The sequence below is a fragment of the Buchnera aphidicola (Pemphigus immunis) genome (genome assembly GCF_964059115.1).
Taxonomy (GTDB): domain Bacteria; phylum Pseudomonadota; class Gammaproteobacteria; order Enterobacterales; family Enterobacteriaceae; genus Buchnera_C; species Buchnera_C aphidicola_C.
The window spans coordinates 1-230,686 of record NZ_OZ060408.1 but is presented as its reverse complement, the minus strand read 5'-3'; the positions used below and the strand labels follow the sequence as shown (position 1 = coordinate 230,686).

Annotated in this window: 177 protein-coding genes, 10 tRNA genes, 2 other RNA genes and 5 pseudogenes; 72 read left to right on the top strand and 122 right to left on the bottom strand. The window is 24.7% G+C overall.

Annotated elements, in window-relative coordinates; translation table 11 throughout:
* Positions 1-471 precede the first annotated feature (471 nt).
* From AB4W77_RS00970 to AB4W77_RS00945, 6 genes are all read left to right on the top strand, one after another.
* On the top strand, positions 472-1,494 hold the full coding sequence (locus AB4W77_RS00970; protein ID WP_367681611.1) for an FAD:protein FMN transferase: 1,023 nt from the start codon (positions 472-474) through the stop codon (positions 1,492-1,494).
* A gap of 205 nt (positions 1,495-1,699) precedes the next feature.
* Complete coding sequence (ilvB, locus tag AB4W77_RS00965) at positions 1,700-3,430, top strand: biosynthetic-type acetolactate synthase large subunit (RefSeq protein ID WP_367681610.1); 1,731 nt, start codon at positions 1,700-1,702, stop codon at positions 3,428-3,430.
* Positions 3,427-3,903, top strand: coding sequence for an acetolactate synthase small subunit (gene ilvN / locus AB4W77_RS00960; protein ID WP_367681674.1), 477 nt, complete (start codon positions 3,427-3,429; stop codon positions 3,901-3,903). The genes ilvB and ilvN overlap by 4 nt, the downstream gene beginning before the upstream one ends.
* A 91-nt stretch (positions 3,904-3,994) precedes the next feature.
* The gene (gene rsmH, locus AB4W77_RS00955; protein ID WP_367681609.1) at positions 3,995-4,939 is read left to right on the top strand and encodes a 16S rRNA (cytosine(1402)-N(4))-methyltransferase RsmH; all 945 of its coding nucleotides are present in this window, start codon (positions 3,995-3,997) and stop codon (positions 4,937-4,939) included.
* A gap of 1,734 nt (positions 4,940-6,673) precedes the next feature.
* Positions 6,674-7,018: an iron-sulfur cluster insertion protein ErpA gene (gene erpA / locus AB4W77_RS00950; RefSeq protein WP_367681608.1), complete on the top strand. Its 345-nt coding sequence runs from the start codon at positions 6,674-6,676 to the stop codon at positions 7,016-7,018.
* Between the two features lie 77 nt (positions 7,019-7,095).
* Complete coding sequence (locus tag AB4W77_RS00945; RefSeq protein ID WP_367681607.1) at positions 7,096-7,785, top strand: 5'-methylthioadenosine/adenosylhomocysteine nucleosidase; 690 nt, start codon at positions 7,096-7,098, stop codon at positions 7,783-7,785.
* A 196-nt stretch (positions 7,786-7,981) separates the two neighbouring features.
* On the opposite strand, the gene lpdA is transcribed toward AB4W77_RS00945, so the two are convergent.
* The 6 genes from lpdA to truA form a co-directional block, all read right to left on the bottom strand.
* Positions 7,982-9,388: a dihydrolipoyl dehydrogenase gene (lpdA, locus tag AB4W77_RS00940; protein WP_367681673.1), complete on the bottom strand. Its 1,407-nt coding sequence runs from the start codon at positions 9,386-9,388 to the stop codon at positions 7,982-7,984.
* 120 nt (positions 9,389-9,508) lie between these two features.
* Positions 9,509-10,735: a 2-oxo acid dehydrogenase subunit E2 gene (locus AB4W77_RS00935; protein WP_367681606.1), complete on the bottom strand. Its 1,227-nt coding sequence runs from the start codon at positions 10,733-10,735 to the stop codon at positions 9,509-9,511.
* A gap of 13 nt (positions 10,736-10,748) precedes the next feature.
* Complete coding sequence (gene aceE, locus AB4W77_RS00930) at positions 10,749-13,415, bottom strand: pyruvate dehydrogenase (acetyl-transferring), homodimeric type (RefSeq protein WP_367681605.1); 2,667 nt, start codon at positions 13,413-13,415, stop codon at positions 10,749-10,751.
* Between the two features lie 581 nt (positions 13,416-13,996).
* Positions 13,997-15,052: a GMP reductase gene (locus AB4W77_RS00925; RefSeq protein WP_367681672.1), complete on the bottom strand. Its 1,056-nt coding sequence runs from the start codon at positions 15,050-15,052 to the stop codon at positions 13,997-13,999.
* A 460-nt stretch (positions 15,053-15,512) separates the two neighbouring features.
* On the bottom strand, positions 15,513-18,083 hold the full coding sequence (gene secA, locus AB4W77_RS00920) for a preprotein translocase subunit SecA (RefSeq protein WP_367681604.1): 2,571 nt from the start codon (positions 18,081-18,083) through the stop codon (positions 15,513-15,515).
* A 536-nt stretch (positions 18,084-18,619) separates the two neighbouring features.
* On the bottom strand, positions 18,620-19,408 hold the full coding sequence (gene truA, locus AB4W77_RS00915) for a tRNA pseudouridine(38-40) synthase TruA (RefSeq protein ID WP_367681603.1): 789 nt from the start codon (positions 19,406-19,408) through the stop codon (positions 18,620-18,622).
* Between the two features lie 461 nt (positions 19,409-19,869).
* On the opposite strand from truA, the gene dksA reads away from it, so the two are divergent.
* Complete coding sequence (gene dksA / locus AB4W77_RS00910) at positions 19,870-20,325, top strand: RNA polymerase-binding protein DksA (RefSeq protein ID WP_367681602.1); 456 nt, start codon at positions 19,870-19,872, stop codon at positions 20,323-20,325.
* A gap of 231 nt (positions 20,326-20,556) precedes the next feature.
* On the opposite strand, the gene hpt is transcribed toward dksA, so the two are convergent.
* On the bottom strand, positions 20,557-21,090 hold the full coding sequence (gene hpt / locus AB4W77_RS00905; RefSeq protein ID WP_367681601.1) for a hypoxanthine phosphoribosyltransferase: 534 nt from the start codon (positions 21,088-21,090) through the stop codon (positions 20,557-20,559).
* Positions 21,091-21,675: 585 nt separating this feature from the next.
* Here hpt and thrA point away from each other — a divergent pair.
* The 3 genes from thrA to thrC are packed head-to-tail and all read left to right on the top strand — an operon-like array spanning position 21,676 to position 26,369.
* On the top strand, positions 21,676-24,138 hold the full coding sequence (thrA, locus tag AB4W77_RS00900) for a bifunctional aspartate kinase/homoserine dehydrogenase I (RefSeq protein ID WP_367681600.1): 2,463 nt from the start codon (positions 21,676-21,678) through the stop codon (positions 24,136-24,138).
* A 2-nt stretch (positions 24,139-24,140) separates the two neighbouring features.
* Positions 24,141-25,073 (top strand): homoserine kinase, encoded by a 933-nt coding sequence (thrB, locus tag AB4W77_RS00895; RefSeq protein WP_367681599.1) that lies wholly within the window; start codon positions 24,141-24,143, stop codon positions 25,071-25,073.
* Positions 25,074-26,369 carry a threonine synthase gene (thrC, locus tag AB4W77_RS00890; protein WP_367681598.1) on the top strand — a complete coding sequence of 432 codons (1,296 nt, stop codon included), beginning with the start codon at positions 25,074-25,076 and terminating at the stop codon, positions 26,367-26,369.
* Positions 26,370-26,535: 166 nt separating this feature from the next.
* Here the strand turns inward: thrC and ychF are convergent, their stop codons facing one another.
* The 3 genes from ychF to AB4W77_RS00875 form a co-directional block, all read right to left on the bottom strand.
* On the bottom strand, positions 26,536-27,627 hold the full coding sequence (gene ychF / locus AB4W77_RS00885) for a redox-regulated ATPase YchF (RefSeq protein WP_367681597.1): 1,092 nt from the start codon (positions 27,625-27,627) through the stop codon (positions 26,536-26,538).
* 57 nt (positions 27,628-27,684) lie between these two features.
* The gene (gene pth / locus AB4W77_RS00880; RefSeq protein ID WP_367681671.1) at positions 27,685-28,212 is read right to left on the bottom strand and encodes an aminoacyl-tRNA hydrolase; all 528 of its coding nucleotides are present in this window, start codon (positions 28,210-28,212) and stop codon (positions 27,685-27,687) included.
* Between the two features lie 114 nt (positions 28,213-28,326).
* Positions 28,327-28,956, bottom strand: coding sequence for a Fe-Mn family superoxide dismutase (locus AB4W77_RS00875; protein WP_367681596.1), 630 nt, complete (start codon positions 28,954-28,956; stop codon positions 28,327-28,329).
* 354 nt (positions 28,957-29,310) lie between these two features.
* Between AB4W77_RS00875 and rnt the strand changes: the two genes are divergently transcribed.
* Positions 29,311-29,943: a ribonuclease T gene (rnt, locus tag AB4W77_RS00870; protein WP_367681595.1), complete on the top strand. Its 633-nt coding sequence runs from the start codon at positions 29,311-29,313 to the stop codon at positions 29,941-29,943.
* Positions 29,944-30,118: 175 nt separating this feature from the next.
* Here the strand turns inward: rnt and grxD are convergent, their stop codons facing one another.
* Positions 30,119-30,451 (bottom strand): Grx4 family monothiol glutaredoxin, encoded by a 333-nt coding sequence (gene grxD, locus AB4W77_RS00865; RefSeq protein WP_367681594.1) that lies wholly within the window; start codon positions 30,449-30,451, stop codon positions 30,119-30,121.
* A gap of 294 nt (positions 30,452-30,745) precedes the next feature.
* Here grxD and ssrA point away from each other — a divergent pair.
* Positions 30,746-31,111: a transfer-messenger RNA gene (gene ssrA / locus AB4W77_RS00860) on the top strand.
* 50 nt (positions 31,112-31,161) lie between these two features.
* On the opposite strand, the gene nadK is transcribed toward ssrA, so the two are convergent.
* Entirely contained in the window at positions 31,162-32,046 is an 885-nt protein-coding gene (nadK, locus tag AB4W77_RS00855) for an NAD(+) kinase (protein ID WP_367681593.1), read from the bottom strand.
* A gap of 117 nt (positions 32,047-32,163) precedes the next feature.
* Here nadK and grpE point away from each other — a divergent pair, with 117 nt between their 5' ends.
* Entirely contained in the window at positions 32,164-32,757 is a 594-nt protein-coding gene (grpE, locus tag AB4W77_RS00850; protein WP_367681592.1) for a nucleotide exchange factor GrpE, read from the top strand.
* Between the two features lie 52 nt (positions 32,758-32,809).
* Here the strand turns inward: grpE and ung are convergent, their stop codons facing one another.
* Positions 32,810-33,397 (bottom strand): uracil-DNA glycosylase, encoded by a 588-nt coding sequence (gene ung / locus AB4W77_RS00845; protein WP_367681670.1) that lies wholly within the window; start codon positions 33,395-33,397, stop codon positions 32,810-32,812.
* A 278-nt stretch (positions 33,398-33,675) separates the two neighbouring features.
* Between ung and AB4W77_RS00840 the strand changes: the two genes are divergently transcribed.
* Positions 33,676-34,281: a peroxiredoxin C gene (locus AB4W77_RS00840; protein WP_367681591.1), complete on the top strand. Its 606-nt coding sequence runs from the start codon at positions 33,676-33,678 to the stop codon at positions 34,279-34,281.
* Positions 34,282-34,412: 131 nt separating this feature from the next.
* On the opposite strand, the gene AB4W77_RS00835 is transcribed toward AB4W77_RS00840, so the two are convergent.
* Positions 34,413-35,132 (bottom strand): DUF2076 domain-containing protein, encoded by a 720-nt coding sequence (locus AB4W77_RS00835; protein WP_367681590.1) that lies wholly within the window; start codon positions 35,130-35,132, stop codon positions 34,413-34,415.
* Positions 35,133-35,714: 582 nt separating this feature from the next.
* Here AB4W77_RS00835 and gyrA point away from each other — a divergent pair.
* The 4 genes from gyrA (at position 35,715) to yfaE (ending at position 42,264) form a co-directional block, all read left to right on the top strand.
* On the top strand, positions 35,715-38,282 hold the full coding sequence (gene gyrA, locus AB4W77_RS00830) for a DNA topoisomerase (ATP-hydrolyzing) subunit A (RefSeq protein WP_367681669.1): 2,568 nt from the start codon (positions 35,715-35,717) through the stop codon (positions 38,280-38,282).
* A gap of 222 nt (positions 38,283-38,504) precedes the next feature.
* Complete coding sequence (gene nrdA, locus AB4W77_RS00825) at positions 38,505-40,790, top strand: class 1a ribonucleoside-diphosphate reductase subunit alpha (protein ID WP_367681589.1); 2,286 nt, start codon at positions 38,505-38,507, stop codon at positions 40,788-40,790.
* Between the two features lie 73 nt (positions 40,791-40,863).
* Positions 40,864-41,994 carry a class Ia ribonucleoside-diphosphate reductase subunit beta gene (nrdB, locus tag AB4W77_RS00820; protein WP_367681588.1) on the top strand — a complete coding sequence of 377 codons (1,131 nt, stop codon included), beginning with the start codon at positions 40,864-40,866 and terminating at the stop codon, positions 41,992-41,994.
* A gap of 3 nt (positions 41,995-41,997) precedes the next feature.
* Positions 41,998-42,264 (top strand): class I ribonucleotide reductase maintenance protein YfaE, encoded by a 267-nt coding sequence (yfaE, locus tag AB4W77_RS00815; protein ID WP_367681587.1) that lies wholly within the window; start codon positions 41,998-42,000, stop codon positions 42,262-42,264.
* Between the two features lie 59 nt (positions 42,265-42,323).
* Here the strand turns inward: yfaE and pta are convergent, their stop codons facing one another.
* The 5 genes from pta to prfA form a co-directional block, all read right to left on the bottom strand.
* Positions 42,324-44,468, bottom strand: a complete 2,145-nt coding sequence (gene pta, locus AB4W77_RS00810; protein WP_367681586.1) for a phosphate acetyltransferase — start codon at positions 44,466-44,468, stop codon at positions 42,324-42,326.
* Positions 44,469-44,528: 60 nt separating this feature from the next.
* Positions 44,529-45,743: an acetate kinase gene (locus tag AB4W77_RS00805; protein ID WP_367681585.1), complete on the bottom strand. Its 1,215-nt coding sequence runs from the start codon at positions 45,741-45,743 to the stop codon at positions 44,529-44,531.
* A gap of 913 nt (positions 45,744-46,656) precedes the next feature.
* Positions 46,657-47,466 (bottom strand): invasion regulator SirB1, encoded by an 810-nt coding sequence (gene sirB1 / locus AB4W77_RS00800; protein ID WP_367681584.1) that lies wholly within the window; start codon positions 47,464-47,466, stop codon positions 46,657-46,659.
* Positions 47,467-47,726: 260 nt separating this feature from the next.
* A complete protein-coding gene (prmC, locus tag AB4W77_RS00795; RefSeq protein WP_367681583.1) occupies positions 47,727-48,560 on the bottom strand; it encodes a peptide chain release factor N(5)-glutamine methyltransferase in 834 nt (277 codons plus the stop codon).
* On the bottom strand, positions 48,544-49,638 hold the full coding sequence (gene prfA / locus AB4W77_RS00790; RefSeq protein ID WP_367681582.1) for a peptide chain release factor 1: 1,095 nt from the start codon (positions 49,636-49,638) through the stop codon (positions 48,544-48,546). The genes prmC and prfA overlap by 17 nt, the downstream gene beginning before the upstream one ends.
* Positions 49,639-50,603: 965 nt before the next feature.
* On the opposite strand from prfA, the gene AB4W77_RS00785 reads away from it, so the two are divergent.
* Positions 50,604-51,551: a ribose-phosphate pyrophosphokinase gene (locus tag AB4W77_RS00785; protein ID WP_367681581.1), complete on the top strand. Its 948-nt coding sequence runs from the start codon at positions 50,604-50,606 to the stop codon at positions 51,549-51,551.
* Positions 51,552-51,642: 91 nt separating this feature from the next.
* Here AB4W77_RS00785 and folC read toward each other — a convergent pair whose 3' ends face one another.
* The 15 genes from folC to ndhC form a co-directional block, all read right to left on the bottom strand.
* Positions 51,643-52,905: a bifunctional tetrahydrofolate synthase/dihydrofolate synthase gene (folC, locus tag AB4W77_RS00780; protein WP_367681580.1), complete on the bottom strand. Its 1,263-nt coding sequence runs from the start codon at positions 52,903-52,905 to the stop codon at positions 51,643-51,645.
* Positions 52,906-53,044: 139 nt separating this feature from the next.
* A complete protein-coding gene (locus AB4W77_RS00775) occupies positions 53,045-54,013 on the bottom strand; it encodes a TerC family protein (RefSeq protein ID WP_367681579.1) in 969 nt (322 codons plus the stop codon).
* A gap of 207 nt (positions 54,014-54,220) precedes the next feature.
* A complete protein-coding gene (locus AB4W77_RS00770) occupies positions 54,221-55,675 on the bottom strand; it encodes an NADH-quinone oxidoreductase subunit N (RefSeq protein WP_367681578.1) in 1,455 nt (484 codons plus the stop codon).
* A gap of 33 nt (positions 55,676-55,708) precedes the next feature.
* The gene (gene nuoM / locus AB4W77_RS00765) at positions 55,709-57,193 is read right to left on the bottom strand and encodes an NADH-quinone oxidoreductase subunit M (protein ID WP_367681577.1); all 1,485 of its coding nucleotides are present in this window, start codon (positions 57,191-57,193) and stop codon (positions 55,709-55,711) included.
* Positions 57,194-57,264: 71 nt separating this feature from the next.
* Positions 57,265-59,133 carry an NADH-quinone oxidoreductase subunit L gene (nuoL, locus tag AB4W77_RS00760; protein WP_367681576.1) on the bottom strand — a complete coding sequence of 623 codons (1,869 nt, stop codon included), beginning with the start codon at positions 59,131-59,133 and terminating at the stop codon, positions 57,265-57,267.
* 2 nt (positions 59,134-59,135) lie between these two features.
* Positions 59,136-59,432, bottom strand: coding sequence for an NADH-quinone oxidoreductase subunit NuoK (gene nuoK, locus AB4W77_RS00755; RefSeq protein WP_367681575.1), 297 nt, complete (start codon positions 59,430-59,432; stop codon positions 59,136-59,138).
* Positions 59,433-59,464: 32 nt separating this feature from the next.
* Positions 59,465-59,965 carry an NADH-quinone oxidoreductase subunit J gene (gene nuoJ, locus AB4W77_RS00750; RefSeq protein ID WP_367681574.1) on the bottom strand — a complete coding sequence of 167 codons (501 nt, stop codon included), beginning with the start codon at positions 59,963-59,965 and terminating at the stop codon, positions 59,465-59,467.
* Positions 59,966-59,975: 10 nt separating this feature from the next.
* A complete protein-coding gene (gene nuoI / locus AB4W77_RS00745) occupies positions 59,976-60,518 on the bottom strand; it encodes an NADH-quinone oxidoreductase subunit NuoI (RefSeq protein ID WP_367681573.1) in 543 nt (180 codons plus the stop codon).
* Between the two features lie 24 nt (positions 60,519-60,542).
* Complete coding sequence (nuoH, locus tag AB4W77_RS00740) at positions 60,543-61,514, bottom strand: NADH-quinone oxidoreductase subunit NuoH (RefSeq protein ID WP_367681572.1); 972 nt, start codon at positions 61,512-61,514, stop codon at positions 60,543-60,545.
* Positions 61,511-64,237 carry an NADH-quinone oxidoreductase subunit NuoG gene (gene nuoG / locus AB4W77_RS00735; RefSeq protein ID WP_367681571.1) on the bottom strand — a complete coding sequence of 909 codons (2,727 nt, stop codon included), beginning with the start codon at positions 64,235-64,237 and terminating at the stop codon, positions 61,511-61,513. The genes nuoH and nuoG overlap by 4 nt, the downstream gene beginning before the upstream one ends.
* Before the next feature lie 82 nt (positions 64,238-64,319).
* Entirely contained in the window at positions 64,320-65,633 is a 1,314-nt protein-coding gene (gene nuoF / locus AB4W77_RS00730; RefSeq protein ID WP_367681570.1) for an NADH-quinone oxidoreductase subunit NuoF, read from the bottom strand.
* Entirely contained in the window at positions 65,630-66,142 is a 513-nt protein-coding gene (gene nuoE, locus AB4W77_RS00725) for an NADH-quinone oxidoreductase subunit NuoE (RefSeq protein WP_367681569.1), read from the bottom strand. Before nuoE ends, nuoF begins: the two co-directional genes overlap by 4 nt.
* A complete protein-coding gene (gene nuoC / locus AB4W77_RS00720) occupies positions 66,143-67,927 on the bottom strand; it encodes an NADH-quinone oxidoreductase subunit C/D (RefSeq protein ID WP_367681568.1) in 1,785 nt (594 codons plus the stop codon).
* A 157-nt stretch (positions 67,928-68,084) separates the two neighbouring features.
* Complete coding sequence (locus AB4W77_RS00715) at positions 68,085-68,759, bottom strand: NADH-quinone oxidoreductase subunit B family protein (protein WP_367681567.1); 675 nt, start codon at positions 68,757-68,759, stop codon at positions 68,085-68,087.
* A gap of 47 nt (positions 68,760-68,806) precedes the next feature.
* Positions 68,807-69,193, bottom strand: a complete 387-nt coding sequence (gene ndhC, locus AB4W77_RS00710) for an NADH-quinone oxidoreductase subunit A (protein ID WP_367681566.1) — start codon at positions 69,191-69,193, stop codon at positions 68,807-68,809.
* A gap of 565 nt (positions 69,194-69,758) precedes the next feature.
* On the opposite strand from ndhC, the gene dnaK reads away from it, so the two are divergent.
* On the top strand, positions 69,759-71,675 hold the full coding sequence (dnaK, locus tag AB4W77_RS00705; protein ID WP_367681565.1) for a molecular chaperone DnaK: 1,917 nt from the start codon (positions 69,759-69,761) through the stop codon (positions 71,673-71,675).
* Positions 71,676-71,779: 104 nt separating this feature from the next.
* A complete protein-coding gene (gene dnaJ / locus AB4W77_RS00700) occupies positions 71,780-72,919 on the top strand; it encodes a molecular chaperone DnaJ (RefSeq protein WP_367681564.1) in 1,140 nt (379 codons plus the stop codon).
* A gap of 76 nt (positions 72,920-72,995) precedes the next feature.
* On the opposite strand, the gene rpsT is transcribed toward dnaJ, so the two are convergent.
* Positions 72,996-73,259 (bottom strand): 30S ribosomal protein S20, encoded by a 264-nt coding sequence (gene rpsT / locus AB4W77_RS00695; RefSeq protein ID WP_367681563.1) that lies wholly within the window; start codon positions 73,257-73,259, stop codon positions 72,996-72,998.
* 994 nt (positions 73,260-74,253) lie between these two features.
* Here rpsT and ileS point away from each other — a divergent pair.
* From ileS to carB, 5 genes are all read left to right on the top strand, one after another.
* Complete coding sequence (gene ileS / locus AB4W77_RS00690) at positions 74,254-77,073, top strand: isoleucine--tRNA ligase (protein WP_367681562.1); 2,820 nt, start codon at positions 74,254-74,256, stop codon at positions 77,071-77,073.
* A complete protein-coding gene (gene lspA / locus AB4W77_RS00685) occupies positions 77,060-77,560 on the top strand; it encodes a signal peptidase II (RefSeq protein ID WP_367681561.1) in 501 nt (166 codons plus the stop codon). Before ileS ends, lspA begins: the two co-directional genes overlap by 14 nt.
* A gap of 564 nt (positions 77,561-78,124) precedes the next feature.
* Entirely contained in the window at positions 78,125-78,937 is an 813-nt protein-coding gene (gene dapB / locus AB4W77_RS00680) for a 4-hydroxy-tetrahydrodipicolinate reductase (RefSeq protein WP_367681560.1), read from the top strand.
* A gap of 41 nt (positions 78,938-78,978) precedes the next feature.
* Positions 78,979-80,118: a glutamine-hydrolyzing carbamoyl-phosphate synthase small subunit gene (carA, locus tag AB4W77_RS00675; RefSeq protein WP_367681559.1), complete on the top strand. Its 1,140-nt coding sequence runs from the start codon at positions 78,979-78,981 to the stop codon at positions 80,116-80,118.
* Entirely contained in the window at positions 80,118-83,330 is a 3,213-nt protein-coding gene (gene carB / locus AB4W77_RS00670) for a carbamoyl-phosphate synthase large subunit (RefSeq protein ID WP_367681558.1), read from the top strand. The genes carA and carB overlap by 1 nt, the downstream gene beginning before the upstream one ends.
* A 264-nt stretch (positions 83,331-83,594) precedes the next feature.
* Here the strand turns inward: carB and AB4W77_RS00665 are convergent, their stop codons facing one another.
* Together AB4W77_RS00665 and rsmA are read right to left on the bottom strand one after the other, a co-directional pair.
* Positions 83,595-84,413, bottom strand: a complete 819-nt coding sequence (locus tag AB4W77_RS00665) for a symmetrical bis(5'-nucleosyl)-tetraphosphatase (protein ID WP_367681557.1) — start codon at positions 84,411-84,413, stop codon at positions 83,595-83,597.
* A gap of 61 nt (positions 84,414-84,474) precedes the next feature.
* Positions 84,475-85,284, bottom strand: coding sequence for a 16S rRNA (adenine(1518)-N(6)/adenine(1519)-N(6))-dimethyltransferase RsmA (gene rsmA, locus AB4W77_RS00660; RefSeq protein ID WP_367681556.1), 810 nt, complete (start codon positions 85,282-85,284; stop codon positions 84,475-84,477).
* Between the two features lie 425 nt (positions 85,285-85,709).
* Here rsmA and AB4W77_RS00655 point away from each other — a divergent pair, with 425 nt between their 5' ends.
* Entirely contained in the window at positions 85,710-86,474 is a 765-nt protein-coding gene (locus tag AB4W77_RS00655; protein ID WP_367681555.1) for a DedA family protein, read from the top strand.
* A gap of 161 nt (positions 86,475-86,635) precedes the next feature.
* Here AB4W77_RS00655 and rplY read toward each other — a convergent pair whose 3' ends face one another.
* On the bottom strand, positions 86,636-86,920 hold the full coding sequence (rplY, locus tag AB4W77_RS00650) for a 50S ribosomal protein L25 (RefSeq protein WP_367681554.1): 285 nt from the start codon (positions 86,918-86,920) through the stop codon (positions 86,636-86,638).
* A gap of 180 nt (positions 86,921-87,100) precedes the next feature.
* On the bottom strand, positions 87,101-87,940 hold the full coding sequence (gene nfo, locus AB4W77_RS00645; protein WP_367681553.1) for a deoxyribonuclease IV: 840 nt from the start codon (positions 87,938-87,940) through the stop codon (positions 87,101-87,103).
* Between the two features lie 595 nt (positions 87,941-88,535).
* Here nfo and glyQ point away from each other — a divergent pair.
* Positions 88,536-89,414 carry a glycine--tRNA ligase subunit alpha gene (glyQ, locus tag AB4W77_RS00640; RefSeq protein WP_367681552.1) on the top strand — a complete coding sequence of 293 codons (879 nt, stop codon included), beginning with the start codon at positions 88,536-88,538 and terminating at the stop codon, positions 89,412-89,414.
* Positions 89,415-89,446: 32 nt separating this feature from the next.
* Positions 89,447-91,519: a glycine--tRNA ligase subunit beta gene (glyS, locus tag AB4W77_RS00635; RefSeq protein ID WP_367681551.1), complete on the top strand. Its 2,073-nt coding sequence runs from the start codon at positions 89,447-89,449 to the stop codon at positions 91,517-91,519.
* Between the two features lie 394 nt (positions 91,520-91,913).
* On the opposite strand, the gene tgt is transcribed toward glyS, so the two are convergent.
* The 10 genes and pseudogenes from tgt to ydiK all read right to left on the bottom strand — a co-directional run bounded on the left by tgt (position 91,914) and on the right by ydiK (position 103,705).
* Positions 91,914-93,014, bottom strand: coding sequence for a tRNA guanosine(34) transglycosylase Tgt (gene tgt, locus AB4W77_RS00630; protein WP_367681550.1), 1,101 nt, complete (start codon positions 93,012-93,014; stop codon positions 91,914-91,916).
* Positions 93,015-93,803: 789 nt separating this feature from the next.
* Positions 93,804-94,112 carry an integration host factor subunit alpha gene (locus tag AB4W77_RS00625; protein WP_367681549.1) on the bottom strand — a complete coding sequence of 103 codons (309 nt, stop codon included), beginning with the start codon at positions 94,110-94,112 and terminating at the stop codon, positions 93,804-93,806.
* Between the two features lie 4 nt (positions 94,113-94,116).
* The gene (gene pheT, locus AB4W77_RS00620) at positions 94,117-96,513 is read right to left on the bottom strand and encodes a phenylalanine--tRNA ligase subunit beta (protein WP_367681548.1); all 2,397 of its coding nucleotides are present in this window, start codon (positions 96,511-96,513) and stop codon (positions 94,117-94,119) included.
* 20 nt (positions 96,514-96,533) lie between these two features.
* The gene (pheS, locus tag AB4W77_RS00615) at positions 96,534-97,520 is read right to left on the bottom strand and encodes a phenylalanine--tRNA ligase subunit alpha (protein ID WP_367681547.1); all 987 of its coding nucleotides are present in this window, start codon (positions 97,518-97,520) and stop codon (positions 96,534-96,536) included.
* A 167-nt stretch (positions 97,521-97,687) separates the two neighbouring features.
* The gene (gene rplT / locus AB4W77_RS00610; RefSeq protein ID WP_367681546.1) at positions 97,688-98,041 is read right to left on the bottom strand and encodes a 50S ribosomal protein L20; all 354 of its coding nucleotides are present in this window, start codon (positions 98,039-98,041) and stop codon (positions 97,688-97,690) included.
* Between the two features lie 42 nt (positions 98,042-98,083).
* Positions 98,084-98,281 carry a 50S ribosomal protein L35 gene (gene rpmI, locus AB4W77_RS00605; protein WP_367681545.1) on the bottom strand — a complete coding sequence of 66 codons (198 nt, stop codon included), beginning with the start codon at positions 98,279-98,281 and terminating at the stop codon, positions 98,084-98,086.
* A gap of 83 nt (positions 98,282-98,364) precedes the next feature.
* Complete coding sequence (gene infC / locus AB4W77_RS00600; protein WP_367681668.1) at positions 98,365-98,904, bottom strand: translation initiation factor IF-3; 540 nt, start codon at positions 98,902-98,904, stop codon at positions 98,365-98,367.
* Positions 98,905-98,907: 3 nt separating this feature from the next.
* A pseudogene (thrS, locus tag AB4W77_RS00595) lies at positions 98,908-100,835 on the bottom strand (threonine--tRNA ligase).
* Positions 100,836-101,124: 289 nt separating this feature from the next.
* On the bottom strand, positions 101,125-102,171 hold the full coding sequence (locus AB4W77_RS00590; RefSeq protein WP_367681544.1) for a 3-deoxy-7-phosphoheptulonate synthase: 1,047 nt from the start codon (positions 102,169-102,171) through the stop codon (positions 101,125-101,127).
* A gap of 403 nt (positions 102,172-102,574) precedes the next feature.
* Positions 102,575-103,705 carry an AI-2E family transporter YdiK gene (gene ydiK / locus AB4W77_RS00585; protein ID WP_367681543.1) on the bottom strand — a complete coding sequence of 377 codons (1,131 nt, stop codon included), beginning with the start codon at positions 103,703-103,705 and terminating at the stop codon, positions 102,575-102,577.
* A 533-nt stretch (positions 103,706-104,238) separates the two neighbouring features.
* On the opposite strand from ydiK, the gene AB4W77_RS00580 reads away from it, so the two are divergent.
* Positions 104,239-104,604 (top strand): HesB/IscA family protein, encoded by a 366-nt coding sequence (locus tag AB4W77_RS00580; protein ID WP_367681542.1) that lies wholly within the window; start codon positions 104,239-104,241, stop codon positions 104,602-104,604.
* Positions 104,605-104,675: 71 nt separating this feature from the next.
* Here AB4W77_RS00580 and tyrS read toward each other — a convergent pair whose 3' ends face one another.
* The 11 genes from tyrS to AB4W77_RS00525 form a co-directional block, all read right to left on the bottom strand.
* Positions 104,676-105,947, bottom strand: coding sequence for a tyrosine--tRNA ligase (tyrS, locus tag AB4W77_RS00575; protein ID WP_367681541.1), 1,272 nt, complete (start codon positions 105,945-105,947; stop codon positions 104,676-104,678).
* Positions 105,948-106,208: 261 nt separating this feature from the next.
* Positions 106,209-108,416, bottom strand: coding sequence for a primosomal protein N' (gene priA, locus AB4W77_RS00570; protein WP_367681540.1), 2,208 nt, complete (start codon positions 108,414-108,416; stop codon positions 106,209-106,211).
* 136 nt (positions 108,417-108,552) lie between these two features.
* Positions 108,553-109,182, bottom strand: a complete 630-nt coding sequence (gene nth / locus AB4W77_RS00565; RefSeq protein WP_367681539.1) for an endonuclease III — start codon at positions 109,180-109,182, stop codon at positions 108,553-108,555.
* Between the two features lie 16 nt (positions 109,183-109,198).
* Entirely contained in the window at positions 109,199-109,879 is a 681-nt protein-coding gene (locus AB4W77_RS00560) for an electron transport complex subunit E (RefSeq protein ID WP_367681538.1), read from the bottom strand.
* On the bottom strand, positions 109,866-110,504 hold the full coding sequence (rsxG, locus tag AB4W77_RS00555) for an electron transport complex subunit RsxG (protein ID WP_367681537.1): 639 nt from the start codon (positions 110,502-110,504) through the stop codon (positions 109,866-109,868). The genes AB4W77_RS00560 and rsxG overlap by 14 nt, the downstream gene beginning before the upstream one ends.
* A gap of 2 nt (positions 110,505-110,506) precedes the next feature.
* On the bottom strand, positions 110,507-111,568 hold the full coding sequence (rsxD, locus tag AB4W77_RS00550; RefSeq protein WP_367681536.1) for an electron transport complex subunit RsxD: 1,062 nt from the start codon (positions 111,566-111,568) through the stop codon (positions 110,507-110,509).
* 79 nt (positions 111,569-111,647) lie between these two features.
* The gene (gene rsxC / locus AB4W77_RS00545) at positions 111,648-113,333 is read right to left on the bottom strand and encodes an electron transport complex subunit RsxC (RefSeq protein WP_367681535.1); all 1,686 of its coding nucleotides are present in this window, start codon (positions 113,331-113,333) and stop codon (positions 111,648-111,650) included.
* Complete coding sequence (rsxB, locus tag AB4W77_RS00540) at positions 113,287-113,829, bottom strand: electron transport complex subunit RsxB (protein ID WP_367681667.1); 543 nt, start codon at positions 113,827-113,829, stop codon at positions 113,287-113,289. The genes rsxC and rsxB overlap by 47 nt, the downstream gene beginning before the upstream one ends.
* A gap of 8 nt (positions 113,830-113,837) precedes the next feature.
* A complete protein-coding gene (rsxA, locus tag AB4W77_RS00535; protein ID WP_367681534.1) occupies positions 113,838-114,419 on the bottom strand; it encodes an electron transport complex subunit RsxA in 582 nt (193 codons plus the stop codon).
* Positions 114,420-114,588: 169 nt separating this feature from the next.
* A complete protein-coding gene (gene ydgT, locus AB4W77_RS00530; protein ID WP_265197114.1) occupies positions 114,589-114,804 on the bottom strand; it encodes a transcription modulator YdgT in 216 nt (71 codons plus the stop codon).
* A gap of 406 nt (positions 114,805-115,210) precedes the next feature.
* Entirely contained in the window at positions 115,211-115,816 is a 606-nt protein-coding gene (locus AB4W77_RS00525; protein ID WP_367681533.1) for a riboflavin synthase subunit alpha, read from the bottom strand.
* A gap of 591 nt (positions 115,817-116,407) precedes the next feature.
* On the opposite strand from AB4W77_RS00525, the gene AB4W77_RS00520 reads away from it, so the two are divergent.
* Positions 116,408-116,484, top strand: a tRNA-Val gene (locus AB4W77_RS00520).
* A 49-nt stretch (positions 116,485-116,533) separates the two neighbouring features.
* The gene (gene tilS / locus AB4W77_RS00515) at positions 116,534-117,841 is read left to right on the top strand and encodes a tRNA lysidine(34) synthetase TilS (RefSeq protein WP_367681532.1); all 1,308 of its coding nucleotides are present in this window, start codon (positions 116,534-116,536) and stop codon (positions 117,839-117,841) included.
* A gap of 69 nt (positions 117,842-117,910) precedes the next feature.
* Here tilS and metG read toward each other — a convergent pair whose 3' ends face one another.
* The 12 genes from metG to smrB form a co-directional block, all read right to left on the bottom strand.
* Positions 117,911-119,530 carry a methionine--tRNA ligase gene (gene metG, locus AB4W77_RS00510; RefSeq protein WP_367681531.1) on the bottom strand — a complete coding sequence of 540 codons (1,620 nt, stop codon included), beginning with the start codon at positions 119,528-119,530 and terminating at the stop codon, positions 117,911-117,913.
* Positions 119,531-120,365: 835 nt separating this feature from the next.
* Entirely contained in the window at positions 120,366-121,775 is a 1,410-nt protein-coding gene (gndA, locus tag AB4W77_RS00505) for an NADP-dependent phosphogluconate dehydrogenase (protein WP_367681530.1), read from the bottom strand.
* Between the two features lie 220 nt (positions 121,776-121,995).
* The gene (gene hisIE, locus AB4W77_RS00500) at positions 121,996-122,610 is read right to left on the bottom strand and encodes a bifunctional phosphoribosyl-AMP cyclohydrolase/phosphoribosyl-ATP diphosphatase HisIE (protein WP_367681529.1); all 615 of its coding nucleotides are present in this window, start codon (positions 122,608-122,610) and stop codon (positions 121,996-121,998) included.
* Positions 122,604-123,380 carry an imidazole glycerol phosphate synthase subunit HisF gene (gene hisF, locus AB4W77_RS00495; protein ID WP_367681528.1) on the bottom strand — a complete coding sequence of 259 codons (777 nt, stop codon included), beginning with the start codon at positions 123,378-123,380 and terminating at the stop codon, positions 122,604-122,606. Before hisF ends, hisIE begins: the two co-directional genes overlap by 7 nt.
* Positions 123,362-124,102 carry a 1-(5-phosphoribosyl)-5-[(5-phosphoribosylamino)methylideneamino]imidazole-4-carboxamide isomerase gene (gene hisA, locus AB4W77_RS00490; RefSeq protein WP_367681527.1) on the bottom strand — a complete coding sequence of 247 codons (741 nt, stop codon included), beginning with the start codon at positions 124,100-124,102 and terminating at the stop codon, positions 123,362-123,364. The genes hisF and hisA overlap by 19 nt, the downstream gene beginning before the upstream one ends.
* A gap of 4 nt (positions 124,103-124,106) precedes the next feature.
* The gene (hisH, locus tag AB4W77_RS00485; RefSeq protein WP_367681526.1) at positions 124,107-124,697 is read right to left on the bottom strand and encodes an imidazole glycerol phosphate synthase subunit HisH; all 591 of its coding nucleotides are present in this window, start codon (positions 124,695-124,697) and stop codon (positions 124,107-124,109) included.
* On the bottom strand, positions 124,697-125,764 hold the full coding sequence (gene hisB / locus AB4W77_RS00480) for a bifunctional histidinol-phosphatase/imidazoleglycerol-phosphate dehydratase HisB (protein ID WP_367681525.1): 1,068 nt from the start codon (positions 125,762-125,764) through the stop codon (positions 124,697-124,699). Before hisB ends, hisH begins: the two co-directional genes overlap by 1 nt.
* Positions 125,765-125,768: 4 nt before the next feature.
* On the bottom strand, positions 125,769-126,848 hold the full coding sequence (gene hisC / locus AB4W77_RS00475) for a histidinol-phosphate transaminase (RefSeq protein ID WP_367681524.1): 1,080 nt from the start codon (positions 126,846-126,848) through the stop codon (positions 125,769-125,771).
* The gene (hisD, locus tag AB4W77_RS00470; protein WP_367681523.1) at positions 126,845-128,152 is read right to left on the bottom strand and encodes a histidinol dehydrogenase; all 1,308 of its coding nucleotides are present in this window, start codon (positions 128,150-128,152) and stop codon (positions 126,845-126,847) included. The genes hisC and hisD overlap by 4 nt, the downstream gene beginning before the upstream one ends.
* Before the next feature lie 5 nt (positions 128,153-128,157).
* Positions 128,158-129,057, bottom strand: coding sequence for an ATP phosphoribosyltransferase (gene hisG, locus AB4W77_RS00465; protein ID WP_367681522.1), 900 nt, complete (start codon positions 129,055-129,057; stop codon positions 128,158-128,160).
* A gap of 305 nt (positions 129,058-129,362) precedes the next feature.
* Positions 129,363-129,434: transfer RNA gene (locus tag AB4W77_RS00460), tRNA-Arg, on the bottom strand.
* Positions 129,435-129,994: 560 nt separating this feature from the next.
* Positions 129,995-130,528 (bottom strand): endonuclease SmrB, encoded by a 534-nt coding sequence (smrB, locus tag AB4W77_RS00455; RefSeq protein ID WP_367681521.1) that lies wholly within the window; start codon positions 130,526-130,528, stop codon positions 129,995-129,997.
* Between the two features lie 344 nt (positions 130,529-130,872).
* Between smrB and aroC the strand changes: the two genes are divergently transcribed.
* Entirely contained in the window at positions 130,873-131,961 is a 1,089-nt protein-coding gene (gene aroC, locus AB4W77_RS00450) for a chorismate synthase (RefSeq protein ID WP_367681520.1), read from the top strand.
* A 71-nt stretch (positions 131,962-132,032) separates the two neighbouring features.
* Here aroC and bcp read toward each other — a convergent pair whose 3' ends face one another.
* Entirely contained in the window at positions 132,033-132,494 is a 462-nt protein-coding gene (bcp, locus tag AB4W77_RS00445; protein ID WP_367681519.1) for a thioredoxin-dependent thiol peroxidase, read from the bottom strand.
* 416 nt (positions 132,495-132,910) lie between these two features.
* Between bcp and dapA the strand changes: the two genes are divergently transcribed.
* Positions 132,911-133,792 (top strand): 4-hydroxy-tetrahydrodipicolinate synthase, encoded by an 882-nt coding sequence (dapA, locus tag AB4W77_RS00440; protein ID WP_367681518.1) that lies wholly within the window; start codon positions 132,911-132,913, stop codon positions 133,790-133,792.
* Between the two features lie 252 nt (positions 133,793-134,044).
* Here dapA and dapE read toward each other — a convergent pair whose 3' ends face one another.
* The 4 genes from dapE to AB4W77_RS00420 form a co-directional block, all read right to left on the bottom strand.
* Positions 134,045-135,172 carry a succinyl-diaminopimelate desuccinylase gene (gene dapE / locus AB4W77_RS00435; RefSeq protein WP_367681517.1) on the bottom strand — a complete coding sequence of 376 codons (1,128 nt, stop codon included), beginning with the start codon at positions 135,170-135,172 and terminating at the stop codon, positions 134,045-134,047.
* Positions 135,173-135,399: 227 nt separating this feature from the next.
* Positions 135,400-137,391: a transketolase gene (gene tkt / locus AB4W77_RS00430; protein ID WP_367681516.1), complete on the bottom strand. Its 1,992-nt coding sequence runs from the start codon at positions 137,389-137,391 to the stop codon at positions 135,400-135,402.
* A gap of 89 nt (positions 137,392-137,480) precedes the next feature.
* Positions 137,481-138,434, bottom strand: a complete 954-nt coding sequence (gene tal, locus AB4W77_RS00425; RefSeq protein ID WP_367681515.1) for a transaldolase — start codon at positions 138,432-138,434, stop codon at positions 137,481-137,483.
* A gap of 282 nt (positions 138,435-138,716) precedes the next feature.
* Positions 138,717-139,940, bottom strand: coding sequence for a beta-ketoacyl synthase N-terminal-like domain-containing protein (locus AB4W77_RS00420; protein ID WP_367681514.1), 1,224 nt, complete (start codon positions 139,938-139,940; stop codon positions 138,717-138,719).
* Between the two features lie 309 nt (positions 139,941-140,249).
* Here AB4W77_RS00420 and rsmI point away from each other — a divergent pair, with 309 nt between their 5' ends.
* Complete coding sequence (gene rsmI, locus AB4W77_RS00415; protein ID WP_367681513.1) at positions 140,250-141,137, top strand: 16S rRNA (cytidine(1402)-2'-O)-methyltransferase; 888 nt, start codon at positions 140,250-140,252, stop codon at positions 141,135-141,137.
* Between the two features lie 33 nt (positions 141,138-141,170).
* Positions 141,171-141,536, top strand: an RNA gene (gene rnpB, locus AB4W77_RS00410) — RNase P RNA component class A.
* 51 nt (positions 141,537-141,587) lie between these two features.
* Here the strand turns inward: rnpB and pmbA are convergent.
* Positions 141,588-142,934, bottom strand: a complete 1,347-nt coding sequence (pmbA, locus tag AB4W77_RS00405) for a metalloprotease PmbA (RefSeq protein ID WP_367681512.1) — start codon at positions 142,932-142,934, stop codon at positions 141,588-141,590.
* 336 nt (positions 142,935-143,270) lie between these two features.
* Between pmbA and ppa the strand changes: the two genes are divergently transcribed.
* From ppa to rpmG, 3 genes are all read left to right on the top strand, one after another.
* On the top strand, positions 143,271-143,813 hold the full coding sequence (gene ppa / locus AB4W77_RS00400) for an inorganic diphosphatase (protein WP_367681511.1): 543 nt from the start codon (positions 143,271-143,273) through the stop codon (positions 143,811-143,813).
* 169 nt (positions 143,814-143,982) lie between these two features.
* Positions 143,983-144,213, top strand: a complete 231-nt coding sequence (gene rpmB, locus AB4W77_RS00395) for a 50S ribosomal protein L28 (protein WP_367681510.1) — start codon at positions 143,983-143,985, stop codon at positions 144,211-144,213.
* Between the two features lie 9 nt (positions 144,214-144,222).
* Positions 144,223-144,390, top strand: a complete 168-nt coding sequence (gene rpmG / locus AB4W77_RS00390) for a 50S ribosomal protein L33 (RefSeq protein WP_265197208.1) — start codon at positions 144,223-144,225, stop codon at positions 144,388-144,390.
* 160 nt (positions 144,391-144,550) lie between these two features.
* Here the strand turns inward: rpmG and fliR are convergent, their stop codons facing one another.
* The 12 genes from fliR to fliF all read right to left on the bottom strand — a co-directional run bounded on the left by fliR (position 144,551) and on the right by fliF (position 154,878).
* Positions 144,551-145,336, bottom strand: a complete 786-nt coding sequence (gene fliR, locus AB4W77_RS00385) for a flagellar biosynthetic protein FliR (RefSeq protein ID WP_367681509.1) — start codon at positions 145,334-145,336, stop codon at positions 144,551-144,553.
* Complete coding sequence (gene fliQ / locus AB4W77_RS00380; RefSeq protein ID WP_367681508.1) at positions 145,336-145,605, bottom strand: flagellar biosynthesis protein FliQ; 270 nt, start codon at positions 145,603-145,605, stop codon at positions 145,336-145,338. Before fliQ ends, fliR begins: the two co-directional genes overlap by 1 nt.
* A 72-nt stretch (positions 145,606-145,677) precedes the next feature.
* Positions 145,678-146,361, bottom strand: a complete 684-nt coding sequence (fliP, locus tag AB4W77_RS00375; RefSeq protein ID WP_367681507.1) for a flagellar type III secretion system pore protein FliP — start codon at positions 146,359-146,361, stop codon at positions 145,678-145,680.
* Positions 146,362-146,456: 95 nt separating this feature from the next.
* Positions 146,457-146,798 (bottom strand): flagellar biosynthetic protein FliO, encoded by a 342-nt coding sequence (fliO, locus tag AB4W77_RS00370; RefSeq protein ID WP_367681506.1) that lies wholly within the window; start codon positions 146,796-146,798, stop codon positions 146,457-146,459.
* 20 nt (positions 146,799-146,818) lie between these two features.
* Positions 146,819-147,220 (bottom strand): flagellar motor switch protein FliN, encoded by a 402-nt coding sequence (gene fliN, locus AB4W77_RS00365; protein ID WP_367681505.1) that lies wholly within the window; start codon positions 147,218-147,220, stop codon positions 146,819-146,821.
* A 16-nt stretch (positions 147,221-147,236) separates the two neighbouring features.
* Positions 147,237-148,199, bottom strand: coding sequence for a FliM/FliN family flagellar motor switch protein (locus AB4W77_RS00360; RefSeq protein WP_367681504.1), 963 nt, complete (start codon positions 148,197-148,199; stop codon positions 147,237-147,239).
* Positions 148,200-148,316: 117 nt separating this feature from the next.
* Entirely contained in the window at positions 148,317-149,546 is a 1,230-nt protein-coding gene (locus AB4W77_RS00355; RefSeq protein ID WP_367681503.1) for a hypothetical protein, read from the bottom strand.
* On the bottom strand, positions 149,547-149,894 hold the full coding sequence (locus AB4W77_RS00350; protein WP_367681699.1) for a flagellar FliJ family protein: 348 nt from the start codon (positions 149,892-149,894) through the stop codon (positions 149,547-149,549).
* 127 nt (positions 149,895-150,021) lie between these two features.
* The gene (locus AB4W77_RS00345) at positions 150,022-151,398 is read right to left on the bottom strand and encodes a FliI/YscN family ATPase (protein ID WP_367681502.1); all 1,377 of its coding nucleotides are present in this window, start codon (positions 151,396-151,398) and stop codon (positions 150,022-150,024) included.
* On the bottom strand, positions 151,398-152,087 hold the full coding sequence (locus tag AB4W77_RS00340; RefSeq protein ID WP_367681501.1) for a FliH/SctL family protein: 690 nt from the start codon (positions 152,085-152,087) through the stop codon (positions 151,398-151,400). The genes AB4W77_RS00345 and AB4W77_RS00340 overlap by 1 nt, the downstream gene beginning before the upstream one ends.
* Positions 152,087-153,073, bottom strand: coding sequence for a FliG C-terminal domain-containing protein (locus AB4W77_RS00335; RefSeq protein WP_367681500.1), 987 nt, complete (start codon positions 153,071-153,073; stop codon positions 152,087-152,089). Before AB4W77_RS00335 ends, AB4W77_RS00340 begins: the two co-directional genes overlap by 1 nt.
* Positions 153,070-154,878, bottom strand: coding sequence for a flagellar basal-body MS-ring/collar protein FliF (gene fliF / locus AB4W77_RS00330; RefSeq protein ID WP_367681499.1), 1,809 nt, complete (start codon positions 154,876-154,878; stop codon positions 153,070-153,072). Before fliF ends, AB4W77_RS00335 begins: the two co-directional genes overlap by 4 nt.
* A 232-nt stretch (positions 154,879-155,110) precedes the next feature.
* On the opposite strand from fliF, the gene fliE reads away from it, so the two are divergent.
* On the top strand, positions 155,111-155,416 hold the full coding sequence (gene fliE, locus AB4W77_RS00325; RefSeq protein ID WP_367681498.1) for a flagellar hook-basal body complex protein FliE: 306 nt from the start codon (positions 155,111-155,113) through the stop codon (positions 155,414-155,416).
* A gap of 92 nt (positions 155,417-155,508) precedes the next feature.
* On the opposite strand, the gene AB4W77_RS00320 is transcribed toward fliE, so the two are convergent.
* Together AB4W77_RS00320 and gltX are read right to left on the bottom strand one after the other, a co-directional pair.
* Positions 155,509-155,581, bottom strand: a tRNA-Ala gene (locus tag AB4W77_RS00320).
* Positions 155,582-155,695: 114 nt separating this feature from the next.
* Positions 155,696-157,099, bottom strand: coding sequence for a glutamate--tRNA ligase (gene gltX / locus AB4W77_RS00315; protein ID WP_367681497.1), 1,404 nt, complete (start codon positions 157,097-157,099; stop codon positions 155,696-155,698).
* 226 nt (positions 157,100-157,325) lie between these two features.
* Here gltX and AB4W77_RS00310 point away from each other — a divergent pair.
* Both AB4W77_RS00310 and AB4W77_RS00305 read left to right on the top strand, forming a co-directional pair.
* Positions 157,326-157,401 (top strand) — tRNA-Val (locus tag AB4W77_RS00310).
* A gap of 6 nt (positions 157,402-157,407) precedes the next feature.
* Positions 157,408-157,480, top strand: a tRNA-Lys gene (locus tag AB4W77_RS00305).
* A gap of 54 nt (positions 157,481-157,534) precedes the next feature.
* On the opposite strand, the gene ligA is transcribed toward AB4W77_RS00305, so the two are convergent.
* On the bottom strand, positions 157,535-159,547 hold the full coding sequence (gene ligA, locus AB4W77_RS00300; RefSeq protein WP_367681496.1) for an NAD-dependent DNA ligase LigA: 2,013 nt from the start codon (positions 159,545-159,547) through the stop codon (positions 157,535-157,537).
* Positions 159,548-160,288: 741 nt separating this feature from the next.
* Here ligA and cysK point away from each other — a divergent pair.
* The 4 genes from cysK to crr all read left to right on the top strand — a co-directional run bounded on the left by cysK (position 160,289) and on the right by crr (position 164,094).
* Entirely contained in the window at positions 160,289-161,236 is a 948-nt protein-coding gene (cysK, locus tag AB4W77_RS00295) for a cysteine synthase A (RefSeq protein WP_367681495.1), read from the top strand.
* Positions 161,237-161,419: 183 nt separating this feature from the next.
* The gene (locus tag AB4W77_RS00290) at positions 161,420-161,677 is read left to right on the top strand and encodes an HPr family phosphocarrier protein (protein ID WP_367681494.1); all 258 of its coding nucleotides are present in this window, start codon (positions 161,420-161,422) and stop codon (positions 161,675-161,677) included.
* Positions 161,678-161,825: 148 nt separating this feature from the next.
* On the top strand, positions 161,826-163,553 hold the full coding sequence (ptsI, locus tag AB4W77_RS00285; protein ID WP_367681493.1) for a phosphoenolpyruvate-protein phosphotransferase PtsI: 1,728 nt from the start codon (positions 161,826-161,828) through the stop codon (positions 163,551-163,553).
* Between the two features lie 37 nt (positions 163,554-163,590).
* Positions 163,591-164,094, top strand: coding sequence for a PTS glucose transporter subunit IIA (gene crr / locus AB4W77_RS00280; RefSeq protein WP_367681492.1), 504 nt, complete (start codon positions 163,591-163,593; stop codon positions 164,092-164,094).
* 648 nt (positions 164,095-164,742) lie between these two features.
* Here crr and AB4W77_RS00275 read toward each other — a convergent pair.
* Positions 164,743-166,005 (bottom strand): multifunctional CCA addition/repair protein, encoded by a 1,263-nt coding sequence (locus AB4W77_RS00275; protein WP_367681491.1) that lies wholly within the window; start codon positions 166,003-166,005, stop codon positions 164,743-164,745.
* A gap of 632 nt (positions 166,006-166,637) precedes the next feature.
* On the opposite strand from AB4W77_RS00275, the gene ribB reads away from it, so the two are divergent.
* Positions 166,638-167,270 carry a 3,4-dihydroxy-2-butanone-4-phosphate synthase gene (gene ribB, locus AB4W77_RS00270; protein WP_367681490.1) on the top strand — a complete coding sequence of 211 codons (633 nt, stop codon included), beginning with the start codon at positions 166,638-166,640 and terminating at the stop codon, positions 167,268-167,270.
* Positions 167,271-167,343: 73 nt separating this feature from the next.
* Here ribB and tsaD read toward each other — a convergent pair whose 3' ends face one another.
* Complete coding sequence (gene tsaD / locus AB4W77_RS00265) at positions 167,344-168,360, bottom strand: tRNA (adenosine(37)-N6)-threonylcarbamoyltransferase complex transferase subunit TsaD (RefSeq protein ID WP_367681489.1); 1,017 nt, start codon at positions 168,358-168,360, stop codon at positions 167,344-167,346.
* Positions 168,361-168,620: 260 nt separating this feature from the next.
* Here tsaD and rpsU point away from each other — a divergent pair, with 260 nt between their 5' ends.
* From rpsU to rpoD, 3 genes are all read left to right on the top strand, one after another.
* Positions 168,621-168,836 carry a 30S ribosomal protein S21 gene (rpsU, locus tag AB4W77_RS00260; protein WP_367681488.1) on the top strand — a complete coding sequence of 72 codons (216 nt, stop codon included), beginning with the start codon at positions 168,621-168,623 and terminating at the stop codon, positions 168,834-168,836.
* A gap of 74 nt (positions 168,837-168,910) precedes the next feature.
* A complete protein-coding gene (dnaG, locus tag AB4W77_RS00255; RefSeq protein ID WP_367681487.1) occupies positions 168,911-170,656 on the top strand; it encodes a DNA primase in 1,746 nt (581 codons plus the stop codon).
* Between the two features lie 162 nt (positions 170,657-170,818).
* The gene (gene rpoD / locus AB4W77_RS00250; RefSeq protein ID WP_367681486.1) at positions 170,819-172,657 is read left to right on the top strand and encodes an RNA polymerase sigma factor RpoD; all 1,839 of its coding nucleotides are present in this window, start codon (positions 170,819-170,821) and stop codon (positions 172,655-172,657) included.
* A gap of 302 nt (positions 172,658-172,959) precedes the next feature.
* Here the strand turns inward: rpoD and cysE are convergent.
* The 4 genes and pseudogenes from cysE to metF form a co-directional block, all read right to left on the bottom strand.
* Positions 172,960-173,691: pseudogene (gene cysE / locus AB4W77_RS00245) on the bottom strand (serine O-acetyltransferase); the annotation flags it as partial.
* Positions 173,692-174,169: 478 nt separating this feature from the next.
* Positions 174,170-175,537, bottom strand: coding sequence for an argininosuccinate lyase (gene argH / locus AB4W77_RS00240; protein WP_367681485.1), 1,368 nt, complete (start codon positions 175,535-175,537; stop codon positions 174,170-174,172).
* 67 nt (positions 175,538-175,604) lie between these two features.
* The gene (locus AB4W77_RS00235) at positions 175,605-176,819 is read right to left on the bottom strand and encodes an argininosuccinate synthase (RefSeq protein WP_367681484.1); all 1,215 of its coding nucleotides are present in this window, start codon (positions 176,817-176,819) and stop codon (positions 175,605-175,607) included.
* A gap of 2,109 nt (positions 176,820-178,928) precedes the next feature.
* Positions 178,929-179,816: a methylenetetrahydrofolate reductase gene (metF, locus tag AB4W77_RS00230; RefSeq protein WP_367681483.1), complete on the bottom strand. Its 888-nt coding sequence runs from the start codon at positions 179,814-179,816 to the stop codon at positions 178,929-178,931.
* Positions 179,817-180,724: 908 nt separating this feature from the next.
* On the opposite strand from metF, the gene AB4W77_RS00225 reads away from it, so the two are divergent.
* From AB4W77_RS00225 to AB4W77_RS00155, 15 genes are all read left to right on the top strand, one after another.
* Positions 180,725-180,797, top strand: a tRNA-Thr gene (locus tag AB4W77_RS00225).
* A gap of 14 nt (positions 180,798-180,811) precedes the next feature.
* A tRNA-Tyr gene (locus AB4W77_RS00220) sits at positions 180,812-180,893 on the top strand.
* A 45-nt stretch (positions 180,894-180,938) separates the two neighbouring features.
* Positions 180,939-181,010: transfer RNA gene (locus tag AB4W77_RS00215), tRNA-Gly, on the top strand.
* A gap of 14 nt (positions 181,011-181,024) precedes the next feature.
* A tRNA-Thr gene (locus tag AB4W77_RS00210) sits at positions 181,025-181,097 on the top strand.
* A 395-nt stretch (positions 181,098-181,492) separates the two neighbouring features.
* Complete coding sequence (gene secE, locus AB4W77_RS00205; protein ID WP_367681482.1) at positions 181,493-181,876, top strand: preprotein translocase subunit SecE; 384 nt, start codon at positions 181,493-181,495, stop codon at positions 181,874-181,876.
* Between the two features lies 1 nt (position 181,877).
* Positions 181,878-182,423 carry a transcription termination/antitermination protein NusG gene (gene nusG, locus AB4W77_RS00200; protein WP_265196900.1) on the top strand — a complete coding sequence of 182 codons (546 nt, stop codon included), beginning with the start codon at positions 181,878-181,880 and terminating at the stop codon, positions 182,421-182,423.
* Between the two features lie 127 nt (positions 182,424-182,550).
* Positions 182,551-182,979 (top strand): 50S ribosomal protein L11, encoded by a 429-nt coding sequence (rplK, locus tag AB4W77_RS00195; RefSeq protein ID WP_367681481.1) that lies wholly within the window; start codon positions 182,551-182,553, stop codon positions 182,977-182,979.
* A 2-nt stretch (positions 182,980-182,981) separates the two neighbouring features.
* Positions 182,982-183,677 carry a 50S ribosomal protein L1 gene (gene rplA / locus AB4W77_RS00190; protein ID WP_367681480.1) on the top strand — a complete coding sequence of 232 codons (696 nt, stop codon included), beginning with the start codon at positions 182,982-182,984 and terminating at the stop codon, positions 183,675-183,677.
* 264 nt (positions 183,678-183,941) lie between these two features.
* Complete coding sequence (gene rplJ, locus AB4W77_RS00185) at positions 183,942-184,439, top strand: 50S ribosomal protein L10 (RefSeq protein WP_367681479.1); 498 nt, start codon at positions 183,942-183,944, stop codon at positions 184,437-184,439.
* A gap of 69 nt (positions 184,440-184,508) precedes the next feature.
* Positions 184,509-184,880, top strand: coding sequence for a 50S ribosomal protein L7/L12 (gene rplL / locus AB4W77_RS00180; protein ID WP_367681478.1), 372 nt, complete (start codon positions 184,509-184,511; stop codon positions 184,878-184,880).
* A 279-nt stretch (positions 184,881-185,159) separates the two neighbouring features.
* Positions 185,160-189,188, top strand: coding sequence for a DNA-directed RNA polymerase subunit beta (gene rpoB / locus AB4W77_RS00175; RefSeq protein WP_367681477.1), 4,029 nt, complete (start codon positions 185,160-185,162; stop codon positions 189,186-189,188).
* An 83-nt stretch (positions 189,189-189,271) separates the two neighbouring features.
* A complete protein-coding gene (rpoC, locus tag AB4W77_RS00170) occupies positions 189,272-193,519 on the top strand; it encodes a DNA-directed RNA polymerase subunit beta' (protein ID WP_367681476.1) in 4,248 nt (1,415 codons plus the stop codon).
* A 740-nt stretch (positions 193,520-194,259) separates the two neighbouring features.
* A complete protein-coding gene (locus AB4W77_RS00165) occupies positions 194,260-194,550 on the top strand; it encodes an HU family DNA-binding protein (protein WP_367681698.1) in 291 nt (96 codons plus the stop codon).
* A gap of 124 nt (positions 194,551-194,674) precedes the next feature.
* The gene (gene purH / locus AB4W77_RS00160) at positions 194,675-196,249 is read left to right on the top strand and encodes a bifunctional phosphoribosylaminoimidazolecarboxamide formyltransferase/IMP cyclohydrolase (RefSeq protein ID WP_367681475.1); all 1,575 of its coding nucleotides are present in this window, start codon (positions 194,675-194,677) and stop codon (positions 196,247-196,249) included.
* An 82-nt stretch (positions 196,250-196,331) separates the two neighbouring features.
* A complete protein-coding gene (locus AB4W77_RS00155; protein ID WP_367681474.1) occupies positions 196,332-197,201 on the top strand; it encodes a YicC/YloC family endoribonuclease in 870 nt (289 codons plus the stop codon).
* Positions 197,202-197,253: 52 nt separating this feature from the next.
* On the opposite strand, the pseudogene AB4W77_RS00150 reads toward AB4W77_RS00155, so the two are convergent.
* The 5 genes and pseudogenes from AB4W77_RS00150 to ftsY form a co-directional block, all read right to left on the bottom strand.
* Positions 197,254-198,698: pseudogene (locus tag AB4W77_RS00150) on the bottom strand (potassium transporter TrkG).
* A gap of 249 nt (positions 198,699-198,947) precedes the next feature.
* Complete coding sequence (gene metE, locus AB4W77_RS00145; RefSeq protein ID WP_367681473.1) at positions 198,948-201,224, bottom strand: 5-methyltetrahydropteroyltriglutamate--homocysteine S-methyltransferase; 2,277 nt, start codon at positions 201,222-201,224, stop codon at positions 198,948-198,950.
* Positions 201,225-201,495: 271 nt separating this feature from the next.
* Positions 201,496-202,308 carry a Cof-type HAD-IIB family hydrolase gene (locus AB4W77_RS00140; protein WP_367681472.1) on the bottom strand — a complete coding sequence of 271 codons (813 nt, stop codon included), beginning with the start codon at positions 202,306-202,308 and terminating at the stop codon, positions 201,496-201,498.
* A 1,218-nt stretch (positions 202,309-203,526) separates the two neighbouring features.
* Entirely contained in the window at positions 203,527-204,384 is an 858-nt protein-coding gene (rpoH, locus tag AB4W77_RS00135) for an RNA polymerase sigma factor RpoH (RefSeq protein WP_367681471.1), read from the bottom strand.
* A gap of 156 nt (positions 204,385-204,540) precedes the next feature.
* Complete coding sequence (ftsY, locus tag AB4W77_RS00130) at positions 204,541-205,560, bottom strand: signal recognition particle-docking protein FtsY (RefSeq protein WP_367681697.1); 1,020 nt, start codon at positions 205,558-205,560, stop codon at positions 204,541-204,543.
* A gap of 328 nt (positions 205,561-205,888) precedes the next feature.
* On the opposite strand from ftsY, the pseudogene rsmD reads away from it, so the two are divergent.
* The 3 genes and pseudogenes from rsmD (at position 205,889) to dnaC (ending at position 208,004) form a co-directional block, all read left to right on the top strand.
* Positions 205,889-206,480 (top strand): annotated as a pseudogene (gene rsmD / locus AB4W77_RS00125) (16S rRNA (guanine(966)-N(2))-methyltransferase RsmD).
* A 250-nt stretch (positions 206,481-206,730) separates the two neighbouring features.
* Positions 206,731-207,264, top strand: a complete 534-nt coding sequence (gene dnaT / locus AB4W77_RS00120; RefSeq protein ID WP_367681470.1) for a primosomal protein DnaT — start codon at positions 206,731-206,733, stop codon at positions 207,262-207,264.
* Complete coding sequence (gene dnaC / locus AB4W77_RS00115; protein ID WP_367681469.1) at positions 207,264-208,004, top strand: DNA replication protein DnaC; 741 nt, start codon at positions 207,264-207,266, stop codon at positions 208,002-208,004. Before dnaT ends, dnaC begins: the two co-directional genes overlap by 1 nt.
* 43 nt (positions 208,005-208,047) lie before the next feature.
* Here the strand turns inward: dnaC and efp are convergent, their stop codons facing one another.
* The 3 genes from efp to AB4W77_RS00100 all read right to left on the bottom strand — a co-directional run bounded on the left by efp (position 208,048) and on the right by AB4W77_RS00100 (position 210,721).
* On the bottom strand, positions 208,048-208,614 hold the full coding sequence (gene efp, locus AB4W77_RS00110; RefSeq protein ID WP_367681696.1) for an elongation factor P: 567 nt from the start codon (positions 208,612-208,614) through the stop codon (positions 208,048-208,050).
* A 120-nt stretch (positions 208,615-208,734) separates the two neighbouring features.
* On the bottom strand, positions 208,735-210,378 hold the full coding sequence (groL, locus tag AB4W77_RS00105) for a chaperonin GroEL (protein WP_367681468.1): 1,644 nt from the start codon (positions 210,376-210,378) through the stop codon (positions 208,735-208,737).
* A 49-nt stretch (positions 210,379-210,427) separates the two neighbouring features.
* Entirely contained in the window at positions 210,428-210,721 is a 294-nt protein-coding gene (locus tag AB4W77_RS00100) for a co-chaperone GroES (protein WP_367681467.1), read from the bottom strand.
* 433 nt (positions 210,722-211,154) lie between these two features.
* Between AB4W77_RS00100 and AB4W77_RS00095 the strand changes: the two genes are divergently transcribed.
* Positions 211,155-211,227, top strand: a tRNA-Phe gene (locus AB4W77_RS00095).
* Between the two features lie 39 nt (positions 211,228-211,266).
* Here AB4W77_RS00095 and mutH read toward each other — a convergent pair.
* The 6 genes and pseudogenes from mutH to rpmH all read right to left on the bottom strand — a co-directional run bounded on the left by mutH (position 211,267) and on the right by rpmH (position 215,788).
* Positions 211,267-211,947, bottom strand: a complete 681-nt coding sequence (gene mutH, locus AB4W77_RS00090) for a DNA mismatch repair endonuclease MutH (protein ID WP_367681466.1) — start codon at positions 211,945-211,947, stop codon at positions 211,267-211,269.
* Between the two features lie 73 nt (positions 211,948-212,020).
* Positions 212,021-213,391 carry a tRNA uridine-5-carboxymethylaminomethyl(34) synthesis GTPase MnmE gene (gene mnmE, locus AB4W77_RS00085; protein WP_367681465.1) on the bottom strand — a complete coding sequence of 457 codons (1,371 nt, stop codon included), beginning with the start codon at positions 213,389-213,391 and terminating at the stop codon, positions 212,021-212,023.
* Positions 213,392-213,456: 65 nt separating this feature from the next.
* Positions 213,457-215,052, bottom strand: coding sequence for a membrane protein insertase YidC (yidC, locus tag AB4W77_RS00080; RefSeq protein WP_367681695.1), 1,596 nt, complete (start codon positions 215,050-215,052; stop codon positions 213,457-213,459).
* Positions 215,052-215,312 (bottom strand): membrane protein insertion efficiency factor YidD, encoded by a 261-nt coding sequence (gene yidD, locus AB4W77_RS00075; RefSeq protein WP_367681464.1) that lies wholly within the window; start codon positions 215,310-215,312, stop codon positions 215,052-215,054. Before yidD ends, yidC begins: the two co-directional genes overlap by 1 nt.
* Positions 215,291-215,633, bottom strand: a pseudogene (gene rnpA, locus AB4W77_RS00070) (ribonuclease P protein component). The gene yidD and the pseudogene rnpA overlap by 22 nt, the downstream one beginning before the upstream one ends.
* Positions 215,634-215,644: 11 nt before the next feature.
* Positions 215,645-215,788, bottom strand: coding sequence for a 50S ribosomal protein L34 (rpmH, locus tag AB4W77_RS00065; RefSeq protein WP_367681463.1), 144 nt, complete (start codon positions 215,786-215,788; stop codon positions 215,645-215,647).
* Positions 215,789-216,264: 476 nt separating this feature from the next.
* Here rpmH and dnaA point away from each other — a divergent pair, with 476 nt between their 5' ends.
* The 3 genes from dnaA (at position 216,265) to gyrB (ending at position 221,389) form a co-directional block, all read left to right on the top strand.
* Positions 216,265-217,629, top strand: a complete 1,365-nt coding sequence (gene dnaA, locus AB4W77_RS00060) for a chromosomal replication initiator protein DnaA (protein WP_367681462.1) — start codon at positions 216,265-216,267, stop codon at positions 217,627-217,629.
* A gap of 4 nt (positions 217,630-217,633) precedes the next feature.
* A complete protein-coding gene (dnaN, locus tag AB4W77_RS00055; RefSeq protein ID WP_367681461.1) occupies positions 217,634-218,737 on the top strand; it encodes a DNA polymerase III subunit beta in 1,104 nt (367 codons plus the stop codon).
* A gap of 240 nt (positions 218,738-218,977) precedes the next feature.
* Entirely contained in the window at positions 218,978-221,389 is a 2,412-nt protein-coding gene (gene gyrB / locus AB4W77_RS00050; RefSeq protein ID WP_367681460.1) for a DNA topoisomerase (ATP-hydrolyzing) subunit B, read from the top strand.
* A 145-nt stretch (positions 221,390-221,534) separates the two neighbouring features.
* Here gyrB and atpC read toward each other — a convergent pair whose 3' ends face one another.
* The 9 genes from atpC to mnmG form a co-directional block, all read right to left on the bottom strand.
* Entirely contained in the window at positions 221,535-221,948 is a 414-nt protein-coding gene (atpC, locus tag AB4W77_RS00045) for an ATP synthase F1 subunit epsilon (protein WP_367681459.1), read from the bottom strand.
* Positions 221,949-221,980: 32 nt separating this feature from the next.
* Positions 221,981-223,384, bottom strand: a complete 1,404-nt coding sequence (gene atpD / locus AB4W77_RS00040) for a F0F1 ATP synthase subunit beta (RefSeq protein WP_367681458.1) — start codon at positions 223,382-223,384, stop codon at positions 221,981-221,983.
* Positions 223,385-223,407: 23 nt separating this feature from the next.
* The gene (atpG, locus tag AB4W77_RS00035; RefSeq protein WP_367681457.1) at positions 223,408-224,283 is read right to left on the bottom strand and encodes a F0F1 ATP synthase subunit gamma; all 876 of its coding nucleotides are present in this window, start codon (positions 224,281-224,283) and stop codon (positions 223,408-223,410) included.
* Between the two features lie 35 nt (positions 224,284-224,318).
* On the bottom strand, positions 224,319-225,860 hold the full coding sequence (gene atpA / locus AB4W77_RS00030) for a F0F1 ATP synthase subunit alpha (protein ID WP_367681456.1): 1,542 nt from the start codon (positions 225,858-225,860) through the stop codon (positions 224,319-224,321).
* 15 nt (positions 225,861-225,875) lie between these two features.
* The gene (locus AB4W77_RS00025) at positions 225,876-226,409 is read right to left on the bottom strand and encodes a F0F1 ATP synthase subunit delta (RefSeq protein WP_367681455.1); all 534 of its coding nucleotides are present in this window, start codon (positions 226,407-226,409) and stop codon (positions 225,876-225,878) included.
* 17 nt (positions 226,410-226,426) lie between these two features.
* Entirely contained in the window at positions 226,427-226,897 is a 471-nt protein-coding gene (locus AB4W77_RS00020; protein ID WP_367681454.1) for a F0F1 ATP synthase subunit B, read from the bottom strand.
* Positions 226,898-227,021: 124 nt separating this feature from the next.
* Positions 227,022-227,261 carry a F0F1 ATP synthase subunit C gene (atpE, locus tag AB4W77_RS00015; RefSeq protein WP_265197191.1) on the bottom strand — a complete coding sequence of 80 codons (240 nt, stop codon included), beginning with the start codon at positions 227,259-227,261 and terminating at the stop codon, positions 227,022-227,024.
* A 36-nt stretch (positions 227,262-227,297) separates the two neighbouring features.
* On the bottom strand, positions 227,298-228,119 hold the full coding sequence (gene atpB / locus AB4W77_RS00010) for a F0F1 ATP synthase subunit A (RefSeq protein ID WP_367681453.1): 822 nt from the start codon (positions 228,117-228,119) through the stop codon (positions 227,298-227,300).
* A gap of 520 nt (positions 228,120-228,639) precedes the next feature.
* The gene (gene mnmG, locus AB4W77_RS00005; protein WP_367681452.1) at positions 228,640-230,529 is read right to left on the bottom strand and encodes a tRNA uridine-5-carboxymethylaminomethyl(34) synthesis enzyme MnmG; all 1,890 of its coding nucleotides are present in this window, start codon (positions 230,527-230,529) and stop codon (positions 228,640-228,642) included.
* Positions 230,530-230,686 lie beyond the last annotated feature (157 nt).

Below are 230,686 nucleotides of genomic sequence, written 5' to 3'. Positions count from 1 at the left end.
ATTTTGTTATTTAAATATCAGTCTATTTATTAGTAACATATTTAATATTTTTAAAATAAAATATTTACTGATTTACAATACATAAAAATATTAATCACACATAACTATATATAATTTTATAAAAAATAAAAATAATATTGTAATTAAAAATAAATAAAAAATATTTAATAAATTAAATTAATTTAATAATATCAATGAAAAATGATATTATATTAATAAATATAATAATATTATATTTATTTTTAAATAAAAATATTTTATTTCAAAAAATATTAAAATACTTTCTATTTTTACATTAAAAAATATTTTTTCCAATCTACTAAAAATATATATAAATAATTATGATTTAAAAATAATAATATCTTTGATGTTGATATCGATGAAAATGTTTTTTGTAAATCAAAACATTATGATTTTTAAATAATAAAATTATTTATATGATATCAATTCGACTAGGAATTTGTATAATACATGTTATGGACTTTAATTTTAAATATAATTTTTATTATCATATTAACATGCACAGGTAATGAAACAAAACTTTTAATATCTAAAAAATATAATTTTACTGTTATAACAGGAAAAACCATGGGAACAACATGGAAAGTAAAATTATTAAAACAAAAAAAAAGAAAAAAACTATATCTTAAATCTATAATACAAAAAATACTTGATCAAGATGAACAAGAATTTTCTACATGGAAAAAAAAATCTACCATATCTAAATTCAATAAATATAAAGAAAATAAGCTGTACCCTATTAATAAAAATATGCAAAATATTATTACTATAGCTTTAACCATAGGGAAAAAAACATCTGGAGCATTAGATATTACTATTGGACAATTGGTGAATATGTGGGGATTTGGTGCTAAAAAAACACCTAAAAAATATCCATCTATAAAAAAAATAAATAAAACTCTTTTTTTGACTGGATTACAACATTTACAAATAATTCAAAATAAATCAGGATATTTTTTAAAAAAAGATTTAAAAAACATTCAAATTGATCTTTCCACTTTAGGAGAAGGATTTGCGGTAGATCATATAGCTGATATACTAAATAAAGAAAAAATTTCTAACTACATAATAACAGTGGGAGGAGCAGTATTTACTAAAGGATCAATAAAAAAAATTGGTATAAAATCTCCAATAAAAAATAAAAATACCACACATATAATTGTTTATTTAAAAAACAAATCTATTAGTACGTCAGGAAATTATTTAAATTATTTTTATTTAGAAAAAAAAAATGTTTGCCATATTATCGATCCGTTAACAGGTTTACCCATACAACATAACTTAATATCAGTTAGTATTATTGCCAATAACACATTAGAAGCTGATGCTTGGGATACAGGATTGATGGTAACAGGATTTAAAAAAGCAAAAAAAATAATTTTACAAGAAAAATTAAATGCATGTTTGATTATTAAAAAAAATAATAAACTTTTGACTTGGATCTCCCCAGAATTTAAAAGATCTCTTATTTAAAAAAAATCTATCAGGAATAACGGTAAAATTGATATATTAATTAATTAATATATCAATGTTTAAATAAAATTAAAAAATAAAAATATTAAATATATACTATAAAAAAATTAAATATTTATTTAAAATAAAATAATCAATTATATACAAAACATATTAACTTAAAAATATAATGTTATTTTAAAATACTTAAAAATTAGGAATAAAAATGAAAGTTTTATCAGGTGCAGAAATGGTTGTTCAATCATTAATTGATCAAGGAATTGAATATATTTTTGGTTATCCTGGAGGAGCCGTTTTAGATATCTATGATGCATTAAAAACTATTAACGGAATCAATCATATCTTAGTAAGACATGAACAAGGAGCAACTCATATGGCTGATGGTTATGCTAGATGTACGGGTAAAGTTGGCGTAGTTTTAGTAACGTCTGGACCTGGTGCAACTAATGCAATTACTGGAATAGCTACAGCATACATGGATTCGATACCACTCGTGGTAATCTCAGGACAAGTATCTTCAGAACTAATTGGATTAGACGCATTTCAAGAATGTGATATGATAGGAATTTCTCGTCCCGTAGTTAAACATAGTTTTTTAGTTAAAAAAACAGAAGATATTCCTAACACTTTTAAAAAAGCCTTTTGGATAGCTACTACCGGACGTCCTGGTCCAGTAGTAATTGATTTACCCAAAGATATATTAAATACTAACAATAAAAAACCTTATATTTGGCCAAACTCTATTAATATAAGATCATACAATCCAAAAATAAAAGAAAATATAAAACAAATCGAAAAAGCTATAAACATTTTGTTGCATGCGAAAAGACCAATTATATACGCAGGTGGAGGAGTTATTAGTGCTAACAGTCACTATGAACTTCGTATTTTAGCAGAAACATTAAATATCCCTGTTACCACATCATTAATGGCGTTAGGTAGTTTTCCTGGAACTCATCCTCTAAGTATCCATATGTTAGGAATGCACGGAACCTATGAAGCAAATATGGCTATGCACCATTCAGATGTTATTTTTGCTATTGGAGTTAGATTCGATGACCGTACTACCAATAATTTAAAAAAATATTGTCCATTTGCTAGTATATTACATCTTGATATAGATCCAACATCCATATCTAAAACAGTAGTTGCTAATATTGCTATTGTAGGAGATGCTAAAAAAATATTAAAAAAAATATTAGAAATGTTAAAACAAGAAAAAGAAAAAATAACATCAAGAAATCTAAAACCTTGGTGGAATACTATTAACACATGGAGAAAATTAAATAATTTATCTTATGATAAGAACAGTAATAAAATAAAACCACAATTAGCCATTCAAGTATTATGGAAGTTAACAGAAGGAAAGGCGTATGTTACATCAGATGTAGGTCAACACCAAATGTTCACCGCTTTATATTATCTTTTTGATAAACCAAAACGCTGGATTAATTCAGGAGGATTAGGAACTATGGGATTTGGTTTACCAGCAGCATTAGGTGTAAAATTAGCTTTGCCAAAAGAAACTGTTATTTGCATAACAGGAGATGGAAGCATTCAAATGAATATTCAAGAACTATCCACCGCAATGCAATATAAATTACCAATATTAATTATTAATTTAAATAATCATTCATTAGGAATGGTAAAACAATGGCAAGATATGATCTATTCTGGAAGACATTCTCATTCATATATGGAATCATTACCTAATTTTATACAGTTAGCAGAATCTTACGGTCATATAGGCATATCAATTACTACTCCTGTAGAATTAGAAAAAAAATTAAAATTAGCACTGATAAAATTAAATAAAGGACATTTAGTATTTGTAGATATATTAATAGATACCTCAGAACATGTATACCCTATGCAAATTAAAGGAGGAGGTATGAATGAAATGTGGTTAAAAAAAAACGAGAACAAAAAAATATGAAAAGAATCTTATCTGTTATATTAGAAAACGAATTTGGAGCACTATCCAGAGTAGTTGGATTATTTTCACAAAGAGGTTATAATATAGAAAGCGTAACTGTTGCACCTACTGAAGATCCTACTTTATCAAGAATGACTATTCAAACTGTAGGTGATGATAAAGTTATTACACAAATTGAAAAACAATTGCATAAATTAATCGACGTATTAAGTGTTGTAGAAATTGGACGTATTCCACATATAGAAAGAGAGATTATCTTAGTTAAAATTTATAGCATAGGAAATACCAGAGAAGAAGTGAAAAGAATTACTGAAATTTTCCGAGGACAAATTGTCGATATAACTACATCTATGTATATAATACAATTATCTGGAACTAGTAAAAAACTAAATGCTTTTTTAAAAATAATAAGAGATATAGCAAAAATTACTGAAATTGCTCGTTCCGGGATTGTCGGATTATCACGAAGTTAAAAAATAATAATTAATATCGAATTATTTATTAAAATTTTTAATAAAAATTAAAATCTAATATTATTAAAATTTTTTATTTTAAAAAGAAATTATGATAAAAACATACCAAAAACATATTCCTGTATTACTACAGGAATCTATAAATTCTTTGAACATAAAAAAAAATGGAATTTATATTGATTGTACATTTGGAGAAGGTGGTCATACCAAAAAAATATTAAAAAAACTAGGAAAAAATGGAAAATTATATAGTATTGATAGAGATCCTTATGCTGTTTCTGAAGCTAAAAAGATTAAAGATACCCGTTTTTGTATAATTCAAGGATTATTTTCAAACATATTACATTATGCAAAACAAAAAAAAATAATAGGAAAAATTAATGGAATTATATTAGATCTAGGTATGTCATCCTTACAACTAAAGAATCCTAAAAGAGGATTTTCTTTTATGCAAGATGGTCCCTTAGATATGAGAATGAATCCTAAAAAAGGCTTTTCAGCAGCACATTGGTTAAATAAAGCGAAAGAAAATGAAATTGCATTCATACTAAAAAAATTTGGTGAAGAAAAATTTGCAAAACGTATTGCAAAATCTATTGTTAAGCAAAAAAAAATAAAACCTATATTACGTACTAAAGAACTCGCTGATTTAATTGCTAAATCTATTCCAAAATACAATAAATTTAAACATCCTGCAACTCGTAGTTTTCAAGCAATAAGAATTTTTATTAATCAAGAAATAGAAGAAATTAACTCAGTATTAACCAATGCATTAGAAATATTAACATCAGGAGGAAGATTATCAATAATTAGTTTTCATTCTTTAGAAGATCGCATTGTAAAAAAATTTATAACAAAACATAGTCAAAAAGCTCAAGTACCTATTGGTTTACCTATTACAGAAAAAAAAATTAAGCAATTAAAAAAAATAAAACTAAAAATAATTAAAAGAATATTTCCTAGCAAAAATGAAATTCATATTAATCCAAGTTCACGTAGTTCCATATTAAGAATTGCTGAAAAAAATAAGGAATAATAATTATCAATCAAATAAATTGTATAAAATCTAATGGATTATAATTAGATAATATACAGAAATATGTTAATTAAAATAATTGACGATTTTTATTATTACTTCAATAAAACAAAAATTATTTTTTTTAAAAATAAAAAATAAATAAACTTTTTTAATTATATTTATATTAAATAAATTCTAAAAAATAAATTAATAACCAAATAAAAATATGTTTTCAATATTCATAAAATAAAAAACTTAATTATCAATTTAAAAATTATTAAATTGAATAATTCCAATTTGAGTTAAAAAAATTAAATAAAAATATCGTTTTATTTATCAATAATTTTTTTAAAATAAAAAACATAAATATTAATACGTAAATATTTTTAATGCTTTAAATAAAGTCAATCTCTGAAACATAACATTTTATACAGATATATAACACAATAGGTATTCTTTCTTCAAAAATAATAAGATGATTAAATATATAGAATATTATGTTTATTTAAAAATTAATAAATATTTGATAAAAATAAATAAAATTACTTTAAACTTATATTTTTTACAAAAAATATACATATAACCTTATATTTTAAATTTTGTACAAAATATAATTTCAAATATAAAGAAGTATAAAAAATCAAAAAAAATATCTTATCATGTTATGTTTACTTTTTTATAAAATAAATTAAAATTTATTCATTTTTAAAATAAATCATTAATCTTACCTCAATAATAAAAATTAAAAAATTTTATTCTTCTTATATATTTTTCATAAATAAAAAATGTTAAATAATTTAAAAAAAATATCAATTTTATCATTATAAAAAAATAAATTTATAAAAATTATTAAACAATATATATAAAAATTTAATGATTAATATCATTAATTATAATACTTTTTACTATAAAAACATTAAAAAATTAAAATACATCAAAAATATAATATCTTATCTATTTTGAAATAAAACCAAAAATTTTAAATTTATGATAATTTCGTTACTATAAAGATATGAATAAAAAACACTAAAATTTCACTTACAATATCTTTAATTTTTATAAAAATGATATAACAATAAAATTATTACTTTTTAATAGAAACATATGAACAAAAAAATTAATCAATTGCGTTACATAAAATACCGATATAAAATGTATTATTATCGATATTCAAATAAAAATAATTTATTTCCCGATAAAGTTAATAAAAAATATGTCTATATTGATAAAAAATAAATATCACATATATAATTTTGTATAGTAAAAATTTATATATTTTTTAAAAAATATTTTTATTAAAAAAAATTAGATTCTACTTTTTACTTTTTATTACAGACAATTTATTAAAAACAATAAAAAATTTTTTAAATTTACTAATTTATTAATATCAATCAACATAATTCTAAACAATTTTTTTGTCTACAATGAACACGATACGATAAATAAACGTACACCATGAAAAAATAACTAATAAAAAAATATGAAAAAGATATAACTATTTAATTCTTATTAAATATTAATTTTTAAATAAAAAATCATTAATATTAAAATTAATAAATTAAAAAATATTTTTATAAAAATCATACTATTCACTTTAAAAAATAAGAATTTTATTATTCAATTATTTTTAAGTTTTTAAAAACAAATAAAATATAATATATCTAATCAAAATAAAATATATATTGCATCATATTTGTATTACACAAACAAAATATATAACATTTTTATATTATAAAAAATATGAGATCTCTAATGAAAAATACATTGGAAATATCTTTACATGTTTCAAACATTGCTATAAAAAAAATAAAAAAATTGATAAAAGAAAAAAATAATTCTAATCTTAAATTAAGAGTATATATTACAGGAGGAGGGTGTAGCGGTTTTAAATATGGATTTATCTTCGACAAAAATATCAATGAAAATGATATTTTCATTAAAAAATACAAAAATTACATCGTCATTGATCCTATTAGCTTACAATATTTAATTGGTGGAAAAATTGATTACAAAGAAGATTTAACGGGATCCAAATTTATAATTTCTAATCCAAACGCAAAAAATACTTGTGGATGCGGTTTATCATTTAGTATATAAATATACCAATTATTTTACATTTTTCCATATAATAAATTTATTTCTTATACCATTAAAATTACTAAAATTATAAAATCATGAAAATTGGAATAATAGGTGCTATAAAAAAAGAAATTATTTTTTTACTAAAAAAAATAAAAAAATGTAAAAGAAAAAAAATAGGAAATTTTAAGTTTTATGACGGTTATTTACATGATATCAATATTATCATACTTCAATCGGGTATTGGAAAAGTTTCTGCTAGCATAGTAACTACTATGCTAATCACTCATTATAATCCAAATGTAATTATTAATATTGGTTCTGCTGGAAGCATAAATCCTTTATTGAAAATAAAAAATATTATTCTTCCGAATAAAACATGTTACTATGATGTAGATGTAAGTATATTTACATATCCCATAGGTCAAATCCCTAAATATCCTAGATTTTTTTTAATAAATTACAAGTTATTAAATATAGCAAAAAAATGTATATATCGATTGAAATATAAATTTCAAGAAGGACTTATTTTAACAGGAGATTCTTTTATCTATAAAAAAAATATGTTAAAATCTATACATAATAATTTTCCATCGGCTATCGCCATTGACATGGAATCCACTGCAATCGCTCAAGTATGTTATAATTTCAAAAAACCAATTTTAATTATTCGTGCTATATCTGACTTTGCCAATAAGTGCGCCACTTGGAGTTTTAAAAAAAATATTAAAAAAGCTAGCTATTGTGCTACACAAGTGGTTGAAGAAATACTAAAAATATTATAAAATTTATTAATACTGAACATTCATTAAATTAAAAAATAAAAATCAATTTTATGAATTTATTATTCGTAAAAAATATAAAAACACATAAAAATCATTTAAAATCATATAAAAATAAAAATTTGGAAATAGAGAACATATATATATTTATATCTAATTTTCTCTATTTCCTAAATATTTTATATCTATATAAATATTTCTATTTAATGTTCATTAGATCTGTAATTGTTCCTTGAAAAACTTCTGCTGCTAATCCTATTGATTCATATAAAGTAGGATGAGCATGTATAGTTAAACTAATATCTTCTGCATCGCAACCCATCTCAATGGCTAAACTGATTTCTGATAATAATTCGCTGGCATTTCTTCCTATAATCATACCTCCAATTATTCTATTGGTTTCTTTATCAAAAATTAACTTGGTTAATCCAATATGAGCATGAGAAGTAATAGCTTTTCCAGATGCAGACCAAGGAAATACTGCTTTTTTATAATTAATCTTTAACTTCATAGCTTCTTGTTCTGTCAGACCAACCCAAGCAATTTCCGGATCAGTATATGCCACACACGGAATAACTTTAGGCATAAAAAAATGTTTTTTCCCAGCTATAACTTCAGCAGCTATGTGTCCTTCATGTATTCCCTTATGAGCCAACATAGGTTGTCCAATAACATCTCCAATTGCAAAGATATTAGATATATTTGTACGTAATTGTTTATCTGTTTTTATAAAATTTAATTCATTAATTTCTATTCCTATTGAATTAATATTTAAATCTTTATAATTAGGTTTTCGACCAATAGCAACTAATATCGCATCATAACAATTTTTTTCTTCATTATCAGCTGTTGTCACAACAACACCTTGCTTTTCTAATTCAATTTTAGAAATAACTCTATTTAACATTAAATTAAATTTTTTGTTGACTGCGCAAACAAAAATATCGATTACATCTTTATCTACAACCGGTAAAAGCCGCATACCCGAATCTATAATATCGATTTTTGAACCTAAAGAAGAATAAACAGTGGCCATTTCTAAACCAATTATTCCTCCTCCAATTATCAACAACCGATTAGGTATATTTTGTAAATTTAAAGCATCTGTAGAATCCCATATACGTTTATCATTATACGGAAAATTTGGTAATTTTATAGCACGAGAACCTGTGGCAATAATTGCATTTTCAAACATAATTATTACTTTTTCTTTTTTTGATTCTACTGATAAAGATTTAGAATTTAAAAATTTAGCTTTTCCTATAATTACTTTAATATTGCGATACTTAGCCATACTACTTAAACCTATATTAAGAGAACCTGTAATTCTCTCTTTCCATTTTCGTATTTTATTAATGTCTATTATAGGTTTATTAAACAAAACACCAGATTCAGATAATTCTTTAGACTCTGTTATTACTTTAGATATATGTAACAAAGCTTTAGAAGGAATACATCCAACATTTAAACATACGCCTCCTAATACTTCATATTTTTCTATTAATGTTGTTTTTAACCCTAAGTCTGCACAACGAAAAGCAGCAGAATATCCAGCAGGCCCAGACCCTACAACAACTACTTGGGTATAAATTTTTTTTTCCATTATAAATCCATTATTATTAATAAAATATTTTGTAAATAATAAATATATTTTTTTTAAATAAATTTGTAATCTTTACCGATAAAAAAATTTTAATATATAAAATGATAATTTTATATACTTCTATCACATCATCATAAAACGAATATCTAACAGTAATGTATTTATAAAATCCATGAAATGAGCAGCATATACTCCGTCAATCACTCTATGATCATAAGAAAGAGAAAAAGGTAAAATCAATCTAGGTACAAATTCTTTTTCTTTCCAAATAGGTTTAATCAATGATTTAGATATTCCAAGAATACCGACTTCAGGCATATTTATAATAGGAGTAAATCCAATACCTCCTGAACCTCCTAAATTAGATATTGTGAAACACCCATCTTGCATATCTGAAAAAGTTAAAAGGCCTTTTCTTGCTTTTTTAGAAATACTAATTAATTCGTTAGAAATATCTAACAAATTTTTATTTTCTATAGATTTTAATACCGGCACCAATAAACCTTTAGACGTATTTACAGCAATACCTATATTGATATGTTTTTTAATTGTTAATGTTTTTAGATCATTAGAAATAATACTATTAAATCGTGGAAATTCTTGCAAAGCTTTAGAAACTATTTTTATTATAAAAACTAATATTGTTAATTTAATATTTACAGTGCCATCCTGATATTTAATATTACATTTCTTGCGAAATTTATCTAATTCTGTAATATCAGATTCATAAAAATGAGTTACATGAGGTATCTCTCTCCAACTTTGAGTTAAATTCTTACCTGAAATGATTTGAACATGATTTAATTTAACGTGTTGAAAAGATTGTTCTTTTTCTTTCAAAATTTTATTGTTTTCATTTAAATTTAAATAATCATTACTATAATCTAGATCTTCTTTTTTAAAACTATTTTTAGTATATTTTTTTAAATCTTCTTTTAAAATTCTACTCTTTGGACCAGTTCCCTTAACATTTTGTAAACTAATATTTAATTTTCTTGCCAAACGACGAATTAATGGAGTAGCATGTACCTCTTCTAATTTTTTTTTATTTTCATCTTTTTCAATATTATATAATTTTTTTTCTTCCTCTAATGTTAATGTTTCCAAATTAACATTATCTTGAACTTCAAATACCATCATCACATCACCAGTATTAACTACAGTTCCAACACTAACCTTAATTTCTTTTACTACTCCATTTATAGGAGCAGGAATTTCCATAGAAGCTTTTTGTCCTTCTACAGTAATTAATCCTTCTTCCAATGTAACTAAATCTCCTACATTAACTAAAATTTCAGTCACTTCAACTTTTTCTGTACCAATATCAGGAACTTTAATTTCAATTATCATCCATTATACCCCATTATGCTAAACGCGGATTAATTTTGTTTACATTGATATTATATTTACTGATAGCATCAGAAATAACTTTTTTATTAATTTTACCTAATTTAGATAGTTCTCCTAAAGATATAACAACAATATAACTAACATCAATTTCAAAATAATGACGAAGTTTTTCTCTGCTATCAGAACGACCAAATCCATCTGTACCTAAAACCCGATAACTAATTGCTGGTATATAAGCACGAACTTGTTCACTGAATAGTTTCATATAATCAGTTACAGCAATAGCTGGCGATGTATTCATTATCTGTGCAATATAAGGTATTTTACATTTTTTATTCGGATTTAACATATTCCATCTGTCACAATCTTGACCATCTCGAGCTAGTTCTGTGAAAGAAGTCACACTATATATATCTGATCCTATTCCATAATCTTTTAATAAAATTTGTGCAGCCATACAAACAATACGTAAAATTGCCCCAGAACCCATTAATTGAATGGAATAATCATGAACACCTTTTATAGTTTTTAACTTATATATTCCTTTACAAATACCTATTTCTACACCTTTAGGCATAGCCGGCATGAAATAGTTCTCATTTAATGTAGTAATATAATAATATATATTTTCTTGTTTAGGACCATACATACGATGTAAACCATTACATATAATAACAGCAATTTCATAAGCGTAAGCAGGATCATAAGATATACAATTAGGTACTGTTAAAGATAAAACATGACTATGACCATCCTCATGTTGCAATCCTTCTCCATTTAATGTCGTTCTACCAGATGTACCACCTATTAAAAATCCCCTAGCTTGTTGGTCTCCAGCAGCCCAAAATAAATCTCCTATCCTTTGAAAACCAAACATAGAATAATAAATATAAAAAGGAATCATAGGAAAATTATTAGTACTATATGAAGTAGCGGCAGCTAACCAAGATGCAGCCGCTCCTAATTCATTGATTCCTTCTTGTAAAATTTGACCTTTTTTATCTTCTCGATAATAAGCTAATTGTTCTAAATCTTGAGGAATGTATTTTTGACCTTGCAAACTATAAATACCAATTTGACGAAATAGTCCTTCCATACCAAACGTACGTGCTTCATCAGCAATTATAGGCACTACTAAATTTTTAATTTCACTATTTTTTAAAATAATATTTAATACCCGTACAAAAGCTATTGTTGTAGAAATATATTTTTTTTGCTCATTTAATAAAGATTTAAAATCATTTAAAATCGGTAAATTTAACGTCTGGGTAAAATTAGATAACCGCATAGGAAGATAACCTCCTAAAACTTTTCTCTTTTCATGCATATAATGATAAGCAGGATCATTTTTATTAAACGTAACATATGGTAAGTTTTTGATATCACCATTTTCAACAGGAATATTAAATTTGTCTCTAATATATAATATTCCTTCTAAATTCATATTTTTTATTTGATGTGCAATATTTTTCCCTTCTGCCGCAGGTCCCATTCCATACCCTTTAACTGTATGAGCTAAAATAACAACAGGTTTACCTTTTATTTCTTTGGCTTTTTTAAGAGCAGCATATATTTTTTTAGGATCATGTCCTCCTCTATTCAGATCCCAAATTTGAGAATCAGTCATATTATCTACTAATTTCATTGTTTCTTTATATTTTCCAAAAAAATTTTTTCTTATATAAGCCCCATTTTTTGATTTAAAAGTTTGATAATCACCATCCAAAGTTTCATTCATCAAATGAATTAACTTGCCACTGGTATCTTTACTAAATAATTCATCCCATTTATCGCCCCATATAACTTTAATAACTTCCCAACCAGCACCATCAAAAATACTTTCTAATTCATTAATTATTTTACCATTTCCAATAACTGGACCATCTAATCGTTGTAAATTACAATTAATTATAAAAATAAGGTTATCTAACTTTTCTCGTGATGCTATAGAAATAGCTCCTTTAGATTCCGGTTCATCCATCTCTCCATCACCCAAAAAAGCATAAACTGTTTGATTCGAAGTATCCTTTAAACCCCTATTTTTTAAATATTTTAAAAATTTTGCTTGGTAAATAGCGCAAACAGGACCTAATCCCATAGATACAGTAGGAAATTGCCAAAAATTCGGCATTAATTTAGGATGTGGATAAGAAGATAACCCTGTACCATCAATTTCTTGTCTAAAATTGTCCATCTGCTCCTGTGACAATCTTCCTTCAAGAAAAGATCGGGCGTACACACCTGGAGCAATATGACCTTGAAAATAAACTAAATCACCACCATCTTTTTTATTAGAAGCACGAAAAAAATGATTAAAACATACTTCATATAGAGATGCTGAAGATTGAAAAGAAGATAAATGCCCACCTAGATCTAAATTTTTTTTGGAAGCACGTAAAACCATCATAATAGCATTCCAACGAATAAAAGAACATATACGATCTTCTAAAACGAGATTTCCAGGATAATCTGGTTCATCTTTAACAGAAATACTATTAATATAATCATTTGTTAAAATATCTCTAAAATTTTTTATTCCATATCTTTTTGCTATTTTTAGTACATTTTGAATTAAAAACTCTGCTCTTGTAACTCCCTCTTTACGAATAACTGATTCGATTGCCTGTATCCAATCATGAGTTTCAATTGGATCCACGTCATGATTTAAATTTTCTGACATGGTATAATTCCTTATTGTATTTAACATTTATTAATAAAAAATAAATAATACAGTATATATACTATTTTATTTTAAGTTTTATAAAATTAATTTTTTAATAACTATCAAGATAATTTACATTTAAACTATTTTACAATAGAGAAAAAAACTTTTTAAACTTTTTTTGCTTACTAAAATATATTTTTATATATAAAAATTTTTAATATAAATATATTTATTCTTGCAATGAAAAAATTATATTAAGTCAATTTTTTATAAAAGCTTAACTAGATATGAAAATAAAATTATTAATTTTATATATAATCAAGAAAGGTAAAATGAAGAATAGTTTCTAAAAATTAAAATACATCAACTAAATTTATAAGAAATAATGATAAATCAACATCATATAAAATATTAAATTTTATTTAGTAAAAAACTTTTTTATAAAAATTTTAATTAAATTAACAATTAACTATTTATTATTAATTATTTCTAACATCAAATCAAATACATAAAAATATTTTATTTTACAAAAATAATTTAAAACAACATAATATTATTATTACTAATGATTTCACTAAATACATAAAAGAATAAAATTAAAAACAATACGATTTATTATTAAAAACATGATTTTCTTGTTCAGAAACCCGTATAAAAGTAGTTCTTTTAGTTAATTCTTTCAAACTTTCCGCTCCAACATAAGTACAAGCAGAACGTAATCCTCCTAAAATATCCCTTATAGTTGACTCAACTGAACCACGAAATAATAATTTTATCGTCTTACCTTCTGTAGATCTATATTTAGCTACTCCTCCAATATAAAGGTCCATAGCTGCCTGTGAACTCATTCCATAAAACAGCATAAACCGTTTACCATTTTCTTCAATTATTTTTCCATCACATTCTTCGTGCGCAGCTAACATACCTCCTAACATTGTAAAATCAGCTCCACCACCGAATGCTTTTGCAAGATCTCCTGAAAAAACACATCCTCCATCACTAATTATACGTCCTCCTAAACCATGTGCAGCATCACTGCACTCTATAATAGCTGATAACTGAGGATACCCAACACCCGTTTTAAGACGAGTAGTACATACCGAACCAGGACCAATACCTACTTTAACTATATCCGCTCCAGATAATATCAATTCTTCTACCATTTCGCCGGTTACTACATTTCCTGCACAAATAGTTTTATTAGGAAAGCAATCACGTACTTTCTTTAAAAAATTAATAAAATGTTCAGAATAACCATTAGCTACATCTATACAAATATATTTTAAACTGGATGATAAAGAAAAAATTTTTTTTATTTTTAAAAAATCAGCATTAGATGTACCTGTAGACACAATAACGTATCTTAATATTTCTTCAGATACACTGTTTATAAATTTTTCCCATTCAATTACAGAATAATATTTATGAACTGCCGTCAATATATGAAAATTAGATAAAATCTTCACCATATTAAAAGTACCTATAGTATCCATATTAGCAGCAATAATAGGAATACCAGACCATGTTAATTTTGAATTTTTAAAAATAAATTTACGATATAAATCCACTTGTGATCGACTTATTAATGTTGAACGTTTAGGACGAATCAGAACATCTTTAAAACCTAATTTTATATCTTCTTCGATACGCATCAATAATCTTTTCCTAATTTAATAAAATCACACTTATAATTAACTATATTAAAAAATATATCTCACTTCTAATAAAATAAATTTAACAAAAAATTTAAAAAAATAATATTAAAATACCAAAAATAAAACACTATGCACATAATCATCTTTAGTAAAAGATATATAAAAATATTAAATTAAATTTATATCGAAATTTAAAATTAGAAAAATTCGTATTTTCCATTAATATAATAAAAAATATTATTTTTTATTATTATAAATTGTAATTAACAATCATAATTTTAATCAAAAAAAATACCATTTTAAATATCAATCACTAGTAAAAATTTAATATTTATATAACTTTTTACAATCTTTATAGATAAAATATTTAATATCAAAAAGTTCTAAAAATTGCAATTTTATTATTTATAACCATAATACTAATTTTTAAATTTTTTTAACTTCAATCAAATATAAATTAATCATTTATCGCACTTTGCCAATCTCTGAAGTTAAATAAAGTATAATTATTACTACTTTCTTTTCTTAAATTAAGCATATTAATCTTATGTAATAATAAAATAAATTCATATTTTAAAGATTCTAACATAGAAGAAAACATATTAAACGCTTCTCTTTTATATTCTTCTTTAGGATTTTTTTGAGCATATCCTCGTAGATGAATACCTTGTCTTAAATCATCCATAGCCGATAAATGTTCTTGCCAAAATATATCTAAAGTATGCAACATTATCGATTTTTCTAATTTTCTCATATCCAAAAAACCAATAATATGTTCTTTATTAACATAATTTAATTTAACTTTTTCTATTATTATATTAATAAATTTTTTTTTATCTAAAAAAAAATTTTTATTTAGAACATCAGAAAAAGATAAATTTAAATTAAAAATATTATTTAATTTATTTTCTAAATTTAAAATTATACTTTCTTCTTTCAATGATTTTTTTAATAAATAATTATTTATAACAGTATAAAATACATCTTTTAAAATGTTTATTACTATTATACTAATATCATCGGCGTCTACCAAAAAATTTCTATGCTTATAAATAACAGATCGTTGTTCATTAACAACATTATCATACTCTAAAATTTGTTTACGAATATCAAAATTATAATTTTCTACTTTTTTTTGAGCATATAAAATGGATTTTGTTACAAAAGGATGTGTAATTGCTTCTCCTGATCTTATTTTTAATTTTTGCATAATCGATATTACACGATTAGAAGCAAACATCCTGATCAATGCATCTTGCATAGATAAATAAAAACGTGAAGAACCATTGTCGCCTTGACGACCTGACCTTCCTCGTAACTGATTATCAATTCGACGAGATTCGTGTCTTTCTGTTCCAATAATATGTAATCCTCCTACAGATAAAACCATATTATGTTCTTTTTCCCATTTTTTCTTAACAATATTCTTATTTTTATCGTTTATTCCTAAATGACAATTTTTTTTTAAATCTATACTTCCTCCTAAAACTATATCTGTTCCTCTACCAGCCATATTAGTAGCTATAGTAACAGCACCCAATTTACCGGCTTCAGAAATAATTTCAGCTTCTTTTTTATGAAACTTTGCATTTAATACATTATGTTTTATTTTTAATGAACTTAATTTAGAAGATATTAGTTCTGATTTTTCAATTGAAATTGTACCTACTAAAACAGGTTGTTTTCTATTTATACAATCTTTAATATCATTAATAATAGCATCCATCTTTTCATTTTCAGTTATAAAAACTAAATCCGGTAAATCTTTCCGTATCATAGGAAAATTAGTTGGAATAATGACAGTATCTAAATTATATATAGAACTAAATTCAAATGATTCAGTCTCTGCAGTACCAGTCATACCTGATAATCTTTCATATAACCGAAAATAATTTTGAAAAGTGATAGTAGCTAAAGTTCGATTTTCATTATTTATTTTCACACCTTCTTTGGCTTCAATAGCTTGATGTAATCCATCTGACCAACGCCTTCCTTTCACAATTCGTCCAGTATGTTCATCTACTACCAATATTTTATTATCTTTTACAAGATAATCTACGTTCCTAATATATAAACTGTGTGCTTGTAAAGCAACGATAATATGATTCATTAATACTATATTTTTTTTAGAATAAAGAGAATCATTCTTTTTCATTATATTATTACTAACTAATAAATTTTCAATTTCAATTAAACCTCTTTCAGTTAAGTAAACTCTTTTTTGTTTTTCATCTACTGAAAAATGTCCTTCTCCATGAAAAGAATCTGTATCTTCTTTTTCTTGTTGAATTAATTTTGGTACAATTTTATTGATTAAAACATACAATTCAGCATTATCTTCAGCTTGTCCAGAAATAATTAAAGGAGTACGAGCTTCATCTATTAATATAGAATCAACTTCGTCGATCAATGCATAATATAATTTTCTTTGCACTCTCTCTGAAGGATGAAAAATCATATTATCTCGAAGATAATCAAAACCATATTCATTATTTGTACCATATGTTATATCAGAAAGATAAGCTAATTTTTTTGATTTAAACGACATACCTGTCAAATTTATACCAACAGTTAAACCTAAAAATTCAAATAAATGTTTATTTTTTTTAGCATCACGTTGAGCAAGATAATCGTTCATAGTAACTATGTGAACACCTTTTCCAGTTAAAGCATGCAAATAAGCTGGTAAAGTAGCTGTTAACGTTTTACCTTCTCCAGTACGCATTTCAGCAATACATTTCCGATGTAAAACTATACCTCCAAGTAATTGAACATCAAAATGTCGCATACCAAATATACGACTACTAGCTTCTCTAACAGTAGCAAATGCTTTTGGAAGCAAAAAATCTAAACTTACTCCTTTTTTCAAAGAAGCACGAAATATCTCTGTTTGTTTTTTTAATTCTGAATCAGACATTTTTACAAAATCAGATTCTATTTGATTAATCTTATCAACAATAATTTGCATTCTTCGTAAAATACGATTACTGTAATTACCAAAAATTTTGGTTAATGTTTTTATTAACATGTCAATATTCTCAAAAAAACGAATATAATGTGTAAAATTGTGAATATGTATTAAAATATTTTTGCATTAATTTTCTAAAATAAAATTTACTAAAATTAATTAATGTTAATTAATAATTTTATAATTTAAAATTATTTATCATTTATATTTTAATATATAAACATAATTTACTTTGATACCTGATTTTCGTAAAAGTACAATTATAATCATAATCATCAACATTACAGATATTTTTATATCTAAAATTTTTTAATTAATAATCATTAATATAATTTTTATTGCAAACAAATTTAATTTTTAAATCAATTATATAATTTATAAAAAACAGATATTAATATCATATGTAAATATGTTATAACAATAGAAATTCAAAACTATAAATATATTATTATAATAACTATCATATATGAAACAAACTAAGTTATCTAAATAATATTAAAATTAATATTTTTAAATATAAAATTTTAAATTTAAATATCCAATGTAACAAAATTATTTAATAAACTAACTCAATGTAATTATTATCATTATTTTAATTAATTTTGAAAAAATAACGGACCTAATGGTAATCGAGGAATATTAAAGTAAGTAGGATAATCTACTGAAACTAAATACAAACCTTGTGCTCTAGCTGTTATCGATCCTGTTGCTTGTCTATTTTTTAAATTTAATACTGATACTATCCAATTAACCTTATGCTTATGGGTACCTATATCTAACAAACAACCCACTATATTTCGAACCATATGATATAAAAAAGAATTTGCTGTTACATCAATTATCACAAAACGATTTACACGTGTTACCTGAAAGTTAGTTATTTTACGATAAGGAGTTAATGATTGACAAAAACTTCCTCTAAAAGAAGTAAAATCATGTTCTCCTATTAAATATTGTCCTGCTTTATGCATATTTTCAACATCTAATTTTTTATGAAAATTTAATATTTTATTTTCTAAAATTGAAGAACGAAAAATATGATTATAAATTATATAACGATAAGTACGTGATAAAGCACTATGACGTGCATGAAAATATTCTGAAACCTCTTTAATCCATAAGACTGTAATATTATTAGGTAAATAACTATTTACTCCAATAGTCCAAGAACGTTTTGAACGAATAACACAAGTCCTAAAGTGTACTACTTGTGATGTACTATGTACGCCAGCATCAGTTCTTCCGGCGCATATTACATTGATTTTATGATTAGCGATATAAGATAGCGCTTTTTCTAGTTCTCCTTGAATAGTGCTTACTTCTTTTTGAAATTGCCATCCATGATATAAAGAACCATCGTATTCGACTCCTAATGCAAATTTCATAAAATTATTACTTTACCATCTATACAAAATGATTTTTTAAAAATACAATTTAAAAACACATATTGAATTTTTAATAAGCATTAAAAAATATTTTCTTTAAACTTAAAAAATACATTTTTTATATAAAATATTTTATAATAAGAGAAATGTTTTAAAATTCCTTTCTATTTGCTGTTATATACTAAAAAAATAATGCTAAGTTTTTAATTATATCCTACTTCCTAAAATATATTTACATTATTTATAAATTATATTTTAGAAAATTTCTAAAAATTAATTCATTTGTTTTTATAAAACATTCTAAAATATATACGCGCTACGAAAGTAACCTTAAACAAGATTAAATTAAAATTTAAAATAGAAATATAGTATTGTGGAAATTATATATAAAAATTGCACATATTAAAAAAATATTTCTTACTATTTATTAAATTATATATAATACATTATATAGGAAAAATATGAAAAAAGAAAAAAATAGAAAAATATCATCATTAAGTATTCTTGCTATGGCTGGAGTTTTACCATATCAAGTTAAAAAAGATGAAAAATACATGAATAAAAATCAAATCAATCACTTTAAAAAAATTCTTGAAGCCTGGAAGTATCAATTACAAAGTGAAACAAATCATATTACTCCTTATATGAAAGATCAATCCAGCAACTTTCCTGATCCTGTTGATCGAGCAACACAAGAAGAAGAATTTAGTATTGAATTAAGAAATAGAGCAAGAGAGTTAAAATTAATAAAAAATATACAAATAACTTTAAAAAAAGTTGAAAATAAAGATTTTGGATACTGTGATTCTTGTAATATTGAAATAGGTATTCGCAGACTTGAAGCTCGTCCAACTGCTAATCTATGTATTGATTGTAAAACATTAGAAGAAATACGTAAAAAACAAATGTCAGGTTAACTTATTATAAAAATCTATTATTAGTGAAATGGGAATAAATCCTATTTCACTTATAAATTTTATTATATAATTATCAATTTTTTTTAAAAAAATTCTCTTTCGAATAACTAAACATTAAATTATTTAAGAATAAATATACATTTAATTATATTAAAAATACTTAATAAAAAGTTAGTAAACAATATTATTTATATCGTTTTTATAAAAATTTTTTAATTTATTAATAAAATTTTATTTAAACAAAACAACTTTACCGATATAAGGTAAATGACGATAACATTGTGCATAATCAATACCATATCCTACCATAAACTCATTAGGAATGGAAAATCCTACATAATCCACAACAATATTTTTTTCACGACAATCAGGCTTATCTAATAATGTACATACCGCTAAAGATTTAGGTTTTCTAAGTTTTAAGATAGCTAATACTTTACTCAATGTGTTTCCAGAATCAATTATGTCTTCTATAATTAATACATGCTTACCTAAAATATCTTCATTTAAATCTTTTAAAATTTTAACATCTTGACTAGATAACATACCTCTTCCATAACTTGATGTAGTTATAAAATCTACTTCATGAGAAATTTGAATCGCACGGCATAAATCAGCCATAAAAATAAAAGAACCCCTTAATAATCCTATTAATAAAATATTACTATTGCTATTTTTATAATTATCAGTAATTTGTTTACCTAACTCATTAATTCGCGTATGTAATTCTGATTCAGAAATAATAATTTTCACTGTATGTTTCATAACAATTAATGTAGTGTGTTCAAATAAATTTAATAAAAATTAAAAAATTACATACTTAATATAATTTTATCAAATATATCTATTTTATAAAAAATAATTCAATATAAGTTATATTATAATTTACAATATTCATTGTATATTAGATACATATTTTTTTACCCTAAATAAAAAAATATTTTTATAAAAATTTTTCAACACAAAAATCAAACTTGATACCATAAAAATTCATATAAAAAAAATAATTAAACATTATACAAATTAAATTAAAAATAATAAAAATTACATTCGATAACAATCCTAAGTAAAATAAAGAATAATATATAAATATATGTTATAATTTACATCCTTTTCATCATCAATACATATAATAATATATTAATATTCAAAATAGTAAAAATATTAAAAAATTAAAAAAACAATATCTGATTCCAGAAACACATTTAACAAGATTAAAAATCTACGTTAACCAGCTAAATATAAAAATATTTCACATATTTTTTAAGTTAAAATATATAAAAATATAAAAGCTCGCATTATATAACCAATGCGGCTTTTTTTTGGCATAAATTTAGGAGAATTTAAATTATGCGAATTCTAAAATTTGGTGGTACATCACTAGCAAATGCAGGACGATTTTTACATGTAGCTAACATTGTTGAAAATAAAGTTAAACATGAACAAATAGGAATAGTTCTTTCTGCTCCTGCAACAATTACTAACTGTTTAATTGAAATTATTGAAAAAACTATTAAACAAGAAAATATAGAACAAAATGTTAATGAAACAAAACATATTTTTTTAAAAATTTTAGAAAAAATAAATTTATTACAAAATAAATTTCCTTATAAAAAATTAAAAATCATTATTGACAAAGAATTTATAAAATTAAAAAAAATTTTTTATGGAATTTATTTATTAGGTCAATGTCCAGACAATATTTATGCTAAAATTATTTGTCGTGGTGAAATATTATCAGTAATTATTATGAAAGGGATACTTGAATCGCGTAATTATAAAATTACTATAATTGATCCTGTTAAAAATTTACTTGGTATAGGAACTTATTTAGAATCTGAAATTAATATTTCAGAATCCAGTAAACGTATTAATGCAATGAATATTCCCGATGACCATATCATCCTTATGTCTGGATTTATAGCTGGTAATAAAAAAGGAGAATTAGTAGTATTAGGTCGAAATGGTTCTGATTATTCCGCTTCAATTTTATCTTCTTGTTTAAACGCAAATTATTGCGAAATTTGGACAGATGTAGATGGTATATATACTTGCGATCCTAAAAAAGTACCAGATGCAAAATTATTAACATCACTAACATATCAAGAAGCAATAGAACTATCTTATTTAGGAGCAAAAGTACTACATCCACGAACTATTTTTCCAATATCTAAATTAAAAATTCCTTGTTTAATTAAAAATACTTCCAAACCCAATGCCAAGGGAACATTAATTTGCAGCGAAAATAAAGACAAAAAAGAAAATATAAAAGGAATTACTTATCTAAATAATATATCTATGTTCCACATAGTGGGACCAGGTATGAAAGATATGACAGAAATTGCAGCACGAATATTTACTGTTATTTCATATAATAACATCTGGGTAATATTAGTTACACAATCTTCAGCGGAACATAGTATCGATTTTTGTATTCCTCAAAAAAATATTATACGCGTAAAATCTATATTAAAAAATGAATTTCATCTTGAGCTAAAAAATGGATTAATAAACTCCTTTAATATAGTCAAAAATTTAGCAATTATGTCAATAGTAAGTTCCAATATAAACAATAAACCTCATATTTCTGCCTATTTTCTTTCAGCTTTAGCTAATGCCAAAATCAACATTATGGCTATAGCACAAGGATCATCTGAAAATTCTATATCTGTAGTTATTAATAATTCTAATTTAACAAATGCAATAAAAACAACTCACCAAGTTTTATTTAATGAAAATCAAATTATCGAAATATTTCTGATAGGTATTGGTGGAATCGGAAATACTTTATTAAAACAAATCTATGATCAAAAACATTGGTTAAAAGAAAAAAAAATTGATCTTAAAATATGTGGAATAGCTAACTCCAAAAAATTACTCATAAACATGCAAGGTATTTCACTAGAAAATTGGGAAAAATGTTTTGAAAATACAAAAAATTCTTTTACTTTTAAAAAAATAATTAATACAATTAAAGAATATCCTTTAATAAATCCTGTGCTAATCGATTGTACAGCAGATGAAGATTTATCTTATCAATACACTAATTTCCTTTCCAATGGTTTCCATGTTGTTACTTCCAACAAAAAAGCAAACACCACAGATTTATCATACTACAAAAAAATTAGAGATATTGCTGTCCAATTCAAAAAAAAATTTTTATATGATACAAATGTGGGAGCTGGACTACCTGTTATCGATAATCTACAAAATTTATTAAATTCAGGAGATAAATTGATCCATTTTAAAGGTATCTTGTCTGGTTCTTTATCATTTATTTTTGGACAATTAGAAGAAGGAATTCCTTTGTCTCAAGCAACTCAAAATGCCAAAGACATAGGTTTCACAGAACCAGATCCTCGAGATGATTTATCAGGTATTGATGTTGCAAGAAAATTATTAATTTTAGCTCGAGAAGTTGGATACGAAATAGAACTAAAAGATATCAAAATAGAAAATTTATTACCTGATACATTTCAAAATATTTCAAATTTAAAAACTTTTATGGAAAAACTAAAAGAACTAGATCCTTTATTTTCTGCACGAGTACAACAAGAAAAAAATAAAGGAAAAGTATTACGTTTTGTCGGAATAATCAATCCAACAGGTCAATGTCAAGTAAAAATAGAAGCAGTAGATAAAAAAGACCCTTTATATACAATAAAAAATGGAGAAAATGCATTAGCATTTTATAGTAAATATTACCAACCAATACCTTTAGTATTACGGGGATACGGTGCAGGAAATAATGTAACAGCAGCAGGTGTATTTTCCGATGTATTACGTACATTATCATATAAGTCAGGAGTATAAAAATGATAAAAATTTTCGCTCCTGCTTCTATCGGAAATGTAGGAGTTGGATTTGATATCCTCGGTGTAGCTATATCACCAATAGATGGAAACTTATTGGGAGATTCAATAGAAATTATGTCATCAAATCAATTCCATCTAATTAATAAAGGGAAATTCGCTAATGAATTACCATCGGATAATAAAAAAAATATTATATGGCAGTCTTGGAATTATTTTTGTAAAATCATAAAAAAAGATATTCCAGTTAGCATTACTTTAGAAAAAAATATGCCTATTGGTTCAGGTTTAGGATCTAGTGCATGCTCTATAGTAGCTGGATTAGTTGCAATGAATGAATTTTGCAATAAACCTTTAAATACCTCAAAATTATTAAATTTAATGGGAAAATTAGAAGGAAATATATCTGGCAGTATACATTATGATAATGTAGCACCTTCCTATCTTGGAGGATTACAATTAATTATTGAAGAAAATAATATTATTAGTCAATCTATTCCTATATTTAAGAAATGGCTATGGATAGTTGCTTGGCCAGGAGTGAATTTATCAACTGAAGTATCAAGAGCTTTATTACCTAAAAAATATACAAAAGAAATATGCATACAACACAGTAAAAACTTAGCTGGATTTATTCATGCTTCTTATACACAACAACCTAATCTAGCTACTACGTTCATAAAAGATATAATTGCAGAACCACATCGTATAAAATTAATACCCAATTTTTCTTATGCAAAAAAAAATGTTTTAGAAATGGGAGCCCTCAGTTGCAGTATTTCTGGATCAGGACCAACTTTATTCGCTATATGCGAAAATATTACTCTTGCAAAAAAAATAGCTAAATGGCTTACTAAACATTATTTACAAAATAAAAAAGGATTCGTACATATCTGTAATGTAAATAATGTTGGTGCATGTAAAATAGGAGAATAAATGAAACTTTATAATCTTAAAGATAATAATGAAAAAGTAAATTTCTTTCAAGCTATTAAATTAGGATTAGGTCAAAAACAAGGGCTTTTTTTCCCTTTAAATTTGCCTAAAATTAAAAAAGAAAAATTAGAAGAACTATTAGAAATGGATTTCATTACAAGAAGTAGTAATATTCTTTCATATTTCATTGGTGATGAAATAAATCAAAAAGAATTACATAATCGTATTAAAAAATCGTTCTCATTTTCTCCTCCAAGATTAGTAAAAATTACTAAAAATATAGCATGTTTTGAACTATTTCATGGACCAACGTTAGCTTTTAAAGATTTTGGTGCACGTTTTATGGCTCAAATGTTATCGCATCTCAATCAAGATGGAAATAATTCACTAATCACTATTTTAACTGCAACGTCAGGAGATACAGGTGCAGCAGTAGCTCATGCTTTTTATGGCATGAAAAATGTACGTGTAGTCATTTTATATCCTAAAGGCAAAATTAGTGAACTTCAAGAAAAATTATTTTGCACATTAGGTGGTAATATTAACACAATAGCTATTAACGGCAGTTTTGATGAATGCCAAACACTTGTTAAAAAATCTTTTAATGACCTAATTTTAAAAACAAGTACCGGATTAAATTCTGCCAACTCTATTAACATTAGTCGATTATTAGCACAAATTTGTTATTATTTTGAAGCTTTTTCATTAATACCACGAGAAAAAAGAAAAAAAATAGTCATTTCTGTTCCTTGCGGTAATTTTGGAAACTTAACTGCAGGATTACTAGCGAAATCTCTAGGTTTATCTATTTTATCATTTATAGCATCTACTAACGCCAATGATACTGTACCTCGTTTTCTTGAAACAGGTAAATGGGAACCATATACTACCATTTCTACAATTTCTAACGCAATGGACATTAGTCAACCAAACAATTGGCCAAGAGTAGAAGAATTATTTCTTCGTAAAAAATGGAACTTAAAAAAATTAGGATTTGGTAGTGTATCCGATAACGAAACAAAAAATACTTTATTAGAACTAAAAAAATTAGGTTATATTTCAGAACCCCATGCTGCGATAGCGTATAAATTACTAAAAAATAAATTAAAAGATGATCAATTTGGATTATTTTTAGGTACTGCACATCCTGCAAAATTTAAAAAAACTGTTGAAAATATTTTAAATATCACTTTACCACTACCTAAAAAATTAGCACAACTTGATAAGTTACCTTTATTATCACACAACATGTTACCAAATTTTTCTCAATTACGTAAATTTTTACTAGATATATAGAAGTTTGCTATTTAACAGAGAGGAGAATTATATATTCTATCCTCTCTCTTATATTAAATATCACTAAAATTTAATTTAACAACATCTAGAAATTAATTCTATTATTCAAAAAAAATTTTATAAAAACAAAAAACATACATTAATGAATAAAAATGAAACTATTTAATTAAATATTAAACAAAAAATTTATAATATCACCGTCTCGAACAAAATAATTTTTACCTTCGCTTCTAATTTTCCCTAATTCTTTCACATTATTTTCTCCTTTATATTTTACGAAATCAGTGTAACTAATTACTTTAGCTCGAATAAAACCTTTTTTTAAATCTGAATGAATTTTACCTGCTGCTTCTATTGCCGTAGTACCTTTAGAAATTGTCCATGCCCTCACTTCCTTTATACCAGCAGTAAAAAATGTTTGTAATTTCAATAAAGAATAACCTAATAAAGAAACTCTATCTAATACAGATTTTCTTACTTCTAATTTATCCATAAATTTACTATTTCCTATCTGATAAGAATTAACAGAATTTAATTCAAGAATTGCGGATAATTGAATAACTTTTGCATTTTCTTTTTCAGCTATATCATAAATTTTTTCTATATTCTTATTTTTATTGCATGACACATCATTGGTATTTATTACATACATTACTGGCTTTAATGTAATTAATCGCAAATGACTAATCAATGAATTTTCTTCTTGATTCATTTTTAATGTTCTTAACATCTTAAATTTTTTTAAATGAGCAATACATTTCTCTAAAAGAGAAAGTTCTTTTTTTAAAAATAAATTTTTCATATTTATTTTTTTCTTAATTTTTAAAAATTGTGACTCACATGAATCTAAATCCGATAAACATAATTCCATATTAACTACTTCAATATCTATTATCGGTTGAATTTTCCCATAAATATGAGTCACTTTAAGATCATCAAAAAAACGTACAATATGTATGATGGCATCGGTATCTTTTATATGACTTAGAAATTTATTTCCTAATCCTTCACCTTTAGCAGCTCCTTTAACTAATCCTGCTATATCTATAAATTCTATAAAAGTTTTAACAATCCGTGAAGATCCTACTATCTCTGCTATTTTATAAAGACGATCGTCAATAATTGATACCATACCTACATTAGGTTTTATAGTACAAAATGGAAAATTTTCCGCTGCTACAGAATTTTTAGTTAAAGCATTAAATAAAGTTGATTTTCCTACATTGGGTAAGCCTATTATTCCACATTTAAAACCCATACTAATATCCTATTTTACCAACGAAATGCAAAAATGAATACAATATCTTCTATATATTTAAGATGAATTAATAAATTCAGTGATTTTTTTAATTGATTTTTCTATAGCTTGATTAATTAAAATATTCTCTTGTTCTGTTGGTGGAGACAATACAAAATATGCCACTTCTTTCTTTTGAATAGGACGACCAATACCTATAGAAAGACGAGGAAAAGATGCTTTTGTATCAAACGTATTAATAATGTTCCTTAATCCATTGTGGCCATTATGACCCTTACCATATTTAAATTTAATAATTCCTGGAAAAAGATCCAACTCATCATGAACTAATAAAATTTCATTTAAAGAAATACGATAAAATGAAGCCATGGAAAAAACAGATTTACCACTAATATTCATAAATGTATTAGGTATTAATAAACGAATTTTATTTTTTATAAAAACGACACCAGTATATCCAAAAAATTTTTTTTCTTCCTTTAAATATTTACAATAATGTTTAGCAAATATTTGAACATATCGAGAACCGATATTATGTCTAGTGTGACCATATTTAATTATTGGATTTGCTAAACCCACCATCATTTTTATTTTATTCAAAAAATACCTTATTTAAAAATATAATAAAACTAATTTACAATTATATAATCATTATAAATAACATGTAAAAATCACTAATTAAATAATACATATCTTAAATTAATTAAAAAAATAATTTTTATTTGTAAAACGATTTAATGCCTCTTCCCAATTTACTACGTTCCAAAATGCTTTAATATAATTAATTCTTTGATTTTGGTATTTTAAATAATACGCATGCTCCCATAAATCCAAAGATATAATAGGTATCCCAAAAACTCCAGCAATATTTTGACCCATTAATGGATTATCTTGATTAACAGTCGTTACAATAGATAAAGTAGAATTATTTTTTATCAACCATACCCATCCAGAACCAAAATGATTCATTGCTGCTTCTTCAAATTTTTTTTTAAAATTTGAAATAGAATTAAAATCTTTTTCTATATTTTTTTTTAAAATAGAACTTAAATTTGATCCTATTGTTAATCCTTGCCAAAATAAACTATGATTAATATGACCACCAGCATTATTCTGTATTGTTTTTCTTTTATCAAAAGAAACTTTATCTAATTGAGTAATTAAATCATTAATAGATAAATTTGAAAAATTTGTTCCTTTTAAAGCTGTATTCAAATTATTGATATATGTTTGATGATGTTTAGTATGATGAATAAACATAGTTTCTTTATCGAAATATGGCTCTAAAAATTCGTATGAATAAGGTAGTACCGGTAATTTATGAATCATTTTCTATTTCCTTTTATTTTTTTTTAGTAATATTTAAATTCTTAACCAATTAATATTGAAACCTATAAATATATTTAATACCAAAATTTTTTAATAATATTAAAATACCAGATTTTATTATTCTTTGTTTTAAAATAATGTTATATTAAATATAACATTATTACTTTATAAATAAAAATAAATACTACATTGATTTTTACAATATACTGCAGTCATTTATTTTATAATATATAAAAATAATTAATATAAATTTATTATATCTAAATAAAAAACAAAATATATCTATTATTTATTAAAAATTTATAATGAAAATATATAAATAATCTATTACTAATATTTTTATATGAGATGTAAATGTCCATAAATCAAGAAGACTATTCATTAAAAAAAAGATTCCGTGGTTTTTATCCTGTAGTAATAGATATAGAAACAGCAGGATTTAATTCACAAACTGATGCTATATTAGAAATAGGAGTATATACATTATACATGGATTCAGAAGGATGGTTAAAAAAAGAATCCTGCTTACATTTTCATATTATCCCTTTTAATGGATCTTCTATTCAACCAGAAGCCATTGCTTTTAATCGAATAGATCCTTTTAATCCATTAAGAGGAGCAATCAGTGAACAAGAAGCTCTTTTTTACATATTTAATACCGTAAATAAAGGTATGAAAATTAAAAATTGTAATCGCAGTATAATAGTTGCTCATAATGCAAGTTTTGATCATAACTTTATCATGGCTGCAATTCAAAGAACAGGAATACAAAAACATCCTTTTCATCCATTTGCAACTTTTGATACAGCAACTTTAAGTGGATTAGTATTAGGACAAACTGTACTAGCAAAATCATGTAAAGCTGCTGGATTATTATTTGATAATAAACAAGCTCATTCAGCACTCTATGACTCCCAAAAAACTGCTGAACTATTTTGTGAATTAGTAAATCGTTGGAAAAGATTAGGAGGATGGCCTTTAAAATAAATACAAATTTCATATATCTTTTTTACTAAATTTATTAAAAATAATGCAATTATCAATTTTTATATCTACTACATATTTTATATTTGAAATATATATATAAAACATATAGTAGATATAGTATTCAATATTAGAAAATTTTTTTAGTAACTGACTAATATCTATTTTTTTAAAATAATTATTTCTTTTTTTTATATTTTATTACTGTGTCTTTAATTATTTCTTTAAGAGTACCATTTTTAAGCATTTCCATAATTATATTACATCCTCCAATCAGTTCTCCTTCTATCCATAATTGAGGAAAAGTTGGCCAATTAGCGTACTTTGGTAATTCAGTTCGAATGTCTGGATATTTTAAAATATCCACGTATGCAAATTTTTCTCCACATGCAGATAATGCCTGAACTGCTTGAGCAGAAAATCCACATTCTGGTGCATCAGGAGTTCCTTTTATATAAATTAAAATTGGATTTTTTTCAATTTGACTCTTAATTTTTTCTAAAACATTCATATTCTAATTCCTTAAAAATATTCTTAACAAATTTATACATTTTATACTCTCTTATAATATTATATCTATAAAACAGACTATTAATATTATTTTCTCAATATCTATAAATAAATTTTAAATATCATAATTAACGTTATAAAATAATATTTTTAAATGAAATAAATAAATGCATCTTTTTTATTTATCTTATTAATATAAAAAAATCACCCTTTTATTTATAAAAACAATATTTTTAAAATAAAAATAATATATAGACTATTTTATTTTATTTTGTCATAATATAAAAATAACTCTGGGGCTGTTTTGGATTCGACAAGATTATCGAAAACTAAAGTGCATGCCGAGGAACGGTTTGCCTCGTTAAAAGCCGTAAAAAACAAATGCAAATCAAAAACATTACGCTTTAGCAGCTTAATAAACTATCTAAAGCCCTTCAATCTAATTTATTCTCTTAAAATTAGATTTCAAAGAAGGTCAAAATTATAGAGATTCGTATAAACCCTTCGCTTAAAAGAGATATACGTTAAAATTAACTTAAGCAAAAATCTTATTTTAAGTCTATAAAAAATAAGAATATTTTTTATTAAAAAATAGACTAAGCATGTAGTACTGAAGTTATAGAAATTTTGGACGCGGGTTCGACTCCCGCCAGCTCCATTTCATTTATATTTAACATTTAAAATTAAAACATATAAAATATGTATTTTATACTAATTAAAAAAGTTTTTTGACCAATTTAATTTAGAACTTAATCTATCGAAATAGTTATAATTTTTTGGATGAATAAAATTAAGACAATAATGACTTCTACGAATAAATATTTTATCTCTATTATTAACAGATAATACTCTTTGACTATCACAACTAATTTTTAAATTTTCATAATTATCTGAGAATTTTAGACAAATTTTACTATCACTACTAATTACTAACGGACGAGCTGATAAGGTATGAGGAAACATAGGAATCAACACAACCGCTTCTAAAGATGCAGAAAGTATTGGTCCGCCAGCTGAAAGTGAATAACCTGTCGAACCAGTAGGAGTAGAAATAATTAAACCATCTGACCTCTGAGAAAAAGCAAAATTTTCATCAATATAAACTTCAAATTCTATCATATGAGCTACTTTATCTGCATGTAAAATAACTTCATTTATAGCTGTATTAACATAACATTCTCCATTTTCCTTACATATTTGAATCTCCAGTAAAAATCTATTCTCTAATATATATTTTCCAGATAAAACTTCTGATAACTGTTCCAATACTCTATCAGGATTTAAATCGGTAAGAAAACCCAAATTCCCTCTATTTACACCAATTATTTTTATATTATAACCACACAAGATATATCCTGCACATAATAAATTACCGTCGCCTCCTACAACTATAGCTAAATCACAATGCTGACCAATTTGCGACAATGTACCAACAATAGGTTTCTTAATCGATAATAATTGTTCTGCTATTTGATATTCAATCATTACTTTATAACCTTGCTTCATTAACCAATCATAAAGTGTTTTATGTGTTTCTAATGATTGAGCATTGCGAGGAACACCTACTAAACCAATATAATGTAAAAATGATTTCATTTATTTTATTTTCCTAATATTAAAAGTAAGTTTTTTTAATAAAATAATCTTGAAAATTTTCTTATAACCCTCATACTAAATTAATTAACAAATTTAATATAAAAAATAGAATATTTTATGAACAATCAAAAATCAGAATCAAAAAATGAAAACAAAATTAATACAGATAAATTAGAATTAAATACTGAAAAAAAAAATAAATTAAACACAAAAAATGATCAAAATAAAACTGATATAAATAATAAAAAAGATAAAATTATAGATATAAGAAAAAAAATATCAAAAATGAAAAATGATATCACTGATATAAAACTACGAGGACAAGCAAAAATAGAAAATATAAGAAAAAAAAGTGAACAAGATATAAAAACAATAAAAAATGCTCAACTAGAAAAATTTGCAAAAAAAATACTCCCTATCATTGATTCTTTAGAAGAAATATTGAAAATCGCTGATCAAAAAAACAATCAAGAATCAATTATGGTACAAGGTATCAATTTAACTTTAAAATCTATGTTAAATATTATTTCAAAATTTGGTATAAAAAAAGAAGGAAAAAAAAATACAATATTCCAATCATATTTACATCAATCTATATTGAGTAAACAATCTAACAAAATACAACCCAATCATATTATTTCTGTAATACAACATGGTTATACATTAAACAGTACTATATTAAGAAAAGCTAAAGTAGAAGTATCTGTTTAAAAAATTTGTCTTTTTAAAAAACTATACCATTGAAATCAATAATACATTGTTACTAACATAACCAATTAATAGGTGTTTTACCTTGTTTTATTAATATCTGATTAGCAATAAAAAAATGGCGGCATCCAAAAAACCCACGATAAGCTGATAAAGGTGATGGATGCGACGCCTGTAAAATATAATGTTTTTTACTATTAATAATACTAATTTTACTTTTAGCACTACTACCCCATAATAAGAAAACCACACCACTTAAATGTTCATTTATTACCCTAATTACTTTATCTGTAAACAATTGCCAACCAATCTGAGAATGAGAAGCTGGTTTTCCAGATTCTACTGTTAAAATAGAATTTAACAAAAAAACACCTTGTTTTGCCCAATTATTCAAAAATCCACTCTGAAAAATATGATCTGATGAAAAATTATCTAATATTTCTTTATATATGTTTTTTAAAGAAGGAGGAATAATTTCACCTAAATTAACAGAAAAAGCTAAACCATGTGCTTGTTTATAATGATAATATGGATCTTGTCCCAAAATAACTACTTTAATAGAAGTAAATCGAGTTAATAAAAAAGCTGTAAATATATCTTTATTAGGTGGATAAATTGTTTTCTTTAATCTTTCATTGGATATAAAATGAATTATATCTAAAAAATAAGTTTTTTTTTTCTTGTTTTAATAAATCGTACCAATTTAAATTATTATTTGACATAATTACTCCAATATAAGCGAAAATTATTTAATAATAAAAAATAATTCTATTAATTAATATATTTATATATAATGAAAATATTTTCGAAATATATCAATAATGAACTATTGTAAATAACATTGTTAAGCTTAAATTTAAAATATAATATGAATTAAAAATATATCATATTAAATATTTTTTAATAAAAAATGAGGAAAAAATGATTCTAGTTACTCAAAAAGCACCAAATTTTACAGCTCCGGCAATTCTTCACAACGGTGAAATAATCGAAAATTTCAATTTTAAAAATTATACCTCCAATACATTTGCTGTATTGTTTTTTTGGCCTATGGATTTTACATTCGTTTGTCCTTCAGAAATTATAGCATTTAATCAATTTTACGAAGAATTTAAAAATCGTAACGTAAAAATTGTTGGAGTATCATTTGATTCGGTTTTTGTACATAACGCTTGGCGTAATACCCCTATCAATAAAGGTGGAATCGGACATATTAAATATACCATGGTTTCAGATGTTAAAAGAAATATACAAAAAATGTATGGAATTGAACATCCTGATTTAGGAATGGCACTAAGAGCATCATTCTTAATAGATGTCAATGGTATTATTCGTCATCAAGTAATTAATGATTTACCTTTTGGTAGAAATATAAAAGAAATGATACGTATGATAGATGCTGTTCAATTTCATGAAAAAAACGGTTCAGTTTGCCCTGCTCAATGGGAAAAAGGTAAAGAAGCTATGGAAGCATCTCCTTCTGGAGTATCTAAATATCTAAGTAAAAATATAAATTATTTGTCTTAGAATAATTATATAAAATTACCAGAATAATTTAATATTTTTAAAATATGCATTATAAAATAAAAATGTTAAAAAAGCTAAAAAGCTATTAACAAAAAATATAATGCATATTTACTTATACTAATTTGTGATTATTAAATAAAATTACTATCATCTGATACATCAATATCAGTATCTATGTTGTCATCATTTACTGAAATCATATCATTATCAACATTTTCATGAAAATTAGAATTATTATTCTCAATATAATGATCATTAATATCATGATTTTCTATATTAGAATCTAAATTTTTTTCTGAAGAAATATTTACGTTATTTAAAAAATCTTCTCCAGAACTCTTATGTTGAAAAAGATTCATCAACATATTACCCATAATCATACCACCAGCTACACCTGTTGCTGTTTGTAAAGCACTTCCAAGAAAACTACCTATACTACTAGAACTACTAGGTGTAGATATATTTCCTGTAGGTATATTGTTAATTGGTAATGAATTATAATCTAGTTTACCTGATGTATTACCCCAAGCATTTTTTATATTATTTGGTGGAGATGTTACATTACCGGAACCAAATAAACCAGATAAAAAACTGGTAGAATTATTTTTATTTTCTTTTTCTTTCATTAATGAAACTTCAGATTCTAATTGATTGTTACGTTCATTAAGTTTCTTGATTGCTTCTTCTTGTACCAAAATAATTTGAGTCATATAATAAGGAGCATTCTGTTGTTTCGTTAACAATTCTTGAATTAATTTTTCAGCTAATGAATCTCGAACTGAAGTTTTTTTTTCTACGTTTTCTAATCTTTCAAAAAGATTTTCTATTAAAATTTTTTCTTTTTGTTCCATAATTAACCTATGATCAAAATTTTATGTTTTAATAAATGTACAATATTTCTTAAAAAATATTTTTTAATTTATATTTCTAATAATAAAAAATACAAAAACATTATTGTTATTTAATATAATATATATAATAAAATAATTTATATATTTTATATATTTATAAAATAAAATTTTTATTAAATTTATCACAAAATATATCAACATATGATTTATTTTCAATATAAAATATTAATAAATTTATCACTGTTAAAAATTATTATTAATAATCAATACTCTTCATGTTATAATTTTAATAAAAAATTGAAATACATAATTATAAATCATTAATACTATCAAATAACAACATTTTATTAAAAAATTAATATTTTTTTAAAAATAATTTTTTGACATATATAAAATTAAATTAAAGACTAAACATGATAACATAATTCCTTATTAAAAAATAAAAATGAACCTAATTTATTTATCATTTATAAAAATATTTCTTTAAATTAAAATTTATCTTTTCATTCACTGAATATGTCCATTGTGGTATCATTTGTTACTCTTAATTCTATAAATAATTTACAAAGAGACGATGCCTCTATGAAAAACCTTACTAAAAAAATTGTACAGGTTGATATTGAAGAAGAGTTAAAACACTCTTATCTAGATTATGCTATGTCAGTTATTATTGGTCGAGCTTTACCAGATGTAAGAGATGGTTTAAAACCAGTACATAGACGTATACTTTTTGCTATGAGCATATTAAGTAACGACTGGAATAAACCATATAAAAAATCAGCTAGAGTAGTAGGAGACGTAATAGGAAAATACCATCCTCATGGAGATTCAGCAGTATATGATGCAATAGTAAGAATGGCTCAAAATTTTTCATTACGTTATATGCTGATAGATGGTCAAGGTAATTTTGGTTCTATAGATGGAGATTCTGCTGCTGCTATGCGTTATACAGAAATAAGAATGTCTAAAATTGCGCACGAATTGCTGAAAGATTTGAAGAAAAATACTGTTCCTTTTATACCTAATTATGATGATACTGAAAAAATACCTGAAGTTCTACCAACTAAAATACCAAATCTTTTAATTAATGGAGCTTCAGGAATTGCAGTCGGTATGGCTACAAATATTCCACCACATAACCTAATTGAAGTTATTAATGGATGTTTAGCATATATAGAAAATAACAATATTAATCTAAAAAAATTAATGGAATACATACCAGGACCTGATTTTCCAACAGCTGGAATAATCAATGGTCATTCAGGTATAGAAGAAGCTTACAAAACAGGAAAAGGAAAAATATATATTCGAGCACGTACTAAAATAGAAAAAAATGTAAAAACACAAAAATCCAGTATTGTTATTAATGAAATTCCTTATCAAGTAAATAAATCTCGTTTAATAGAAAAAATCGCCGAATTAGTAAAAGAAAAAAGAATTGAAGGAATCAGTGCACTAAGAGACGAATCTGATAAAGAAGGTATGCGTATCGTCATTGAAATTAAAAAAGACGCAATAGCAAAAGTAGTTTTAAATCAATTATATTTACTGACACAATTACAAACTTCTTTTGGCATAAATATGGTTGCTCTATGTCACGGACAACCAAAAATTTTATCTCTAAAAGAAATATTAGAATCTTTTACTGCTCATCGTAAAGAAATAGTAACTCGTCGTACAATTTTTGAATTAAAAAAATCACATAAACAAGTTCACATTATTGAAGGATTAATCTTAGCATTATGTAACATTAATAAAATTATAGAACTTATTAAAAAATCAAAAAATTCATCAATTGCTAAAACTTTTTTAATGACTAATTACTGGACTTTAAAAGATAACATTTTATTACAATTTAAAAAAAATAATGTAAGCGCATTGTCAAATAATGAAAAAAAAATTAAATCTACTAACCAAAATCGGTATTTATTAACTGAAGTACAAGCACAAGCTATCTTGGATTTACGTTTAAATAAATTAACTAATTTAGAACAAGATAAATTAATAAAAGATTACAATACTATTACAAAAGAAATTTTAGAATTAACTGATATTTTGAATAATCCTAATCGTATGATTTCTGTAATCCAAGAGGAATTAGTTTCAATAAAAAATACTTTTGGAGATAAAAGAAGAACTGAAATTAAAGAAAATACCTCAGATATTAATGTTGAAGATTTAATTACCAAAGAAGATGTTGTAGTAACTTTATCACATTCAGGGTACGTTAAATACCAACCTTTATCAGATTACAATGCACAAAAAAGAGGAGGAAAAGGTAAATCGGCAGCAAAAATAAAAGAAGAAGATTTTATAGAAAGTTTATTAGTTGCCAATACTCATGATACTATTCTTTGTTTCTCTAGCACAGGAATACTATATTGGATGAAAGTATATCAATTACCCGAAGCAAGTAGACATGCTCGAGGTCGTCCTATCGTTAATCTTTTACCTTTAAATAAAAAAGAAAGAATTACAGCAATACTACCAGTAAAAAAAAATCAAGACAATAACATTAATATTTTTATGGCTACTGCAAATGGAATAGTAAAAAAAACTGCTTTAAGAGAATTCAGCAGACCTCGTAGTACGGGAATTATTGCCATTAACTTAAAAGAAAATGATGAATTAATAGGAGTAGCTTTAACCAATGGAAAAAATAATATTATGTTATTTACTTCTACTGGAAAAGTTGTGCATTTTTCTGAAAAATCAGTCAGAAACATGGGACGTACAGCTTCAGGAGTGAAAGGAATAAAAACTCATAAAAAAGACCAAGTAGTATCTTTAATTGTCCCTAACGGAAAAGGAAATATTTTAACAGTAACAGAAAATGGTTATGGAAAAAGAACTAAGATTTCTGATTTTCCTATTAAATCACGAGCAACACGAGGAATAATTGCAATTAAAATAACTAAAAAAAACGGCATAATGATTGGAGCAATTCAAGTACTAGAAAACAATCAAATTATGATGATTACCAATGCTGGAACGTTAGTAAGAACCAGGGTATCAGAAGTTGGTATTTTAGGAAGGAATACACAAGGTGTTATTTTAATACGTACTACAGAAAAAGAAAAAGTAGTGGCTTTACAAAGAGTAAATAAATCTTATTTATCCGAAAAAATAGATACTATCCATGTAACATAAAATTAATATACATTAAAATATTATAATACTATTACAAAAATATTGTATTTAAGTTTATTTTATATTTTTTTGTTTTTTAATAATTAAATTTTTGATATTCGTATATATTGAAATTTTTTATAAAAATAAATTATTAACCTTAAAATACTATTTTCTTCTTTAACATAACAAATATTTAAATTAATTAAACATTAAATATTTAAAATAGGTATATAGTCTCACATGCATCATAGTTTATTTATAACCAAACGAGATGGCAGAAAAGAACCCATTAATTTGGATAAAATTCATCGAGTTCTAACTTGGGCAGCAGCAGGCCTAAATAATATTTCCATATCTCAAGTAAAATTAAGTTCACAAATACAATTTTATAATGGCATTAAAACTATTAATATTCATGAAACTATCATTAAAACTGCAGCAGATCTTATTTCTGAAGATACGCCAGATTATCAATATATGGCCGCCAGATTAGCTATTTTCCATCTTCGTAAAAAAGCATATGGTCAATTTGAACCTCCTTCTTTATATACACACGTAAAAAAAATGGTTAAAATAGGAAAATATGATGAACGTTTATTAATTGATTACTCATCTCAAGAATATGCAGTCATGAACTCTTTTATTAATCATTGGAGAGATATGAATTTTTCTTATGCAGGAGTTCAGCAATTAGAAGGAAAATATTTATTACAAAATAGAGTAAATGGTAAAATTTACGAAAGTGCTCAATTTCTTTACGTTCTTATTTCTGCTTGTTTATTTTCTAGTTATCCTAAAGAAAAAAGAATGAATTATATTAAAAAATTTTACGATGCTATTTCTACTTTTAAAATTTCTTTACCTACACCTATCATGTCTGGTGTTAGAACTCCTAGTCGTCAATTTAGTTCTTGCGTATTAATCGAATGCGCAGATACCCTGAATTCAATTAACGCTACTAGCAGCGCTATTATTAAATATGTTTCTCAAAGAGCTGGTATCGGTATTAATGCTGGACAAATTCGAGCCATTGGCAGTCCTATTCGATCAGGAGAAGCCTTTCATACAGGTTCTATTCCTTTTTATAAACATTTTCAAACAGCCGTGAAATCATGTTCACAAGGTGGAGTAAGAGGAGGAGCTGCCACTTTATTTTATCCTATTTGGCATTTTGAAGTAGAAAATTTACTTGTACTAAAAAATAATCGAGGAATAGAAGAAAATAGAGTAAGACATATAGATTATGGATTACAAATTAATAAATTAATGTATCAACGTATGATATTAGGAAAAAATATTACTTTATTTAGCCCTTCAGACGTACCTCATCTATATGACACTTTCTTTTCTAATCAAAATATATTTGAAAAATTATATGTTCAATATGAAAATGATATACATATCAGAAAAAAACATATAAAAGCAATTGATTTATTTTCACTTATAATGCAAGAAAGAACATCTACCGGACGTATATATATTCAAAATGTTGATCATTGCAACACACATAGCGCTTTTAATCCTAATATTGCTCCAATTCGACAATCTAATTTATGTTTAGAAATTACATTACCAACAAAATCTTTAAATGACATTCACGATAAAAACGGTGAAATAGCACTTTGTACTCTGTCTGCTATAAATTTAGGTAGTATAAACAATCTTAATGATCTGGCAGATCTTACTACTCTTATAGTTAGAGGACTAGATGCAGTACTTGATTATCAAGATTATCCCCTTTGTAGCGCTAGAAGAGGAGCAAAAGGAAGAAGATCATTAGGAATCGGAGTTATTAACTTTGCTTATTATTTAGCAAAAAATGGAGTTCGTTACTCTGATGGATCTGCTAACAACTTGACACATAAAACTTTTGAAGCTATTCAATATTATTTATTAAACGCATCTTGTGAACTTGCAAAAGAAAAAGGATCTTGTCCTTGGTTTCATCATACCACATATTATCAAGGTATTTTACCAATAGATACCTATAAAAAATACATAGATACCATATGTGATGAACCACTACATTTAAATTGGGAGTTACTTAGAAAAAAAATAAAAAAATATGGATTACGCAACTCGACATTATCAGCAATTATGCCATCTGAAACATCATCACAAATTTCTAATTCTACTAATGGCATAGAACCACCACGAGGTTATATTAGTATTAAAGCATCAAAAAATGGTATGTTACGCCAAGTAATTCCTGAATATAACAAACTAAAAAAAAATTATGAACTACTATGGAATATTCCCAACAATAAAGGTTACTTACAACTTGTTGGTATTATGCAAAAATTTATAGATCAATCTATTTCAGCTAATACTAATTATGATCCTAAATTATTTCCTAACGGGAAAATTCCTATGAAACAATTACTAAAAGATCTACTGATTGCTTATAAACTAGGAATAAAAACATTATATTATCAAAATACTAGAGATGGTGCAGAAGATAATCAATCTATTTTTGCAACTCCTACACAAGATGAAAATTGCGATAGTGGAGCTTGTAAAATATAAAATTATACTTTTTATAAAAAAACTTTAATAATAAATTTAGATAACAATATATAATATATAGGATAAAAACCTCATGACATATACTACATTCTCAAAAAAACAAAATAATCAATTATGTGAACCGATGTTTTTTGGACAACCAGTCAATATTGCCAGATATGATCAACAAAAATACAATATTTTTGAAAAATTAATAGAAAAACAACTTTCTTTCTTTTGGAGACCTGAAGAGATAGATCTTTCTAAAGATTTTATTGACTTTCAAAACTTACCTAAACATGAAAAACACATTTTCCTTAGTAATTTGAAATATCAAACTCTTCTAGATTCTATTCAAGGTAGAAGTCCTAATGTTGCTTTTTTACCAATAGTGTCTATTCCTGAATTAGAGACATGGATACAAACATGGTCTTTTTCAGAAACAATCCATTCAAGATCATACACTCACATAATAAGGAACATTATACATTCGCCATCATTAATATTTGATGATATTATCGTAAATAAAAATATTGCTACACGTGCAAAAGATATTTCTTATTATTATGATAGTCTTATTACGATGACTAGCTATTGGCATCTTTTAGGAGAAGGTATCCATGTAATAAAAAATAAAAAAATTAATATTAATTTAAATTTATTGAAAAAAAAATTATATTTATGCTTCATAAGCGTAAATGCATTAGAAGCTATTCGATTTTATGTTAGTTTTGCTTGTTCTTTTGCTTTTGCAGAAAAACAAAAAATGGAAGGAAATGCAAAAATAATCAGATTAATAGCCAGAGATGAAGCTTTACATCTTAATGGAACGCAACATATCTTGAACATTTTTAAAAATGAAAAATATAATGAAGGAATGCATAAAATAGTTTTAGAATGTCAAAAAGAAGCATTAGCATTATTTAAATTAGTAGCTTATCAAGAAAAACAATGGGCTGAATATTTATTTCAAGATGGTCCTATGTTAGGTTTAAATAAAGATATTCTTTGCCAATATATAGAATATATTACTAACGTTCGAATGAAAGCAATAGGACTAAAACCACCTTTTAAAATAAATGTTAATCCTATTCCTTGGATTAATTTCTGGTTAAATTCAGACTATGTTCAAAATGCACCTCAAGAAGTAGAACTGAGTTCTTATTTAATAGGACAAATAGATTCAAAAATTAGTGATTCTGAATTTAACGATTTCAAATTATAAAACATGAAAAAAATTAACATTAAAATATATAAAAAAAATTATCAAATAAAAAGTAGTAAAAAAAATAAAACTCTTTTAGAGATATTAGAATACTACAATATAAAAATTGACTATCAATGTAGACAAGGATACTGTGGATCATGTAAAATAAATTTAATTAAAGGTACTGTTATTACATCTCTGAAGTCTCAACCTATAGTTTATCTTCATCCAGGAGAAATTCTTCCCTGTTGTTGTAAAATTAAAGAAAATATTGAAATCAAAATATAAAAATTATTTTTAGATTTTAAATCTAATTGATTTTAAGAATATAAAAAATGATTATACATTTATAGCAACATAGATTGAATAGCTGTAATTGCTATTGTATAAATTATATCTTCAATCATAGCACCTCGTGATAAATCATTCACTGGTTTTTTAAAACCTTGCAAAATAGGACCAACAGCAATTACTTTTGCTAAACGTTGAACAGCTTTATACACTGTATTACCGGTATTAAGATCTGGAAATATTAATACATTTGCACAACCAGCAATACAAGATTCAGGTGCTTTTAAAATAGAGACTTCTGGAACCGTAGCTGCATCATATTGAAGAGGACCATCTACAATTAAATCCGGACGTTTTTGTTTTACTATATATGTCGCTTTTCTGACTTTATCCACTGTCTTACCAAATCCAGATGTATATGTTGCATATGAAATCATAGCTATTTTGGGATCTATTCCAAATAATTTAGCGGTATCTGCTGATTGAATAGCAATATCAGCTAATTCATTAGAATTAGGTTCAACATTAATTGCACAATCTGCATATATTAATATTTTATTTGATAACAACATGAAAAATAAAGAAGATACTAAAGAAAAACCTGCTTTCATTTTAATAAACTGTAAAGCAGGTCGAACAGTGTTTGCTGTGGTATTCATTGCTCCAGCGACTATACCATCAACATCATTATTATCTAACATCAAAGTTGCTAAAACTATATTATCTTTAATCATTTCTTTGGCATGTAAAACAGTCATTCCTTTATGGCTTCTTAAGCTAACTAACCTTTTTACATACTTATTTCTTATTTGCTCAGGATCAATAATATTGTTATATTTGTTCAACAAAATTCCTTCTTTTAACGCTATATCATATATTTTTTTAGGATTTCCTAATAATATACAATCAGCAATACCTTTTTTTTGACAAATAAATGCAGATTTAATTATACGACCATCATAACCTTCAGGTAATATAATTCTTTTTTTTTCTCTACTTGATAATTTTATTAAACGATGAAAAAACAAAGTAGGACTTATGTTCTTATTTAATACTATCGGTTTTTTTAAAGATGATAACCAATCACGACTAATACAATCAGAAATATGTTTTTTTATTTTCTCTAATCCTATAGAATCTTTAAAATTAACTTTTAAATTAAAAGAATATAATTTTGATAATGTTTTTAATGTATTCATATTTACTGACAAAATAGGTATACGAATTTCTTTAAAAATCTCAAAAAAAACAGTATTCTTATGCTTGGAATCTTTCATTCCAGTTAATAAAATTAAAACAACCTTACTTTTTTTTATTTCATCTAAAAACTTTTTTGTTACACATTGCAATTGATCAAAAGGAATTATTAAAACAGAATTTAAAATTCTATCATCTTGTATAATAGAATAATATCGATCAAATAAAAAAATCTTTTCTATAAAACAACAATTTATTTCACCTGTACTAATTATATATACATCTAAAAACTTAAAAAAGTAAATTATTGGTATTTTAATTAATTTTTCACTAAATGGAATAATAGCTAACAATTGTAATTTATTGTTTTTTAAAAAAAAATATTTATTATTATAAAGAGAATCATAAGTACTTATATTTTCTATTTCTATATTATTTTTATCTTCGTTTAAAAAACATATTTTGTTATCAATAATTTTTTTATGAGTTTTATTAATAATGATACCTGCATTTTTTAGGTCCTTTTCCTCTTCAAAAACTTTTTCTAAAAAATATGTACATTCTACCAACGAATTATAAATTTTATTATCTTCTTTAATGATAAAAATCATTTCAGAATTTAACATTTTTGCAATCTCATAATTTAATATATTAGATAATATACCTATTTCATTAGGTAAAAATCCTTCTATCACTATAATATCATATTCTTTTTTGTATTTATTAAACTGAGTAAAAATTCTATCTAGTAATATATTAATATAATCGATATTAAAAAAAGATTCTGTATACACTAACTTAATAGGTTTAATGCAAAAAATAGAATCATTATTAAGAACTACACTTGTGGTATTACGCTTAACTTTATTATTATGATATTCGACAACAGGTTTAAAAAAACAAACATTTAAATTTTGATCTGTTATCGATTTTATTAATCCAATAGTAACAGCTGTACATTCAACATGATTTCCCACTGGAATTAACATAATATTTCGTAACATTAAATACCTCTCATAATTTTAAATTATATTTAAAATGTAAAACATATTTATTCTATTTAGTTATTCATTAATCTTATTAATTAAAGAAATCGTTTCTTGCGCTATTATCAAATCTTCATTACTAGGAATAACTAAAATTGGCATGGTTCCTTTTAAATTTATGAATCCACAAAAACCAGCTCTTACTTGCAAATTACGTTTTATATCTATCTTAATTCCTAATAAAGATAATTTAGATAAAGTCAATTCTCTGACTAATACAGAATTTTCTCCAATTCCGCCTGTAAATACAACAGCATCTAATCGACCTTCCATCAAAGAAGTATAACCTGAAATATATTTCGCTAATCGATGACAAAAAATATCAATCGATCTTTTTGAATTTTTATCATAATAATATTTATTTTCTGCATAACGAAAATCACTACTTTTACCATTTAATCCCAACAAACCAGAATCTACAGTTAAAATTTTATAAATTTCTTGTATTGAAATTCCTAACTTATTGTTCATAAAAAAAATAATAGCAGGATCAATATCTCCACTTCGAGTACCCATTACTAAACCTTCTAAAGGAGTTAATCCCATTGAAGTATCTACACATAAACCTCGACAAATAGCAGCTACAGAAGCACCATTACCTAAATGACAAGAAATAATATTTAAAGATACTAATGATTTATTTAATATTTTTCCAGTCTTATAAGTAATATATTGATGACTAATACCATGCGCTCCATATCTTCTTATATTATAATCAGTATAATAAAAATAAGGTATTGCATACAAATAAGATGATTCTGGCATAGTTTGATGAAAAGCTGTATCAAATACAGCAACATTCTTTTTAGATAAATTAGGTAAAAGATTTAAAGTGGTTTTAATTCCACAAATATTCACAGGATTATGTAAAGGAGCAAAACAAGAAGCCTCTTCAATATAATTAATCACTTTCTTATCTATAAGAATAGATTTTTTTAGTTTTTCTCCTCCGTGAACTACTCGATGTCCTATTGCAACAATAGACCGAAATAATTTTTCTTCTTTCTTTAAAATTTTTTTAAAAACAAAGTTAAGGGCCATTATATGTGATGTTTTTTCTTTCAAAACATATTTATGTTGAATAGAATTATTAGTCCAAATAACACATGATTGTGGTAATAATAAAGAATCTACTATACCAAATAAAATTTTTTTACCATTATTAGGATTAATAATGGAAAATTTCAAAGAAGAACTACCGCAATTTAATACTAATACCAATTGATTTAACATTTATTAACCTATTTCAAAAAAATAAAGATAATATTGAATATAAAAAATATAATGTAAAAATTAATTTTTATATTATTAAAAATAGAAACTATTAATTCTTATTTTTTTTAATAAGGTGCAAATTAAATAATACCGACATTTAATAATATTTCATTAATAAATATTTAAATTTAAAATAAAATATAAAATTAAAAACATTATTATTAAAATATTATAAGTAAAAATTAAAAATCATTTAAATTTTAAAATACACCTTACATGCTTGAAAAAATTGGAATATACTTAATTTTAAAATATTATTAATCATTACCCATTAATATGATTTTAAAATTAACCAAAATTCAGATTAAATATAATTTAATACCATTAATTTTATTAACTTATATAAAACAATCACCATTAAAATAAATCATCATCTATTAAAAAATGAGATATGATTAAAAATCATGAGATATGATTTTTAATCATATTTAAAATAATAAAAATATAAAATATAAATAAATACTATTTTTTATTAAAAATAGTATTGTATAACAGAATATAAATATATTACAGAAAATATAACGAGGTTGTACTAAAGATAAAAATAGAGGAAGCGATATCAATATGTCCTATCGCTAACCTGAAAAAACGTCAAGGAGAAAAAAACACCAAAATTTCTTAATAAACCTTACTTAATCTGTGTCTCTAACATTGTATTATCAATCTTAAAAATAATATTTTACAGATACATATGTTAAAAATTTAATATTCTAATATAAATGTTTGTTTAAAAGAGAAACTAAGATTTTAATATATATTAATAGAATACATATTTATAAAAATATGAATATAAAAAATATACTCAAATTACTGTTATAAAAAATATTTTTATCAATTATGCTAATATATATAAATAAGCATTATTAAAAAATTAATGCAATATTATTCTCCTTTGTTCTATAGAATGAATTTGTACTTTTATAATTTCACTGATTGGATCTTCAGGACAATGTTCTACAAAATAAACTAAATCAGTTAAAGCAATATGATTACATTCTAAATGAGCATAAATTAATCCTCGATCACGAATTTCATAAGGATCGTCGGGATTAATTTTTAATAATACATTACTAACATTTAATGCTAATTCCATTTTTTTTTCTTCCATAAGTGCTGATTTTAAAGTATCTAATATCTTTCTCATAACGGCAGAAGAATTAGCTTCATATAAATCATTTTCATACAATTCTGTGGTAGGACTAATATTCCCTTTTAACCACACTCCTAAAATATGTTCATTTAAAGTTTCACCATTAAAAGGATTTATTAACCATACTTCATTATCATTTTTATCAGAACGTAAAATTAATTGAGTTGGGAAAATAACAGGCATTAATGGTAATTCTAATTTATGAGCAATATGCAATAATATTATTCCTAATGATACAGCTGTTCCTTGACGTGTTTTTAACACATGATCTAACCATAGTACATCTGAAAGTAAATATTTTCCATCAGCTCCTCCAAATTTCCAATGATGATAAAATAATTCAATTAATTTTTTTAACTGATTAGTTTTATTAGTTTCGTTAGAGATATACGACCTGGCTTCATCTATTCTATCTTGCAATTCAGAGAAAACATCTTCTGAAGGAAAATCTTTACGAATAGTCCGAAAAGCAGTTATAATAGTCTCACAAAGTGGTGATTTAGAAAAATCAATATTAACAAATGATGTCATATTATTCCCAATAATAATATTTTTATAACTTACTGTAAATATATGATTTTAAAAATAAATTGACTAAAATACGTGTACTTTCTTCGCACTAAACACTAGTTTTATTTTTTCAATTCAATATTTTACATGAATACATATGATACATTATCATAACACAAATATTTTAATTAATAAAAATGAAAGATGTTAAAGAATACAATACAGAACATTTCTTATTAAAAATTTATATATGAAAAAATGATTAATATCATCAAATATGTTCATATATTTCTTCCAATAGTAATGCGATCATTACCTGAATAATCTTTATAAGATGATACTTCAAAAAAATTATAATGTTTAAATATATTTTGAACTTCTTCTTTTTGATCATAGCTATGTTCTAATAATAACCAACCTAAATAATTTAAATGTTTTTTTGCATACTTAATGATATGTTCAATATCAGCCAATCCATTATTAGATGATATTAAAGAAATAAACGGTTCAAAAAAAATATCTTTTTCCAAAAAATTAATATCTTCTAATTTAACGTAAGGAGGATTGCTAACAATAATATCAAACTTTTCTGTCCCTAATACAGAAAACCAATTACTATATAAAAATCTCACATTATTTATCCTTAATCTATTGGCATTGTATTTAGCCAAATAAATAGATTCCATCATACAATCAATTCCAGTAATATCACAATCAGATCTCATTGCGGCCAAAGACAAAGCTATTGATCCACATCCAGTACCTAAATCTAATATTTTAGATGGTGTATCAGTTAACTTCTTTAAACTATGTTCTACTAAGATCTCTGTATCTGATCTAGGAATTAATACAAACTTCGAAACGATAAAAGTCAGTGACCAAAATTCTTTTTCCCCTAATAAATATGCTATCGGTTCACCTAACATGCGACGTTTCAACAAATAATTTATTTTTTTTAATTCTTCCATATTTAATCGATAGTTTTCATTAATTATTAACCATGATTTAGATTTTTTTATAACAAAACTTAACAAAACTTCAGCATCTAGCTTATAATATCCACAACTAGATAATTGTTCCGTCGCATACCGCAACCACTCATAAACAGTCATCATATTTATCAGACAAAGAGGAAAGTATTTCTGCTTGATTTTCTTGAATAATTGGATTGATAACAAGATCCAAATTACCTTGCAAAATTTCATCTAAACTATACAAAGTTAGATTAATCCTATGATCTGTAACTCTATTTTGTGGAAAATTATAAGTTCTACTTCGATCAGATCTCTCTCCAGTTCCTAATAAATTACGACGGATAAATGCATTCTTTTCATGAAATTTTGCAGATTCAGCAGCATGAATACGAGCAGATAAAACAGATAAAGCTTTAGCCTTATTTTTATGTTGTGAACGTTCATCTTGACATTCTACTACATAACCTGTTGGAATATGAGTAATTCTAATTGCAGAATCAGTAGTATTTACATGTTGACCACCTGCTCCTGAAGAACGAAATGTATCTATTTTTAAATCACTTGGACGAATTACAATTTTCTCTAATGATGATACTTCAGGCATAATAGCTACTGTACATGTTGAAGTATGAACTCGACCTTGTGACTCAGTTTTAGGAATTCTTTGTACTCGATGTCCTCCAGATTCAAATTTTAATTTTCCATTCACACCTTTTCCTTTAATTTTAGCTATAATTTCTTTAAAACCACCTTTTTCATTTTCACTAATACTAACTATTTCTGTTTTCCATGAATTAAGCTCAGCATATCTAATATACATACGCAATAAATCACCAGCAAAGATAGCTGCTTCATCTCCACCTGTAGCAGCACGAATTTCAATAAAACAGCTACGTGAATCATAAGGATCTTTCGGTATTAATAACGTTCTTATTTTTTTATTTAAAATTTCCGATTTTTTCTTAGCTAACAATAATTCTTCTTCAGCTAATACGCGAATTTCATTATCTTCCAACAACAAACTTAATTTTTCTATTTCTCGCTGATTTTTTTTCCAATCTAAAAAACAACGACTAATATTAGATAGTTTTAAATATTCTTTAGATAAAGCACATAATTTATCTTTGTCTAGTTTTGAATTAGTTTCAGATAGCATCATCTCCAACTCTTCAAAACGATCTTGTAAATGTTGTAATTTATCAAGCATAGATTTATTCATTTTTATAATCTACCGTATCATATACTACTGTTACGTATATTAAATGCTTCTTAATTAATTAAAATGCCAACATAATCATTTTAACTTTATAAAAAACAATATTTTATTAATAAAATATATTAAATAAATTTTTTCATAAAAAAACTTTTAGTTATTACTTATCAAAATTATTGTAAACATAATTATATACATAACACTATTCTAATTAAAAATAAAATTACATAAACTGTCATTTTCCTATTAATATCTAAATATCTATTCATCCCTTATACATTTTAGCATTATCACCTAAAATAATTTTTTGCACAAAAAAATATTTTTTATCAAAAATTATTATTCAATAATATTACTTACATCATTAATAAATTTAAAATATCTTAACTAATCATATAAGAAAAAAATTCTTTATTTTTATTAAATATTTTTTATAATCCGAAAATTATGTTTAATTTATTTTTAACTAATATCTTAATTCTTTTATATAAGAAAAAATTAATTTTAAAAATATAAAAATACATTTTTTAATAAAAATTAAAATTAATTCATAAAATTCATTCTATGCGTTCAAAAATTTATTAATTCTAATATATAAAATACAACTTATTTATTTCATTAATTTTTTTTAAATAAAACTATTTAAAAATTATCAAAAAAAATAAAAAATGATCAAAATTAAAGAAACTAATTACTTACTATTTAATATTTGAATCTTGTTATACAATTAAAAATAATATTTACATTACATTTATCTAACAAAAAATTAAATATATGTCACAACATAAAAATATTAATTAATAAAAAATTTTTAACATAGAAGAGACCAATTCTTCTCAAAAAATCAATTATCTATAATACATAAAAAATAAAAATAACTATTAAAAATAAAATTAATTATATAATACAAAATATATAATATACGCATAATAATTCTTATTTTATTTACTAAATTAATTAAGGTTAACATTATGTCTGATATAAAATTGTTTTCTGGTAATGCAATACCTAATCTGGCAAAATCCATTGCTAAACGCTTATATACCAATTTAAGTAACGCATCAGTAACAAGATTTAGCGATGGAGAAATAAGTGTGCAAATAAATGAAAATGTAAGAGGCAGTGATGTATTTATAATACAATCAACATGTGCTCCTACCAATGATAATTTAATGGAATTACTAGTTATGATAGACGCATTAAGACGCGCTTCTGCAGGTCGAATTACCAGTGTAATTCCTTATTTTGGATATGCCAGACAAGATCGTCGTGTTCGTTCTGCTAGAGTACCTATAACTGCAAAAGTAGTTGCTGATTTTTTATCTAGTACAGGAGTTGATCGCATTCTTACTGTCGACTTACATGCCGAACAAATTCAAGGTTTTTTTGACGTTCCTGTCGATAATGTTTTTGGAAGCTTGATTCTTTTAGAAGATATGTTAAAAATTAATTTTAAAAATCCCATAGTAGTTTCTCCAGATATTGGTGGTGTCATACGTGCTCGAGCGATAGCAAAGTTATTGTACGATACAGATATGGCTATTATAGATAAAAGAAGACCTAACACAAATATATCTCAAGTCATGCATGTCATTGGAGATGTATCTGATCGAGATTGTGTATTAGTAGATGACATGATAGATACTGGAGGAACTTTATATAAAGCAGCAGAAGCATTGAAAGAAAGAGGAGCTAAAAGAGTATTTGCTTATGCTACTCATCCTATTTTTTCTGGAATAGCAGAAAAAAATTTAAAAAATGCTGTCATTGATGAAGTTATTGTGTGTGATACTATACCTTTATCTGAAAAAATTAAATTATTGCCGCATGTAAGAACATTAACTTTATCTGGAATGTTGGCAGAAGCTATTCGTAGAATTAGTAATGAAGAATCAATATCTGAAATGTTTGAACATTAATGTTCCACCTTATATTTTTTATCAGTACATTAAAATTAATTATTATTTTAGTGTACTAAAAATAAGAAAAAACTATATATATTAAATACATTTATATATTTAAATTAATAACTCGAATAGCCTCCGAAACTAAATAAAATGATCCAAATATCAAAATCATATCTTCTTTCTTTACTTTTACATTAATAGAATACCAAGCTGACTTAAAATTTTCTAAAACATTAAAGTTTTTAGGTAAAATATTAGTTAATTGTGACATACTATTTATGCCTCTATCTCTATTTATCGGTATAAAATACCAATAATCTACCAATGATTCTAAATTTAAAATCATACCAGAAATATCTTTATCTTTTAAAACGCCCATAATTGCATAAATTTTACCAATACTTTTTATATTTTTTATTTTTTGTGATAAATGTAAGACAGCATGAGGATTATGAGCAACATCTAATATTACCTTAGGATCATTAGATAAAATTTGAAATCTTCCAGGTAATGTAATATTTTTAATAGTATCAATTATAACATTCTTATTTATATTAAATGGTGAATGAAATAAAGCTGTTAAAGCTGTTGAAACATTTTCTAAAGAAACTTTCGGATAAGGAAGATAATGTAAATTTATTTCATCAGAAAGATAATTCCAATTATTTTTTTCATAAGTTATCCACCAATCTAAATTAATTTTTTTTAAAATTGCTTCTTTTATTTTAATAACTTGTAAGAAACTATCAGGAATCTCTTTTTCTCCAACAATTATATATTTATTTTTCTTAGCAATATGTGCTTTTTCGTATCCAATATTAGATCTAGTAAAACCTAAATGAGAAATGTGATCAATTCCTATGTTCGTAATAACAGATATATCAGAATTTACGATATTTGTAGCATCTAATCTTCCTCCTAAACCTACCTCAAGTATTATTATATCTAATTTACATTTTTTAAATAATACTAATGCAGATAATGTAATAAACTCAAAATATGACAAAGATAATTTTTTTCTAAAACATTCTATTTCAAAAAATGCACACGTATGTTCAATATCACTTAAATATTTACCATTAATACGAATTCTTTCATGATATTTAAATAAATGAGGTGATGTATATAATCCCACACGATAACCAGAAGACAAAAATATACGTTCTAATATAAAACAAGTAGTCCCTTTCCCGTTTGTTCCACCAATAATAAAAACAAAAGAACAGAAATTTAATAAATCCATTTTTTTTGCTATAAAAAAACAATTTTCTAATCCACAATGATTATTTTTTATATTTAATTTTTTAACATATTTTAACCACATAGATAAAGATGTATTAATATGTAAAACATTCTTTTTTTTCATATTTTTGGTATCTATAATACTCATTTAGTATAATATAAAATCAAATAAACAATATTATTTTGATCTAAAATACATTAATTTTATTATCTTATTATACAAACATATCAGTATAAAATATTATATTCTCAAAATTTTAATATTACTTTTTTTTAAAAAACATTTTTTTTACTATGTAAAAAATATTTAAAAAAATACTTATGATTAAAAAAAAACCTATGATTATCATATAAAAATATTCTGAAATACATAAAAATTTTCCAAATAAAATTTTAAAACCAATAAATATTAATACAAATCCAATACCATATTTAATAAAATTAATTTCTGTTTCTAAAAAAGATAATAAAAAATACATAGAACGTAAATTAAATATAGATAATAAATTAGAAGTAATAATAATAAAAGGATCTGTAGTTATAGAAAATACAGCTGAAATACTATCTATAGCAAAAATAATATCACTTAGTTCAATTAAAATAGAAACTAGAAATAAAGGAGTAAAAAAAAATACACCATTTTCCCATAAAAAAAATTTATCTTTTTTTAACTCAGAGGTAATTCTTAATATTCTATAAATCCAAACTATCCTTCTATTTTTAGGTAAAATTACAGTATTATTATTTTTAAGAAATATCATTTTAACACCAGTATATAAAACAATAATACCAAAAACATAAAGTATCCAATTATATTTATACAAAAACCAATTTCCAAAAAAAATAATCATTATACGGAATACTGTTGCTCCTAATAAACCATACACCAGTACCTTACGATGATAAATTATTGGTATTGAAAAATGACGAAATAATAAAAACCATATTAAAATATTATCTACAGATAACAATTGCTCTAAAAAATAACTACTAAAAAAAGATAATGTTGTTACATTTGCAATATTAATATTAATATTTTTTTTTACAGAAAACCACAATATTATAGAAAATAAAAAAACAACACTCAACCATAATAAGGAAAATAAAATTGATGATTTTAAAGGCTTTTTAATAAATATTTTTGTCTTTTGTAATACTATCTCACTTAATATCATCACAATAGATAACATACTAAAAGTTATCCAAAGAAACGGTGTTCCTATAGTATGCATACTATACCAATCTCTTTAATTAAAAATTAAAATTATTAACAATAACATTACTAAAAAAATATTTATGATATATTTGTCAAATATAATAATAGCTATTTATAAACATAAAATACATATTTTTATTGAAAAAATTAATTTTCTTATAAAAAAATCAATAATATTTAATTTTATTAGAAATAAAAAACAATTTACACAATTTTATAAAAATTACCTTATTAATTGAAGTAAATCTATTAAATATTCTGGAAATAAACCAAAAAATATCACTGTTAAAGATGACATTAATATTAATATATTATCAAATTTATTTTTCAAAAAATTCTCAACATTGTATTTATGATCTTTCAATGGTGTTAAATAAAAATTAATAATTATTCGTAAATAATAATAAAATCCTATAATACTACCTAATAAAAAACCAAATCCTAATAGTAAAGATTTTTCATGTACAATTAATAAAATTAAATAAAACTTACCAATAAAACCAATGCTCATGGGAAATCCTGCAAAAGAAAGCATCATTATTGTAAAAAAAATAGTAATAACAGGATTTTTCCAAAATAAACCACGATAAAAATTTAAAACATCCGTATCATGACATGCATAATGTATCGAAAATTGATTTAACAAACCTAATACAGTAAAATTAGTCAATATATAACCTATAAAAATAATACTTATTGCTTCTTCAGAAATATGTTGATCATTAATTAATATTAATCCTATTAATACATATCCCAAATGAGATATAGATGAATATGCTAATAATCTTTTTAATTTATTTTGGAATAAAGCCATTAGATTACCAAAAAAAATAGAAAGAAATGATAATATTTCCAAAATAAAATATAATACTGTAATTTCTTTAACAGGAACATACATAAAAAATCTACTTAATATACTAAAAGTAGCAATTTTACTAACAGTAGAAAGAAAAAATATAGATGTATAAGACATTCCTTCATACACATCTGAGGTCCATAAATGAAAAGGTATTATGGATAATTTAAAAATAAATGAAATTAAAATTAAACTAAAACCAAATAATAATACTATATTAGTCTCACGTAAAACATGTAAATTAAGATAATTTCCTAATGAAAAAAAACTGAGATTACCTGATATAGAATATATAAAAGCCATTCCAAATAATAAAAAAGAAGATACAAAAGCAGACAATATAGCATATTTTACAACAGATTCTAATATTTTTTTTTGACAATATTCATAACCAATTAACCCTAACATAGGCAAAGTCATCAATTCGATACTAATAAATAAACTGGCCATATGATTAGAAATAACCAAACTTATACTACCCAAAGTAGAAAATAATAAAAAAAGATAAAATTCCTCTTTATTTAAAAATTTACTTAATAAATAAGGATAAGCTAAAAAAACAGATAATAAAGTAGAAAAAAGAATCATTCCAATATACAAAATAGATACTTTATTAATATAAAATAATATACTGATATCAATTGGAACTACTTGATAAACAAAATATAAAGATATTATTGATGCTAATAAACTAATTATACTAATAATATAAATTATAAAATGATTCCGCTTACATGAAATAAAAAACAGTAATATCATTACTGTTGATAGCAAAATTAAAAAAGGAATTAATCCTATTAATTGCTGAATATTTATCATCATTATAAAAAACCGTTTAATTAAATAGAAAAAATACTAAAAATTATATAGTGACAAGTACACAGTATCTAAAACAATTTGAGGGAATAAACCTAATAAAATTAACATTAACATCAAACAAAAAATTATAAAAAATTCTCTGTATGTCATATGATTAATTTTAAATGTCTTTGTTGATATTCCGTAATAAGTACGTTGTATCATTTTTAAAGAGTAAATAGAAGAAAAAATAAAAATCAAAATAGATATACTTGAAAATAAAGGAGAAAAATTAAAAAGACCCATCAAAATCAAAAATTCACCTACAAAATTTCCTGTACCAGGCATACCTATATTAGCTATAGAAAAAAATAAAGAAAAAGCAGGTATCCATTTTATTTTTAACCATAATCCTCCCATTTTATTCATATCCCTGGTATAAACACGTTCATATAATTGACCTATCAAGACAAATAATGCAGCCGTAGATACTCCATGTGCTAACATTTGTACTACAGCCCCTTCATAAGCAATTCTATTATTAGCATAAATAGAAATTAAGATAAATCCCATATTAGAAATAGATCCGTAAGCAACTAATTTCTTTATATCATCTTGAGAAAAAGCCATCCATGCACTATAAAAAATAGTAAAAATTCCCAAATACATTACAAATGTAGAAAAAGTAAAAGAAGCTTGTGGAAAAAGAGAAATAGAAAATCGTAATAAACCATATGCTGCCGTCTTCAATAAAATACCAGATAAATCAACAGAACCAGCTGTTGGTGCATAAGCGTGAAAATCTGGTAACCAATTATGAAACGGTACTATGGGCATTTTTACTGCAAAAGCTAAAAAAAAACATAACATTAAAAAAAATTCTAATTCTGCATTCATTGGAGTATTTAATAATAAATTATAATTAAAAGTCCAAATGTTCGAAATATAATAATGCGCAAAAACCAAAGATATAATACCAATTAACATTATCAATCCAGAAAATTGAGAATAAAGAAAAAATTTATTCGCTACTTTCACACAATCATGACTATATTTTTCTCTGTGACCCCATAATGTTACCAAAAAATACATAGGAACCGACATTATTTCCCAAAAAAAGAAAAATAAAAACAAATCAATAGCTAAAAAAACACCCAACACTGATCCTAATAACCATATTAAATGAAAATAAAATAAACCTTGATGTCTTTTAATTTCATTCCAGGAACATAAAACAGATATAATTCCTAAAAAACTTGTCAAAAAAACCATTAAAATAGATAATCCATCAATTCCTAAATGAAAATCGATACCAAATTTTGGAATCCAAGGAACTAAAAATTCAGAAATCCAAGATTTTGACAATAATATTTTTTTGGGAACTAAAAAAAAACTATTTAACCAAATTTGCAATGTAAATATTAGTGTTATTCCCATTGTAATTAATGCAATCCAACGTGGCAATTGAATACTAAAACGTTCCGATTGCCAACATAATACAGCACCAAAAAAAGGGACTATAATTAATAATAAAAGAAACATGTTAATTATTTTCCTATGCTTTTTATCTTAAGTATTTGTTTATTAAGTTTAATAAATATTATCATTCATATTTAGTAAAAAAATATAAAATGATATCGGAAAAAAATTAATATTGAAACCAAAATAACTGTTGTACCCATAATTATTGATGTCACATACCAACGCAAATAACCATTAACAGTAATTAATAATTTTTTATTAAAAAAAATTAAAACATTTACAGGAATATTTATTATATATTTACATGGATCATATGATAATAAATTAGATATTATTAAATATAACTTTGTAAAAAATAAATAATATAAATAATCAAAATATAATCCTTTCAAACAAAAATTATAAAAAAAACTAATTAATTTAGTACTTATCAAAAATAAAATAATTTTATTCCTTGTAATCCATATGTTATATGCAATCCAAATACCAATGATTGTTGATATACTAGAATAACACTCTAATGCTAATTTATCAGATTCTAAAAAACTATGTGTAAAAAAAACATTGGATAAAGGCAATACTATTAAAGAACTTATAAACGTGGAAAATATTCCTAATATTATTAATGGAATTCTGAAACTTAAAGATTTATTATTAACAACAATAATAGTCTTTCTACCATGAAAAACTAAAAAAATAATCTTACATGTATATATAGCAGTTAAAAACGTTCCTATTAATGCCATTAATAAAAAATAAAAATTTTGATATCTATATATTTCTAATAAAATAGAACCTTTACTATAAAATCCTGCACTAATAATAGGAAAACCAATTAACGAACTTCCTCCAAGTAAAAAACATGCATATTCAAAAAATAATTTTTTATGTAAACCACCCATTTTAAAAATGTTTTTTTCATTATTACAAGACAAAATAATCGATCCTGCAGAAAGAAATAACAACGCTTTAAATATAGCATGCACTACTAAATGAAAAATAACAGCATACCAAGCTTGCACTCCTAATCCTAAAAACATATAACCAATTTGACTCATAGTAGAATAAGCTAATATACATTTAACATTTTTTTGTACTAAAGCAGACATACTTGCAATTAATATTGTAACTATACCTATAACAGATAAAAAATTTAATATTTCAGGAGTTAGAATAAATAAACCATGTATTCTACATATTAAATATATTCCTGCTGTCACCATAGTAGCAGCATGAATTAAAGCTGAAACAGGAGTTGGTCCTACCATAGCATCAGTTAACCAAGTATGCATTGGTACTTGTGCTGATTTTCCTAATGCCCCTATCATCATACAAACTGTTATCCATTTTAAAGACTCGTTATGTAATATCAAAAAACTATTTTCTGATATCAATTCTAAATCAGAAAAACTTAAAGAACCAAATTTTTGATAAACTAAAAAAAAAGCAAATAATAAAAATAAATCCCCAATACGAGTAATAATAAATGCTTTTATTGCAGAAAAACAATTTTTTACTTCTGTAAAATAAAAACCAATTAATAAATAAGAACATAATCCTACTAATTCCCAACCAAAAAACATAAGAATTAAATTATCAGATAAAATCAACAATAACATACTGGCAATAAAAAAATTTATATACGAAAAAAAACGAGAAAAACCTTCTGAATTTCTCATATATTCATTAGAATAAATACTAATTAAGAACCCAATACAAGTAATCATAACCAACATTGTTATAGATAATCCATCTAATAACAAATTAAAATCTACAAAAAACTTTTCAATATGAATCCAATGCCATAATTTGTATAGAATAACTTTACTATCTTTACATTTTAAAAATATATTTACAACATAGAACGTTATCAACGTTGAAAAAGCAATTGAAGAAATTCCTATCCATGCTATGTACTTTTTAGTTAAAAATTGATTAAAAAAAGATATTAACAAAAAACCAAGTAATGGAAATAAAATAACAAGATAAATAATACTCATCTTCATATCCTATTAAGTAGATCAATATCTAATGTTTTATGACGTCTGTACAATTGCAATAATAATGCCAAACCTATACTAGCTTCTGATGCAGCAACAGTTATAATTAAAATATACATTATTTGTCCGTCAGCTTGTCCCCAATAACTGCCAATAACTATAAAAGCCAACGCTACTGCATTCATCATAATTTCTAAACCTATTAACATAAATAAAATATTACGACGAACAACAACAGCAACAGTACCTAGTATGAATAAAATAGAAGATAAAACCAATCCATGAAAAATAGACACCATAACAATATTCCTTACAATGTGTTAAATAAAATTTATTCTTTTATTTTTTCTTTTCCAAAATGGAATACTACCACTAATGCACTCAATAATAATATCGATGACAATTCAACAATAAATACATAAGGACCAAATAAACTTATGCCTACCATTTTTGTATTAATTAATGTATTAAAAACATTAAGATCATCAATAAATGATAATCCGTAAATTATAGTTATAAAAAAAAACAAAAATAAAATACTAATTTTGATCCAATTAACTTCCTTTAACCATTTTTTTTCCTGTTTTTCCATAACTGTACCAAGATTTAATAACATCAAAACAAAAATAAACAATACCATTATGGCTCCAGCATAAATAATAATTTCTAAAACAGCTGCAAAAATACCTCCTAATATAAAAAAGATACCTGAAATGGATAAAAGAGAAATAATAAAGTAAATCAAAGCATATACTGGATTTGAATGTAATATTACAAATATAGTAGAAACAATTGATATAATTCCCAAAATATAAAACACCAATTCCACCATAATTGTCTCCTTAAGGTAATAATGTCTTTACATCAATAGGTTTATCTTCATATTTTAAATCACCAGGATTTTTTCCTGTAACAGAAACACCAGTAAATTTATAAAAATTATAATCAGGATATTTACCTTGACCTGAAATTAGTAAATCTTCTTTCTCATAAACTAAATCTTGTCTTTTAAATTCTCCTAATTCAAAATCGGTACTTAATTGAATAGCAGAAGTAGGACAAGCTTCTTCACATAATCCACAAAAAATACATCTAGAAAAATTAATCCGAAAAAATTTTGGATACCAACGTTGATTATCCATTTTAGATTTTTTTAATGAAATACAATCAACAGGACAAACAACAGAACATAAATTGCAGGCAACACAACGTTCTTCACCATCTGTATTCCTGGTTAAAATAATTCTTCCTCTATATCTAGGTGATATATGTATTTTTTCGTCAGGATACATTCTTGTCTCTTTTTTATAAAAAATTCGAATACCTATTAACCAAATACTACGTATTTGGCTAAAAAAACCAAAAAAAATGTCTTTTAAAGTCATATGTTTAAGAAATATCCTTAAGAATTAAAATAACAACAAAATAAAACCAGTAAATAGCAAATTTATTAATGTCACAGGAAAACAAAATTTCCATCCAAATAACATTACTTTATCATACCTAGGTCTAGGTAAAGCTGCTCTTATTAGTATGAACAAAAAAACAAAAAAAATAGTTTTAATAATAAACCAAAAATAAAAAGGTAACCAAGGACCATACCAACCACCGAAAAACATGATAGTCATTAAACTAGATATAGTAATGATAGAAATATACTGACCAATAAAAAATAAACCAAATTTCATACCTGAATATTCTATATGATAACCATCTGCCAATTCCTGTTCAGATTCTGGTTGATCAAAAGGATGTCTATGACACAATGCTAATCCCGATATAAAAAAAGTCAAAAAACCAAAAAATTGCGGTATTATATTCCATAAATGAGATTGATTATTAACAATATCTATCAAATTAAAAGAACCCGCTTTAGCAACTACCCCCATTAATGATAAACCTAAAAATACTTCATAACTTAATGTTTGAGCAACTGCCCGTATAGCACCTAACAAAGCATATTTATTATGACTAGCCCAACCAGCAAATAAAATAGAATATATTGATAAAGCTGACATCATTAAAAAAAATAAAACACCAATATCTAAATTAATAATGAAAAAATTAGGAGAAATTGGAACTATCGCCATGACCAATAAAAACGATATAAAAGATATTACAGGTGCTAAAATGAAAATCCAACGATCACTAAAGATAGGAATCCAATCTTCTTTAAAAATCATTTTGATCATATCTGCAAATATCTGTAATGAACCAAAATAACCTACTCGATTAGGACCATATCTATTTTGAAACCAAGCTAACCACTTTCTTTCTATCAAAGTTAAATAGGCAGCAGAAAATACCAATGTAAATAACATAAAAAAAGATTTTAAAATAGATAATACTAAATATGTTGAAAAAAAATAAGAGAAAATCATTCTAATATCTCCCGAATTTTTTTAATTTTTTTTCCAGCAAGAATCAAAGGAAAACCTGACATACCCAATGGCAAACCAATTTGACCAGGTGATAATTTATTTGAAATACGAATTTTTATATGAAATTTTTCTCCCAAACAAAAAAATTCTATGTAAGAATCTGTCTTAAAAAAGTTATCTTTAGCATCTAATATTCCAATGATACCAAAAGGCACAGGTATTTTTTTTTCTAATACCGGTGTATTTTGAGTAATTTCTTCTGTTCCAAATAAAAAATAATACGGAACGATACGATAATTATTTTTATATCTATTAACATTAGGAATAACCTTAAAAAAATTAATCTTACTTCTTTTTTTATTTCTAAATAAACAAAACCCAGAATCACCATGTAATAAACTACCGTTAATTTTATTCTGAAATTTGTTCCACGCTTGTGGAGAATTCCAACCTGGACTCCAAGCAAAAGGAATATAGGAAGAATATTTATATGATTGTTGACTCCCTTCCATGGAAAAAGAAAACATTGAATCAAAATCTTGAGGTTGTCTTGGTTCATGAACGCTAATATCAGCACGCAATGCAGTACGACCACTAGAACGATGCGGAGAACGAGCTATTTTTTGACCAAAAATACGAAAAGAAGATTGTGGTAAAAAACTTTTTATATCTTTAAAATCAGGAATATTCAGAATAATATCATCAATAATATCATCAATATTATTCCAAACAGAATTATCTTTTTTAATTCGCATAGATATAGAATACAACCATCTCCAACTTTCTAATTTACCTATTTCATTATCATAAAATTTTGGATCATAAACTTTAAAAAAACGTTGAACCCGACCCTCATAATTAATAACTGTACCTGAACTTTCAAAAAAATTTGCCGCAGAAAGAAATAATTTTCTATTATGAATTATATTATTAGATTTATAATCTATAACTATAATATTACGCACACAGTTAAAAATTAAATGTAACTGTTCTTTTAATAATGATCTATGTAAATCATTTTCTAAAATAACAATAGCATCGTATTTTTTGTCATTAATATGATCCAATGCTTGATTTAAAGAGATTCCTTTCATTAAACCAACACCTATACTATTACTACCAGACGTGATTAAACTAAGACCGACATTTTTATCTAACTTTTTTAAAGCTAAAGCAATATTAAAAGAAGCTTTAATTAAATCAACATTACGAGAATGTGATCCAGAAATAATTAAAGATTTTTTACTATTTAATAATGCTTTAACAATAATTGATTTCTGATGTAAAAATGTCTTATTAAAATTAACAGGCATAGGAATTTCTTTGTTTATTCCATTAGCAATAGCACCTGCTAAAGATATCTGATCATCAACCGATGCAACATAACTCCATGTAGATAAATCATCTAATCCAGTTTGATCCACGTTAGTAATAAACAAATTATTTTTCATATTTTGAGATATATTCAATAATCCCTGACTATGCCATTTTGGAATATTTTTAAGTTTAGCAATTTTAAATACTTTTGATTTTACGGCCTGTCTAACTGATAAAGCCATTCTAGGAGCGACCTGAGTTAAATCTTCTCCTAATATTAAAATAACGTCGTAAGTTTCTATCTCACATAAAGTCGGTATATAAATTCCACTATTTTTTAAAATATCAACAATTAATTCTATACAATCTTGCTCATCTGACAAAAATCCTGTAGAAAAATTTTCGTTCCCAACCATTTCTTTTAAAGCAAAATTACTTTCTATACTTGCTCTATAAGAACCAATTCCTAATATTTTATTAGATTTCATTAATAAATCAGTTGCTTTTAAAATAGCTTGAGAATCATTTAAAAATAAGATTTGATCTTTTTTTTGATAATAAGATTTTATCGGTCGATTAGTGATATTAGAATAACCATAACCAAAACGACCTAAATCACAAATCAAATAACGATTAATCGCACCATGATATCGATTCTCAATCCTACATATTTCACCATAACGTTCTCCAACACTAATATTACAACCAATGCTACAATAATTACAAACACTGGGAGCGTACTGCATATCCCATTTTCTATGATAGTGTTCAGAATAAGTTTTATCGGTAAATACACCTGTAGGACATATTTCAACTAGATTACCAGAATGTTCATTTTCTAATGAACCATCTTTTAACCTCCCAAAATAAATATTATTACTTGTACCATATACTCCCAAATCTTTTCCATCTGCATAATCTTTATAATACCGTATACAACGATAACAACCTATACAACGATTCATTTCATGAGATATAAAAGGTCCTAAATATTGATTTTTATGTGTCCTTTTAGTAAAACGATAACGACGTAAACTATGTCCCGTCATCACTGTCATATCTTGTAAATGACAGTTTCCTCCTTCTTCACATACAGGACAATCATGAGGATGATTAGTCATTAATAATTCTATTATTCCCTTACGAAAAGCTATCGATTCAATATCTTTAGTAGAAATAATTGTTCCATCTAAAGCAGGAGTCATACAAGATATGATTAAATTTCCTTTTTCTGAATTTAAAGTATCATATTTTGTAACTGCACATTGACGACATGATCCAACGCTACCCAAAATTGGATGCCAACAGAAATAAGGAATATTTATACCCAACGATAAACATGCATGTAATAAATTATCAGATGCATCTACATTATACTTTTCACCATCAACATAAATTTTAGCCATTAAAGAATCCAATTTAAAATTAAAATTGCGCAAAAAAATAAATTACAATTTCCTCTTATTAAAAAAATCCAAAAATATTATTTTAATTATCACCTTTCCATATATTATTATTTTTTTTATTTCTATTTAATCCATTTTCAAAATCCGATCTAAAATATTTTATAGCACTTTGCAAAGGAGAAACTGCTCCTGGAGCATGAGCGCAAAATGTTTTTCCAGGACCCATTTTTTTACAAAGATCTTCTAATACTTCTATATCATCAATACTACCGTTCTTTTTTTCTAATGCTTGTAAAATTTTTACTACCCATGGTAAACCATCTCGACACGGAGTACATAATCCACATGATTCTCGTGAAAAAAAATTTTCTAAATTTAAAACTACAGAAACCATATTAATAGTATTATCAACAGCCATAGCTAATCCTGTTCCCAAACGACTTCCTATACTGTTAAAACTAGAAAAATCCATTTTAATATCCAAATGTTCTTCAGTTAAAAAACCTGTACTTGCACCACCTGGCTGCCATGCTTTTAATTTTAAACCGCTCTGCATTCCACCTGCATAATTATATAATAGTTCTCTAGCTGTGATACCGAAAGGTAATTCCCATAAACCTGAATTATTTACTTTCCCAGAAAAACCCATTATTTTCGTACCAGTATCATCACTATTTGATAAATTTTTGTACCATTGTGTACCATGCAAAACAATAGATGGAATATTAGATAATGTCTCTACATTATTAATACAAGTCGGTTTACCCCATAAACCCACTGTAGCAGGAAACGGTGGTTTAGCTCTTGGATTTGCTCTTTTACCTTCTAACGAATTAATTAATGCTGTTTCTTCACCACAAATATAACGACCTGCTCCACTATGTAAAATAATTTCTAAATCAATTCCACTATCTAAAATATTTTTCCCTAAAAAACCCGCTTGATTAGCTTCATAAATAGCTTTATGCAAAATCTTTTCTGCTAAAAAATACTCTCCACGTAAAAATATATAAGCACGTTTAACTTGTAGAGCAAAAGCTCCAAGTAATATTCCTTCTATTAACTGATGAGGTATATATTCCATTAAAAATTTATCTTTATAAGTTCCAGGCTCCATTTCATCAGCATTACATATCAAATAACGATTTTCCAAACCTATATTTTCAGACATTAAACTCCATTTCACTCCTGTCAAAAAACCAGCACCTCCTCGACCTTTAAGTCCAGAATCTTTAACTAAATTAATAATTTCTATTGGAAGAAAATTATTAAATACTTTTTCTACAGATTTATATCCATTTTTATTCCTATATTCCTTAAACCAAACAGTATCTCTTTTACCGTTAATCCACCAAGTTAAAGGATGTGTTTCAGCTGTATGTAATTTTTTTTTCATTTATACTTATCTAATAAAGTTAAAATTTTAGTTTTTTTTAAATTAAAATATACATCTTCATTAATCATTATAACAGGACCCTGATCACAATTACCTAAGCAACAAGTAGGTAACAAAGTAAATAATCCGTCTTTAGTGGTTTCTCCTGATTTAATTTTTAGAAAATCCTCTAACACATCTCGAATACCTTTATATCCATTTATAAAGCAAACGATGCTATCGCAATACCTTATAATATTACAACCCACTGGTTGACGAAATATTTGATTATAAAAAGTAGCAACTTCCTCAACATCTACAGCTGAAATACCTAATACGTTAGATATAGCTATAATAGCTTCATCAGAAATCCATGATCTTTTTTTTTGAACAATTTTTAAAGCTTCTATAGATACAGCACGAGAATTTTCGTAATTTCTAATTTTATTTTTTATCTCATTTTTTTCAAAATCAGTTAATTTAAATTCAATATTAACCGAACATGTTTTTATTATTTTATTTATCACCATTTAACGATCCACGTCTGACATTACAAAATCAATACTACCTAAATAAACAATTAAATCTGATATTAAACTACCTCGAATAACTGAAGGTATTTGTTGCAAATGAGGAAAACTAGGTGTACGAATTCTTGTACGATAACTCATAGTTCCTCCATCACTAATTAAATAGTAACTATTTATTCCCTTAGTAGCTTCTATCATTTGAAAACTTTCATTAGGAGGTATAACTGGTCCCCAAGACATCTGCAAAAAATGAGTTATCATTGTTTCAATATGTTGCAGTACTCGATCTTTAGGTGGAGGAGTAGTTAAAGGATGTTCTGATTTAAAAGGTCCGGATGGCATATTATTTAAACATTGTTTTAAAATACATAAACTTTGTTTGATTTCTTCTACTTTTAACATTATACGAGAATAACAATCACTAACACCATCTCCAATTGGAATATCAAAATCGAAATTTTCATAACCCGAATAAGGTCTATTTTTCCTTATATCAAAACTTATCCCAGTAGCTCTTAAACCAGCACCTGTAACTCCCCAATCTAAAGCTTCTTTTTTACCATAGGCAGCAATTCCTTTGGTTCTACTCACTAAAATTTTATTTTTTAACGCAGAATATACATAAATATCGAGTCGTTTTGGCATCCAATCTAAAAAATCTCTTAATAATTTATTCCATCCAAGAGGTAAATCACTCGCTATTCCCCCAATTCTAAACCATGCAGGATGCATTCTTGCACCTGTAATAGATTCTACTAAATCATAAATTTTTTGACGATCAGTAAAAGCAAGAAAAACAGGAGTCATCGAACCAACATCTTGAATAAATGTAGATATACATAATAAATGACTATTGATGCGAAATAACTCAGATAACATTACACGAATTACTTCTACTCTGCTTGATACCGTAATACCTGCTAATTTTTCTACAGCTAAAACATAAGGCATTTCATTAACGCAACCACCAAGATATTCTATACGATCAGTATATGGAATATAACTATGCCAAGACTGACGTTCTGCTATTTTTTCTGCACCTCGATGGTGGTATCCTATATCCGGCATACAATCAACAATTTCTTCACCATCTAATTGTAAAATAATTCTAAATGCACCATGAGCAGAAGGGTGATTTGGTCCTAAATTTAAAAACATATAATTAACATTAGAATCTTTTTTTTTCATTCCCCATACTTCTGGATTAAAATTTAAATCTTCCATCGCCGAATCTTCTTTTTGTCTTGTCAAAAAAAATGGATCAAATTCTGTTGCTCTAGCTGGATAATCTTTCCTTAATGGATAACCTTTCCAAGATTTTGGCATAATAATACGTGTTAAATTTGGATGATTATTAAATGTGATACCAAACATCTCCCATGTCTCTCTTTCATACCAATTAGCATTAAAAAAAACAGTAGTAATTGTCGATACATTTAAATCATTACAGAATAATGGAATTTTTAAAACAATATCACTATTTCTTTCTATAGAAATAAAATGATAAAAAACTGAAAACTCAGCATCAGGCAAATTCTTTCGATTTAAACGAAGACGTTCATCTACACCATGTAAATCAAAAAGAAAGTTATAAGATTTAGATACACAATACAAAAATTTTACTATATCTAATATTAAATTTTTATCTATCCATATGACAGGAAAATCCATTTTTGTATATTGAATAAAAAAAGAATTATCACCAAAATTATTTTTTAATTCTTGAATAATCGGATCATTAAAATTATTTTTATTTTTACATTTTTTATATATAATTTTACTCATACTTGCTTCTATATAATGTATTTACTAATTTTTTAAAATTATTTTTTTTATATAATTGTACTTCTAAATGGTATAAAACAAGATTTTAATCATGCAAGAAATCTAATAAAATAAACTCAAATAAAATACTTTTAGATAATTACATATTTTATAAAAATTAAATCTCTTCAGATACAGAAATATTTTTTACATTTATTTTTTTTGTTCTTTTCCTTTCTTTTTCTGATTTCATATTAGCCCGATATATACCTTGATCTTTTACTATCCATGACAATGGACGACGTTCTTTATCAATTGATTCTTGTAATAACATTAATCCCTGTATGTACGCTTCAGGTCTAGGAGGACATCCAGGAATATATACGTCCACAGGTAAAAATTTATCCACCCCTTGTATTACAGAATAAACATCATACATACCTCCTGAATTAGCACAAGCACCCATAGAAATTACCCATTTCGGTTCTAACATTTGATCATATAATCTCTGAATAACTGGTGCCATTTTAATAAAAGGGGTCCCAGCAATAACCATAAAATCAGCTTGTCTAGGAGATGCCCGCAATACTTCTGAACCAAAACGAGCAATATCATGAACAGAAGTAAAAGCACTAACCATTTCTACATAACAACAAGATAAACCAAAGTTATAAGGCCACAACGAATTTTTTCTACCCCAATTTACCAAACCATGTAATACTTTTTTTAAAGTTCCCATATATACATTTTTATATATATATTTTTCGAAAGGATTAGAAACTATTTTTTGATCCTGTTCAGGATATTTTTTACCTTTACGATTAATATTTACGCGAGTCAAAGTATAATCCATTTTAATCCTATATTTATAATTTTTAAAATTAAAAACCCTATTATTTTTTAATTATTGTTTGGCACCCAATTTAATACATTCTCTTTTATCAAATAAAATAATCCTAACAATAAGGAACATACAAACATAATAATTTCCATAAAACCAATCCATCCTATTTCATATATACCAATAGTCCACACATATAAGTACAATGCTTCTACATCAAAAATAACAAACAACATTGCAACAAGATAAAATTTAATAGAAAAAGGAAAAGAACAATCTCCTACAGCATTTATACCAGACTCAAAAGGAATATGTTTATTTCTAGAAAATGATTTTCCTCCGCATAACCAACCTAAAAATAACATAAAAAAACAAATACCAAATCCACCCAAAATAAAAAAAGAAAAAGCCCAATATTGAGTAAAAAAACTAATATTTTCTGACATTATTTTATCTCAAATAAAATTTTTAAAATGAAATCAAATTAATAAATATTAAATTGTTTATAGTAATATACATTTATTATCATTATGTTTATATAAAAATATATTCTTAAAAATTTAAATAAATTTAAAATATTTCATATACTTTTAATAATTACCTAAAAGTAACATTTTTAACATAAAAAAGAATTTTATCTGTAAAGTACAAAGTACTGATAAAAATAAAATTAATCAAAATGTTTATTACTACTAAATATGTTTGTATTTTAAAATATTTAAATTAATAGATATTTTTTTATGCAACACATTTCACAATAAAATACTAACATAAAACCCTCTTAATTTGGATTTTTTAAAACTTATATTTTGTTCAAGAAAACAATAACAAAACTGAAAGAAGATAATTATTTTTAACACACACCTTGATGATAGAGAAAGCGCCCCCATACTAACTAATATTCGCAAACATAATTTTTAAAATTTATAAACCTGTTTGACGGGTTAAAGAAAAGAGTTATATAACAGTTGAATAACCCAATTTATCAAAATATTTAAATGGGAGATTTTAATGGGTAAAATTATTGGTATTGACTTGGGCACAACTAACTCTTGTGTTGCTATTATGGATGGCAACAAAGCACGAGTTTTAGAAAATGCAGAAGGAGATCGTACTACTCCTTCAATTATTGCATATACCCAAGACGAAGAAATTCTAGTAGGTCAACCTGCTAAACGTCAAGCTATCACTAATCCAAAAAATACATTATTTGCTATAAAACGTTTAATAGGAAGAAGATTTCAAGATGAAGAAGTACAACGTGATATTAAAATTATGCCTTTCAAAATTATTAAGTCGGATAATGGTGATGCATGGCTAAATGTAAAAAATAAAAAAATGGCACCACCTCAAATATCTGCAGAAGTCTTAAAAAAAATGAAAAAAACTGCAGAAGATTATCTAGGAGAAAAAGTTACAGAAGCTGTAATTACAGTACCTGCATACTTTAATGACGCACAAAGACAAGCAACAAAAGATGCTGGAAGAATTGCAGGTCTAGAAGTAAAAAGAATTATTAATGAACCAACAGCAGCAGCTCTTGCTTATGGATTAGATAAAAGTAAAGGGAATAAGACTATTGCTGTTTATGATTTGGGAGGAGGAACTTTTGATATTTCTATAATTGAAATAGACGAAGTAGATAAAGAAAAAACATTTGAAGTACTGGCTACCAATGGTGATACTCACCTTGGAGGAGAAGATTTTGATAGTCGACTAATTAATTATTTAGTTGGAGAATTTAAAAAAGAACAAACTATTGATTTAAGAAATGATCCTCTAGCCATGCAACGGTTGAAAGAAGCTGCAGAAAAAGCAAAAATAGAACTATCTTCAGCACAACAGACTGATGTTAACTTACCTTACATTACTGCCGATTCGTTAGGACCAAAACATTTAAATATTAAAGTTACTCGTTCCAAACTAGAATCGTTAGTAGAAGATTTAGTAACACGTTCTATTTCACCATTAAAAGTAGCACTAAAAGACGCTAACTTAAACGTATCAGATATACACGATGTTATCTTGGTTGGTGGTCAAACTAGAATGCCTATGGTACAAAAAAAAGTTGCTGATTTTTTCGGAAAAGAACCTAGAAAAGATGTTAATCCCGATGAAGCAGTGGCTGTTGGTGCAGCTGTACAAGGTGGTGTTTTATCTGGAGATGTAAAAGACGTATTATTATTAGATGTCACTCCATTGTCACTAGGAATTGAAACTATGGGTGGTATAATGACATCATTAATAAGTAAAAACACAACGGTACCAACAAAACATAGTCAAGTGTTCTCTACAGCAGAAGATAATCAATCAGCGGTTACTATTCATGTTCTACAGGGAGAAAGAAAAAGGGCAAAAGATAATAAATCATTAGGACAATTTAATTTAGATGGAATACAACCAGCTCCTCGAGGAATGCCCCAAATTGAAGTTACTTTTGATATAGATGCTGACGGTATTCTACACGTTTCTGCAAAAGATAAAAATACAGGAAAAGAACAAAAAATTGCCATCAAAGCTTCTTCTGGTTTAAATGAATCAGAAATAAAAAAGATGATTTCCGATGCTGAAGCAAATACCGAAATAGATCGCAAATTTGAAGAATTAATTCAAACTAGAAATCAAGGAGATCAAATTTCACATAGTGTAAAAAAACAACTATCTGAGAACAAAGACAAACTTGATGAAAAAAATAAAAAAGAAATTCAAAAATCATTAGATCAATTGGATCAAGCATTACAAAAAGAAGATAAATCAGAAATAGAAAATAAAATACAAAAGGTTTTAGAAATTTCTTCAAAATTTATGGAAAAAAATCAAAAAAAACCACAAACAAATCAATCTAATACTAATCATGATTCTTCGAATAAAAAAACAGAAAATGTTGTAGATGCGGAATTCGAAGAAATAAAAGATCCTAAAAAATAGCATCCTCTATTACCTAACCATAGGATATCAATTAAATAATAAATTACCACGGGCATAGGAAAAACCTACGCCCGTTCATGTATGTTACAATCAGGAAATTAAGCATGGCAAAAAAAGATTACTATCAAGTTTTAGGAGTCAATAATTCATCTGAAGAACGTGATATTAAAAAAGCATACAAAAGACTAGCAATGAAATATCATCCTGATCGAAATCAAGGAGATAAAAATGCCGAAAAAAAATTTAAAGAAATTAAAGAAGCTTACGAAATATTAACCGATTCAAAAAAAAGAGCTGCCTATGACCAATATGGTCATGCTGCTTTTGAACAAGGAACCTCGTCTAATTCATTTCACCATAGTTTTAGTACTACAGCAGATTTTGGAGATATTTTTGGTGATGTATTTGGCGATATATTTGGAAATGGTAGAAAACAAAGAGCAAGACAAGGATCAGATTTAAGATACGATATGGAATTAACATTAGAAGAAGCAGTTCGTGGAATAACAAAAAAAATAAAAATTCCTAGTTTACAAAGATGTAATATTTGTCATGGTAGCGGTTCTAAATTAGGATCTTCATCACAAAATTGTCCTTCTTGTCGTGGTAAAGGACAAATACATATTAGAAAAGGTTTTTTTACTGTTCAACAAAGTTGTTCCACTTGCCAAGGTAGCGGTTCTATTATAAAAAGTCCTTGCCACTGCTGTCGTGGTACAGGTCGAATTGAAAAAGAAAAAATATTATCAGTAAAAATTCCTTCAGGAATAGATACTAACGATCAAATTCGTCTGAATAATGAAGGTGAAGCTGGATCTAATGGAGCAAGCTCAGGAGATTTATATGTTCAAATTACAGTAAAAAAACATCCTATTTTTGAAAGAGAAGCTAACAATTTATATTGCGAAGTTCCTATTAATTTTTCTATGGCAGCATTAGGAGGAGAAATAGAAGTTCCTACTTTAGATGGAAGAGTTAAACTAAAAATACCGAATGAAACACAATCAGGAAAATTATTTCGTATTAGAGGAAGAGGAGTAAAATCTGTACGAAGTAGTACTCAAGGAGATTTACTGTGTCGCGTTGTTGTAGAAACTCCTGTAAATTTAAATGCTCAACAAAGAAATTTATTATATGAATTAGGAGAAAGTTTCGGAGGTTTTAAAGGAGAACGTAATAGTCCCAAATCAAAAAGATTTTTTGATGGTGTAAAAAGATTTTTTGATGAGTTAAGGGGATATTAAATAATAAAGAATTGCTTCCATACCAAAATGGAAGCAATTCTTTTTTTTAAAAATAAAGAATATCAAATTAGTTTTCTTAAATTAATTTATTAATTTTTAATACTAAATTAGATTTATGTCTAGCAGCTTTATTTTTATGTATTAAACCCTTTGTTGCATATCTGTCTAAAATGGGCAAAAGTCTTTCAAAAATATTTTTTGCTGCTGCTTTGTTTTTTTTTTCAATTTCTGCATACACTTTTTTTATAAAATTACGAATCATAGAACGTCTACTAACATTATGTAAACGATTTTTAAAAGATTTTTTAGCATCTTTTTTCGCCGATTGAATATTAGCCAAGAATTTACTCCTATATATCTATATTAATAATCATTAAAATTAACTGAAATTGTATATAATCATTTTAATTAATATTAAAAAAATTGTTGATAAGTTTTTAAATAAAAATTTTTAATATATAAAAATATTTAGCATTTTTAAAAAAATAAATATAATATTATTTTATATTTAATAAAATAATATTTTTAATGTAAGAATTTTATTCTATAATGGTAATCATTTTTTATTAAAAAAATAAAATGTAATTCCGCAGTTGTATTAAACTATTGTTTATTTTAAAAAATATATCTTTCAATTATAAAACCTTATTAACCATCATTAAAAACAAAAAATATGCAATTAAGTAATTATTATTACTTTTAAAACTCATTTTTTAAAATTTTTATAAAATATAAATACTATTTCTTATAATAAAAAAATTATATAAAAATTAAAAATGTTCTACATAAATTATAAATAATCACTCCATCATAAATATCTAACATTAAATTTTAACTAATACATTTCTGATATTTTTTAAAAACACAAGATAAAAAATTTATTTATCAACTCTCATTAATATTAAAAAAAAAAGAGATCAACTGCATTTAAATATAAAAATAAAATAGTATAACTACCGTATAATTCATTTCAATATTATTAATAAAAACAATGTTAAAATTAACTAAAATATTTTAAGAAATTTTTTAATAAAAAAATAATATTTTTAAAAATATTTATAATAACAACAATTATTTCAAAAAATATATTATATATATTTAATATTATTATTAAAACTAATGTTTTAATTCAACACAGAAACTTGAAGTCCATTTATTTAATGTTACAATTAATTTATATAAAATATATATAAAAGTACTATTATATATCAATTAAAAATCAATATTCTTTTTCCTCAAGATTTAAATTAAAAAATTAAATTTTTAAACAACCAAAATAACTTTTAATTAATTTCAATATGTGATTAAAATTATCATCAAAATGTGAGAAAAAAATGAATGATTACAAATCTACTTTAAACCTACCAATAACTAAATTTTCTATGAAAGGTAACTTATCTCAAAAAGAACCTGATATAATAAACCGATGGAATACCGACAATTTATACAAAATAATAAGAAAAAGTAAAACAGGGAAAAAAAAATTTTTATTACAAGATGGTCCTCCCTATGCAAATGGTGATATTCATCTTGGACATGCTCTTAATAAGATTTTAAAAGATATAATTATAAAATCAAAAAATTTATCAGGATTTGATGCTCCCTATACACCAGCATGGGATTGTCATGGACTACCAATTGAACATAAAGTAGAAAATATTATTGGAAAACCAGAGAAAAACGTCACTTTTAAAAATTTTAGATTATTTTGTAGACAATATGCTGAAAAACAAATAAAAAAACAAAAAAAAGATTTTATACGATTAGGAATACTAGGAAACTGGGAAAATCCTTATTTAACTATGGATTTTGAAAATGAAGCTGATGTTATTCGTTCTTTATCTAAAATTATTAAAAATGGATATATATACAAAGATTTTCGTCCAGTACACTGGTGTTTTGACTGTGCTTCTTCTCTTGCTGAAGCAGAAGTAGAATATCATGACAAAATATCAGATTCTATCATTGTTATGCTACCAGCAAAAAATATTGATGTTATTAAAAAAATATTTAATCCAAATATTACATTAAAAAAATCAAACATACTAATTTGGACTACAACACCTTGGAGTCTCCCTGCATGTCGTGCAATTACACTTCATCCAAATTTTGAATATCAGCTAATACAAATAGAAAATAATACTATTATTATAGCAAAAAATTTAGTTGAAATAACTATAAAAAAAATAGGAATTTTAAAATGGAAAATTATCGGTACAACAATAGGAAAAAAATTAGAATATTTAGAATTTTCTCATCCATTTTTAAATTTTAATATACCTATTATATTAGCAAAACACGTAACTGAAGATACAGGAACAGGAGCTGTACATACCGCTCCCGATTATGGTCAAGATGATTATAAAATATCTAAAAAATATGGAATAAAATTAACTAACATTATTGACGTTAAAGGATACTACAAAAAAGATATACATCCAATATTAAATTATGTAAATATATTTCAATCTAGTAGTATAATTCTCAATTTTTTAGAAAACAAGAAAATGTTATTACATAAGTCTAAAATTACACATAGTTATCCTCATTGTTGGCGCCATAAAACACCTATTATTTCCAAAGCCACTCCTCAATGGTTTCTTAATATAGATCATATGAATTTAAGAGAAAAATCTATACAAGAAATAAAACGTATCAAATGGATACCTGATTGGGGAAAAGCAAAAATGGAGTCAATGCTATCTAACCGTCCAGATTGGTGTATATCACGACAAAGAACATGGGGGATCCCTATTGCACTATTTATACATAAAAAAACAGGTCATCTTCATCCAAAAACTACTCTTTTGATTGAAAAAATTGCACAAAAAGTAGCTTTAAATGGAATTGAAATATGGTGGGATTTAGAACTAACAGATTTAATTCAAACAAATGATGCACATGAATATAAAAAAATTCTTGATGTATTGGATGTATGGTTTGAATCAGGATCTATCAAAATATCGAAAATGTATAAAAAAAACGATATTATGAAAAACCAAGCGGATTTATATTTAGAAGGTTCAGATCAATATCGTGGTTGGTTTATGTCTTCTTTAATCGTATCCATGGCAATTACAGGAAAATCTCCTTATCATGAAATTGTTACTCATGGTTTTACTGTAGATAAAAATAAAAGAAAAATGTCTAAATCTATAGGAAATACCATCAGTCCTATTGACGTCGTAAATAAATTGGGATCAGATATTTTACGTTTATGGGTTGCTTCTACCGATTATTCTAAAGATATGTTTATTTCTGATGTAATATTAAAACAATCTTCTGATTATTATAGAAGAATTAGAAATACAATCAGATTTTTACTCGCAAATTTAAACGCATTTAATCCAAAAATAGACTTTATAAATTTTGAAAATATGATTCATATTGACAAATGGGCTATTTCAAAAACGTTAACAATTCAAAAAAAAATTATATATTCTTACGACAACTATAAATTTCATGAAGTTATAAAAACATTAATTCATTTTTGCTCTATAGAAATGAGTTCTTTTTATTTAGATATTATTAAAGATCGTTTATATACAACAAAATACAAAAGTCACTCTAGAAAAAGTTGTCAAACAGCTATGTATTTAATATTACAAGCATTGGTAAGATGGATAGCTCCTATACTTTCATTTACTGCCGATGAAATTTGGAAATATATACCTGGTCAACATAAAAAATACGTATTTACCGAAGAATGGTTCAGCCACTTATTTAGTTTAGACAATAATCAATTATTCAATAATAAATATTGGGATGATTTAATAAAACTAAGAAATGAAGTTAATCAAATATTAGAACTAGCTAGATTAAATAAAAAAATAGGTACTTCCTTAGAAGCATCAATAACACTATACGTAGATAGCGATACTAAAAAAAAATTAAAATTTCTTAGGAATGAATTAAAATTTTTTTTCATTACTTCTGATTGTCAGATAAAAGATTACATCTTATCTTCACCTAATTCTATAAAAAGTAAAATAATTAAAAATGTTAAAATTGACTGCGAAAAACATAAAGGGAAAAAATGTCCTCGTTGTTGGCATTATGTCGATTATCTCGAATACAATCATTTATATTCTAACCTATGTCATAGATGTATTAAAAATACATCAAAATCCGGTGAAAAACGTGAATTTATATAATTCAATATTAATTGAACTTAAAAAAAAATATTACATTTTTTTATTTTTAATAATTATCATTAGTGATCTTGTCAGTAAAGAATTAATTATTAATCATTTCTCATTATACGAATTAAAAAAAATATTACCGATACTTAATTTTTTTTATATCAACAATTATGGCAGTATATTCGGTATATTTTCCGATAGAACAATGTGGGAATACTGGTTTTTAATTTTCTCTAATATAACAGCTATTATAATTATTTCTAAAATAACATATTCAGCTATAAATAATAAACAAAAAGAAATATCTTACATATTTATTATGAGTGGAGCAATAAGTAATTTTATAGACCGTATTTCTCATGGTTTTATAGTAGATTTTATTGATTTTCATGTTTATAAATGGCATTTTGCTATCTTCAATATTGCGGACATAAGTATTTTTATTGGTAGTATATTGTTATTAAAATCAAATTTTTTAAAAATGTTTATTAAAAAATAAAAAACTAAATATTTTATATAAGAATATTTTAACTAATGCAATAAATATTAAATTTAAAATTAAATAAATCTATTAATTAATACCGATAAATAAATGTAAACTATTTTATTAAAAATCATATTTTTATAATTAATAAAACGTTAATAATCTAATTAATAAAAATTTTTTTTAATTAAAAATAAAACTGTTTAAAATATTTTATCACTTTTTAATAATATATTAAAAAAATTATAAATAAAATATTAATCAATAAAAAGTCAATTTACAGTTTTAATATTATTAAAAATAAAAATAGAATTTTACTCTATCAATAAAATTAGAATAATGATTCTTAAAATATTTATCAAATTAAAAAATAAAAATATTATATTAACGTAAAGATATTAATTTTAATTTAAAAATTAAAATATCAAAAAATTTATAAAAATAAAAAATAAAAAATATTTAAAATACATATATTTACTATACTAATGGTAATACACTATATTACTATAGATATAATCATTATATTTGATAACGTTTTTAAATAATATGTATATGTACAATACTAAAAATGGTATAAAAATGAAAAACAATAAAATAAAATTAGGTATTTCCGGAGCCCTAGGTAGAATGGGCAAAATATTAATTAAAGAAATAATTAAAAAAGAAGAAATAATTTTAAATACCGTTATAGTAAATAAAAAAAATATGTTTATTAAACGCGACATAGGAGAAATACTGAATATCGGTAACATTGGTGTAAAAATTAATGATTGTTTAGAAAAAGAAATTAATAATTTAGATGTTCTTATTGATTTTAGTACTTCTAAAAATACAATAAAAAACTTAAATATATGTGAAAAATATAAAAAAAATATTGTCATTGGCACTACTGGATTTAATACAATTGAAAAAAATAAAATTAAATCTATCAGCAACAACATCGGTATCGTATTAAGTTCAAATTTTAGCACAGGAATTAATATACTTTTAAAAATGATAGAAACAAGTTCACACGCTATTAGTAATGATACCGATATTGAAATTATTGAATCACATCATAAAAATAAAATTGATTGTCCTTCAGGAACTGCTTTAACTATAGGAGAAACTATTGTTAAAAATATGAAATGGAATCAAGAATCTTACTCTATATATAGAAAAAAAGGATTAATTGGGAAAAGAGAAAAACAAAAAATTGGATTTTCTGTAATAAGAGCAGGTGATATTGTTGGAGAACACACTGTTATTTTCGCTAATACAGGTGAACGCATTGAAATTAGTCATAAAGCAAGTAATAGAGTTCCTTTCGCTCAAGGAGCTATTAAATCAGCTATTTGGCTTCATAAAAAAAATACAGGCTTATTTACCATGCAAGATGTACTAAATATTTAATTTATCTTTACATTAAAAAATTTTAAAAATTGGAGGATAATTTGAATCAATCAGCAACATTGATTTTACAAGATGGAACCACTTTTCACGGTCAATCAGTAGGAGCATCCGGATATACTATTGGAGAAATTGTATTTAATACTTCTATGACTGGTTATCAAGAAATTTTAACAGATCCTTCTTATTCCCATCAAATCGTTACTCTCACATATCCTCATATCGGTAACGTTGGCACAAATATGTTTGATGAAGAATCCCATAAAATTCATATAAAAGGATTAATAATTAAAGAAATGTCAACGATATCTAGTAATTATCGATCTACATACAGTTTACCTGATTACCTAAAAAAAAATAATATTATAGCTATTTCTAATATTGATACAAGAAAATTAACACGCATTTTAAGAACTAAGGGCTCTCAACACGGTTGTATTTTTACAAAAAATATACTTACTATTGCTACAGCAATTAAAAAAAATAAAAAATTTCCAGGTCTTGAAGGAATTGATTTAGCTAAACAAGTATCTACTAAATATTTTTATACATGGCAAAATCATCACTTAAAAAAACAAAAAAAAACAATTTATCATGTTGTAGTATATGATTATGGTGTAAAAAAAAATATATTGTCTATCTTATCAAATAAGGGTTGCCGATTAACCATTGTTCCAGCAGAAACTTCTGCAGAAGAAATATTAAAACTATCTCCAAACGGTATTTTTTTATCCAATGGACCTGGTGACCCAAGAGCATGTTTTTATGCTATTACTGCTATTAAAAAACTTTTAAAGAAAAATATACCCATATTCGGAATCTGTTTAGGACATCAGTTATTAGCATTAGCTAATGGTGCTAAAATCATAAAAATGAAATTTGGACATCATGGTGTTAATCACCCCGTAAAAGATATCACAAATAATAAAGTAATGATCACTTCTCAAAACCATAATTTTACTGTAGATACAAAAAGTATACCTAACAATATAAAAATCACGCATATATCTCTCTTTGACAATTCGTTACAAGGGATACATTTAAAAGATAAATTAGCATTTAGTTTTCAAGGACATCCCGAAGCAAATCCTGGCCCTCAAGATCCCATCTCTTTATTTGATCACTTCATAAAATTAATTAAAAATAATATGAATTATAATAATATTTCAGGAATAATATTCTAATGCCAAAACAAAAAGATATAAAATCTGTTTTAATTCTAGGAGCTGGACCAATTGTTATCGGACAAGCGTGTGAATTTGACTACTCAGGAGTTCAAGCTTGTAAAGCGCTTAAGGAAGAAGGGTTGAAAATTATTTTAGTTAACTCTAATCCGGCAACGATTATGACAGATCCAGAAATAGCTGATTCCACGTATATCGAGCCTATTTATTGGAAAACTATTGAAAAAATTATAGAAAAAGAAAAACCAGATGCATTATTACCCACTATGGGAGGACAAGTTGCTTTAAATTGTGTTTTAAAATTAGAAGAAAAAGGAATTTTATCAAAATTCAATACAAAAATAATAGGAGCAACTATCAACGCAATTAAAAAAGCAGAAAATCGTTATTTATTCGAAAAATCAATGAAAAAGTTGAATTTAGAAACTCCTAAATCAGGAATAGCACATAACGTAAAAGAAGCTTTAAAAATTGTAAAAAAAATAAAATTTCCATGTATTATTCGTCCTTCTTTTACTATGGGAGGAAGCGGTGGAGGAATCGCATATAATCATGAAGAATTCAAAGAAATATGTGAAAAAGGTTTCGAATTATCACCTATTCAAGAACTATTAATTGATGAATCATTAATCGGATGGAAAGAATACGAAATGGAAGTTGTCAGGGATAAAAATGATAACTGTATTATAGTATGTTCTATCGAAAACTTGGATCCGATGGGTATTCATACCGGAGATTCAATTACTGTTGCTCCTGCACAAACACTTACGGACAAAGAATATCAAGTAATGAGAAATGCATCAATGAAAATTTTACGAGAAATTGGCGTAGAAACAGGAGGATCTAACGTTCAATTTGCTGTTAATCCTAAAAATGGTAAAATGATTGTTATTGAAATGAATCCAAGAGTATCTCGATCATCAGCTTTAGCTTCTAAAGCTACAGGATTTCCAATAGCAAAAATTGCTGCTAAGTTATCAATAGGATATACTCTTGATGAATTAAAAAACGATATTACTGGAATTAATACCCCTGCTTCATTTGAACCAAGTATAGATTATATAGTAACTAAAATTCCTAGATTTAATTTTGAAAAATTTTCTGGATGTAATGACAGATTAACAACTCAAATGAAATCTGTTGGTGAAGTAATGGCAATTGGTCGTACTTTTCAAGAATCAATACAAAAAGCAATCAGAGGATTAGAAATAGGTTCTAATGGTTTTGAATCTAAAATTAATCAAAAAAATGAACAATCATACACCAAAATTACATATGAACTCAAAGAAGCAGGTGCTGAAAGAATTTGGTATATTGCTGATGCCTTTAGAATAGGTATGTCTATAGAATATGTGTACAATTTAACATTAATTGATAAATGGTTTTTAACACAAATTCAAGAAATCATAAATTTAGAAAAAAAAATAAAAAATAAAGGTATTCAAGGATTAAATTTTACTTTTTTAAAATTATTAAAACAAAAAGGATTTTCTGATGCTCGAATCGCAACATTACTGAAAATACAAGAAAAAGAAGTAAGAACAATTCGTTATCAACTTAATCTACATCCAGTATACAAAAGAATTGACAGCTGTGCTGCTGAATTTGCTACCGAAACAGCTTATTTATATTCTACTTGGGAAGATGAATGCGAATCGAATCCCACCAAAAAAAATGATAAAGTGATAATTTTAGGAGGAGGACCTAATAGAATAGGACAAGGTATTGAATTTGATTATTGTTGTGTTCACGCCGCTATGGCTCTAAGAGAAGATGGTTTCGAAACAATCATGATTAATTGCAATCCAGAAACGGTATCAACTGACTATGATATTTCTGATCGTTTGTATTTTGAACCTCTTACTCTTGAAAATATTTTAGAAATAGTAAAAATAGAAAAACCTTATGGCGTAATTATACAATATGGAGGTCAAACTCCTTTAAAATTAGCTAATGAATTTGCAATAGAAGGAGTCCCAATCATAGGAACTACTCCATATTCTATAGATCAAGCAGAAAATAGATACTATTTTCAAAAAATTGTGTCAAAATTAAATTTAAAACAACCTTTAAACGCAACAGTAACCAGTTTAGAAGAAGCTAAAATAAAATCTAAAGAAATTGGATTTCCGATCATGGTAAGACCTTCCTATGTTTTAGGTGGAAGAAAAATGGAAATCTGTTATAATATTAAAACTCTTGAAAAATACTTTAAAAATAAATTAAAAAACAAATCACCAATTTTCCTTGACCACTATTTAGAAAATGCCATAGAAGTAGATGTCGATGCTATTTGTGATGGAGAAAACGTATTAATTGGTGGAATTATGCAACATATAGAACAAGCAGGAGTGCATTCAGGAGATTCAGCCTGTTGTTTACCTACTTATACATTAAAATTAAATATACAAGATAAAATTAGAAAACAAGTGAAAAAACTTGCTATCGAACTATCGGTAAAAGGACTAATGAATGTACAATTTGCTATACAAAATAAAGAAATATACATTATTGAAGTCAATCCAAGAGCTTCCAGAAGTGTACCTTTTGTATCCAAAGCAACAGGTTTACCGTTGGCAAAAATTGCAGCAAGAGTTATGTGCGGAAAAAACTTAAAAAAACAAGAATACATAAAAGAAATTATACCTCCTTACTATTCAATCAAAGAAGTAGTATTGCCATTTAATAAATTTCCAGGAGTTAATCCTATCCTTGGTCCAGAAATGAGATCTACAGGAGAAGTTATGGGTATAGGAAAAAATTTTGCAGAAGCATTTTCCAAAGCAATGCTTGGAGCTCAAATCGATATTAAAAAGTCAGGTAGAGTATTAATATCTGTTAAAGAAAAAGATCAAAAAAATATTATCAATTTAGCAATAAAATTAAAGAAAATAGGTTTTAAATTAGATTCTACTTTAGAAACAAACATATCCTTAAAAAAAGCGGGAATTTACTCTAGATTAGTTAATAAAGTACACGAAGGGCGTCCACATATACAAGATCGTTTAAAAAATAAAGAATATGTATACATAATAAACACTATAGATTCCTATCAATCTATCGATCAAAATGAATTAATTTGTAAAAGTGCTCTCCAATATAAAGTACATTATGATACTACATTAAATGGCGCTTTTGCCACTGTAATGGCAATGTCTAAAAATCCAATAAAAAATATTTTTTCCTTACAAGAAATGCATAAAAAAATTTAATATTTCAATTAATACAATTACCTATATAGTAAATTAATATATAATTTATTAATATAAACCAACTAATATAAAAACATTTCAAAATATTTCATGATTTTAAAAACATATTGTATTAAAATGCAATCATAAAAATGTCATATAAAGATATAATACAAAATTAAAATCATAAAAACACCATATTAAAAGTAATAAAAAAGAAAAAATTTGGGCTAATTCTGTTGATATAGCAATAAAATTAGCTCAATACGAAAAAATAAAAACACATCATTTATTCATAGAACACGATTGATAAAAAAACGTTCTATTTTCTACACATATCATACTTAATTTATTTCCCCAACAACAACCGGTATCTAACCCAAAAATATTGTTTGGTAAATTTTTATTTAATAGAGAAGACCAATGACCAAAAAAAACAGAATATTCTTTAAATATATTATTCTTAATAGAAAACCATGGTTGTAATGGTAATGTAGAAAAAGATGGAGATTGTTTACAAACCATATTTAAATTTCCGTTAGGAAACAGATATCGCATACGAGTAAATGTATTAACAATAAAACGTAAACTATTAAATTCTATACTATCTTCTATAATATTATGGACATTATTTGCATATAATAAACTTAAAAAACTAAGATAATCTTTACTAGATAAAATTAATTCAACTTTTCTAGCATTACTTACTAATTTTTTCATGTTCCATTTAGGATAAATTCCTGCATGAGACATAATAATTTTCTTTTCTTCATTTATTTGTAATAATGGCTGCTTACGCAACCAGGACATTAAAATTTTAGCATCTTTATACTTTAAAATATCAGTAATACCATCATCTATCTTATTATCATTAATTCCATAATAAACTGATAATAAATATAAATCATGATTACCTAATACTATCTTAACTTTGTCTCCAAGAGAAAATAAGAAACATAATACATCTAAAGATTTAGAACCCCGACATACTAAATCACCCGTACACCAAAGAGTATCTTTGACTGGATTAAAAGATACTTGACGTAATAATAATTTTAATTGATCATAACAACCATGTAAGTCACCTACAATATATGTACTCATTTTAAAATCCAATATTGTTGAATATTATCACAATTTAATTTATTTTAAACTATGATTAAAATCATTTCATAATTAGATAATAAGCTAATTGGCAATATTGAGATACCGTTATATTTTCCGCTCTTAACATAGGATTCACTCCTAACTGCATCAATGTTTTAACATCAAAAAATTTAGATAAACTATGACGTAATATTTTTCTTCGTTGTCCAAATGCTGCATTAGTAATCATTTCTAACACTTTTATGTCGTCTATTAATATAGGAAATGTAAGATTAGGTATTAATCTAATAAATACAGAATCTATTTTTGGAACAGGTGTAAAAGAATTTGGAAATACTTTTAACAACGGAACTATATTACAATAATATTGCGCTATAACACTTAAACGACCATAACATTTAGTTCCTGGAGAAGCTGATAAGCGATTAGCTACTTCCTTTTGCAACATAAAATGCATATCTTTAATAATACTACAAAAATTAAAAAGATATAAAATTAAACGAACAGAAATATTATATGGTAAATTTCCAACAATACGTATATTTTTTTTTTCTTTATTAAAAATATCTAAAAAATTATAAGACAATACATTTTTTTTTAAAATTTTTAATTTTTTAGAAAAAGAACAATTAGATAAAAAATTAACTAATTCAGAATCTAATTCAATTACATATAATTTTTCTAAAAAAATACACATTGGTTTAGTTAATGCACCTAAACCAGGTCCTATTTCTAAAATATTGTTATGTGATTTTGGATCAACATACTTAACTATTTTATTAATTATCTCATTTTCTATAAGAAAATGTTGGCCTAATTTTTTATTAGGTATGTGATCTGTAAAATTTTTTTTTTGATTTATAGACATAATGAATAAAAAAAAGATTATAAAAAAATTTTATATATAAAAAAATATGATACTTACTATATCAATTATTTTAATAATAATTATTATATATTAAATATAATGAAATTTTTACCTTATAATAATAAATATAATCAATAAAACGTATGATATCAAATATCATGTATTTCTATCAAGAAAAATTATAAAAACATATACAATATATATGAACAAAAATTTATTTTTATATAATAAAATAAGCTTTATTTCTTAAATATAATTATAGTTTTGATATATTTTATTTGATAATTTATAATACATACCGATACAATTCATATTTTTATACTTAAATAAACAAAATTTTAAAAATAAGAATATTACCTAATTTAAAAAATTATTTTTTAAATAAAGTTAAAACAATTAATACTAATTTATAAGAAATAAAATCTATGGAAGCTTGGTCAACATATATAATTGCGCAATCTTTTTCTTATTTATATATTATAGTATTTGCAGTATCTTTTTTAGAATCTTTAACATTAGTTGGATTATTTCTTCCAGGTATTGTATTAATGGCTGGTTTAGGAACATTAATAGGACACGGATCTTTAAACTTCTATTCTTCCTGGATAATTGGAATTATAGGTTGTTTATTTGGAGACTGGACATCTTACTACATTGGATGGCGATTCAAAAATTGGTTACATAATTTGTCTTTGTTAAAAAAACATCAATCTGTCTTAAAAAAAATTAAAAATGCTTTATATAAACATAATATAATTACCATCTTAATAGGACGGTTTATTGGTCCCACCAGACCATTAGTCCCAATGGTTTGTGGCATGTTAAAATTACCATTAAAAAAATTTATTTTACCTAGTGTCCTAGGATGCTTACTTTGGCCACCGATATATTTTTTCCCAGGAATATTGGCAGGTATGGCAATTAATACTCCTTTCAATCAAATTAATAACAATTTTAAATGGTGTATATTGTCTGTTTTATCTATCATTTGGAGTACATTATGGTTAATGTGGAGATGGTGGAAATGTAAAAAATACGGTTATTTAACGTTTTCCTTATCTGAAAAAAAAATAAAATATTTAACAATAATAAGTTTTTTAATTAGTATTATTAGTCTAATTTTTATACAATTTCATCCTGAAATGAAAATTTTAAAAAGAATTATAAAATTAACATTCCTACAAGAATAAAATAATATATTATCAAAAATAAAAAATTTTTATATCATTTTATTAAATTGACACCTCGGCACAAAATAGTATTAACCCTTACTAAAGATTAATACTGTAGCGTACTAGTCAGTTCACTATGTGCCGACGTATTATCGGTATAATGAGATTATATAAAAAAATTAAACATATAAAAAATCAATATGCAATAATTTAGGTTTAAACGCATGTCTTTGCACAGATTTTATTGTTACCAAAAATTTTATATTATCTAATGACAAATGAAAATTAATTTTATAAAAGTCAGATTTTAATAGCATGTTAAACACACTATCATGATCTAATTCAATTGAAATATTAATTTTTTTATTACCGTAAAGAATACCTGGTAATTTATTATTTGCTCGTAAATAGCGACTAGCACTTTTTCCTGTTTTTTTTCTTTTCTTTCCATAAATAATAAACATAATTAGTTACCATAAAATGAGTAAAAAGTACACTTAACAATAAAAAATATTTAATTATATTATTTCTAATAATTAAATTTTAATTTTTAATTAAATAAAGTTAAAAAATTTTTATATATTAAAATAAATGAAATTATTTATAAAAATAAATATAAATATTATTATTACATGTTAATAAATTTACTGTTTAGATTTTAACCAAGAAATTTCTTCTAACCAAATATCAGAATTAATTGTTTCTAAAATAATAGGAATATTATCAAACCGATTATCTTTCATCATCCAAATAAAAGTTTCACAACCTATATATCCTTTACCTAAACTATGGTGACGATCAATACGACTATTAAAATGACTTTTAGAATCATTTATATGAACACCTTTTAAATAATTAAAACCAACTATTCTATCAAATATCTTAAAAGTACGATTATATAAATCTTTAGTACGCAAATCATAACCAGCTGAAAACAAATGACAAGTATCTAAACATACCCCTATTCTAGATTTATCTTCAATTCTATTGATAATACTAGCTAAATGTTCAAAACAATAACCAATATTAGAACCTTGACCAGCGGTATTTTCTATTACAAGAGTAATATCTTGAGTTTTGCTCAAAGACCAATTAATAGAATTAGCTATCCTTTCTAAACAAGCATCTTCAGTAATTTTATATAAATGACTCCCAGGATGAAAATTAATTAATTTTAAACCTAAATCATAGCATCTAATAATTTCATCTACAAATGCATATCTGGATTTTTTTAATAAATCAACATCAGGATGACCTAAATTAATTAAATAACTGCCATGTGGTAAAATTTGATGTGGTTGGTAATTAAATTTATTACATGCTGTTTTAAAATCAAAAATCATTCTATCACTTAAAGGAATAGATTTCCATTGTCTTTGATTTTTTGTAAAAAATGAAAAAGCAGTAGCTTTCAATTGATAAGCACGCAATACCGACATATTTAATCCACCAGCAATACTTACATGAGCACCAATATATTTCATATATTACCAACTTTTTAAATAAATATTAATATATTAAATTATGTGTTATTATGAAGATAATATTAATTTATTATAAAAAATAATTTATGTTTATTATAATATAAAATATTTATAAATAATTATATTTAATAAAATTTAATACTAATAAAGAATTTAAATATATTTTCAAGATCAATAAATTAAAAAAAAGTAGATATTATATTTTTTATTCAATAAAATTAAATGATGATCAAATTTTTAAAATAAAATTAAAAGTTAATTAAATCGGTAAATATATGAATAAAAATATAAATAAAATACTTTAATCTAGAAAACTCTTTATAATCATTTCATTTTTCTTTTTTTAAATCAAATTATCATTCCTTAATTCTTTATAAAAAACATTTTAACAGTTTTCTATTTAATGAAATTAGTAAAAATTTTTTATTTTACAAATAAAAATATTCAATATTACACAAAAATTTTTTTATAAAATTATTTTAAAAATAAAAAATAATTTTAAAATCGATGTAACTAACTAATTTATAATAATCATAAACTTATTCTAAAATATATTACTTATAAAAATATATTTATATTAAATATTTGGATTAATATGAAAAATATAATTAATAACAAAACTTTTCACAATGTTATTTGTATTCTACAAACATACTGGTTAAAACAAGGCTGTACCATTATACAACCATTGGATTTACCAGTTGGTGCAGGAACTTTTCATAATAAAACCTTCTTCGGTAGTATTGGTATCGAATATTTTAGTTTTGCATATGTACAACCATCTAGAAGACCCACTGACGGACGTTATGGAGAAAATCCAAATCGTTTACAACATTATTATCAATTCCAAGTAGCTATTAAACCTGCCCCAAATAATATTCAAGAAATGTATTTAGATTCATTAAAAGCACTACAAATAGATTCAAAAATTCATGATATACGTTTTGTTGAAGATAATTGGGAAAATCCTACATTAGGAGCATCTGGTATCGGTTGGGAAATTTGGTTGAACGGTATGGAAATATCACAATTTACTTACTTTCAAAAAGTAGGAGGTATTGAATGCAATCCTATTACAGTAGAAATAACTTATGGTCTTGAAAGAATCAATATGCATATTCAAAATAAAAAAAATATTTATGAAATTTTATGGAATGATAAACCAAAAATATTAACATACGGTGATCTTTTTTTAAAAAACGAACAAGAACAATCTCTATATAATTTTAAATATGCTACTCTTGATTTATTATATCGATTATTTGAACAATACTCAAAAGAATCTATAAAATTAATAGAAAAAGATCCTGTACTAGTATTTCCATCATATGAAAATATATTACAAGCTATACATATTTTTAATATACTTGATGCCAGAAAAGCATTATCAATAACTGAAAGAAAAAAATATATATTATACATACGTAAAATAACTAATGCTATTGCAAAAACATATTGTAATTTAAAAAAATAAAACTATCTCATTTAAAATTGAGGTGTAATAAAATGAAAAAAACATTGTTAGTAGAGATAGGTACCGAAGAACTTCCAGCAAAAGAATTAAATAATATTAGTTTATCTTTTTGTAAAAATGTTGTTGAAGAACTGAATTTACATAAAATTAAATATGGAAATATAATTCCATATGCTACTCCAAGACGTTTAGCTTTAAAAATTGAAAATATAAATCCTCTTTATACTAAAAAAGCAATAAAAAAAAAAGGACCTTCTATTTTTCATGCTTTTGATCATAATAACCTACCAACCAAAAGTGCTTTATGTTGGGCAAAATCATGTGGAATTGAACTTAAACAAGCAAAAAGAATAAAAAATAATAAAGAAGAATGGTTATATTATGAAACTAATGAAAAAAAAGAAAATATTGATATCATTTTTCCAAAAATAATTTTTACATCAATAAAAAAAATAAATACCTATACTCTTATGAAATGGGAAAATAACGAATTTAAATTTTCTCGTCCTGTAAGAAATATCAGTATTTTACTTGATAATAAAATTATTCCTGCAAATATATTTGGTATACATTCAGATCGAATATTAAGAAATCATATTTCTTTTAAAAACTCTAAAATAATTATTAATAACGCCAATGAATATCCAGATATTTTATTTAAACATTCACAAATTATTGCTCATTTTAACAGCAGAAAAGAAAAAATAAAAAAAGATGCTGAACTTTTAGTTAAAAAAATTAATGGTAATTTATATTACTCCGACATTTTATTAAATGAAATTACTTCTTTAGTAGAATCTCCAAAGGTATTGATTGGTAAATTTGATAAAAAATTTCTGATATTACCACATGAAATACTAATACATATTATGACTAATAATCAAAAATATTTTCCAGTTTATGATATAGATAAAAAATTAATTCCTCACTTCATTTTTGTAACAAATATTCAATCATGTCATTTAAAATATGTTATTACCGGTAACGAAAACGTACTACAAGCTCGATTTACAGATGCAGAATTCTTTTTTAAAAATGATCAGCTAAAAAAAATAGAAGAATATTTACCATCTTTAAAAAATATATTATTTCAAAAAAAATTAGGTTCATTATATGAAAAAACAAATCGTATCAAATCATTAATTACATGGATAGCACCATTAATTAATGCTAATGTAACAGATGCAATACGAGCTGCAACATTATCCAAATGCGATTTAAATACTAATATGGTTTTTGAATTTCCAGAAATTCAAGGAATTATAGGAATGTACTATGCAATAAATAATAAAGAAAAAAAAGAAGTAGCAATAGCCATAAAGGAACATTACCAACCTAAATTTTCTGGAGATCAATTACCATCAAACCTTATTGCTTGCGCTTTAGCTATTGCCGATAAAATAGATACTTTATCGGGTATATTTGGAATAGGTGAATATCCTAAAGGAGATAAAGATCCTTATGCTTTAAAACGTACAGCTACAGGAATAATACGTATTATTATTTCTAAAAAAATGTTAATTGATTTAAAAAAACTAATAATAAAATCTACAAATTTATATAAAAAAATAATTAATAAAAAATCAACAATTGATCTCTTAATAGAATTCATATTAGAAAGATGCTGTTCTTTTTATCATTTAAAAGGTTATAATATAGATATTATTCAATCTGTTCTATCATGTAAATTAACAGAATTAATAGATATAGATGCACGAATAAAAGCAATTTCATATCTTAAAAAATTAAATATTTATAGATCACTGGTTTTAGTAAATAAAAGAATTTGTAAAATTTTAGAAAAAAACAAACAAAAAATTAATGAAAATATCAATTACAATTTAATAAAAGAAAAATCAGAAATTATACTTCAAAAAAAAATTGAAAATTTAAATATTATTTTACCTGATTTATTACTAAAAAAAAGATACAAAGAAATACTTTTAAATTTATCCAATCTAATTGATCCTATAGAATTATTTTTTAATTCAGTTGTTATCAACCACCAAGATCCTGAAATAAAACTTAATAGATTAACTATTTTATATAAAATAAAAAAAATATTTTTAAATATTGCTGATTTTTCCTATTTAAATACTTATTAAGTAATAAAATTATATATAAAATATTTTTTTATCGAAAATGTTTATGTTTAATAAATTTTAGTAAAAAATAAATCATATATTGTTAATATGATTTATTAATGTTAACAATATATGTAAAGATTACAAAAAAAATATTTATAAATATAAAAAATTTATATTTTTTCGTTAAAAAAATATTTTTAAATGCACATTAAAAACATAATTAATTCATTTTTATATAAAATTAAATATATGTAAGCATATATTTAAATTAAAAAATAAATTCATGTTTTATTTAAAAAAAAATATTTTTAAATATTAATTACCATTAAAATATAAAAATTACTTTAATCAAATACATTTAATTATATTTTTATATAAAAATATAACTTTATTTTCCATAAAATGAATATTTTTATTTAATTCGACTAAAAAAATTTTCTACAAATTGATCAAACTTATTCTTTTTTATAGCAATACGTAATTTTTTCATAAAATCTTGATAATAATGTAAATTATGAATAGTATTTAAACGTGCACCCAAAATTTCATTACAACGATCTAAATGATGTAAATAAGCACGACTATAATTTTTACATGTATAACAAATACATTCTTTATCTAATACTGATAGATCATCTTTATATCTTTTATTACGAATTCTTATTATTCCATCACTAACAAATAAAAAACCATTTCTTGCATTACGAGTAGGTAAAACACAATCAAACATATCTACACCTCGACGTACAGCTTCTATCAAATCGATAGGTTTCCCGACACCCATTAAATATCGCGGTTTATGAATTGGTAATTGATTACAAATATGTTCTAATAAAGGATACATTTTATTTTTAGATTCACCAACTGCAAAACCTCCTAAAGCATAACCATCAAAATCAATATTAATCAATTGTTGAATAGAATCATCCCTTAATTTTTTATATACTGATCCTTGTACAATACCAAATAATGCATTTTTATTTTTTTTTAAATCAAAATGTTTTCGACATTTTATAGCCCATCTTAAAGACGTTTTCATAGCATCTTTTGCTTTTTCAAAACTCACAGGATAAGATACACATTCATCTAAACACATTACTATATCAGATCCAAGATCATATTGTACATCCATTGATATTTCCGGAGTAAGAAAAATATTACTACCATTGATAGGATTACGAAAAGAAATTCCATGTTCTTCTATTTTTCGCATAGACGCCAAACTGAATCCTTGAAAACCTCCAGAATCTGTTAAAATAGGACCTTTCCACTGCATAAAATTATGTATATCACCGTGAGATCTTATAATTTTTTGACCTGGTCTTAAAGATAAATGAAAAGCATTACCCAATATAATCTTTGTCCCTGTAGCTTTTAATTCTTCAGAAGTCATACCCTTAACTGTACCATAAGTACCAACCGGCATAAATGCTGGAGTTTCTATAATACCTCTATCAAAAACTAATAAAGCGACTCTGGCTAATTTATCTTGTTTTAAAAGAAAAAAATTCATTTTTCTCCCATTTTTTGTCAAAATTATCTAAAAAATTATAAATGTAACAATATTAATGAAAAATTTTTAAAGATAATTATCTTAAATAATATAAATTAATCATCAAAATTAAAAAAACAATATTTTTACTATTATCGTGTATAATTAAACAAAAACATATTTATATGTTCAACAAGTATCTAAATATCAATAATCTTGATTTAATAAAACATTAATTCTAAAAATATCTACAATAAATAATACATAAAATATACTATAAATTTATATATCAAGTAATTTAAATTACATTTCTAAAATTTAAAAATCATAAAACTCATATCACAATAAAAAAATAAGCTTAATCTACTTTAAACTTAAAATTTTTAAAAAATGATATTGAAATAAAAAATATACGTATTTATATATAAATAAAAAATTAATATAAAAATTTTCCATCCTTTCAATATAAAAAATACAGAATATATCTTCTAAATTAATTTCTAATTAATCATTTAAAGTAAAATTATTTAAAACAATATTTGAATAAAATTTTAAACAAAACCTGATTTTTAAATAAAAATATTAAACACTTGTTTTCAACATATAAATTTAAAAAATCATAATTAAATATACTTTTTATTAACTAATTGTTATAATGTTCTTATTTATATAGTAATAAATAAGAATAATTACTGTTTCATATATACTATTCAATATCGTGTTTTTAATTAATTATATATAAAAAATATTTTGAATTGTTTTCTAATATTATTATCTATATAAAAATAAAATAAATTAAAAAATAAAATATTATTTTAAACTATAATTTTTAAATGATAGTATTTTAATTTTATGTTTTAATTGTTTTCCAGGTTTGAATGTCACTACACGTCTAGATGTAATTTTAATAATTTCTCCTGTTTTAGGATTTCTACCTGGACGTTCTTTTTTATATTTTAAATTAAAATTACCAAATCCCGATAATTTAACTTTTTCACCATATTCTAAAGCATTTCCAACTTCTTTAAAAAAATAATCTACAATGTTTTTAGCATCGCATTTTTTTATTTTTAAATGTTCAAACAAATAATCTGATATTTTAGCTTTTGTCAATACCATATATTTAATTCCTCATGACAGCGTTAAATTTTTTTTCTAATTCTAATACACAACGATTAATTATTAAGTTAATATCATGATCTTCTAACGTTTTGATGATATCTCCAAAAATAAAACGTATTCCTAAACTTTTTGTCCCTATTGGTATATTATCACCGTGATATAAATCAAATATGTATACCTCTTTTATCTTTTCTAAATCAACATTTTTACATAAATTAATAATATCACCAGCAGAAACATGCTCTTCTACCAAAATAGAAATATCTCGTTTACTATTCGGAAAATAAGATATATTTTTTATCTTTAAAACATTTTCTCGAATAATATCATTTAATAATATTTCAAACAAAAAAACACCAGAGCTTAATTTAAAATTAAGTTCTAAATAAGGATGTAATGCACCTATATGACCAATTAATTTACCAAAATAATAAATAGAAGCACTTTTCCCTGGATGTAAACAAGACAAAGACGATTTTTTAAAATCTATATTTTTTAATTTTCCATCAATTTCTAATATAGATTCTACAACACCTTTTATATCATAAAAATCAATAATTTTATCTGTACCATCCCAACATTTATTATTATAAATATAACCCTGTGCTATACCTGATAAATAAACATTTTGCCTCACTCCCATATCTGCTTTTTTATCTTCTATAAAACATAAACCACTTTCAAATAAACAAATATGTTCTATTTGACGACATTGATTATAAGATAATGCTGTTACTAATCCTGGCCACAAAGATACTCTCATAGAAGACATTTCCCGAGAAATAGGATTAGATATTAATAGCTTTTTTTTATCAGGAAATAATAAATCTTGTAAATTGGGATCTACAAAACTATAAGTTATAATTTCATAAAATCCTTTACATAAAAGAAGATACTTAATATCTTTTAATTTATTTTCTGCATAATTAAAAATGTTTACTTGCATACTACTACGATAAGGCATAATAGGAATTTTATCATATCCATAAATACGAATTATTTCTGCTATTACATCTTCTTCTATTATTATATCAAAACGCCAAGATGGAGGTACAATTTCCCAATATTTAAAAATTTTAGTTACCTGAAAACCAAGCAAACTTAAAATATTTAATATTTGATCATCTTCTATAAAAACACCAAGAACTCGATTTATAGTATCCCTATGTAATTTTATAATATTTTTTCTATTAACATTAGAATAATCTGTTTCATTAACCAATGGTCCAACATCACCACCAACAATATCTATTAGCAAATTAGTTGCATATTCTATAGCATATTCTTGAAGATTAAAATCAATACCATATTCATAACAATTAGTTATATAATTTTTTTCTCCAAGATGAATAATTTTTTTATTGTTTAAAAGGTTATTAAAAAAAACAGATCCTATTAATAAATTTTTAGTCTTCTTAGTTACCATAGCAAAATCAGTATTAATATTAGCACCTATCGATAAAATTTTACAATCATCAGAAATTAAAAATGTATTTTCACTAATATTTACAGATAACTCGTTAATTACAGCAGTCTCTTTATTGTTATTTGAAATTCGTAAAACAATATTACCTGAAATATTATCTGCATCAAAAATATGTAAAGGCAAACCAAGTTCTAATGAAACGTAATTAATAATATCCACAACTGTATCATTCGTACTAATACCAGAACGTCTTAATCTTTCTTTGATTTTTACAGGAATCTGTACATTTTGAGAGATATTTTTAATAATTCTACATAAATAACGAGGACATATATGTGGAACATTTAAAATGACCGATAAAGAATCTTTGACTACCGAAAAAACAGGTCGAACAATGGTACTTGGTAAGTTCATGTTATTTTGAACAGCTAATTCTCTAGCTATGCCAATAATTCCTTGACAATCAAAACGATTAGGAGTTATACAAATTTTAATAATATTATCATTCAATAAAAAATATTTTTTAACATCAGTACCAACTGAAACATCATTAGGTAAAATAATTACGTCATTTTCATATTCAAATATACCTAAATCAAAAAAAGAACATAATATTCCCTGTGATATTTTACCTTCTATATTAATTTCTTTAATAATAACTCTATCATTTAAAATAGCACCAATAGGTGCTACAACAATTTTCATATTTTGATCAATATTGAATAATTTAGATATAATTTTTATTTCATTTCCAACACCATCACCAACATCTACCGAAATTATATTCCATTCATTAGAATTAGGATGAATCGTACAAGATAATACTTTCCCTATCACTACTCCATTACATATATTAGATACCTTTTTTACACTTTCTACTTCTAATCCAGATCTCGTTATTTGATCACATAACTCTGTAGTATTTACTTCTGGATTAACCCATTCTCGTAACCATCTTTCACTAAATTCCATAAAATATTTACCGTTTTGTATTATTTAAATTGTTTCAAAAAATTTAAATCATTCTCGAAAAAATAACGTAAATCCGAAATTCCATAATATAACATAGCTATTCTTTCTACCCCTAAACCAAATGCACAACCTTTGTATTCCTTACAATTAATATTAACATTAGACAATACTTTGGGATGAACCATACCGCATCCCAATACTTCAATCCATTGATTATCTTTACCCATAATGTCAATTTCTGCTGATGGTGTTGTAAATGGAAAATAAGATGTTCTAAATCTTATCCGCACATGTTTACCAAAAAAAATAGATAAAAATTCTTGTATTATCCATTTTAAATTAGAAAAACTAACATTTTTATCAACAATTAATCCTTCAATTTGATGAAACATAGGAGTATGAGTTAAATCATAATCATTACGATAAACTTTACCTGGTACTATAATTTTAATTGGAGGTTTTTCATGTTCCATTATCCGAATTTGCATACTTGATGTTTGAGTCCTAAGTAACCTATTAATATCAAACCAAAAAGTGTCTTTATTGGATCTAGAAGGATGGTTATGAGATATATTTAATGCACTAAAATTATGATATTCATCTTCTATTTCAGGACCTGTTATTGATTTAAATCCTAAATGCAAAAAAAAACGTTCTATATTACTAATAACAGTTGTAATTGGATGAATAGCACCATTTTCAACTCGACGACCAGATAACGAAATATCAATTTTTTCTTTTTTTATTTTTTTTTCAAGAGAAGAAAAAAATAATTTTTTTTTACATACCGATATCTTAGATTGAATATCTAATTTCAATTGATTCAATACAGCACTATATTTAATTTTCTCTTTTAAAATAAAATTCCTTAAATTAAAAAACTCTTTAGATAAAAAGCTTTTTTTTCCCAAATATTTTACTTTTACTTTATTTAATTCTTTCATGTTTTTAGTTTTTTTTAAATCAATTTCAACCAAATTAATTAATGCTTGAGGATCTATAATCATAATTATAAACTCTTTTATTGAATTAATTTATAAAAATAAACTATATATATTGCATATATCAAAAATAATTACATCTTATAAAAAGTAAAAAATTTAATTTATTATATAAAGATAAAAACAAATTATGAGGGGAAACTAATTACCCCCCTCCTAATTTTAAAAATATATTATAATGCGCATTTAGCTTTTTCAATTAAAAAACTTAATGCATTATTATCAAATACTGCAATTTCCGAAAGAATCTTCCGATCTATATTTACATCAGATTTTCTCAAACCATACATAAATTTACTATAAGACATTTTATTTTTTCGAACAGCCGCGTTAATGCGCGAAATCCATAATCTACGGAATAAACGCTTACGCTGACGACGATCACGATAAGAATATTGAGCAGCTTTAATAACAGCTTGACAAGCAACTCTGTAAACACGAGAACGCGCTCCATAATATCCTTTGGCTTGTTTTATAATTTTTTTATGACGAGCTCGAGCTACAACACCGCGTTTTATACGAGCCACTTGATCTCCTTTTTTAACATTATTATTAAAAAAATAAAAAAATTATGAATACGGCAATAAAAATACTACTTTACCTCTATCTCCTTTTGAAACTATTTTTTTAGAACGTAAATTTCTTTTCCTATTAGTTGTTTTTTTAGTTAATAAATGACGTAAATTAGCCTGTTTATGCTTAAACATGCCTGATGCAGTTTTTTTAAATCTTTTTGCTGCACTACGTAAAGTTTTTATCTTAGGCATAATGATATTCCATGCTAATTTTTTAAGATTACTAATATATATACCACTAAGAGTATTTTTTCAAAAATATAAATTAAAAAAAATCACTTCTTTTTAGGTGATAAAATCATTATCATTTGACGACCTTCTACTCTACTAGGAAAGAATTCCACAATAGCCAATTCATGTAAATCATTTCTTATTCGATTTAACATATCTATTCCTATCTGTTGATGTGCTACTTCACGACCACGAAAACGTATTGTAATTTTTACTTTATCTCCTTCCGCTAAAAAACGAATTAAATTCCTTAATTTAACTTGATAATCTCCTTTATCTGTTCCTGGTCTAAATTTTATTTCCTTTACCTGTATTATTTTTTGTTTTTTCTTTTGTTCTTTATAAGATTTACTTTTTTCATATAAATATTTTCCATAATTCATAATACGACATACTGGTGGTTCTGCATTTGGACTAATTTCAACTAAATCCACTCCGGCTTCCACTGCCTGTTTTAATGCTTCTCGTAAACTCACAATACCTATTTGATCACCTTCCATACCTGAAAGGCGAACCTCTTTGGCTCGAATTTCATTATTAATACGATTAGGACGTATTAATTGTATTTTTTTTCCGACTTTAATACTTTATTCCTCCAATAAATTACCAATACGATCTATAATTTTCTTTTTCAATTTTTTTATCCAATGACTAAATTCTATATTACTTATTGTTTTACCTGATCGAGTTCTAATACTTACTGTGTTACTTTTTTCTTCTCGATCACCACATATTAAAATATAAGGTATTTTATTTAATATATGTTCTCGAATTTTAAAATTAACTCTATCTTTTCTCAAATCTGATATAACTCTGATACCTTCATCAGACAATTTCTTAACTAATTGATTTACATAATTAATATGAGTATTATTAATACCTATAACCACTACTTGTACGGGAGATAACCAAACTGGAAAATAACCTCTATACTCTTCTACTAAAATACCAATAAATCTTTCTATAGAACCTAATATAGCCCTATGAATCATTACCGGTACCTGATATTCATTTTTTTTATTTATATAAAACGCATGTAAACTAGTTGGTAAATAAAAATCTAACTGAATTGTCCCACATTGCCAGACACGATCTAAAGAATCATGCAAAGAAAATTCTATCTTAGGTCCATAAAAAGCACCTTCTCCTACTTGATAATCAAATGACAAATTATTTTCTTTCAATACTTCTATTAAATTCCGTTCCGCATAATCCCAAATTTTATCATCACCTATACGTTTTTCAGGCCGTGTGGATAATTTTACTGATATTTTTTTAAAATAAAAAAAATTATATACATCATATATCATTTTAATACAATTATTTATTTCTTTTTTAATTTGGTCTTCTGTACAAAATATATGGGCATCATCTTGAGTGAAACCTCTAATTCTCATTAAACCATGTAAAGAACCGGATGGTTCATTACGATGACAAGTACCAAATTCTGAAATTCTAACTGGTAAATCACGATAAGATCTCAATCTCTGATTAAATATTTGAACATGACCAGGACAATTCATTGGTTTTATGCAATAATTTCTATTTTCCGATGATGTAACAAATATAGATTCTTGATAATTTTTTAAATGACCACTTTTTTTCCATATAGATTGATCCATCATAAAAGGAGTTTTTACTTCCTGATAATGATATCGCTTTAAATGCCATCTAACAAAATTTTCTAATTCTCGAAAAATTATAAAACCATTATGATGCCAAAAAATCATGCCAGGAGCTTCTTCTTGCATATGATATAAATCTAATTTTTTGGCAATAATTCTATGATCTCTTTCTTTTGCTTTATTTATACTTTCAATATATTTTTTTAATTGATTTTCGCTAGACCATGCAGTTCCTGATATTCTTTGTAACATTTTGTTCATTTTGTTGTCTTTCCAATATGCACCAGAAATATTCTGTAACTGAAAAAAACGACAAAATTTTACATCCGATACCTGCTTCCCAATACAAAAATCAACATAATCTTCATTATAATAGATTTCAATCATAGATTGATTTTTAAAAATGTTTTCTAAATCATATATTTTATAAATCTCATTACGTGATAAAAATAAATTATAAGCATCTTTCCATGTAACTATTTTTTTCATTAAAAAAAAATTATTTTTAACTAAATTCAACATATTCTTTTCTAATACAGAAATATCATCTTTAGTTAATTTAACCTCAATATCTATATCACAATAAAATCCATTTTTAGAAATTGTATTATTAGCAATTTTAGATATTGGATACATTTTTTTTATAGAATAAGCTAATAATTGCGCGCAAGAATAACGAATTATTTCTAAAGAAGATCGTTTTTTATTATTGATAATAATAACTTTAGAATCACTTTTTATCACAGTATACACACCTACTAATTAACTATTCATATAATCTACTACAAAAGATTGTGCTAAACTTACTTTAATATCTTTAGTAATTTATATTATCGAATAAAATGATCATATATCCATTTACTTCCATCTAATAAAGTGATAATAAGAATTATAGATCTTTATTAACCATCAAATAAATAATATAAAATATAGATTTATTAAATAATAATATATCTTATAAAAAATATAAAAATAAATATATATTTAATATTATCTAATTTTTATCTTTAATAAAATTGTTTATATTTTTTACTAACAACAAGTGTATGATTATACCAATTTTATAATATCAAAAAATTAATCCATATTTAATATAGTATATTAAATATAATATAAAATACCAAAGTTTTATATAAAGTAAGGGTATCAGTTTTATTTAACTGATACCCTTACTAATCCTTAAAAACGACTATCAATAGATTTTGCTAACCGATCAATCAATAACACACTGTCATCCCAACCCAAACACGGATCTGTAATAGATTTCCCATAAACTAAAGATTCGCTATTAACTACCGTTTGACAACCTTCTTCTAAAAAACTTTCAATCATAACACCAACAATAGCTGTAGAACCATTATAAATTTGTTTAGCTATAGATTCTCCTACATCACATTGTCTACGATGTTGTTTTAAACAATTTCCGTGACTAAAATCAACCATTAAATATTCTGGTAAATTAAAATCTTGCAAATGTTTCACAGCTGAAGCAATATCTTCAACATGATAATTTGGTAACATACCACCACGCATAATAATATGACAAAATGGATTACCACTCGTATGATTGATAGTCATTTTCCCATGTTTGTCCGGTGCTAAAAACAAATGTTTTACTTTAGAAGCCCTAATTGCATCTATAGCAATACGAATATTTCCATCAGTACCATTTTTAAAACCTACAGGACAAGATAAAGCAGAAGCCATTTCACGATGAATCTGACTTTCTGTAGTTCTTGCGCCTATAGCTCCCCAACTAATAAGATCCGCTATAAACTGTCCAATTACTATATCTAAAAATTCTGTAGCAGAAGGCATACCTAATCTATTTATATCTAATAACAATTTTCTAGCAATAGATAATCCATGATTAACTCGAAAACTACTATTGAGATCAGGATCAGAAATTAATCCTTTCCATCCAACAACAGTTCTCGGTTTTTCGAAATAAGTCCTCATTACAATTTCGAGACGAGAATAATATTTTTTTCTTAATTCGTTAAGTTTAGAAGCATATTCTACTGCTGCTTCTGGATCATGTACTGAACAAGGTCCTATGATAACCAATAGACGTTTATCTTGACCTGTTATTATTCTTGCAATATTGTTCCTTGTTGTAATAACATTTTCCGTAATTTCCGGAGTAATAATATGACGCTGAGCTAATTCAGCAGGTGTAACTAATGGATCAATTCGTATCGTTCGCAATTCGTCTGTTTTTTTCATTCTTTTCTCTATAAATAATCAGTATTCTAAGAGAATACTAAGATATAATTAGAATTGAAATAAAACTAATTAAATAGTAAATTATTTAATTTAAACTTAAAAATATTTTTTAAAAGTTTTTATTAAAAAATTTTTTAAAAAAGTAACATATCAATATATCTAATATTTATAAATAATATTTTTAAATAAATTTATATTTTTATATAATACTAATAATTAATATATATTTATCTTTAAAATAAAAATATTAAAAAATTTTTGATAAGAAATTTTTTATAAAAATAAAATAATTATATGATATATTGCAATATAATTAAATAATTTATCTTATAGATTTATATTCAAATTATTGAAAATATATTAATATTTTATTCCAATTATTTTTTATTTTAAAAATAATTTTTTATATATATCTCACATAAAAAATCTTATTACTTTTTTTTTTAGATATTTTTTTTATCGGTACATTAGATAATGAATCAGGAGAAGGAATCTCATTCATCCAAGATAATATTAAACGATATGATATTACTAATACTACTGGACCAATAAATAAACCAATCATACCGAAAGCAAGTAATCCTCCAATCACTCCAGATAAAATTAATAAAGTAGGTAAATCAGCACCTATACGTATCAGAATTGGTCGTAAAATATGGTCTAAAATACACAATATACTACTCCAAATTAATAACGCAGTTCCACAAGTTACATTACTATGCCAATAAAGCCAAATAATAGCGGGGACTAAAACTGGTAAAGGACCTAATTGAATTAAACAAAATAAAATAATTAATATCATTAATAAAGAAGCATACGGTATGCCTGATATCGCTAATCCTATACCTCCTAATATTCCTTGTACCAAAGCTGTTACAACCACACCTAATGCAACTGCTCGAATAGCCTGTCCCGCAAGTAATACCACTGTATCTCCTGGTTTAGCTGCTAATCTAAATGCAAAATGACGTATAATATTTCCAACTTGTTCTCCATTCCAGTACAATATCGAACTAAAAATCAACATAAAGATTAAATCAATAACAAAACGACCAAAATTACCTACTTGTATAATAAAAAATTCAGTAGTAATACCCATATAAGGTTGAATTTGAGTAATTAATGCTACTCCTCCTTCATTTAATAACTTATGATAACTTATAAATAACTTCATTCCAATAATAGGTACATCTTGCAACCAATTTAAATTAGGAAGTTGTAAATTACCCGAAGTTAACCAATTCATCAAAGGAATACTATTTTCTATCAAATTATTAACTAAAAAAACAACAGGAACAATAAACAAAAGCAATAAAACAATAGTCATTATAATAACAGCAAAATAACGTTTTCCTCCTAACCAAAATTGTACTTTTAACATAAACGGCCAAGTAGCAATTACAATCATACTTGCCCAAGAAAATCCCAAAACAAATGGACGAATAATCCAAAAACTCATTAATATCATAATAATAAAAAAAATTAATGAAAATATAGCTTGCGGAAAATCTATACTATTCTTGTAATTATACATACTAAATTACACCCCAATAGCTCTTGGATTATTTTAAAACTATTAAAAATTAATACCTCTTATAAAAAGAGATAATATGTACCACATATAAATCAAAATTATATTTTTATATATGTATGCAAAAAAATAAAAAACACTAAACATTTCACATTATATTATTTTTTAAAAAACTCTAAATATACATTTAAGTTTAACAACTATCTTAAAATTTTTAATCTTTGTATAAAAACTTTTTTTGTTTAAACACCAATTTACAAAATGAAAAATAAATCTTAAAATATTCTTAAGATTAATCTACTAAAATTTTAACAAATATATTGTGAAAAATTTAACTCAAATGAACACAATTTATTCTCTTAAAATATATATTTTTATATATATAACATTAAATATAAAAATATTATTAATAAATCTCTAAAAATAAAATAATCTTTATATAAAAAATATATGCACTATAATAATATTATATAATATATCAATTTATTTATCTAAAATAACTAATTATTAATTATTCATAATTAAGGATTCAAAAAATGAAAAACATTACTAAAAAAATAAAAAACAAAAAATTATTTCAAGAAATTACTTTAACAAAAAATGCATCTACACAAATGTTACATTTAATTAATAAAAATCCACAAAACAAAGGAATCAGATTAAATATAAAAAAATCAGGATGTGCTGGATATCGTATTATAATGGAATTGGCTCAAGAAAAAAAAGAAGAAGAAATCGAATTATTTCAAAATGGTACTATTTTATTTGTGTCTAAAAAAATATTAAAAATATTAAAAGGTATGGAAATTGACTTTATAGAAAAAGATTTTAATAAAATATTTCAATTTAAACACAGTAATCAAAAAAATCACTGTGGTTGTGGAGAAAGTTTTGAATTATAAAAATAAAAATTATTAAAAATAAATTATTACGATTGTTATATGCATATATAATTTTACTTATATAAAAATTTTCACCAACATAATAAACAATGATTTTTTTTACCACGACGTAATAAAGTAAATTTTCCAAAAATTTTATCAGAATCCTTAAAAAAATATTTAATATCTCTTTGAACATAATTATTAATATATATTGCATTAGAAGAAATCATATTACGAGCTTGACCACGAGAAGGAGCTAAAATAGAATTGACTAACGCTTGTTGTAAATCTTCATTTCCTAACAATTTAACAAAAGGTATACCATCTTGTTTCAATTGTTTAAAATCAGATAAAATTAAATTATCTAAAGATTGAGAAAATAAAAAAGATGAAATTCTTTTAGCAGCAGATACTCCTTTTTCCCCATGTACTAAACCAGTTATATTATCTGCTAAAATCCTTTTTGGAAAGTAAAAATCATGATTTCTTATACTTTCTTTTTCTATATTTTTAATATCCTCAATAGTTAAAAAAGTAAACATTTTTAATAAATTAAAAACTTCTTCATCTGATCGATTAATCCAAAATTGATAAAACTTATAAGGACTTGTTTTTTTAGGATCTAACCAAATAGTTCCTGTTTCCGTTTTTCCAAATTTAATACCATTATCTTGTATTAATAAAGGTAAAGTTAATCCAAAAACTTTTTTATTAAATAATCGATGAGTTAAAAAAATACCGGAAGCAATATTTCCCCATTGATCTGACCCCCCAATTTGTAAAACTACTGCATATTTTTTATATAATACCGAAAAATCATATGCTTGTAATAAATTATAGGAAAATTCAGTAAAAGATATTCCTTGATTATTAGAAAGAATTCTTCTTTTTACCGATTCTCGATTTATCATCCTATTTACTGAAAAATGTTTTCCAACATCACGTAAAAATTTTAATAAATTAATTTTACCAAACCAATCTTTATTATTGACAATTTCAGCACTATTCGTACCATGATTAAAATCAAGAAAAAAAGAAATTTGTTTAGAAATACATTTTCTCCATAAAATAATATCTTCCACATTATTGAATTTTCTTTCTGTAGTTTTAAAACTAGGATCTCCTATTAAACTTGTTGCCTCACCCAACAAAACAATTGGTTTATGTCCTAATAATTGAAATCTTTTTAAAGAAAGTAAAGGTAAAATATGACCTATATGTAAACTATCGGCAGTAATATCAAATCCGCAATAAAGCACAATAGAACCTCGTAACATACACTTTAATAATCCTTTTTCATCTGTCAACTGTGCTACAGATTTTCTTTCTTTTAACTCATTAATTAATTTTTCATATAACATAAAATCCCCATATTAACATAACGCTATTAAATATAAAATTTTATTTATCACTCTTATTAAAAAAAAATATTGCCGTTAATTAACTCAAAATTTTAAAAACACTTTATTGTTAATCTTGTATAAATACTATTTATTTAAAAAATTAATGTTTATTTAAAATAAATTATTTATAAATTTTACTACTATATATATAAATAAATTAAGATTAACAAAAGAATCTTTTAACTCAATATATATAACCTATAAAAATTATTATGTTTCTTAAATATCAATAGGATCTATATCTAATTTCCATTTTATTTTTCGAAACATAGGAATTATACTTATAAAATCAATACTAAATTGCAACACATTATGTAATTCATTACGAGAAGAACTCTGTAATAATAACTTATGAACATAGTATTTTCCATTTTTAGATTGATAAAAATCAGGACAAGTACCCATCATCCAAATATTTATATTACTTTCTTTTTTATTATTTTTTATAATATCTTGCAGAATTAAAAAAAGATTTTCTATCTTACAAGATTTTTTTATTTTAACATAAATCATAACATGATAAGTAAATGGAGGTAATTTTAAAAACTGTCTTTTTTTTAACAAATTAATGGATAGGTTAGAATAACCTTCTTGTATCAACTGATTTAAATCAGCATCATTAGGATATGTAGTTTGTATTAAAACTTCAAAATATTTAGAATAATTATCCAATAAATTAATAGAATGAGTATAAAATTGAGCAAATCGTTCTATAGAACGAAATGTCATAGACGTAAAATAAGAATCAATTAAAACCATTGCCACTAAAGTTATATTAACAAATAAACGTACACTATAAATATCTTTTTCTCTAATTAATATTATAACTCCTTTTTGCGACATATGCTGCAAAGCATTTTTATTAACATTTTTTTTTAATTTTGTACTTATATAATTAATACACAATACAGGTATATTAGAAAATATTCTTTTAACAGACACTTTCATATTTTCTATACCAAAACTACGAGAAATTAAATCTCCAGATCCACAATTAAAACAAAATAAAGGAACAGAAAACCTAACAAAACAAAATTTACAACATAAATCTTGATAATGTTCATTAAAATAATAATATTCATTACATAAATTACATTTAGCTATCCAATTGCAATGTTTACAGCATAAAACAAAAAAAATACAATTATTATTATTAATAATTAACAATACAGTTTTATTATTATAAATATGTTGATTAATTGAATTAATTAAAGTAATAGATAAGCCTCCTCTTAACTTTTCACTTTTAATATCAATTATTTTCTGTATTATTTTTTTCTTATCTAAAATAACTCGATGTAAATTAACATGTTGACATTTTTTGTTTATAACATTTTTTAACGTTTCTAAAGTAGGCGATACAGATTCTAATACTATGGGAATTTTTTCTTGATAAGCTCTTAAAATTCCTATATCTCTGGCATTATAACACCATCCTTTTTTATTTTTATAAGAAACACTATGTTCTTCATCTATAATAATAATTCCCAATTTAGCTATAGGAATAAAAATAGCTTTCTTAGTACCTATAATCACTGCTGTTTCATTATTTTTTGCCCTAAACCATATTGAAAACTTTTGATAATTAGTCGTACCAGAATAAAATGCATCAATTGGTACATTAAAATAAATTTGAAATAAAGAAATAACCTGATCCACAACATTATCATTTGAAACTAAAATTAATATTTGTAATCCTCTTTCAAGAATTTTTAATACTAAATTAAAATATATTTGTCGTTTTATCGTACTTTTCATACCTGTTAATAACCAAGAAGTAAAATACCTTCCTTTATTTAAAATTCTTTCAATGGTAAGATATTCTTTTTTATTTAATTTTATATCAAAATCTTTTATTAAAAATTTTTTTTTACTATTAGTAAACCAATGAGATGAAATATATACATCACATAAAAATTTATCTTTTAATTTTTTTAAAACATAATTAGATAAATTATATTTTTTAAATTCATTTTGAAAAACTGAATGATGACGCAATACCGACAAAGCATAATGTTGTTTTGGAGTTCTCTTTAAAATACTAATATCTATTTTCTTTCCTTTATTAGTAACTGTCCATTTATACAGTTGTATAGGAAAAATTACTTTCCCTTTTTTTAAAAAAGTAGGCAAAATATGACATAAAATATGTCCTATTGAACAATGATAATAAATAGAAGATAATTTTAACGTTTTCCATAATTTTTGAGTGTAAATAGGAGATTTATCAATAATAGAATAAATAGATCTTAATCTAAATTGTACTGTACCAATTTGATAGTAAAAAGATACTATCATACCTATTACTTTTCGCGTTCCAAATGGGACTGATACACGACTACCAACAATAGGAATTATTTCTTTAGGACAAGTATATTCAAAAAATTTTTTTATTGGTAAAAAAAGTACAACTTGTATAATAAACACAAAGATATCCATATAAAATATATGATTTATGAATCATGGCTATTTTTTAAATAAAATCAAAATATTTTAGCAATTAAATACAAAATTTATATATTAAAAATATAAATAATTTTAATAAAAAGTAAAATACTATTTATTATACTTTATTTTTAAATTCACATAAATGTTTAATAAAACATATTTTACATTTCGGTTTGATAGCAGTACATACATAACGACCATGTTTTACTAACCAACTATGAAAATCTAACATAAAATAAATTGGAACATGATTTAACAACTCTTTTTCTAATTCTTGAACTGTTTTACCTATTGCAAAATTAGTTCTATGAGATACTCGAAAAACATGAGTATCCACAGCAATTGTACTCCAATTAAAAATTAAATTTAATATTACATTTGCTGTTTTTCTTCCTACTCCAGGTAACTTTTCTAAATTTTTACGATCTTTAGGAACTTGACCATCATGTTTCAATAACAGAATAAAACAAGTATTAATAATATTTTTTGCTTTATTATTATATAATCCTATTTTTTTTATATAATGTTTCAATTTATTTATACCAAGAGATAAAATCTTTTCGGGAGTATTAGCTATAAAATATAAATTTTTAGTTACTTTATTAACATTTTCATCTTTAGATTTTGCTGATAAAATTACCGATATTAAACACTCAAATGAAGAAGAAAATACTAATTCTGTACGAAATAACGTATTTGTTTTACTAAAAATTTTCATAATATCATAACGTTTTTTTTTATTCAAAAAAAATATCCTCAATTCAAATATCTTTACAACAATTTTTATAAATTTCACAATTAATATTAATATTTTTTCTATTATCTAAAAAATATTTACATGCTGAAAGTAATGCTAAAATTATAAAACCTCCTGATGGAAATAAACTTAATAAAAGAGTATAATGTTGATCTATCACTTGAACGTAAAAAAAACTAATCCAATTACCAAATAATTTTTCAGAACCATTAAATAACATCCCAGTACCCAATATTTCTCGTACAGATCCCAAAAAAAACATCGCTATACTAGCCCCCACACCAGTATATAAACCATCTAAAAATGAAAAAAAAGGAGTATTTTTTATTGCTACAGAATCAGCTCTTCCCAATACAATACAATTAGTAACTATTAAAGAAATAAAAATACCTAATGAATTATATAAATTAAATGCGCAAGCATGCAATAACATGTCAATACAACTTACCATAGACGAAATAATCATCATATAAATAGGTATTCGTATATCTTTAGATATGAATTTTCTAAAAAATGAAATAGTAGTATTAGTACATACAAGAACCAAAGTGGTAGCAAAACCTAAACTTAATCCATTAATTGCTGTAGAAGTTACTGCTAATACAGGACATAATCCTAAAAATTGCACTAAAGTAGAATTATTTCTCCATACCTTAAAGATTAATAAAGATTTATTTAACTTCATGATTTCTCTCGCAAATGTTACATTGTGATATCATAGATGATATTTTTACCATTGAAACTACTACCTTTTTTATAATATTTACCATTGCTTGAGGAGTAATCGTTGCACCAGTAAACTGATCAATTTGACCACCATACTTTTTTAATTTAAAATTAGAATCCTTTAAACCAAATATATGTTTCCCTGAAAAATGTGTTATCCAATTAGAAACATCAACACTAATTTTATCTCCTATGCCCGGTGTTTCATGATGCTCTATAACTCGTACACCCAGAATGTTGCTATAAATATCAATTCCCAACAAGATTTTAATAAAACCAGAATAACCTTCTCTTGTAGTTATCTCAATAGCTATTGCTTTTATTTTATTATTTTTTTTAGCAATCCATAATCGATGATTAAACGTATCTCCTAAAACTTGATTTTTTATAAAATAACACTCATTTTGAACATTATTATCATATAAATATAAAGGTAAAACATCTGCTAAAATTTTCCTATTGTTCCTTTTCATTTGTAGGTCTATCATATTTTTTGTTAACTCATAAACAATAGAAGTTATACCTGATGTTAAAAAAGCAAAAAAACCAAAAATTAATACTTTTTTAAAAATATTAAGAAACATAATTATTCCTTATTATATCCATATACTTGAGGTACAGTGTAATAATCTATCAACGGTACTGTAATATTAGCTAACAATATTGCAAAAGCAACAGCATCCGGATAACCTCCAAAACTACGAATTAACCAAACTAAAAATCCAATTAATATACCAAAAATAATACGTCCCTTTTTAGTAGTAGGAACAGTCACAGGATCAGTAGCAATAAAAAATGCACCTAACATAGTAGCTCCAGAAAATAAATTAGTTAAAGGTGAAACTAATCTTTCGGAATCATAAAAACAACCTAAAGTAGATAACAAAGTTAAAACTAATAAAAAAAAGAAAGGAATTCTATAACAAATAATATTCATCCACAATAAAAAAATACCTCCTAAAAAATATCCTATATTAATCCATTTCCAAATAAAATTTACTTTAGAAAAATCACATATTAACGAATACCAATATCTAGAATTTGTATTTTGTATATTTTTATTTTTTAAATAAATATTCGTTTTGAACGAATCTAAAGGTGTAGCTTGAGTCAAGTTATTATTTCTTTTAATTGACTCTACAATTATATCTTTAGAATAATTATAGTTATAAAAAATAATACTTATAGTTTTTCTTAAACTAGGAGGATTCAATGATTGATCATAAGGTACTTTAAAACTCGTCATAAAAACAGGAGAAGATATTAATAAAAACACATAACCAGCCATAGCAGGGTTAAATAAATTTTGACCTAAACCTCCATATAATTGTTTAACTATAACTATAGAAAAAAACGTACCAATTATATTTAACCAAAACGGTAAAAAAGGAGGAAGACTAATACCAAATAAAACAGCGGTAACAATCGCTGAATAATCCGTTAAAATATTTTTAACCAATTTTCTTCTGATTATTAAAATCAACAATTCTGACAAAACCGCAGTAATGATCGCTATCAATATTTGTAATATTATCCCGTATCCACAATAATAAAACTGAATAGTAATTCCTGGAATACATGCTATTACTACACAAAACATCATCTGTTTAGTACTATATTTTTGATATATATCATTAAAATTTATCATTGAATAATGTTCTATTTTTATATCAATATTTTATATATATATTATTAAAATAATTAATGTATACATATTTATATTTCTATTATTTAATATTTAATCTTAACCCATTTTTTTTATTCTTTACTCTTTCAATAGCATCAAGAATACTTTTTTTTCTTGCTTCTTGTTCTTTTTTCAAAATAGATTTTTTTATCAAATCTTCTTTAAAAATATTTTCAAATGCATCATTTTTTTTAGAATTAGCAGCAGAATCAAAAAATATATTTTTTTTTGATATTATTTTTTTACTATTTAGTCTAAATTGTTTTTTTTGAAATCTATCTTTTGCTTCTTTAGATTTTATTTTAAAAATCTCTATTTCTTTTAATATACGTTTCTCTTTTTTAAAATAATTGAGTAGTGGAATATTACTAGGACATACTTGTTCGCATATTCCACATTCAATACAATCTTTAATTTTATATTCTTTTGTTTTATCATGATTCAAACCTTTAGAATACCAATAAAGCTGTTGAGGTAATAACTTCATTGGACATCCATTAGAACATTTACCGCAACGAATACAAGATTGTTCTAATTCTTTTTTTTTGATTTCATCATCAGAAGGTATTAAAATACAATTTGTACTTTTTAATACAGGAGTCTGAATATTAGAAATTACAGAACCCATTAATGGTCCACCTATTATTACTAATTTATTTTTTAAATTAAAATAATTAAGATGAATCAATAAATCACTAATAGATACACCAAACCTCACCCACATATTACCAGAATATGTAAGAGCCTTTCCCGTTATAGTAACTACACGACTAATCAACGGTTCTCCTTCTATAATAGCTTTTTTTACAGCATACACAGTACCAACATTATACATTACTATTCCCAAATTAGTCGCATGTCCATTATGAGGAATCTCTTTACCAGTTAAAATTTTAATTAACTGTTTACTACTACCTGAAGGATATTTTTGTTTTATAAAACGTAACTTAAAACCAGGATAATTTAATACTTCTTTTTTTATTTTTATAAAAAAATCATCTTGATCATCTGCTATCGCAATAATTACGTTTTTTACTCTTAATATCCATTGAATAATTTCACATCCTTTTAAAACATCAGATATATAATTTTCCATTAACCATCTGTCAGCTGTAATATAAGGTTCACTTTCTAAAGAATTAATTATTAAAGTATCTATATTATTATGAAGAGCTATACGTAATTTACGAGTAGTAGAGAACTGAGCTCCTCCTAAACCAACTATTCCATTTTTATAAATTAATTTAATGATATTTTCACGCTTTATTTTTTTATAATGATGTATAGGAAATAACTTTGTACTAATATCTTTTCCATCTGCAATTAAAAAAAAATCTATTCTATATTTATTTAAAATAAGATCATATAAATATCTCTTTATATCAATAATTTTCCCTGAAGTAGGAGCATGTATAGGAACTATATGTTTATTTCCTTCAACTAATAATTGTCCTTTAAAAACATAATCTCCTATCTGTACTCTTAATTGAACCTTTTCAAAAGTATAAAAATTTAGATAAACGACAAATTGATCTCCTGGTAATATTATTTTCTCTGGTAATGTTTTTATGTTTTTTTTCATAAATAGAAAATCTATTCCACCATGGAAATCTTGTTTCTTTTTTTTAAAAAAAAAAATAACTACCTTATTTATTTTAAAATATAAAATAGAAAAAAAATTAAAAATCGATTTTTTCAAACCTATTAAACAATTTTTTATTTTCATGAACAATACTTTTAGTATGAATACAATCAAGGGGACAAACGGGTATACATAAATTACAACCTGTACAAAAATCAGTTAACACAGTATGCATTAAATTTAATGAACCTATTATTGCATCTACCGGACAAATTTCACGACATTTAGCACAACCAACGCAATTTTGTTCATCAATAAACACTACTGTAGGAATAATCTTTACTGGTAAAAAATTTGTATTATATTCAGTAGTATCTATATTTAACAAATTTTGCAATTTTAAAAATACATCTTTACCACCTGGAAGACATTTATTAATTTTTTCTTTATTTTTAAAAATAGCTTTTGCATAAGGTAAACAACCTGGATATCCACATTGACCACATTGACTCTGTGGTAAAATATCTTCTATTTTATCTACAATAGAATGTTGTTTTATTTTATATTTATAAGAAAAATAGTATAAAATTAATCCCAATATTATACTAAAAAAACTAAAAATAAAAATAATACTAATTATATGTGTTATCAAAATTTTATTAAACCATTAAATCCCATAAATGACATCGACATTAATCCAGCAGTAACTAACGCAATAGGTGACCCTTTAAACGGTAAAGGTACATCAGCCAAAAAAATACGTTCTCTCATACTCGAAAATAATATCATTACCAATGAAAAACCAATAGAAGAACTAAATCCGTATATAACTGCTGGAATAAAACTATAATTTAACTTTAAATTTAATAAAGGAATAGCTAAAACAACACAATTGGTAGTAATTAAAGGTAAAAATATACCTAATAATCTATAAAAGTAAAAACTCAATTTTTTAATTATAATTTCTATAACTTGCACACTAACCGAAATAATTAACATATACATTATAATACGAAGATATACCATATTATATGGTACTAAAATATAATAGTTTACCAACCAAGAAAACATTACAGAAATAGTAATAACAAAAGTAGTAGCCAAACTAATTCCTATTGCTGATTCAATTCTTTTTGACGCTCCAATAAAAGGACAAATACCTAAAAATTGCACTAAAATAAAATTATTTATCAATATATTACTAATAAACATTACACAGTAATCTATCATATTAAACTCAAAAATGAATAATATTTTGAAAAGTAAATAAACAAATTTTTATATTAAATGTTCCTAACATTAAGAATGTTATACTATTAATAATACCAATATTATTTTTTATTAATAATAAATTACTAATTTATATTTTTTTATAATCTTATATTATAAAATATTATTTTTATAATACGTAATGCCATATAAATTTAGGAACACAACCTAAATCAAATAATTGACCACCAGAAGCTAATTCAGCTCTACGATGATCAGCTGCCCTATACATATTGATTAATTCATGATCATTTAATAAAGAATAATTAAGATGATCAAAAAGTTTTTCAAGACTTTTTAAAGAATTAACACGACGAAATTTTAATAAATAATCTTGTGTTGTCATAATTTTTAAAATAATCAAAAAATAAAAGAAATGTACACGCAAATAATATATAAAATATATTAAATACATCAAATATGTTTAATCAAACTAACAGCCAAAATTTTTAAATATTTTTCAAATATATAAAAATATATTAATTTTTAATATTGATCAAATTTAAAATATTAAATTTTATTTAATTGTTTGAATAAATTTAATTCAAAAAATTAAAATCGTTTATACTTTATACATAAACAATATCTATCATTTTTTTATTTTATGTAATCAATACCAATAACAATCAAATATAATATATATATTAAATAATTTTATTTAAATATTTATTGTTAAAAATTAACATTAATTTCAATTCAAATTAAAAATAATTAATAATAAAAAACTTAATATTATTATTTTTTTTAAAAAATTACTTATTTAATATTTTCTCTGAATTATCTATTAACAATTTTGTATAATAATCAACTTCAATATTAACGGTATCACCTATTTTTTTATTTCCTAACGTTGTTAACAATATTGTTTCTGGAATTAAATGTACATAAAATGTATTATTAACTACCTTTCCTATAGTTAAACTCACTCCATCAACAGAAATAAATCCTTTATGCAATATATATTTCATAATATATTTTTTATTTATATAAAAACATATTACTCTATTTTTTTTAGATAAAAAAATATCTGTAATAATAGCTGTAGTAATTACATGTCCAGATATTATATGTCCTCCTATTTCATCTCCAAATTTCGCAGATCTTTCGATATTAATATTATCGCCCAATTTTAATAAAGAAAAATTAGTACAATCTATAGTTTCTTTAATAACATCAAAAAAAACAATATTATTTTTAATGTATTTAACAGTTAAACAACAACCATTATTTGCTACTGAATCTCCTGTTTTTAATTTTTTTAACAAAAATATGTTAAATTTGATACCATACGTAAAAAAAACACTATTTCCTTCAATACTGGAAACTGTCGCAATACCATTAATAATGCCAGTAAACATATAATAATATCAATCCTAATTTAAAATAAAGATATTTACTATTTTTTAAAAAATAAAATTTAATAATATATCGAAATTTATTTTTACTATCAGTCAATATTTTTAATTAAAATTAATTTTTTATTGATAAATTATTTTAACTAATTTTTATTATTTAATAATAAAAAATATCATATAAAAATTTAAAAAAAATTATGTAATCTATAATTTTATTTGTAAAATATAAAAATATTATTATATAATTAATAATTTCTATGATATCATAAATAAAAAATATATTATATCATATATTTAATAACTGAACTATTATATATATTCATGTTAATAAAAATAAAATATATTCAATATCTCCTGCAAACTATACAAATAAACAAAATTACTATTTAGATAAAAAATATCTTTACAAATTATTTTTAAATAAAAATAATAAATATATCTATTTAATAATTTTTTTATTATATCAAATATAAAATAACAACGTTGCTATTAATATATTGAAAAATAATTTGTATTTAAAATAACAATATTTCTTACATTTTATATAGAATAATATTTTTAATATCATCAAAAATATTATAAATAATTTTATATACGTCCGTAGCTCAGTTGGTTAGAGTATCACCATGACAAGGTGAAGGTCGGTGGTTCAAATCCACTCGGACGTACCATATTATTAAAAAATAAATATTTTACGAAAAATAATAAGTGATATAAATCATGATAAAAGAATTAGAAAAAATGTTGTATAAAAAAAAATATTTTTTAATATGTTATAGCGGAGGATTAGATTCTACAGTTCTTTTACATCTGTTATTAAAATTAAAAAAAACAAAAAAAATTTTTTTCCGTGCGATACATATTAACCATAAATTAAATATTAATTCTGACAATTGGAGCGATCATTGCAAAAAAGAATGTAAAAAATATAACGTTCCTATTGTTATAAAAAATGTTAATCTTAATTTAAAAAAAAATAATATAGAATCAAAAGCCAGATCCATGAGATATAAAGAAATATATAAAAATCTACTACCTAAAGAAATAATATTAACAGCTCATAATTTAAATGATCAATGTGAAACTTTTTTATTAGCTTTAAAAAGAGGAAGTGGACCAAAAGGTCTTTCTAGTATGTCCACTTACAAAAAAATAGATAATATAATCCATATTAGACCGTTATTACAAATAGATCGAAACACATTAGAAAAATGGGCTAAAAAAAATAAATTAAAATGGATAGAAGATAACAGTAACTGGGATACAAATTACGATCGTAATTTTTTAAGAAGAAAAATAATACCGATATTAAAAGAAAGATGGCCAAAATTTATAAAAAATTGTACACGGAGTGCCAAAATTTGTAGTGAACAAGAAGAAGCGTTAAATTATTTTACAACTGATATTATAAAAAAAACAGTATGCACAGATAAAACATTAAATATTACTAATCTTAAATATCTAAAAAAAGAAATACTTAATATCATTTTAAGACATTGGATCTCTTTACATCACGTTAATATGCCTTCCTATAAAGGACTATATAAAATATTCACAGATATTATTAATAGCAAAAAATCTGCATCACCTAAAATAAGTTTTAAAAAATATGAAATTAGAAGATATAGAAAAAAATTATATTTATTAAAACCAATTTTACCTTCCTTAAAAAATAGAATAATTTTTTGGCATAAAACTCAAACATCTTTAGCACTTCCCAATCAATTAGGATATGTAACTCAAGATAAAATGGGAGTTAAATTACCTAGTCCAGAAAAAAAAGAATTGGTCAACATTCGTTTTCAAGCTAATGGTAGCTTCCTTATTGAAGGACAAAAACACAAAAAAAAATTAAAAAAAATATGGCAATTACTAAATATACCAATATGGCAAAGAGAAAATATTCCCTTATTATTTTATAATAATCGTTTCATTGGTGCTCTTGGTATTTTTACCATAAAAAATAAAAACATTAAAGTATATCACTATTGGTATTTATCTTGGTGTAACTATATTACTAAACAATAAAACAATAAAATATCCAAAATTTTTAGAAAAGAATTAAATTTTATACATATACTAAAACATTTCATGTGACTATAATTTAATTTTATTGATATCAATCCTTTTATATAAAATTTTAAATTTAGAGATAGTGTGATTTAATAAAGGTTTTTTTATACCTTTCCAATCTAATTTTATTTTTAAAAAAAATTCTGATTTCTCTGCTAAAGATGGTGTTACCGGTTTTAACCAAGTCATAATTACCCTAAATAAATTTACTCCCATAGATGCAATCATATGTAATTGATTATATTTTTCATTGGATAATGTCCATGGTTTTTGATCATTTATATATTTATTAGCAACATCTGACAATATCATAATTTTTTTCATAGCTAAAGAAAATTCACGATTATTAAAAAGATCCTCTATATTTTTAGATTCAGAAATAAATCTCATATATAATTCTATATCACTTAATTGATCAGAAAGTTTTCCAAAAAAAATTTTATTGATAAAACTAGCGCTACGTGAAGCTAAATTAACAACTTTATTTACAATATCTGTATTAACTTTTTCTACTAATTGATAAATATTAAATTCAATATCTTGAATATTATTAGATAATTTACATGCATAATAATATCGTAAACTATCTGAATCTAAATATTTTAACCAATCTGATGCTAATATATAATCATTTTTAGATTTTGATAATTTATTTCCACGAATGGTCACATAACCATGTACAAAAATCTTTGTAGGTTTACGGAATCCAGTTGCTTCTAATATTGCTGGCCAAAACAAAGTATGAAAATAAATAATATCTTTGCCAATAAAATGATATAACTCACAATCGGAATTTCTGTTCCAAAATTCATCAAAATTTAAATTTGTTCTTTTTTTACAAAGGTTTTTAAACGTACTCATGTAACCAACGGGAGCATCTAGCCAAACATAAAAATATTTATTTAAATAATTTAAAATTTTGAATCCAAAATAAGGTTCATCTCTAGATATATCCCATTGTTTTAAACCAATTTTAAACCATTCCTTAGTTTTATTTAAAACATATTTATCTAATACTCCAGAAAAAATCCATTTTTTTAGAAAATCACTAAAAAATGGTAAATTAAAAAACAAATGAACAGAAGTACGTACTATAGGAATAGAATTAGATAAAACAGATAGAGGATTAATTAAATTTATAGCCGCATAAACAGTACCGCATACTTCACAATGATCCCCATATTGATTTTCAGATTTGCAAGAAGGACAAAATCCTTTTACAAAACGATCAGGTAAAAAAATTTTCTCTTTATCATCATATAACTGAGAAATAGTACGTTCCTTAATATAACCACTACTATTTAATAAATTATATATTTTTTGTACTAAATCGTAATTTTCTTTACTATGTGTTGAATAATAATTATCATAAGATATTTGAAAACTTGAAAAATCATATTTATGTTCTTTATAAATTTTAAAAATTAATTCTTCAGGTAAAATGTTTTGTTTTTTTGATTTTAACATTACAGCTGTACCATGAGCGTCATCAGCACAAATAAACCATACTTCATGACCTATCATTCGATTATAACGAACCCAAATATCAGCTTGAATATGCTCTAATAAATGACCAAGATGAATAGAACCATTTGAATACGGTAATGCACAAGTTACTAACATCTTTTTTTTTAAAAAACTCATTTTAAAATCTCTCAGAAAAATACTGTAATAAAAATATATATAAATTATATCAATAATTAATTTAATCTTAAAAATCTTACCACCTTCAACATCTTATAATTTAAATATATACACTCATCACAATTATTATAAAAAAAAGAATTTATATTTATATCCATAAAATTAGATATAAAATATTTAAATTAAACATCAAAATTAATTTGTTAACATCAAAAAATTATAAAACTTTTCTTTCTACCCAAAATTTATAAATTTAAATCGATCATTACCTAAATTAGTTCAAAATAATCCTAAACTCTAAAAAAACTAAACTTTTATAAATTTTATAACCGTAAAAATAATACCTAATACCAAAATAATTATCTTTAAAAAAATATATCGAAATAAAAATTTTATAACTCGTAATGAAATCTTAAAAATCTAATTTTTTACATTCACTAAAATTTACACATTGTTTATTTTTTTGTTACTAAAATAAATAAATTTTAACGTAAATTAAAAATATCATGATTAATAGTTTCACTATGAAAAATAAAAATACTAAATTTATTAATCAAATATTCAATATCATTAATCAATAATTGTAAAAAAATTTACATATATTATACAAAATCACTTTAAAAATAATCTTTATAAAAACTACTTTATATTTTATTTTTTAATATAAAAAAAAATTAATATTTTTATTTAGCTAAAATAAGATATTATCTTGTTAATCTTTTTAGTACCTGAGTCTATATTTATCTCTGGTACTAAAGAATAAAAATATTAATTATTCAATACGTGTCGTAAATATATTTCATTAAATATATTTAATATTTTTATCAGAATATTTTTATTCCAACCAATTAGTATGAAAAAAACCATCTCTATCGATACGTCTATACATATGAGCTCCAAAATAATCTCTTTGTGCTTGCAGTAAATTAGCTGGCAAAATAGCTGTTCTATAACTATCATAATAAGCAATCGCAGCAGAAAACGTTGGAATAGGAATTCCATTAATTACAGCATAAGATACAACACTCCGAAGAGAATTTTGATATTCATTAGCAATATTTTTAAAATATGGAGTTAATAATAAATTAACAATATCATTTTTTTCTACATATGCATCAGTAATTTTTTGTAAAAACTTAGCTCGGATAATACATCCTGCACGAAATATTTTTGCTATTTTTCCATATGATAAATTCCATTTATATTTTTTAGAAGCCGATTTAAGTTGAGAAAAACCTTGAGCATAAGATATAATTTTCCCTAAATATAAAGCTTTTCTTAATTTTTCAATAAAATCTTTTTTATTTAAAGATAATTTATTTATTTCAGGTCCAGATAAAACTGTTGAAGCATAGACTCGTTGTTCCTTAAGAGCAGAAATATAACGCGAAAAAACAGACTCTGTAATCAAAGAAAGTGGTTCTTCTAAATCTAAAGCACTTTTACTAATCCATTTACCTGTTCCTTTATTATCTGCATGATCTAAAATTAAATCTATTAAATATTTTCCTGAACCATCTTTTTTCTTAAATATTTCTTTAGTGATGCTAATTAAATAACTATTTAATTCACCTTTATTCCAATTATCAAATGTATTTTCTAATTCTTTATTACTCATTGATAAAATGTTTTTTAATAAAAAATATGTCTCTGATATTAATTGCATATCACTATATTCTATTCCATTATGAACCATTTTTACGTAATGACCAGCTCCATCAGGACCAATATAATCTACACAAGATTCTCGATCATTAGCTTTTGCTGCTATTTTTTTTAATATAGGAGATATTAAATCATAAGATTTTTTTTCTCCACCTAACATAATAGACGGTCCGTTTAATGCTCCATCTTCACCACCAGAAATACCTGCTCCAAAAAAGTTTAAACCTATTCGAGATAATTCACTACAACGTCGTATTGTATCTTTATAAAAAGAATTACCTCCATCGATAAGAATATCACCGATCTCAAGATGAGGAATAATAGACTCAATTGTTTCATCTGTTGGCAATCCTGCTTTTACCATAATCAAAATGCAACGAGGTTTTTTTAAGGAATTAACAAATTCTTTTATTGAAAAATATGGATAAATTCGTTTATCTATACTTTTTTGCATTAATTGATTTGTTTTTTCAGAAGAACGATTGAAAACAGAAACCGTATAATGATTTCTCTCTATATTTAGTGCTAAATTACTACCCATCACTGATAAACCTATAACACCAATATTATTTTTTAACATTTTCACTCCTATTTTCTAAAAATAAATATATAAATAATAATATATATTTTAATAATCAATAGATTTTTAAAAATTAATGAATTTTTTATTTAAATAAAAATATAAAAATAATATTATTATATAATTATAAAAGTAAATAAGAAATCTAAATAAAAATTAAATATAAAAATAATTAAATATTTAATGCTGTAACAAAAAAATTTTTATATCAAAATAAATACTATTTATTTCTTTTACGCAAATTAGATATTACCAAATTAAAATCTAAAGATTGATTTTGTAATAAAACCAGTAAATGGAATATCAAATCTGAAGATTCATTAATTAACTCTTCCCTGTCATTTGTCACAGCCGCAAGTGCAGTTTCTATACCTTCTTCAGCAACTTTTTGAGCTATCCTTTTAGTACCTGAAGAATATAAATTATTTGTATAAGAAAGATTCTTATTATTTTTTTTTCTCTTCTTTAAAATATTTTCCAAATAATATAAAAAAGTAAAATCTGGAATCATATAAGATACAAAACAGCTACTACGATCTAAATGACAAGTATTACCTTGTGGTATAACCAATATTAAAATAGAATCATAATCACAATCCAAACTGATATTAACTACTTTCAAATAATTACCTGAACTCTCTCCTTTAGTCCATAAACGTTTTTTTGTACGCGAATAAAAAGTAACTATTTTTTCCTGATTAGTTTTATCTAAAGCCTCTTTATTCATATATCCATGCATTAATATTTCACCAGATACACTATGTTGAATAATTGCTGGTAACATATCTCGAATTTTATTCCAATTAATTTTTAAATACGCTTTTTTATTTAACATTCTCGAATCACAATACCTTTATTTAATAAAAATTCTTTTAGTTCTCTTATTTTTATAATTCCTTTATGGAAAACTGAAGCAGCTAAAGCGCCATCTACGTTTGCATCATTAAATACATCATAAAAATGTTCAACTTTACCAGCTCCTCCAGAGGCAATTAAAGGAACTGTACATATTTCTCGTGCTCGATTTAATAAACGTATATCATAACCACAACACATTCCATCTTGATTCATCATATTTAAAACGATTTCCCCAGCACCAAGTGTTTGTACTTTTTCTATCCATCTAAAAGTATCCAATTCTGTTTTAAATATTTTATTTTCATCTCCTGTATATTGATATACTTGATAAATATCTTTTTTTTTATCAAACCAAGAATCAATTCCTACTACTACACATTGTGCTCCGAAACGATCTGATATTCTGCTTATTAAACTAGAATCTTTTATTGCAGGTGAATTAATAGAAACTTTATCAGCTCCAAACTTAAGGATATTTACTACGTCATTTATACTATTAATTCCTCCTGCTACACAGAATGGAATATCAATTACTTCTGCAATTTTTTCTATCCATTTTTTATCCACTAATCTATTAGTAGGTGAGGCAGTAATATCATAAAAAACCAATTCATCAGCACCTTCTTTCGCATAATATTTAGCTAACGGAATTATATCACCCATAATTTTATGATTACGAAATTGTATACCTTTAACTACTAAACCATCTTTGACATCCAAGCAAGGAATTATGCGTTTTGCCAACATTGAATTGCCTCTGATATAGTAAATTTATTTTCTAACAAACCTCGTCCTATCACTATTCCATATATTCCACATGATTTAAGACAAGAAATGTCATGCAACGTACTTACTCCACCTGAAGATTGAAATTTAATATGTTTAAATAAACTTGATATTTCTTTATATAAAACAAAATTAGGACCTAATAGAGTACCATCTTTAGATATATCTGTACACAAAACATGTTCCAATCCCACTTCAGAAAATTCATTAATAATATCTTCTAAAATTAATTTAGAGTAATTTTGCCAACCATTAATTAAAACTTCTTTTTCATTCTTTTCGTTAATTAAAACATCTAAAGCAAGAACAATTGCATTTCCACCATAAACATTAAACCATTTTTTTACCTCTTTTGGGTTTATAATTGCAGAAGAACTAATAACTACTCTTTTAACTCCTGCTCGAAATAACACTTCAATATCCTTTTCCGTTCTAATACCACCACCAATTTGTAAAGGTATATTAACTTTGGCTAATATTTGTTTTAATAACTGAATCTGCCTATGATTAGGATCCTTAGCTCCATTAAGATCTACTAAATGAACAATTTTAATTTCTTGAATATCATGATAGTTTAATAATTTATTATAAATATCATCTTTATAATATTTTATTTTAGAATAATTACCTTGATACAATCGCACAATTTTAGAATTCATTAAATCTATTGCCGGAATTATCATAATATTATATCTCTAAAAAATTTTTTATTAATTGTGCACCAGATTCACCTGATTTTTCAGGATGAAATTGTACTCCTAAAAAATTATTCTTTTTAACAATAGCACTAAAAAATGTTCCATAATATGAACTTGCTATTGTATACTTGTTAATTTCTACAGCATAACTATGTACAAAGTAAAATCGAGATTTATTCCTGATATTTCTAAATAATGTTGAATTATTATTTATTATAATTTCATTCCATCCTGTATGAGGTATAGATAACTTATCCACTTTTAACTTGGATACAACAGTATCAATAACGTTTAACATTTTAAGACCTTGACATTCTTGACTATATGAACATAACAGTTGCATTCCGAGACAAATACCCATCACAGGTTTTGTAAAATTTTTAATAATTTTAATTAAATTGGATAAATGTAATTGTTGCATAGCTGTCTTAGGTGTTCCTACTCCAGGTAAAAATAGTTTATCTGCATTTAATATAAGATTTATTTCTCTAGTTATAATAGGATTATAACCTAATCTTTGTATAGCATATCTTAAAGAATACAAATTAGCACAACCAGTATCGATTATTATAATATTCATTATAAAATTCCTTTCGAACTAAATATTTTATTTCCTTCTATACGAATAGCTTCTTTTAATACTCTTCCAAAAACTTTAAAAATACTTTCAATTTGATGATGATCATTATTACCTGATGAACGAATATGCACTGTGCTTTTCATTGCATAAGATAATGAGTAAAAAAAATGTTCAACCATATCTGTAGTCATATCTCCTACAGATTGATTTTTAAATTGAGCTTGAAAATTTAAATAAGGACGTCCTGAAATATCCAAAATGCATGTTGCCACACTTTCATCCATTGGCAAAGAAAATCCATATCTATTAATTCCAATTTTATTACCTAATGCTTTCAACAAAGACTGACCTAAACATATCCCGGTATCTTCTATAGTATGATGATCATCAATACAAATATCTCCTTTTGCAAGAATATTCATAGAAATACCGCTGTGAACAGAAATTTGTTCTAACATATGATTAAAAAACATTAATCCAGTATCGATATTACTTTTATTTTTTTTATCCAACCAAACTTCGACATGAATTTCAGTTTCTCTTGTCTTACGAAAAACTTTAGCAAATCTATTATTTGAAATAATCTTTTTTGCTATTTTAGACCAATTAAAATTATTTCTATTATATAAAATTCCTTTGATACCCATATTATCTGCTAATTCTATATCCGTTTGTCTATCACCTATTACATAACTGACTTCTTTTTTTAAAGAATTATCATTTAACCAAGGTTTGACCATTTCTATTTTAGGTTTTCTGCAACAACAACGATCATGTACGTTATGAGGACATATTAAAATATTATCGAAAGTAATACCTTGAGATTTAAATATTTCTAGCATAAATTTATGGGGTTTTTCAAAAGAAGAATATGGAAAATTATCTGTTCCTAAACCATCTTGATTAGTAATCATAACAAATCTATAACTATATTTTTTTAATGATAATAAAGCAGATATCACTTTTGGCTCTAATATAATTTTTTCAATACTGTCTATTTGATAATTTGTTTCTGGTTCAGAAATGAGAGTACCATCACGATCAATAAATAAAACTTTTTCAGGCATAAATTTATCCTTTACTGTTTGTAACAAATAATTTTAATACATTTATTAACTTTAAACATTCATTAAAATTACCTATTGATATACGTATACATTCATTCAAGAATATTTTAAAATTCTGATTTCTAACAATAATTCCCTGTTCCCAAAGAAAAAGAAAAATTTTATCAGCATTAATAAAATGTACCAAAATATAATTACTATCACTTTTAAAAATTTTTTTAACATATTTAATTTTTTTTAATTCTTTGATCAACCACATTTTATTAGAACATAATTCTAATACTCTATTTTTCATTATACCAATATTTTTTTTAGATAAAGCTTGATAGGCTATATCAGTTACTGGTGTTGGCAATGGATAAGGAGCAATTACTCTAGATAAAATACGAATAATTTCTGTATTAGCCAACACAAAACCACAACGTAATCCTGCTAAAGCAAATGCTTTTGATAGTGTTCTTAAAATTACCAAATTAGGATAATTTTGTAACCAAGAAACAATACTTTTGTTTTCACAAAATTCAATATAAGCTTCATCTACTATTACCAATGCAGTATTGGAAAAAATTTTCAAAATAAGAAAAATATCTTGACTATGAATAATATTTCCTGTTGGATTATTAGGACTACAAATATAAATTAACTTTACTCCAATATTTTTTTTTTCAATAGATTTAACATCTAATTGCCAATTCTTTAACATTGGAATACTGCACACTTTTACACCGAATATATTGGCATTAATAACATACATATCATAAGTAGGAGGACAATAAATAATTGAATCTATTTTAGGTTCACAAAAAGCACGCATTAATAATTCTATTCCTTCATCAGCTCCACGTGTCACTAATATATTATTGGATGATATTCCAACATAATCAGCATATCTCATAATTAATGATTTAGGTTGAGGTTCAGGATAACGATTAAAATAAGTTTCTTGCAAAGTAAACTGATTCGACATAGGAGACTCATTTGCATTTAACCATACTTCTCCTTTTCCACCAATTTTACGAGCTGACTGATAGGGAACTAATTTCTGTATATTTTTACGAACTAAATTTATAATTTTTAGTTTCATTTTTTCCCTTTTATAAAATCGAGTCGTAATTTTATAGAATTACTATGAGCTTCCATTTTTTCTATATTAGACAAAGTTAAAACAGTAGATGAAATATTTAAAAATCCTTCTTTCGTTAATGTTTGCACATTAATTCTTTTTTGAAAATCTATTAAACTTAAACCTGAATATACAGAGGCACATCCATAAGTAGGTAAAACATGATTGGGTCCTGAAGCATAATCTCCTACTGTTTCTGAAGACCATTGACCTAGAAATATGGAACCAGCATTAATAATATCACATAACAAATCTTGAGCGTTAACAGTATTAATTATTAAATGTTCAGGTGCATATAAATTAGAAATATTAATACATTCTAATAAATCATGTGTAAAAATGATAAAACTTTTAGATAATGATTTTTTTATTAAATCTGATCTGGGTAGTTGAAACAATTGATTTTCTAACTCTTTAAGCACTAAATTAATTAATTTTAAACTAGGAGTTAATAAAATTACTTGAGAATTAGGTCCATGTTCTGCTTGAGCTAATAAATCTGAAGCAACAAAAACAGGATTAGATTTAGCATCAGCAATCACTAACACTTCTGAAGGACCTGCTAACATATCAATAGCCAAATTATCTAATAATTGATTTACTTGCCTTTTAGATTCAGTAACATATTCGTTACCAGGTCCAAATATTTTATTCACTTTAGGGATTTCATTTGTACCAAAAGCCAAAGCAGCAATTGCTTGCGCTCCACCAATTTCAAATATCTTATGTACACCACATACATCTGCTGCATACAAAATTTCATCAGTAATAGGAGGTGGAGAACAAAGAATAATATTCGAACATCCAGCAATTTTCGCAGGTACTGATAGCATTAATACTGTCGATACTAAAGGAGCGTAACCACCTGGAATATATAATCCTACCGATTCTATTGGTCTGATTAACTGTTGACAATAAATACCAGGTTGTACTTCGATAGAAATTGAATCCATTTTTTGTGCTAAATGAAAATATTCAATGTTTTTTATTGCTGATAAAATAGCATTTTTTTTATTTTGACTTACATTATAATGAGATCCAGAGATTTTATCTCGACTAATTGCAAAATTATCTATATTCATATTATCAAATATTTGCGAATATTTTTTTAATGCTACATCTCCTAATATTCTAACATCTGAAATTATTTTTTTTACTGATTCTTTTATTTTATTAGATCGGGAAAAAACTGGTCTGATAAAAATTTTATTTTTTTCAAAAAAACTTAATTCTTCCCAATTAATTATTTTTAAAATATTTTTCACAAAGTTTACTCCATCATTTTCTCAATAGGTAAGACTAAAATTGAACTAGCACCTAAAGATTTTAATTTCTCCATAGTTTCCCAAAATAAAGTTTCGCTACTTACCATATGCATTGCAACTTTAGTTTTATCTCCTGCTAACTTTAATACCGTTGGTTTTTCTGCTCCATGTAATAAAGAAACTACTTCTTCTAATTTACAAATAGGAGCATGTAACATTATATATTTAGATCCCCTAGCTTTGATTACTCCTTGAATACGAGTCATTAATTTACTAATAATTTCTTTTTTAAAATCTGAGAGAAGACCTGGACGACATACTAAACATGCGTTAGATTTATAAATTACTTCTACTTCTTGTAATCCATTAGCTTCTAATGTGGCTCCTGTAGAAACTAAATCACATACAGCATCAGCTAAACCTGCCCGCGGTGCTACTTCTACAGAACCATTTAACATACAAACTTTAAATAAAATACTTCTCTTATCAAGATATTTTTTTAATAAATGAGGATATGAAGTAGCTATTCTCATGTTACTTAAATTCTTAATATTTTTATATTTTTCATTTATCGGTATAGCCAAAGATAATCTACAAATACCAAAATCAAGACGTTTTAAAATAGTATAAAAACCATTTCGCAACTGAGCTTGACGACTTAGCAATTCTTCTTCTAAAACATTTTCTCCTACAATACCCAAATCTACTACCTCATCCATAATTAAACCTGGAATATCATCATCACGAACTCTCATAACGTCAATAGGCATGTTTTCAGCAAAAGCAATTAAACGTTGTTGATTTAAATTGATTTTTAAACCACATCTAGTTAATAATTTTCTAGAATCATCACTAAGTCTACCACTTTTTTGCATAGCTATTCGTAAACGATTATTATTTATCATTAATTAAATCCCATTTTTATAAATTATTGATAAATGAGAGCATTTAATTTAAAAAATCTTAAGTGACTAAAAAGATTTTTTAAATTAAATGCTCTCATTTATCAATAATTTATAAAAAAGAATATAAACTTTATCATAAAATAATTTATTTGAAACATAATAGTAAATAATACTAATTATAATATATATATTTTAATAAATAATACCTATTAAAAAATCATTAAAATAAATTTATAAATACTAAAGATCAAATTTTTCACTAAAAAATATATTTTATGCTTAAATACTAAAAATATAACATAAATTATCCCTTGCAGGAATTGAACCTGCAACTAACTCTTAGGAGGAGTTTATTATGTCCATTTAACTAAAGGGATAAGATAACAAATGTAATTATCTCACCATTTTACATACATGAAAATAATATTCTATTGTTCTAAAAATAATTTTATAGAAAATACAACATCGAACATTAAAAATATATTCTTATATACTCATTTTTAATATAAAAATATAACTTTTTCAATATTAATAAAATAAAAAAATATGTCTATATTACACAAATTATAAACCATAAAAAATTTACATTACTTACTTAAAATATAATATTTATATTATCATATGTAATATTAATTATAAAATAATTAATATTACATATTTCAGACTAAAATAAATATGTTATAAAAATAACATTTTATATTTAAAAATATTTTCTACAAAAAATGTTATTAATAATTTAAATTAATAACTATAAAAAATAATTAAATGTATCACTTTGTACAATATTTTTATTTTAAAAATATTTTAAAAATAAAAAATTAACTATTCATAATATAGTTATATTTTATATAATAAGCATATTTTAAATACATTTGATCCTTTAAAAAAATATAAATTTTAAAAATTATAAAAAATTTTTACTAAAAATAAATATGATTTAATTTTTATCTATTTCAATTAAAAAAATAATAGCAGCTCCATTTCCAAATACTTTTGATGAACGATAAAATGCTATTATATCAGGATGTTTAGATAACCATAAAGGAGTTTCTTGTTTTAAAATATGTTTACCATGACCATGTATAATTCCTGCACAAAAAAAATGTTTTTCTCTACAAATAGCTATTAATTTCCCTAATTCTCTCTTTGCTTCATATCGTGTTAAACCATGTAAATCAAGAAAAATATCAGGATTATATTTCCCTTTTTTTAAATCATATAACTCCTTTTTATTAGTATCGTTACGTACATAACACCCTGAACCATCATTTATTTTAGTCTGTAAACTATATGATGAAAAATAATGAGCATGCGCTTCTGCTTCATGAATTTTCCTTCTTAAAAAATTACAATTTCCTTGTTTACTGATCCGAGAATGATATATAGTATCTTGTACTATTTTTTTTGTTCCATTAATAAACTGATTAAAAATAAAATTATCTTCGAAGATAATAGAACTACTTTTACTCATAATTTTAAATCACTAAAATAATAATTACCTATAAAATCTATATTCTGATTTAAAATAAACTATAATTTTAGCAATACCTCCTTATTTAATAAATAGATATTATTCAAGATAATTTGTAAACAGCTAAAAAGTCAATAAAATATTTACATTATATATTATTTAACCTATTGACACCGAAACAACAAAAATAATTATATAATAAAATATTATATTATATAAAAAATATAAAAAATCAGTCTTATACACTTATTGAAAATATTTAACTTTACTTTTATCAAATTAACTAATTATCAAATCCATACTTTAAATTATAATTTTATCATCTAAAAATATAAGGAAAATACATGGCTGGAAACAAAATTGGAAAAATGTTTACCATAACTACATTTGGAGAATCACATGGCCCTTCATTAGGTTGTATTATAGATGGTATTCCTCCTGGATTCCCATTATCTACTGATGATTTACAAAAAGAACTAAATCGTAGAAAACCAGGAAAATCAAAATATACAACCCAACGTCGTGAAAAAGATCAAATTAATATTCTGTCAGGTATATTTAATGGAGTAACTACCGGAACAAGTATGGGATTAATGATCAATAACACCGATCAACGTTCACAAGATTATGAAAAAATTAAAAATATATTTAGACCTGGACATGCGGATTATACTTACGAGAAAAAATATGGACTAAGAGATTACAGAGGAGGAGGAAGATCATCTGCTCGAGAAACAACTATGAGAGTTGCTGCTGGAGCAATAGCAAAAAAATATCTTAATTTAAAATATAAAATAAAAATAAGAGGATATTTATCTCAATTAGGTAACATTCCATGTAAATTTCAATCTTGGCAAGAAGTAGAAAATAATGATTTTTTTTGCCCCAATATTCATCAAGTTCCTGTTCTCGAAAATTATATGAAAAAATTAAAAAAAGAACATGATTCTATAGGAGCAAAAATAATAATAATAGCCCATAACGTTCCCATCGGATTAGGAGAACCAGTTTTTGATAGACTAGATGCAGATCTTGCCCACGCGCTTATGAGTATAAATGCAGTAAAAGGTATAGAAATCGGAGACGGATTTTCTGTAATTACTCAAAAAGGTAGCCAACATCGAGACGAAATAAATAAGAAAGGTTTTATAACTAATCATGCAGGTGGAATTTTAGGAGGAATCAGTAACGGAGAGAATATCGTTGCTAAAATAGCATTAAAACCAACATCTAGTATAGGTATTCCAGGAAATACTATAAATAATTTAAATGAAGAAGAAAAAATTGTTGTAAAAGGACGCCATGATCCCTGTGTCGGTCTAAGAGCAGTTCCAATAGCAGAAGCAATGGTAGCTATAGTTTTAATGGATCATTTACTAAGATATCGTGGACAATGCAGTAATGACAATTTACTTAGTAAAAAAAATATTTAATATTATTAAATAATTTGCTACTAAATTTAAAATTTTAGTAGCATCAAATCTTATATCTGTATTTATTTTACTTATTGAAGATATTTTAATATAATTAAATGATGAATTTCCACTTTAAAATTTTTAAAAATTTTTTCAATCTTACCTAGTTCATTAATTAAAAAAGTAGTACGATGTATTCCATAATATTTCTTTCCCATGAATTTTTTTTCTCCCCATACCCCGAAATTATTACTAACTACATGTTCCTTATCTGACAATAATGTAAAATCTAGCATCTCTTTTTCCGAAAAACGTAATAATTTATCAGGTGTATCAATACTAATTCCTAAAATTTCAACATTAAATTTCTTGAAACTTTCTATGTGATCTCTTAAATTACACGCTTGTATTGTACAACTAGGAGTCATAGCTTTAGGATAAAAATACATTAAAACTTTTTTTCCAAGATAATCAATTAAATTAACTAATTGATTATCTTGATCAAGTAAAATACATTCAGGAGCAAAATCTCCTGGGTGAAGTTTATTCATTCTATGTCCTTATTTATTTTTATTAATATTATTTATATTTTCATTAAAAAATGGGATTGTTACATAAAAGTATTTTTTATTATTAAAATAATACTTTCTAAAATATCTATCTGAATAAAATTATTTTTTAATACATAAAACATAATCATATTCAAAGAATATCAATTTAATTATTTTAAAAGATAAGATATGATCTTATATTATAATAAAAAGTAAAATTTATTTTTAAAAAATAAATATAAATATCTGTACTAGCGAAAAAAAAAAATGTTATATAAAACAAATATATTAAAATAATTTTTATTTAATATCTCTACGAAAATCAAATTAAAAAATACTTAAATTTATTATATAATTCTATAACAGCAACTTTTCTATAGTCATTAAATATCATTATTTTAAAGAGAGAAAATAAAATGTTTAAAGGAAGCATAGTAGCTTTAATTACACCAATGGATGAAAAAGGAAAAATTTGTCAACAAAGCTTAAAAAAATTAATTAATTATCATATTAAAAATGGCACTTCGGCAATCGTTGCCGTTGGAACTACTGGAGAATCAGCTACACTGAATCCAGAAGAACATAGTCGTGTAATTATGCTAACTCTTGATTTAGCTGATGAAAGAATTCCTGTCATTGCAGGTACAGGATCTAATGCAACATCTGAAAGTATTTTATTAACTAAAAAATTCGAAAAATCAGGTATAAAAGCTTGTTTAACAGTAACTCCTTACTATAATAGACCTACTCAAGAAGGTCTATATCAACACTTTAAATCTATCTCTGAAAATAGCAATTTACCTCAAATTCTTTATAATGTTCCAGCTCGTACAGGATGTGATTTACTTCCTAAAACAGTAATTAAATTAGCCAAATTAAAAAATATAATAGGCATTAAAGAAGCTACTGGAGATTTGTCAAGAATTCATTTAATAAAACCATACGTTAAAGATGATTTCATAATTTTTAGTGGAGATGATGAAACAGCTTTAGATTTTATGCAGCTAGGCGGAAATGGAGTAATTTCAGTAACAGCTAACATTGCTGCATTAGAAATACAAAAAATATGTTCATTAGCATTAAAAAAAGATTTTAATGCTGCTCGTCTCATTAACCAACGTTTAATGCCCCTACATAAAGTACTATTTAAAGAACCAAATCCTATACCAGTTAAATGGGCAGCAAAAAAATTAGGATTGATAAAAACTGATACACTTCGTCTACCTATGACAAAAATTTCAAATTCTACAAAAACTATTTTAAAACAAATACTTGAAGACCTAAAATTGTACCCTTAAAAAATTATTACAATGCTTATTATATACTATAATTAAATTTTAATATAATTCTTATTACTTTTATAAAAATAAAATTTAACTGTAAAATCCATTAAAATTGATAATATAAAATTTTATTTTAAAAATAATCTAAAAAAATATTAATCCTAATATCTATATAATAAAAATTATTTATTATCTATTAACAACAGAGTATCATTTTGATACTCTGATATATTTCATATAGATAAAAAATAAATTCAAATATATTTTTTAAAAAATTAAATCTTTTATAATATTCTCGTACATTTTAGTTAATAACTGTAAATCAACAACTTTGGTATATTCATTAACTTTATGAATAGTCTTATTAATTAAACCTAATTCTACTACTTGTGCTCCCATAATCGAAAAAAAACGACCATCAGAAGTACCACCTGTTGTCAATACTTTTGGAATAATACCACCAACATGTTTAACTACTTTTTTAACTGTATTTAATAAATTACCTGATCGAGTAAGAAAAGGTTTAGCGGAAATGTTCCAATTAATAGTATATTTCAATAAATGCTTAGACAATAATTCATTAACAATATCTTTAATATTATCAGAAGTAATATCATTCCCAAATCGAAAATTAAATTGTATGAAAATTTCTCCAGGAATAATATTATTTCCTCCTTTTCCTGATCTAATATCAGTTAATTGCATACTAGTAGATGGAAAATTTATATTTCCAATACTCCACTCAGTAGATATTAAAGATGAAAGAAAAGGAACAATAAAATGTATTGGATTTTTAGCAAACTGAGGATATGCAACATGTCCTTGAATTCCATAAATGGTAAGATTTGCTGTCATAGATCCTCGACGGCCATTTTTAATAACATCTCCCAATATATTAGAACTAGACGGTTCTCCTACTAAACAATAATCAATTTTTTCATTCCGTAAATTTAACTTTTCTAAAACTTTTTTAGTACCATTGACCGCACTTGATTCTTCATCTGAAGTAATTAAAAAAGATAGTCTTCCATTATGTTTAGGAACAGATGCAATACACCTCTCTACAGCCACTACCATAGCTGCCAAAGCACCTTTCATATCAGCAGAGCCTCTACCAAATAACATTCCGTCTTTCACAACAGATTCAAATGGCAAACTATTCCAATGACAAATTTTACCTGGATGTACAACATCAGTATGTCCTAATAAAGTTAATGTTTTCCCTTTACCCCTAGTAGCCCATAAATTACAAGTATCCTTAAAATTCATTATTTCTACTGTAAAACCTATACTAGAAAGACGTTTAGCAATAATGTTTTGACATCCTAAATCAAGAGGACTAATAGACGGAATATTAATAAGTTCCTTTGCTAAATTAATAATTGGACAAAACATAAGATATCCTTTAAAATTAAATCAGAATATATAAAAATATTAATTTTAATAAAAATTAAAACACAATAAAAAAAATATTATTAAAAATTTAACTATATAAAAAAATAAAATAACATATAATTTTTTACTACTTTAATTATTTAAATTAAATCTAATTCAATATATTGGATAAAAATTATCCAAATATATTGAAAAAACATCAAAAGATAAAAAATAAAATATAAAAACTAAAAAAATAACTTTATTTTTTTTACTATATTTTCCACACTAAAACCAAATTTATTAAATAATTGTTCAGCAGGAGCAGAATCACCAAATGTATCCATTCCAATAATTAAACCTTTTAAACCAACATATTTATACCAAAAATCTTTCATACTAGCTTCAATAGCAACCCGTTGAGAAACAACAGAAGGAAGAACATTTTCACGATAAAATAAATCTTGTTGATCAAATACATCCGTCGAAGGCATTGATACCACTCTGATCTTATAACCAATAGAATCTAATATTTTAGCAACATCTAATGCAATTTTTAATTCAGAACCAGTAGATATAATAATTAAATCAGGAAAAGTAACATTTTCATAAAAAATATATCCACCTCGCTCTATATTATTTATTTGCAATTTAGTTCTAGAAAACTGAAATAAATTTTGACGTGATAAAATTAAAGCTGTTGGTCCATTTTTCCTTTCTACAGCGTATTTCCATGCAATAACTGTTTCTATTTGATCACTAGGTCTCCAAACGCTCATATTAGGTGTGAAACGTAAACTCGCTAGTTGTTCTATCGGTTGATGTGTTGGACCATCTTCCCCTAAACCAATGGAATCATGAGTATATATGAGAATTTGTTGAGTTTTCATTAATGCTGCCATACGAACTGCATTTCGCGCATACTCAACAAATATTAAAAAAGTAGCACTATATGGTATAAAACCTCCATGATGTGCAATACCATTAGAAATTGCAGTCATCCCAAATTCCCTTACACCATAATGAATATAATTTCCAGATAAATGATTTTTAATTGACAAAGAACCCGACCACATAGTCAAATTACTAGGAGCAAGATCAGCAGATCCTCCTATTAATTCGGGTAATAAATTACCTAAAATTTCCAATATATTTTGAGAAGCTTTTCTGGTCGCTATATTTTCAGGATATTCCTTTAATTTTTCTAAAAATGTATTAATTTTTTCATTCCAATCATTTGGCAAATCTCTTTTCATGCGACGAATATATTCTTCTGCCAAATCAGGATAATGAATCTTGTACTCATTAAATTTTTTATTCCATATTTCTTCTCTAGATTTCCCAATATCTGTAGCATTCCATTTTTCATAAATTTCATCAGGTATCTGAAAGGGTTCATAGCTCCACTTTAATACTTTTCTTGTTAAAAATATTTCTTTCTCACCTAACGGAGCACCATGTGATTCCTCTGTTCCTGATTTATTAGGAGAACCAAAACCAATTATTGTATTACAAATAATAATAGATGGACGATCTATAACACTTTTAGATTCTATAATGGCATTCCTGATTTCTTCAGGAGCATGACCATCTACATTATTGACAACATGCCAATGATAAGATTTAAAACGCAAAGCAGTATCATCGTTGCACCAATCATTTATTTCACCATCTATAGATATTCCATTTTTATCATAAAAAACAATTAATTTTCCTAATCCTAAAGTCCCAGCCAAGGAACATACTTCATGAGATATACCTTCCATCATACATCCATCGCCCATAAAAACCCATGTATAATGATCAACAATATTATAATAAGAACGATTAAAATAAGATGCCAAAGTACGTTCAGCTATTGCCATACCTACTGCTGATGCTAAACCTTGACCTAATGGTCCAGTGGTAATTTCTATCCCAGGAGTAGATCCAATCTCAGGATGTCCAGGTGTTTTAGAATTCATCTGTCTAAAATTTTTTAAATCTTCAATAGATACATCATATCCTGTCAAATGTAAAAGACTATATAACAACATAGATCCATGACCATTAGACAAAACAAAACGATCTCTATCATACCATAAAGGATTTGTAGGATTATGCTTTAAAAAATTTCTCCATAAAACTGCAGCGATATCAGCCATACCCATCGGTGTTCCAGGATGCCCTGAATTAGCTTTTTGAATTGCATCCATACTTAACACCCTAATTGCATTTGCTAAATCTCTTTCTGAATACATAATTATCCTTATAAAAATTAATAAATAATAATATTTTTTCTAAAATAATTTTCAGTTTAATAATTTAATACTAAAAATATATACATACATTAAAATTTATCTGCTACCATTTTTTCTAGTTTAATTTGATCATATCCAAACTGACGAATACCTTCAGATAATTTTTCAACAGCCATAATATCTTGATTATGTAACCAACGAAAATCTGATTCTGTCACCTTTATACTAGTAGGATTAAATTTATTTTTAATATCAAATAATTTACGTTCTACTATATCAGTACTGGATTGTAATTTTGATAACAAAATAGGTGATATAGTTAAACGATCACAACCCGCTAAACCTAAAATTTGCTCTTTTATTCGAAAACTAGCACCCATTACAATTGTAGAATAACCATTTTCCTTATAATAATTATATATCCTATGTACAGACATCACACCTGGATCTTTTTCATAACTATAAGTTCTTAGAGGAGTAATTTTATTATGCCAATCATAAATTCTTCCCACAAAAGGAGAAATAAGATAAACACCTGCTTCTGCACACGCTTGTGCTTGAACAAAAGAAAACAAAAGAGTTAAATTACAACGAATATTATCTTTTTCTAATTCTTCTGCAGCTTTAATTCCTTCCCAAGTAGCAGCTAATTTAATTAAAATTCTAGAACGATCAAAACCCTCTTCTTCAAACATGTTAATTAATTTATAAGCTTTTTCTATACACAATTCTTTGTTAAAAGATAAACGAGAATCCACTTCAATAGATACTTTTCCCGATATAAAATTTAAAATTTTTATACCAAGAGATACTGCAATTTTATCAGTAGCATTAACTATCTTATTTTTATAATCACCTCCTATTTTTTTTGCATAATGGATTGATTCATCAATTAATTTCTGATAATGTTTTAAAAACATTGCTTGTAATATTAAAGTAGGGTTAGTAGTAGCATCTTCAGGAATAAATTTAGCAATAAATTCTATATCACCACTATCTACCACCACTGTAGTCATTTTCTTTAACGCTTCTAATTGATTCATTCCCATACTCCTAATAAATTATTATAATAATTTTAATAAAATTATTTTATGAAAATTAAAAATAAAAATATATAAAATATAAATATAAAAAATAAAATTTATATACCAATAAAAAATTAATTTTAAAAATTTCTATAAACTAAAAGATAAAATATATCTTCTTACTATATTGCAATAAATATTTCTACATATATAAAATACATTATTTATTGTAATTACAATCCTATTAAAAATTTAATTTATTTAAAATAATCAATTTACTCACTTAATCTAATACAAAAACTAAAAATTAATTTTTTTTATAATTAAAGAAACATTAGTACCACCAAATCCAAAATTATTAGACATCACCGTAATAATTTTTTTTAACATAGTACAAGTAACAATAGGTAAATTTTTTATAATAGGATCTAACTCAAAAATATTGATACTGGGAGCAATAAAATTATATTTCAACATTAATAAACTATAAATAATTTCTTGTACACCTGAAGCACCTAAAGCATGTCCTGTCATAGATTTAGTAGCAGAAATATACGGAATACCTTGTGTTCTAAACACCTTATAAATAGCATTTAATTCATTAATGTCTCCTAGTTTTGTAGAAGTACCATGTACATTTATATAATCGATTGGTAAAGTTACTTCCTTCAAAGCCAACTTCATACAACGTATAGCTCCATTTCCAGAAGATAAAAAAATACTATTCCCATCAGATGTAGCACCATACCCTATTATTTCTCCATATATACAAGCTCTCCTTGATAATGCATGATTTAATTCTTCAATCACTAATATGCCTGCTCCACCTGAAATAACAAAACCATCTCGATCTGCGTCAAAAACACGAGATGCCTTTGTAGGATCACTATTATATTTCGTTGATAAAACTCCCATAGCATCAAACTGAAATCCTAATTCCCAAGTTACTTCTTCAGCACCTCCTGCAAAAATAATGTCTTGTTTACCCATTTTTATTAATTCAACTGCATTTCCAATACAATGGGAAGAAGAAGAACATGCTGAACTTATAGCATAACTTATTCCATGAATTTTGAATATTGTTGACAAACAAGCTGAAACACTTGAAGTCATAGTTTTAATAATTACATATGGACTTACTGATTTTAAACCTCGAAAACCACGTATAGAATCAACACCAGAAATTTGATTTTTAGGAGAACCGCCAGCTGAACCTACTATTAAACCAACTCTCAAATTTTCCTCATATATATCTGGAGTTAAATTTGCATCCTGCAATGCTTCCTTCATAGATAAATAGGCATATAATGAAGCATCGTTCATAAAACGAAATAATTTATAAGGAATTAAACATTTTTTATCTAATTTTATGTTTCCCCATACGTTACTACGCATACCAATATTTTTCATTTCTTCAGAAAAAACAATTCCTGATAACCCATTTTTTAACGAAAACAATACTTCTTTTTTACTATTTCCAATACTAGAAATAATTCCTATTCCAGTAACTACTGCTCTTTTCAATTTTTACACCATATAAATAAAATTAATTTTATTATTCTATACTGTTATAAAAATTATAAATAAAAATAAAATACTTCAAAATTTTTATAATTTTAAATTTATTTTTCTATTAAAAATTTATCTCTTTATAACTAAATCATATCATCATTGTTTAATAATATCTTATAAATAAAATATTTTTAAAATTATATCTTTAAAAAATAACGTATTTATTTTTACACTCAGATATCCTTAATAAAAATATGTCTAAAAAAAAATAAACAATATGATATATATAAATTAAATTAACCTTCATATTAAAGAGTCTTAATGAAACCAATCAAGAATAAAATAAATCATATTTTAAAAACAGAATTAAATGGAATTTTATACATTGTCCCTACTCCAATAGGTAACTTTTCTGACATAACTCAAAGAGCATTAACAATATTGACAAATGTAGATATGATTGCTGCCGAAAATATTTATCATACACACGTATTATTGAAAAATTTTAAAATTTCTAATAAATTGATATCAATCAATCAAAAAAATGAAAAAAAACAAAGCAAAAAAATAATTGAAAAACTAATAACAGGAAAAAAAATAGCATTGGTATCCAATGCTGGTACTCCAGTAATTAATGATCCAGGTTTCATTTTGATAAAAAATTGTCACAAAAATAAAATTAAAGTAACTCCTCTACCTGGAGCATGCGCTGCTATTGCAGCACTGAGCGCTTCCGGAATAGCCTCCAATCGTTTTTGCTACGAAGGATTTCTTCCTAATAAAAAAATAGCACGTTGTAATCTGTTACAATCATTAAAAAAAGAAACAAGAACAATAATATTCTATGAATCTCCTCATCGTATACTAAACAGCATAACAGATATAGTTAATGAAATTGGATCCAATCGCAATATAGTTTTAATAAAAGAAATTAGTAAATATTGGGAATCCATTTATCATGGAACATCAAGCGAATTATTAACATGGTTACAAAAAGATAAAAAAAATTGCAAAGGAGAAATGGTAATAATTATAGAAGGATTTCAAAAATTATCGGGGAAAAAAATGTTAACTCAACAAATATGTCATACCTTAAATTTAATAAGAAAAGAAATTTCACTAAAAAAAACCATAGAATTAACAGCAAAAATATACAATATAAAAAAAAATATATTATATAATTATGCCTTAAATCACTTTAAAGAATGACATTGTTACTCAGATCGTATAATATAAGATAAAGAAGCTGACCAGACAATCGCTGCTACTATTTTATAAAATATGTAGGAGAGGAAAGTCCGGGCTCCATAGGGCAAAGATGCCAGATAATACCTGGGAAGCGAAATCTTACGACCAGTGCAACAGAAAAAAAACCGCCGAAATATGATTTTAAACATTTAGGTAAGGGTGAAATGGTGTGGTAAAAGCGCACCGCGAAACTGGTAACAGTTTCGGCTATGTAAACTCCATCTGGAGCAAAGCCAAATAGAGGTTTGTATAGTATGGCCCATACTAAAACCTGGGTAGGCTGCTGGAGCTAATAAGTGATTACTAGCCTAGATGAATGATTGTCTAATACAGAACCCGGCTTATAGGTCAGCTTCCTTATAATTTTTTTATAAAAACATATTTACTTAATATTCTAAACTTCATTTTTAATTATAAACCAGAAATTTGCATTTCAGATAATAAAATCGAACCACTTTTTATAACGCTATTTTTATTTATATCATTTCCAATTTTAATAATATTCTTAAACATTAACTCTAAATTTCCAGATATAGTAATTTCACTTACTGGATATTGAACTATTCCATTTTCAATCCAAAATCCAAATGCACCTCGAGAATAATTTCCAGTAACAATATTAACACCATCTCCCATTAATTCAGTCACTAAAAGTCCTTTTCCCATATATTTTAATAAATTAAAAAAAGTAAGATCTGAAATACCTTGAATTAATAAATTATGAATACCTCCAGAATGACCTGTACTTTCTAAATTTAACTTACGAGCAATATAAGAATCTAATAACCAACTAATTAATCTTCCTTTATCAACAATAAGATTATTTTTTGTGCGAACACCTTCATTATCAAAAGGTCTAGAACCCAAACCTTGATGTATATGAGGACAATCAACTATGCTTAAAAAACTCGGGAAAATATTTTTTCCTAATTTATTTAGTAAAAAAGTAGATTTTTTATCAACATTATAGCCATTAATAGCATTAACAAAATTATAAAAAAAACCAGGAGTTACTTCTGAAGAAAAAATTACTGGTGATTTTATGGTATTTATTTTTCTCGGAAATAAACGAGCAATACTACGACTTGCACTTTCTTGACCTATATATTTAGCAGAATCTAAATCGGTAAATTTTCTAGAAATTGTAGAAACGTAATCTCTTTGCATACATTCTTTCTCTTTTGCTACGCTACAACACGACAAAGAATGTATACTAGAACTATACCCTTGCAATAATCCAACACTATTTCCACATACAATCGTTGAAAAATGACTATTAAAAATCACACCCTCTGTATTAAAAATACGTTTGTCAAATGCAAAAGCTTCATTTTCAGCAGAAATAGCTAAATTGGCAGCTGTGTTAATATCATGTATAACAGGATGTAATAAATCAAGATCTACAATGTTATCTATAGCTAAAGTATGTAAAACTGGTAATCCAGAATAAAAATCTTCTGAAGTAAAATTAGTAATTATAGAGGCTGCTTCTAAGGTTTTTTTTATTGAAAATAAACTAAAATCTGTAGAAGAAGCAGATCCTTTCCTATTATTTTTATATACTGTAATACACAATATCCCGTCATTATTAAATTCAATATACTCTGAAATACCTTTTCTAACAGAAACACTAATGCCTTTTGTTTGTTTAACTGTTACTTCAATTGCATCTATATTTACTTTTGCTTTTTCTAAACATATATTTACTACATCTTTTAATACTACTTCTTGTAAAAGAATATCTCGTAACGTATACATTCTAAATCCTTGTTAAAAATATTAAAAAATAATATTTAATACATAAAATTAATAAAATTTTATATTGATATTATACAACACAGTTGTCATATTTTAAAATTAATATAATCACATAAACATATTTATATTTTTTAATAAAAAATTATTACTTAATTATAAATAATTAATGTTAGTTGAATTATTTAATAATCAAAATCCAACACTTTACTAATATATCGATTAATATTATAATCCATAAAATAAAAAACTATCAATGATCACTTTTTTATAAAAATATATTATTATTAATAATTTTATTATCAAATTAACCACCAGTAAATCATTGGAAATAATTATATGTCTTTAAATAAAATTCAATCAGGAAATTTACCTCCTCTTGATATCAATGTAATAATAGAAATTCCATCTCATACCCATCCAGTCAAATACGAAATGGAAAAAAAATTAGGAGTATTATTGGTTGATAGATTCATATTAACACCTATGTTCTATCCATGTAATTATGGTTATATTAATAATACATTATCTGAAGATGGTGATCCATTAGATGTATTAGTATATACACCTTACCCATTACAATCCGGTTCAGTGATACGATCTCGACCTCTTGGTATGTTAAAAATGAAAGATGAATCTGGAGAAGATTCAAAAATTATAGCTGTACCCCATTCTAAAATTTATCCAGAATATGATTCTTTGAAAAATATCGATGATTTACCAAAATTATTACGTGATCAAATTATTAATTTCTTTGAAAACTATAAAAAAATAGAAAAAGAGAAATGGATAAAAATTATTGGTTGGAAAGATATCGAATCCGCTAAAAAAGAAATTATGTTTAGTATAGAAAAATATAAAAATTATGAATTTAAAGAATAATATTCTAAAAATGTTTCTTCAAGAAAAATAAACGTCTATATATTCTCTTAAATAATAAAAATAAAATAAAATATATTTTTTTAAAAATTTTTTTAATATGAAATTTTCATTTTTCATAAAAAATTTCAAATATTTGTTATCTTAAAAATAAAACATTATGGAGATTAATATGTCACGTATTTGCCAAATTACAGGGAAAAAATCCATAGTCGGTAATCGCAGATCACATGCAATGAATGCAACTAAAAGAAAATTTTTACCTAATTTACATTTTCATCGATTTTGGGTACCTGAAGAAAATAGATTTATAATTTTACGAGTATCTGCAAAAGGAATGCGATTAATCGATAAAAAAGGAATACACATTTTTTTAAAAAAAAAACATAAAAATAAAAAATAGAGGTAATATATGGCCAAAAATACTAGAGAAAAAATAAAATTAGTATCTTCTTCTGGATCAGGTCATTTTTATACTACTACTAAAAATAAAAGAAAAAAACCAGAAAAATTAGAATTAAAAAAATACGATCCTAAAATTCGAAAAAGAGTCTTATATAAAGAACAAAAAATAAAATAATAAATATAATTATTTTTACAAGATAAGAACAAGACTCTAATTATATTTCTAATTAAGGTCTGTTCTTTTAATAGCAATTAAAAAATAATTTCTATTAATTAAAATTTAAATAAATTTCATTATTAAAATAACCTTTTTTCCTTTAAAAAATATTCATACTTTATGATGATGTAAAATTTTTTAAAAAAGATAAAAAAGAAAATATTAAAAATTGAGATATATCTTTTATATGAGGAACAATAATAAATATCAATAAATTTAAAAAAAATATTCCAATTAATAAAGTTATAGGAAATCCTATTGAAAAAATAGATAATTGAGCCAATACACGGTTTAAAATACCCATAACCATATTTAATATTAAATTAACAATTATTATAGGCAAACTCAACATCATTCCATTTTTAAAAATAATACTATAAAATTGAACTATATCTAAAAACACCATAGATTTTAAAAATAATTTATCTACTGGAATCACATAAAAAGTATGAATCAATATTAATATTATCCAAATATGAATATTCCAAGATATCAACAATAATGAAATAAATATATAAAAAAATCGAGATATAATCGATGTATTAATATGACTGTTTACATCAAAAATAGTAGAGAAAGATAATCCAATTTGAATGCCAATAATATCACCTGCAATCTGTCCTACAGACAAAATAAACTGCACCATCATTCCTAAAACGATACCTATTAATATCTGTTCTATCAAAATTAATATATGAATAAAAGATAATGAAACTATTTCTAATTTTGGTAAAAATGGAATAAGTAAAAAAGTAATTATTACTGATAACAAAATTTTTACTCTATAGCTAAAAAAATTATTCTCAAAAATAGGAATCGTAGAAATACATGCCAAAATACGACAAAATGGAAAAATAAAATTAATAAAAAATAAAAAAAAATGAGGTTTATTAAAAATAATCATTATCGAATAATCAGAGGTATATTATAAAATATAGTTTTAATGTAATCTGACATAATACCTAACATCCACGGTCCTAATATTATTATTGTAATTAAGATAGAAATTAATTTCGGAATAAATGACAACGTTTGTTCATTTACTTGAGTAACTGCCTGTAATAAACTAATAATTAATCCTGTAAATAATACCGATAACAATAACGGAGCTGAAATTATTAAACCTATTTTTGTTGCTTCATAGAATAATGTCATTACATATTCAATAGTCATAAAAATCACCATTATTATTATAAATAATATTTTTATATATATTAAAATAACATTATATAATTGTATTTTAATTCATAAAAAACTCTGTGTTAAAGAACTAATTAGTAATGACCAACCATCTACCAAAACAAACAACATTAATTTAAAAGGTAAAGAAATTGTTGAAGGAGGTACCATCATCATTCCCAACGCCATTAAAACGCTAGCAACAACTAAATCTATAATTAAGAAAGGAATCAAAATAGTAAAACCAATTTGAAAAGCTGTTTTTAATTCACTAGTAATAAATGACGGTAATACAATACGCATTGGTATTTCATCTTCACTAACAAAACTTGAAATATTCGCTAATTTTGCAAATAACTTAAGATCAGTTTCACGAGTTTGATGCAGCATAAATTTTTTCAGAGGAGGTATTCCTTTTTCAATCGCTACTTCCATAGTAATCTTATTTTCACTAAATGGTAAATAAGATTCTTGATATATTTTTTCAAAAACAGGAGACATAATAAAAAAAGTTAAAAATAAAGCTAATCCTATTAAAATCTGATTTGAAGGAGCATAAGGTGTACCTAATCCATTTCTTAATAGACCAAAAACAATAATAATTCTGGTAAAACTAGTCATCATTAAAAGCATAGCAGGAATAAATGTTAAAAAAGTCAATAATACTAGTACTTGTATTGAAAAAACCCAATTTTTTCCTCCATCGGATAAATTATCATTAATACCATCTGATATATTTGCATATGCCATAGGAGAGAAAAAAAATAAAAATAAAATAAAAATTATACGATAAAAAATTACGTTTTTAAAAATCAATTTAAAAAAATTTTCTGAATTTAATGTAATTAGCATAGCTTCTGATTTTTTTTTTCTGAAATTACTGGTTTAAAATATGTTAAAGTATGTAAATAAGTAATTTTATTTTTCGTTACACCTAACACCAACCTTTTATCTTGAATATCTACTACTACAATACTTTCATTCGATCCAATAGGTATCTTAGATACAATCTTAATAAATGAATTCATTTTATGTGATTTCATTAAAAATAATTTTTTAATCATCCAACTAAGTAAAATTATTAATACAATTACCTGAAATAACGTTAAACTAACCTGAGATAATGTCTGTTCTATTAAACCATTAGAAAGTATCGGAGATACTTGTCGTATAATATTATTTTCCATTAATTATAAACTCTAAAATTTTACGTTTTTGAAGTATTTAAAATACTGATAATACGTATCCCATACTTATCTTCTACTACTACTATTTCTCCTTTAGCTATTAAAGATTCATTTACAAAAATATCTAAAGATTCACCTATTAACTTATCTAATACAAGCACTGATCCTGTTGATATATTAAGTAAATCCTTTATTTTTATTTTAGCTTGACCTAATTGCACAGAAAGATTAACTGATACATCAATAATATGCTGTATATCTTTTAATAATACCGAATTATCTTTAGTATTTAATATCAAATTTTCATCTTTTTTTTCTTTTTCGTTACTTACAAAACCATTCTCAACATCTTTGAAATCTGTATTTTCTCCATTATTTTTCTTAAATAATTTATTTTCTGGTGATTCCTTTATAGTATTCATTATACTCTGTACCTTATTACAATTTTGATTTAATATCAAATCCTATCAAATCTTTAACACATAAGGCATGTCTTCCATTTACAATCTTATATTTACCTAATAAAATAGGAAGATTGTTGACATAAACAATACCAAATTCAGGATTCTGAATCGGTATTATATCTCCTAATTGTAAATTTAAAATGTTTGATAAAGAAATAATACTATCTTTTAATTGCACTGTTAACGTTAATTTTAAATTATGTACATTATTCAGCATAGTTTTTTTATCTATATCTGTATGACCTTTTGTTTTTTTTACAATATCTTTGTATAAAAAACATTTTTTTATTTTTAATAAAGGAACTAATACTTCAAAAAAACCCTTAAAATTACCAATTATAATATGAAATGTAGTAACAAAACATGTATTTTTTTTTAAATGAAACGTGTTTTCTCCATTAGAAATCACTTTATATTTAGACAAACTCATTTGAATTGGGAAAAATTTTTTAATAGATTCTTCATATGCTTTTATCGCTATTTTAGTAATATTTTTTATTATTTTACACTCTATATCAGTAATATTTTTACTATTATCATTTATATTTTCTCTCGATATATTTCCTCCAAACAAATTTTCAAATATCATCGATAAAAAATCAAAATAAAAAATCATATAAGCAAAATCTTTACATTCTTTAATATCAATCCTATTTAAAACCATTGTTTTTTTTGTATATTCAGTATTAATTTTATACATTTCAACGTTACATGCATATAATTTTATATCAATTTTATTAATATTTAGATAACTAGCTAAATCTAAAGAAAATTGATTTATAAAAAAATTGTTTATTCTTTTCAGTAAATTAATATCATTTTGTACGACATGATAATTATTTTTTATATTATATGTTCTTATATGATTTTTTTTTGATTGTACAACATGTTTTTTATTATCTTTTCTGTTATGATAATCATTAATTATGTGTTTCATATTATTTATAACGTCAATTTTTATTACCATCCTTTGTTTATTAAACGATTTATTTTAAAAAATCAAAATTTTCTTATTAAGAATTTTAAAAATGATAAAATATTTTTTAAATAAATTTTAAGCATAAATATCAATTTTATTAGAAGCAAAAAAAATATTTTGAAAATTGTCTCTATTGTATAAAAAAACAGAATTTATTTTTTCATTTTCTTTTTTTAAAATAGATGCCTTAACTAAATTATTAAAATTTTGTTTCTTATTTTTATAATTTTTACATTGAGAACAATTTTTATTATTAATAGTAATTTCTGATAACTTAATACTATTTTTTCTAAAAATGTCTTTTAAAAAAGAAATTGATGATTTTAAAAAAGTACATATTTTATCATTTTTAGAAAAAATAAAAAATTTAGCAATTTTATCTCTACAATTCATTTTTAACTTAAAAACAAGTAAACCTAAATATTCTTGATTTAATTTAAAATCTACAACATACTCTGTATTATGAATTTTATTTAACTTTTCATAATTGATTATCTTCTTCCAAATCTTATTCATATAGGAAAAATTTAATTTTACATAAGAAAAAAAACTTAAATTATTTTTTTTACCAATCAAAGAAAAATTATTTTTATTAGTAAAATCCATAAAATTATTTTTATTAAAAATTTTAAAAGAAAATTTCTTATTTGTCTTTTTCTTTACAAAAAAAATATTTTCTTCAGAAAAATAAGGAATTTCATTATATTTTTTTTCTAATAAAAATATATTATCTGTAGATTCCTTAAAATTTTTAACTATAGCGTTTTTTGAAGATACACATTTTTTAAAATTATTTAAATTAAAATTTAAGCAAAAAAATATTTTTTTCTTAACTTCCGATTCTTTTTTTAAAAAATTAATATTTGTATTAAAAGATAAAATTTTATTTAACATTTTTTTTTTATGATTAAAATAAAAAAATAAATTGTTTCTTTTTATTGATTGATTAACTTTTAATTTAATTTTATTCTTTTTTTTATTAAGTGGAATAAATAATTTTTTTTTGCAATAATTATTGTAAAAATTTCTATCTTTTATTTTAAAATTAGAAAAAATATTATCATTTAACAAAGATGAAGATGTGTGAACAATAATTCTTTTATCTAATTGAAAAAAAAATAAAAAATCAAATAAAAATATATCGGAATCTTGATATTTTTTTATTTGATTTTCATTTATATTTTTCCGTAATAAAAAAATATTTTTATATCGATATTGAATAGGATTTAATATCCTATTTAATATCGATGAGTTAACATTAATAAAACTTGACATATGTTTAAAACAATTAAATATATGTAACATTTATAGTTTTATACCTCTATTTTTTAAAAATTTTAATTTATAAAGTTCATCTATATTTATTTCTTCTAATTCTGTTGTTTTTTTTAATTCTTTTAAAATTATTTTAAGATCTAAAGATTCCCATCCCTTCAATTTACTATTTACATGGCACCAATGAGAAAAATATTTTTTTAAATCATTATTATAATCTACAATTGTTTTATTTTGCTCTTCTATACCTATTTCCAACATTTTAATAAATTTAATATAATTTTTCCATGTTACTCCAGTTATACCAACTTTAACATAATTATTTAACTGATTATTATAATCATATTGATATTTTTTTAATACATCATATTGTTCAATAGATTTTTTTTTTTAAAATAATGCTTTTTAACATAATCGCTATATGTTCTATTTTTTTTTTTCCAATATTTTTAAAATAGCAATCATAGATCTTTTTTTTATCATATATATTCCTAAAAATAAGATATTAATTATCGATATTACCTAACAATTCTTTTAAAGATTGACAAGAATTAATATAATCATAAGATTCTTTAATATCTTGTTTTAAAAAAACTTCCAATTTAGACCAAATTTTAACGGCCTGATCGAGTATCAGATTATTTCCTGAAACATAAGCACCAACATTAATTAATTCTTGATTACGTTGATAAACAGAAACTAATCTTTTAAAATAACAAACCTGTAAATAGTAAGTATTATCAACTAAATTAGGCATTAATCGACTAATCGAACTTTCTATATCAATAGCCGGATAATGTCCTGAATCCGCATAAATTTTCGATAAAACAATATGTCCATCTAAAAATGATCTTACTGACTCTGCTATAGGATCATTATCTGCATTAATTTCAGTTAACACTGTATAAAAGGCTGTAATAGAACCCAAACCATTTTTACCGTTACCTGCTCTTTCTACTAAAGAGGATAATTTAGAAAAAACAGAAGGAGGATAACCTCTAGTTGCTGGTAACTCTCCTATTGATAATGATATTTCTCGATGAGCCATTGCATAACGTGTCAATGAATCCATAATTAATAAAACATGATATCTATTATTTCTAAAATATTCAGCAATACGAGTAGCATAAATAGCTCCTTTAATTTGTAACAATGGAGAACAATCTGCAGGAACAGCAATAACTATAGAACGAGATAAACCTTTTGACCCAAGAATATTATTTATAAAATCTTTTACTTCTCGACTCCGTTCACCTATTAATGCTATGACAATAATATCAACTTTAGTATATCTGGCTATCATTCCTAATAACACACTTTTTCCTAATCCTGAACTAGAAAATAAACCTACTCTTTGTCCTCTTCCAATAGTTAATAAAGAATTAATTGATCGTACACCTGTATCTAATACATCAGTAATAGGACAACGATCTAAAGGATTTATTTTATCAAAAGTTAAAGCTAAAAAATCTTTAACTTCTAACTTATTAAATCCATCTAATGGACGTCCTAAACTATCTAATACTCTTCCTAATAATTCAAGACCAACTGGTAAAAAAGTAGTAAAATTAACCATTTTATTATTTGTTAATTTAGAAAATACGCGCGAATTTGGTTGAATCCCTATTGCTGCTTCAACAGGCATCAATAATAATTTATTTTCTTTAAAACCGATTACCTCACATTCTATTTCATTACTATCTTCGTCAAAAAAATTTTCTATAAAACATAGAGATCCAATAGGTAACTTCAAACCTGTTACTTCCAAAATAATACCATTTATACCTGTCAAATATCCATAACTAAAACCAACAGGAAGATTATCAAGTTTTTTTTCAAAAATAGTTATTCTTTTTAACCATTTTTTTAATCTTAAATTCATTAATAATGCTCATTAAAAAAAGAAAGTCGACATAATTCGCGCCAAAGAGTAGAAATAGTGACATCTAAATTACTACCTTCTGACTCTATTTTGCAACCACCTAAACGTATTTCATGATCACATAATATTCTCCAACCATGCTTATCAAAAATTTTACCAAAATTTTTTGTTATCATATCTAAATCATCTGGATGAATTATCAATTTAGGTTTGTAAAAACGAATAGATTCATTCTGAATTATTTCTTTAATTTTATTCAAAATAAAAGAAGTTTTTATTAAAGGAGTATCACCTACCATCTTTGTAACTATCTTTAAAGCCAAATGAACTAAATGAGTAGGAATAACTTTATCTAAATTGTCTAATTCTAATTCAAATTCTGAAAGAAATATATCAATTTTTTTTTGCACAATTTGTTTTTGTTTTTCAAGTTCTAACAAACTTTTGTTTATTTCAATTTTACGATCTTCTTCTTTAATGTTTTTTTTTCGATAATTTTTCTCAGATATTTTAGATTCTTTTTTATCATAAAAATTTTTTTTTAAATTAATACCAGCACGTTTGATTAAATTTATCTTCGATAATTTATCTTTATGTATAACACAAGTAGTTTTTTTTAAAAATTTTGATGAAACTAATTCTTCTGGATACCATTTTTCCCATATTTTATTTGATATTATATCTGACATTATTCTACCTTGTTTTCTTTAATGGTTATTTCCTCTTTTTCTAAAAAAGATCGCATAGTTTTAAGTATCAATTTTTGAGCATTGGTAATGTCAGATGTTAATAAAGTACTTTTTTTAGATAATTGTCCCCGTAAATAACTCGCATCTTGTTCTGACATATTTTTTATGAATTTATTTTTTAATAAATCATCGGTATGAGATAATCCTATACATATTGTGTCTAAATCTACATGATTTACTAAATCACAAATATATTTATCTTGCATATTAACTAAATTTTTAAACGAAAAAATTTCATTTAAAATTTTTTTTGTCATATCTATATTAAAATTAGATAAATCATGAATAATTGACTTTTTTTTATGATTTTTCATTAAAGTTAAAATTTTCGCCACTTTTTTTAAAGATCTCTGATTATTTATCATGTATTCGTAACGACTCAATATATCAGTAACTATGTTTACTAATTCTTTTTTCCCAGATTGATTTAAACCAGAAAATGTAGCAATACGCAGTAAAATTTGAGAACGTTTCTTTTCGTTGAATAAATCAAGAACTTCAGCTGCTTGATAATCTTTTACGTACACCAATATCGCAGTAATAATTTGAATATGCTCATTTTTTATTAAATCAAATAACTGTTTCGGATTTATATTCTTTAATTTTTCAAAAATATAATCCATATTTTTTACACTAACATTTTCTTCTAAAAAAATAGTTGCTTCTTTTTCACCTAATGTTTTCTTTAAAATTGAAAATAAATAGTCACCATAAACGTAACTAAAATAGTTATTTGGAAGAATAAAATCTACACATTCTTTTAATACTTTATTTACTTCTACAGAAGATATATTATTAATATTTACCATGCATTTCAAAATCTTACGTGATTCCAAAATTGTTAATTTTTTTAATACTTTTACAGCTGAATCAACATCTATCGACATTAATAAAATTGAACTTCTCTCAATACCGTTTAAACTCATAATTTTTTATCACTTATCCATTTTTTCACAATCATTTCTATAATGTTTTCTTCATTTCTAGATAAATTACCGATAGTTTTTTTAACATTACTTACATTCATAATATCATTATCTTCTGAAAAAGAACCCTTATCTTGTTTATTAATTTTAGATTCTACTTTTTGCTTTCTTTTATCTAAGAAATTAACATGTAAGTATTTAAGTTTATTTATTTTTCTTTTAAAAACAATAAGTTCTAACAAAATAATACCACTCAAAAATAAAATAACGAAAGGATAAGCAGTTATTAATAAATTTGATTCAGTTAACTTTTTCCATATTAAATCAAATTTAATTTCATCTTCTTTCTTATTTAAATCATGTATGTTTTTTGTATCTATTTTTTTAACTAAATCACATTTATTTATATTAAATTTGATTTTATCGGACATTTTAGAAATATCTGATTTATTCATAAACAAAGAATTAACAACATTAACAGTATCTCCTCGTTTTTTAGAATACCCGATAGCTTGACGAGTTAAATATTCAATTTTTTTCATTAAATCAATTGGTAATGGAACATATTTTCCTTGCTTATTTTTAATAAAATTAACTACTACAGCTGTTGATAACCTTTTTATCTCTCCAATATTTACTTTAGTACGAAGAATAGTGTGATCTAACTCATAGTTAACAATATCATCCCGATATTTTTTAGCGTTTTCAGGAAAATAAAATTTTTTATTTTCATTACCATGATTTTTTAAATACATATCTTGCTTTTTACCAGAATTTAATAATTTTTCTGATCTAATAGCATTAATTTTATTTTCAGATACATCAAGAGATTCATTTACAGGAGAATTTGATATTAATATATCGGAATCTTTTCCAGTATAATCTATATTGTGGGTGCTTTGATGAGATCGAATAGCTTGATTAGAACTATTAAAGTTAGGTTTATATTTTTCTTCCGTTTTTTCCTGATTATCAAAATCTATTTGTGCTGTGACTTGGGCATAAATATTTTCTGATCCTACGACAGGAGATAAAATATCTTCTATTCTTTTTTTATAACGTTTTTCCAATTCTTCACTATATCTTAACTTCATATCATTTACTTCGTTATCAACAAAATCTAGATTATTTAATAAATTACCAGATTGATCAACAATAGTAACATGATTTGGTGTCAATCCAGATACACTACTAGAAATAAAATGTAAAATAGCATTTATTTGTCTTCTGTCTAAATGTTGTCCAGATTGTAAATCTAAAATAATAGATGCTGTTGGTTCTTTTTTTTCATGTATAAATAAAGAAGATTTAGGTAACGCAATATGTACTCTAGCAGATTTTATTAAATCTAATCTTTCAATTGTTCTCGCTAATTCTCCTTCTAAAGCTCTTTGATAATTAATTTGTTCATTAAACTGACTCATTCCAAATTTTTCTTTATCTAATATCTCAAATCCGATTCCAGATCCTTTAGGTAACCCATGTTCAGATAAATAAAAACGAATTTCTTGTACTTTATCATGAGGGACTGACAATAAACCTGAATTTTCATTAAATATATAAGGAATATTCATAGTCACTAATTGAGAAATAACTGCTCCTCTATCTCTGTTAGATAATCGATTATATAATACACTATATTTTTCAGATTTAACCCACACAGAGGTCACATAAAAAAAAATTACTATTAATATTATTAAAATTATTAATATTTTAGAAGTTATACTTAATTTATAAAAAAAATAATTAAATATTCCTTTTTCTTTTGATTTATCATTTGTATTAACGTTTTTTTCAAAATTCATAAAAATTTCCTGTCTGATAGTTCATCTAAACTAACAGTAATCAAAATAAATCAAAAATATTTAATATGATTATTTAAAATAATTTTATTATTAATGATTTCTTGTTATTATTTTTATTTTATATAATAAAATTTGATGAACAAAAAATCTATAGTTTTAATATATTTTATTATCAAAGTAAAATTATGCTATTATATTGGCAACAATATTATTTCTAATATGTAGAGGTATAATGTCTATTCATAACATTAATAACATTAAAAAAATAAATTTTAATATATTAACTTCTGTAGAAAAAAAAAATAAATTATTATCTAATGATTTTTCATATTTAATTAAAAATATATTAAATAAAATAGATTTAATTCAAAAAAATGCAAAAGAAAGCTCCAAAAATTTAATGTTAGAAAAAAAAGGAGTATCTTTAAGTGATGTAATGATAGACTTACAAAAATCTACTATTTCTATGCATTTAGCTGTTCAAATTAGAAACAAATTAGTATCTGGTTACCAAGAAATTATGAATATGCAAGTCTAAATTTACTACATAGTGCTGGGGAAATTCCAGCACATATTTTTTATATTTAAAAAAAATAAGTATAAAAACAAAAATATAAAAAATTATAGTGATGGAGTCAAGCGGAGTCGAACCGCCATCCTTTTGCATGCCATGCAAATACTCTCCCAATTGAGCTATGACCCCAAAAATATAATTTATTTATTAAATAAATATATTATTCATTAATAAACAAAGTATAACTTTAAAATAATTAAAATGATATCAATTAAATACCAAACTTTTAACTAATTTCATTATTTAATTTTCATTTATATAATTGATAGCTTTGCCTATACGCGATAACAAACGATCTTTACCTATAAAATACATTGTAATATCAATACTTGGAGAAATTTCTGAACCAGTAATTGCAAAACGAATCGGCATAGCAACTGCAGATAAAGTAATATTCAATTTTATAGATAATAATTTTACTAATTGTAATAAATTACATACACTCCAAATTGAAAGATCTGCAATCATTTTTCTAATTTCTTGTAATATAGTTATATTATTATTATTTAAATATTTTTTTGTTACCTCATTACTTAAATACTCAAATTCTTGATAAAAAAATCGAGATAATTGTACCATGTCTCTTAAAGTATTACATCTACGAGCTGTTATTTTAATTATTTCAGTTAAAACAGGACCTTTTGAAATGTCTATATTTTCTGTTTGAAAATAATGTTCTAAACATTTTCCTATATAATCTACAGATAAATTATTAATATAATAATGGTTAAGCCATAGCAATTTTTTTATATTAAAACAACTTGATGATTTACTTAATCCCTTTAAATTAAATAATTTTTTCATTTCATCTAAACTAAAAACTTCTTGATTCCCATAAGACCAACCTAATCTCAATATATAATTCAAAATAGCGTCAGGTAAATATCCTTTCTGATAATATTCCATCACATCAATAACATTATTTCTTTTAGACATTTTTCTCCCGCTATTTTCAGTAATCATCGATACATGAGCATAAATAGGAATATCTGCACCCAATGATTTTAATATATTAATCTGGCGAGGAGTGTTGTTAATGTGATCTTCTCCTCTGATAACATGAGTAATTTTCATATCTCTGTCATCTATGACAACACAAAAATTATATGTAGGAATCCCATTACTACGTAAAATAATTAAATCATCCAACTCTTTATTTTCAAAAACAATTTTCCCTCTTATTTCGTCATAAAAAATTACTTTTCCTGTTTCAGGATTACGAAATCTTACTACATAAGGTACACTACCATAAAAATTGCCTTTAATATCACGACATTTACCATCATATCGCGGTTTTTCTCCTTTTAAAATTTGATTTTTTCTTAACTTTTCTAATCTAGATGTAGAACAATAACATTTGTAAGCTTTTCCCGAGAGAATCATAGAATCAATAATATCTATGTAATGTTGTAATCTTTGAGTTTGAAAATACGGTCCTTCATCCCATGTTAATCCTAACCACTTTAATCCCTTTAAAATTTTTTTTATAGATAATTTTGTAGAACGTTCACAATCAGTATCTTCAAAACGTAAAACAAAAATACCTTTATTACGTTTAGCAAATAACCATGAATATAAAGCTGTACGTATACTACCTATATGTAAATTTCCTGTAGGACTTGGAGCAAAACGAGTCTTAATTATCATCTGTTACCTCTAAAAATTATTTTTACATTTCAGAAACAATCTTACACTTATCTATTGGATATTATTAAAATAATTTAATATTCTCTTACAATAAGACTAAAGTTTAGATCAAAAAAAAATCATTATGATTAAAAATAAAACAAATAGATATTTTATTAAAAAAAAAGATTGACTGCTTCTGATTGATCTTTAAAATAGGAGTTACAAATATAAAAATAATTCTTCAGGGTGATTAACTCAGTTGGTAGAGTTCCTCCTTTACACGGAGGCAGTCGGCGGTTCGAGTCCGTCATCACCCACCAGTTTGAGGGTCGTTAGCTCAGTTGGTAGAGCAGTTGACTTTTAATCAATTGGTCGCAGGTTCAAATCCTGCACGACCCAAATTAAAATATTAATATTTAAAAATAAATTTTATTTATACACTTTAAACTAAAATTAATGCAATAAAAAATCGATATTATAAATCTCTTCTATTTTTAGATTTTTAGCTCGCATTAACTTTAAACCAGGATTTTTACCTACAATTATTAAATTTACTTTTTTAGAAATAGAATTTACTACTTGACCACCTAAATATTCTATTTTTTTAATTAATTGTCTTCTAGAAATTTCATTAAAAAATCCAGTAATAACAATAATTTTATTATATAAAAAAATATTTTTGTTTACTATGTTAAATCTACGATCAGTAACATCAGGATAAATATTTAATTCTTTTTCTAAATCACGTAAAAATTTTATTTTATTTTTATTATGAAAAAAATTAAAAATATTTTCAGAAACTGTAGGTCCTAATCCTTTTATTTTAAATAAATCTGATTTATTAACATAGATTAATTTTTTTAAATTTTTAAAATAATTAGAAAGTAAAATAGCCGTTGTTAAACCTATTCCACAAATTCCAAAAGCATAAATAACTTTACTCAACACTACAGATCGTGATTTATTTAATGATTGTAAAATATTTTTAGCTAATTTTATACCTACACGATCTAATTTTATTAATTCATTCATTTTTAATTTAAAGAAATCTACAGGATTTTTAACATAATTATTATCTACTAACATATCAATTAATTTACATCCTAATCCTTGTACATTTAACGCTTTTTTTGAAAAAAAATGATAAAATGCTTTTTTACGTTGTCCATCACAATTAAATCCTCCACTACAATAAAAATGACCATCTTTCTTCTTTTGTATTATTTTATACATGCATATTGGACAATTTTTAGGAAAAATAATATTATTTCTTTTCGAATTAGTATTTAATTTTACTACATTTATAATTTTTGGTATAACGTCTCCAGATCGACATATTGTCACATCGTCACCTATAGATAATCCTATCTTATCTATTTGATTTTTGCTGTGCAATGAAACATTAGATATTATGACTCCAGATATTTCAACAGGTTTCACACGAGCAACAGGAGTAATAATACCCGTTCTTCCTGTTTGAAAATCTACACGTAAAACCTTTGTAATTTTTTCAAAAGATTTGAATTTAATAGCAATAGCCCAAATAGGAAATCTATTAGAAATACCCAATATTTTCTGAAATTTAATACTATTTATCTTTATAACAATACCATCTATATTAAAATCTAATAAGGAACGTTTTTTTTCTATTTTATGATAAAATAAGCTTACTTCTTTCACATTACTACATAATACAGTGTGATTATCAATAAGTAATCCCCATTTTTTTAAAATTTGTAATTTATCAAAATGGTTACTAACCCCATCTTTACCTTTAATCACATTGTATCCATATGCATAAAACATTAATTTCCTTTTAATTATTGTACTAGATCTATTATGACGCAGTGATCCAGCTGCTACATTTCTCGGATTAGAAAAAAGTTTTTCTTTCTTAATTCCAGATTCTTGATTAAACGATAAAAAATCACTATTTTTAATAAATACTTCACCTCTAATTTCCATTAAATATGGAATATTATCACCTCTTAAAACTAACGGAATCGTATTCATTCTTATAGCATTATTAGTTACGTCTTCTCCAAATTTTCCATCTCCACGCGTAACTGCTTTGAATAATTTCCCCTCTTTATATATTAAATTTAATGCTAAGCCGTCTATTTTAAGTTCACAACATATTTCTATTGAATCTTTAATATTTAAAATATTTTTAGTTTTTTTTTCAAATTTTAAATAATCACTTATATTAAAAGTATTATCTAAAGATAACATAGGCGTTAAATGAAAAAATGACCTACAACCACTTTGAATAGCGGATCCTATTTTTTGCATAGGAGAATGAGTATTAATTAATAGATTATATTTTTCCTCTAATATTTGTAATTCCCGTATTAAACTATCATATTTTTCATCTGAAATAACAGGAGCATACAATGTATGATATAAATAATTATGGTACAAAATTTTTTGTCTTAATTTAAAAACTTTATTTTTATAAAATTCCATAAAACACCATTTTATATAAAAATATTAAAAATAAAACTTATAAAAAATAAAAAACTACATATGTAATATATTTAATAAAATATTAAAATTTGATAGTTACGAAAAATAATTATATTTTATTTTTAATACATTTTTAATTAATAAAAATTGATTCTATCAATAATATTATTTATTAATAATATCATTTTTATTATTTAATAATTTATTAAATAATAATTTAATATGGACTATATTATTACTTCAATAAATATAATTAACTAATAAAAATTATTTGTTTTAACATTAAACTATACTTAAATTATAAAATAGTTTATATTTTTATTGTTTATTTAAAATAATAAAAAATAATTGTTTATTTTATATGTTAATTTGAAATTAAATTAAAAGAATAAAAACGTAATTTTTAATAAATTTTATTCTTTAATAATTAAAACTATAGAATAAAAAATTCATTATTTTTTATTCTATAGTTTTAATTATTAAAGAATAAAATTTATTTAATTAAAACCATTCTTATAAAATTTTAAAAATAGTTTTAATCAACAAATTATTACTTAACTAATATTGTATAAATTTTATTTATTAATAATGATAATTTAATTAAATTACTATAAATTTTAAAAAAGATTTATTAATCATTAAAAACATTTTATCTATATAAAATTTTAAGTTAACCATTAACTAATACAATCATATTTCAGCATAAAAAATAATATTATATAATACAATATTGGAACATCTATGAAAAAAATATATTCAGATCAATCTTATACAATTGGTAATACTCCATTGATCAGATTAAAAAAAATAGGTAATGGTTATATTATAGTAAAAGTTGAATCTCAAAATCCAGGTTTCAGTGTAAAATGCCGGATTGGTGCCAATATGATATGGGATGCAGAAAAAAAAGGTATACTAAATAAAAAAAAAGAAATATTAGAAGCAACTAGCGGTAACACCGGAATATCTTTAGCATACATTGCTGCTTCTCAAAATTATAAAATTACTTTAATAATGCCAGAAACCATGTCTTTAGAACGTAAAAAATTACTGAAAGCATTAGGAGCTCAATTAATTTTAACAGATGGCAAAAAAGGCATGAAAGGAGCTGTTTTAAAAGCAAAAGAAATGTATGTTTTACATCCAGAAAAATATGTTCTTTTACAACAATTTGATAATCCAGCCAATCCAGAAATACATGAAAAAACGACAGGACCTGAAATTTGGAACGATACCAACGGTAAAATAGATGTACTAATATCGGGAGTTGGAACTGGTGGAACAATTACAGGAATTAGTAGATATATTAAAAAAACAAAAAAAAGAAAAAACTTCATTTCTATAGCTGTTGAACCAGATCAATCACCAGTAATTTCACAATTTCTTTCCGGAAAAAAAATAAAACCTGGAACACATAAAATACAAGGTATTGGAGCTGGATTCATTCCTAAAAATTTAGATTTAAATTTAATAGATAAAGTTATGACTGTATCATATCAAGAATCAATTTTAGCAGCACGTATGCTAATGCAAAAAGAAGGTATCTTGGCTGGTATTTCTTCAGGAGCAGCTCTTTCTGCAGCTATAAAAATACAAAAAGAAAGTATATTTAAAAATAAAAATATTGTTGTAATTCTTCCTTCTTCTGGAGAAAGATACCTAAGCACTGATTTATTTTCTGAAATATAAAATGTAAACATTATACCATTTTATAAAAAACTATAGTAATTTTGTTTTTTATAATCATTCTTATTCTTAAAATCATATTATTTTTAACTTTTAAATAAAAAATGTTAAAAACATTTGAATAAATGTATTTAATAAAATTATTTAACAGATAAATTGATCGTAAAATAAAATTAAGGGCAATTTATGTTTCAAAAAAATATTACAATAACAGCAAAAAATGGATTACACACTCGTCCAGCTGCTCAATTTGTTAAAGAAGCAAAAAAATTCATATCTGATATTACTGTAACTTGTAAAGGAAAAAATGCAAGTGCTAAAAGTTTATTTAAACTACAATCTTTAGGATTAATTCAAGGTAGTATAATTACTTTATCTGCAAAAGGTGAAGATGAAAAAAAAGCAATTACACATTTAGAAAACGTTATATCAGAATTAAAATAATTATTAAATTAAACAATATTTATATTAGCATAAAGAAAATACCGGAAGTAATATTTCTATACTTCCGGAATATTTAAACTCCAGTTAATATCTCCTGATAATAATATTCTTAAATTTAATTCGCTATTTTACATCTAAAGGTAACATTATGATTTCAGGTATTTTAGCATCACCAGGTATTGCTTTTGGGAAAGCTATATTATTAAAAGAAGAAAATATTATTCTCAATCAGAAGAAAATTTCTTATAAAAAAATTACTAAAGAAATAAAAAATTTTTTTGAAGGCAGAAAAAAAACATTACTACAGTTAAAAGAAATAAAAAAACAAGCAATTTTATCTTTCGAAAAAGAAAAAGAAGAAATTTTTGAAGGTTATATTATGCTTCTAGAAGACGAAGAATTAGAAAAAGAAATTATTTCTCTAATTCAAGAAAAATTTATTTCTGCAGATTATGCAACTGATATTGTCATTCAAAAACACGTTAATTCGCTAGAAAAATTAGAAGACGAATATTTAAAAAATCGGGCAACAGATATCAGAGATATAGGCAATAGATTATTGCGTAATATTCTTAAATTAAATGTTATTGATTTAAAAAATATAAACAATAAAGTAATACTTGTAGCTAAAGATTTAACACCTTCAGAAACAGCACAACTTAATAGTACAAAAATATTAGGATTTATTACTGATTTAGGAAGTCATATATCCCATACATCAATTATCGCCAGATCACTAGAAATTCCGGCTATTGTAGGAACTGGTAATATCACAAAAAAAGTTAAAAATGACGATTTTCTTATCATTGATGCTATCAACAATATAATTTATATTAATCCTGATAAAGATAAAATAAATAAAATAAAAATATTAAAAGAAAAATACATAAATAAAAAAGAAAAATTAATTTTGTTAAAAACATTACCGGCCATTACTTTAGATCAACGTCAAATAGAACTCGGGGCCAACATTGGAAATATTAATGACATTCCTAATGCAAAAAAAAATGGAGCGAAATCTATAGGATTATATCGTACTGAATTTTTATTTATGAAACGTGAAAATTTACCATCTGAAGAAGAACAATTTCAAACATACAAAAAAATAGCTGAAAAAATGAATGGGGGTTCTATAATTATTAGAACAATGGATATTGGAGGAGATAAAAATCTTCCGTATATGAATTTCCCTAAAGAAGAAAATCCTTTTTTAGGCTGGAGAGCTATCCGTATTTCTATAGATAGAAAAGATATCTTACATGATCAATTAAAAGCCATACTCAGAGCTTCAGCGTTTGGTAATTTAAAAATTATGTTTCCAATGATTATTTCAGTAGAGGAAGTAAGAATTCTTAAGTATGAATTAAAAAAATTAAAATCACAATTATCTGAAAAAAAAATAGAATTTGATAAAAAAATAGAAATCGGAATTATGATAGAAACACCGGCTTCTGCAATTATATGTCATCACTTAATAAAAGAAGTTGACTTTTTTAGCATAGGAACCAACGATTTAACTCAATATACGTTAGCTGTTGATCGTGGTAATAAATGCGTATCTAATCTTTACAATCCAATGAGTCCATCTGTACTAAATTTAATCCAAATGGTGATCAATGCTTCTCATCTTGAAGGAAAATGGACAAGTATATGTGGTGAATTAGCAGGAGATAAACGCGCTACAATATTACTATTAGGAATGGGAATCGATAAACTAAGTATGAGTTCCCCAAATATTCCTATTATAAAAAAAATAATAAGAAAAGTAAATTTTAAAGAAGCACAAAAAGTAGCAAAAGAAGCTTTAAATCAAGCTACAGCTCAGGAATTAATTGATGTAATAAATAAATTTAATAATAATAAAAATTTTTATTAAAAAACTATCTTATCCAAAAAAGTATTAGGAGAAATTCATGGGACTATTTTCAAATTTTTTTGAGAAAAAAAAAGATGATTTTAATCAAGTTATTAACGTAAAATCACCAATATCAGGAAAAATTATAGATATCAAAAATGTACCTGATGCGGTTTTTTCTCAAAAAATTGTTGGAGATGGAATAGCAATCGAACCTACAGGTAATGAAATTGTTGCTCCAGTAAATGGCACTATAGGAACAATATTTAAAACTATGCATGCTTTTTCTATTCAATCTAATGAAGGTATTGAATTATTTATTCATTTTGGTATAGATACTGTTAATCTTAAAGGAAAAGGATTTAAAAAATTTATTCAAGAATCTAACATTGTTAAAGTAGGAGATAAAATTATTCTTTTAGATTTACCATTTTTAAAATTAAACTCTAAATCTATCATCACTCCTGTTGTAATATCTAATATGGAAAAAATAAAATCAATAAAAAAATATTCTGGTAATACTATTGCAGGAAAAACAACAATTATGAGTATAATAATATAATTTATATTAGTTAAAACGGTATGATAAATACCGTTTTAACTGTATCAATATATTCGATAACTTTTTTTATTAAAAAAATATTTTTACCAAAAATTTATTTCTTATTTCTTATAAAAAAATGAATAATAACATCCATTAATTTAATTAATAAAAATTATTTTTAATATCATTGAACATATTTATTACTGAATTTATATTTATTTTTACTTTTTATAATATATTTTTAATTTAAATTAATAAAATTATAAATATTAATTTTATTTAATAAATCTAAAAAATAAAAAATACAAATGATATAAAAAATTTTTCATTATTAAAATTTTCAGTATTTGTTTTTTATTCAGAAATATCTTCAAATTAAAGTCTAAAATGCTCTCTTAATAATTAACTATCATAAAAAATAATATAAATTCTATTATTATAAAAACTTATTTATATTTTTACTATTATATTTATAATAATATTATTATATTAATACTTCCTATCTTTAATTTTTTTCTCTTATTAATTATTTGCCAATTTATAATAAACAATAAATCTAAAATAATTATTAACATATACTTAATATATTAAGTATATGTTTAATATATTTTATTAAACCCCATATTTCTATATACATAGAAATACATATTTTATTGTTAATACTATTTAATAACAATTTTCTAATATATTCGTATACATATCATTTAAAAAAAATAAACGCCATTTATTAATTAAAATAATTCTTAAACGCGTTAATTCTGACTTAATTCCGATTCCAGTAAATCCTGATTGTAAAATAGATTTAATAGAAACACTTTTTGCTATACAAAATATATTTTTTAAATATGCACCTGGAGATAAAATTAACTTTACTAAATTTAAATAATCGGCATAAAAATTAATTAAAATTACTAATTTATCTATTCTTTCAGGTTTTCTCCAAGCATCAATACGATCAAAAAAAATCATAATAGACTGTGTAGTTTGAAAAAAAATACCATATAAAAAATTACTAAAACCAGAAATCAAAACTGCTAAATCTTGAATATCAGAAGGAACATGTAACCGCTTACATAATCTTTTAATTAAAGAAGCAGAAAAATTATCATAAAATTCATATTTTTTTTTATTATACAAAGAAGAAAAACCAATGCTTAAAAATTGACATAAACAAGAAAATCTTATATCTATTTTTTTACTCACTTTAGACACTTTTGCTAAAGCCATAAAAAAAAAATTATTTATATTTGTAATATAATTATTTATATGTACTGAAAAATTAGCAGAATATAATTTATCTATTTCAGGAAATAAAATAGATAAAGCCTGACAATCACGTAACACCTGAAAATAAACATGTGGATGAGATGTCATTAAAGCCTTTTCTGTTTCTTTCCAAATTCTTTCATTTTTCAAATAAGATAATTCTCTGCTTTTAACTATATCTGACATAAATAACATTGTTTTTCTTGCAATTCTAAATCCTAAATAATTAAAAGTAGCTGCAAATCGAGCAACTCTTAATACCCGTAACGGATCTTCTTTAAATGAACTAGAAATATGACGCAATATTCCTAATTTAAGATCTTTTTTCCCGTTACACGGATCAATATAATTACCATATTGATCTTGAGCTATAGCATTTATTGTTAAATCTCTCCTAATTAAATCTTCTTCTAACGTTATTTTAGAAGAACAATTAACTTTAAAACCATGATAACCTACCCCTGATTTTCTTTCTGTCCGTGCTAAAGCATACTCTTCACGGGTTTTCGGATGAATAAAAACAGGAAATTCCTTACCAACTTGTTTATAACCTTTGTTAAGTAAAATTTCAGCATTAGAACCTACAACTACCCAATCTTTATCTTTAACTGATAAATGTAATAATTTATCTCTAACAGCTCCACCTACCAAATATATGTCCATAAAATATATCCTGTTAATTTCTATTTAATACATTACATACCTATGATTGCAAGAATATATCACTAAAAATTTTTTAATAATAAAAATATATTAAAAAAATATAAAAAATTTTTATCAAAATAATATTAATAAAAAATTATATAAAACATATTTTTTAATAAAACTATATTAAAAATATATAAAGATTTATCTTATGTAAGATAAAAATATAAATAATAATACAATTATAATATATATATTATATATATCATATATAAACATTACGTTTATCAAACGTAACAAAAAATCATTTAATTAAATAAAAAACATTTTAATATATGTCTAAATATATATATAATTTTATTACATATTAATATATAATTAATATAAAATATTATATATATCACAAATATATATAATATATTTTTATCACTAATAAAAAATAATTATTATTAAAAACAAATTTAAAAGATATTATTAATTAAAAATTATAAAAATAAATTATTTTTTAAAAAATTAAAAATATTAATGACAATATGGTTAACATTATTTGTTAATTAAATTAATTTATCATTAATAATGATATAATATATATTTTTAATATATACATACATATTCTTCATCTATCAATATATAAATACAGGTTTTTAACCATGAATCGATCCTTACTCTATGAATTCGGAAATAAAAAACAACGTGTTAAAAATGCTATCCGTTCATTAAAACAAGGACAAGGTATTATATTACTCGATGATGCAGATAGAGAAAATGAAGGAGATTTAATTTTTGGATGTGAATCATTAACAGTAGAACAAGTAGCCCTCACCATTAGATATGGCAGTGGTATTGTTTGTTTATGTATAACGGAATCAAAAAGAAAACAATTAGCATTACCTATGATGGTTAAAAATAATACTAGTAAATTTAGCACCAACTTTACAGTTACGATTGAAGCTGCCCAAGGAGTATCTACAGGCGTATCAGCTAAAGATAGATTAACTACAATTCTTACAGCTACATCCGATAAAGCTAAACCTAGTGATTTGAACCGTCCTGGACACGTTTTTCCACTACGAGCTCATCAACAAGGATTATTAAAAAGAAAAGGACATACGGAAGCTACTATTGAACTAATGAATATATCTGGATTAAAACCAAATGGAATACTATGTGAATTAACCAATTCTGATGGATCTATGGCAAAAATACACGAAATTACCCATTTCGCGAAATTAAAAAATATGACAGTATTAACTATCGAAGATTTAATAAATTACATTTATTAACCATAATAATAATTCATAAAATGAAAAATTTATATAAATAAAAAATAAATATTTCTAAAAAATTATAAAATTTTTATTTTATGGATTTTAAATCACTTAATAACCAATTAGGATTAACAAAGATATTTAATGTAGAAGATTTTCTTTCTTTAAAACGTAACATACCAACATAAGCAATCATTGCCCCATTATCTGTACATAATTCAGGTTTTACATAAAAAACTTGACTTTTACAACGAATAGCCATCTGTTTAATTTTTTCTCTTAAAGAATCATTAGCACTGACTCCACCTGCTAAAACTATACGCTTCAAACCAGTTGTTTTTAATGCTTTTTTACATTTAATAACCAATATATCAATTACCGCTGATTCAAATTCATAAGCAATATCTGCACATGTTTGAAAATCTTTTTTTTGCTTACTAATTAAATTAGAAACATACGTCTTCAACCCTGAAAAACTGAAATTTAAATCTAAAGATTTAATCATAGGTCTTGGAAACTTAAAACGACCAGGAGTACCATACTTTGCCATCTTAGATAAAGAAGGACCTCCAGGGTAACTTAAACCTAATAATTTAGCCGTTTTATCAAAAGCATCACCAACAGAATCATCTAGTGATTCTCCTAATAAATTATAACTACCTATTTTACATGCTTGAATTAATTGAGTATGTCCTCCAGAAACAAGAAGAGCAATAAACGGAAATTCTATTTTTTTTTCTTCCAACATTGGTGATAATAAATGTCCTTCCATATGATTTATTGGAATAATGGGTATATTCCAAGAAAATGACAAAGCATGACCAATAGAAGCACCTATCAATAATGATCCTATTAATCCAGGACCTGCTGTATAAGCAATAGCACTAATAGACTTTACATCACATCCAGATTGCATTAAAGCTCTTTCAATTAAAGGGACTGTCTTATTCATATGACTGCGTGCTGCTAACTCAGGAACTATCCCTCCATATTTAGAATGTACATTAAATTGATTACATAACAAATTAATCATTAAACCCAATCGATCATCATAAATTGCAATACCTGTATCATCACAAGATGTTTCAATACCTAATACACGCATTTTCCCCCTTAAGTAATTTAAATATAAAAAATCACATGTATTTTATGTAAAAAATTTAATATATGATAAAAATATTCATATAATTAATTAATTTCATTATCTTATATTAAAGAAAATATTATGTATATATATATACAAATAAAATATAAGATATATAAAAAATAAATTCATAATGCCATATTTTTTGATATTATATTCCTAACATCGTAAAGTAAAAATTATTCTTTTTTTTGTTTTATATCAAAATAAGGAAAATCAATATGCCCATTATTAAAGTACGTGAAAATGAACCTTTTGATATAGCCCTACGTAGATTTAAAAGATCCTGTGAAAAAGCCGGAATATTGGCTGAAATTAGACGTCGAGAATTTTATGAAAAACCTACTACTGAAAGGAAAAGAGCAAAAGCATCCGCTATAAAACGTCTTGCAAAAAAAATTTCTAGAGAAAATTTAAAACGCGTTCGCATGTACTAACATTAAATATGATAAAAATAAAACACTGTTAAATTTTAAAATTACGGTGTTTTATAAAAAAACAAATAAAATATATGATAGGAAAAATACCAAAAGTTTTTATTGATGAATTACTTATCAAAACCAATATTATTGATCTTATTAATTCTCGTATTCCTTTAAAAAAACAAGGTCAAAATTACCATGCTAAATGTCCTTTCCATGATGAAAAAACTCCATCTTTTACAGTAAATGATAAAAAACAATTTTATTATTGTTTTGGCTGTAATTCTCATGGAAACGTTATTGATTTTTTAATGAACTATGAACACTTAACTTTTATAGAAAGCATTGAAACACTTTCTATCTTAAATAGATTAACTATACCTTATAACATTGGTTATAAAAAAAACGAAAATGAATTTAATAAAAGAAACGAATTATATTGCTTAATGAAAACAATATCTGATATATATAAAAAAAATATTATTAATAATAATACAAATGAAGCTTATCTATACTTAAAACGAAGAGGTATCAATGAAAAAATGATAAATGATTTTTCTATTGGCTTTGCGCCAAAAGAATGGAACAATATGTCAAATAAAATAATATTAAACAAAAAAAATAAAAATACACTTATTGATTCTGGAATACTACTTCTAAATAAACAAGGATATCCTTATGATCGATTTAGAGGAAGAATTATATTCCCTATTAAAGATAATTATGGAAGAATTAATGGATTTGGTGCCAGAAATTTAGATAATAAAAAACCAAAATATATCAATTCTCCAGAAACAATCATTTTTCATAAAAGCAGACAACTATATGGTCTATATGAAATAAAAAAAAAATATCCCAAACCAAATAAATTATTAATCGTTGAAGGGTATATTGATGTTATCATGCTTACTCAGTTTAAAATTAATTATGCAGTGGCTTCATTGGGAACCTCAATAACTTCCGAACACATACAATTACTTTTCCGTACTACCAACAACGTAATATATTGTTACGACGGTGATAACTCAGGAAAAGAAGCTGCATGGCGTACTTTAAAAAAAAGTTTACCATATATACAAGACGGGAAAAGTATTAAATTTATATTTCTTCCTCAAAACGAAGACCCAGATACCATCATCAGAAAAGAAGGCAAAAAAGCTTTTGAAAATAGAATTAATCAAGCAACCGATTTATCAAAATTTCTTTTTTCCAAACTATTAAAAAATATTAATTTAAGTTCCATTGAAGGACGTAGTTATTTGAGCGCAATAGCAGTTCCATTAATTAAATTAATACCAGGAGAAACTATGCGTATTTATTTGAAACAAATATTAGGACATAAACTAGGTATTCCAGATCTTAACCAATTAGAAAAATTATTTATTAAAAACAAAAAAAAAATAGAAAATTATAGTATTAAACCAATAAAACAAAATAGAATGCGAATTCTAATTTCCTTATTAATTCAAAATCCATATTTAGCAGAAAACGTACCTTCTATTACAAAACTAAATAATTTAAAAATAAAAGGAATAACTTTATTTTTAGCATTAATTAAAATTTGCAAAAAGAATCCTAAATTAAATACAGGACAAATATTAGAAATATATAGAAATACTGATATAATTTCTGTTCTATATAAACTTGCCAAATGGGATCACATGATAATCGAAAAAGAAACAAAAAACGTATTTTTAGATTTATTAAGTGGACTATATGATAAAATATTAGAATTAAGACAAGAGCTCTTAATAAATAAAGAAAGACAAAAAGGATTGAATAATGCTGAAAAAAATGAATTATGGTCAATAAACAAAAAATTAGCAGGAATATAATTCCATGAAATTTCAATAAATAAGATAAAAATATATTTTAAAAATCTTAAAAAATAAATCAAACATATCTTAACAGTTCATAAAACTACTCATGATTGACAAAAATATAAGTCAATCAATTTTACCAATAAAAATTAACAAAAGAAATGTGGATACTGTCTCATGGAGCAAAACCCGCAATCACAGCTTAAACTACTTGTCACTCATGGAAAAGAACAAGGTTATTTGACCTATGCTGAAGTTAACGATCATCTACCAGAAGATATAATTGATTCTGATCAAATCGAAGATATAATTCAAATGATTAATGATATGGGAATACAAGTAGTAGAAGCAGCACCAGATGCTGATGATCTTATACTAAACGAAAGTAGTACAGATACTGATGAAGATACAGCTGAAGCAGCAGCACAAGTGTTATCTAATGTAGAAACTGAACTTGGTCGAACAACTGATCCTGTTCGTATGTACATGCGAGAAATGGGCACTGTAGAATTATTAACACGAGAAGGTGAAATTGATATAGCAAAGCGAATAGAAGATGGAATTAACCAAGTTCAATCTTCAGTGGCTGAATATCCAGAAGCTATCAGTTACCTTTTAGAACAATATCATCGTGTTGAATCTGGTGAAATAAAATTATCTGAACTAATTACAGGATTTGTAGATCCAAATGCAGAAGAATTTCTTTCTCCTATATCTACAAATATTGGATCTGAACTACTAGAAGAAGAACATAATAATGAAGATCATGATAATGATGAAGAAGATGATAACGAAGATGAAAATAATGTTGATCCTGAACTAGCGAAAGAAAAATTCATTGAATTACATTATCAATATAATATTACTAATAGCACAATAAGAAAAAATAATAGAAATCATGAAGATTCATTAAATGCCATTAATAATTTATCAGAAATATTCAAACAATTTAGACTAGTTCCTAAACAATTTGATTATTTAGTAAAAAAAATGCGAAAAATGATGAAAAGAGTAAGAGTACAAGAACGTTTGGTTATGAAACTATGCATAGAAAAATGTAAAATGCCAAAAAAAAATTTTATTAATATTTTTACGAAAAGGAAATCCGATATTAACTGGTTACAATTAATAAAAAATACAAAAAAACCATGGTCTGAAAAATTATATTCAATAAAAGAAGATATTAATTTTATCTTAAAAAAATTAATTCAGATAGAAAAAGAAACAGGATTAACTATTGAACAAGTAAAAGATATCAATAAAAGAATGGCTATAGGAGAAGCTAAAGCTAGAAGAGCCAAAAAAGAAATGGTAGAAGCAAATCTAAGATTAGTCATATCAATAGCAAAAAAGTATACTAACCGCGGATTACAATTTTTAGATCTAATTCAAGAAGGAAATATAGGTTTAATGAAAGCTGTAGATAAATTTGAATATAGAAGAGGATATAAATTTTCAACATACGCCACCTGGTGGATCAGGCAAGCCATTACTCGTTCTATTGCTGATCAAGCTAGAACTATTCGTATTCCTGTACATATGATTGAAACTATCAATAAACTAAATCGTGTTTCCAGACAAATGCTACAAGAGATGGGACGAGAACCAACACCCGAAGAATTATCTGAAAGAATGTTAATACCGGAAGATAAAATAAGAAAAGTATTAAAAATAGCAAAAGAACCTATATCAATGGAAACACCTATTGGAGACGATGATGATTCTCATTTAGGTGATTTTATAGAAGATACAACATTAGAATTACCTTTAGATTCTGCTACTTCTGAAAGTTTACGTTCTGCTACTCATAACGTTTTATCTGGCTTAACCCCGAGAGAAGCTAAAGTTTTAAGAATGCGTTTTGGTATCGATATGAATACCGACCACACTTTAGAAGAAGTTGGTAAACAATTTGATGTCACACGTGAACGTATCAGACAAATAGAAGCTAAAGCATTAAGAAAATTAAGACATCCTAGCCGATCTGAAGTACTCCGTAGTTTTTTAGATGATTAATAGACAACAACAAAGCTTATTTTATTTAAGAAGCTTTGTTGTTGTTTTTAATAAAAATTTATAATACATTTTTATGATCTTCAATATTATTAATATAAAAAATGAATCTTTATTTAATATTCAAAATTCTATCTACATTCATGTCTGATTTAACAAAATATAAAAATTTATATAGCAAATTTTTTCCATAAAAAATTAAAAATAACTATTTAATTATTTTTAAAATATTAATCATAAATAATCTTATATTTTATTAAATCAGTAGTAATAAATTCTCATTAATTTATTCACATTAATTTAGAAACAATTCTAGCTGGAACACCAGCAGCTGTACTATATGAAGGGATAGAATTTAAAACAACAGCACCGGCACCTATCTTGGAATTTAAACCAATTTCTATATCTCCAAGAATTTTTGCTCCAGCTCCTATAACAACTCCTTCTCTTATAGTAGGATGTCTTTTCCCAGTAATTTTTCCAGTACTACCTAACGTTACCGATTGTAAAATAGAAACATTATTTTCTACTAAAACAGTTTCTCCTATTACAATACCCGTAGCATGATCTAACATAATACCATATCCAATTTCAGCAGCAGGATGAATATCTACCGAAAATAATACTGATACTGTATTTTGTAAAAATAATGCTAATGATTTACGTCCTATTTTCCATAATTTATGACTAATACGATATATTTGTAAAGCATGAAAACCTTTTAAATATAAAAATATAGTAGAATAATGATCTATTACAGGATCTCGATTATAAACAGCATATATATCTTTAACTGCAGATTTTAATAACGATAAATCAGATAAATATACTTTTTCAAAAGTATCTTGTAAAAAAAAATCCATAATCATTTTATTTTGCAATTTATTAGATAAAATAAAACTTAATGCTTGTAAAAAAGACTTATGCTGTAATACCATTAAATAATAAAATTTAGATAATGTAGGTTCATTATCTGAAATAATTTTTATTTCTGATCGTATTTTTTCCCATACCAAATTAATTTCTTCAAACAAAATTTTTCCTCCTAAAAAATAATTAATAAAAATTAAAAATTTTTTAATCTATATTAAACTAATTCAACTTATTTTTATTTTTAATAAAACATTGATATATATATAAATAATAAACTAAACACATTGTATAGTCATAAAAATTTCTATTACAATACATTGAATAAAATTTTTACATAATAAATAATTATATGTCGCTGAAATGAATCTTTTATTTGTTAAAAATTTATTTTATTTATAAAATACATGTTTTATTAATATCAAAATATATAGTTTAATTAAGATTAAATTAATTTTTGGATTAATATCTAATAAAATAAATCAATATTTATGCACTAATATTATTAATTTTTTAAAAAAATGCTTTTTTAATCCAAAAAAACAAATAATTTTTTATTATAAACAAAAAAATATCGCGACATGTTTTTATGTCGCGATGAATAATTATTAATTTTAATTAAAAAAGTATTAAATAAAATAAAGATTATTCATTTTTTAATTCAGAAATGACAAAAGACACTTGTTCTTTTGAAACCCCACCTTTAGAATTTCTTTTATTTATGATAGAACATAAATCTAATACGTCATATACATCAGAAGCAATAATAGGACAATACTTTTTAAAAGTTAAAATATCTATTTCTTGTAGAGATATGTTTTTTTCTATTGCTTCTAATACAATCTTTCCAACAATACGATGAGCATCACGAAAAGGTATACTTTTTCGCACTAAATAATCCGCTAGTTCAGTAGCATTAGAATAACCTTTCTTTGCAGCTTCTCGACAAATAAACTTATTTATTTTAATTCCCTTTAAAACTAAAACTGACATATGCAAACAACTATTCCAAGTATCTAAAGCATCAAATAATCCTTCTTTATCTTCTTGCATATCTTTATTATATGCTAAAGGTAAACCCTTCAATAATACTAAAATACTAATCAAAGAACCATACACACGACCAGTTTTACCTCTTATTAATTCCAAAGCATCTGGATTTTTTTTTTGAGGCATCAATGAAGAACCAGATGTTACATCATCAGATAATGAAATAAAATTTACTTCCCCGGAATTAAAAAAAATTAAATCTTCAGAAAAACGAGATAAATGTAACATACTAATTGAAGCAACTGATATTAACTCAATAACATAATCTCTATCAGAAACACTATCTAAACTATTACTTGTTGCTGAAGAAAAACCTAAATTACTCGCTAATTTTTCTCGATCAATATTCCAACTTGTACCAGATAAAGCTCCACTACCTAAAGGACTGATATCTATTCTTTTAAATGCATCTTTTAATCTACTAGTATCTCTTTTAAACATTTCTATATAAGCTAAACACCAATACGCAAAGGTGATAGGCTGAGCTTTTTGTAAATGTGTATATCCTGGCATAATCACATTTTGTGTTTCTTCTGCAAGAAAAAGTAACGCTTTTTTAAGTTTATAAATACTATTCAATAAAATATTTACTTGAGACTTACACCACAATTTTAAATCTGTAGAAACTTGATCGTTTCTACTACGACCAGTATGCAATTTCTTACCAAGTGAGCCTATTTTATGCACTAATTCTAGTTCTACCCAAGTATGAACATCTTCTACATCACTTCTCAATATCCTTTTAGAATTATTTTTTACTTCTTTTAATAACGAAATTAAAGCTTCTTCTATTTTTTTTTGTTCTTTGGATGTTAATACATTAACCATCACAAGTGATTTTGACCACTCTATTGAACCTAATATATCTTCTTCCACCAAACGATAATCAATATGCAAAGAATTATTAAATTTTTTAAAATACTGGTTAGATAATTGTGTAAATCGACCACCCCATAACGCCATAATCTTAACCTACTTATTTATAAACAATAAATTATTAAATTAATTTATTATTAATTAATATAAAAAATTATTTTTTTTGTTTTTTTATCGCACGGATACGAGCAGATAAAGAAAAAAGTCTTATAAACCCTTTTGCATCTGATTGATGGTAAACTTCATCTTCTCCGAATGTTGCGAAATCTTTAGAATATAAAGAATTAGGAGACTTTTTTTGTACAGCGACTACTTTACCTTTATATAATTCCAAACCTACCTCACCATTAATTTCATTAGATAAACTATCAGCAGCTGCTTGAAGAGATTCACGTAAAGGAGCAAACCAACGTCCATCATAAACTACAGAAGACATTTCTAATCCTATATTTTCTCTCCATTTAAAACTTTCACGATCTAAAACTAATTGTTCTATTGCTCGTAATGCCGTCGACATTATTGTACCTCCTGGTGTTTCGTAACAACCTCTAGATTTCATACCAATTAGTCTATTTTCTACAATATCGATACGACCTATCCCATGTTTAGAACCAATTTTATTTAACTCTTCTAAACATTTTACAGGACTTAATCTACGATTATTTACTGCTATAACACAACCCCTTTCAATTGTAATCAATATATATTCAGATTTTACAGGAGCCAATTTAGGATCTGTTGTCCACATCCAGCAATCTGGATTAGAAATATTCCACGTATCTTCAAGCATTCCTCCTTCTGTAGAAATATGCCAAATATTTTCATCTCTACTATATATTTTTTCTAAAGTAGCTGTAGTAGGAATATTTTTTTTACTTAAATATTCTAATAAAGATTCTCGAGAACGTAATTTCCATTCTCGCCATGGAGCAATAACTTTTAAATGAGGAGCTAAAGCTGCATAAGTTGTCTCAAAACGTACTTGATCATTTCCTTTTCCTGTAGCACCGTGACATAGAAATTCAGCACCTAACTTTAATGCAAGATTAACTTGTGCTTGAGCAATAACAGGACGCGCCATAGCGGTTCCTAATAAATAACTTCCTTCATATAAAGCACCTGTCTTTAATACCGGATACACATAATCTCGAACAAATGTTTCTCGCAGATCCATAATATAGCATTTATAAGCTCCCGATTTTAATGCTTTTTCTTCTATTTCTTCCAATTCTTTTTTATTCTGACCTATATTTGCAACAAAAGCTACTACTTTCACATTGTAGTTTTCCTTCACCCATGGTATAATAGCAGATGTATCTAATCCTCCTGAATAAGCAAGTACAACTGTTTTATTCTGATCTTTATTCATAAATAAAATGATTTCCTTAATATTTAAAATTTATTTTTACTAAAAATACGATTTCCAATAAATTTTTTATGAAACATAAATATCAATTTTCCAAAATCTTAACTACCGGAAATATCTAACATATAACCTAATAAACTAACCAATTATAAAAATACCAAATATTACAACCATTCTATCAAGAATAACATATTCTTTAATCAAAAGATGCACGCTTGTATCTATTATCTCCTTGATTAAATTACTATCACCATATAAAACAATACCACTATCTGATAAAAAATTAAGGCATCTCTTAACATTATAGTATTTATTGCTAATACTGTAATAATTAAATCTGAATTAACATTTATGAATTTTATTTAATAATCAATTTCTATCAAAATAATAATTTATAAAATGTTATTAAATAAAAAATTTTTAATAAAATATGAAACAAAACGCAAGCATACCTACGTAATCTGAATCCATTTTGTCCACTAATTTAAATATTGTTCCTATCAAAAAAACATCGTTCCATGACATTTATTCCATATTTTTTAACCTAAAAAGTAAAATTTTATTTACGTTTTTACTTAAAAATTTCAATAATGTTATATATTTTTTCAAAAAATATAATTAAAAACCTTTCTCTTATAATAAAAAAGAATAATTCAGACATAAATCAATCAATAAAAATACCTTCTCCATTAATGAAAAAACATAACAATTATTACAAATAATAAAATAATCAATTAATAATTTAAATAAACGTAATATACCGTTTTATTTACCTAACAAAATATTACCTAATTTTATAGCTAAAATTTTATTTCTCTTAATAAAAATAAACCCATTAATTAAATTAATTAAAAAATTACTAAAAAAATAAAATATCGTATTTTTAAAATGTAATATTGTTAGATAAATAATCCTTATAAATAAAAATATTAATCTTAAAGTGAAAAATATTCAAAATAATCATATATCTGCTAAATTAACAGATAAAAATATTATAAATAAAATTTATACAAAAAAATAAACAAAAAATCATAAAAAAAAGAAAAATTTTTACATATATGAAACATATTTAATATCTTGAACAATATAAAAATACTTCAAAAAATTATTCTATTTTATCAAATTAATCAATATTATTAACTACTAAATATTTTACTCACTAAGAAATAATCTATATATATATAAAATATTAATTTTAAATCATAATTTAAAATACTAATAAAATATTTATAAAAAATTTAACAACTATGCACATCTTCACTATAACTCAATATAAAATAAAGATACTATCACTTCACTAAAAATATATAATTTTAAATAATTATAATTAACAATTCTTAATTTATATTTCATTTTTAATATAAAAACATTAATAATTTTTAATAAATTTTAATCAAAAATAGTAAAATTAAAAATCTATAAATAAAAAAAAATTTTAAATATTCTATAGAATAAATTTTTTAAATTAAATTTAAAAATAAAAAAACCTATAGATATCAATTAATAATTATTAAAAATAAATTTTATGATACCATTTTAAATATACTATTCTCAAAATAAATCATTATATAAATAAAAAATTACCATATATCTTAATATCATTTTAAAAATAAAAAAACATGCTTATTTTTTACTAATATTTATAATCAATAAAGTATTTAAATTATCTAAAAAACAGTCCTATTTATAATTTTTACAAATTATATTTTAATATCAATAGATTATTTTACCTAATAAAAAAATAATAATCTTTTAATTTAAAATAAATTGAAAATAAAAAATAAAAATTATTAATTAACATAAAAAATTTAATTTATTCTATTGATTTAAAAAAATATTTTAAATTTCAAATTCATAAATTTTTATGTTAAAATTAATCAATTTTTAAAAACTTATTTATTAAATCTACCTATGTATAATAAAAAAATATTTTAGATTTTTAAAATTCATTCAAGTGATATTCATAATCACTCAAAATAACTTCACCAAAAAATATAAATTATGAATTGATATATTCAATTTATATATGATAAATTAAAATATTTATCTCTAATATATTTCTAAATTTTAAAATATATTTCATTAACATTTTAATAATAAATTGTTTTTAATTTAAAACGTTTTTTGTCTCAATATATGACAAATAGAATAAACAATATCTGATCTATTTAAAGTATAAAAATGAAAATCTTTTACTCCTTCAAAATATAATTTTTTAATCATATTTATTGATATATGTGATCCAATTATTTTACTTGTTTCTAAATCATTATCTAATCCTTCAAATATTTGATGCATAAATCTAGGAATATTTACATTAGTCATTTTAGAAAATTGTTTCAATTTTTGAAAATCAAATATTGGGAAAATACCAGGAATAATTTTAATATTAATACCATTTTTAAAACAAAGATCACGAAAACGTAAATAACATTCAACATCGAAAAAAAATTGAGTAATAGCTCTATTAGCTCCAGCATCCACTTTGCTTTTTAAGTTCATTAAATCAGATAGCGCATCTTTTGCTTCCGGATGAACTTCAGGATAAGCTGCAACTGAAATATCAAAATCAGCAACATCTTTCAATAATTTAACTAAATTTAAAGCATATCTTTTTATTTTTTTCGTTTGCTTTAACTGATCTCCTCGTAATGCCACTATATGCTTAATACCATTCTTCCAATAATTTTTAGCTATCATTTTTAATTCTTCATCAGTAGCATCTATACATGTTAGATGTGGAGCTACTGAAAATCCCGTACGCTCTTTAATCTCTTTTACGATAGTATAAGTCCGATCACGTTCACCACTGTTGGCACCATATGTTACTGAAGAAAAAACAGGTTTAAAAACACTTAATTTATCAATAGAAGACCATAATTTTTTTTCTAAAGAAACATTTTTTGGAGGAAAAAACTCAAAAGAAATATTTATTTTATCTCTTAAATCTAATAAATTTTGATTAAACATTTGTTTTTTAGTTTTATCAACATTGTTCATAATTTTTAATCTCATAAATTATTTTTTAATAAAATTATATATCTAAAATATATGATTAATAGTTACTCAATATCTAAAATAATAATTTATAATTTTCGTTACTAAATACATTTGATTTAATTTTTATTAAATTAAAAATATTAAATAAAAAATTAAACTCTTATCGATATACTTTAATTATACATATATAAAATATATAATTTACATTATTATTTAATCAATAATACTAATGAAAATATATCTTTATAAATATATATTATATTTCATAAGAAATAAGAAAAAAACTAAAAAATATAATAATAATGTTAAAATATTTCCATAAAATAAATTATTAATTTTTTCACAATACTAACAACATTTGCAATATCAGAATAAACTTAACTATTTAAAAAAATATTTTTAATATGAGAATAAAATTAATTTTTTAAAAAATATATAAAAATAAAATAATAAAAAATTATTAAGATATTTATATCCAATGAACAATGTCCAAATATAACATTATCTAAAAATTAGCATAATATAATTAAATTTATCTTATAAATAACATGTAAAATATAAAAATTTTTCTTAAACATTTTAACCTATTTATTTTATGTAAATTAATAGTATTATTAAAAATAAAAAATAAATAAAATATATTTTTCAACATATAAACTAATTATTTTAAAAATTTAAAAATATTTTAAAAAACTATTAATATAATAAGAATATATATTCAATTGATAATTATTGTTAACCTTATATTTGTTAAAGATTATTTTTATATTACATAATAATAACTTTCAATAAATAAACATTTTAATGAATTGTATGTTTCATTTTTCAATTAAAAATATTTTTAAAATTTTTATTGCATAAAAACAAATCCATACGTAATATATATACTATAGATATATATTCAACAAGCCGGCTTAGCTCAGCAGGTAGAGCAACTGACTTGTAATCAGTAGGTCACCAGTTCGATTCCGGTAGCCGGCATAATTAACAATTAAGGTGGGATTCCCGAGTGGTTAAAGGGAGCAGACTGTAAATCTGCCGTCATAGACTTCGAAGGTTCGAATCCTTCTCCCACCAATATTTTAAATAAACATAGTATCTTAAATATTTATAATAAATAAAGCGGACATCGTATAAAGGTTATTATCTCAGCCTTCCAAGCTGATGATGCGGGTTCAATTCCCGCTGTCCGCTCAACAAAAATAATAGCTGATATGGCTCAGTAGGTAGAGCGCACCCATGGTAAGGGTGAGGTCCCCAGTTCAAATCTGGGTATCAGCATAGTTTTCTCTTAATAAATATTTTTTATAAAAACAAATACAAAAAATAAAAATTATGATATATTAATTTTTTAATATTCTTTACAGGAACTATTTATTACTAATCTAAAATATTCCCTCAACATAATTTATTATATAATCCCACTCTTACGATATTTAATTAAAAACAGAACAAAAAATTATGTATAAATATGGTTAACATCATATTTATTTTTTAAAATAAATAATTATTTAAAAACACAAAAATTTTAATTCTTATATAATATTTTACATTCTAATACCATTATATTGTTAAAATATTAAAAAAGGATATTAAATCAACATAATTTAACTGATATTGCAATTTTCTAGTTATATAAATATATAATCTTCAATTTATAGATTTTAGGATTATTTATGCATTCTAATGGTAATTTAAAAAAAAACACCAAAAAAATAAAAATATTACAATGGTCCTGCATTTTTATTATACTATTTATATCAATTATTTATAATATTTTATTCTCCGACGTAATATTCATATTCCATATTTTATGTAATTTATGTCTAATTTGTTCAGCATTTTTTGTTTTTTTATATACAGAAACAGGAAAAAAAATGTTATTTCTCATAACTGAATCAAAAAATGAAATAAAAAAAATAATTTGGCCTAACAAAAAAGAAACTTTGTATACCACTTTTATCGTTTCCATAGTCACTGTAGTAATGTCATTAGTAATATGGGGAATAGATAATATTCTATTCCATTTGGTATCATTTATCACTAACTTGAGGTTATGAGATGCATGATAATCAAAAAAAACGCTGGTACGTACTTCAAGCGTTTTCTGGTTTTGAGAATAGAATAGCACAATCAATACGAGAACACGTAAAATTGAATAATATGGAAAAATTTTTTGGAGAAATTATGGTGCCAAGTGAAGAAGTAATAGAAATTCGAAGCGGACAACGTAAAAAAAGCGAATATAAATTTTTTCCAGGATACGTATTGGTTCAAATGGTTATGAATGAACTAAGTTGGCATCTAGTACGCAGTGTGCCTCGAGTAATGGGTTTCGTCGGAGGAACATCAGATCGACCTTCCCCAATTAGTGATAAAGAAGTAGACACTATCATTACTAGATTAAGAAAGATAGGTGATAAACCTAGACCAAAAACATTATTTGAACCAGGTGAAACAATTAGAGTTAATAATGGTCCTTTTTCAGACTTTAATGGTGTAGTAGAAGAAGTGGATTATGACAAAAATAGATTAAAAGTATCTGTTTCTATATTTGGCAGAGCAACTCCTGTTGAATTAGATTTTGGACAAGTAGAAAAAAATTAAAATTTAACTCATATTAACAATATAAAAACAACTTTTTTCAAATATAATTAATCTTTATCAAATAAAATTTAATAAATTAAAAAACGAAATTATCAACATATTTTGATATACATACGGCAAAAATTTTATGGCTAAAAAAATACAAGCTTACATTAAATTACAAGTTTCAGCAGGTATGGCTAATCCCAGTCCTCCAGTAGGCCCTGCCTTAGGACAAAAAGGGGTAAATATTATGGAATTTTGTAAATCTTTTAATACAAAAACAGAAAAAATAGAAAAAGGACTACCAATACCAGTTGTTATTACTGTATATACCGACCGTTCATTTTCTTTTATCATAAAAACTCCACCAGCCTCTATTTTACTTAAAAAAATAGCAGGAATCAAATCAGGTTCAGGAAAACCTAATCAAGAAAAAGTAGGAAAAATTACCAAAAAACAAATTTTAGAAATAGCATCAATGAAAAAAATAGATATGACTGGTTCTACCCTCGAAAAAATGGCTAAATCAATAACAGGAACAGCTTATTCTATGGGTTTAACAGTAGAGGAGTAAATATGTCAAAACTAACAAAAAAAATGATGTTGATGAGAAATAATATCGATTATAAAAAATTTTATCACATAAACGAAGGAATTTTAATATTAAAAAAATTTTCAACTAAAAAATTTAATGAAAGTGTTGATGTATCTATCCATTTAGGTATTGATGCTAAAAAATCAGAACAAAACATTCGTGGCTACACTTTATTACCTCACGGAATTGGACGTACAATTAAAGTTGCTGTTTTCACTAATAATAATAAATATATTAAAGAAGCTATTTCTGCTAATGCAGATTTCATTGGATTAGAAGATTTAGCAGAAAAAATAAAAAATAAAAAAATAAATTTTGATATAGTTATCGCTTCTCCAGATTCCATGAAAATAGTTGGTCAACTAGGAGCAATATTAGGACCTCGAGGATTAATGCCAAATCCAAAATTAGGAACAGTAACTGAAAAAATATTCGAAACAGTAAAAAATACTAAAATAGGACAAATTCGTTATCGTAATGATAAAAATGGCATTGTTCACGCAACTATTGGTAAAATTAATTTTTTAGAAAAAAACATAAAAGAAAATTTAAATTCACTTTTACTTTCTTTAAATAAAATAAAACCTTCACAATCTAAAGGATTGTATATAAGAAAAATTTTTTTATCTACAACAATGGGAGCTGGATTAAAAATTGATCAATCTACTTTGAACTAGAAAATAAAAAATATTTTATACTTTACGCTAGAAAAAAAATTATTTATAATAACTGCCCCTTTAATTTATGAATATTTTAAATTAATTTAATTAAAAAAATACACCTTTATATGTAATTTTTCTTACGATATAAAAAAATTTATATTTATTTAAAATAAGAAAAACATTTTTAACTTTAATTAATGCTTTTAGTTCTTTTTATATATGATACATAAAATAGTCATATTATAAATGACATAAATAAAATCTAGGAGCACAATATAGATGCCATTAAGCCTTCAAAATAAAAAAGAAATTGTTGCTAAAATTAATAAAACAGCCAACATGGCATTATCAGTTATAATAGCTGATTCTCGAGGTATCACTACCAATAATATAACGGAATTAAGAAAATTAAGTCGCCATATTGGAGTAAAAATTAGCGTTGTACGAAACACATTATTAAACTTAGCTATTCAAGGCACATCTTTTGAATGTCTTAAAAATACATTAAAAGGCCCTTCTCTCATTGCCTATTCTTTTGAACATGCAGGCAGTGCAGCAAGGTTATTTAGAAATTTTGCAAAAAAAAATAAAAATTTTAAAATTACCAGTGGTGTTTTTGAAAAAAAAATATTATCTAAATTACAAGTCAACCAACTTGCAGACATGCCTACTTACAAAGAAGCTATAATTATTTTTATATCCTTGATAAAAGAACTTGCTGCAGGAAAACTAATTCGTACTTTATCTGTTATATCCAATAAGAAAGAAAATAACTAAATTTTCAATAAATTTTCGATATACCAGATACTGCTTACATTACTTCAGATTTTTGTTAGGAATACTTTTATGTCAATTAATAAAGAACAAATTCTAGAAGCCATAGCAGAAATGTCTGTAAAAAATGTTGTTGAACTAATATCAGCTATGGAAGAAAAATTTGGTGTTTCAGCAAACGCTATAAACACTAATGTTACAACAGGACAAGCTGATACATCTACAGAAGAAAAAACAGAATTTAATGTATTCTTAAAAACTATAGGTGGAAATAAAGTATCAGTAATTAAAGCAGTACGTAGTGCTACTGGATTAGGACTAAAAGAAGCTAAAGATTTAGTCGAATCTGCTCCCACTCTCATAAAAGAAAATATTAATAAAGATGAATCTGAATCCTTAAAAAAAATATTAGAAGATGCTGGTGCCGAAGTAGAAATTAAATAATTAATTATTATTAGATAAATTCAATTTATAAATACTGGTGGCCATAATCATCAGCCACCAGCCTTTCTTAATTAAAATATAAAATAATTTTAATTATTTAATGTAAAATTATTATTATTTATTATTTTTCTTTTAAAAATCTAATTATAGGTTAAATGAATATTGTTTCATTTATAAATTGTTATCTCAGATAATCTTAATTTTAAAATTAGATCAACCAACTGTTATTTATAAAGAATAAACAAGGTAGTTTAACTTATCAGCTAGCTAAGGAACCTCATGGTTTACTCTTATACCGAAAAAAAAAGAATTCGTAAAGATTTTGGAAAAAGACCACAAATTCTAGATATACCTTATCTACTTTCTATCCAATTGGATTCATTTCAAAAATTTATTAAACAGGATCCAGAAGGTCAACACGGATTAGAAGCTGCTTTCCGTTCTATATTTCCCATTCGCAGCTATAGTGGTAATGCTGAATTACAATATGTCAGTTATCGCTTAGGTCACACTGTTTTTAATGTAAAAGAATGTCAAATACGGGGTGCTACTTTTTCTGCTCCATTGCGCGTTAAATTACGTTTAATAATTTATGAAAAAGAATCTTTAGAAGCCACTGTAAAAGATATTAAAGAACAAGAAGTATACATGGGTGAAATTCCCCTTATGACTGAAAATGGTACATTTATTATTAATGGTACAGAAAGAGTCATAGTATCACAATTACACCGTAGTCCTGGTGTTTTTTTTGATAGCGATAAAGGAAAAACTCATTCTTCCGGAAAAGTCTTATACAACGCTCGTATCATACCTTATCGAGGATCTTGGTTAGATTTTGAATTTGATCCTAAAGATAATTTATTTGTACGTATCGATCGTAGAAGAAAACTTCCCGTCACAATTCTTTTAAGAGCTCTTAATTACTCCACGGAAGATATTATTAATTTGTTCTTTAAAAAAAATATTTTTCAATTCTTTGAAAAAAAAGTTGAAATGACATTAGTACCTGAAAGACTTCGTGGTGAAACAGCTTCTTTCAATATAAAATCATACGAAAAAATTTATGTAAAAAAAGGAAGTCGTATTACAGCTCACCACATAAGAAAATTAAAAAAAGATAATATTAAAAAAATTGAAGTACCTATTGAATATATATTCAATAAAATTATTGCTAAAAATTATTTCGATAAAAAAAACAATCAACCTATTATTCTCTCCAATACAATAATTTCTCCTGAAATATTAGAAAAAATAATAAAAAATGGACATAGTACTATAGAAACTATTTTTACTAATGATTTAGATCATGGTCCTTATATTTCAGAAACATTAAAAATAGATCAAACTCACGATAAATTAAGTGCATTAGTAGAAATTTATCGTATGATGAGACCAGGTGAACCTCCTACAAGAGAAGCTGCTGAAAATCTTTTTATAAATCTATTTTTTTCTGAAGAAAGATACGATCTTTCACCTGTAGGAAGAATGAAATTTAATCGTTCTCTATCACGTGAAGAAATAATAGGATCAGGTACTCTTAGTAAAGAAGATATTGTAGATGTTATTAAAAAATTAATAGATATTCGAAATGGAAAAGGAGAAATAGATGATATCGATCATTTAGGAAATCGTCGTATTAGATCTGTTGGTGAAATGGCTGAAAATCAATTTCGAATAGGTTTAGTGCGAGTAGAAAGAGCAGTAAAAGAAAGATTATCATTAGGTGATCTAGATACTATAATGCCTCAAGACATGATTAATGCTAAACCAATTTCTTCTGCTGTAAAAGAATTTTTTGGATCTAGTCAATTATCTCAATTTATGGACCAAAATAATCCTTTATCTGAAATTACACACAAACGTAGAATATCTGCTCTTGGAATTGGAGGATTAACAAGAGAAAGAGCTGGATTTGAGGTACGAGATGTACATCCTACTCATTATGGTCGGGTGTGTCCTATTGAAACACCAGAAGGACCTAATATAGGATTAATCAATTCATTATCTGTTTATGCTCGTACCAACAAATATGGTTTTTTAGAAACACCTTACAGAAAAGTAAAAAATAATATAGTAACCAATAAAATAAAATACTTATCTGCCATCGAAGAAGGTAATTATATTATTGCACAAGCAAATACTAATCTTAATTCTCAAAACATGTTTATTGATGATTTAGTTACTTGCCGTCATAAAGGAGAATCCAGTTTATTCCATCCTGATCAAGTAAACTATATGGATGTATCTACCCAACAAATCGTATCTGTTGGTGCTTCTTTAATCCCTTTTTTAGAACATGATGATGCAAATCGCGCTTTAATGGGTGCAAATATGCAAAGACAAGCAGTACCAACTCTAAGATCAGAAAAACCTCTAGTGGGCACTGGAATGGAAAGAGCTGTTGCTGTAGATTCTGGAGTAACAGTAGTAGCTAAAAGAGGTGGTATAGTGCAATACATTGATGCATCTCGCATTGTTATTAAAGTTAAAGAAACAGAAATGCTCACAGGTGAAGCTGGAATCGATATATATAATTTAAATAAATATACGCGTTCTAATCAAAATACTTGCATAAATCAAATTCCTTGCGTCCAATTAAAAGAACTTGTTGAATCAGGAGATGTATTAGCTGATGGTCCATCTACTGATTTAGGCGAACTCGCTTTAGGTCAAAACATGCGTGTAGCTTTTATGCCTTGGAATGGTTATAACTTTGAAGACTCTATACTTATTTCAGAAAAAGTTGTACAAAAAAATAAATTTACAACTATTCACATTCAAGAACTAGCATGTATTTCTCGAGATACTAAACTAGGATCTGAAGAAATTACATCAGATATACCGAATGTAGGAGAAGCAGCCTTATCTAAATTAGATGAATCAGGAATTGTATATATTGGAGCCGAAGTTACAGAAGGAGATATACTTGTCGGAAAAGTAACACCTAAAGGAGAAACACAATTAACACCTGAAGAAAAATTACTACGCGCTATTTTTGGAGAAAAAGCCTCAGATGTTAAAGATTCTTCATTACGTGTACCCAATGGAGTATCAGGCACCGTAATTGATTTACAAATTTTTACGCGAGATGGCGTGGTAAAAGATAAACGAACTTTAGAAATAGAAGATATGCAGTTAAAAAAGATTAAAAAAGATCTGACAGAAGAATTAAAAATATTTGAATCTAGTCTTTTTATTCATATCTATAATCATTTGATAAATTGTGGTATTTCCAAAGAAGAAATTTATAAATTATCCAAAGAAGAATGGCTAAAAATAAAATTAAAAAATGAAAAAAATCAAAAAATATTAGAAAAATTAACTAAAAAATATAATTCGCTAAAAAAAGAATTTGAAAAAAAAATAGAAGAAAACCATAAAAAAATTGTTCAAGGAGATGATTTATCTCCAGGAGTTTTAAAAATAGTTAAAGTATATTTGGCTGTAAAGAGACATATTCAACCTGGTGATAAAATGGCAGGAAGACACGGTAATAAAGGAGTTATTTCTAAAATTAATCCTATTGAAGATATGCCTTACGACCAATATGGAATCCCGATTGACATTGTTCTTAATCCATTAGGGGTACCTTCTAGAATGAATATTGGTCAAATTTTAGAAACACATCTAGGCTTAGCTGCTAAAGGATTAGGCGATAAAATTAATTATATGTTGAAAAAAAAAGAAAAAGTTGAAAATTTACGTAAATTTATACAACAAGCTTTCAATATAGGAGAAAACATTCGTCAAAAAATCGATTTTTCTAATTTCTCCGATAAAGAAATACTAATTCTAGCAGAAAATTTTAAAAAAGGTATTCCTATTGCAACACCTGTATTTGACGGTGCTAAAGAAAGTGAAATTAAAAAACTATTAGAATTAGCTGATCTTCCTTCATCTGGACAAATTATACTTTTTGATGGACGAACTGGAGAAAAATTTGAAAGACCTGTCACTGTTGGATATATGTATATGTTAAAACTAAATCATTTAGTAGACGATAAAATGCATGCTAGATCAACAGGATCATATAGTTTGGTGACACAACAACCCTTAGGTGGAAAAGCTCAATTTGGTGGACAACGTTTTGGAGAAATGGAAGTTTGGGCACTCGAGGCATATGGAGCTTCTTATACTTTACAAGAGATGCTCACTGTAAAATCTGATGATGTAAATGGACGAACAAAAATGTATAAAAATATTGTAGACGGTAATCACAAAATGGAACCAGGGATGCCAGAATCATTTAACGTTTTATTAAAAGAAATTAGATCATTAGGCATTAATATTGAACTTGAAAATGAATAAAACGTTCCAATATATACCAACTACTATAAATCTAATTTTTATTCATATTCTCTTGAACTGTTTACTCAGACGGGAGCTAATCCGTGAAAGACTTACTTAAATTTCTAAAAACACAAACTAAAGCAGAAGAATTTGATTCTATCAAAATTTCATTATCTTCACCAGACACTATTCGTTCATGGTCTTTTGGAGAAGTAAAAAAACCAGAAACAATTAATTATCGCACATTTAAACCTGAACGAGATGGTTTATTCTGTGCACGGATTTTCGGTCCTGTCAAAGATTATGAATGTTTATGTGGAAAATATAAACGTTTGAAACACCGCGGTGTTATTTGTGAAAAATGTGGAGTAGAAGTAACTCAGAGTAAAGTGCGTCGTGAAAGAATGGGTCATATAGAATTAGCATCTCCTATAGCCCATATTTGGTTTCTAAAATCTCTTCCATCGCGTATTGGGTTATTATTAGATATGCCTCTTAGAGATATAGAAAGAGTACTCTATTTTGAATCATATGTCATTGTTGATGAAGGTATGACTAATTTAGAGAAAAAACAAATTTTAACTGAAGAACAATATTTAGATGCACTAGAAGAATTCGGAGATGATTTTGATGCAAAAATGGGAGCTGAAGCAATCCAAATACTTTTAAAAAATATGAACTTAAAAGAGGAATGCGAAACATTAAGAAAAGAATTAAAAAAAAGCCATTCTGAAACTAAAAGAAAAAAATTAACCAAACGTATTAAATTACTCGAATCATTTATACAATCAAATAATAAACCAGAATGGATGATTCTTAATGTTCTTCCTATTTTACCTCCTGATTTAAGACCACTGGTACCTTTAGATGGAGGAAGATTTGCAACTTCAGATTTAAATGATTTATATCGCCGAGTTATTAATAGAAATAATCGGTTAAAACGATTACTAGATTTATCGGCTCCAGATATCATAGTAAGAAACGAAAAACGCATGTTGCAAGAAGCTATAGATGCACTGTTAGATAATGGTCGCCGAGGTCGAGCAATTATTGGATCCAATAAACGTCCTCTTAAATCCTTGGCAGATATGATCAAAGGAAAACAAGGTCGATTTCGTCAAAATTTACTCGGTAAACGCGTCGATTATTCAGGACGTTCAGTAATTACTGTCGGTCCTTATCTACATTTGCATCAATGTGGATTACCTAAAAAAATGGCATTAGAATTATTTAAACCATTTATATACGGAAAATTAGAACTACACGGTTTAGCAACAACAATTAAAGCTGCTAAAAAAATGGTAGAAAAAGAAGAATCCGTTGTTTGGGATATATTAGACGAAGTAATTCGCGAACATCCTGTTTTATTGAACAGAGCACCCACCCTACATAGATTAGGTATACAAGCTTTTGAACCAATTTTAATTGAAGGGAAAGCTATACAATTACATCCTTTAGTCTGCGCTGCTTATAATGCTGATTTTGATGGCGATCAAATGGCAGTTCATGTTCCTCTGACCCTCGAAGCGCAATTAGAAGCACGAGCATTAATGATGTCTACCAATAACATTCTATCTCCAGCTAACGGAGAACCTATCATCGTACCTTCACAAGATGTCGTTTTAGGACTGTATTATATGACTCGATCTAAAATCAATGGTAAAGGAGAAGGAATGATTTTAAGCGGTCCTAAAGAAGCAGAACGTCTTTATCGTTCAGAACTTGCCGAGTTACACTCAATGGTTAGAATTAGAATTCAAGAATACGAAAAAAAAGAAGAAAAAATTATTCTAAAAAAAAATAAAATAATTCATACTACAATAGGTAGAGCTATTTTGTGGATGATAGTTCCTAAAGGACTACCTTTTTCCATAGTAAATCAAACATTAGGAAAAAAAAGTATTTCTAAAATGATTAATACTTGTTATCGTATTTTAGGTCTAAAATCTACCGTGGATTTTGCTGATCAAATCATGTATACAGGATTCGCTTATGCTGCTCGATCTGGTGCATCTGTAGGTATAGATGATATGGTAATACCTTCTGAAAAAATAGAAATTATTGCAGAAGCTGAAAATGAAGTTGCAGAAATTCAAGAACAATTTCAATCTGGACTAGTCACTGCTGGAGAAAGATATAATAAAGTTATTGATATTTGGGCAGCTGCTAACGAACGTGTTTCAAAAGCTATGATGGCCAATCTTTCTGTTGATTCTGTCATAAATAAATACGGTAAAATTGAAAAACAGGTATCCTTTAATAGCATTTTTATGATGGCTGATTCAGGAGCACGCGGTTCTGCTGCACAAATTAGACAATTAGCTGGCATGAGAGGTTTAATGGCAAAACCAGATGGATCTATTATTGAAACACCTATTACAGCTAATTTTCGTGAAGGATTAAATGTACTACAATATTTTATTTCTACCCATGGAGCAAGAAAAGGATTAGCAGATACTGCTTTAAAAACAGCTAATTCTGGATATTTAACACGTCGTTTAGTAGATGTAGCACAAGATTTAGTAGTAACAGAAGATGATTGTCTTACATATGAAGGCATTGTCATGACACCAGTAATCGAAGGTGGTGAAGTTAAAGAACCTTTACGAGAAAGAGTATTAGGAAGAATTACAGCTGAAAATATTTTCAAGTCATGTTCAACAGAAATTTTAATACCTCGTAATACGTTACTCAATGAAAAATGGTGTGATATTTTAGAAAAATATTCTATAGATAGCATTAAAGTTAGATCAGTGGTCAATTGTGATACCGATTTCGGAATTTGTGCTTATTGCTATGGACGTGATTTGGCACGTGGTCATTTAGTAAATAAAGGTGAAGCTATTGGTGTTATTGCAGCTCAATCTATAGGAGAACCAGGAACACAATTAACAATGCGCACATTCCATATTGGAGGTGCAGCATCAAGAGCCGCTGCAACATCTAGTATTCAAGTAAAAAACAAAGGTAAAATTAACCTTAATAACGCTAAATCAGTCATTAATTCAGAAGGTAAAATTATTATTACTTCACGTAATGTTGAATTAAAAATGCTCGATGAATTAGGTAGAACGCAAGAAAGTTACAAAGTACCATACGGTTCTATCATGATTAAAGGACATGGAGAGACCGTTAATTCAGGTGAAACAATAGCTAAATGGGATCCACATACTATGCCTGTTATCACTGAAGTTAATGGTTATGTTCAATTTATTGATATGATCGATGGTCAAAGTATTACTCGACAAACAGATGAATTAACAGGATTAACTTCTATAATAATATTAGATTCAGCTGAACGCACTTCAATAGCAAAGGATCTGCGTCCAGCGTTAAAAATTATCGACTCATTTGGAAAAGATGTACTGTTACCAGGTACAGATATGCCTGCACAATATTTTCTTCCTGGTAGAAGTATTGTTCAATTAGATAACGCCATGAAAATTAGTTCAGGAGATACTTTAGCAAGAATTCCACAAGAATCAGGTGGAACTAAAGATATTACTGGTGGATTACCTAGAGTTGCTGATCTTTTCGAAGCTCGAAAACCTAAAGAATTAGCAATTCTAGCAGAAATTAGTGGTTTCGTATCTTTTGGAAAAGAAACTAAAGGAAAACGGCGTTTAATTATTACTCCTACTGATGATAATGAAATATATGAAGAAATGATTCCTAAATGGAGACAACTTAACGTTTTTGAAGGAGAAAGAGTAGAAAAAGGAGATGTCATATCTGATGGTCCAGAATCTCCACATGATATTCTTAGATTAAGAGGAATACAAGCTGTAACGAAATATATTGTTAATGAAGTACAAGAAGTATATCGTCTTCAAGGAGTAAAAATAAATGACAAACATATTGAGGTCATTATTCGTCAAATGTTACGAAAAGCTACTATTATTAAAGCAGGACAATCAGAATTTTTAGATGGAGAACAAGTAGAGTTTTATCGAATAAAAATATCAAATCGTAATCTGGAGAAAAAAAATTATATTCCAGCAACATTTTGTCGAGATTTATTAGGAATTACAAAAGCATCTCTAGCAACAGAATCTTTTATATCTGCTGCATCTTTTCAAGAAACAACACGTGTTTTAACAGAATCAGCCGTTGCTGGAAAAAAAGATGAATTAAGAGGTTTAAAAGAGAATGTCATTGTTGGTCGATTAATACCCGCTGGAACAGGATACGCATATCATAAAAATAGATTAAATCGTCGTCATCACCGATCATTATTATCAAATAATAAAATTACCGATACTACTATATCAGGTATTAGTCCGGAAGAAGCGGCTGCAAATTTATCTGAATTGTTAAATTCAACTCTTATAAAAAATAAAAATAAATAAAATTATCATTTTAATATAAACTGCTATTAAAAAAGCAGTTTATATTAAAAAATGAATAAATACATAAATTTTTATATCTACATTGTTATATAAATATTTATTTTTTAAAAAATTTTATTGTTATAAAATATAAATTATATACTAATTTATCTTTCATTTATTCATATATATGATATTATTTCATATAATTATGAGATGGAAAATTAAAACAGAAAATATATAAATATATTTTATTTATTTTTTTTAATAATCTTATATATAAAAATAAAATAAAACTTTTATGTAGTGTATATATTTTTCACAAAAAGTATTTAATAAAAAATAAAACGTTAGTTATATTCATATATAAAAATAAATTTCATAAATATATAATACAATATTATCTTGTATAGTTATTAACATATATTTTAATTAAAAATATAATATATTAATCAATATTTATATATCAATATTTTTCCTTTTCTTGAAATCACATAATTTATGTTTTTAAAATACAATAAGAATAAAAATGAAATAGATTTATTATCTATTTTATATCTTTTTTTATTTTTTATTTTTTTTTGATTATTTTTAATAATTTGTTTATTAATATGTATCTAATAATAAAAATAATTTTTTTTATAAAAATAAATTTATTTTATATTATATTTATTAAATATAAAATTAACTTTAGTATAAATTACTATCGATAACTTTAATATATAAGTTAATCATATTACTGTTATTAAAAAATAATCAATATTTTTCAGGAAAGAAATATGAATAAAGCTCAACTAATTAATGTAGTCTCCGAAATTACTAAATTATCTAAAAAACAAATTAAAACAACTTTAGAAACAGCTTTATCTTCTATTGTACAATCTTTAAAAAATGGAAATTCTGTTCAATTAGTAGGATTTGGAACTTTTAAAGTAAATAATCGAGCTGCTCGTATCGGACGTAACCCACAAACAGGAAAAGAAATTCAAATTCCTGCTACAAAAGTACCTACTTTTATATCCGGTAAATCTTTAAAAGAAGCTGTAAAATAATGTTTATTTTTATATTCGTCTCAAAAAATCGGGGCCACGTTGCCCCTGATTAATATCAATATATATCTTAATAATTATCAATATAGAATCAAAAAAAACTTTTATATTACATATAAGGTATTATATGCAAAAAAAAAATGCATTAATAAGTGTATCAAATAAATTAAACATTGTTACGCTAGCACATAATCTTGCAAAAAGAAATGTAAATATTTTCTCTACTGGAGAAACATCAAAAATTTTAAAAAAGTCAGGTGTTGATGTCACTGAAATATCAAATTATACTCAATTTCCAGAAATTATGGATGGTAGAGTAAAAACACTACACCCTAAAATATATGGAGGTATCCTGGCAAGAAAAAAAACTGATGACCATACCATGCAACGTCTTGGAATTATTAAAATAGATATAATTGTAGTAAATTTTTATCCATTTTGGCATGCAACTAATAATAAAAATTACAACATAGACAATATTATCGAATACATTGATATCGGTGGACCAGCTATGATCCGAGCTGCTGCTAAAAATTACAAAAATACAGTTGTTGTAGTCAATATATCCGATTATAAATATATAATATCAGAAATGGATAAAAATAATAATGAGGTTAGTTTAGAAACAAAATTTAAATTAGCAACATCCGCATTTAAATATGTAAAAAAATATGATACTATCATCTCTGATTATTTTTGTAATCATAATAAAGAAATAAAAAAAAATAATTTACCAATAACATCAATGCCCAATACTATCAATTTAAATTTTGTAAAAAATCAAGATCTTCGTTATGGTGAAAATCAACATCAAAAATCAGCATTTTATATCGAAAAAGATACATCAAAAAAAATTGATACACCAATAAAACAAATACAAGGAATCCCATTATCTTATAATAATATATTAGATTCAAATATCGCTATAGAATGTATAAAAGAATTCAATAAACCCACATGTGTTATTGTTAAACACGGTAATCCTTGTAGTATAGCAACTAAAAAAAATATACTGAAATCTTATTTAACAGCATATAATCAAGACCCAATTTCTTCCTTTGGAGGAATCATTGCATTTAACTTTCCGTTAGATAAAGAAACAACAAAAACTATTATCATGAAACAATTTGTTGAAATAATTCTCACTCCTGATATTGATAAAAATATTTTAGAAATAACGAAAAAAAAACCAAAGATTAGAATACTATTATTTAATATCAATAATAGAAATAAGCATCAATTAGAATATAAATCAGTAGAAGGTGGTCTTTTAGTACAAGAAAAAAACTCAATAATTGAAAATAGTAAAAATTGGAAAGTGGTAACTAAAAAAAAACCCAACAAAAGAGAACTTAATGATTGTAAATTTGCATGGAAAACAATAAAACACATTAAATCTAATGCTATTGTTTATGTAAAAAATCTTGTTACGATCAGTATTGGAGCTGGACAAATGAGTAGAATTTACTCTACTAAAATCGCTAATACTAAAGCACAAGACTTAAATTTAAATACAAAAGAAGCTGTAATGGCATCCGATGCATTTTTACCTTTTCGAGATAACGTTGATCTAGCTGCTGCCATGGGTATTACATGTATTATACAACCAGGTGGTTCAATACGAGATAAAGAAATTATTGCAGCTGCTAATCAACATAATATTGCAATGTTATTTACTGATATTCGTCATTTTAAACATTAATAAAATTTAAAAAATTTATTCACTTCTCATTACTTTTATTAATAATACATGTAAAAGAAAAAAATATTTTATAGGTATTTTTATGATACGTAGTATGACTGGTTATGCGAGAACAGAGCTAAAAAAAAATTGGGGAAAAGCTATTTGGGAAATACGTAGTGTTAACCAACGTTACTTAGAAATTCATATTCGCATGTCAGAAGAATTTCGAGAACTAGAATTTGCTGTTCGTCAATATATAAGAAGTAACCTCGATCGAGGGAAAATAGAATGCTATTTAAAATTTGAAGGCGGTTATAAAAAAGAAGAAAAAATTATTTTAAATAAAAATTTAATAAAAAAAATACTAAATACTATTCAGTGGCTTAAATTACACATTAATGAAGGTAATATTAATTTTCTCGATATTTTAAAATGGCCAGGAGTAATTGAAATAAAACGAGATAATTTAGATGAAATAAAAACAGAAATATTCTCTTCATTAAAATTTACCATAAAAAAATTAATAGAAGTACGTGTGCACGAAGGTATTTTATTAAAAAAAATAATCAAAGAACGTTTAGATTTAATAAAGTATGAAATAAAAAAAATAAAAATACAATTACCAAAAGTATTAAAATTATATAAAGAAAAATTATTTTTAAAATTAAAAGAATCACAAATATTTATAGATAAGACACGGTTCGAACAAGAAGTACTATTACTAATACAAAAAATAGATATCAGCGAAGAATTGGATAGAATAATAATACACATTACTGAAACTAATTCTATTATCAATAACACAGAATACGAACCTATGGGTCGTAGACTTGATTTTATTATGCAAGAACTTAATCGAGAAACTAACACTTTAGCATCAAAATCTATTAATTCATACATTACAGCAGCTACCATCGAAATAAAAGTCTTAATTGAACAAATAAGAGAACAAATTCAAAATATAGAATAAATAAAATTAATCCACATATTTAATATATTTAATCAAGCATAATTAATAAAATTTATTTTCTATTTATAAAACACTCTTTCCAATAAATCGGAGAAAAAAAGACCAAAAGCGCAAAAATTTCAAGACGACCAAAAATCATCATTAAAATTAAAATCCATTTTGCAGTATCGTTAATATATTTAAAATTATCTACTAAAACACCTAAACCTAATCCTAAATTATTTAAACTAGAAATAATAGCCGAAAACGCAGAAAAAGTATCAACTCCAGTAGCCATAAGAGATAAAATACCTAAAAAAAATAATAAAAAATACGTAAAAAAAAAACCCATACAGAATCTAATAATCTGGTCGAAAATGTTACATTACTAATGCTAATATTATATAATGCATATGGATGAATTACGCGTTTTATTTCTCTGACAAATTGCTTGAATAATAATATAAACCGTATTATTTTTATTCCTCCAGTCATAGATCCTGAACATCCTCCAACACATGCAGAAAAAAACAATAAAATAGAAAAATAAGCAGGCCATGAAGAAAAATTTTCTATGGTAAAACCTACTGTAGATTCAATAAAAAAAATTTGAAATAACAGACGATCTATCACTATTGACGAAAAATCATTGCATCGATTGTAATATAAAAATAAAAAAAATATTATAAACAAAATAAAATTAACATAAATAAATATTTTTAATTCTATATCTTTCCAATATAAAAATACATTCTTATTTTTTAAATAAATAAAATGTAAAGTATAATTACAACTGGATAATATAAGAAAAAAAGATGTAATAATATTAATATTTTGATTATTAAAATATCCCATACTACTATCGTGAGTTGAAAAACCTCCCATAGATACAGTAGATAAACTATGAGCTACAGCGTCAAATAAAGACATACCAAAAATCCAAAATAATAAAGTACAAAATACCGTCAAGCAACAATATATATATAACAAAGACTTAGCCATATTATAAACACGAGGTACCATTTTACTATTTTTTAACGATCCTATGATTTCAGCTTTATATAAATGCATACCATTCACTCCCAAATAAGGAGAGATAACTAAAAATAATACAACAATTCCTATTCCACCAAACCATTGTAACATTTGTCGATAAAATAAAAGAGATTTAGGAAATAAATCTAAAAAAATTAAAGTTGTAGATCCAGTAGTCGTTAAACCAGAAAAAGATTCAAAAAAAGCATCAGTAATAGATATATTTAATTTTTCATATAGAATAAAAGGTAATGAACCAATACTACCGCATACTATCCAAAATAGTACTACTACCACAAATGCTTCTCTTTTATGTATATTACCTTTTATGTTACGAGTAGGTAACCATAAAAATAAACCAATAATAAAGGTAATTAAAAAAGTTGTACTAAATACTTTATCTATATGATCAGAATAAACTAAAGACAACGTATAAGGAATAGATATGGTGAAAGAAAAAAAAATAACAAGTAAACCAATCATTCTAAAAATTAAAAAAAAACACATATATTACCCTTATTCAATAAAAATTATCTTTAATATATTTTATATATATAAAATTTATAATTAATAAATTAATTAACATATTAATTTTAAAATTAATATTCAACAACATAATTTGCTAATATTAAAAACAAATTCAATATTAATAAAAAATAAAATTATAACTAATTGAATAAAATCAATTATACATATAAAATGACGCTAGCTAGCGTCATTTTATAAATTACATCAAAATTTATTAATTTCTTCTCTGATATTTTTTGTTGCTTGAATCATATTTCTTAAAGAAAATTCAGTTTCTGTCCATGTTCTAGTTTTTAAACCACAATCAGGATTAACCCATACTTGTTCTACTGGCAAAAATTGAATAATTTTTCTTAATAATGTTTCAATATTTCTTACTGTAGGAATTGTTGGAGAATGAATATCATATACTCCTGGTCCAATTGCATTCGGATATTTAAATTTTTTAAAAAAATCTAATAATTCCATGTCAGAACGAGCAGTTTCTATTGTAATTACATCAGCATCTAAAGAAATAATAGCATCCATAATATCGTTAAATTCACAGTAACACATATGTGTATGTATTTGTGTTTCATCTTTAACCACAGATGAACTTAAATGAAACGCTTCTACTGCCCATTTTAAATATGACTTCCAATCGCTTTTCCGTAAAGGCAATCCTTCTCTCAACGCTGGTTCATCTATTTGTATTATTTTTATACCAATGTTTTCTAAATCTTTAACTTCATCACGCAATGCTAATGCTATTTGCCGTGCTATAACTTCTCTAGAAATATCTTCTCTTGGAAAAGACCAACATAAAATAGTTACAGGACCAGTTAACATACCTTTCACAAATTTATCAGTTAAAGATTGTGCATATTGTGACCATTTAACACTTATAGATTTCGGACGACTAACATCACCTATAATGATAGGAGGTTTCACACAACGAGAACCATAACTTTGTATCCATCCATTATTAGTGAAAACAAAACCATCTAAATTTTCACCAAAATATTCAACCATATCATTTCTTTCAAACTCACCATGAACTAAGACATCCAATCCTAAATTATCCTGACGAAAAATTACATCTTTTATATACTGAGATATAGCTATGTTATAATTTTCTAAACTAATATTACCTTTTTTAAAATCAAGACGTAATTTCCTAACATCATTCGTTTGAGGAAATGAACCTATAGTAGTTGTTGGTAAAATAGGTAAATTGTATTTTTCCTTCTGTTTCTTAGAACGCAAAACATATGGATTTTTTCTTTTATACTGATTAGATTGTATCAATTTTTCTCGTTGTTGTACTTCTAAATTATTAACTATATTAGACCTTATTCTATTTTTAATAAAATCACTCCATGTTCTCAATACAGTATTATCATTAGAAACAAGACTTTCCTTTAATAAAGCTAATTCTTTACATTTTTGTATTGCAAAAGAAAACCAGTTTATTATCTCTTGATCTATATTTTTTTCTAAGTGAACATCAATAGGAGAATGTAATAAAGAACAAGATGAACCTATCCATAAATTTTTTCTTTTTTTAACATACGGATTTAAAACACTAAACCAATCCATAAGATCAGCACGCCAAATATTGCGTCCATTAATAATACCTACTGATAAAACCCAATCTTTTGGTAATCGATTATTTAAACTACATAAATCATATTTTCCATAAACCAAATCAACATGTAAACCTTGAACTGGCAGCTGACAAATAGTGTCAATATTATGCATTACACTATCAAAATAAGTAGTCAATAGAATATTTACTTTACATTTTAACTTTTTATAAACATGCTTAAATGACATTAACCAATCAAAAGGTATATCTAATGCTAAAATAGGTTCATCAATTTGTACCCAATTTATATCTCTTTTTTCCAATTCCGAAAAAATATATTGATAAATTGGAAGTATATCTGGCAATAAATCTAAACGATTAAAAAAATCTCCTTTTACTTTTCCTAACCATAAATATGTAATAGGACCTAAAATAACAGGTTTAATTTTATACCCTAAATTTAATGCCTCATCTACTTCATCTAATAACTGAGACCATCCATAAAAAAATGTACTATTTTTAGTAAATTCAGGAACAATGTAATGATAATTGGTATTAAACCACTTAGTCATATCCGATGCAAAAGCAGAATGTCCAGTAGGAGCTGTTCCTCTTGCAATACGGAATAAAGTATCCAAGTCAACAGATTTATCTTTATTTCTATGTCTTTGCGGAATATTTCCTAATAACATACTAGTGCTTAATACATGATCATACCAAGCAAAATCACCTACAGGAAGTAAATCAATACCTGCTTTTTTTTGTTCTTGCCAATGTATTTTCCTTAATTCTTTTCCTACTGTTAATAAATTTTCCTGTAAAATTTTTTCAGACCAATATTCTTCTAGTGCTTTTTTTAATTCACGATTAGATCCAATTCTTGGAAAACCAAGTATGTGATTTATTATAGCCATATATAATCCATTTTTTAATAAAAACAATTAATCAAAAATATTATAATAAAATCATATTTGTATAAAAATTATAATTTTCTCTGTAATCTATAATTTTTTTAAATTTTATAATCAAGATAAATGATATATTCTGAATCAATTAATACATTTATATCAAAAAATAAAAATTTATAGTATGATACTCTAATTATTAATCAAATGATATCAATAAAATCACTTTAACAATCAATTCAATTAAAAATATATTTAAATTACATAAAATAATTTATATTTAAGATAGTACTTTTTTGTTTAAAAAAACTTCTAAATAACGAGCTACGCCATCATTATCATTAGATAAAACTATTTCTGCATGTGGCAGTTGATTTTTTAATTCTAAATCAGAATTTAACATTATACATGCTTTACCTGCAATCTTAAGCATATCCATATCATTCATAGCATTACCAAAAACTATACAATCTTTTAAAGAACAATTTAAATATTTCATTAAAAAATTTAATGCATTTCCTTTAGATACTTTTTTTGACATTATTTCAAGACATGTTTTAGAAGAAAAAGATAAATTTAAATCTGATTTAAATAAATTTGTAATTTTTTCCCTCAATAAAGACAATTTACTATAATGATTAGAAGTGAAAAAAATTTTACTAACATTATCCATTTTAAAAAAATAAAAATCTGACACATGATACCCACAAGATGATCTATCATCATAATAATATTTTTCTATATTTTTTTTATGAATGTACCATTTTTCATTACAATACATATGCATAATTATATTGGTATCTAAATCAATATGATGTAATAAATTCAAAATAACATGTTTATCTATGTTACTAGTAAATATTAACTTTTTATTCAAATTATAAATTTTAGCTCCATTTGAAGAAATCATGAAAGCAGCTATTTGACAATAATTACAAATCTCCAAAATTTCGAAATAATGACGACCACTAGCAAAAAAAAAACAAAATCCTTTTTTATACAAATCCTGAATAATCTTTTTCGTATAATTTGTTATTTTATATTCAGAAGATAAAAGAGTACCGTCTAAATCAGAGACAATAAATTTATACATACATATAATTCCATAAAATCTAATATATACTAACAAGTATATTCAAAAATCATCATACTAATATCAATAAAACTATCAAATTTTTAAAAAATAAAATAAATATTTTAAAATTATTTAAAAATTTAAAAAATGACAATAATGCTTACATTTTCATTAATATTAATACTTATTATTAATAAAAATAATCAATAATTATGAAATTAAAAATAAAATATTATTTTTATAAAAAATTATATATGTAATGAATAAATTTATTTATAAAAATAATTTGAATAAAAAATTAATAAATTATGAAACATCAAAAAACTTAAAATTTTAAATTTATTAAGATATATATCTTTAATATGAATTTTAATTAAAAAATTAAATTAATTATATTAATTTAAAATTAATACACATTTTAAAAATAAAAATATTACCAAAATATTTATATTTTTACATATATATAAAAATTGTTATCATTAACACACATAATATTAATATCTATTCAATTTTTACATTAAAAATATAAAAATTGTAAAAAAATATAAAATACTTACTGATATTATTTTTAAAAAATAATAAATCAACATAAAAACATAATTTTATATACGAAAATAAAAAAACAATTACTTATATGACTATAAAAAACTTATTTGGAAAATAAGTAATAGAATGTAACAAAAAATAAAAAAATAATATCTTTTTTAAAAAATATTAATTTTTTATTAAATTTTATTTGCTTAACATCAATAAAATTTAAATTTATAATTTATAAAAAAATAAAAATTTTTCTAAAAAGATATTTTTAATACACTTATAAAAATATTAAAAATTAAAAAAAATAATTTATTAAAAAATAAAAGAATATTTTTTTTATTTTTTCGAAACTAATTGAAAAATTTTTATCATATATAAAAAGATATAAATTACTATTCAGAAAATAAATTTAAATATATATAAATTCTTTATAAATAAAAATTAGAAATCAAGAAAATATATACTATATACATTTAAAATTTATATAAAAATTAACTTTAAAAAATCAATCAACATCCAATTGGTTAAAATATAAATAAAATATAAAAAAAGTTAATACCAAATTATAATAAAAAATACACGATTTTATCTTTTAAATAATTTATAAAAATATTTATAAAAAATAAAGATTTGGTACAATATTTAACTGTACCATACTAGAAACATTTTATTTTTATTTCAAATACTAAATATAAAAAATTATGCTTCAATTGCTGTTCTTAATTTTTTCATTGCATTTTTTTCTAACTGACGTACTCGTTCTGCTGAAATTCCGTATCCATTAGCAATTTCCTGTAAAGTTATTTTATTATTTTCATTTAACCATCTTGCACGTATAATATGACGACTACGTTTATCTAGTATACGTAATGCATCTGTCAATTTATTCGTTGCATGCATTTCCCAATTATCTTCTTCTACTCCGTTAGCAAAATCTGACGTGTTATCTCTTAAATGAGACATAACAGTCGTTAATTTTCGATCATTAGATTCATCATCCGGCAATGGATTAAATGATATATCTTGAGCTGACATACGACATTCCATTTCACGTACATCTTCACTACAAACTCCTAATTCTTGAGCCACTATTCTTAATTCATTCTCATTAAACCATCCCAAACGTTGTTTATTTTTTCTTAAATTAAAAAATAATTTTCTCTGTGATTTCGTTGTTGCTACTTTTACAATACGCCAATTACGTAACACATACTCATGTATTTCTGATTTAATCCAATGAACAGCAAAAGAAACCAATCTAACACCAACTTCAGGATTAAAACGACGAATCGATTTCATTAAACCTATATTGCCTTCTTGAATAAGATCAGCCTGAGGTAATCCATATCCCGAATAATTACGAGAAATATGAATCACAAAACGTAAATGAGATAAAATTAAAGTTTTAGCTGAATCTAAATCACCATTGTAATAAAGACGTTCTGCCAGTAATTTTTCTTCTTCAGCCGATAACATTGGCCAAGAATTAGCATATCTAATATAAGCATCTAAATTACCCAAAGCAGTAAGAGATAAAATTTGCATTTTATTAATCATTTTAATCCCTAAATTACGTCATTAAACTAATAAATTATTTTATAATACGTGAATTATAAAAATAAATCAAAAGCTATCTTACTATTTATTACATACTATAGAGAATATATGTAAAACGTTAAAATAAATAGGTTAAAAAAATATAAAAATAAAACTTTAGAAAATAGATTCAATAAATTTTTTACTATCAAATAGTTTTAAATCGTCCATTTTTTCACCTATTCCAATATAATAAATGGGTATTGAAAATTCATTAGCTATGGGAAAAATAATTCCACCTTTTGCTGTACCATCTAATTTCGTTATAATTATTCCTGTTAAATTCAATGATTCATGAAATAATTTTGTTTGTTGTACTGTATTTTGACCACTGCAAGCATCAACAACTAAAATAATTTCATGAGGAAATGAAATATCTATTTTTTTTACTACTTTTTTTATTTTTTTTAATTCATTCATTAAATGCAGATTATTGTGTAATCTTCCTGCCGTATCAATAATTAAAATATCAATTTTTTTCGCTTGTGCTGATTTTATTGCATCAAAAACAACAGCTGCTGGATCAGCATTAATATGCTGAGATATCACTGATATATTATTTTTTAATCCCCATTCTTGTAACTGTTCAATAGCTGCAGCTCTAAAAGTATCCCCTGCAGCCAACATCACTGATTTACCCATTTTTTTATATTTCGCAGCTAATTTCCCGATAGTAGTTGTTTTGCCAACACCATTTACACCGACTATTAAAATTATAAATGGACAATGAAATCTTTCTAAATTTATGGTTTTTTCAAATTTAGATAACATCTTTAACATATGAATTTTTAATAAATCATACACTGCTTCGGTGTTTTTGATATTATTTTCTACAACTTCTGATTTTAAACGACTAATGATAAAATTAGTAGTTTTAACACCAATATCAGAAGATAATAGTTTTTCTTCTAATTTATCAAATAAAATCACATCTACTTCACTTTTAGAAAAAATATTTTTTATCTCTAAACCTAAATAATCTCTTGTTTTTTTTAATTGTGTTCTCAACTTTTCTATAAAATTACCTTTATATGAAATATCATTATTCTTTAATTTTGATAAATCTTTACCTACATTAATTTTGTCATAATTTCTTTTATTCTCATTTTTTACTTGATTCAATTTATAATTACTCAAATCACAACTTGATTTTTTAGAAACATCTATTACACTATTATTTGATATTTTTTTAGATAAAATGTTAGATTCGTTCAATACATTTTTATTTAAAATATGATTAGATTGTTTATTAGACTTAATAATATTGTTTTTATTTTTTGAAATAATCTTTTTTTTCTTTTTTATAAAAGAAAAAAAATTTAAAAAAAAATTTTTTTTCACTTTTTCACCTTAATAAATAAAACATACGAAAAATTTATATTAATTAAAATACTAATTTATTAATTAAATTAATATTTTAATTAATTAATAATAACATTTAATAAAAATAAATATATAATTCATAATGAAAAAAAATACTAACTTACGTATTATTTCTGGAAAATTTAAAAATAGACGTATACCTGTAATTAATGAAAAAAAATTAAGACCAACTACCAATCAAATAAAAGAAACGTTATTTAACTGGTTAAATAAAAAAATTAAAAATTCTAATTGTCTAGATTGTTTTTCTGGAAGTGGAGCATTAGCTATAGAATCTATATCACGTGCAGCAAAAAATGTGACTCTACTAGAAATAAATAAAAATATGATACAACAAATTAAATATACCGTGAAAAAATTAAACATACTAGAAATAGAAATTATTCATACTGATACCTTAAAATGGTTAAAAAAAAAAAACTTACGATATTGTTTTCCTTGATCCTCCTTTTTATAATACTATATTAGAAAAAACAATTTTCCTTTTAGAAAATAATATATGGTTAAAAAATAACGCATGGATATATATAGAACAAGAAAAAACAAAAAAAAATATATATATTCCAAAAAATTGGATTTTAAAAAAAGAAAAAATAACCGGAAAAGTTAAATACTGTCTTTATATACGTAAGATAAATTATTTCATAGAGTTAAAAAATAAAAAAAAAATTTAACCTAAAAAATGTACAATATAATATAAAAATAAAACTAAAAATAAATAACAATTTATCATTTTATACAAATAAAACTATAAAAATATTATCACTTTATTTAAAAAAATAATATTTGACTTCAAATACAATAAAAAAAAATGATATTATGAAAAATATTAACTTTACATAATACATACTCATAATTATTTTTTATATATGTCAAATATAATTTACTTTACATACTACTTACACCTTAAATAAGATTTAAATTATGTCTATAAAAATACTAGTACCAACAGCCACTAATTTAGCTAACTTCAAAAAAGATCCTATTTCTGCCCTTTCTTCAGCTAAAGAAGGAGCTTTAGCAATATTACAGAATAATATTCCTATCATGTACGCAGTCACTCCTTCATTACTTAACAAATTATTTTCGATAAACAATTTATTTCAGGAACAAAAAAAAAATATAGCCAAAAAAAATGTTATTAATAATACATATTTAAAAAACATACCAATGGGAAAATTTACAATGTATAAAGAATGGAAACCAGATCTAGATTTTTTAAAACAAGCTGCTATTTGGGGTATTACTTTACATTCACCAATTTCTCATTCTGAATTAGCACTATTCATATCCTATTGGCAAGCTGAAGGAAAATTCTTTCATCACGTACAATGGCAACAAAAATTAGCAAGAAGTGTCCAACAAAGCAGAATATTAAATGTAATATATAAAAAAAGAGATATTAACAATTTACCTAAACCTGACAAAAAAACACCTGAAGGTTTTCGAGGACAATAATGAAAAACTATTCCATATTTTTAAAACGTCTACAACGTATTATGCCTAACCATATCAAACCCAAATTTAATAATGACGGTGACCTACTAGCGTGGAATCAAGAAGAAGGTCGGTTATCATCAAAATCGATTATTAGAAAAAATCGTGCAATGAAAATGCAACGTATTCTTGGTCGTTCAGGTATCCGAGAACTATATATGAACTGCTCTTTCGATAATTATCGTATTCAACATGAAGGACATCAAAAAGTAGTTACTGCAGCAAGAAGATATGCCGAGGATTTTAATGGCAATATTGCTAGTTTTATATTTTCAGGTCGTCCTGGCACAGGAAAAAATCATTTAGCATCAGCGATTGGAAATCACCTTATATTAAACGGTAAAAATGTATTAATAGTTACAGTAGCAGATCTTATGTCCAATATGAAAGGAACTTTTAGTGGAACTAGTAATATAACAGAAGAAAATTTACTACATAACTTAAGCAGTGTAGATTTATTGATGATAGATGAAATAGGTATGCAAACAGAATCCCGATATGAAAAAGTAATTATAAATCAAATTGTAGACAGACGATCTTCTTCTAAACGTTCCACTGGAATGTTATCAAACTTAGATCATAGAGGTATGAAAACTTTACTGGGAGAAAGAGTTATCGATAGAATGCGAATAGGTAACAGTTTATGGTTAACTTTTGAATGGGATAGCTATCGAAAATACATTAAAGGAAACGAGTATTAAATAAAAAATGATTAATATATTCATGATCCATTCTAAAAAATATTTATTTTTGTCTCGATACATACTCTCCAGAACGAGTATCTATTTTAATAATATCATTCTCTTGAATAAAAAGTGGGACTTTTACTATTGCTCCAGTACTTAATTTTGCAAATTTACTAATACGACTGATCCTATCGCCTTTAATTTCCGGATTCACATTTATTACCTTTAACTCAACAAAATTATTCATGCCGACTTTTATAGGCTGATTATTCCATAAAGTAACTAGATAATTTTTTTGTTCTAACAACCATTTATAATTTTTACGTAATATTTTTTTATGAACCAATATTTGCTCAAAAGTATTATTATTCATAAAAATAAAATAATCTATATCACGATATAAATATAATAAAAATATATCTATAATATTTGCTACTTCTAAAAAATCTGTAGATTTAAACGTTTTTTCAATTAATTTACCAGTTAATAAATTTCGTAATTTTACACGAGCAAATGCTTGACCTTTACCTGGTTTGACTAATTGATTAGAATTTACAACATAAGGTTCTTGATTAAATATTACCTTTAAACCTGCACGTAAATTACTACTAGTGTATGTAATAATCATGAATCTTTATTTAACATAATATCTATTATTAAAAATGAATATTCTATTAACACAATTTTTCTCTCCTAATACTATCAATTGTATTTAGGAGAGAAATTATAATTTTTTTAAAAAAAACTACATCATACCGCCCATACCACCCATTCCACCAGCAGGTGATGAACTTAAATCAGGTTTTTCTTCTTTTGGTAAATCAGTTACCATACATTCTGTTGTAATCATTAAACCAGCAACCGAAGAAGCATATTGTAATGCTGATCTTGTCACCTTAGTAGGATCTAAGATACCAAATCCTATCATATCACCATATTTATCAGTAGCTGCATTATAACCATAATTACCTTTACCATCTTTAACATTGTTAGTTACTACAGATGGTTCTGCACCTGAATTAGAAACAATTTGACGTAAAGGAGTTTCCATAGCTCTTAGAGCAACACGAATTCCTACGTTTTGATCTTCATTTTGACCTAATATACTAGAAATTTTTTGAGCTACACGAACTAAAGCAACACCACCACCAGGAACAACACCTTCTTCAACCGCCGCACGAGTAGCATGCAATGCGTCTTCTACACGAGCTTTCTTTTCTTTCATTTCTACTTCTGTAGCAGCACCTACTTTTAATACAGCTACTCCTCCTGATAATTTAGCTAGACGTTCATTTAATTTTTCTTTATCATAATCAGAAGTTGCTTCTTGAATTTCTTGACGTATTTGAGATACTCTATTTTTAATAGAATATTTTTCACCTATTCCACCAATAATAGTAGTTGTATCTTTATTAATTACAACTCTTTTAGCTTGTCCTAAATCTTCTAAGGTAGATTTCTCTAATTCCATTGCTAATTCTTCAGATATTACATTTCCAGCTGTTAAAACAGCAATATCTTGTAACATAGATTTACGTCTATCACCAAAACCAGGTGCTTTTACTGCAGCTACTTTTACTATGCCTCTCATAGAATTCACTACTAGAGTAGCTAAAGCTTCACCTTCTAAATCTTCTGAAATAATTAATAAAGGTTTACTAGATTTTGCAACTGATTCTAATAATGGCAATAATTCTCGAATATTAGATATTTTTTTATCTGCCATTAAAATATAAGGATTTTCTAATTCTACAATACCTGTTTCAGGCTTATTAATAAAATAAGGAGATAAATAACCTCTATCAAATTGCATACCTTTCACAACTTCTAATTCATTTTCTAAACCTGTTCCTTCTTCAACAGTAATTACTCCATCATTACCTACTTTTTCCATCGCATCCGCAATTAAAACCCCTACTTTTTCATCAGCATTAGCAGAAATTGTACCTACTTGAGTAATTGCTTTAGAATCAGAACATGGAACAGATAATTTTTTTAACTCTTCTACAGCACAAATAACAGCTTTATCGATTCCTCTTTTTAAATCCATTGGATTCATTCCAGCTGCTACAGCTTTTAAACCTTCATTAACAATAGCCTGAGCTAATAAAGTAGCTGTGGTAGTACCGTCACCTGCAGCATCATTTGCTTTAGATGCTACTTCTTTTACCATTTGTGCACCCATGTTTTCAAATTTATCTTCTAATTCTATTTCACGAGCTACAGAAACTCCATCTTTGGTAATACTAGGAGCCCCAAATGACTTATCCAAAACTACATTTCTACCTTTTGGTCCCAAAGTTACTTTTACTGCATCTGCTAAAACATTTACACCACGAAGCATTTTCACACGTGCTTCATTACCAAATTTTACATCTTTAGCTGCCATTTTATTTTCCTTAAATAATTTAAATTAAATTATAGTAAACACCTAAAATCTAATCTTCAACCACTGCTAAAATATCACTTTCAGTTAAAATTAAAAATTCTTCATTATCAATTTTCTCAACTTTTGCACCATATCCTTCACTAAAAATAACGGTATCACCAATTTTAACATCAAGTGCTTTTAATTCACCATTATCTAAAACTCGACCATTACCTACTGCTGTAACTATTCCTCTAGTAGACTTTCCTGCTGCTGAACCTGTCAACACAATTCCACCAGCTGACTTAGATTCTACTTCTTGTCTTTTAATAATAACTCTATCATGCAAAGGACGAATTTTCATTTAAAATTTCCTCTTTTAAGTTGCTATTATGTAATCAACATAATCAAAAAAGTAAAATATATAATATATATCTTTGTATGTATATTATATATGGATGCTAATTGAAACTTTCAAGGGGTATTATTCTTTTTTATTTCATTGTATTAAAATTATTTATTTTCGTATATTTCTAGCATTAATAATTTTTTAAAATTATCAATTATTTATAATAATATATAAACAAATGTTTTTATTATTTTTAATAAAATTTTCTAAATTTAAAATTATTAATAATTTTATTACTCAAAAATAATTAAAAAATTAAAATTTTAAAAAAAATAAACATTAGATTAAATAATATCAAAAATTTTTAATATATAAAATACGTTAATTTATATTAAGACATAATAAAATTATTGACAGAACTTTAAGTTTAATGTATTAATAAAATCATGCCCGAATAGCTCAGTTGGTAGAGCAGGGGACTGAAAATCCCCGTGTCGGTGGTTCAATTCCGCCTTCGGGCATAATTCAAATATATACCAATTATGTAAAAAATATTTTTTTTAAAAACATTTAAAATTTTTTTTTAATACTGAATAAGTAAATTTTTTTCTAAAATAAAAACACCGTGGTTCAATATAAATGACTGAACCATCCTTTCCTATAGCACGAGTTAAATAAGAATAATTTATTGATCTTTTTAAAATATATAACACTTCTCCATGACTTCCCGTTATCTCTTCTACTTTCCCTAATATAATTAAATCCATAAATTCTTCCCAATCACATCTTATTAAATTTTCTTGGACACTATCAGGAGTCCAAAGAAAAGGTTTTCCAATTAATCTATCTGATAATGAAACGCTATTATCTCCCTGAATAGGAATCCAAAGTATTCGTCTTATTTTTTCATAAAAAAAAGAATTACTCCATATTAAAGCAATATTTTTAATTAATGGAACACTACAAATAAAAGTAGATTCTAAAACAACTCCTTTTTTATTAACAGGAACAGTTTTTAATTCAACTCCAATATCTGAAAAATCTTGTTGTACTTTGCTTCCAATATTAGCCCCTAATATTTTTTCTAAAAGATGTCCTGTAAATGCTTTATTTTTTTTTAATGTATTAGGTACCATCTTCAATATTATAGAAGATAATTCTCCTAAAGAATGTCCTGATAATTCATTCGCAAATTTAAGAAGTATTTTTTCATTTATAGGTGGAGCACAAAAGTAACTCATCCTACTCAAACCTTAAAAATATTATTAATAACATCATTTTTTATCTAAATAAAAATTTATTTATTATAACTATTTATTTCCCAATGCAAAATTCAGAAAAAATATTTTCTAATAAATCATCAGTAGTAAAAATACCCAATATTTGACCTAATAAATTTTGAGCTATACGTAAATCCTCAGCTAATAATTCCCATTTTTTAGATATTTTCCAATTTTCTTTACTTTCAGAAATTACTTTTAATGCAGAATTTAATGCATTAAGATGACGACGTCGAGCTAAAAAAATACCTTCTGTATTTTCACATGATGCTAAATTTTTTTTCTTTAAATATCGACGTAATAAATCTATTCCATCACTAGTATATGCAGATAAAGAAATAAATGTTTGTCCATTTATATTTTTAATACTAGCTTTTTGGGAAGTTAAATCTGATTTATTTAAAATCACAGTTATAGCACACTTATTTTTCACAGTACGACAAAAATCAGAATACGTTTTATGTTGAATTAATTTATCTAATGTACTATCGATCACAAATAAAATATGTTCGGCTAATTCCATTTCCTTATACGCACGTTCAATGCCAATAGACTCTATTTCATTATCAGTACTACGTAATCCAGCTGTATCAACTAATTCAAATTGAATACCATCAATATTTACATATTCTCGTAATATATCACGAGTGGTACCTTTTTGATTAGTGACAATAGCAGAATTAGAAAAAGACAAAGAATTAAATAAACTTGACTTACCAGCATTAGCCGGTCCAGCTATTACAACTTTTATACCTTCTCTTAATATTCTTCCCTGATTCGATATATTTAAAATTTTATTAATAGACAAAATAATAGTATTTAATTGCTTATCAATATCTTCTTCAAAAAAAAGAGTCATTTCTTCTTCTGGAAAATTTATTCCAGCCTCTAAATTTACACGTATTTGGGTAATACTATCCATTAACCTGGAAATTTTAGAAGAAAAAACTCCTTGTAAAGATTGTAAAGATAACTTTGCTACTTTTTCAGATGTAGCATTGATCAAATCTACTATGGATTCAGCTTGAGCTAAATCTATTTTACCATTTAAAAAAGCACGTTCTGAAAATTCACCAGGTCTAGCAATTCTAACTCCAGTAATTAAAGTAATATGTTTAATAAGTAAATCCAATATTACTGGACTACCGTGCCCCTGTAACTCTAATACATCTTCACCGGTATAAGAATTTGGTTTATCAAACCACAAAGCTATCCCTTTATCTAAGATTAATCCATTGCTATCTAAAAAAAACATATGATTCACACATCGTGTTTTTGGCATTTTCCCTAATACTTTTAAAGCAACTTCTTTAGAACGTTCTCCTGAAATTCTTAAGATACCTACTCCACCTCTTCCTTGAGGAGTAATTTGTGCTATTATTGTAACATTTTTATCATATACCATATGATAAACATCACCTTATTTAATGTATTTTTTATAATATAAAAAAATATATTATACTTAAAAAATCATTCTTTTTCTAAATAATAAAAAATTAATTTTTGTTGTACAATAGTTATAATATTACTGACAATATAATATAAAACCAAACCAGAAGGAAACCATAGAAAAAATATAGAAAATAAAATAGGGACAAGATTTAAAAATTTTTGTTGTACCGGATCAGATATATTATTTGGTGACATTTTTTGAATACAAAACATTGTAAAACCCATTATTATAGGTAAAATATAATAAGGATCTTGATCTGATAAATCCTGAATCCATAAATAAAAAGGCGCATGACGTAATTCTATAGAACTCATAAGCATATAATACAATGCTAAAAAAATAGGCATTTGTATCAACAAAGGTAAACACCCACCAAAAGGATTTATTTTTTCCTGCTGATAAAGATTCATCATTGCTTTATTAAAACTATTTTTATCATCTGAAAACTTATTTTTTAAATCGTCAATTTTAGGTTGTAATTCACGCATTTTTGCCATTGCAATATATTGTACTTTAGTTAAAGGATAAAGTATCCCCCTCATAATTAAAGTAATAACAATAATAGAAATACCCCAATTACCTATAATATTATATAATAATTTCAAAAATCTGAACAATGGCTGAGATAAAAACCATAAAAAACCGTAATCTACAGTTAAGTCAAGACCAGGAGATAAAATAGCCATTTTTTCTTGAATTTCTGGACCTATCCATAAATTTGCATGTATTTTATAATTTTCGTTAGGCATAATATAAATTTTATCAGACTTATATCCAATAGCTACAATATCGTGATTAAAGTGAGATGTATATATAACATTCATACCTTTTGATTGTGGTATCCAAGCAGCAACAAAATATTGTTGTAACATAGCTATCCAACCATTTTTTGTTTGAAGATATAAATTCTCGTTTCTAACGATATTATTAAATTTATATTTGTTAAATTTGCTATTTTCAGTAGAATAAGCAGCTCCTCGAAAACTTTGCAATGCAAAATTCTTACTATAAAAATTTCCACTCTTTGGCAAATTAATAGTTTGTTTTAATTGTCCAAACATAGAGCATTCTAAAATTTTGTTAGTACTATTTTTAATTTCATACTGAACCGTAATATCATAAGACCCGGATTTAAATATAAAAATCTTTGTAAAAATAACCCCATTCTTTCCAATCCAAACCATTGGAACACGTAATTCCTTCTGCCCTTTATTCAATTTAAAGTAACTTTTAGCACTAACATAAATAGGTCGTGTACCATAATGTGGATTATCTGGACCATCCTTTCCAGTTAAACCACTTTGTGCTTGATAAAAAAAATCAGATTTCGTTTCAAGTAATCTAAAACACTGTAAAGAATGTAATTTATCCTTATATTCAAGTAAACTAGCTTGATCTATATCTCCTCCATACCGATTAATACTTAAAAATATAGTATCTGTTTTTATAAAAATATTCTTTTTCTCTTCTATTATTGGAATAAATAATCTCTTTTTATTTTCTTTTACCTGAATAACGGATGATTTTGGATTAATTTCTACTTTCCATGATTGCCACAATAAAAAAGAACATAATAAAAAAAAAAAGATCAAAATATTACGTTGTAGATCCATCATTTATATTCTCTTTTATTTTTTGCATTTTTTGATACAATATCATTTTTATAAAAATAAAAAGGATGACATTGCAATACTCTTTTTAATATTAAATATATACTCTTTACTAAATTAAATTTCTGTAATACATTTAATGCATATTGTGAACAGCTAGGATAAAAACGACAACAAGGTTTTAAAAAAATACTAATACATTGTTGATATATAATAATCACAAATATTAAAAAATTAGAAATTATTGATAATAATTTAACCATAATTTCTCCAGTTTTTTTCTTAATAAAAAACTATTCAATTTTATAGCGCTTTTTTTTACTATAACAACAAAATCCATTTTAAGAATTTTATGTTGAGATAACCTAAAACTTTCTCGAATTAATCTTTTTAATCTATTTCTATCATGAGCATATTTAACATTTTTTTTTTATGCTTAAACCAAGACGTGAATATTCTAAAAAATTTAACCTACTTAACATTATTATTTCTAATGTTTCTAACTTTACCGATTTTTCAAATACAAAACCAAAATTAGCTGGAGTAGATAAACGAAACTTCTTTTTGAAATAGAAACGAATCATTGTAATAACTTCTATTTAGAAGAAACAGTTAAAAAAACACGTGATTTAGCGCGTCTACGAGCCAAAATATGACGACCATTTTTCGTAGCCATACGAACACGAAATCCATGCGAACGATTTCTTTTTAAAATAGAAGGTTGAAAGGTACGTTTCATAACTATTATTTACCTCTTTTTATTTAATAATTCATTTTATAAATATATAAAATATTTATTTTTATTATGATAACAAGAATAATAATTCTTCTTTATTGAGTCAATAAACTTTATAAAAATCTTTGCACATCATATAAATATTAACATGATCAATAATTGATTAATTATAAACAAAAAATGTTTTCAAATATTCAAAATTTTTATTTTGACATAATATTTCATTTCATTAAAAAATAAAATTTAAATTAAATAACAAGCTCATCTCCATAATAATCCTGTTAGATAAAAAGTGAAATCAAAAACATAAAAAAATTTTTACTAAAAATTCATTCTTTTATTATAAATCTTACATAATATAACTGTAAAAAAATGAATATAAAAACTTCAAAAATATTTTATGCATAAATACGCGATAAATACATTCATTATTTTAAATAATTTTATTCCTTATTAATTTTGTTTGTGTGGAGTTGACCGTGTCATTTTCACTTTGGCAACAATGTCTTACTTGCTTACAGGCTATTCTGTCACCAACAGAATTTAGTATATGGATACGTCCACTAAAAGCCAAATTAAAAAAAAATATATTGGAATTATCTGCATCCAATAAATTTGTATTAGACTGGGTAAAAGATAAATATCTTACGAATATCAAACAATTACTATACAATTTCTGTGGTCAAAATGCACCTATACTTATATTTAGAGTCAAAGGTACATACAAAAAAAAAGATATTAGAAAATTAATAAAATTACATCATCAATATAAAAAAAAATCACTATTATGGGATAATATATCAATATCAAAGAAAATATCTTATTGTTCTAATATTAATAAAAAACATAAATTTTCTAATTTTATATCAGGAAAATCAAATCAACTTGCACTTACAGCAATATATCAAGTAACTAATAATCCTGGAATTTTATATAATCCGCTATTTTTATATGGAAAAACAGGATTAGGAAAAACACATTTATTACATGCTGCAGGAAATAAAATGCTAAAACATCAATTTAATTCTAAAGTAGTTTATATGCATTCCGAACGTTTCGTAGAAGATATGGTGAGATCTTTAAAAAATAATACCATAGAAGATTTTAAAATATACTATCGTTCAGTCGATGCATTACTAATTGATGATATCCAATTTTTTGCTAATAAAGAACGATCTCAAGAAGAATTTTTTCATACTTTCAATTCTCTTATAGAAGGAAAACAACAAATAATATTAACTTCAGATCACTATCCTAAAGAAATTAATGGAATAGAAGATCGCCTAAAATCAAGATTTGGATGGGGTTTAACTATTTCTATTAATCCTCCTGAATTAGAAACTAGAATTAATATTCTAATTAATAAAGCACAAGAAAATAACATCAATTTGCCAGATGAAGTTGCTTTTTTTATTGCAAAAAGATTAAGATCAAATGTACGTGAATTAGAAGGTGCCTTAAATCGTGTGATAGCTAATGCAAATTTTACTAGTCGCATAATTACAATAGATTTTGTACGTGAAACTCTAAAAGACATGTTTAAAATAAAAGAAAAATTAATTACTATCGATAAAATTCAAAAAAAGGTAGCAGAATATTATAAAATCAAAGTATCTGATTTATTATCTAGACGTCGTTCCCGCTCAGTTGCTCGACCAAGACAAATAGCAATGGCAATGTCAAAAAAACTTACCAATTGCAGTTTACCTGAAATTGGCGATGCTTTTGGAGGAAGAGACCATACTACTGTATTACACGCCTGCCGAAAAGTAGAACAACTTTGTAAAGAAAATATTAATATTTTAACAGATTTTTCTAATTTAATACTAACAATATCTTCATAACCTTATGAAATTTAATATAAAAAAAAATGACCTATTAAAAGGTCTTCAACAAGTAGGATCTATATTGGTTAAAAATCCATCTTTTCCCATATTAGAAAATATATTAATAGAAATAAAAGAAAACATATTATCATTAACTGCTACTAATTTAGAAACAGAAATAATTACTAAAATACCAATAAATTATGTTTATCAAACAGGCAATATTGTTGTTTCTGGAAAAAAATTATTAAATATTTGCCGTAATTTACCAAATCAATCAATAATTCAAATAGAAAAAAAAAATAATAAAATTAATATTATCTCAAATAACAGTTATTTTTCATTAATTACAATATCACCAAAAAATTTTCCTAATTTATGTCAATTTGAACATGAAAAAGAATTCTATATATCCCAATATATCTTAAAAAAAATGATTCTTGCAACTCAATTTTCTATGGCAAACCAAGATATACGATATTATCTTAATGGTATGTTATTTGATATTAAAGAAAATAATTTTCGTACCGTTACAACAGACGGTTATCGTATGGCTATATACAATACACCTATTAATTTTTCAAACTCTTCTTGTTCAATTATTATACCGAGAAAAAGTATCTTAGAACTAGTCCGATTATTACATAACAATGAATCTTTATTACATATTTTAATAGGAAAAAATAATATTCGAATAAAAATAGAAAATATTATATTGACATCTAAATTAATTTCAGGAGTTTTTCCAAATTACAACACAATTCTATTAAATTATCCAATTAAGATTATAGGGGTAAAAATTAGCACACTAAAAAAATCATTATCGCGAGTAGCAATCTTATCTAATCAAAATATCCACGGTGTTCATTTACATTTAAACCATGGAAGATTAGAAATTAGCGCTAAAAATCAAGAAGAAGAAGAAGCAAAAGAAATAATTGATTTAATCTACTTCGCAAACGTTGATTTTAGAATTAATATTAATGTCAATTATGTTTTAGACGTATTAAATACACTTACCGGTCAAAATGTGTATTTTTTAATGCAAAAAAATACTTCTAAAATTCAATTAGAAGAAGATAAAATATCTTCTGTTTCCTATATTATAATGCCTTTGCATATTTAAAATAAAAAACACTAATCTATTTATTATATTAAAAACATTATTTTTAATAATTTTTTGAACAATAAAATAGTTAAAATCGGATAGTAATATTCTTATATTAAATTTTATTATATTAAAATTGCAATATTTTAAAAAATAAATTGAATTTAATATAAAAAATTAATTTTTTACAATTAATACTATATTTTGTTACTTTTAAATACATTAACGATAAATCATTAATCAATAAAAAGAGGTTTTATGTCTAAATCCTATAACTCATCTAGTATTAAAATTCTAAAAGGTTTAGAAGCAGTAAAAAAACGCCCTGGCATGTATATTGGTAATACCGATAATGGAACAGGATTACATCACATGGTATTTGAAGTAGTAGATAATTCCATTGATGAAGCATTAGCCGGATATTGCACAGAAATCATCGTAACTATAAATCAAGATAACTCAATTTCAGTAAAAGATAACGGAAGAGGTATTCCCGTTGATGTTCATCCTGATGCAGGTATATCTGCTGCTGAAGTAATTATGACAGTACTTCATGCTGGAGGAAAATTTGATAACGATTCTTATAAAGTATCAGGAGGACTACATGGAGTAGGTATATCTGTAGTTAATGCATTATCTGAAAAATTGGAATTAAATATTTACAGAAATAATAAAATATATCAACAATTCTATACATATGGAAAACCCCAAAATAATTTGTCAATAATAGGAAAAACTAAAATAACTGGTACAGAAATAAGATTTTGGCCCAGTCATCAAACATTCACTAACGTTACTACATTTAAATATGAAATTTTATCTAAAAGATTACGCGAATTATCTTTTCTTAATCCAGGTATAGCAATTTTTCTTGTAGATATAAAAAGAAATATTCATGATCACTATCACTATCAAGGCGGAATAAAATCCTTTATAAATTTTTTAAATAAAAATAAAACTCCTATTCACACAAATGTATTTTATTTTAATGCTACAAAAAATAGTATATCTGTCGAAATTGCAATGCAATGGAACAATTCTTTTCAGGAAAATATATATTGTTTTACTAATAATATTTCACAAGAAGATGGTGGAACACATCTGATAGGTTTCAGAACAGCAATAACACGAACATTAAATACTTACATAGAAAAAGAAGGCTACAATAAAAAAACAAAAATTGTTGTTACAGGCGATGATACTCGTGAAGGATTAATTGCTATTATTTCAATAAAAATTCCTAATCCTAAATTTTCATCTCAAACAAAAGAAAAACTAATATCTTCTGAAGTTAAATACGTCGTAGAATCCTTAATGAATGAACATCTGTTAGCATATCTTCTAGAAAATCCACAAGATGCTAAAATTATTTCTAATAAAATTATAGACGCAGCTCGAGCTAGAGATGCTGCTCGTCGAGCTCGTGAAATCAGTAGAAAACAAGGATCCTTAGATATTAATGGATTACCTGGAAAACTTGCTGATTGTCAAGAAAAAAATCCTGTCTTATCTGAAATCTATTTAGTAGAAGGAGATTCAGCAGGAGGTTCTGCAAAACAAGGAAGAAATAGAAAAAATCAAGCAATTTTACCACTTAAAGGAAAAATATTAAATGTAGAAAAATCTAGTTTTGAGAAAATGCTGTCTTCTCAAGAAATTGCCACTTTGATCACCGCTTTAGGATGTAGTATAGGAAAAAATGAATACAATTTAACAAAACTAAGATATCATAGTATTATTATCATGACAGATGCTGATATTGACGGATCTCATATTCGAACTTTATTACTTACTTTTTTTTATCGACAAATTCCAGAAATTATAGAAAAAGGATATCTTTATATTGCTCAACCTCCTCTGTATAAAATAAAAAAAGGGAAAAAAGAGCGTTATATAAAAGATGATGAATCTTTGAGAAAATATCAAATACAAATAGCACTGGAAGATGCTTCTTTGCAAATAAAAAATAATTCTACAATACGTATTCTTAATAATGAATTAAAAAAATTAATTAATCAATATAATAACATTCAAAAAACAATACAATCCATTAAAGATCAACATCCATTAATTATCTTAAACGAACTAATTTATCAACCTTCTTTACTTTCTTTAGAAAATAAAAATGTAGTAAAAAGTTGGATAAATAAATTAGTCAATGACTTAAATAAAAAAGAAAAAAAATCTTTTATTTATACTAGTGATATTCAATTTGATAAAAATAATAAATTATTTATTCCAATAATAAAAATTTCAAAATACTCCTTAATTAAAATACACAAATTAGACTTTACATTTTTTCAAAGTATAGAATATCGGAAAATTTGTAAAATACATAAAAAAATATCTCAATTAACAGAACAAAAAGCGTTTATAAAGAAAGGAGAAAATACATACAATATTGATAATTTAGAAATATTATTAGAAAAATTAATAAAACAATCTCAAAAAGGAATTTCTATTCAACGTTATAAAGGATTAGGTGAAATGAATCCAGAACAATTATGGAATACAACTATGAATCCAAATACCAGAAGAATGCTTCAAGTAAATATTAAAGACGCTTATTCTGCTAATAAATTATTTTCTACATTGATGGGAGATGCTGTAGAACCTAGAAGAAACTTTATAGAAAAAAATGCTCTAAAAGTAGAAAATATAGATATCTAAAAAACATAATTTAAATTAAAAATAAATAATATAATTATATATCTACATCAATATATACTATATCAATATTTTTTTTAAAAGATAATATAAAAATATGCGACAGGAAGAAACTAAAAAACCTGCCGCTAAAAAATTACTTTAACTATTAAGATCTCTCCATTATTTGAATAATATGAAGTTTCGCCAATATCACCTTTAATTTTTGCATTATGTTTTTTTTATCGGTAGACTCATCACTTTTCTTTATTAATTCTTCATATTTTCGTTTTTCTTCTAAAATAAAATTTTTATCTAAATCCATTGCTCTAATAGCAATATCAGCTAAAACAGTAACTTCAAATGGCTGTACTTCTAAAATACCGCCAGAAATATAAACGTATTCTTTTTTTCCTAGATTATTTAAAAAACAGATATAACCAGATTGTTTTATAAACGTTAATAATGGAGTATGTCCTGGATATATACCAAGTTCTCCTTCACTGCCAGTTATCTGTATTTTTTTCACTAAACCAGAAAAAATATTTGTTTCAAAACTCACTACATTTAATTGATAAGTCATGACAATTTTCCCAAAAACACCTAATAATCGCTTTATGAAGACAATGTTTTTGCTTTTTCTATCACTTCTTCAATAGTTCCAACCATATAAAAAGCTTGCTCCGGTAAATAATCGCAATTACCATTTATGATTTCTTTAAAACCAAAGATAGTGTTTTTTAAAGATACATATTTTCCTGGAAATCCAGTAAATACTTCTGCTACAAAAAATGGCTGTGATAAAAAACGCTGTATTTTTCGAGCTCGTGATACTAATAATTTATCTTCTTCTGATAATTCATCCATTCCTAATATTGCAATTATATCTTTTAGTTCTTGATATCTTTGTAATATTTCTTGAACTGTGCGAGCTGTTTCATAATGATCAAAGCTTATAATATTAGGATCTAAATAACGGCTGGTAGAGTTTAAAGGATCGACAGCAGGATATATTCCTAAACTAGCTATCTGTCTACTTAAAGTTACTGTTGAATCTAAATGTGCAAATGTTGTAGCAGGAGAAGGATCAGTTAAATCATCAGCAGGTACATAAACAGCTTGAACGGAAGTAATAGAACCTTTTTTTGTAGAAGTAATACGTTCTTGTAACGTTCCCATTTCTTCAGCTAATGTAGGTTGATATCCTACAGAAGATGGCATTCTACCAAGTAAAGCTGAAACTTCTGTTCCAGCTAATGTATAGCGATATATATTATCAATAAATAATAAAACATCTTTCCCTTCATCTCGAAATTTTTCTGCTAAAGTTAAACCGGTAAAAGCTACCCTTAATCGATTGCCAGGAGGTTCATTCATTTGTCCATAAACTAATGATACTTTATCTAATACATTGGAAACTCTCATTTCATGATAAAAATCATTACCTTCACGTGTTCTTTCTCCAACTCCTGTAAATACTGAATAGCCAGCGTGCTCAATAGCAATATTTCGAATTAATTCCATCATATTTACTGTTTTACCAACACCTGCTCCTCCAAATAAACCTACCTTTCCACCTTTCGAAAATGGACAGATCAAATCAATAACTTTAATCCCTGTTTCTAAAATATCTTGAGAACCAAGTTGTTCTTCATAACTAGGAGCTGGTCTGTGAATTTCCCAATATTCAGTACTTCTACCATCTTTTTCTATTACAGGTCCTTTCATATCGATAGGATTGCCTAAAACATCTATAATACGACCTAAAGTTGCTTTTCCTACCGGAACTTTAATAGCATGTTTTAAATCAACAACAGATAATCCACGTTTTAAACCATCAGAGGAACCCATAGCAATTGTTCGAACAACCCCTGAACCTAATTGCTGTTGTACTTCTAATATTAAATTTACATCCTTATCTTTAACTTCTAAAGCATTATATATATTCGGAACTAATCCTGGAGAAAATTCTACATCTACTACCGCACCTATTATTTGAATAATTTTCCCTACAGCCATTGCTAAAACCTCAAAAAAATTTATTAAGTTAATGAAACTGCAGAAGCTCCTGAAATAATTTCTGTTAATTCTCTAGTAATACTGGCTTGTCGCGTTTTATTATAAATTAACTTTAATTCTTTAATAATTTTGCCACTATTATCGGTTGCCATTTTCATAGCTATCATACGTGCTGATTGCTCACTAGCTATATTTTCTAATATACCTTGATATATTTGAGATTCAACATAACGATTCAATAAAAAATCTAATAATAAATTAGAATCTGGTTCATATAAATAATCCCATTTCTGACATAAACCTTCTTTTTTAATATCTTTTTTCAGTAAAGGTAATAATTGATTTATCATTGGAGTATAAATTATAGTATTATTAAATTCATTATTAGCTAAAAATAATTTATCAATCACTTTATTTTTATACATTTGTAAAATAATTTTTATTGCATGAGTAAAATCAGATAAACTTGGTTTATCACCTACATTCGTAACAGAAGTAATAATATTACCACTACATTTATTAAAAAAATTGAATCCTTTTACACCAAAAATTATTAAATCGGAGATAACATTTTTTTCTGAATACTTTTTTATCTTAATTAATACTTTCTTAAAAAGATTGGTATTTAAACTACCGCATAATCCTCTATCTGTTGATATAATAATTAAACCAATACGTTTAACAGTTCTTTTTTCTAAATAAATATGCTTATGTTCTAAATTAGCTTGAATAAGATGATTTATAATTTTCTTTATCATAGTAGAATACGGACGTCTTATATGCATTCTTTTTACTGTTTTTCTCATTTTAGAAACAGCTACCATTTCCATAGCTTTAGTGATTTTTTTTGTATTTTTTATACTACTGATTTTATTGTAAATTTCTTTTTCTGCTACCATTTTAAGTCCTTAAAATACTATGTATTTTAAAATAGTTACCAACATTGAGTAGACTTAAATTCTTCTATTAATGACATTAACGTTTGTTCTATATTTTTAGTTAATATTTTATCTTCATTAATTTTTTTTAGTAAATAAAAATGTTTTTGATTAAAATAATTTAATATAGATTCTTCAAAATCAGAAATTTTTTCTAATTCAATATTATCGAGGAACCCTCGATCTGCAGCAAAAAAAACTACTGACTGTTCTGCTATTGATAATGGACAATATTGTTTTTGTTTTAACAATTCAGTTAATTTTTTACCATAAATCAATTGTTTTCTTGTAATTTCATCTAAATCAGAAGAAAATTGAGAAAAAGATGCTAGTTCTCGATACTGAGCAAGAGCAGTTCGAATTCCGATAGATAATTTTTTAATTATATTGCTTTGTGCTGCACTACCGACACGAGATACAGAGATTCCTGGATTAACAGCTGGACGAATTCCAGAATTAAACAAATTAGATTCTAGAAAAATCTGTCCATCAGTAATAGAAATAACATTAGTAGGAACAAAAGCAGATACATCACCACCTTGAGTTTCAATAATAGGTAAAGCCGTTAAAGAACCTTTTCTACCTTGTATTTTCCCTTTAGTAAAATTTTCAACAAATATTTCATTAACACAAGCTGATCTCTCTAATAATCGAGAATGCAAATAAAAAATATCTCCAGGAAAAGCTTCTCTTCCTGGTGGACGTCTTAATAATAAAGATATTTGACGATAAGCAATAGCATGCTTAGATAAATCATCGTAAACAATTAAAGCATTTTTACCGATATTCCGAAAATATTCACCCATTGTACAACCTGCATATGGTGCCAAATATTGCAATGCAGCAGATTCAGATGCAGAAGCCACAACTACTATAGTGTTGGATAAAGCTCCATAATTTTCTAATTTTTTTACAACATTGGCTACCGTCGAATTTTTTTGACCTATAGATACATAAATACATCGAATTCCCGATTTATTTTGATTAATAATTGTATCTATAGCCAAAGCAGTTTTTCCTGTTTGACGATCTCCGATAATTAATTCTCGTTGTCCACAACCAATAGGAACCATTGCATCTATGGATTTATAACCTGTTAAAATAGGTTGAGTAACCGATATTCTATCTATTACACCTGGTGCATTTACTTCAACAGGAGAAAAAATATCATTTTTAATAACACCTTTTCCGTCAATAGGTTGTCCAAGAGCATTGACTACTCTTCCTAAAAATTTTTCTCCTACCGGAACTTCTAAAATACGACCTGTACACTTTACTTGAGTATTTTCTGTAATGTGAGTATACGGACCCATAACAATAGCACCCACAGTATCTCTTTCTAAATTCAAAGCAATTGCATATTCATTTCCAGGTAATAAAATCATCTCTCCTTGCATAACATTAGACAAACCATATATTTTTATGATTCCATCACTTACTGAAATAATAGTACCTTCATTGTATACTTCATTAACTATCTTGAATTGAGCTATACGTTTTTTAATTAATTCACTGATCTCACTAGAATTTAAATGCATACCTTTATGATTCTCTCAATAATTTAAAAAATTCTGTAATTGTTTTAAACGATTACGAATAGACATATCAATCACAAGATCGTTTACTTTAATAATAAAACCATCAATAATAGAATTCTTCACACTTTTTTTTAAATTAATTTTTCTATTAAACTTTTTTTCCAAAAACAAAGAAATATTTTTTAGTTGTGACGAATTTAATACATATGCCGATATAATCTTAACTTCTAAAAATTTATTAAAATTATTTTTTAAATTAATGAATTCCGATAAAACATTATTTAATAAAAATAATCGTTTATTTGCAGCCATTATTTTAATTAAATTTTGACACTTCAAATTAATTTGATCTCCACATAATGTTATAAATACATTTGCTATATATTCCGCTGATAATACACCTGCTAACAAACTTTTTATTTTTAAATCTTTAGAAATACTAACAGCAAACAACAACATATTTTGCCAAAGATCCATTTTTTTTTCTTCTACTGCTAACGCAAATATAGCTTTTGCATAAATATTGGCTACACTTCTGTATTCACACATTAGAAATAAAAAATTCCTTATAAATTAGTAATTAATTCTTTAATAATATCATTATTTTTATTTTTTTTTATAGATCTTTGTATAACTTTTTCAGCCATTAAAATGGCTATGTTCTCTACATACTGAATTAACTCTTCTTGCATTTTTATACGTTCTAAATCAATATCAGAACGCGCTTTTATCATAAATTTATTTTTTTCTTTTTCTGCACTTTTTCTGGCTTCTTCTAAAATAATGTTACGTTGTTTCTTTGCTTCATTAATGAAATTAAATGCTGCTTTCTTTTGATTTTCAATTTCTTTTTTTACTTTTTCTTGATCTATTTTTAAATTTTCTTTTTCTTTTTTTATAAAATTTAAACTATCAGAAATATTTTTCTGCCTTTTTTCTATAGTTATTAAAATAGGAGGCCATATGTATTTCATACAAAACCAAACAAATAAAAAGAATGAAATAGCTTGTCCTAAAATAGTAGAATTAAGATTCACAATTTTACACCTTAATTGATTTTAAAATAAATCTTAAATCTTTGCATTATTAAAATAATGCAAAGATTTTTTATTAATTATTATTTAAATTTAAAAAACATTTACTTAAATAATAATACTCAAATTAAGCAATAGCAAATAATATATATAAAGCAAGACCAACAGCTATCATTGGAATAGCATCTACTAAACCCATAACAATAAAAAATTGGGTACGTAATAAAGGAACCAAATCTGGTTGCCGTGCTGCACCTTCTATAAATTTACTCCCCAAAATTCCAATACCAATAGCTGCTCCTATTGCTGCTAATCCTATCATAATAGATACTGCTATATAAATCATATCTGGACTTAAATTTTCCATGAAAATCTCCAAGATGTACTAAATATATAATTTTAATCAGTGCTTCTTTGAAGCCATCGATAAATAAACAATAGTTAATACCATAAAAATAAATGCTTGAAGTGAAATTATTAAAATATGAAAAATTGCCCAAGGTACAGTTAAAATCCATTGTAACCACCATGGAAGTAAACCAGCAATTAAAATAAAAATCATTTCTCCCGCATACATGTTACCAAACAGTCGCAATGCTAAAGAAACTGGTTTTGATAATAAATTAACAATCTCTAATATAACATTTATTAACAAAAAAAAAGGATGATTAAATGGTTGCATTGTCAATTCTTTTAAAAAACAGATTGCACCTTTCATTCTAAAACTATAAAACAAAATTAGTAAAAAAATACTAACAGACATAGATACAGTGACATTAATATCTGAAGATGGAACTATACGTAAAGCTGAAAAATGAAAAACAGACTCACTAACTAAAGGAAATAAATCAACAGGAAATAAATCCATAAAATTCATAAGAAAAATCCATACAAATACCGTTAATGATAAAGGAGCAATTAAATTACTTTTTTCCCCATACATTTCTTTTACGTTACTATTAATAAACCCGATAATTAATTCAACAAACACTTGTAACTTATTGGGTATACCATAAGTCATGTTTTTAGAAATTTTATAAAAAAAAATAAGAAATAAAAAACCTAATAAAATAGAAAAAAATATCGAATCAAGATTTAATATCCAAAAATTATTTGAAATAGTATCTTCCGTAGAAACTAATGTAAAAGTACGTAAATCCATCTGCAAATGATTTAAATGATGACTAATATATGTCTGAGGATTAAATGTTTCTCCTGAAGCCATTTTTGACTCCTATATGCTATCAATTAATAAATAATACCCATATTTTAAGAATTAAAAAATATTTAATTAATTAACTTACTATATGGTATTTTTATAATATATTTTAATATTAATAAAAAAATAATTATATTCCTTATTAAATTACAATTTAATATTTAATTAATATTAAATAAAAAATAAAAATATTATTTATATAAAATTAATTCTGATGAATAATATAAAAAATTATTTCATAAAAAATATAATATTAACTAATACATAATGTCGATATATTATTATTAAAAGTAATAAATATTACATGCTTTTTTAATATAGAAAAATATATTTATTTCTATAAATTAAATACTTTTGAATTTTAATTTAAATAATATAAAAATTTTAAAATTAAATAAATAATAACTAATTATATTTTATTATAAAAAATAAAGAATATTATTATTTATATTTCAAATTTTAAAAATATAATTAAAAATTAAAAATTATTTAGCAATTATTCTTGATTAAAATTTTATAAATTAATTTATGAACGAATAACATCTTTATGACAATTTTTTTTTATATAAATTAATAAAACAGAAATTGCCGCTGATGTAATACCTGAAATACGTGATGCTTGACCAATAGAAATAGGTTTATAAAGATTTAATTGTGAAATTACTTCATTAGATAAACCTTTTACATTACGATAATCTGATATACCCGATAAAAGTGTATTTTCATGATTTACATGTCTATTTATTTCATCTTTTTGACGAACAATATAACCTTCATATTTTATCTGAGTTTCAACTTGTTTAGCAGATTCTAAATCTGATAATCCAGGTCCAAAATAAGGCAATTCCATAAGTTTCCGATAAGTCACTTCAGGTCTCTTTAATAAATCTTTAACATTAGATAATTTCATTAATTTTTTTTCTAAAAATTCATTCAATTTATCTATCTCTAAAGAATTAGGATAAACAATTAATTTTTCCAACCGATTAAGTTCTTTGTTAATCAATAAAACTTTTTCATTATAACGTATCCATCTTTCATCATTTACTAAACCTAAATTTCGACCTATTTCAGTTAAACGTAAATCAGCATTATCTTCTCTTAAAATTAATCGATACTCTGCCCTTGCTGTAAACATTCTATAAGGTTCTTGGGTTCCTCTAGTACATAAATCATCTACTAAAACTCCTAAGTAAGCTTCGCTTCTTAAAGGAAACCAAGAATCAGAATCAGAAGAATACAAAGCAGCATTTAATCCAGCTAACAATCCTTGAGCAGCAGCTTCTTCATAACCAGTAGTACCATTGATTTGTCCAGCAAAAAATAAACCCTTGATAAATTTACTTTCCAAAGTAGGTTTTAAATCTCTTGGATCAAAAAAATCATATTCTATAGCATATCCCGGTTGTATTATTTTTGCTTTTTCTAAACCTTCTATGGATTTAACAAATTCATATTGAATATTTAAAGGAAGACTAGTAGAAATACCATTAGGGTAAATTTCATTGACAGTTAATCCTCCTGGTTCCAAAAAAATTTGATGAGAAGAACGATTAGAAAAACGCACTATTTTATCTTCAATAGAAGGACAATAACGAGGACCAATACCTTTTATTTCTCCTGTATACATGGGACTTTGATGTAAATTTTTTCGTATGATTTCATGCGTAAATTCATTCGTATGAGTAATATAACAAGGTACCTGACGAGGATGTTGTGATTTTTTACCAATGAACGAAAATACAGGTACAGGAATATCTCCTTTCTGAATTAAAAGATTTTTAAAATTTATGCTATTAACATCTATTCGTGGAGGAGTTCCTGTCTTTAATCTACCAACTCGAAATGGTAAATCTCTTAACCGATTTGCTAAAATTTTAGATGATGCATGACCTATACGTCCTCCTTCATGTTTATTATTAATACCTATATAAATTTTACCTCCTAAAAATGTGCCAGTTGTTAAGACAACAGCTCTTGCATAAAAATTAACTTTATTTGTCGTTTTTACACCTAAAATAGTTTCTTTTTTAATAATTAAATCTTCCACCTCTGCTTCAAAAACTAATAAGTTGTTTTGATTTTTTAAAGTTTTTTTTATAAAATCAGAATATAATTTTCTATCTGCTTGTGCTCGAGTAGCTCTTACAGCTGGACCCTTTTTAGCATTGAGTATTCTAAACTGAATACCAGAATAATCAATTGCTTTCGCCATAATACCACCTAATGCGTCAATTTCTTTAACTAAATGACTTTTACCAATACCACCTATAGCAGGATTACAAGATAAAAAACCTAAACTCTGTATTTTTTGGGTTAATAAAATAGTCTTATAACCCATTCTTGCAGAAGCCATTGATGCTTCTGTTCCTGCATGCCCCCCTCCAATAATAATAACATCAAAACGATTAAACATTCAATAAACCTTAGTCAATTAAAAAATAAAAATTAGAATTATTTCATCTATAATACAAAAAATAAAATTAATATAAAAGAGATATATTTAGCTAAAGAGTAATAAAAAATAAGAATACATTAATTTCATTGATATCTCTTTTATTAAATAGTAAAAA

Excerpts from the sequence above, each read along its gene's own strand:
- dnaJ (WP_367681564.1), top strand. The coding sequence starts at position 71,780 with ATGGCAAAAAAAGATTACTATCAAGTTTTAGGAGTCAATAATTCATCT.
- thrA (WP_367681600.1), top strand. The coding sequence starts at position 21,676 with ATGCGAATTCTAAAATTTGGTGGTACATCACTAGCAAATGCAGGACGA.
- glyS (WP_367681551.1), top strand. The coding sequence starts at position 89,447 with ATGAAAAAAACATTGTTAGTAGAGATAGGTACCGAAGAACTTCCAGCA.
- nrdB (WP_367681588.1), top strand. The coding sequence starts at position 40,864 with ATGACATATACTACATTCTCAAAAAAACAAAATAATCAATTATGTGAA.
- AB4W77_RS00590 (WP_367681544.1), bottom strand. The coding sequence starts at position 102,171 with ATGAAAAAAACAGACGAATTGCGAACGATACGAATTGATCCATTAGTT.
- yidC (WP_367681695.1), bottom strand. The coding sequence starts at position 215,052 with ATGGATCTACAACGTAATATTTTGATCTTTTTTTTTTTATTATGTTCT.
- ligA (WP_367681496.1), bottom strand. The coding sequence starts at position 159,547 with ATGGAATTTTATAAAAATAAAGTTTTTAAATTAAGACAAAAAATTTTG.
- rplL (WP_367681478.1), top strand. The coding sequence starts at position 184,509 with ATGTCAATTAATAAAGAACAAATTCTAGAAGCCATAGCAGAAATGTCT.
- AB4W77_RS00935 (WP_367681606.1), bottom strand. The coding sequence starts at position 10,735 with ATGATAATTGAAATTAAAGTTCCTGATATTGGTACAGAAAAAGTTGAA.
- dnaC (WP_367681469.1), top strand. The coding sequence starts at position 207,264 with ATGAAAAACTATTCCATATTTTTAAAACGTCTACAACGTATTATGCCT.
- ychF (WP_367681597.1), bottom strand. The coding sequence starts at position 27,627 with ATGGGTTTTAAATGTGGAATAATAGGCTTACCCAATGTAGGAAAATCA.
- gyrA (WP_367681669.1), top strand. The coding sequence starts at position 35,715 with ATGAAAAACCTTACTAAAAAAATTGTACAGGTTGATATTGAAGAAGAG.
- pth (WP_367681671.1), bottom strand. The coding sequence starts at position 28,212 with ATGATGGTGGGTTTAGCAAATCCAATAATTAAATATGGTCACACTAGA.
- AB4W77_RS00805 (WP_367681585.1), bottom strand. The coding sequence starts at position 45,743 with ATGTTAAATCAATTGGTATTAGTATTAAATTGCGGTAGTTCTTCTTTG.
- rsxD (WP_367681536.1), bottom strand. The coding sequence starts at position 111,568 with ATGATAAATTTTAATGATATATATCAAAAATATAGTACTAAACAGATG.
- AB4W77_RS00625 (WP_367681549.1), bottom strand. The coding sequence starts at position 94,112 with ATGGTATTGACAAAAGCTAAAATATCAGATTATTTGTTTGAACATTTA.
- hisA (WP_367681527.1), bottom strand. The coding sequence starts at position 124,102 with ATGATAATTCCGGCAATAGATTTAATGAATTCTAAAATTGTGCGATTG.
- sirB1 (WP_367681584.1), bottom strand. The coding sequence starts at position 47,466 with ATGACATCATTTGTTAATATTGATTTTTCTAAATCACCACTTTGTGAG.
- rsxA (WP_367681534.1), bottom strand. The coding sequence starts at position 114,419 with ATGATAGATTACTGTGTAATGTTTATTAGTAATATATTGATAAATAAT.
- hisF (WP_367681528.1), bottom strand. The coding sequence starts at position 123,380 with ATGTTGGCAAAACGCATAATTCCTTGCTTGGATGTCAAAGATGGTTTA.
- crr (WP_367681492.1), top strand. The coding sequence starts at position 163,591 with ATGGGACTATTTTCAAATTTTTTTGAGAAAAAAAAAGATGATTTTAAT.
- thrC (WP_367681598.1), top strand. The coding sequence starts at position 25,074 with ATGAAACTTTATAATCTTAAAGATAATAATGAAAAAGTAAATTTCTTT.
- nuoG (WP_367681571.1), bottom strand. The coding sequence starts at position 64,237 with ATGGCTAAAATTTATGTTGATGGTGAAAAGTATAATGTAGATGCATCT.
- dksA (WP_367681602.1), top strand. The coding sequence starts at position 19,870 with ATGAAAAAAGAAAAAAATAGAAAAATATCATCATTAAGTATTCTTGCT.
- AB4W77_RS00785 (WP_367681581.1), top strand. The coding sequence starts at position 50,604 with ATGTCTGATATAAAATTGTTTTCTGGTAATGCAATACCTAATCTGGCA.
- ndhC (WP_367681566.1), bottom strand. The coding sequence starts at position 69,193 with ATGTCAGAAAATATTAGTTTTTTTACTCAATATTGGGCTTTTTCTTTT.
- purH (WP_367681475.1), top strand. The coding sequence starts at position 194,675 with ATGCAAAAAAAAAATGCATTAATAAGTGTATCAAATAAATTAAACATT.
- nuoE (WP_367681569.1), bottom strand. The coding sequence starts at position 66,142 with ATGGTGATAAATAAAATAATAAAAACATGTTCGGTTAATATTGAATTT.
- AB4W77_RS00140 (WP_367681472.1), bottom strand. The coding sequence starts at position 202,308 with ATGTATAAATTTATTGTCTCTGATTTAGACGGTACTCTTTTATCTTCT.
- AB4W77_RS00665 (WP_367681557.1), bottom strand. The coding sequence starts at position 84,413 with ATGAGTACATATATTGTAGGTGACTTACATGGTTGTTATGATCAATTA.
- atpC (WP_367681459.1), bottom strand. The coding sequence starts at position 221,948 with ATGACTTATCAATTAAATGTAGTGAGTTTTGAAACAAATATTTTTTCT.
- rpmH (WP_367681463.1), bottom strand. The coding sequence starts at position 215,788 with ATGAAACGTACCTTTCAACCTTCTATTTTAAAAAGAAATCGTTCGCAT.
- ydgT (WP_265197114.1), bottom strand. The coding sequence starts at position 114,804 with ATGACAACACAAGATTATTTATTAAAATTTCGTCGTGTTAATTCTTTA.
- nuoJ (WP_367681574.1), bottom strand. The coding sequence starts at position 59,965 with ATGGTGGAATTGGTGTTTTATATTTTGGGAATTATATCAATTGTTTCT.
- hisH (WP_367681526.1), bottom strand. The coding sequence starts at position 124,697 with ATGAATATTATAATAATCGATACTGGTTGTGCTAATTTGTATTCTTTA.
- rsmI (WP_367681513.1), top strand. The coding sequence starts at position 140,250 with ATGAAACCAATCAAGAATAAAATAAATCATATTTTAAAAACAGAATTA.
- fliQ (WP_367681508.1), bottom strand. The coding sequence starts at position 145,605 with ATGACTATTGAATATGTAATGACATTATTCTATGAAGCAACAAAAATA.
- groL (WP_367681468.1), bottom strand. The coding sequence starts at position 210,378 with ATGGCAGCTAAAGATGTAAAATTTGGTAATGAAGCACGTGTGAAAATG.
- cysK (WP_367681495.1), top strand. The coding sequence starts at position 160,289 with ATGAAAAAAATATATTCAGATCAATCTTATACAATTGGTAATACTCCA.
- AB4W77_RS00235 (WP_367681484.1), bottom strand. The coding sequence starts at position 176,819 with ATGAATAAAGATCAGAATAAAACAGTTGTACTTGCTTATTCAGGAGGA.
- rpoB (WP_367681477.1), top strand. The coding sequence starts at position 185,160 with ATGGTTTACTCTTATACCGAAAAAAAAAGAATTCGTAAAGATTTTGGA.
- yfaE (WP_367681587.1), top strand. The coding sequence starts at position 41,998 with ATGAAAAAAATTAACATTAAAATATATAAAAAAAATTATCAAATAAAA.
- rpoD (WP_367681486.1), top strand. The coding sequence starts at position 170,819 with ATGGAGCAAAACCCGCAATCACAGCTTAAACTACTTGTCACTCATGGA.
- rsmH (WP_367681609.1), top strand. The coding sequence starts at position 3,995 with ATGATAAAAACATACCAAAAACATATTCCTGTATTACTACAGGAATCT.
- ppa (WP_367681511.1), top strand. The coding sequence starts at position 143,271 with ATGTCTTTAAATAAAATTCAATCAGGAAATTTACCTCCTCTTGATATC.
- rplK (WP_367681481.1), top strand. The coding sequence starts at position 182,551 with ATGGCTAAAAAAATACAAGCTTACATTAAATTACAAGTTTCAGCAGGT.
- fliR (WP_367681509.1), bottom strand. The coding sequence starts at position 145,336 with ATGATTATTTTTAATAAACCTCATTTTTTTTTATTTTTTATTAATTTT.
- AB4W77_RS00970 (WP_367681611.1), top strand. The coding sequence starts at position 472 with ATGTTATGGACTTTAATTTTAAATATAATTTTTATTATCATATTAACA.
- rsmA (WP_367681556.1), bottom strand. The coding sequence starts at position 85,284 with ATGTCTATAAATCAAAAAAAAAATTTTACAGATCACATACCTAATAAA.
- nuoL (WP_367681576.1), bottom strand. The coding sequence starts at position 59,133 with ATGAGTATTATTTATCTTGTTATTTTATTTCCATTACTTGGTTTTTTG.
- rpmB (WP_367681510.1), top strand. The coding sequence starts at position 143,983 with ATGTCACGTATTTGCCAAATTACAGGGAAAAAATCCATAGTCGGTAAT.
- ilvN (WP_367681674.1), top strand. The coding sequence starts at position 3,427 with ATGAAAAGAATCTTATCTGTTATATTAGAAAACGAATTTGGAGCACTA.
- nuoK (WP_367681575.1), bottom strand. The coding sequence starts at position 59,432 with ATGGTGTCTATTTTTCATGGATTGGTTTTATCTTCTATTTTATTCATA.
- AB4W77_RS00025 (WP_367681455.1), bottom strand. The coding sequence starts at position 226,409 with ATGTGTGAATACAGAAGTGTAGCCAATATTTATGCAAAAGCTATATTT.
- nuoF (WP_367681570.1), bottom strand. The coding sequence starts at position 65,633 with ATGAAAAAAAAATTACATACAGCTGAAACACATCCTTTAACTTGGTGG.
- fliP (WP_367681507.1), bottom strand. The coding sequence starts at position 146,361 with ATGGCATATGCAAATATATCAGATGGTATTAATGATAATTTATCCGAT.
- dapB (WP_367681560.1), top strand. The coding sequence starts at position 78,125 with ATGAAAAACAATAAAATAAAATTAGGTATTTCCGGAGCCCTAGGTAGA.
- mnmG (WP_367681452.1), bottom strand. The coding sequence starts at position 230,529 with ATGTTTAATCGTTTTGATGTTATTATTATTGGAGGGGGGCATGCAGGA.
- dapA (WP_367681518.1), top strand. The coding sequence starts at position 132,911 with ATGTTTAAAGGAAGCATAGTAGCTTTAATTACACCAATGGATGAAAAA.
- grpE (WP_367681592.1), top strand. The coding sequence starts at position 32,164 with ATGAACAATCAAAAATCAGAATCAAAAAATGAAAACAAAATTAATACA.
- hisC (WP_367681524.1), bottom strand. The coding sequence starts at position 126,848 with ATGAAACTAAAAATTATAAATTTAGTTCGTAAAAATATACAGAAATTA.
- dnaN (WP_367681461.1), top strand. The coding sequence starts at position 217,634 with ATGAAATTTAATATAAAAAAAAATGACCTATTAAAAGGTCTTCAACAA.
- tkt (WP_367681516.1), bottom strand. The coding sequence starts at position 137,391 with ATGTATTCAGAAAGAGATTTAGCAAATGCAATTAGGGTGTTAAGTATG.
- atpE (WP_265197191.1), bottom strand. The coding sequence starts at position 227,261 with ATGGAAAATTTAAGTCCAGATATGATTTATATAGCAGTATCTATTATG.
- nuoH (WP_367681572.1), bottom strand. The coding sequence starts at position 61,514 with ATGATTTTCTCTTATTTTTTTTCAACATATTTAGTATTATCTATTTTA.
- AB4W77_RS00340 (WP_367681501.1), bottom strand. The coding sequence starts at position 152,087 with ATGTCAGATATAATATCAAATAAAATATGGGAAAAATGGTATCCAGAA.
- AB4W77_RS00875 (WP_367681596.1), bottom strand. The coding sequence starts at position 28,956 with ATGATTCATAAATTACCGGTACTACCTTATTCATACGAATTTTTAGAG.
- metE (WP_367681473.1), bottom strand. The coding sequence starts at position 201,224 with ATGGCTATAATAAATCACATACTTGGTTTTCCAAGAATTGGATCTAAT.
- rsxC (WP_367681535.1), bottom strand. The coding sequence starts at position 113,333 with ATGAAAATAAAAAATTGTTTAATAGGTTTGAAAAAATCGATTTTTAAT.
- pmbA (WP_367681512.1), bottom strand. The coding sequence starts at position 142,934 with ATGTATACGTTACGAGATATTCTTTTACAAGAAGTAGTATTAAAAGAT.
- AB4W77_RS00840 (WP_367681591.1), top strand. The coding sequence starts at position 33,676 with ATGATTCTAGTTACTCAAAAAGCACCAAATTTTACAGCTCCGGCAATT.
- nuoI (WP_367681573.1), bottom strand. The coding sequence starts at position 60,518 with ATGACTTTAAAAGACATTTTTTTTGGTTTTTTTAGCCAAATACGTAGT.
- fliE (WP_367681498.1), top strand. The coding sequence starts at position 155,111 with ATGTCTATTCATAACATTAATAACATTAAAAAAATAAATTTTAATATA.
- pheS (WP_367681547.1), bottom strand. The coding sequence starts at position 97,520 with ATGATTATAGATCCTCAAGCATTAATTAATTTGGTTGAAATTGATTTA.
- hisIE (WP_367681529.1), bottom strand. The coding sequence starts at position 122,610 with ATGTTAAATAAAAAAGCGTATTTAAAAATTAATTGGAATAAAATTCGA.
- tal (WP_367681515.1), bottom strand. The coding sequence starts at position 138,434 with ATGAATCAATTAGAAGCGTTAAAGAAAATGACTACAGTGGTGGTAGAT.
- mnmE (WP_367681465.1), bottom strand. The coding sequence starts at position 213,391 with ATGGTATATGATAAAAATGTTACAATAATAGCACAAATTACTCCTCAA.
- mutH (WP_367681466.1), bottom strand. The coding sequence starts at position 211,947 with ATGAGTTACTTTTGTGCTCCACCTATAAATGAAAAAATACTTCTTAAA.
- rnt (WP_367681595.1), top strand. The coding sequence starts at position 29,311 with ATGTCCATAAATCAAGAAGACTATTCATTAAAAAAAAGATTCCGTGGT.
- AB4W77_RS00290 (WP_367681494.1), top strand. The coding sequence starts at position 161,420 with ATGTTTCAAAAAAATATTACAATAACAGCAAAAAATGGATTACACACT.
- atpB (WP_367681453.1), bottom strand. The coding sequence starts at position 228,119 with ATGGCTTCAGGAGAAACATTTAATCCTCAGACATATATTAGTCATCAT.
- rplA (WP_367681480.1), top strand. The coding sequence starts at position 182,982 with ATGTCAAAACTAACAAAAAAAATGATGTTGATGAGAAATAATATCGAT.
- AB4W77_RS00835 (WP_367681590.1), bottom strand. The coding sequence starts at position 35,132 with ATGGAACAAAAAGAAAAAATTTTAATAGAAAATCTTTTTGAAAGATTA.
- fliN (WP_367681505.1), bottom strand. The coding sequence starts at position 147,220 with ATGAATACTATAAAGGAATCACCAGAAAATAAATTATTTAAGAAAAAT.
- atpD (WP_367681458.1), bottom strand. The coding sequence starts at position 223,384 with ATGGCTGTAGGGAAAATTATTCAAATAATAGGTGCGGTAGTAGATGTA.
- nusG (WP_265196900.1), top strand. The coding sequence starts at position 181,878 with ATGCATGATAATCAAAAAAAACGCTGGTACGTACTTCAAGCGTTTTCT.
- rsxG (WP_367681537.1), bottom strand. The coding sequence starts at position 110,504 with ATGTTTCTTAATATTTTTAAAAAAGTATTAATTTTTGGTTTTTTTGCT.
- AB4W77_RS00155 (WP_367681474.1), top strand. The coding sequence starts at position 196,332 with ATGATACGTAGTATGACTGGTTATGCGAGAACAGAGCTAAAAAAAAAT.
- fliO (WP_367681506.1), bottom strand. The coding sequence starts at position 146,798 with ATGGAAAATAATATTATACGACAAGTATCTCCGATACTTTCTAATGGT.
- aroC (WP_367681520.1), top strand. The coding sequence starts at position 130,873 with ATGGCTGGAAACAAAATTGGAAAAATGTTTACCATAACTACATTTGGA.
- secE (WP_367681482.1), top strand. The coding sequence starts at position 181,493 with ATGCATTCTAATGGTAATTTAAAAAAAAACACCAAAAAAATAAAAATA.
- tilS (WP_367681532.1), top strand. The coding sequence starts at position 116,534 with ATGATAAAAGAATTAGAAAAAATGTTGTATAAAAAAAAATATTTTTTA.
- ptsI (WP_367681493.1), top strand. The coding sequence starts at position 161,826 with ATGATTTCAGGTATTTTAGCATCACCAGGTATTGCTTTTGGGAAAGCT.
- gltX (WP_367681497.1), bottom strand. The coding sequence starts at position 157,099 with ATGATAATTAAGACTCGTTTTGCTCCAAGTCCTACAGGAAATTTACAT.
- argH (WP_367681485.1), bottom strand. The coding sequence starts at position 175,537 with ATGGCGTTATGGGGTGGTCGATTTACACAATTATCTAACCAGTATTTT.
- nrdA (WP_367681589.1), top strand. The coding sequence starts at position 38,505 with ATGCATCATAGTTTATTTATAACCAAACGAGATGGCAGAAAAGAACCC.
- grxD (WP_367681594.1), bottom strand. The coding sequence starts at position 30,451 with ATGAATGTTTTAGAAAAAATTAAGAGTCAAATTGAAAAAAATCCAATT.
- tyrS (WP_367681541.1), bottom strand. The coding sequence starts at position 105,947 with ATGTTATATGAAAAATTAATTAATGAGTTAAAAGAAAGAAAATCTGTA.
- prfA (WP_367681582.1), bottom strand. The coding sequence starts at position 49,638 with ATGAATAAATCTATGCTTGATAAATTACAACATTTACAAGATCGTTTT.
- atpA (WP_367681456.1), bottom strand. The coding sequence starts at position 225,860 with ATGCATTTAAATTCTAGTGAGATCAGTGAATTAATTAAAAAACGTATA.
- AB4W77_RS00100 (WP_367681467.1), bottom strand. The coding sequence starts at position 210,721 with ATGAAAATTCGTCCTTTGCATGATAGAGTTATTATTAAAAGACAAGAA.
- thrB (WP_367681599.1), top strand. The coding sequence starts at position 24,141 with ATGATAAAAATTTTCGCTCCTGCTTCTATCGGAAATGTAGGAGTTGGA.
- nadK (WP_367681593.1), bottom strand. The coding sequence starts at position 32,046 with ATGAAATCATTTTTACATTATATTGGTTTAGTAGGTGTTCCTCGCAAT.
- dnaG (WP_367681487.1), top strand. The coding sequence starts at position 168,911 with ATGATAGGAAAAATACCAAAAGTTTTTATTGATGAATTACTTATCAAA.
- ribB (WP_367681490.1), top strand. The coding sequence starts at position 166,638 with ATGAATCGATCCTTACTCTATGAATTCGGAAATAAAAAACAACGTGTT.
- rplY (WP_367681554.1), bottom strand. The coding sequence starts at position 86,920 with ATGTTTATTATTTATGGAAAGAAAAGAAAAAAAACAGGAAAAAGTGCT.
- AB4W77_RS00580 (WP_367681542.1), top strand. The coding sequence starts at position 104,239 with ATGAAAAACATTACTAAAAAAATAAAAAACAAAAAATTATTTCAAGAA.
- ileS (WP_367681562.1), top strand. The coding sequence starts at position 74,254 with ATGAATGATTACAAATCTACTTTAAACCTACCAATAACTAAATTTTCT.
- fliF (WP_367681499.1), bottom strand. The coding sequence starts at position 154,878 with ATGAATTTTGAAAAAAACGTTAATACAAATGATAAATCAAAAGAAAAA.
- AB4W77_RS00525 (WP_367681533.1), bottom strand. The coding sequence starts at position 115,816 with ATGTTTACTGGCATTATTAATGGTATTGCGACAGTTTCCAGTATTGAA.
- gyrB (WP_367681460.1), top strand. The coding sequence starts at position 218,978 with ATGTCTAAATCCTATAACTCATCTAGTATTAAAATTCTAAAAGGTTTA.
- AB4W77_RS00925 (WP_367681672.1), bottom strand. The coding sequence starts at position 15,052 with ATGCGTATCGAAGAAGATATAAAATTAGGTTTTAAAGATGTTCTGATT.
- metF (WP_367681483.1), bottom strand. The coding sequence starts at position 179,816 with ATGAACAATGTTGATAAAACTAAAAAACAAATGTTTAATCAAAATTTA.
- rpoH (WP_367681471.1), bottom strand. The coding sequence starts at position 204,384 with ATGATTAATAAAATGCAAATTTTATCTCTTACTGCTTTGGGTAATTTA.
- tsaD (WP_367681489.1), bottom strand. The coding sequence starts at position 168,360 with ATGCGTGTATTAGGTATTGAAACATCTTGTGATGATACAGGTATTGCA.
- glyQ (WP_367681552.1), top strand. The coding sequence starts at position 88,536 with ATGAAAAATATAATTAATAACAAAACTTTTCACAATGTTATTTGTATT.
- ilvB (WP_367681610.1), top strand. The coding sequence starts at position 1,700 with ATGAAAGTTTTATCAGGTGCAGAAATGGTTGTTCAATCATTAATTGAT.
- AB4W77_RS00275 (WP_367681491.1), bottom strand. The coding sequence starts at position 166,005 with ATGGACATATATTTGGTAGGTGGAGCTGTTAGAGATAAATTATTACAT.
- erpA (WP_367681608.1), top strand. The coding sequence starts at position 6,674 with ATGAAAAATACATTGGAAATATCTTTACATGTTTCAAACATTGCTATA.
- folC (WP_367681580.1), bottom strand. The coding sequence starts at position 52,905 with ATGAAAAAAAAGAATGTTTTACATATTAATACATCTTTATCTATGTGG.
- truA (WP_367681603.1), bottom strand. The coding sequence starts at position 19,408 with ATGAAATTTGCATTAGGAGTCGAATACGATGGTTCTTTATATCATGGA.
- rpmG (WP_265197208.1), top strand. The coding sequence starts at position 144,223 with ATGGCCAAAAATACTAGAGAAAAAATAAAATTAGTATCTTCTTCTGGA.
- AB4W77_RS00360 (WP_367681504.1), bottom strand. The coding sequence starts at position 148,199 with ATGAAACACATAATTAATGATTATCATAACAGAAAAGATAATAAAAAA.
- AB4W77_RS00715 (WP_367681567.1), bottom strand. The coding sequence starts at position 68,759 with ATGGATTATACTTTGACTCGCGTAAATATTAATCGTAAAGGTAAAAAA.
- rpmI (WP_367681545.1), bottom strand. The coding sequence starts at position 98,281 with ATGCCTAAGATAAAAACTTTACGTAGTGCAGCAAAAAGATTTAAAAAA.
- dnaK (WP_367681565.1), top strand. The coding sequence starts at position 69,759 with ATGGGTAAAATTATTGGTATTGACTTGGGCACAACTAACTCTTGTGTT.
- hpt (WP_367681601.1), bottom strand. The coding sequence starts at position 21,090 with ATGAAACATACAGTGAAAATTATTATTTCTGAATCAGAATTACATACG.
- yidD (WP_367681464.1), bottom strand. The coding sequence starts at position 215,312 with ATGGTTAAATTATTATCAATAATTTCTAATTTTTTAATATTTGTGATT.
- nuoM (WP_367681577.1), bottom strand. The coding sequence starts at position 57,193 with ATGTTTCTTTTATTATTAATTATAGTCCCTTTTTTTGGTGCTGTATTA.
- hisG (WP_367681522.1), bottom strand. The coding sequence starts at position 129,057 with ATGATAAATAATAATCGTTTACGAATAGCTATGCAAAAAAGTGGTAGA.
- atpG (WP_367681457.1), bottom strand. The coding sequence starts at position 224,283 with ATGGTAGCAGAAAAAGAAATTTACAATAAAATCAGTAGTATAAAAAAT.
- gndA (WP_367681530.1), bottom strand. The coding sequence starts at position 121,775 with ATGTTAAAAAATAATATTGGTGTTATAGGTTTATCAGTGATGGGTAGT.
- nfo (WP_367681553.1), bottom strand. The coding sequence starts at position 87,940 with ATGAAATATATTGGTGCTCATGTAAGTATTGCTGGTGGATTAAATATG.
- metG (WP_367681531.1), bottom strand. The coding sequence starts at position 119,530 with ATGAGTTTTTTAAAAAAAAAGATGTTAGTAACTTGTGCATTACCGTAT.
- aceE (WP_367681605.1), bottom strand. The coding sequence starts at position 13,415 with ATGTCAGAAAATTTAAATCATGACGTGGATCCAATTGAAACTCATGAT.
- carB (WP_367681558.1), top strand. The coding sequence starts at position 80,118 with ATGCCAAAACAAAAAGATATAAAATCTGTTTTAATTCTAGGAGCTGGA.
- dapE (WP_367681517.1), bottom strand. The coding sequence starts at position 135,172 with ATGTTTTGTCCAATTATTAATTTAGCAAAGGAACTTATTAATATTCCG.
- AB4W77_RS00775 (WP_367681579.1), bottom strand. The coding sequence starts at position 54,013 with ATGCATACTATAGGAACACCGTTTCTTTGGATAACTTTTAGTATGTTA.
- hisB (WP_367681525.1), bottom strand. The coding sequence starts at position 125,764 with ATGCCTGAAAAAGTTTTATTTATTGATCGTGATGGTACTCTCATTTCT.
- AB4W77_RS00560 (WP_367681538.1), bottom strand. The coding sequence starts at position 109,879 with ATGAAGTTAAATAAATCTTTATTAATCTTTAAGGTATGGAGAAATAAT.
- tgt (WP_367681550.1), bottom strand. The coding sequence starts at position 93,014 with ATGAATTTTTTTCTTTTAAAACAAGATAAATTAGCCAGAGTCGCTTTA.
- AB4W77_RS00335 (WP_367681500.1), bottom strand. The coding sequence starts at position 153,073 with ATGAGTTTAAACGGTATTGAGAGAAGTTCAATTTTATTAATGTCGATA.
- AB4W77_RS00355 (WP_367681503.1), bottom strand. The coding sequence starts at position 149,546 with ATGTTACATATATTTAATTGTTTTAAACATATGTCAAGTTTTATTAAT.
- smrB (WP_367681521.1), bottom strand. The coding sequence starts at position 130,528 with ATGAGTAAAAGTAGTTCTATTATCTTCGAAGATAATTTTATTTTTAAT.
- dnaT (WP_367681470.1), top strand. The coding sequence starts at position 206,731 with ATGTCTATAAAAATACTAGTACCAACAGCCACTAATTTAGCTAACTTC.
- bcp (WP_367681519.1), bottom strand. The coding sequence starts at position 132,494 with ATGAATAAACTTCACCCAGGAGATTTTGCTCCTGAATGTATTTTACTT.
- nuoC (WP_367681568.1), bottom strand. The coding sequence starts at position 67,927 with ATGAGTAAAATTATATATAAAAAATGTAAAAATAAAAATAATTTTAAT.
- AB4W77_RS00655 (WP_367681555.1), top strand. The coding sequence starts at position 85,710 with ATGGAAGCTTGGTCAACATATATAATTGCGCAATCTTTTTCTTATTTA.
- AB4W77_RS00770 (WP_367681578.1), bottom strand. The coding sequence starts at position 55,675 with ATGATGATAAATATTCAGCAATTAATAGGATTAATTCCTTTTTTAATT.
- rpsU (WP_367681488.1), top strand. The coding sequence starts at position 168,621 with ATGCCCATTATTAAAGTACGTGAAAATGAACCTTTTGATATAGCCCTA.
- rplJ (WP_367681479.1), top strand. The coding sequence starts at position 183,942 with ATGCCATTAAGCCTTCAAAATAAAAAAGAAATTGTTGCTAAAATTAAT.
- secA (WP_367681604.1), bottom strand. The coding sequence starts at position 18,083 with ATGTTAATAAAAACATTAACCAAAATTTTTGGTAATTACAGTAATCGT.
- AB4W77_RS00345 (WP_367681502.1), bottom strand. The coding sequence starts at position 151,398 with ATGAATTTAAGATTAAAAAAATGGTTAAAAAGAATAACTATTTTTGAA.
- prmC (WP_367681583.1), bottom strand. The coding sequence starts at position 48,560 with ATGATGACTGTTTATGAGTGGTTGCGGTATGCGACGGAACAATTATCT.
- pta (WP_367681586.1), bottom strand. The coding sequence starts at position 44,468 with ATGTTACGAAATATTATGTTAATTCCAGTGGGAAATCATGTTGAATGT.
- AB4W77_RS00945 (WP_367681607.1), top strand. The coding sequence starts at position 7,096 with ATGAAAATTGGAATAATAGGTGCTATAAAAAAAGAAATTATTTTTTTA.
- pheT (WP_367681548.1), bottom strand. The coding sequence starts at position 96,513 with ATGGAATTTAGTGAAAGATGGTTACGAGAATGGGTTAATCCAGAAGTA.
- ydiK (WP_367681543.1), bottom strand. The coding sequence starts at position 103,705 with ATGTATAATTACAAGAATAGTATAGATTTTCCGCAAGCTATATTTTCA.